The following is a 161850-nucleotide window of genomic DNA, read 5'->3' on the forward strand; positions in this document are numbered from 1 at the left end:
CTTCCCAGCCCGACTGGGCTGGATATCAGGTGTCCACCAAAAAGGGGTCAGGTCCGTCGTTTACCCCAGCATTCATGAAGTGCTGAATCCACGTGACGCGCAGGCGGGCGGGCTTCGGGGCTAGACCTTTCGAGTGGTACATCGATGAGAAATTGGACGCGATGTTGCTTCGGTCTGCCTTGGCGCTGTCGGGAGCTAGGACATATTGCTCGGGGCGGTACTGGTCCTTACCATGGACCAATGGCTCGGCGTAGCGTTGGCGCACCGGCACGTCGCGACCTGTCACATCGAGCAGCATCACACCTGTCTCGTCGACGTAGACCTGTGTCCATGTCAAGTAGGACGCTTCTTTGGCCCTGAGACCCGCACCGAGACACAGCGAGACCATCAGCTGCTTGTTGAGTACGTTCGTTGCGGCGTTCGCGGCGTAGTTCATCCAGACCTCGATTTGCTCAATCTCAGCTGGAGTATAGGGCTGTGGAACGGAGGTCGGCTTTACTGGGGTTCGAGCGGTTGGCTCGCTGAAACTTGGGTTGACGATACGGGCGACGGCTCGCAGTCGTGTGCGCCGTCGTTGCGCTGTTCCCGACGCGTAGGTGGGGACAAGGGACTCAGCATAAGCGTTGATGATGTCCCAGTCGAGTACGTACTCAACGGCGAGTTCGTAACCCTGCTTCTCCACGGCCCACGTCACGAGATCTGTCAGGAACAGACTGTCCTGCGAATCGGGGGACAGGTCGGGGTGGGAGAGCAGCTGGGCTATGAAGTCGGGGATGGGGGTGGCGGGCATTAAGAGCTACTTCTTCTTCCGACCAGTGACTTTGATCGGGTGAGCTTCGAGATACTTGTTGAACAGGAACAACTGCAACTCAGAATCATCGAGGTCATTGGACGTTCCGTATGCCGTGGCAACTGCCGTATCTAGCGCGGTGTGTGCCTCGAAGAGATCGGGATAGTAGCGTGAGTCACCCGGCTTGTACATAGCTTCGAGCGTCTTTCCACGCTGAGCCAACTTGGCTCGCTCATAAAGAACTCGCTGCGCTAGAGATGCGATTTCGTCTCGGGTCGTCTTGTCTGCGTTAGGCAGCGGCATCGTGTTATAGACCGTGTCTGAACCAAACCTGTAATCCTGACGAATACGCCCGCCCGCAATGTCCAACCATAAGGTGCACATCCGCGATATAAGCAGCCCCAAAACATATCGATCGTCAGAGGGGATGAAGCTTACCGCGTCTCCGGGGATCATGCTGGAGTTCTTAATTAGATCGATCGGAATGTATTTCCTTAAATGTGACGTATGACGTGGGATGAGAATGTAGTCAGAGCTATCCACAAATGCACTTGCTTCACGCGGACGGTGCGGTGAGTCCTTGAGTTTAAATGCATCTCCCGACTCACTTTGTTCGCTGCGCCATTCTTCATTCTTTTCAATGCGCTCACGCAGGAAGCGATGCGCTGCGACATCTGGCAGATCATCTTTATGAACCCAGATGATGTACGCGCGGGTGCCATTAATGAATTGCTTGGCCTGCGTAAACCTACGGATGAAAGGTTCGAGGCCGGGGTCACGAGCTAGCTCCGCGTCATAAGTCTCAGCATCAATTAGGAGGTTTCCATTGTCCGTAGGTTGGAAGCCTTTCGACATGCGTGGCATATCCTTGGGCGACTTTCTTGTGGCCTGAATGAATACATCGGGCGCGTCAAGCAGATAAGGATTGATATTCGATACGGTCTTGATTTCGGTCTCTTTGTCGTTTCGGTCGTGAATGTACAAGACTCGCTCGGTGCGTTGCTTGTGCGCGAAACCGATGATAACTACGTGTACCGATGCGACATTTCGTGTTTCATTTGCCCAGGTAAACGCTCGGTGAGCGAAGTTGATTTTGATGCCTGAGTTGTACATTGGTTGCCACAATGCAGGTGCTTGTTGACCTTGGCAGATGGAACTCGTAGACACGAAAGCGACTTCACACTTAGTCCCCTTGGTGTATTGAGCGGCTAGTAGGAACCAACACGCCACGTAATCGAGTTTGCTACCATTTTTCCCGAAAATCCGAGTGCGCTCTTTCTTTTGTGCACCGGTGAGTGAGTCTCCAATAATGAACGGCGGATTGCCGATGATATAGCTGCAATCTTCTGCAGGGATGACAGACTCCCACGGAATCTCAAGAGCACTGCCTAGATGAATGTCAGCGGAGTCTCTAAGCGGGAGATCATCAATGTTTCGCTTGACGATGATCGAGGTCTCTTGATTGGTCTGCAGCTCGGCAATCCACAATGCCGTCTGTGCAACCGACACAGCGAAATCGTTGATCTCGATTCCGTGGAACTGTCGGAGGCTGACCTTAACCGGAGACGCGTCAACGTCCTCGAAGCCCATGACATATTGGTTGTGATAGAGATGCGTCAACACAATGTTTTCAAGGCGGCGAAGGCACAGGTAGGTCTCGGTAAGGAAGTTGCCCGAACCGCAGGCGGGATCGAAAAACGTCAGAGACGCGAGCTTGTCTTGGAAGCGCTCAAATGCATTTTTCTGGGCGCGTGCTCCTTTGCCGGCGTACTGCCCCTGCATGTTCACAATGTCCTCAAGCTCCTGCTCTAAATCATCGAAGAAGAGCGGGTCAATCACGCGATGGATGTTCTCGGGGCTTGTGTAGTGCATGCCACCGGACTTGCGTGTATCCGGGTTCAAAGTTGACTCGAAGACACCGCCGAAGATGGTGGGGCTAATTTTCGACCAGTCTGTTTGGCCGGAGGACTCAACGATGAGAACTTCGAGGATCTCTTCCGTCAGCTGCGGGATAGTGACCTCGTCGCGGAACAAACCGCCGTTGACATACGGGAAACCAGAAAGCTCAGTGTCGTACTCATCGCGTTCTTCAACGGGGGTGTCCAACGTTTTGAATAGACGCATGAGGCCAAAGCGAGCATCAGCGGGTGACTTGTCTTTGAGGAATGAGTAGAAGGAATTCTTGTGGAACACCAGGGCATCTTCTGCAAACAAACAGAACACCAGACGCACTAGCAAGACATTGAGCTCATGCTGGGACTCAGGGGAGTTAGGGTTTGAGTATTGCTTGCGGAGTAGAGAGTGCAGCTTGCCAATCGTCTCGCCTGCCGTCCATGAGACTTGAGTCTCATAACGTGTGAGCTCGGCGGTGTTAGCGTCCAGGAACATGAGGGCCGAGAGATTATCGGCTAGGTCATCAACCCTGAACTCCTGGTAATTCTCAGCCGCGCGTGGTTCGTCCAGATCATAGACACGCATGACTTCAAAGTTGGACGTGATGATGTAACGGGGACGCTTGTGCCCTGGAACCTCAGAGACATATGTGTAAGCCTGCTCAAACGGGGTGACCTCTGAGCCTCGGTGGTTCTGCTTTGCGTCGAGAGACTTCCCTCGGCTCTTCATTTCCACAAACGTTCGCGCAGAGGGGATCACTGCGTCAATCCAGCCGCCGTACTCAGTGCCTTGTTCAAAAAGAGCTGTGGTCTCAGGATTGTCGTGGTGGAACACGCTGCGAAGTAGGTCAGTCCAGAATGACTGCGAATCGGACTTTTCCTGCCCGCGCTCTTCCCACCTTTCGGCGAACTTCTCGGCTTGAGACCGGCGTAGGGTCATGGAATCAGAGGACACAGATACTCCTTGAGATATAGGACTTGAATTAGCTTAACAGCGCCAGAGTAGACATAGATGTAAATCAATCCGGTGAACCGGTTGCCCTGGTGCTTCTACGCACCTACGATCAGTCACAGCTGCCGTTGCCTAACAAAAGAGGTCGTATGCCCGCACAGAAGCGTCTCGTGGACATGTATCCCGACTGGCCTAATACAGATCCTGTAGATATACGCAACGAGGTTCATCGTCGCTTGCTCCTGTTGGCGAAGAACGTACAGATGGAGGCTGGTAAACACGGCTCTGTTCGCTATGTGGCGGAGCGCTCGCAAGTCTCGCACACAATGATTACTCGCTTCGTTCGCGGTGAGTCGATCCCCAGAGTCGATACGATCATGGCGATTGAGCAATTTGTTGAGACGAGCGTGTGGCCGGTACGTGAGACCACAGATAAGCCTGTCGAGTTGACTAAGGGATCCTGGACCCGGTAGACCGGTAAGTCATCCCTACGACCTCGAATCTATCGAGAGAAAGGGCCGGTGAACATGGCCCTCGAAACCTACCGACCGTCCACCATACCTTATGAGCGCTGGGAAACGATTCGCGACTTCACGGTGAGCCTGGGGCAGCAATACCACGACCTCCACCCCGAGATTGCCTACAACCGCTACATGCCTGTCCTAACGCGCCTGATCGATGTGGTGTGCAACAGGGACGGCTATGAGCAAGACATCGAGGTCGTGCTTGACGCTGAGATGATCGAGATGATGATCCGCGATGAACTAGACGATCTCTCCGTTCATTCAAGAGGCGTATACAAGACTACGCTGCGCAGGCTCGGAGAAGCGCTCAACCCGAGTTGGATGGGGCAGACGATCTACAAGAAGCACGCCCGTACGACCTCACAGCCACCGTACACCCCAGCTGAGATCACCGACGTTCTCGACTGGTGTGTGGACACGGACGAGTTCATTAGCTGCGAGCGACGCAAGATCGTGGGGCTGGGGTTAGGCGCAGGGTTGACGAGCCGGCAGATGAGTGGGCTGAAGTGGTCAAGTGTCGAGGTTGACGAGCGGGGAGTGCTCATCCATCTGTCCGACCGCACAATCCCCGTCACAGCTCGCTGGGTCTACCTTCTCGACTTGGACAAGGCGGGGCGAGATGAGTACGTTCTGCGCCCCAATGTGACGAGCCGAGAGCCTGATGATGTGACAGGCAGGACGGCACGCAACAAGGCTGAGTCAGGAATGCGGCCTGATATTCGCCGACTCAAAGCGACATGGATCGTGGACTTGATGAACCGATATGTGCCCGATGCGTTTATCTGTCACGCGGCGGGGATTAAGTCGTTGAAGCGCTACGAGCAGTACCGCCCTGATTTAGGGGATGAGGACCTGATGGCGGTGCGGGGGCTGTTTCATGGAGACGGACGTGGCGAGGGGCTGCGGGTGGTTTAGGGAGCGTGTCTGTGACTTCGCACGACGAATCTATATGCAATCGGGAGAAATAGGGGCAGGCGCGAAAGTGATTCATATAATTTCGCTATCATTTTTGGCTTTAGACGAAAGTTTGGCCGCGTTAGATGTTTTCATCACCAAACGAGTGGGCTGAGCATCCAAAGAACGAAATCTCACAGACTCATAAAAGGGCACAAGCGCATTGTTGAGAGCATCGACAACCAGCAATCGGACTCCTGCTGTAGCGGCTACCTGACTGATTTTGTCCAGAGCTTGAAGACACAATCGTTTCCCGTGTTTCTGACCTTGAAGTCCTGTTGCTAGACCCATTTTGGCCAAGAGAATTGCCGGCGCGTCGAACTCATCCGTTGAGCAATAAGTCTTGCGGAGAGATTTTGACTCTTCATCGAACCTGCAGACCACAGAGGTGTGGGAGAAAAAGCCGACCACTTGACCTGCATTATCGACACAAACGTGGGTGATGACCCTATTGTTTACGTGTTCCTGCGCCGACTTTTGATGAAACCAATTATCGATTATCGGCTCGCCGGAACTAAAGTTACCTATTTGAGTCGTGCTGTTTATCGGCTCTACACGCGTCCAAGGAACTGTCATAGATCTGCGAGAATTGCGTCGATATCTTGGTCTGTAAACTCTATGTCAAAGGTTTTGGTATCAGCTTCCGTGAACAGATAGACGTTCGGGGGATATATCTGTCGATCTTGTGATCCCGGCTGCCTGTACCAGTACTGCATTTCTTGGTCACTGATCTCGTTCTTATATCCGCCCTTGACATAGTTGTCAGCCCAAGGAGCATCTTGATGCGACAAGTTGCGCAGCTGCGCAGCTGATAGATCTCCGAACATATTCCAGATAGCGTCTAAGAACGCTCTTACTGAGTCTGGCAGGCTAGAGGAGTCAAGCTTGGCATTGAACGCAACGGCGTCATCAGCAGCCACGATAATCTGTCGTCCGAATTTCTTGAATTCATCGCGGATTTTGTCGATGATTGGCCCATGTTCGAAAGCGTGAACATCCGAGTCAAAAAGTCGTCTTCCTGTACCTGCCAGGTAGTTTGCCTGAGCGAAATACATCAACTTGTGTAGCTTCATTTGAGTGACGTCAGGATCTTTGCGCTCATCGTCAAGGGCAAGAAAATAGTCGCTAATTAGATGGGGATCTAAGTCGTAGCGGACTTCGGAATCCCAAGCGTAGGGAGTCTCTTCATTCAAAATTTATCCTCCTTCCAGGGCGCTGATTGAAAGTATTCTTCACTTCAGCTTACGCTAAATTACGGTCATGTGCGTACTTGAAATGCAGTGTGTGAATCCTTCGTGGGCTTGGGCCACGACCCTTATTCCGCACTTCTTCGCTGATCCTGCGCCCATCCGGCATACTCGTTCCTGTCCCTACGACGCAGGAGAGCAATGACTGACTCCCTATTCACATCAGATGGCTACTGGATCATTGGAGCCGAGACCAAAGCTGCAATCCCACAATCAGAGTTCCCGCCCAACATCGTGGAGATGATCGACCTTGTCACAGCTCGACGATACTGGCCTTACCTTCCTCACGTGGACCTTGACTTAATGGAGGCTCACCACTCAGGAGCCAAGGTACTTATCACTGACCTGAATCGCGCTTTGCATAACGAGTGGGACATGCGCGGCGGCTGGACGGGACTGTATGAATCTGGGCAAGCCCAGCGAATCGTAGCGCGGGTGACAGCTGAGGTCGAGGATCGAGAGCTGGCTTCTTTTTGCGGCGGCATCATCGAGGATCTGTTCCTGTGGGCCATGAACGATGAGCGTTCAGCGATGGAAGGCCGCAAGGTGCTCAAAGAGCATGGGGTGCAAAACCCCGAGACCTTGTTAACGTTCCCATATGACCCAGCTGGGCTTGCTGTCGGCGAACTGGAGTTGTGGCACTCGGAGCTTCGGCGGAACTATCTACACTGGCTGATTCAGAATGCTGTGGCGGCGGAGCGGGCGGAGGATAGATTGCCGGCGTGGCAAGTGACGGGGTTCGCGGCGGTGAGGGAGTGGTTGATCATGAATAGTTGTGCGTATAGCTCGTTCCAAGCGTGTACCCGTTAATATATTTCCATGTCTGAAGAGTCTTTCCTGCTGAAGTACGATGGCGCACGTCTGCAGTCCGAGCCGATGTCGGTCGCAGAGATCGGTCCTGTCTTCTTGGCGTTGGACGAACTTGTTAAGGCTATCTACCGCAACGTCGATCCACTGTCCGCTGAAGTACCTGAGCTGGAGATCGTTGGGGTCGAGCAAGGCTCGTATTCGGTCTACTTTGATATTGGAAGTCAGGCTCTTGATGGGGTTCTGAACTGGGCCTCGGAGCCGAAAGCCAACACTGCAATCACCCTTGCGGGTGGTGTTGTGACTGTCAAAGAGATCATCGGCTGGGTCATGAAAGCACTGTCAAACAAAGCCGCGTTGCAGGAGCAGACAGAAGTTCCCTATCCAGATCTTCGTGAGAACCTGCAACTTGAAAGGCTAACTGATGCGCTCCTAGCAAAGTCTCGGGGGCGCAAGAATGTTGCAGCGATCGTAAAGCCGACTCTTGAGCCAGGGATTGAAACAGTAGAACTCGCCGGCTCTCGCAGCATTGAAGTGCACATCAACGAAGAAGAGGCACGGAGAATGGTCAACTATGCGGAGACGCTTCCAGAGCCAACAGCTCAAGTTGTGACCGTCTCAGCTCGCTTTGCCACGGCGAATCTCATTGAGCCTCTTAAGCGCAAATGGCGAATTGAGACTGCAGAGTTTGGAACGATATCCATTCGTCTGCTTGACGAAGAGTTTGCAGCTCTCGTTAGCTCGGGCGCAGCGAACCTTGCGAGGACGTACGACATGCGGATCCGCGTAGAGACTCAGGTCGGACCGGATGATGAAGAGAAGACGAGCTATGAGCTGTTAACTGTATATACAGATGACGGTGAACCTAATGGACAGATGGAGTTGGAACTCTAGATTGTGAGCGAAGTGACTCGTGGATTAGTTACGATCCTCGCCGGGGAGGACGCCGAGGTAGTTCTCTTGCCGTGGTGCAAGCCCCGAAATTCTGTGGTGCAGAGGTATTCGCAGGTCAGGGGCTCAGGCTGTTGGGGGAGTTTCGTGAAAGTGCCAAATAGAAAATCTCGAAACACTTTCCAGGTGGTTAGTGTTTCGAGATTTTTGCTTATGGTTTAAAACTCGCGCGTACCGATCGCTGGCGCCTTTGGCTTAACGCCCTAGACGATGAAAACCGTGGCGTTGTTGCCGCCCTTGCAAGTGATCAGCGCGTTTTCGGCCACGGTACAGCTCATCTCGTAAGTCTTGCCGGTTACTGGGCTAGCAACGTTTAAGGAGCCGGGGATATACCCGCGCAGGTCGTCTTCGGGGCTTGGGGTGGCATTGATAAGTGCGCTGGTGGTTTCCTTGGCAAAGTCGCAGCTGGTGTTGGGGCCTGCCATGAGGAAGTTGATGCGATAACCGTCGCCCATCATGCACAGCTCGGATGGAGTGCCGTTAACCGTCACCTTCGCTCCTGGAGAGTCTCCTGCCGGTATGCCGAGGGAGTCGATGAGCTTCTGGCGTGCGTCTTGGTCGGTGACGTGGTTGTTGGTGTTTTCCTGGCCACCACCTTGCGGGGTTGCCTGCTGCGCCACTGTTTGTGGTGCGTTGGGGTCCAGCGTGGGCTGCGGGGCATCGGGGACGGAAGCGCCGTTGGTTTGCTGAAGGGCCTTTAACTCTTCAAAGCTGTTGTTGAAGCTTGGCTCAGCCGGGGTGGGGTGATCGCTCGGGGCGGGGCTGCAAGCCGCAGTAAACCCGCCGGCGAGTGCGATGGTGGCGAGCGTTAGCGGAAGGCGTCGTGAAGCAAACATGCCCTAAGCCTAACGCGGATCGTGTGGCGTATGTTCGAAAAGATTAAAACCGTCACCTCTAAGAAAGAGGTGACGGTTGAGGTAACGGTTATAGTTCGCTACCGATTAGTGGTCATCCCAGTGGCCTTCGTGGGCGGCGTGGCGGTGGCCATCGTGCAGGTAGTCAACATGGTCGCCGTGGGGAACCGCAACGTGGCCGCAGCCCTCACCGTGCTGGTGGTCGTGGTCCGCATGCTCGTGATGTTCAGTGCTCTCGCACTCGTCCCAGTGGCCTTCGTGCTCACGGTGGATGTGGCCATCGTGGAGGTAGTCGGTGTGGTCGCCGTGTGGGAATGCGACGTGGCCGCAGCCCTCGCCGTGGGTGTGTGCGTGGTCTTCGTGGATGGTGTGTGCCATGGTTTCTACTCCTTGTGGGTCGTGCGGTTGCTCCGCGTTTTCAATCTGTTTCCATTAAACAATGTTTTCATTTCGATTTCAATAAGGCGGCCAAAGTTTTTCAAAACTTTTTCTTTAGTGACGCGCGGGGTGTGGGTGAGGTATGAAAAACGCTCTCGGCACGCTATGTTAAGGAAGTGACGCAAGGGAGGAAGGGATCTATGCGACTAATAAAGGGTTTTGCTGCCGTTGCCGGCGCAACGCTTGCCCTGCTGGGCGGCCAGGCCGTGGCCCATGCCAATCCGGGGGTTGGCGTGAAGCAAGGGCAGGTAATTCTTACTGCCGAAGGCACTGCTTGCACAGTGGGATATGTGGAAGGTTCGCGTGCTTGGACCTCCGCGCACTGTGGTCTTTCGGGGCAGCAAGTCTACAACGAGTATGGCCAGCACCTGGGGGCCCTGCGGTGGTTTAAACCTTCCGGTGCAGCAGAACATGACCTGGCCTATGTGCAGTTTGCGGCCGGCACCTACAGCGAAGGTAATCCGCTCAGTGGCGACGGCATCAATCCGGTTCCGCGTGCCGGCGAGCAGGTCTGTGTAACCGGTCGTCTCAGCGGCAATGATTGCGCGCAGGCAATCGACGGCCCGAAGGATTTCGACGGCATGCACTACGCCACGAACCTGCCCAAGGCAAACGGCGACAGCGGCTCCGGGGTGTTCATGCCGGGGCGTCCGGGCGTCGTTGGCATCTATCAGGGCGGTACCGTGGTCAGCCGCAACGGCAAGCAGGCCTCCTTTGCAAACTATGCGCGCATGCCTTATGCCAATGAATTGGCTGGCCTGCCGCATCAGGGCTTCGTGCCGCGCCGCCCCAACATCGCACCGCCGCGCAACATCGTAGAGGTGCCGGGCGTTGAGCTCCGCAAGGTGGGTGACCAAGCTGAAGGGCTGGCAACCACCAGTAGTGAGGGCTTTGGTATCGATGCGATCCGCGGCATTGCAAATAACTACGGAATCATTATCTAGGCAGCCGGGAGTTGTAGGCGGCTGAGGTAGAAAGCCTGCCCTTTAAAAGAAATAAGCCGTCACCTTTTCTGAGGTGGCGGCTTATTCGAAGTTTTATAGATTCATGTCTTATAGGCGGGTAGTGAGTTTCTGCGCGGCGTCGGCAAGCAGCGGGGCGTACTTCTCGGAGGGGGAAGGGCGGAAGCGCTCGGCGGAACCGGACACGGAAATTACCGCGACGAGTGTGCCGGACGGATCGAAGACTGGTGCAGAGATGGAGGCAAGACCTGCTTCGCGCTCTTCGATGGATTCGGAGTAGCCATTGCTGCGGGCCCTTTCGACGTCCTCGACACTGAAGGTCGCGTTTTCAATATCGATATCTTCGAAGGCGGCGAAGATGCGGGCGGCCGAGCCGGAAGTAAGAGGGAGCTGGCGGCCCACGGGAACCACGTTGTGCAGGCCGGACTCGGGCTCGCGGGTGGCAATGCAGGTTCGAGAATTGCCCGAGAGCTGATAGAGCTGCACGGATTCGCCAGTGTCTGCGAGCAGCTTGTCCATGATGGGGCCGGCTGCTTCGATGAGGTGATCCCGGTTGCCGGGGAGCGCGGGCCCGGCGCCCCATTTGCCATCCGGGGTGCGGGTCAAGATGCGGTGAGCCTCTAGTGCGGTGGCGAGGCGGTGCGTGGTTGCCCTAGGCAGGCCGGTGGTTTCACAGAGCTCGTTGAGGTTGGACGGACGGTTGGCGGCTGCCATCATGATGGCGACGGCGCGATCTAAAACCTTGATTCCGGATATTTCGCTATACTCTCCCATATAATGAAATTTACGTTCCAATTCATGAGATTTCAAGCGGAGTGATGAATATGTCGGAAAAACTGACTTTGGCTGAGAAAGTCTGGCGTGATCACGCAGTCCAAAAGGGAGATGGTGGCGCACCAGATCTCATCTATATCGACTTTCAGCTCCTCCACGAAGTTACCAGCCCGCAGGCCTTCGATGGGCTGCGTTTGTCTGGCCGTCCTTTTCGCCACCCAGAGCTGCACCTGGCAACGGAGGACCATAACGTTCCAACCCGCGGGATTGCCACGGGAAATCTGCTGGAGATTAAGGACGAGGTCTCACGTACGCAGGTCAAGACCCTCCGAGAAAATTGCGAAGAGTTTGGGGTGCGGCTGCATTCGATGGGCGAGGAGCAGCAGGGAATCGTCCACACCGTGGGCCCGCAACTTGGAATTACGCAGCCGGGTATGACCATCGTCTGTGGCGACTCGCATACCTCGACGCACGGTGCTTTTGGATCCATCGCCATGGGCATCGGTACCTCCGAGGTTGAGCACGTTATGGCAACGCAGACGCTTTCTTTAAAGCCATTCAAAACCATGGCTGTAGAGGTAAACGGCGACCTGCCGGAAGGCGTGAGCGCGAAGGACCTGATTTTGGCCATCATTGCCAAGATTGGTACCGGCGGCGGCCAAGGCTACATCATTGAGTATCGCGGCGAGGCGATTCGCAACATGTCGATGGAAGCGCGGATGACCATCTGCAATATGTCTATCGAGGCGGGCGCGCGTGCGGGAATGGTCGCTCCGGACGAGACCACTTTTGAGTATGTGCGTGACCGCGAGTTTGCCCCAAAGGGCAAGGACTGGGAAGCCGCCGTGGCCTATTGGAAGACCCTTCCTACCGATGAGGGCGCGCATTTTGATGCGGTCGTGGAAATCGATGCTTCCGAGCTGTCCCCATTTGTCACCTGGGGCACCAACCCGGGCCAAGGCTTGCCATTGAGCGCAAATATGCCAGACCCAGAGGATATTGGTGATGAGAACCTTAAGGCCGCAGCGCAAAAGGCTCTGGCCTATATGGATCTTGAGCCCGGCACGCCGCTGCGAGACATCAAGATCGATACCGTCTTCTTGGGCTCGTGCACGAATGCGCGAATCGAGGATTTGCGCGCGGCCGCCGCGGTGGTTAAAGGAAAACGCATCCATCCCGAGACAAACATGCTCGTGGTGCCTTCCTCTACCTTGGTCAAGGCCCAAGCTGAAAAAGAAGGCCTCGACACGATTTTCAAGGACTTTGGCGCGCAGTGGCGTACGGCGGGCTGCTCCATGTGCCTGGGCATGAATCCGGATCAGCTAAAGCCGGGGGAGCGTTCAGCTTCGACCTCAAATCGCAACTTCGAAGGCCGGCAGGGCCCAGGCGGGCGAACTCACCTGGTTTCTCCCGCCGTGGCCGCGGCGACTGCGGTCTTAGGGCATCTGGCCAGCCCAGCAGACCTTAGCTAGGCCAATCCACCCGTTTCTAGATTCGGTACCAATATCAAACCCTATTTGGCAAAGAAGGCAACCACCATGGAAAAATTTTCTACCCATACCGGCATCGGCGTGCCGCTGCGTGCTTCCAATGTCGATACTGATCAAATTATTCCGGCCCGCTACCTAAAGTCCGTCAAGCGCACGGGCTTTGCCGAGGGACTTTTTTCAAATTGGCGCGCGGATGAAAACTTCGTGCTTAACCGTGAGCCTTTCTGCAACGGCTCGGTGCTTTTCGCAGGCCCCGACTTCGGTACCGGTTCATCGCGTGAGCATGCGGTGTGGGCGCTGCGGGAATTCGGTTTCAAGGCAGTATTTTCCTCGCGCTTTGCGGATATCTTCCGCGGCAACTCCGGCAAGGCGGGGCTGCTCACTGGCATCATGGCGCAGGAAGACATTGAGCTGATATGGAAGCAGCTGGAACAAAACGAGACTTCGGTGACGGTGGACCTGGCGGCGCGACGCTTAAGCGTTGGCGGCAATCAGTATTCCTTCGAGATTGATGACTACACGCGCTGGCGCCTCATGGAGGGACTCGATGACGTAGGGCTGACGCTGCGCAACGAAGACGCGATCACAGACTACGAAGACCGGCGTCCAACTTTTAAACCTTCTGTTGCTTCTTTTTGATAATTGCCAGTCACTTACCCCTGTTGCGTTAACAATCGGTAACAGGACTGATTTTTCTCTAGAAACCTTGCACGCGTCAGAATAGTCTGTGAGTCGTGACTCAAGAATTTGGAAACAATAACGGTTTTAACGCTAACGGTAACTACCCGAACGCTAACCAGAACGACCCGAACAATCCCTTCGGGCAGTCTGGCCAACCTGTTCAGGGCGGACAGCCTAATCCGGGCCTGCCTCCATATGGCGAGTACGGCGAGTACGGCGCACAGGGCGGCGCGGGTTATGCCGGTGCTGGCAACGCCCCTAATGGCAACCAGATGACTGGTCAGTTGCAGGGGCCGCCGCCAAGGTTAGATGCCGGCGACGCCATCGGACAGGGGTTTAAGGGCTTCTTCCGCAATCCTGGACCGTGGATTTTGGCACCGCTTGCGCACTTTGTCATCATGTTTCTGCTCGCGGGGGTAATAGTAGCAATCGTCGCGGGGCTAGCACCGAGCACTTCCGATCCTTCCGAAGCTGGAAATATTTTGGCACCGATTGGGGGCGTTTTCTGCGTAGTCTTCATGTTGTTCTATTGCTTTTGGATGACAGCAAACGTCTACAGAGCCGCCGCGAAAGAGACGGACGGCCAACGCGCGAGCTTTGGAGACTTCTTTAAAAGCGGAAATACCTTTGGCTTAATGGGTCACTACATCGTGGTCCAAATCATCGTGTATGTGGGCCTTATCCTGCTTATCATTCCGGGTTTGCTTGCCAGCTTCTTCCTCTCCTTCGTTCCATATATCAAGGCGGATAACCCAGAGATGAGTCTCGGCGAAACTTTCCGCACCTCCTTCAATCTGACCAAGAATAACGTTGGCCAGTCTCTCCTGTGCCTCATTGTGGGCGGATTGCTCGTTAGCCTCTTGGCCTGCATTCCAATCGTCGGGCTCTCGTTCGCCCTCGGCATCCAGGCATTCATGATGATGATTTTCTACAGGCAAGCCACTGGCCGCCCGGTTCACCGTTGGGTATAAAACGGCGAAAACCTAAAGAACTCGGATTCCTAAAATAGGATCCGAGTTCAATACGTTTTGCTAGCGAACTGGCAGCGCGCTAGCGAGGTAGTCAGCGCCGGTGAGCACGCCGTTGTTGAAGGAGAGCACCCACACCGAGCCCTTCTTGAAGCGAAGGTCTTCGAAGTCGGTCTTGAGGAACTGTGGCTTTAGGCTTTCGAGAATGCCGGGGATGGTTTCACCTTGGCTGACGATGACCGGCACGCCGCCCTTCGCCACCACCCGTTGGAAGGCTTGCTCGGCAGCTGCGGGAGACTTTTGCCAGCCCTCGTCCCCGAAGTCCTTGTTGACAGCAATGTCGAGCCCGAGTTCGTCGGCAAGCGGCGCTGCGGTTTGCTGGCAGCGCTGTGGGCTCGCCGAGTAGATGGCGGTGGGGTGGTAGGGCGAAAGCATCGGAACGAGCATTTCTGCTTGGCGACGCCCCTTTTTATCCAACGGGCGCAGATTATCGTCACCCTCCCAGTTGCGACGCTGATGGGCGCGTGCATGGCGCACATAGAGAACGCGGGTGGTGGGAGCCAAGCGCAGACGCTTCTTGGCCTTAGCTAAAACGTCAGTATCGACGTCGTAGGTAAGCAGCTCGCAGGCCTCATCGATGGGCAGCCAGCGCAGCTCATCGGTCTCGCTATTGTCTTCGAAGCTGCCTTTAAGGTACTGGGCCAACCAGTAGTAGACCACCTTCGTGCGGCCTTGGACTGGATAGGTGACCTTGCCGATGAGCTTGCCAAGCTTGACATCATAGCCGGTCTCTTCAAGGATCTCGCGCGCCGCAGTGGTGGGCAGGGACTCACCTGGATCGACCTTGCCCTTAGGCAAAGACCAATCGTCGTAGTGGGGGCGGTGGATTACCGCTACCTCGGGATCCTGGGGATTGCCACGCCACAACACGGCGCCGGCTGCCAAGGTGGTGCGCTTGAATTCCTTGGCGGGATTGGTAGGAATTTCCTGATGACGGCCCGAGATGAAGACCTCAGACTTTGCGTCTTTGTCTGTCTCATGCATGTTTTTTGCCTTGGGCATTTCGCTCCTTAACAGATGGCTGCGCAGCTTATTTTTAACTATCTTGCGCTCTTTGGGCGCGCTTTGCATCCGCACGCGCCGGTTCTTCGCATTCGGTTAGCTGAATATTATTTCACTTACCCCCAGTTGGCCCGCAAGCTGAAAAGCTTGTCTTTTGTGCGGGTCGGTTGGGCTAATCTAGGTATGTTGCACGAGATACGCAAAGGGGAGAGCTAATGCAAAAGGTTGCAGTAATGGGCGCGGGTTCTTGGGGAACCACCTTGGCGAAAGTCTTCGCTGATGCGGGAAGCGAGGTCCACTTGTGGGCGCGCCGCCCCAAGCTGGCTGAGGATATTAATACGACGCATATCAACCCTGATTACTTGCCGGGCCTCGAGCTGCCCTCGGGCCTTATCGCGACGTCGGATGCCGCAGCGGCGCTCGACGGTTCCGACATCGTGATTTTCGGTGTGCCCTCGCAGACCTTGCGCAGCAACTTGGAAAAGTGGGCGCCCTTGCTGCCTTCTGATTCCACCTTGGTGTCTATCTCGAAGGGCGTGGAGGCAGCAACTCTAAAGCGCATGAGCGAGGTCATCGCTGATGCAACTGGTGTCGACGAATCGCGCATCGCAGTACTTTCCGGCCCGAACCTGGCTAAAGAGGTAGCGGAGGAGCAGCCGGCGGCCACCGTCATCGCGTGCGTCGATGAGGAGCGCGCAAAGGCTGTCCAGCATGCTGCGGCCGCACCGTATCTGCGCCCATATACCAACACCGATGTCATTGGTGCCGAGATTGGTGGTGCCTGCAAGAACGTCATCGCCCTCGCCTGCGGCATGGCCTCTGGTCGTGGCTTGGGCAATAACACTCTGGCCACGATCATCACCCGCGGTCTTGCGGAGATCACTCGCCTCGGCGTGGCTTTGGGTGCTGACCCGTTTACTTTCTCTGGACTTGCTGGCATGGGTGACCTCGTGGCCACCTGTAGCTCGACCCTCTCGCGTAACCGCACCTTTGGCTACCGCTTGGGCCAGGGCGGCACGTTGGAAGAAGCCAAGGCTGCGACGAATGGCCAAGTGGCAGAAGGCGTTATCTCCTCGGATTCGATTTTCCGGCTGGCTCAGCAGGTGGGCGTCGAGATGCCTATTACCCAAGCGGTCTACGGAGTTTGCCACCGCGGCGTCGACGTCGAAGACATGATCGTCGCGTTGATGGGGCGTTCAAAGAAGTCGGAATAGTGCGAGGGTAAAGTTTGCCGTTATGAGCGAAAAGATCCGTGTAGCCGTTGTATATGGCGGTCGTAGTTCCGAGCATTCTGTCTCTTGTATTTCCGCAGGCGCGATCATGAATCACCTTGACCCTGCGAAGTACGAGGTGGTGCCTATCGGAATTACTAAGGAAGGCCAGTGGACGCCGGGAACCACCGAAGGCCTAGAAATCATCGATGGCGTTATGCCAGAGGTGACCTTGGGCGATGAATTGGCGTTGTCCCTAAACCCAGCCACCAAGGGCCGTTTCCACAACGTCACTCAGCACAACCACTATGCGGAAGTCGATGTCATCATCCCGGTTCTGCACGGACCATATGGCGAAGACGGCACCGTACAGGGGCTGTTTGAGCTTTCCGATATTCCTTATGTGGGCACCGGCGTACTGGCTTCTTCGGCCGGCATGGACAAGGAATTTACCAAGAAGCTGCTCAAGGCAGAGGGCCTGCCGGTAGCGCCCGAGGTGGTGCTCAAGGAGCGTACCGAGTTGACCGAGGAAGAAAAACAGGAACTGGGGCTGCCGGTCTTTGTAAAACCTGCACGTGGTGGCTCTTCCATCGGCGTTTCCAAGGTCAGGGATTGGGCGGATTTCCCGCACGCAGCCGAGGTGGCCTTCGAAAGCGATGGCAAGGTGCTCGTCGAGCCCGAGATCGTGGGTGCTGAGGTAGAAATCGGTGTACTGGAGTATGCGGATGGCTCCATCATTGCCTCGGTTCCAGCACAGCTCAATGGCATCGAGGAGGCCGACGAAGGCTTCTATGGCTTCGATGCCAAGTACATCGATGAGGGCGTGAGTGCACAGATTCCGGCCCCGCTTGCAGAAGACCTAACCAAGACTTTGCGAGAGACCGCCATCGCAGCTTTCCGCGCACTGGGCTGCGAGGGCATTAGCCGCGTGGACTTTTTCATCACCGAAGATGCTTTCTACATCAACGAGATCAACACCTTCCCGGGCTTTACCCCGATCTCCATGTATCCACAGGTATTTGCCGCCACCGGCGTCGATTACGCAGCGCTTCTCGACGCTTTGGTAGACAACGCTCTCGCTCGCGCGAAATAATCCTCGCTATTGGCCAGGGGTGTGCTTGGCCAAAGTATCGCTCATGCGCACCAGCGCAGAGTTAGCGACGTCTTGGGGCGCGAACAAGGCTAAGTCGTTCGCGCGGCCTAGGGCGAACCAGGTTCCGCCGGTAGTTCCCTCGGCCAAGGTGGTGTCTTCGAACCAAGGCACATCGTTTACTTGCTGGAGCTGTACACCCGGTTTGTAGTTTTCGGGTTCGCCGACGCCGCAGCGCACCACGATGTCTTCTCGGCCTTCCGCGCTCCAGACATAGGTGTTTTTTGCCTTGACATCACTGCGGCGGGTGTAGCCATCCGCGATGTGCTCCGGCAGTGCCTTTTCCAAAGGGGCACACATCTTGTCCGGGCCGTCGGCAAGCTGCGAAAGCGGTGCAGGGCGCGGCTCGTGGTGCTCCTTGCGCAGCGGCTCGAGCGTCTTATCCAAACCGGTGGGACGCTCATCGTTGAAGGTGGTCACCGCTACCACAGGGCTGCGATCGGTGTTGTACCACGTGGTGAGGTTGGAGCCTGGGGTCATGTCTTTGACCTTGAGCCAGGCATCGCCGTCGATGTCCTCGGTCTGGGAGTAGGCGGTGTACTGATAAGGCAGGTTGGCGCCGCAGCGCAAGCTGACCGACTCGGAGGAAAGTTTTGCCCACGCAGCGGCGCCTGCCGGAACCGGCTCGGCGATTTCGGCTCGGGGCTGGCCCATGAACTCCTCGGGCGCTGCCGCGACGACGGACTTACACTCCGCGGAGTTAGCGTCGTCTGATTGAATGGGGGACAGCGCAACTGGTGCTTTGGCCGTGTTTTCGAAGTAGAACTTCGCGCCAAAAATAACCGCGAATACCATCGCAATGGATAGTCCAAGTGAGATAAATACGGCGGTGCGGTTAAATTGGTTGGTCATAAGCGTTCATCCTAACGCGTAAAGCAATGTCAGCATTAACCTCCCGTTGAGAAAGGCCATCGTGCATTTGTCGCATACCCTCGGGCAAGCAGGCGAGCAACATGTCATCGGTGAAATCGTAGCCGCGGCGCCCAGCGCGCTAAACGGCGATGACGCCGCCGTCATGTTCCCGGATCCGCCGAACTCACGCACGGTGGCTTGCACCGACATGATGGTGGAGGGCAGGCATTTCCGCCGTGACTGGTCCACTCCGATGGAGGTGGGCCAGAAAGCGATTCTGCGCAACTTTGCCGATATCGAGGCGATGGGCGCGCGTCCCACTGCAGCGTTGCTCGCGATTGCGGCGCCTACGGAGACCCACGTGTCCTTCGTGCGCGGTATTGCGGAAGGCATCGCCCAGCGTTGCGCCCTTTATAACGCAGAGCTGGTTGGCGGTGACCTCACGCGCGGTTCACAGCTGGTCATCACCGTCACCGCAATTGGCACGTTGGGCGGAAGCCAACCCCCATTGACCCTGGGTGGGGCACGAGCGGGGCAGAAGCTGGTCAGCCACGGCAAGATTGGTTACTCCGCGGCGGGGCTTGCGTTGCTGCAGGAATATGGGCGCGACCTACCGCCCGAGCTCTCGGAGCTATGGCCGCTTATCGACGCCCACTGCAATCCCTCGCTCAAACCAGGCCGCGGCGTAATCGCCCGCGCCACGGGGGCTACCGCCATGACGGATAACTCGGATGGCCTCGTGCCAGATATCGCGGGTGTGGCAAAGCGCTCCAACGTGCACATCGACTTGCACTCCACCGCCATTGCTCCTGACGCTTTGCTCACTGAAGCCGGTGTGGTCTTGGGCGTTGACCCATGGGAATGGGTGCTCACAGGCGGCGAGGACCATACCTTGGTGGCTACCACCAACAAGGAAGCGCCATCGGGGTTCCGCGTCATCGGCACCGTCAACCGCGGCACTGGGCTGACCGTGGATGGTAAGAAGCCGAGGTATGACGCTGGCTGGCAGAGCTTTTAAAGCAGCGAGGAATTTTCAGGGGAGGAAATGATGACTGCGCCGTACTCGCAACTTTTTGATACCTCGGTAATCGATAGCTCGTGGTTGCCGGTCTTGGCGCCGGTACTAGAAGAGCACCTGCCTGCCATCGAGCAGCAATTGCAGCAGCTGCCGGAAGATGGATTCCTGCCAGCGGCCGAAAATGTCTTTGCTGCCTTTCGCGTGCCTTTGCCCGAAGTGCGCGTGCTCATCGTGGGGCAGGACCCTTATCCCACGCCAGGACATGCGGTAGGTCGGTCTTTTGCCACGGCACCTGGGGTTAAACCGCCGCGTTCCTTGCACAACATCTACAAAGAGTTAAGCGAGGACGTAGGCGTTGCCCCGCGCGAAGACGGTGACTTGCGCGCTTGGGAGTCCCAGGGAGTCATGCTTTTAAATCGCGTGCTCACGGTGGCACCGGGTGAGGCGGGCTCGCATCGTAAGCTCGGCTGGCAGGCCATCACGGAGGCTGCAATCCGGGCGCTCAACCGGCAGCCGATGGTGGCCATCTTATGGGGCAATGACGCCAAGGCCTGCGCGAAGTTCTTGCCGGACGTGCCGACTATCTCTTCGGCGCATCCTTCGCCTCTTTCTGCACGCCGAGGATTCTTTGGCTCACGGCCGTTTTCGCGCGCTAATGAGCTTTTGCGCGACCAGGGCGCGCCGGATGTCGACTGGCACTTGTAAACTATTCGGCATGTCATATCCGAGTTCGTTAGATGCCCGTGGTCTTCATAACTGGGCGATCCGAACTGTTGGTGAACTTTCCCACCGACGCGCTGAAATCAATGCGCTTAACGTATTCCCGGTTCCAGATTCCGATACCGGCTCCAACATGGCCCACACCATGGAGGCTGCACTCGAGCAGGTGGAAAAGGGAGGCGACGTAGCCGAGGCACTTGCCATCGGTTCCGTGCGCGGCGCCCGTGGCAACTCCGGCATGGTGTTATCCCAGGTGCTGCGCGGCATCGCGGATACCACGGTTGATTCCCGCGTGGATGGCCAGACTTTTGCGTCTGCTTTGAGCCTCGCAGTGCAGCTGGTGGAACGCGCCATTGCGCGTCCGGTGGAGGGCACGGTCATTTCGGTCTTGCGTGCGGCGGCAGCTGCGGCTTCCGCGTCTGCTGAGCAGCCTGGCAAGCAATTCCACGACATCGTGGTCGAAACCATCACTGCCGCCCGCACTGCACTGTCCAAGACCCCTTCGCAGCTTGCTGTACTGCGCGAGGCCGGTGTGGTCGATGCTGGCGGTACCGGGTTCGTCATCCTGCTTGAGGCCTTGCTGGCTGAGATCGAGGGCGGCGCGGTGCGCGAGGCCGAACACGAAGACGAGGTTGAGGCCGAGCTCGAGGTGGTCTTCTTCTTCGAAGGGGACCTGGACGCACTTGGTGAAAAGATAGGTGAGCATGGCAATAGCCTCGTCATTGCCCGCGCCACTGAGAACTCCGGCTCGGTACACATTCATACCCGTGAGGCCGGCCCTGTAATCGAGATGGCCTTCGGCTCCGGCGTGGTAAGCAACCTGCGCTTGGAAGTACTGCCGGAGGCAGCAGACGAACCCGTAGCGGAAGTGTCATCCCGGCGCATCTTTGCGGTAGCGCCGGCAGGCCCGGTCGCAGCACTTTTTGAAACCGTAGGCGCCAAGATTGTACGCCCAGGCGAACAAGTCACGGTTTCGCAACCGCAGGATATTTACCTGCCCAACGGCTTTGAGGGCGATGCCGGAGAGGCCCGCGTGGTGCCCACTGAGTCTTTGGTTGCAGGCCTGGCGGCAATCTCCGTCTATGAGCCGGATAATCCTGACACCGATTCCATGGTTTCTGTTATGCGGGATGCCGCGCGTTCCATGCGCGTGGATAAACCTGCGCATGAAGACGCTGAATCTATCTTGGTCAAAAGCCGTGAGATGTTGGCTGCCGGGGGAGAGCAAGTCACCGTCCTCACCAGCCTTAAGCTGGATGATGATTACCTGTCTGAGGCACTCGAGGTGGAGGTCGTTGCCATCCATGTTGAGGGCATTAAGACTGAGATCGGAGTGGAGTAAGCATGCTGGGATGGCGGGACGAGCGGGAGTTGAAAGAGATCTTGCCGGCCAAAGACGCCACCAAAATCAAAAAGGCATTTGGGTACACCACCTGCGGCGAGCTGCTCAGCCACTATCCGCGTGACTACATCCGCCACAACAAAGAGGTAGGCCTGGGCGGTGCCAACGAAGGCGATTATGTCACCGTCACCGGCCAGGTGGTGCGTCTGCAGCAGCGGAACACAGCCAAGAGGTTCTTGCTCACTTTGGCGATGGACAATGGGATTACCGCCACCTTCTTCAACGCGCACTATCTCACCCGCGTGCTGCGCCAAGGTATGCGCTTGATGCTAAGCGGCAAGCTGAAGTTCTACCGCGGGCAGCCGCAGCTTCAACATCCTGACTTCGTGGTTATCGATGCAGGCGGTGTGGGTAGCGCGAGCAACGCGCTTTACGACGCAGCGCCTTCCGGAAGCAGCGGCGGCAAGGTTACGGCTACAGGCTCGCTGCGTAACCTCTCGCAGTTCGGACAACTGGAATCTTTGCTTGAGCGCGAGTGGATTCCCATTTATCCCGCCAGCGGCAAGGTGACCTCGTGGTACATCATGGGCGCTATCCATATGGTGCTGGAGAATACTCCGACGATCCCCGAGCCGCTGGACTACCGGATGATGGTGGAACTTGACCAAGCTATCCGTGAAGTCCACGAGCCCACAGCGGCTGGCCCGGAAAGAGCTATTCAGCGTTTGAAGTACAACGAGGCTTTGTCCATTGGCCTCGTCATGGCCCTGCGCCAACGCGACTTCAAGGCGCGTACCGCCGTGGCGATGCCTTCCATCTTGGACGGCTACCGTGATGGGCTGCTGAGCAACCTGCCCTTCGAACTAACGGCAGGGCAGCGTAAGGTCATTGCGGAAATCGACGAAGACCTCTGCGGCACACTGCCCATGATGCGCCTGCTGCAGGGCGAGGTTGGTTCCGGCAAGACCATGGTGGCTACGTGTGCGATGTTGCAGGCGGTCGATGCAGGCAAGCAGGCGGCGCTGCTCGCACCGACTGAGGTGCTGGCGGCGCAGCACGGGGCGTCGATTAGCGCGAGCGTGCCCGATGGCGTCAAGGTCGCCGTCCTGACCGGTTCCCAGCGCACTGCGGAAAAGCGCCAGGCACTGCTGGACATTGTCTCCGGCGAGGCCGACATCGTCATCGGCACGCACGCCATTATCCAGGACGCCGTAGAGTTTTTCGACCTAGGCCTCGTGGTAGTAGACGAGCAGCATCGCTTTGGCGTGGAGCAGCGCGATAGCCTGCGCTCGAAAACTCGAGAGGGCACGAGCCCACACATGCTGGTTATGACGGCGACGCCTATTCCGCGCACCATCGCCATGACTGTCTTCGGTGACTTGGCGGTATCTATCCTGCGTGAGCTGCCTGGCGGGCGCAAGCCCATCCAATCCAGCGTGGTTCCGGAATGGGCACCAGCCTGGGTGCAGCGTGCTTTAGTGCGCATCCGCGAGGAGGTGCAGGCTGGCCACCAGGCCTACATCGTATGCCCGCGCATCGAGGGAGAAGGCGGTGTGCTCGAGGTGGCGTCCCAACTCCAGGCCGGACCGTTACGTGACCTTAAACTCGACGTTCTGCATGGTCGCATGAACGATAAAGATGAGGTCATGTCGCGCTTTGCGCGGGGTGAAACAGATGTGTTGGTCTCTACGACCGTCATCGAGGTCGGCGTTGACGTGCCCAATGCCACGGTGATGCTCATTCGCGAGTCCGAGAACTTTGGTGTCTCGCAGCTGCATCAGCTGCGGGGCCGCGTCGGCCGCGGAGGCAATGCTTCCATCTGCCTGTTCCACACTACCGCGGCGGAAAACACGGGCTCCTTTAAACGCATCATGCAGATTGCGGATACCACCTCAGGCTTCGAGTTGGCGGAGATTGACCTGCAACAGCGCCACGAGGGAGACATCCTGGGCACGCTGCAATCGGGAACCCAGCGCTCGCTGCGCCTCCTGGACTTGGCCCATGACCGCGACATCATTGAGCGCACGCACGATGATGCGTACCGTTTAGTGCAGCGCAATCCAGAATTGGCGGTGGAATTAACCCGGAACATGACCGAGAGCGAGCAGGAATACCTAGAAAAGAACTAACCTAGAGCCCATGAACATTTGCGCACCTTTTGCCGGCACTGTGCGTTTTCACGTGAGCGTGGGCCAAGAGGTCTCTGCGGGAGATGCCATCGCTACCGTGGAGGCCACCAAACTAGAAGCTCCCGTCGTAGTCCCAGGACGTGGAGTGGTGGATAAGTTGTGTACTGAAGACTTTGCCGCAGTCTATGGCGGTGACGTACTAGCGATTATTGGGGAGGCACGATGACCAGAATTATCGCCGGAGAAGCCCGCGGGCGCAGCATCAAGGTGCCAGAGTCCGGCACGCGCCCTACCGCGGACCGCGCACGCGAGGGTCTGTTTTCCTCGTTGAATGTGCGCTGGGGTTTTGCTGCTAGCCGCGTGCTGGATTTGTTTGCCGGCTCTGGTGCCTTGGGCCTGGAAGCAGCTAGTCGCGGCGCGGAGGAAGTCGTTCTGGTGGAATCCAACCCGGCGGCAGTGAAGGTGATCAAGCACAACGTGGACGTCGTCAAGCACCCGCGCGTGGACGTACGCGAGATGAAGGCCTCCACCTACCTGGCCACCGCACCGCGCGGTTACTTTGACATGGTGTTGGCAGACCCACCGTATGCTTTCGACGATGTGCAGGGCCTGCTGGAGGCCATTGAGCCCGTGCTTGATGATGCAGCGATTGTCGTCATCGAGCGTCACGTAGACAGCCCAGAACCGCAGTGGCCCGAAGGCTTTGAGCCCACCGGCCAGAAGCTCAAGAAGCGCACATTTGGTATAGCGCGCTTTGATATGGCCATCTACCACCGTCCGGATGCAAGCGGGGAGTAAAGGAAAACCTATGCCGACTAAAGCAGTATGCCCGGGTTCTTTCGACCCCATTACCTTGGGCCACGTGGACATCATCAACCGAGCGGCGGCGATGTTCGACGAAGTAACCGTGTTGGTCACCGGCAACCCGGATAAGCCTTCCGGCCTATTTAGCGTGGAAGAGCGCGTGCAGTTTATTCGTGCGACTTTCGACGAGCACATCAAGGTCGATTATTGGTCCGGCCTGCTCGTGGACTACACCACGGAACATGGTGTGGACACACTGGTCAAGGGGCTGCGTTCTTCCTTGGACTACGAATACGAGCTGCCGATGGCGCAGATGAACCGCCGCCTTTCCGGCATCGATACAGTCTTCTTGCTTACCGATGAAAAGTACGGCTACATCAGCTCCTCGCTGTGCAAGCAGGTGGCCAAGTTTGGTGGGGACGTCACGGGCATGTTCCCGGCGCACGTGGGACGCGCGGTGGTGGAGAAGTACGCCCAATGATTGCAATCCCACTCGCGATCCTGCTGACCGTGACGTTGGGTTCTTGCCTGCAACGAGTCTCCGGCATGGGGCTTGGACTCGTCGGCGGACCTATTTTGACGCTGCTTCTGGGCCCAGTCCAGGGCATCATGGTTATCAACGTGCTGGCGGTGGTCAACGCGATGCTGACTACGTATTCGATGCGTGCCAACGTGGACTGGGGCAAGTTCTTGCGTATCGCGCCGGTGATGGTGCTAGGTGCAATCCCGGCGGCCCTGCTGGTGGCTAATATCGACTCGGCCGCCTTGCTGGTCTTGGTGGGCGCGGCCCTGCTCATCGCACTCGGCGTGGTGACCTTTGGCAAGCGCTTCGTGCCGGAAATGCATGGCCTTGGCCCCTCCCTGTCAGCGGGTGTGCTCGGCGGTTTCACAAACACGCTAGCTGGTGTAGCCGGCCCTGTTATTACCGTTTATGCGCAGGCGGCGCGCTGGCCGCAGGCGGTCTACGCCGCTACGTTGCAGCCTTGTTTTATCGTGGGCGGTCTATTCTCAGTGAGCACCAAGTTGGCCGTGGGTGCGGGCGGATTCGGTGATGTGACGTGGCTAATTTGGCCCGCCGGCGTCATTGGCATGTTCCTCGGCATCGCCACGGGCACTCGTATTGCGCGCCACGTGCCGCGCGAGAAGGCACGCATTCTTTCTTTGACCGTGGCTTCCCTGGGCGCAGTCAGCGCTTTGATTCGTGGCCTGATTAGTCTCTAAACGGGGACGGAGGCCCCTCAGCCTCCCTTAGCTTTCTGATTCCTGGACCGCGTGAGCGAACTCGTTGAAGCGGTCCAGGGTGCTAAGAAGCGCGTCTTGGGCGGCGATGACCGCGAGGTTCAACGCGTGGAAAAGCTGCTCGTCGTTCATGCCCGCGGTGGTGACGAAGGTGGCGTCGCCACGCAGTTCCACGGTGTCTTCTTCGCTCCGGCCCACGAGAGCGCGGCCGTCGAAAGCAGAAGCGTTGTGCTCGTTGGCGATGACGTGGAAGACGGGGGAGACATCCTCGTAGGAAAGGGTGGTGGGCAGGAGGCACTCCAGCTTCACCAAATCTTCCGCCGCGCTGATGACCCACTTCAAGTTATTAAGGTGAGCACTCAAGGAATCCGGAAAGTCCGGGTTATCCTCCGGAAACATGTTCATCTCCGGGGTGCTGAGTTGCTCGCGCACGCGCTTTAGCGTTACTGCAGGAAAATCAGGCTTGCTAAACAGGTCAAAAGGAAATGCGTTCGGGGTAGACATTGTTAGCTGCGACCTTTCTTGTTTGCTGCCTTATCGTTCCACTTAGCTGCCTGCGGGAAGGCTTCGGCAACGGCGTCGAAAGCCATGCCGAAGCTATCGAAGGCGCTCAAGACGAAGCTGCCTAGCTGGTTAGAGCTAAGGCCGATGCCTACGCCCATCGCGCGGTTGGCGCAGATGGCAATTTCTTCTTCCTCCTGCTTGGCGCCCGCGCCAGTGCCTTTCGGACGGAAGTCATAACTTAAGGTCGGCGCGGACATGTTCCAATTGAATTCCGCAATGAATGCGCCAACCTTGTCTTCCGCGCTTGCCGGGAGGCGACCTTCCCACACCGCGAAGGCACTTAAGGTGTCATCCTCGATGTCGAAGTGGATGGTGATGTGTGGCAAACCAGTCTGCAGCACCAAGCCTTCGCCGACGCCAGCTTCTGCGCTATCGCCGTCAGCGGCAGCGTCCTCCCGGGCGGGGTCTTCGATTTTGTCGAGTAGGACGTAATCGGCCTCGAGCTGCTCGAAGAGCTCTGCGAGCCGGTGAATGTTGACTTCAGAGATGGACTGGTTGGTCACAACGCACGCTTTCTAGAGGTGTTTCGCGGGGTTAAAGGAGCGCTATTCGCCGGCTGAGCTAGCCTCGCCAGCCTGGGCTGCGGTTTCGGAACCGAGCTTGGCCATCTCCTCGGCGGAGGCAACCATGGCATCCTGAGCGCCGATGACGCCGTCGACGGCAACCTTCAAAGCAGCGGTCAGCTGCTCATCGGACAGGCCAGCGGCGCAGGGGATATCGCGCTCGGTACGTACGACAAGCAGGTTCTCGTGCTCGGAGATAACGGCACGTGCGCCGAAAGCGACGGAGTTGATCTGGTTTGCGGCTAGGAACAGGCCAGCATCGGCCTGGGTGTAGACGGCGTCGGTTGGCACATCGCAGCGCACGATGGCGACGGAATCCAGAACCGCGAACAGGCAAGGCAGGCCGTTCAAGTTAGCGGTAGCGGCATCGTCGCGGCCTTCGACCTTGGTCAACTCGATGTCGAAGGTCTGCATTGCGCTAATGATGCGGTCGAGCGTGACCTGCGGCTGAGCATAAGCTTGATTAGTCATTTTCGTGTTCCTCCCAGGTGACGAGTTGCGGGTACTGCTGCTCAATCCATGCGAAGGACTGCAGGATGGCGTCCAAGGTGGACATAACGAAAGCGCCCAGCTGGTTGCGGGAAGCGCCGTGGGTGGTGTCCAGCTCGCGCACGCCGGAGACCGCCAGGGTGTTTTCTGGGCCTTCGAAGAATCGGAAGGTCGGCGCAAAGTGGTTCTGGTTCCACTGGTTAATGTGCATCAGAAGGTTCGGGCCCTCAGATGCTGGAATGGTGCCGCGCCACACGGAATCGGCGGTGATGGCGTTCTCGCGCAGCTGGAATGCGATGGCTGCGTTCGAGAAACCAGTGCGCAGCATCTTCACGGTCTTTTCTTCAGAAACTGGCTGTTCTTCGATGCGGTACTCCAACTTCTCAGAGTCGAAGATTTCCGCAATGCGCTCGAGCGTCACTGGCTCGATAGGGGTATCGGGCAAGATGGTTGGTTGACCATCGGCTTGATCAGTCACTGAAAATAATCCTCACGTTGTTTACATGGTGAATAAATCGGAATCTTGATCAAGGCTACCGGAGCCGGGATGCGTGCCTGCTAGTTGGCCGCCCGCGTGGCGGGAGTCCACAACTCCTCGCCGCCTAGTTCGTGTGCAAGCGCGGCTGCGACTGTGGAGTAACGGAAAGTGTGTCCGAGCTCGTTCAGGCGGGCCGGGATGACCTTCTGGTTAGCCAGGGCGAGCTCGCTTGCGCCCTCCTTGCCCAAGAGCAGCGCCGGGCCGAAGGTTGGAATAGGCACGATCGCTGGGCGCTTGAGCTCCTCACCTAGTGCATGGACAAAATCCTTGTTAAGGACCGGGGTAGGCGAGGTGGCGTTGACTGGGCCATCAAGTTGCGAATCGATTGCTGCGCGGAAGTAGATATCAGTCAGGTCATCCATGGCGACCCAGCTGTACCAGAATTCGCCCTTGCCAAACGCGCCGCCGAGTCCTGTAGAAAACAGCGCGCGCAAAAGCGGCAGCAAGCCGGAGTTGCCGGAGAGGGCGATTCCGGTGCGAACATTGACCACACGCTTTCCGGCCTCGCGGGCAGGTGTGCAGGCGGCCTCCCAATCGCTGACCACGTCAGCCAGGAAGCCGTCACCGCGGCTGGACTCTTCAGTCAGCTCGGTATCGCCCCGGTCGGCGCCATAGATGCCGATTGCCGATGCACAGACCATTGCCTTGAGCTCAGGCGTTGCGGTGGCAACCTCAGCCAGTAGCTGTGTCGGGTTCACGCGGGACTCCCGTATGTCTGCCTTGTGGGCGGCGTTGAAGCGGCCGAAGATTGGTTCGCCGGCTAGATGGATAAGGACGTCGACGCCCTCCAAGAGATCCGGCGCCGGCAGGTTCGGGCGCCATTGACGCTGGCCCGGTTTGGGGCTGTTGCGCACAAGCTGGATAACTTGATGTCCTGCGGTAGTCAGCTGCGCGGTGAGCTTTCGACCCACGCCACCGCGGGAACCACTGATGGCGAAAACCAACGGGCGAACGGTGCCCGAAGGGTCGACAGCCGGTGCCGTGGCGTGGGTGTCAAGGTCGCGCAGACGGTTCAAAAACTGGAAGTCCTCGATGAGCTGGTGTTGGCGATAGGCGAAGACGGAGTTAACAGCCCATGACGGAATGCGGGTGTCGACGGTGTCGGTGATTTGGGTAGCGCCAGCATCGTTATCGGAACCGGTAGTGGCATCGGCAAAGAGATGGTGATGGCGCCATGTGGCCCAGGAGCGCATGGGAGCGTTGAGGCAAACGTCGCTGAAGCTGACGTTGGTTTGGAAGCGTGAAAGGTCGTGGCGGGCAACCCACTTGAGGCCGCCCGGCAGGCCCAGGATCGAGGTGCCATCAGCCAAGGATTCTGTCTGCTTTAACGGGGTCATGAAAGTAAAAGGAGGAGTAAGGCGCGCTAGTGCGCCGCGACGGGTATGCCATTGCCATACCTGCTCGCGTGGGGCTGGAACTTCGTGTTTGGCCGAAAAGCTCACGTGGTTTTGGTCTTCCTCTCCTTATATCTATGCCGATCGCGCAGGATATTGATACCGACTGTACGGGACAAGAATTCAGCGGATTTAGGTGCCAGTACGGCGGACTCATGGGGAGCCCAAATACTTTTTATTCCCTAAACATTAACAATTGGGCGAGAAGCGCCGCAGTTCAACCGGAACTAGTGTGCAGGCTCACACCTGCGAGCGGGGTTGGGTAGGCTGCGCTGACCGCCGCGATACGTGAAAAGGTCGGCGAAATTGAGATCGTTGCTACTTGTGGGGGTAGTAGCTGAATGAAACGACTTCGAGGAACTATAGGTTGATGCTAAAATCATCGTTGTCCATGTGAGCAACCACGTTGCTCGGACGCTTGAGGCAATTTTCCGCCCACGGTGGGCGCAAAGTTACTTCATTCCCATTTACCGGCATCCTTTAAAGACCGCACTGTGAGGCGGGGAAGGAGGTCACGATGAGTGGAATTGACACCAACGCGGAGTCTAACGAGCTGTTGAGCTCTGATGACGTCGCGCGCACTGTCGCACGCATCGCGCACCAGATCATTGAAAAGACGGCGCTCGACTCTGAGAACGCAACTCGGGTCGTACTCCTTGGCATTCCCTCTGGTGGCGTGCCATTGGCTCAGCGTCTTGCACAAAAAATTGCGGAATTTTCCGGCGTAGAAATCCTATGGGGATCCCTAGACATCACGCTCTATCGCGACGATCTCCACAACAAGCCGCACCGCGCATTGCAGCCCACCAAAATTCCGAACGGTGGTATCAACGGCGCGACCGTCATCCTGGTCGATGACGTCCTATATTCCGGTCGCTCCATTCGCGCTGCACTTGATGCGCTGGCCGACGTTGGCCGTCCGGAAATCATTCAGCTCGCAGTCCTCGTGGACCGCGGCCATCGCCAGCTGCCGATTCGCGCAGACTACGTCGGCAAAAACATTCCAACGGCACGCGACGAAGATGTCATCGTCTACAACGCCGAAATTGATGGCCGGGACGCGGTAGTCCTGACCCGCAAGACCGCGGAGGCTTAAAATGAAGCACCTACTTTCCATCGCTGATCTCAACAAAGACGAAATCGTTGGTCTGCTCGATGAGGCAGACCGTTTCCACGAAGCGCTTGAAGGCCGGGAAGTGAAGAAGCTTCCGACCCTTCGCGGACGTACCGTCTTTACACTGTTCTATGAAAACTCCACTCGTACCCGCTCCTCTTTTGAGACGGCGGGTAAGTGGATGTCCGCAGACGTCATCAACCTGTCGACCTCGACGTCGTCAGTGAAAAAGGGCGAGTCCTTGAGGGACACCGGCCTCACGCTTAGCGCTGTCGGTGCGGATGCCATCATCATTCGCCATGCATCGTCTGGCGCGCCGCAGCAGTTGGCGGGTTGGGTAGCGCCTAACGGCGATGGCCCTTCCGTTATTAACGCCGGCGATGGTGCACATCAGCACCCAACGCAGGCGCTTCTCGACGCCGTGACTATGCGCCAGCGCCTTGGCATCAAGGGCGGCAACTTCTCTGGGCTCAAGGTCAAGATTGTGGGTGACTGCCTGCACTCCCGCGTGGTTCGCTCGAACGTTGACCTTCTTAACGCCCTCGGTGCGGAAGTCACCCTGGTGGCTCCGCCTACTCTTCTCCCATTCGGCGTCGATACCTGGCCGGTTAAGGTCTCCTATGACTTTGATTCCGAGCTGGCCGATGCAGACATCGTCATGATGCTGCGCGTTCAGGCAGAACGCATGAACGGCGGCTTCTTCCCATCGCACCGCGAGTACGCGAACCTTTATGGCCTGTCCAAGGCGCGCGCCGCAGCCATGAAGAAGGATGCAATCGTAATGCACCCGGGCCCAATGCTGCGCGGTATGGAAATCAACTATGCCGTCGCCGACTACGACAAGGCTGCGGTTCTGCAGCAGGTAAACAACGGCGTATACGCCCGCATGGCGGTGCTGTTCACGCTGTTGACCAACGGAGAACACGCCGGAATCTAATTCAGCCGGAATCAAGAAAAGGGAAGAGAGTAAGAGACCATGACTAACTATCCAGAAACCGGCCGTCTTTCTGCCGCTGCGGAAAAGCGATTGCTGATTAAGAACGTGCGCCCCTACGGCGAGGGAGAGCCAGTGCAGGTGCTCATCGCCGACGGTGTCATTGCGGATATGGGCGCTGACCTTGAGTCAAGCGCGCAGTTCGATGAGGCAATCGACGCCGAAGGCAACGTGCTGCTGCCGGGCTTGGTCGATATGCACGTGCACCTGCGCGAGCCAGGCCGCGAGGACACTGAGACCATCGAAACCGGTTCCCGCGCTGCTGCCAAGGGCGGCTTTACCGCCGTATTTACCATGGCCAACACCAACCCGGTGACCGATCAGCCGATTATCGCGGAGTCCGTTTGGGCTAAGGCACAGGCGCTCGGCCTGTGCGACGTTCACCCGGTGGGTTCTATTACCAAGGGTCTGGAGGGTAAGACCCTCACCGAGTTCGGCATGATGGCGCGCTCGGACGCGAAAGTGCGCATGTTCTCCGATGATGGCAAGTGCGTGCAGGACCCGCAGTTGATGCGCCGCGCGCTCGAATACGCCAAGGGCTTGGACGTCTTGCTCGCGCAGCACGCGGAAGACCACCGCATGACCGAGGGCGCATCTGCCCACGAGGGGGAGACGGCAGCCAAGCTGGGCCTGCGCGGCTGGCCGCGCGTGGCGGAAGAGTCCATCGTCGCCCGCGATGCACTGCTGGCGCGTGACTACGGCAATCGCATGCACATCTGCCATGCATCCACCGAGGGCACCGTCGAGCTGCTGAAGTGGGCAAAGGGCCAGGATATTCCACTGACTGCGGAGGTTACCCCGCATCACCTGCTGCTTACTGATGAAAAACTGGTGAGCTATGACGGCGTCTTTCGCGTGAATCCGCCGCTGCGCGAGGAGCGCGACACCTTGGTTCTGCGCCAGGCGCTGCTCGACGGCGTCATCGACGTCGTGGCAACCGACCACGCACCGCATGGTTCCGAAGACAAGTGCGTTGAGTTCGAAAACGCGAAGCCAGGCATGCTGGGCCTTGAGTCCTCGCTGGCGATTATCGCCAAGATTTTCGTGGCCTCCGGTCTCGCAGACTGGCGCTTCGTCGCCCGTGTGATGTCGGAGCGCCCGGCAGAGATCACCAAGCTGCCGGACCACGGCCGTCCGATCGCAGTGGGCGAGCCCGCCAACCTCACCATCGTGAACCCCGAGCACAAGTGGGTCTCCGATTCCACCAAGCTGGCTTCGAAGTCTGAGAATAACCCTTATGAGGGCGAGGAGTTCAGCGCACGCGTCACCCACACTATTCTGCGCGGCACCGTGACCTACGAACTGGCCGCAGACGAAGCTGAAGGCAAGTAACCTTGCACCCTATAGACCCACCAAGCCACAGAAAGGCCACATTGTGACTGAGACTAAACCAGCAAGAATCCCGGCAATTCTCGTGCTGGCTGATGGCCGCACTTTCCGCGGATACGGCTTTGGCGCCACCGGCACCACCCTCGGTGAGGCAGTGTTCAGCACTGCAATGACTGGTTACCAGGAAACTTTGACTGACCCTTCCTACCACCGCCAGATCGTCGTTTCTGCAGCGCCGCACATTGGTAACACCGGCTGGAACGACGAAGACAACGAGTCTCATGGCAACCAGATTTGGGTTGCCGGCCTGGTTATTCGTGACCTCGCACAGCGCGTATCTAACTGGCGCGCGGAGCGTTCCCTTTCGGATGAGATGGAAGCCCAAGGCATCATCGGCATCCGCGGAATCGATACCCGCACCTTGGTTCGTCACCTGCGCAACTATGGCTCCATCGCCGCCGGTTTGTTCTCCGGTGAGGACGCGCAGCGCCCAGTAGAGGAGCTGCTTGAGGAGGTCAAGGGCCAGCCATCGATGGAGGGCCTGGATCTATCTGAGCAGGTCGCTACCGAAAAGCCATATACCGTGGCGGAAGAAGGCGAAAAGAAGTTCACCGTCGTGGCCTACGACATGGGTGTTAAGACCGCTACGCCGGGCAACTTTGCCAAGCGCGGCATTGAGACCATCGTGGTACCGGCTAATACCCCTTATGCTGAGATTAAGCAGTACAACCCGGATGGCGTCTTTGTCTCGAATGGCCCTGGTGACCCAGCTACCGCCGACAAAATGGTGGCCATCGTCCGCGACATCCTGGATGCCCGCATTCCCTTCTTCGGAATCTGTTTTGGCAACCAGATTCTAGGCCGCGCGCTGGGCCTAGACACCTTCAAGATGAAGTTCGGGCACCGTGGCATCAACGTACCGGTACGCAACGTCTTGACCGGCAAGATCGACATCACCGCGCAAAACCATGGCTTTGCCATCGCTAGTCCGTCTGGCCAGGAGAACCCGGCTGGCGAGGAATTCGATACCGACTTCGGCCGCGGCATCGTCACCCATACCTGTCTCAACGACAACACGATTGAGGGCGTAGCGCTCAAGGACGGAATGGCTTTCTCCGTTCAGTATCACCCAGAGTCCGCTGCGGGCCCGCATGACGCAAACCCGCTGTTTGATCAGTTCGTTGAGCTGATGACCGAAAAGACCCCTAACAAGTAGGCACCAGGAAGAGGATTAGAAACTTATGCCAAAGCGTAACGATGTAAACCACGTCCTGGTTATCGGTTCTGGCCCAATTGTTATCGGCCAGGCCTGCGAGTTCGACTACTCCGGCACCCAGGCTTGCCGCGTGCTGAAGGAAGAAGGCCTGCGTGTCACGCTGGTCAACTCCAACCCGGCAACCATCATGACGGACCCAGAATTCGCAGACCACACCTACGTGGAGCCGATTGACCCTGAGTTCATCGAAAAGATCATTGTTAAGGAACAGCAAGAAGGCCACAAGATTGATGCGGTGCTTGCAACCCTGGGCGGACAAACCGCACTGAATGCTGCGGTGCAGTTGGACCGCGCAGGCATCTTGGACAAGTACGGCATCGAGCTCATCGGCGCCGACATTGAGGCGATTGAGCGTGGTGAGGACCGCCAGAAGTTCAAGGACATCGTCGAGTCCATCGGCGGCGAGTCCGCGCGTTCCCGCGTGTGCCACAACATGGACGAGGTGCACGAGACCGTCGCAGAGCTCGGCCTGCCGGTAGTCGTGCGTCCTTCTTTCACCATGGGCGGCTTGGGCTCTGGCCTGGCTTATAACCAGGAAGATCTCGACCGCATCGCAGGCGGCGGCCTAGCTGCTTCACCCGAGGCAAACGTGCTCATCGAGGAATCCATCCTCGGTTGGAAGGAATTCGAGCTGGAGCTCATGCGCGACGGCGACGATAACGTCGTGGTCATTGCCTCCATCGAAAACGTCGATGCCTTGGGCGTGCACACCGGTGATTCCGTCACCGTTGCTCCGGCTCTGACCTTGACCGACCGCGAGTACCAGAAGATGCGTGACCTCGGCATTGCGATTATTCGCGAGGTCGGCGTTGACACCGGCGGCTGCAACATCCAGTTCGCCGTCAACCCGGTTGATGGCCGCATCATCGTCATCGAGATGAACCCGCGCGTGTCTCGTTCCTCCGCGCTGGCTTCCAAGGCCACCGGCTTCCCAATCGCGAAGTTGGCCGCCAAGTTGGCAATCGGCTACACCCTTGACGAAGTACAAAACGACATCACCGGCGTTACCCCTGCGGCATTCGAGCCGACCTTGGACTACGTCATCGTCAAGGCACCACGCTTTGCCTTTGAGAAGTTCCCGGGCGCTGATGACACCCTGACCACCACGATGAAGTCCGTCGGCGAGGCCATGGGCATCGGCCGTAACTACATCGCCGGTCTCAACAAGGTCATGCGCTCCCTGGAGTCCAAGCAGCACGGCTTCTGGACCCGCCCGGATGAGTACTTCGCCGGCGATCGCGCGACGGACCTGGATGCAGTGCTCAAGGACCTAGAGCGTCCGACCGAGGGCCGCATGTACGACGTAGAACTGGCTTTCCGCCTCGGCGCTAGCGTCGAACAGCTCTACGAGCACTCCCAGATCGACCCATGGTTCCTTGCTGAGCTCAAGGCCTTGGTTGACTTCCGCGAGGAGCTGCTGCACGCGCCGGTCCTGGACGCGCAGCTATTGCGTGAGGCGAAGTTCTACGGGCTTTCCGACGCCCAGATTGCCGCCCTGCGTACCGAGTTCGCTGGCGAAGATGGCGTGCGATCCCTGCGCTGGTCGCTGGGCATTCGCCCGGTCTACAAGACGGTCGATACTTGTGCTGGCGAGTTCGAGGCGCAGACCCCGTACCATTACAGCTCCTACGAGCTGGACCCAGACGCAGAGTCCGAGGTCAAGCCGATGCCTGCCGAAAAGTTGGGCAAGGTCATCATTTTGGGCTCTGGCCCGAACCGTATTGGCCAGGGCATCGAGTTCGACTACTCCTGCGTCCACGCAGCGTTGGAGCTGTCCGAGCGCGGCTACGAGACCGTCATGGTCAACTGCAACCCGGAGACGGTCTCAACTGACTATGACACCGCTGACCGCCTGTACTTCGAGCCGTTGACCTTCGAGGACGTTATGGAGGTCTACCACGCGGAGTTGCAGTCCGGCCCTGTTGCCGGCGTCATCGTTCAGCTCGGCGGCCAGACTCCGCTGGGCCTTGCAGAGCGCCTGACCGAGGCTGGTGTTCCAGTCGTCGGTACCTCCGCTGCGGCAATCGACTTGGCTGAGGACCGCGGCGAGTTCGGCAAGGTACTGGCAGAAGCAGAGCTTCCAGCGCCAGAGTTCGGCACCGCAACCTCCTTCGAGGAGGCACGTTCTGTAGCCCGCGACATCGGCTACCCGGTCCTGGTTCGTCCTTCCTACGTGCTCGGCGGCCGCGGCATGGAGATTGTCTACGATGAGGACTCCCTGCGTGACTACATCGACCGCGCAACGGAAATCACCTCCGACCACCCGGTATTGGTGGACCGCTTCCTCGACAACGCAATCGAGATCGATGTCGATGCGCTCTGCGATGGCGAAGAGGTCTACCTGGCTGGCGTGATGGAGCACATTGAGGAGGCCGGCATTCACTCCGGTGACTCTTCCTGCGCGCTGCCACCGATGACTCTGGGGCCTGAAGACATCGATAATGTTCGCCGCTCCACCCGCGCGCTAGCTAAGGGCATCGGTGTACAGGGCCTGATGAACGTGCAGTACGCGCTGAAGGATGACACGCTGTATGTCATCGAGGCGAACCCGCGCGCATCGCGCACCGTGCCGTTTGTCTCCAAGGCCACCGGCGTGCCGCTGGCTAAGGCTGCAGCTCGCGTCATGATGGGCGAGTCCATCGCTAATCTGCGTGCAGAAGGCATGCTGCCTACCGAGGTTGATGGTGGTTCCTTGCCACTGGAGCACCCGATTGCGGTCAAGGAAGCTGTGCTGCCTTTCAACCGCTTCCGCCGCCCAGATGGTACGTTGCTTGATACTTTGCTCTCCCCAGAGATGAAGTCCACGGGCGAGGTCATGGGCCTAGCAAGTAACTTCGGCGCGGCTTTTGCCAAGGGCGAAATCGCTGCCTTCGGCCACTTGCCGACTGAGGGCACGGTCTTCGTCTCCGTGGCTAACCGCGACAAGCGCACCCTCATCTTCCCAATCCAGCGTCTGGCCTTCATGGGCTACAACATCGTGGCTACCGCAGGTACCGCACAGATGCTGCGCCGCAACGGCGTGGAGTGCGAGGTAGCGGTCAAGGTCTCCGAGGCGCAGGATGGCCAGGAGTCCATCGTTGACCAGATTCTTGCCGGCAAGGTCGACCTCATTCTCAATACCCCGGCTGGTTCAGACAACGCACGCCACGACGGCTACGACATCCGCGCGGCGGCTGTTTCCGTGGGCGTTCCGCTTGTTACCACCGTCCAGGGCGTTACCGCTGCGGTCCAGGGCATCGAGGCGCTGCGCATCGGCAACCTTGAGGTACGTGCACTGCAGGAGCTTGAGCATGACGCAAAGCACTAGCACCTTCGGTGAGTGGCTCGTCGCTGCCGGTGCCGAGCGCGGCAGGCTGTGCGTGGGCATCGACCCGCATGCGCATCTGCTGCGTGCTTGGGGCTTAAACGACGACGTCGATGGGCTACGGAGATTCGCGCGTACCTGCGTGGAGGCATTCGCCGAGACCGTCGCAATGGTTAAGCCGCAGGTGGCCTTCTTCGAGCGCTTTGGGTCTGCGGGCTTTGCGGTGTTGGAAGAGACCCTGCGGGACTTGCGTGAAGCAGGTTGCTTGACGCTTGCCGACGCCAAGCGTGGCGACATCGGCTCCACGATGGCCGGCTATGCTGCTGCATGGCTTAGCGATGATTCGCCGTTGTCCGCGGATGCAGTGACCGTCTCTCCATATCTAGGAGTCGGTTCGCTCCAGCCGGTGCTTGACCTAGCGGAAGAAAAGGGCAGGGGAGTCTTCGTTCTGGCTGCAACTTCCAACCCGGAGGCCGTGGCGTTCCAGTCCATCACGGACGAAGAAGGCGTGACGCTGGCGCAGGGCGTGGTCAACCAGTGCGCCGCGCTCAATGCCGCGTACAAGGCCGCAGGACGTCCGGGCAACGTCGGCGTCGTAGTGGGTGCCACGCTTGCGCAGCCGCCTGTCCTAGACGAGCTGAACGGCCCGGTTTTGCTGCCGGGCGTCGGCGCCCAAGGAGCTACTGCGCAGGACGTGAAAGTAATCACTGCGGCGGCCCCGCAGTTGGGTTTCGCCAACGTTTCCCGTTCGGTTCTTTCCGCAGGCCCGCAGGTTGTTGACCTGCGTGAAGCAGTGAAATCTGCCCTGGCAGAGGCTACCGAAGAGACCGCTTTTTAAGGTTATGGCGCGGCCGATTATAAGGCCCGCCATTTACCTGGTATTTTGAGAAACGCACCGCGATGACGTGCAGGAATTCCGCACAATACGGACCCAAATAATGTCATCGCGTAATCACCAGTGCTAGGATTGCCTGAAGTCGGTTCGCGCCGAGCCTGTGACTAGTGATTTTAGTCGTTTTGCTCGGCACTGCGGGATTTTGATTCCCGTTATCGCGACCGGATTCTGGTAAGACTTACTGGACGGAAATTATCAATCTAATGAAATCGGAGGAAACCCGTGGCCCTTCCAAAGTTGACTGATGAGCAGCGCAAGGAAGCTCTCGCAAAGGCCGCTGAGGCCCGCAAGGCTCGCGCCGAGCTCAAGGCTGCGCTGAAGCGCGGCGAAACCAACCTGAAGGACGTTCTGGACAAGGCTGAGACTGACGAGATCATCGGTAAGACCAAGGTCTCCGCTCTCCTCGAGGCTCTGCCGAAGGTTGGCAAGGTCAAGGCTAAGGAAATCATGGAAGATCTCGAGATTGCTCAGACCCGTCGTCTGCGCGGCCTCGGCGATCGTCAGCGCCGTGCCCTGCTCGAGCGCTTCGGCTACGGCGAATAAGATTCGCGATGTCTGACGCAACTGCACGCGGTAACCTGGTCGTTCTGGCTGGGCCTTCCGCTGTGGGTAAGTCCACTGTGGTTTCGCGTCTGCGCGATGACGTCGATCAGCTGTACTTCAGCGTCTCAATGACGACGCGTCAACCCCGACCTGGTGAGCAGGACGGGGTTGACTATTTCTTCGTTACTCCTGAAGCTTTCCAGCAGCGCATTGACGCCGGTGAAATGCTCGAATGGGCAGATATTCACGGCGGGCTCCAGCGCTCCGGCACTCCTGCACAGCCCGTAAAGGAAGCAATGGAGGCAGGCCGCCCCGTCCTCGTAGAGGTGGACCTGGAAGGCGCTCGCAACGTCAAGGCCGCCCTGCCGGAAGCAAAGACCGTGTTCTTGGCGCCGCCGTCATGGGAGGTGCTCGTTGAGCGCCTGACCGGCCGTGGCACCGAGCCGCAGGACGTCATCGACCGTAGGCTTAAGACCGCACACGCTGAACTTGCCGCACAAGACGAGTTCGAGCACGTCGTTGTCAATGAGAATCTTGATGACGCCGTGGCAGCTATTAGTGCTATCCTGCAGGGATAGAACTAGATTTTGACCATTTCCAAGTGAAGTAAAGGTGCATGTGACTAACGTGACCACCCCTGCTAATGCTGAGGCCCCGAAGCCAGAGCCAGTGTTCGATCCGCCAGTGGGCATTACTGCTCCGCCGATCGACGAGCTCCTCGATAAGGTCTCGTCCAAGTACGCTCTGGTGATCTTCGCCGCTAAGCGCGCGCGTCAGATCAACAGCTACTACCAAGAACAGGATGAGGGTGTCTTCGAGTTTGTCGGTCCTCTGGTAACCCCTGAGGCGGGCGAGAAGCCGCTTTCCATCGCTCTGCGTGAGATTGAAGCTGGTCTCCTCGATCACGAGGAAGGAAAGTAAAAGCTTTCAAATAAGCTTTGTCGGGCCCAGGTATCCTGCCGCCATCTTGGCGGGGGGAGCCTGGGCCTTTTGGCGTCTTGCGGCCGAAAAGTTTCCGGGCTGTAGAATTGGCCGGGTGAATCAAGCGAACCTTCATTCTTCTGCATCTTCTTCCGCGCCTTCTACTGCATCAGAAACATCCGCTCGGCCGCGCAATATCGTGGTGGGAGTAGCCGGTGGTATCGCCGCATACAAGGCTTGCCATTTAGTCCGCGACTTCAAAGAGCACGGAGATAGCGTCCGCGTTGTGCCAACTCAAGCGGCACTGCAGTTCGTGGGCGCGGCTACCTTTGAGGCGCTTTCAGGCAGCCCCGTGAGCACCTCGGTTTTCGATGATGTGGATTCAGTCCAGCACGTCAATATTGGTCAGCACGCAGACGCCGTTGTTGTAGCTCCCGCCACGGCCGATGTCATCTCCCGCATCGCCGCTGGCCGTGCCGATGACTTGCTGACGGCCACGGTGCTGGTGGCGACCTGCCCTGTCATCGTTGTCCCTGCAATGCACACCGAGATGTGGCAGAACCCGGCCACGGTGGATAACGTTGCCACCTTGCGGCGCCGCGGAATCACCGTGATGGAGCCAGCACACGGCCGCCTAACCGGCCGCGATTCGGGCCCGGGGCGTTTGCCCGAGCCAGAGCAGATTGCCGAGCTCGTGCGCACCGAGTTGGCGGGCTACCGCATGGGCCAGGGGCTTGCAGGCAAGAATGTCGTTATTTCTGCAGGCGGTACGCAGGAGAACCTTGACCCGGTGCGTTACTTGGGTAACCGTTCCTCCGGCCGGCAAGGCTTCGCACTTGCCGAGATTGCCGCACAACGCGGCGCGAACGTCACCCTCGTCGCCGGTAACACGGAGAAGCTGCCTGTTCCGTCTGGGGCAAAGGTTCGCAACGTTGTTTCGACGGCGGAGCTACAGGCGGCGATGGAGGAGGAAGCGCGCGATGCGGACGTGGTCATCATGGCCGCTGCCGTGGCCGATTACCGCCCGGCACACATTGCAGAGTCAAAGATGAAGAAAGGCCAGGCAGATGCCGAGCTTTCTAGCATTCAGCTAGTGGAGAACCCTGATGTGCTCAAAGGGATCGTCGCCAAGCGTGATGCAGGCGAGCTTAACCCCAATGCCGTCGTCGTGGGCTTTGCCGCGGAGACCGGCGATGCCACCCATTCCGCGCTCGATTTTGCCAAGGAAAAGTTTTTAAAGAAGGGCTGTGACCTCTTGATGGCCAACGAGGTTGGCGAGGGTAAGGTTTTTGGGCAGTCCGATAGCGAGGGCTGGATTTTAAGCCGCGATGCGGCGCCACAAGTGGTTGCTCACGGCTCAAAGCATGTGGTCGCGTCCCAAATCCTCGACGCAGTACAAGAGATAATGAGCAACTAGGCCAAGGCCTAATTGATTTAATAGACCGCTTGGTCTATGCTGGCTAGTTGTTAAAGCTTGGGGCCAGAACCATGCATCGAACGCTAAAAGAGCTTTCGCTAGTTAAGCTTTTCTGTCTGCACTAAGGAATATCTGTGACTTTAAACCCTGCACCGGCTACCCGTTTGTTCACCAGCGAATCCGTGACTGAGGGCCACCCGGACAAGATCTGCGACGCTATCTCCGACACCATTTTGGATGCGCTGTTGGAAAAGGATCCGAAGGCGCGCGTGGCAGTGGAAACCCTCGTGACCACCGGCCAGGTTCACGTTGTCGGTGAGGTTCGCACCACCGGCTACGTAGAAATCCCGCAGTTGGTCCGCAAGACCTTGACGGACATCGGTTTTACTTCCTCCGACGTCGGATTCGACGGCCACACCTGTGGCGTTAACGTCGCCATCGGCGAGCAGTCCCAGGAAATTGGCGCTGGCGTCGATACCTCTACGGAGGCTCGTGACCGTTCCGATGACTACGACGAGGAAAATGATACCGCCGGTGCCGGTGACCAAGGCCTGATGTTCGGCTACGCCACCAACGAGACCGATGAGTTCATGCCGTTGCCTATCGCACTGGCACATCGCCTTTCGCGCCGCTTGACCGAGGTTCGCAAGCAGGGCATCGTCGATCACCTGCGCCCAGACGGCAAGACCCAGGTGACCTTCGCCTACACCGACGATAACCGACCTTCCCACCTGGACACCGTGGTTATCTCCACCCAGCACGATCCCGAGGTTTCCCAGGAGTGGCTCATGGAGCAACTGCGCGAGCACGTCGTGGAATGGGTTATCAAGGACGCCAAGCTCGAGCACTTCTACGGCGAGGACACCACGCTGCTGGTCAACCCTTCCGGCTCCTTCATCTTGGGTGGCCCGATGGGCGATGCTGGCCTTACCGGCCGCAAGATCATCGTCGATACCTACGGCGGCATGGCTCGCCACGGCGGTGGCGCGTTCTCCGGCAAGGACCCGAGCAAGGTGGACCGCTCTGCGGCCTACGCCATGCGCTGGGTAGCTAAGAACATCGTCGCTGCGGATTTGGCTGACAAGGCTGAGGTCCAGGTCGCCTACGCCATCGGCCGTGCGAAGCCGGTGGGCCTGTACGTCGAGACCTTTGGCACTGCGAAACACGGGCTTGACGACGCCACGATTCAGGCCGCCGTCAACAAGGTCTTCGATTTGCGCCCGGCCGCTATCATCCGCGATCTCGACTTGCTGCGTCCCATCTACCGCCAGACCGCAGCCTACGGCCACTTCGGCCGCACCGACATTGAGCTGCCATGGGAGTCCACCGACCGTGCCGTCGCACTGCGTGAGGCTGCCGGCCTGTAGTATCAGAGCCTATGCCAGCTAGAACACCCGCCGCCCATAAACCGGTCGCGCGGGTGTTGCCTTTATTGGGCGTCGCCCACCTAGACCGCGGCTTCGATTATCGCGTCGACGAATCGCAGTCGGCTGCTGCTAAGCCCGGCGTGCGCGTGCGCATCCGCTTCAATGGGCGGCTGACAGACGCCATCGTTTTGGAGCGCCGCAATGACAGCGAGTTCGACGGCCAGCTGCGTTACCTGGACCGCGTGATTTCGCCCTATGCGGTCTACTCAGCTGAGCTTGCCGAACTCATCGAGTCGCTCGCGGCCCGCTATGGGGCGGTGCGCTCAGACATTATTCGCTCCGCGATTCCGCCGCGGCATGCCAAGGCAGAAGAATCCGATCTCGCCACCCCGTGGGAGGAGATGGGCGAGGCACAAGAACCAGATCTTTCGGGGTGGTCGGCATATCAGCATGGTGAGTCCTTTGTGGACTCGGTATTGGCCGGTGGGCTGGCCCGCGCCGCATGGCAGATTGCGCCGGGCGATGACTGGGCGAGTGCCGTCGCGGCATTGGCCGCAAAAGTGGCACTCGACGGCGGCGGAGTCTTGCTCGTGGTGCCGGACCAACGCGGCGTCGACAAGCTGGAAAAGGCTTTGCGAAAAGTGGTCGCAGCCAAGCAGATCACCGTCTTGGGCAATGCCACGGGTCCGCAGGCACGCTACCGCCGATATCTTTCCGCTTTGGTGGGGCAGGCGCGCATTGTGTTGGGTACCCGCTCGGCGGCCTTTGCGCCGGTACAGAACCTACGCCTGGCGTTCATTTTTGATGATGGCAACGACAACCTCGTAGATAACCTAAAACCCTATGTCCACACCCGCGAGGTGCTGACCACGCGCTCAGCTAAGGAAGGCTGCAGTCTGATTCTGGCGGGGCATGCCCGCAGCGCAGAGACACAGCTGCTGGTCGAATCTGGGTGGGCGCATGACCTGCTCGCTAGTGAATCCACGTTGGAAACACGGCGTCCTGCAATGACTGCGGTAGGGGCGTTTGGCCTGCAGGTTGCGCGTGATCTGCAGGGCGGAACCACCTCGGTTACAGGGCCTGCCTTCCAAGCTGCGAAGCGTGCGCTGGACCGTGCGCAGCCGGTGCTCGTGCAGGTCCCGCGGAAGGGCTACGCACCAATTCTGGCTTGCGGCAATTGCCGAGCCCCCGCGCGCTGCCGCCACTGTAACGGCCCCTTGGGCCTTGCCGCCGATAGACGCGGGGGAGATACGCACCATGCCTCCTTGCCCACGTGTCGGTGGTGTGGCCGCATCGAGTCGAAATTCCGCTGTGTCGAATGCGGCTCGCCGCGGCTGCGGGCTATCGTACTGGGCTCTGAGCGCACGGCGGAAGAGTTGGGACGGGCGTTTCCGAGTACCCGCATCGTTGTCTCGGGCGGCAACAAGGTCGTAGACGAGGTCGCAGATGAGGCGGCACTGGTCATCGCAACGCCGGGCGCAGAACCGGCCGTCGCCCACGGCGGGCACTACGGCGCAGCTTTGCTGTTGGATGCAGGCACGCTGCTCAACCGCCAGGATCTGCGCGCCACGGAGGAAGCTCTCTCTAAGTGGGCGTCTGCAGCTACCTTGGTCTGTTCGCACAACAAGGGCGGTGAAGTGGTCATCGCCGCTGACGGTGAACTGCCGGTCATTCAGTCCTTGCTGAATTGGGACATGGTTGGTGCCGCACGCCGTGAGCTGGCGGGGCGTCGGGAAGTGCGTTTCCCGCCAGCAGTGCACATGGCTGCGGTCGATGGTGCCGATGCCAGCCTGGATCACTTCATGTCTATTGCGGAGCTACCGGAAAACGTGGAGGTTTTGGGACCCGTACCGTTGCCACCGGGGCTGAGCCTGCCCGGCGAATATGACGAGCAGCGATTTGGGCCGCCGCAACGCGTACTGATTAGGACCCCGTTGGGCCCGCGTGCCCAATTGGGCAACGCCTTGCGTAAGGCCAATGCCGCCCGCAGCGCGCGCAAGGACGAGCTTCCTTTGCGCATCCAAGTCGATCCCATCCACATCGGCTAGTCCTTCCATACCCCGTTAGGCGGTGCCGGGGGATTGTTCCACTATTGTCGAGGGCAGCAAATAAAAGAAGAATCAACGTGGATGAGGCGAGGAAGGCTCCTATTAAATGGCACTAAGAGCAATCCGCATGTACGGCGACCCAGTTCTCACCTCCCGTGCGGTGGAGATTGAGAAATTCGATGCTTCACTTGCAGCGCTAGCGGCTGACATGCTGGAGACTATGGACGAGGCAGGCGGAGTAGGACTTGCGGCGAATCAGATTGGCTTGACCAAGCGCATCTTTGTCTACGATTGCTCGCACGTGCAAACGGGTTTGCGTGGCGCAATCATCAATCCCGTGTGGGAGCCCATCGGACAGGCGAAGCAGGATGGCCCTGAGGGCTGTCTTTCCATCCCTGGGATTTCTGAAAATACGGAGCGTTACGAAACCGTGGTTTTAAGCGGCCGCGATATCCGTGGTAACGCCATTTCTATGGTCGCCTCCGGGCTCATGGCGCGCTGTATCCAACACGAGACCGATCATCTCGATGGCGTGTTGTTCCTGGACCGGTTGACTAAGGAAAAGCGCAAGCAGGCCATGCAGGTAATCCGCAATTCTGACTGGTTTAATTCTTAAAAAACTACCTAGTATTTTTCAAAGCATACTTATAAAGGAGACGCCACAGCATGAGAATCATCTTCGCTGGAACGCCGGAACCCGCGGTCGTGGCACTGGAAAAGCTGATTGCCTCTGAACACGAAGTCGTCGCCGTACTTACCCGGCCGGATGCTCGCAAGGGGCGTGGGCGCAGTCTGCATCCGAGCCCGGTGAAAGAGCTGGCGCAAAAGCACGGCATAGAGGTGTTAACTCCTACCTCGCTGAAGCCGGATACCGAGGATGGAAAGGCGCTGCGTGAGCGCCTGCATGAGCTCGAACCGGCTGCGATTCCGGTGGTGGCGTATGGCAATCTGATTACACCGGACCTGCTGGATGTACCCGAGCACGGTTGGGTAAACCTGCACTTTTCTTTGCTCCCGGCATGGCGAGGGGCGGCGCCGGTCCAGGCAGCGATTGCGGCAGGCGATGAGCGCACGGGCGCTACCACCTTCCGCATCGATGAAGGCCTCGATACCGGTGAGATTCTCGGAGTCGTGGAGTCAGATATCTCGGAGACCGACACTGCCGATGACTTGCTGACCCGCCTGGCTTTTAAGGGGGCAGATCTGCTGGTTGAGACAATGGACGGTTTGGCAGCCGGCAGCATCACACCGCGCCCGCAGGAGGGCGAGGCCACGTACGCCTCCAAGATTGCGGTGGAGGACGCGCAAGTGGACTGGACGGCACCGGCTACCGTGGTGGATCGCCACATCCGCGCGCATACTCCGGGGCCAGGCGCTTGGACGCTGCTGGATTCTCAGCGCGTGAAGCTTTCTCCGTTAAGCCTTGTCGAGGAAGCTGAGTCTGGCGCGGCGCTTGCCGACGTCGCGCTCGAACCAGGTCAGGCGCACATCACGAAGAAGGCCGTATACGTTGGAACGGGCGAGGGGATTGTCAAGCTTGATCGCCTGCAACCCCCAGGAAAGAAGATGATGAACGCTGCAGACTGGGCACGCGGTCTTGGCGGCGCTAAAGAAGTGAGGTTTTCATGAGCGGCGGATTCCGTTCTCGTTCCAAGTCTGGCGACAAGCCTAAGGAAACGTCCCAGAATAAGGGGCGTGGTCAGTCTGGCAAACCTAATAAAGGTAATAGGCGGCCGGTGCGCAACAATGCGCGCGGCAGGAAAGAGAACCCATCCTTCGTGAAAGCAGCGCGCCGAGCGGGCATTGATGTCGCGCGCGCGGTTGCCTACGAGGTGCTGCGCCGCGTGCACAGTGATGATGCTTTTGCGAATCTCACCCTGCCGAAGGCGCTGCGCGTACACAAGTTGGAGGCCCGGGACGCAGCTTTCTGCACCGAGCTGACCTACGGTGCGTTACGCAGTGAGGGCGTGCTCGATGCCGTCATCGAAAAGTGCTCTTCCCGTGGGCTCGATGCCATCGCACCAGAGGTGCTCGACGCATTGCGTCTGGGTACCTATCAGGTGCTTTTCACCCGCGTTGAGGCTCACGCTGCGGTTGATACCACCGTGCGCTTGGTGGAGGCCGCCGGCTTCGAGAAGGCGAAGGGCTTTGCCAATGGCATTATGCGTACGGTAACGCGCACGCCTTCCGAGAAGTGGCTGGACAAGCTCGCGCCGAGTGGTGAGGTAGCAGCGCTTGCCTTCAAGCATGCGCACCCGACCTGGATTGCGGAATCCTTCGCCCGCGTCGTCGGCTTGGGCGAGCTGGAGGCCGCCTTGGAAGGGGATTCGCAGCGCCCGATCGTGCACTTGGTGGCACGCCCTGGTGAGATCAGCGCGGAGGAGCTGGCCCTTATGACCGGCAACGAGGAGGGCAAGTATTCGCCTTATGCGGTGTACATGTCTGCCGGTGATCCAGGCGATCTGGAGCCGGTCAAACAAGGCCTGGCCGCAGTGCAGGACGAGGGTTCGCAGCTTATCGCCCGCGCCGTTGCGGAGGCGCCGCTGGAAGGGGAGGATTCCGGACGCTGGCTGGATCTGTGCGCCGGCCCTGGCGGTAAGGCGGCGCTGATGGGTGCGCTGGCGCGTATTGAGCAGGCCACCGTTGATGCAGTCGAGGTCTCACCGCACCGTGCGGAGCTCATCAAAAAGACCGTGGCGGATCTCCCGGTGCGCGTGCACGTGGGTGATGGCCGCGAACCTGGCCTGGAGCCGGGCTTCGACCGCGTGCTGGTCGACGCCCCGTGCTCCGGCCTGGGTGCTTTGCGCCGTCGTCCAGAGGCGCGTTGGCGGAAGGCCGAAAGCGACATTGCTGACCTCAATGAGCTGCAATTTGAGCTGCTCGAATCCGCGTTGCGGCTCGTCCGTCCTGGCGGCGTGGTGGTTTATTCCACCTGTTCTCCAGATCTTAGGGAAACGCGCGACATTGTGGACCGCGCCGTCGCCAAGCTGGGCGCAGAGGAACTCGACGCGCACACACTAATTCCAGACATGGGGGATGTGGGCCGCCATAAGTCGGTCCAGATGTGGCCGCACCGTCATGGCACGGATGCGATGTTCTTCGCAGCTTTGCGGCGCACGAACTAGGCGCTGAGCCGGTTTCGCGGCGAGGCGTCGCAGGGTAGGTCTAGACTATGGGGCATGTCTGCTCCGATTATTTCCCCATCCATCCTCGCCGCTGACTTCTCCCGCTTGGGCGAAGAAGTGCGCGCCGTATCCAACGCTGATTGGATCCACGTCGACATCATGGATGGACACTTCGTCCCCAACCTTTCCTTTGGCCCAGACATCACAAAGACCGTTGACGCAGTCACGGACCAGGTGCTTGATGTGCATCTGATGATTGAGGAGCCAGAAAAATGGGTGGAGACCTATGCTGCAGCCGGCGCCGATTGCATCATTTTCCACGCGGAAGCTGTTGCGGATGTGGCGGCCAGCCTCGCCTTGGCGGAAAAGATTCGGGGGCTGGGCGTGCGCGCAGGTATCTCGGTCAAGCCGGATACCGCAATCGAGCCGTGGTTGGACAAGCTCGCTAGCTTTGATTTGGTGCTCGTGATGTCCGTGGAGCCGGGCTTTGGCGGCCAGAAGTTTATGCCGGAGATGCTGGATAAGGTGCGTGCTTTGCGTGCAGTTATTGATGATGAAGGGCTTGCAACTCTCATCGAGATCGACGGTGGCATTTCGGCGGAGACCATCCGTGAATCAGCAATGGCTGGCTGCCATGCTTTCGTTGCCGGCTCTGCAATTTATAAGCAGGAGGATAAAGCTGGCGCAGTCGCGGAATTGCGCGAGCTGGCCACCCTGTAGAAGACCGTGAATAGAGCTTTGAATCGAAGCTCGCAAAAGCCTGAAAGAATTTTCATGAAGCTTGATTTAGAAGCGGCCCTGCTGCGTGCAATGGAGGCTGGCCAGTCTGTCCGCGGTACCACTAGCCCCAATCCGCCTGTGGGTGCCGTCATTTTAGATGCTCAGGGCGAATTGGTTGGTACTGGTGCCACCCAGCCGGCAGGAGGTGCGCACGCGGAAGTAATGGCTCTCAACGAAGCTGGGGAGGCTGCGCGCAATGGCACTGCGGTGGTCACCCTTGAACCGTGTAACCACACCGGGCGCACCGGTCCGTGCGCGCAGGCGCTTATTGATGCTGGGGTTTCGCGGGTCTTTTTCCTGCATGGCGATCCAAACCAGGAAGCAGCCGGGGGAGCGAGCACCCTGCAAGCAGCTGGGATTGAAGTTGCACAGGTTGCGGCACCCGTTGACAAGGATGTTCCCGACGCGCTCTTGCCGTGGTTGCGTGCCATCGAAATGGGCAGGCCACACGTCACCCTCAAATTTGCGCAGACCCTCGACGGGTTCACCGCCGCAGTAGACGGCACCAGCCAGTGGATTACTGGCGAGCATGCCCGCGCCTGGGTGCACGTTGACCGCTCACAACGCGACGCTATCTTGATCGGCACGGGCACGGCTTTGGCCGATAACCCGTCGCTTACCGCCCGCCGCCCAGACGGCAGCCTTTTTGAGCAGCAGCCGCGCCGCGTGGTGATTGGTCGCCGCAACTTGGAGGACGCGGGCGCGGCGGCCAGCAACTTGCGCGAGCTCGGCTACCTGCAGTTTGAGGACATCGACCAAGCCTTGTGCGAGCTCTATGCGGATGGCGCACGCGATATTTTGGTGGAAGGCGGGGCAGGTCTTGCTAGCTCTTTTCTCAACGCAGGCTACGTCGATGCAGTGCAGGCTTATATTGCCCCGGTTCTTTTGGGCGAAGGCCGTGGCGTATTGGCGCATCCGGTGGCCCAGACCTTGAGCGACGCTAAGCGTTTCCGCCGCAGTGCCACCAAGGTCTTGGGTGATGATGTCTTAATTGAGTACGTGCTCAATTCGCCGAGTTAGACGCACAGAGTTAGACACACAGAGTCAACAAATCATAAATAGAAGGAATTTGCTTGTTTACAGGACTCGTAGAGGAACTAGCCACCGTCTGCTCCGTTGAGGAGCAGGGCGATGCGATTCGGCTGGGGATTAGAGCGCCTCACGTGCTTAGCGACGCCGCGCTCGGTGACTCGATTGCGGTCAACGGAGTCTGTCTTACGGTGGCAGCGCTGGATGGCGATGCTTTCGTCGCCGACGTCATGGCCGAGTCGTTGCGACGCTCGGCGCTGGGGCAGTTGCGCGAGGGCTCCGTCGTCAACGTGGAGCGGGCGCTTTTGCCCACCACGCGTTTGGGCGGACACATCATGCAAGGCCACGTGGACGGCACCGCAGAACTTTTATCGCGTACCCCTTCGCAGAATTGGGAAGTGTTGCGCTTTAGCCTTCCCCACGACCTTGCACGATACGTCGTCGAGAAGGGCTCAATCGCAGTTAGCGGCACCTCGTTGACCGTAAGCGCGATCGGAGCGGACTGGTTTGAGGTGTCGCTGATTCCAACCACCCTGCGCGACACAATCTTCGGCACGATGGGGGTCGGCGCTGCCGTAAACCTAGAAGTAGATGTGTTGGCCAAGTACGTTGAGAAGATGTACGGGCCTAACGCGCAGGACGCAAACCACAGGGGCTAAAGTAAATCCTTATGACCGCAGCAGAATCTTCCGTCAAACTCGACACTGTTGAACAGGCCATTGCTGATATTGCGGCCGGCAAAGCGGTGGTTGTGGTTGACAACGAAGACCGAGAAAACGAAGGCGACCTCATTTTCGCCGCGGAGCTGGCAACCCCAGAACTCGTGGCCTTCATGGTCCGCTACACCTCCGGCTATATTTGTGCGCCGCTGTTGCCAGAAGATTGCGCGCGACTGAACCTGCCGCCGATGATGGCGCTTAACGAGGACGTGCGCGCCACCGCTTACACGGTGACAGTAGATGCAGCGACCGGCACCACGGGAATCTCCGCGGGCTCCCGAGCAGAGACCATCCGGCGCTTGGCTGATCCGACCACCACGGTCTCTGACTTCACCCGTCCGGGTCACGTGGTTCCTTTGAGCGCACGCCCAAGCGGCGTTCTGGAGCGTGATGGACACACGGAAGCTGCGGTAGATCTCGCGCGCTTGGCGGGGCTGCGGCCGGCCGGCGTTTTGTGCGAGATCGTCTCCGAGGAAGACCCCACCGATATGGCGCGTTCGCCGGAACTGCGACGCTTTGCCGATACCCATGGGCTGACCATGATCTCCATCGAGCAGCTCATTGATTGGCGCCGCCACAAGGAAACCCAGATTCGCCGCTCGGTGGCATCGCGCCTGCCCACCGATCACGGCCTGTTCAATGTGCTGGGATACACCCATGACATCGACGGCAACGAGCACATCGCGCTGGTTGCAGGCGACGTCGAGGAGCTTCGCGGCGCGGAAGACGTGCTGGTGCGCGTGCACTCTGAGTGCCTCACGGGTGACGTGTTTGGATCCCGTCGCTGTGATTGTGGCCCTCAGCTCAACGCTTCGCTCAAGGCGGTTCAGGAAGCCGGACGTGGCGTGGTGATTTATCTGCGTGGCCAAGAAGGCCGCGGCATTGGCTTGGTGAACAAGCTGAAAGCCTATCGTTTGCAAGACAAAGGCCTTGACACCGTCGATGCCAATCTCGAGCAGGGCCTGCCCGAAGACGCGCGCGAGTATTCCGTGGCGGGTCAGATTCTGCGGGACCTTGGCATTGCTTCCGTTGTCCTCATGACTAATAATCCGCACAAGGGTGAGGGTTTGGCCGGCTTTGGTGTCGATGCTTCTCAGCACACTACGCTTGCTGTGGAAGCAAACGAGGACAACATCACCTACCTGCGCACCAAGCGTGACCGCATGGGCCATGACCTGCCGCAGGTTGAACACTGGGATATGCAGCATCCAGCAGGTGGTGCCCACGACGCGAATGATGAAGACCACCGCAACTAAGCACTAAGAAAGGTTTCCGATGGCTAAAGAAGGCTTGCCTGAAATTGAATTGGTCCCCGCTGAGGGGATCCGCGTGGCTGTCGTAACCGCGACGTGGAACGCCGAAATCTGCGACCAGCTGCACAAGCGCGCTGTAGAGACTGCTCGTGCATGTGGCGCGCAGGTGACCGAGACTCGCGTGGTTGGGGCACTCGAACTTCCCGTCGTGGTGCAGGCGGCGGCCCGGACCCACGATGCCGTGGTTGCGCTGGGCTGCGTGGTAAAGGGCGGCACCCCGCACTTCGATTACGTGTGTGACTCCGTAACGCAGGGCCTAACCCGCATCGCTCTAGACGAGTCCACTCCGGTGGGCAACGGCGTGCTCACCGTGAACGAGTATTCACAGGCAGTCGATCGCGCAGGCTTTGCCACCTCAGATGAAGACAAGGGCGCGGAGTCGATGGTGGCGGCTTTAGACACGGTATTGAAATTGCGTACACTAGATGGGCTGGCAGGCTAGGCCAGCCTGTAAACCACGAAGAAGGAACTAATGACTGACGCACAAGAATCTGGGGCCCGCGAGACGTCGACACGCACGCAGCTTACCGACGCCGAGGTTCTGGCCTACACCAGTGCGGATCCGTTCGCGCAGACGTCGACGAAGCCGTGGATTTATGAGGCTAAGTCGCAATTTTTGCGCAAGGTGGCCATCGGTTGGGTCATCCTCGTCATGGCTATCCATATTTTCATGGGCCTTACCTTGGATATCTCCTTCACCGGTGCTGCCGTCACCACTATCGATAAGTTCGCTTTCCCCGGCGTGGGCCTGCTTATCTCGGTTCTGTCTTGGCTGGCCCTGACGCGCCCGCGCTTGCGTGCGAATGAAGACGGCGTCGAGGTGCGTAACATCGTAGGTACCCGTTTTTATCCTTGGCAGGTCGTCTACGGACTATCCTTCCCAGAGGGCGAGCGGATGGCGCGCATCGAGTTGCCCGACTTCGAGTATGTGCCGGTTTGGGCACTGCAGGCTGGCGATAAGGCCGCCGTTATCTCGAAGGTTCGCGCTTTCCGCGACCTTGAAGCTAAGTACATGCCGCAGGATTAAAAAGTGGCAGATCCCGCTACCTACCGACCAGCGCCAGGCACTATTCCCACAGAGCCTGGCGTTTATAAGTTTCGTGATGAAAACCGCCGGGTAATTTACGTAGGCAAGGCCAAGAACCTGCGCGCACGTTTGTCCAACTATTTCCAGGACATCACGCAGCTGCATCCGCGCACGCGCCAGATGGTGCTTACCGCTGCGTCGGTGGAATGGACCGTGGTTGCCAGCGAGGTGGAAGCGCTGCAGCTGGAATATACCTGGATTAAGCGCTTCGACCCGCGGTTTAATGTCATGTACCGCGACGATAAGACCTATCCGATGCTTGCGGTATCGGTAGGAGAGATCGTCCCACGCGCCTTCTTTTACCGTGGCCCGCGGCGGAAGGGCGTGCGTTATTTTGGTCCGTATTCCCATGCTTGGGCGGTGCGCGAAACCTTGGACCTGCTCACGCGCGTGTTCCCCATGCGCACCTGTTCCAAGGGCGTCTACAACCGGCACGAGCGCTTGGGCCGTCCGTGTCTATTGGGATATATCGGCAAATGTTCGGCACCGTGTACCGGTGCGGTATCGAAGGCAGATCATAGGGAGACCGTAAATTCGCTGGTTTCCTTTATGAACGGCAATACCTCCGCCGTGACCCGTGAACTAACCCAGCGCATGGAGCAAGCCGCGGAAAACCTCGAGTTTGAGCTTGCTGCACGCCTGCGCGATGACTTAGGCGCAATCAACAAGATTATGGAGCAGCAGGCCGTCGTGTTCAATGACGGAACTGATGCGGATCTCATTGCCTTTAGCTCTGATGAGCTGGAGGCCGCTGTGCAGATCTTCCATGTGCGTGACGGCCGCATCCGTGGCCAGCGCGGCTGGGTCGTAGAACGCTCAGGCGACCAAGCCCCGACGGGGCCGTGGGAAGAAGGCGAAAGCGATCCGGCTTTGCCGGCGTTGATGCAAAACTTCCTGATCCAGTTCTATTCGGATGCGGCAGACCGCGAGCAGCAAGAGATGGAGGAAGACGCTGCTCTTAGCAGGCGCGGTGTGGACCAGGAATCGCATACGGAAACCCGCCGCGGCAACGTGATTCCGCGGGAGATCTTGGTGCAGGCCATGCCGGACGAGTCGGCTGAAGTCATCTCCCTGCTCGAGGATCTGCGTGGGGCGCAGGTGAATATGCGAGTACCGCAGCGCGGCGATAAGCACTCCCTGATGGAGACCGTCGAGCGCAACGCTAAGGAGCAGCTGCGCCAGCACAAGCTCAAGCGCGTCGGTGATCTCACCGCGCGTTCGGCGGCCCTGCAGGACATCCAGGAAGCCTTGGGGATGGACCAGGCGCCGCTGCGCATCGAGTGCACCGATATCTCCCATATTCAAGGCACCGATGTGGTTGCTTCCCTCGTGGTCTTTGAGGACGGTCTGCCACGCAAGGCTGATTACAGGCGTTACCGCATCAAGGAGGCGGCTGGTGAGGGTCGCTCTGATGACGTCGGCTCCATCGCCGAGGTAACTCGCCGCCGTTTCAAGCGCCACAACGAGGACAAGCTCGCCAACCCAGACGAGGAAGTCGAGGAGTCCACCTTCGACGACGAGAATGTGCAGGAAGAATCCGCAGAAGCGGGACGTCGTTTTGCCTACCCGCCGCAGCTATTCATCGTGGACGGTGGCGCTCCGCAGGTTGCGGCAGCGCAAGAGGTATTTGATGAGCTCGGTATCGTGGACGTGACCCTCGTTGGCCTTGCAAAGCGCTTGGAGGAAATCTGGGTCCCGGGTGATGATGAACCGGTTATTCTCCCGCGTAACTCGCAGGCGCTGTACTTGCTACAGCAGATCCGCGACGAGGCACACCGCTTTGCTATTACTTATCACCGCCAGCAGCGTTCCAAGCGCATGCGTTCTTCGGTACTGGATTCGGTGCCGGGCTTGGGGCCGCAGCGCCGCACCGATTTGGTCAAGCATTTTGGCTCGGTGAAAAAGCTCAAGGAAGCCTCGGCGGAGGAGATCGCAGCGGTCAAGGGCTTTGGCCCGAAACTTGCCGGTGTGGTCTATGAACATCTGCATGGTTAAAGAAATTCAGTGTTCTATAAGTCTTCGCGGGCTAAGATGGGCTGCATGACGCACTTAGAATCCCCGCCCATCTTCATCACCGGTATGTCGGGTGGTGGCTTGACCTCCGCAGCCAAAGTCTTGGAGGACAAAGGCTACTACGTTGCCCACAACATCCCGCCGAAGGCCATCATTGATCTTCTCAAGCTGTGCGCGATGGAGGAGACCAAGGTTAAGAAGGTCGCAGCGGTAACTGACGTGCGTTCCCGTATGTTTCTAGGTTCGCTGCTGGAGACCATCGATGAAGTTACCGAACTCGGCATGAAGCCAACGGTACTGTTTCTCGATGCACGCGATGACGTTTTGATTCGCCGTTTCGATTCCGTGCGCCGTACCCACCCCCTACAGGGTGGAGACACGCTGAAGGCAGGCATTCAGAGGGAGCGAAAAGCCATCGCGCATGCCCGCGAGCGTGCGGACATCATCATCGATACCACCAATCTCTCCATCCATGATCTGCGGCGTGCGATGGAGGCCGCCTTCGGTGATATGCGCAAAGACGTCCAGCACGTCACCGTCGAGTCCTTTGGCTTTAAAAATGGCTCGCCTCGCGATGCAGACCTTGTGCTTGACGTGCGATTCTTGCCCAATCCTTATTGGGTTCCGGAGCTGCGCGGCTACCGTGGCACCGATGAGCCGGTCTCGGATTATGTCTTGGCCCATCCTGCCGCCGAGAAGTTCATTGAGCACTTTCTGGATATGTTCGGCACCATGCTCAAGGGCTATCGTCACGAGGGCAAGAACTTCATCACAGTTGGCGTCGGCTGTACGGGCGGCCACCACCGTTCCGTTGCCGTTGCCGAGGAATTGACCCGGCGCCTGCGTCAGCGCGGAGACCTCGAGGTAAACGCTCTGCACCGCGATATTCAACGCGGCTAGTTTTTCTATTTCCTTGCACAATTGACCCGGAAAGCTTATAAATCCACCAATGACTCGACAAACCCACATGGCTTGCCTCGGTGGCGGCCATGGTCTTTATCAAACCCTTCTTGCTGCCCAGATGACGGGCGTGGAGCGGATCTCAGCCATAGTTACCGTCGCCGATGACGGTGGCTCTTCAGGGCGTCTGCGCCGTGAGCTGGACATCATTCCACCCGGTGATCTGCGCATGGCGCTGGCCGCGCTTTCCGATGACACGGAAACTGGCCAAATGTGGGCAGAGACGTTGCAACATCGTTTCCGGGGCAACGGTGCGATGGCAGGGCACGCCGTGGGTAATTTGCTTATTGCTGGCCTGACTGAGGTTCTCGGCGATTATCAGGCGGCCCTGGATAAGGTAGCCCAGCTGACCAATTCCCGCGGCCGCGTGCTGCCGGTGGTCAATCAGCCGCTGGACATCGAGGCGGAGGTCGCCGGACTTGACGAGGATCCCCGCATCATGCGGGCCGTACGCGGCCAAGTGGCGGTGGCTTCCACTCCGGGTCAGGTACGTCGCGTACGCATCCTTCCGGCGCATCCACAGGCCAATCCGAACGCTTTGGCCGCGCTTTCCGACGCCGACCTCATCACCATCGGCCCCGGCTCTTGGTTTAGCTCGGTGCTACCGCACGTGCTGGTGCCGGAAATCGTGAACACTGTGAAGAACTCTTCCGCGATGCGCGTGGTTGTGCTGAACCTTTCGGCAGAGCCGGGCGAGACTCAGGGCTTTTCTGCGGAGCGGCATCTCCACGTGTTGGCGCAGCATGCGCCGGAACTGCGCATCGACCGCGTCTTGGTGGATTCCAACGCTATCCCTAGTGAGAGTGAGCGCAGCTATCTGCAGCGCGCAGCCAACGTACTGGGCGCCCAAGCGGTATTCGCTGACGTTAGCCTGCGTGATGAAAACGGCGTGCGTCTAAACAAGCATGATCCACACAAGCTTTCTGCTGCGTTGAAAGGATTGCTCGAGCAAAGCTAGCCTAGTGCGGCCAAGGATTTATCGTGCAGGCTAGACTAGTGTTTCTCTATGTCTGTATAAGGCATTCCGTGCCTGATAGGGCATACCGCGTCTGCGCAGACCTGGTTGGATGATGCTCGGTCTGTACAGCAAGAATCATTGAGAAAGGGGCAAGGACTTTGTCTGCTTCATTGACCGAACAGGTCAAGGATGAACTCACAGCAGTCTCCGTTCCACGCCAGTCCGCTCGTGCCGCGGAAATTTCCGCCATGTTGCGCTTTGCCGGCGAGCTGACCGTAAGCGGGGACCAGATGGCCTACGAAATCGAAGTGGACAATCTGCGCATTGCCGAGCGGCTCATCGAAGCCCTCGATGACCTCTACAGCGTGAAGGCAACCTCGCATGTTGTGGGGCCGGCCGGTTCGCAGAAGAAGTCTCGCGTTCAGCTGCGCGTTGCCTCCGGCGCAAAGGAGCTAACGCGTCGCCTAGGGTTGGTCACTCGTTCGGGCCATCCGGTGGTGGGACTGCCGCCGCAGGTAATCTCGGGCTCTATCGCCGACAACGAGGCCGCATGGAGGGGCGCATTCCTTGCCCAAGGGACGCTGACCGAGCCGGGCCGTTCTTCTACCCTCGAGGTGCTATGCCCTTGCCAAGAGGCCGCGCTGGCTTTGGTGGGCTGTGCACGCCGCCTGGGAATCTCTGCAAAAACCAAGGAAACCCGTGGCGCCGATCGCGTCGTTGTGCGCGATGGCGATGCTATTGGCGCCTTGTTGACCCGCATGGGCGCTCAGGAAACCCGCTTGACGTGGGAGAAGAAGCGCGTCAAGCGCGAGGCGCACGATACCTCGAAGCGCCTGGATAACTTCGATGATGCTAATTTGCGCCGTTCCGCGCGTGCTGCGGTAGCTGCCGCCGCCCGTGTAGAGCGCGCGATGGAAATATTGGGCGACGACGTGCCCGAGCACCTCGCAGATGCGGGCCGCCTGCGCGTCCAGCACCGCGAGGCCTCCTTGGAGGAACTGGGACGCCTGGCTGATCCTCCAATGACTAAGGATGCTGTTGCCGGACGCATCCGGCGCTTGCTTTCCATGGCAGATAAGCGCGCCGAGGAGCTTGATATTCCGGACACCAACGAATCGATCACTGATGATCTTTTTGACGAGTCGTAGACTTTACTAGGTGAAAAAGTTTCTGATTTTCAAGGTTTCGATCAAAGCCTTAGCCGCCAGCCGCCTTGTCCGATCGGACGGGGCGGTTTTGTTCGGGCAAAACAGGCACATTCGGGAGTAGGCGGATACTTTACGCCCAGCATTGCTGCGTCTGGTACCTGCTGGATATGTTTGCTAATCAGGGCTGAGCTGGGGGAGTGATATATCCCACCCCAGGCAACATAAACCAACACATACGGACAAACTCGGGGGTAGTGCAGGGGGTTTTCGGTGCGGATTAGTCATGTGAGCCAAAAATTGTACGCCTGTTTTTGCCTTTCGTCATTACCTGGTTCTAGAAAGCCTCGGGTGGCCCTTTGACCGCTGCATGCTTGGTGTTTGCTCGGTAGTATCGGCCGTGTTGGGAAAACTCACCGAGGTTCTTCGCACCAAAGACGAACTAGAGGAGATGCCTCGGAGCCCACATAACTTTTACTCGATTTATAGAGGAGAAAAACAGTGACCATCCGCGTAGGCATCAATGGCTTTGGCCGCATCGGCCGCAACTTCTTCCGTGCAGTTGCCCAGGGCGACTCCGACCTCGAGGTAGTTGCAGTCAACGACCTCACCGACAACGGCAGCCTGGCAAATCTTCTCAAGTACGATTCCGTTCTCGGCCGCTTCGACGGCGAGATCACTCATGATGACGAGTCCATCACCGTCAACGGCCACCGCATCGCAGTTTCTGCTGAGCGCGATCCAAAGAACTTGAACTGGTCCGAACACAACGTTGACATCGTTATCGAGTCCACCGGCTTCTTTACCGATGGTGAGGCAGCAAAGGCTCACATCGAGGCTGGCGCCAAGAAGGTCATCATTTCTGCACCGGGCAAGAACGTTGACGGCACCTTCGTCTACGGCGTCAACTCCGACGAATACGACGCTGCGAAGCACAACGTTATTTCCGCAGCTTCCTGCACAACCAACTGCCTGGCACCGATGGCAAAGGTCCTCAATGACAAGTTCGGCATCGAGAAGGGCCTGATGACCACCGTTCACTCCTACACCGGTGACCAGCGCATCCAGGATGCACCACACAAGGACCCACGCCGTGCACGCGCTGCAGCGGTCAACATGGTTCCGACCTCCACCGGCGCTGCAAAGGCAGTTGCACTGGTTCTTCCGGAGCTTGAAGGCAAGCTGGACGGCTACGCAATGCGCGTTCCGACCATCACCGGTTCCGCAACCGACCTGACTTTCACCGCTTCCCGCGACGTCACCGTTGAGGAAATCAACGCTGCAATCAAGGAAGCCTCTGTTGGCGAGTTCGGCGAGACCCTCGCATACACCGAAGACCCAATCGTTTCCACCGACATCATCACCGACCCACACGGTTGCATCTTCGACGCCGGCATGACCAAGGTCTCCAACGGCAACCTCGTCAAGGTCCTTGGCTGGTACGACAACGAGTGGGGCTACACCAACCAGCTCGTGCGCACCACCTCCTTGGTCGCTTCCAAGCTTTAAGCTCGGCGCTTGCAAGTCTTAACTAGAGGCTTGGCTTAGATGTTCTACCGGCTCACGCAATTTCCCGCCCAAGGGTCATGCGTGGGCCGGTAGTCTTGTATAGAACGCTTTTTAAAGATTTCAATGAAGGAGAATCCAATGGCTTTCAAGACCCTTGATGACCTCATCGCAGAGGGTGTGGAGTCCCGCCACGTCCTCGTACGATCCGACTTCAATGTGCCGCTCGACGAGGAAGGCAACATTACTGACTCCGGACGTATCACCGCATCCCTGCCAACCATCAAGGCACTCGTTGAAGGTGGCGCCAAGGTCATCCTTTCCGCACACCTGGGCCGTCCAAAGGGCGAGGTAAACGAGAAGTACTCCCTGGCACCGGTAGCAGAGGCTCTTTCTGAGGCACTGGGTCAATACGTAGCGCTTGCTGGCGACGTAACCGGTGAGGACGCACACGAGCGCGCAAACGGTCTTAACGACGGTGACGTCATGCTGATCGAGAACGTGCGTTTCGATGCTCGCGAGACCTCCAAGGATGAGGCTGAGCGCGGCGCTTTCGCTGATGAGCTCGCTGCCTTGGCTGCGGATAACGGCGCCTTCGTCTCCGACGGTTTTGGCGTTGTCCACCGCGCGCAGGCTTCCGTATACGACGTCGCTAAGCGCCTGCCGGCGTTTGCAGGCAAACTCGTGCAGAAGGAAGTCGAGACTCTCGCAGCTGTCGCTGAAAAGCCAGAACACCCATACGTGGTTGTCCTCGGCGGCGCGAAGGTCTCTGACAAGCTCGGCGTCATCGAAGCGCTGGCAGATAAGGCTGACAAGGTCATCATTGGTGGAGGCATGTGCTACACCCTGCTCGCGGCAAAGGGCTACAACGTTCAGAACTCTCTGCTGCAGGAAGACCAGATCGACAACTGCAAGGACCTGCTCGAGCGCTTCGGTGACAAGCTTGTTCTGCCGGTAGACCTCATTGCTGCTACCGAGTTCAACGCTGATGCGGAAAACAAGGTTGTCGCCCTCGACGGCATCCCAGAGGGCTGGATGTCCCTGGACATTGGACCTGAGTCCGTTAAGGCATTCGACGAGGTTATTGCATCCTCTAAGACCGTATTCTGGAATGGTCCGATGGGCGTATTCGAGATGGAGGCATTCTCCAAGGGCACCGAAGGCGTGGCTAAGTCCATCATCTCTGCCACCGAAAACAACGGCTCCTTCACCGTCGTCGGCGGTGGCGACTCCGCCGCTTCGGTTCGCCTGCTTGGCCTGAATGAAGAGGGCTTTTCCCACATCTCCACCGGCGGCGGCGCATCCCTCGAGTTCCTCGAGGGTAAGGAACTGCCGGGCGTATCTGTTCTGCAGGCATAAGCGCCGCAGTTACACAGGCCTACGCACAATAAAACCTGAAAGGAAAATTTTCCATGGCACGTAAACCACTGATTGCCGGTAACTGGAAGATGAACCTGGACCACAAGGAAGCAATCGCCTCCATCCAGAAGTTCGACTTCTCTCTGCCGAAGGACTACTACGACAAGGTCGACGTCGCCTTCATGGTGCCGTTTACTGATCTGCGCACCATGCAGACCCTCTCCGAGGGCGACAAGCTGCTTCTGACCTACGGCGCACAGGACATCTCCAAGCACGATTCTGGCGCCTACACCGGTGAGGTCTCAGGCAAGATGCTTGCATCCTTGGGCTGCAAGTGGGCCGTAGTTGGCCACTCTGAGCGCCGCGAGTACCACGGCGAGACCGACGAGCTCGTATCGGAAAAGGCTGCTGCAGCACTCAAGCACGGCCTGAGCCCGATCGTGTGCGTCGGCGAGCCGCTCGACGTTCGCGAGTCCGGCACCCACGTTGACTACGTGGTCAACCAGACCCGCAATTCCCTCGCAGGCCTGTCCGCTGAGGACTTGTCTAAGACCGTCGTTGCCTATGAGCCTGTCTGGGCCATCGGCACCGGCAAGGTTGCCTCCGCTGACGACGCCCAGGAGGTTTGCGCTGCAATCCGTGCTCTTGTACGCGAACTTGCGGGCGAAGAGGTGGCGGAAGGCATTCGTATTCTCTACGGCGGTTCCGTCAAGGTTGACTCCGTCGCCGAGATCGTGGGCAAGCCCGACGTCGATGGCGGGCTAGTCGGCGGAGCTTCCTTGGTAGGCGACGAATTTGCCAAGCTCGCTGCAAACGCATCCACCGTTGCCTAAGCACCGAGTCAAGGAGTAGGTAAGGAATAGGTACTGGATAACCAGCGCTACGCACGTGGGTCGAAGTATTCTTCGGCCCACGTCGTGGTGTAGAGTAGTCCGGAGTTAATTAATAAATTCTGAGAGGAACGATCCTATGATCTTGGCACTGGAAATCATCCTGGTGATTGCCGCGATCCTCATGTCCATCTTTGTGTTGCTGCACAAGGGCAAGGGCGGCGGACTTTCCAGCCTCTTCGGCGGCGGCGTCCAGTCCAACCTTTCTGGCTCCACCGTCGTGGAGAAGAACTTGGACCGCTACACCATCGTGATGGTTATCATCTGGTTGGCCTGCATCGTAGCGCTCAACCTGATCCAGGCATACGCCGTTTAAAGCCTAAGCAGGCTTAAAGAAAGGCCGCGCTTCCTTTACTTTTAAGGAAGCGCGGCCTTTTAATTTTTTGCTTATTCTTCGATTACCGTCGCGGCATCGTCGCTTAAGAAAAGAATGGTTTCGCTAGTGCCATGCGCACCGGCTGCAGGCCATTCGATGGCGGGGGAGCCAGCCACGATGTGGGAGGCTGCCTCAGCCTTTTCCTCACCGGAGACCAAGAACCACACACGCTCGGAGCGGTTAACCGCAGGCAGCGTCAGCGTGACTCGCTCTGCTGGTGGCTTGGGAGAGTCGGGGACTGCTACAACGAGGTCTTCTTGTTCCATTACTGCCTCAGAATGCGGGAACATGGAGTTGATGTGGCCCTCGCCGCCCATGCCGAGCAGGTGTAGGTCGAAGCCGTTAGGTGCGAATTCAGAAATCTCGCCCGCATAGGCCTTCGCCGCATGCTCCATGGCGATAGCACCCAAGTCGAGACCGTGAATGTGTTCTTCCGGAACGCCCGCTGCGTGCAGGAGTGCTGCACGGGCCTGGCCCTCATTGGAATCAGGATCGGAGACTGGAACATTGCGCTCATCACCAAAGAAGACGTGCACGCGGGTCCAATCGATGGCCAAGGCTGGGTAATCTTCACTCTGCTGCTTCGCAGCGGCATCGAGGCGAGCCAGCTCGCGCAGGGTTCCGATGCCGGCACCACCGCCGGTGAGAACAACGCGCGCCACGCCGTCGTTGTGAAGGCCGCCGCCCGGGGCCTGGACCGACGTGACTACGTCGATGAATTTGCGGGCGGCAGAGGATATGAGTTCGTCTACATCGCTTACGCGGTGAAGAGTGACCATGTGTGTTTGATCCTTAAAAGGGGTGTAAAAATAAAGATGTACGACTAACTGTAGTCCACGCGCGACAGTGCGCGAAGCGAGTGCGCATATGTCTTGTCAGAGTCGAGGTGGCGCAGGTCCTCAGAGAGGATTTCTGCCTGCGAACGCACGCTCAACGAGACCAGGGAATCCGGGGAACCCGGAACCTGTACACGGACGGTGCTAACGTCGACGACGTCGACTGTTACGTGTGAGGATACGCGGTTAAAGCGCAGGGAGTGGATAGGAAACGCCCCCGGCTCCGGAGCAGCCGTTGTTTTCCTGGTTACCGGAACACCCAGGGCGTCGACAAGCCAGCCCGCAGCAAAGTCAGCGGCCGGGCTTTCTGCCGCTCCGCAGATCTCCACGGACTCGACCGGCTCATGTGGGTGGCGGTCAAGCGCCGATGCTACGATGCCGCGCCACAGGGTAATGGCTGCCCAAGACATATCCGAGTCCCCCGGGGTATAGCCGCGGGAGAGCTGCATGAGCTCCTCATGGCTCGCCCCATCCCCGTAGGCCACGTTGGTGATCCGGCGCTGCGCCAGCTTGCCGATTGGGCTCTGCGCTGGATTAGCTGGGCACTTGGTGGGCCACCAAGCAACCAGTGGCGTATCCGGAAGCAGCAGCGGGATAACCACGGACTCGGACTGCTCAGCTAGGTCGCCGTGCAGGTGCATGACGACAATCTCCGAGGCACCAGCCTCACCGCCGACGCGCAGCTCGGCATCGAGGTGGGTTTCCTTGTCGCCGGAGCCGGCGATGACGACGAGCACGCGGGAGGGGTGCTCGTGCGAAGCGTCGCGAACGGAGGCTAGGATTCCCTCGATATCGTCGCCCTCGTTAGCGGCAACAATAAGTGTGAGCACGCGGCCAGTGGTCAGCGTGTAGTGCTCCTGCGCCTCAACGAGCTTCTTGGAGATCTTGCGGGTCGTGGTATCAGGCAATGGGATAATCATCGCTGTAGCCTCCTTAAGGGCGACGCCAGGTATGGCCCCGGCGGCGCAGCATCGTGTTGGCGGATTCAGGGCCCCAAGTGCCCGCTGGGTATTCTTCTGGCTGCCCGGCCTTGGCCCAATAGTCAAGAATTGGGTCGAGGATGGACCAGGAGAGCTCGACTTCCTCGTTGGTCGGGAAAAGCGAGGACTCGTCGAGCAAAGCATCGAGGATGAGGCGCTCATAAGCCTCAGGAGATTCCTCGGTGAAGGCCTCTGCGTAGGCGAAGTCCATGTTGACATCGCGGACTTCCATGGTGGAACCCGGCACCTTTGAACCGAAGCGCATTGTTACGCCCTCGTCTGGTTGGACGCGAATGACCACGGCATTCTGGCCGAGAGACTCTGCCTGACCGTTGTTGAACGGCTGGTGCGGGGCGGTCTTGAATACCAGTGCGATCTCGGTGACGCGGCGGCCGAGGCGTTTGCCGGTGCGCAGGTAGAAAGGCACACCGGCCCAGCGACGGGAGTTGACCTCAAGGGTGCAAGCTGCATAGGTCTCAGTGGTAGAAGCAGGATCGAATCCGTCCTCCTCACGCAGGCCCCGCACGTACTCGGAGCCCTGCCAACCTGCAGAATACTGGCCGCGGGCAGTGGTCTTGTTCAACGGGTGAACCGGCTGGGTCGCGCGCAAGACCTTGATCTTTTCCGCCTGCAGTGCCTCCGGTTCAAAGGAAGAAGGCTCTTCCATAGCTACGAGGGCGAGCAGCTGCAACAGGTGGTTCTGGATGACGTCGCGGGCGGCGCCGATGCCGTCATAGTAACCGGCGCGGCCTCCCAAGCCGATGTCCTCTGCCATAGTGATCTGCACATGGTCGATGTAGTGCGCATTCCACATCGGCTCGAAGATCTGGTTGGCAAAGCGCAGCGCCATAATGTTCTGGACGGTTTCCTTGCCAAGGTAGTGGTCAATGCGGAAGACGGAAGACTCCGGAAAGACCGCGTTGACAATCTCATTGAGTTCACGAGCAGATGCTTGGTCGTGGCCGAAAGGCTTTTCAATGATGACGCGGCGCCAAGAATCGTCAGCGCTGTTGGCCATGCCAACGCGCTCAAGCTGGTGGCAGATGCTGGAGAAGAACTCCGGTGGAACAGAAAGATAATAAGCCCAGTTGCCGCCGGTACCGCGGGAGGAATCTAGCTCCGCCAAGCGTGCGGACAGGGCGTCGAAGCCGGCGTCATCAAAAGCTCCGTGCACGAACTCGATGCCCTGCGCCAGGTGCTGCCAGACGTGCTCGTTGAACTTGGTACGGGCGCCTGCCTTGACTGCGCCCATCACGTAGTCGCAGAACTCTTGTTTGTTCCAGTCACGGCGGCCATAGCCCACCAAGGTGAAACCAGCGGGCAGGAGGCCGCGGTGTGCAAGGTCGTAAATGGCGGGTAGCAGTTTCTTATAAGCGAGGTCACCGGTTACACCGAAAATCACCATGCCCGAGGGACCGGCGATGCGCGGTAGGCGCTTGTCCTTCGCGTTGCGCAGTGGATTTACCCAGGCGCTCGATTCCGTCACAGGGGGTTCCTTTCCCAATTTAATTCTCCAGCGACACATTCTAGCGACAAGCGCCCCGCCGAGGTTAGTCAGCGGGGCGCGCGGCCAAAGAGGCGGCCGCAGCTACAGGCGAGCGGCCATCGATTCCAGAAGTTCTTCCCAAGCGGCGACGAACTTATCGACGCCCTCTTTTTCCAGGACTGCGAAGACATCGTCGAAGTCGATACCGAGTTCTGCCAGCTCGGTGAAGACGGCTTCTGCCTGCTCGGTGGAATCGCTTAGGGTATCACCGTGCAAGTTGCCTTCTGCTAGCACTGCGTCGATAGTTTTTTCCGGCATGGTGTTGACCGTGTGCGGGCCAGCCAACTCGGAAACGTACAAGGTAGCGGGGTAGTCGGGGTTCTTAACGCCCGTCGACGCCCACAGCGGGCGCTGCACATTCGCTCCTGCGGGAAGATCGCCTGCCTCCAGCAGCTCCTTCTTGAACAGGGCGTAGGCGCGCTGGGCATTGGCGACGCCCGCCTTGCCGCGCGCTGCCAAGGCAGCATCGCTTCCGATTGCCTCGAGGCGCTTGTCGACTTCGCTGTCCAAACGGGAGACGAAGAAGGAAGCCACGGAGTGAATCTTGGAAACGTCGTGGCCGGCCTCCTCGGCGCGGCGCAGGCCCTTCTTGAAGGTGTCGATGACTTCACCGTAGCGCTCGACGGAGAAGATCAAGGTGACGTTGACGGAGATGCCATCGGCAAGCGCGTCAGCGATGGCCGGAAGGGAACCCTCGGTGGCTGGAACCTTGATCATCAGGTTCGGACGGTTAACGCGCGCCCACAGCTCGCGTGCCTGCTGGATGGTGGCCTCGGCATCGGCGGAGATGCGGGGATCGACCTCGATGGAAACGCGCCCGTCGCGGCCTAAAGATGCCTCGTAGATTCCTGCGAACATATCGCATGCGCGGGCAACATCCTCGATGGCAAGGGCATAGACGGCGTCGTCAGCCTTTGCTCCCTCTTCCTTAAGCTGCGCAATCGCGGCATCGTAAGCGGTGCCCTTGGACATCGCAGCGGCGAAGATGGCCGGGTTTGTGGTGACACCCACGATGGACTTGGAGGAGATGATCTCCTCGAGGTTGCCGGAGTCTAGGCGCTCGCGGGAAAGATCGTCCAACCAGGTAGAGGTACCGAGTTGAGCGAGTTCATCAATATGCGACATGTTTTCCTTACTTGCTAGCGGTGATGGATTCGTGGGCGGCGTTGACTACGGCTTCGGTGGTGATGCCAAACTTCTCGAAGAGCTCGCCGGCTGGGGCAGAAGCGCCGAAGTGCTCGAGGGAGACATTGCGGCCGAAGGTGCCGGTGTACTTGTACCAAGGCATTGCGAGAGCAGCCTCGACGGAGACGCGGGCGCGGACTGCGGAAGGCAGCACGGACTCGCGGTAGGCATCGTCCTGCTCGTCGAACCATTCCAGGCATGGCGCAGAGACAACGCGGGTGGCGGTGCCTTCTGCTTCGAGCTGCTTTGCGGCCTCGACAGCCAGCTGCACCTCGGAGCCGGTGGCCAGCAGGATGACGTCTGGGGTTTCCTTGGATGCTTCTACCAAGACGTAGGCGCCACGACGTACGCCCTCGGCTGCCTTTTCCTTGGTGCCGGCAAGCACCGGCAGGTTCTGGCGGGAAAGCGCAAGGCCCTTTGGAGCTGCCTTGTACTCGAAGGCGGCGGCCCAAGCCTGCGCAGTCTCGTTGGCGTCGGCTGGGCGGATGACCGAGAGATTCGGGATTGCACGCAGGGCGGCCAAGGTCTCGACCGGCTGGTGGGTTGGGCCATCCTCGCCCAAGCCAATGGAGTCGTGGGTCCAGACGTAGTAGGTATCGGTGGACATCAAGGCACCGAGACGGACGGCCGGATACTGATACTCGGAGAAGATCAGGAAGGTGCCGCCGTAAACGCGGGTGTTGCCGTGCAGCGCGATGCCGTTCATGATTGCGGACATCGCGTGCTCGCGAATACCGAAGTGGAGGTTGCGGCCGTAAGGCTTAGCATCCCAAGCGCCGGTGGTGATGGACTCAGGGCCGAAGGAATGGGCGCCCTTGATGACGGTGTTGTTGGAGCCAGCCAGGTCGGCGGAACCGCCCCACATCTCCGGAACTGCAGCAGCCAGTGCCTGGATGGTGGCCTCAGAGGCCTTTCGGGTAGCGATGGAATCGCCCTCATCCCATTCCGGTAATTCTGCTGCGAAGTTCTCCGGCAGCTTACGTGCCTGCATACGGTCGAAGAGTGCCTTGCCCTCTGGGCTTGCGGCAGCCCAAGCGTCGAACTTTTCCTGCCACTTAGCGTGCGCCTCTGCGCCGCGCTCACGCAGCTTGCGGGTGTGGGTTATTACCTCGTCGGAGACCTCGAAAGTCTTTTCTGGATCGAAGCCCAGAACTTCCTTGGTGGCGGCAACCTCTTCATCACCTAGCGCAGCGCCGTGCACGCCGCCGGTGTTCATTTTGTTTGGTGCCGGGTAACCGATGACGGTCTTGACGCGGATGAAAGATGGGCGCTCGGTTTCCTCGCGGGCGGCCTGTGCAGCGGCCTCGAGTGCTACGACGTCTTCACCGGACTCGACGGTCTGGACGTGCCAGCCGTAGGCCTCGTAGCGCGCGACGACGTCCTCGTTGAAGGCGATGTTCGTATCGTCCTCGATGGAGATGCGGTTGTCATCCCAGAAGACGATGAGGTTGCCCAGCTTCTGGGTGCCCGCCAGCGAGGAAGCCTCGGCGGTAACGCCTTCTTGCAGGTCGCCATCAGAGGAGATGACGTAAACGAAGTGATCGAACGGGGACTCGCCGGCCGGGGCTGCGGCGTCGAAAAGCCCGCGTTCCTTGCGGGCCGCCATGGCCATGCCGACTGCGGAAGCCAAACCCTGGCCGAGCGGGCCGGTGGTAATCTCCACGCCGTCGGTGTGGTTGACCTCCGGGTGGCCTGGCGTCAGCGAACCCCAGGTACGTAGAGATTTGAGGTCGTCCAGCTCCAAGCCGAAGCCGCCCAAGTAAAGCTGGATGTACTGCGTCAGCGAGGAGTGACCAACTGAAAGAACGAAACGGTCGCGGCCGGCCCACTTCACATCGTTCGGGTCATGATTGATGACGCGCTGGTACAGGGTATAAGCCAGCGGTGCCAGGGACATCGCGGTGCCTGGGTGCCCAGACCCGCACTTTTGGACAGCATCTGCTGCGAGAACGCGGACGGTGTCGACCGCGCGAGTATCCACATCAGTCCAGTCAGCCGGATAACGGCGCTCGACCATGGCTTGCAACTCTGGGGTCAGCTTTTCTTGCGACACTGGGGACGCCCCTTACTTTGTGGATCGGTTGATTATTGACCCCTCAAGTCTAGATGTTTTGATTAACGGGTGGTGGATTGTCACGGATTGTGGTGGATTATCTAAAACGGTCCAAGAAACTGTAGGCTGGCATGGTTAAGAAGCCTTGGTTAAAGGCGGGGGAACTTTCTAACCCCCGAAGCCGACAACTAATTTGCGGCCATAACCAGGCGGCCACAAAAAGTTACCCCGCGCCAGATACTGGAGGAATATTCCTTGGAGACGTTAAAGGCCTATTTTGCGCTGACGAAGCCGAGGATCATTGAGCTTTTGCTAGTCGCTGCAATTCCGGCGATGCTCCAAGCGCAGCGTGGTGTTGAATCCGTCACGGATAACTTCTGGCTAATCCTTTCCACCATCTTCGGCGGCTGGATGGGCGCTGCGGCTGCCCACACCTTCAACAATGTGGTGGACTATGAGATTGACCAGAAAATGCAGCGCACCCGCGCCAGGCCGCTCGTGCGTGCGAGTATCTCGCGCCGCAATGCTGCCATCTTTGCGTGGGTGATGTTGGCGCTTTCGGTCTTCTGGCTGGGCGTTCTGGCGCACTCCTGGCTGGCAGCGTTCTTCGTCATCCTGACTAACTTCTTCTATGTCTTCGTCTATACGAAGTTTTTGAAGATGCGCAATTCCCAAAACATCGTCTGGGGCGGCCTCGCTGGCTGTATGCCGGCGATGGTGGGTTGGGCAGTAATCCGTGACAATGCCCCTGCTGGTGAGCCCGATAAGTGGTGGCAGGCCATCGTGCTGTTCCTTATTATCTTCTTTTGGACACCGCCACATACGTGGGCACTGGCAATGAAGTACAAGGAGGACTACCGCAAGGCAGGCGTTCCGATGCTTCCGGTAGTCGCCCCTGAGGTCGAGGTAACCCGCCAGATTGTCTGGTACACAGTCGGTACGCTCATCGTGACCTTCCTGATCATCCCTGCTGCCTCGTGGATCTACTTGGTGGCTGCAGTTGGTTCCGGCGCCGTCTTCTTGTGGATTGCCATTGCACTCCACCGCGGCGTCAAGCAGGGCGAAAAGGTCAAGCCCATGCGCTTGTTCATCTACTCCAACAACTACCTGTCGGTCTTGTTCATCGGCCTATCTATCGACGCCGTGCTGGGCTGGGAATCCATCGGCAGCATGCTTGGCTGGTCGACGGCCTGGTTCTAACACAATCAGCCAACTTGGTGGGCCAGAAGGTGAACTAGAACAAGCGGCAATAAACTAGCCTAGTTATCCTCGCGCACTCTTAAGACGATAGAACCGGTGGTCTTGCGCTCTTGGAGATCGCGATGGGCCTGTGCTGCTTCTGCAAGTGGGTAGGACGCTGAGACGTTGAAGACTACGTCGCCGTCGGTTACCGCCTGAACGACTGCTTGGGCGCGCATTTGGAACTCGCCTTCTTGGGAGGTCCATGCACCCAGAGAAGGCCGAGTCAAAAAGATCGAGCCGTGCTTGTTGAGCAGCTGTGGATCCATCGGAGGAACCGGACCGGAGGCCGCGCCAAAAAGTGCCACGGTGCCGCGTGGGCGCACCACTTCGAGCGACTCCATGAAGGTATCCTTGCCGACGCCGTCGTAGACAACGTCCACACCGAAACCACCGTTGAAGCGGCGAACCTGCTCAGCAAGACCTTCGCCGTAGCGGAACACTTGGTCAGCGCCAGCCTCGTATGACAAGGCTTCCTTTTCATCGGTCGAGACTACCGTGTAAACCGTGGCACCGGCTGCCTTAGCCATTTGGGTGAGGATAAGCCCCACGCCTCCTGCGCCTGCGGTGATAAGGCAGGAGGCGCCCTCGCCGAGCTGGTACACGCCATTCGCCAGGTAATGAGCGGTCATTCCCTGCAGGAGCATGGAACCGGCTACCTCAGGCGGGAAGTCATCGGGGACCGCAACGATGCGGTCGCGCGGCACGCATACTTGCTCCGCATAGGAGCCGAAAGCGTGGTCCCAAGCCACCATGGTGCCCTCGGCGATTTCGCCCTTTGGATCGTGGACCACGCGACCAGTGCCCTCGAGGCCGAGGATGAAAGGAGGCGTGGCGCTGTAGATGCCTTCGCGGTAATAGGTGTCGATGTAGTTGACACCGGCCACGATTACGTCGACAAGCAGCTGATCCTCGGTAGGCGTGGGTGCCGAAGTCTCTACATACTCGAGGACCTCTGGGCCACCTTTGTGGTTGACCTGAATTGCGTACATGCTTCAAGGCTATCGCAGCTACTCGCATACATGCAGGAAAACCGCTCCACCGAACGGCACCAAGGCCAGTTCGAAGAGGTGGAGCGGTTCCGCGGAAGACTGTGAGGGCTCGGGAGTCTATATCCTTTTTGAGCTTTACTTAGCTAGTGCTGCCTGCCGCGCAGCGAATTTTTCTTCGGCTGCTGGGGAGCCAGTTTTTAGGCCCGCTGTGCCGTTGACGCGGCGAACACCATGCGCCCATAGGAGAGCGGTGAATGCGGTGACTACGGAAGACATGCCGATGTGGATTGGCACCGTCCAGCGCGGGATGTGCATGTAGAACTGGGCGACGCCGATACCCCATTGGATGAGAATGCAGGCGATGAGCATCCACGCGGCCTTCTTGACCAAAGCTGGTGCTTGAACGCGGTAAAGCATGAAGACCACAATGACGGTGAGGATCAGGTAGGCGTACATGCAAATCGCATGAGCCACGGCCATCATCTCGGTATCGACGTTGAGGCGCCCTTCCATGCCGACGCCATCGTCGCCAGAGTGGACACCAGAGCCGGTGACCATGGTGCCGGTGGTGAGAACCACGGCGAGGGCAATGGATGCCATCGCGGCCAACACGCGGATGGCCTGCGGGAAGATCTGGGTACGCACGCCGTCGTCAGGCTCAAGGATGCGGGAGTAAAGCATTGCAGCCAACCAGACGAGAACCATCGATGGCAGGAAGTGCAGCGCCACGGCCCACCAGTTGAGCTTCAATAAAACGGAGATGGCGCCGATGATTGCCTGAACCACGATGCCGGCCAAGTTCAACCACGCGTAAACCTTCAACTCAGTGCGGCGGCGCGCCATATGCATCGCCATGATGGCAGCCACTGCGGCGGCCGTGACGACGAAGGTAAGTAGGCGGTTACCGAACTCGATGAGTTGGTGGATCCACGGTGCTGCGCCGGAGAGAGGAACAAGCGAGCCCGGGTGGCACTCGGGCCAGGTGATGCAGCCAAGGCCGGAACCAGTAACGCGCACAATGGCGCCGGATACGGTAATGCCGCCTTGGCAGACAAGCAGAATCATCGCGATGAAACGCTGCGCCTTGATGGCGGGCGTCGCCTCGCGGAAAAACGTAGATACTTTGTTACCGGAATTCACGTTAAAAAGACTACCGCTCGGACAGGCTCGGAACGAAACCCCGAATGCCTGCGGGAGCGAAAAAGATAAAAGTCACATTTGCTGCCAGAAATGGAACTTTTTCGCGGTTGCATTTCGCAGTTTCCAAATGGTGAGGTCGACTTGGTGAGGTGAGGCTACACCAGTCTCAGCGCAATACTCGGGTCACAGCTGTTACGGGGTGACCTCACCATTTGCAGATGTGGGCCCTCACCAAACGGTTCAAGCCCGCGTGGTGCAGTCAGGTGCGCGATTAGCCCTCGAAGCGGAACCAGCGCACCGCTGCGAAGGAGGCGGCGCCGGCCCAGGCGAGGAGCACGAGTAGTTCCTGCCAGGGGAGGGTGTGGTTGAGGGCGTCGGCAAGCGCGCTTGCCATCGCGACCGTGGGCACCACGGTAAGGATGCCGTCATTGCTCAAGCCTTGGGTGTACATGGCCCAGCCCACGACTCCCATCAGAATGAACCAGATGAGGTTCGCAACCGCGAGGACTACCTCGGAACTTAAAGTACCGCCGAGGAGCAGGCCGAGCGCGGTGAAGGCGCACACGCCCAGGATGAGGGTGATAAGCCCCAGCAAGATGCCGCCAAGGCTAGCCCGAAGGCCAAGCAGGAAGGCAACGCCGCCGAGGACGAGGACTTGGACCGCGACCATTGAGAAGACAGCGGCAATCTTGCCCACGATGATGGTCCAGGCCGGGACGCCGGAGGCGCCAGTTCGCTTCAGTGCGCCGTAGCGGCGGTCAAAGGCCAGCGCAATGGCTTGGCCGGTAAAGCCGGAGCTTGTGGCCGCCACCGCCAAGACCATAGGGAATATTTCCTTCAGGCCGTGGCCGGTAATGTGCTCCATCCGTGCCGCGCCAATCAAAATGGCTAGGGGAATGACGATGCTGAGCAGTTGCTGCTCACCGTGGCGCAGCATGAGTTTGGACTCGATTAGGCCCTGAGCTCGTGCCATGGTCCAGACGCTGGCACGCTGCGGGTGAGGCTGAAAGGTTCCCGGTTCGAAACGCGTCATGATTACTCCTTAGCTGCGCAGCTCGCGGCCGGTGATGTCGAGGAAGACGTCCTCAAGGTTGCGGTGGGTGGTGTCCAGGTTGCGTAAGGTAACGCCTTGCTGGGCAAGCTCCTGGGCCAGGCGGGCGATGACGTCTGGGGTAGCCGGGGTTTCCACGCGGTAATGCAGTGGGCGGGTGGCCTCAGTGGGCAGCCCTGCCGCGTTGAGCGCGTTAAGGTCCACCTCGGTGGCTGTCTCGAAAGTGATGAGCGGTGAGCCCGTGGATTCCATGAGCTCTGCCGTTGTACCCTGCGCCACCATGTGCCCGTGGTCCACGATGACAACGTGGTCAGCCAAAGCCTCGGCCTCGTCCATCAGGTGGGTGGTCAGAACGGTGGTTACTCCGTCATTGCGGAGCGCGCGGATGAGATCCCACACGGCCAAGCGGGATTGGGCGTCGAGTCCTGCAGTTGGTTCATCGAGGAAGACCAACTCCGGGCGGCCGATGATTGCCAGCGCTAGGGACAGGCGCTGTTGCTGGCCACCGGAGAGGCGCCGATAAGTGTTTTTCTCCACTCCTTTAAGCCCCAGCTGTTCAATCAGCCAGTCGGGATCGAGCGGGTTTGCACTGTACTTGGCGCTGAGCTGTAGCATCTCGCGTACGCGGATGCCAGAGTAGGAACCGCCGCCCTGGAGCATGATGCCGATGCGCTCGCGCACGGCGTCGGGATCGGTGCTGGGATTAAGGCCCAAGACGCGGATGCTTCCCGACGTCGGCTTCTTAAAGCCCTCACACATCTCGATGGTGGTGGTTTTGCCGGCGCCGTTAGGTCCAAGCAGGCACAGCATCTCGCCGCGTTCTACGCGGAAGCTGAGCCCGTCGACGGCCCGTTTATCGCCGTAGGACTTGACCACGTTGCTGAGCTCTAGCGCTGGTGCTCCATCGAAAGTTGCATTCACGAGTGCCTAGTTTAGGACACTGATTCGCGAACGGCGTAATAGCACCATCCACAGTCCCATGACCACGAGATAAGTCACGATAGCTGCGGTATAAATGACCACGATTGTGCCGGGCGGTAGGCCAAGGCCGCGAGGGAGCACGAAGAAACTCATCGCCGCAGAATATATAACCACCGTGATCCGGAAGATGAGACGGTTGGCCCACGCCGCCAAGGGCAGCACGGCCCACAGGATGTACCACGGGTGGACCACTGGGAAGAAGATGACCAGCACCAAGGTGGCGATGCCGAGGCCGCCTACCGGGTGGATGCTGCCACGATATGTGGCTAGCAACATACGCAGCATGAAACCGGCTGCGATGATAACACCGATGGTACGGGTGAAAGTGAGGATGGCGTCGGTGTGATCGCCCAAACCTAAGAGCATTCCGAGGAAGCCAGCACTGACGCCGACTGCAGTACTAGAGGACAACCACGAGCGGATGGATGCTGCGCCGCCTTGCCCGGTTATCCAGCCAAGCCCGATTCCGGAAGTCAGCGTGACAAGGGCAATTGCGGCCAACAGGATGAAAAACTGCAGGGCGACGGCGCTACCGATGGCGCGTGGGGTGGAGTATCCGCGGCGGATGAATAGCACGCGGGCGAGCGCCATTCCAACGAATCCCAGCCCGATGAAGCCCGTAACCTTGACCATTCCGGCGCATGAAATGAGCAATCCCGAGCATAAAAAGTACAGCCACGCCGGAGCGCCGCCTAGGCAGTCGACGCCGCGCAGGCCGAGCTCGACGCCGACCAAGGCCAATCCCAACATGACCGATTCATTGTGGATGCCGCCTACCAGGTGCAACGTGGTCAGCGGGTTGAGGATGCCCAACCACAGTGCGGACTCGGGCGAGACTCGACAACGGATAGCCAACTGCGAGATGGCCCAGCCGGCGGCGATTATGCCGGCTAGCGAAAGCAGCCGGTGTGCGATAACCCCCAAGATGATTGAATTGCCGGTGAGCAGGCTGACTATCCCGGCCAACCCGAGTGCGACGGGGCCATAAGGTGAGGGCGAGTTAGCCCAGATGAAGGGGACCGAGCGAGCCAAAGGATCGGCTGAACCGAGGAGCTCCACCGGGCCCCCAGAGTATGGGTCGAGGCCCTGGGTGACGATGGAGCCGTTGGCCAGATAGGAATAAATGTCCTGGGTAAAAAGGGGCGCAGTGAAAACAAGTGGGATAACCCAACCAGCCCAGGTACGCCAGAGCTGGCTTTCAGTAACCAACCGGCGCGGCCGCGAATGCTCGCCATTGCTTTCGGTGTTGCGGAGAGGCGTTCCAACAAACGGGGCCATGAGCACCCATGCGGTGACCATCAGGCCTACGCCGCAGAAGACGAGGGCAGAAGCCGATTGCAACATGCGCGACATCAATGAGCCGAAGGGCACGTTGTCATAGGGGTTGCCTACTACGGGCAGTGCGCCGGCCCCAAGGCCGCCGACGGCGATGAGGATGGCACCCAGCGTGCCCATCCATCGCAGCACAAAGAAGGCACGCAGCTGGGCGATGGTGGTACGCGGGCGAGCGGCGTCTTCATCTGGCAGAAGGTCGTAGAGTGCGCCGGGCAGGGAGCCGGGTGCATCTTCGCTATTTCCATCGGCATGCAGCTGCGCGGAACGCGATCCCGCACTGCCAAGACGCGGGAGATCCTGGCGGATACCCGTGAGGAAAGCAGTGAGGCGTTGTTTCATAAATGTTTACTCTAGCGGGCCGCCAATTGGCTTGGGGGTGAGGGCTCGCCACGCCGGGTACCTGCGTTGGTGGAAATTGGGAATGAATTAGGGAACACTAGTGTTGTCTAAAAATAGTCGTTCGCTTTCAAGACGGGAGGTGTAGCAGATGGTCCCAGAAAAGGAGACCAGGACCACTGAAGGCGATACCCGCCGCCAGGTCATGCTTCTCCTCCTTAAGGATGGGCCGGTTACGGCCTCGTATCTTGGCGAGCGCCTAGGTCTTTCGGCCGCCGGTATCCGCCGGCACTTAGACATTCTGGTGGAAGAAGAGCTCACGGAGGTGGTCCAGCGTAAGTCGCTCGCGGCTGGCCGCGGCCGCCCCGCCAAGCATTTCCGCCTCACAGACCGCGGGCGTGCACAATTCGGGCATGCCTACGACGCGCTGGCTTCCGATGCCCTGAACGCCCTAAGGGCGGCAGGTGGAGCCGAGGCCGTGCGCAGTTTTGCAAAGGCCCGCTTTGAAAAGCTCCTTGAGGACGTGCACCCGCTTATCGGGGAAGATGAGTCCGTAGAGGAAGTGGCCCAAAAGTTGGCTGCTGTCTTGGACGAACATGGCTATGCCGCGACCGTCAACAGTGCCGGTTTTGGTGTGCAGATTTGCCAGCACCATTGCCCAGTCGCCCATGTGGCTGCAGAGCATCCGGAACTATGTGAGGCTGAACAGGAAGTCTTTTCTGCCCTGTTAGGTAAACACGTGCAGCCCTTGGCTTCTATTGCAGATGGCCATGGAATCTGCACCACAAACATCCCCTTGACATCGGTTAACCAAGACCGGGAAACAAAGCATTAGACGAAAGGAGCGGGTTATGACTCAGGCACAACCGGCGCCAGGCCTCGAGACCAAGATGAGTGATGACGAGATCATCTCTTCCATCGGTGGTTACGAGTACGGCTGGCACGATTCCGACGAAGCGGGCCAGGCAGCTCACCGAGGACTCAGCGAGGACGTCGTCCGCGATATTTCTGAGAAGAAGAACGAGCCGGAGTGGATGCTGGAATCCCGTCTGAAGGCGCTGCGCATCTTTAACAAGAAGCCGGTTCCAACGTGGGGCCCGGATCTCTCCGCTATTGACTTCGACAACATCAAGTACTTCGTGCGCTCCACTGAGAAGCAGGCGCAGACCTGGGACGATCTTCCTTCTGATATCAAGGAGACCTACGACAAGCTGGGTATCCCGGATGCAGAAAAGAAGCGCCTGGTCTCCGGCGTTGCTGCGCAGTACGAGTCTGAGGTTGTCTACCACAAGATTCGCGAGGACCTGGAGGCCCAAGGCGTTATCTTCGTCGATACCGATACCGCAGTGCGCGAGTACCCGGAAATTCTCCAGGAGTACTTCGGCACCGTCATTCCGGCTGGCGATAATAAATTCTCCGCGCTGAACAATGCCTGCTGGTCCGGCGGCTCCTTTGTCTATGTTCCAAAGGGCGTGCACGTGGATATTCCGCTGCAGGCATACTTCCGCATCAACACCGAGAACATGGGCCAGTTCGAGCGCACCCTCATCGTCGTTGAGGAGGACGCTTATGTTCACTACATCGAGGGTTGTACCGCTCCTATCTACAACTCCGATTCTTTGCACACCGGCGTTATCGAGATCGTCGTGAAGAAAGGCGGCCGTTGCCGCTACACCACGATCCAGAACTGGTCCACCAACGTCTACAACCTGGTTACCCAGCGCGCAAAGGTGGAAGAGGGCGGCACCATGGAATGGGTCGATGGCAACATCGGTTCCAAGGTCACCATGAAGTACCCGTCTTGTTGGCTGACCGGCGAGCATGCCAAGGGCGAAGTTCTCTCTCTGGCTTTCGCTGGCGAGGATCAGGTCCAGGACACCGGTTCCAAGATGCTGCACATGGCTCCGCGTACCTCCTCCAACATCGTGTCTAAATCCGTCGCCCGCAACGGTGGCCGCGCGGCTTACCGCGGCCTGGTGCAGGTCAACGCGAACGCATCCAACTCCACCGCGAACGTCGAGTGCGACGCATTGCTCGTGGACAACAATTCGCGTTCCGATACATACCCGTATAACGACATCCGTAATGACCACGTGACCTTGGGCCACGAGGCAACGGTGTCCCAGGTTTCCGAAGAGCAGCTGTTCTACCTCATGTCCCGCGGCATCGCGGAAGAGGAGGCAATGGCGATGATCGTGCGCGGCTTCGTGGAGCCAATCGCGAAGGAGCTTCCGATGGAGTACGCCCTCGAGCTCAACCGCCTTATTGAACTGCAGATGGAAGGATCGGTGGGCTAAGTGGTCGCATCTAACGAATTCAATCCGGCTGACGTCACCAAGGGCGATCAGTTCACGTCTTTCAATGTGGAGGACTTCCCAGTACCGCACGGTCGCGACGAGGTTTGGCGTTTTATCGCCCTGCGTAACTTGCGTGGCTTGCACAACGGCGAGTTCGCTCCGGCGGTAGCGCAGAAGATTGCTGTCAGCGCACCGGAAGGCGTTAGCTCCGAGACCGTCGTTGCCGACGATTCCCGCCTAGGCAAGGCAGGTGCTCCTGCAGACCGCGTTGCAGCCCAGGCATGGTCTTCCATGCCAGAAGCGCAGTTGGTCACCATCGATGCTGAGGCTCAGCTGGATAAGCCAGTGGAAATCACCATCACTGGCGCGGGTGAGGGCGTGACCTCCTTCGGTGCAACCTCCATCCAGGTGGGCCACCATGCAGAGGCCACCGTCGTGCTCAAGTATGTCGGTTCCGGCACCCACGCTGACAACGTTGAGTTCATCGTCGGCGACGGCGCCAACGTCACCGTTGTTGTCGACGCTGACTGGGAAGACAACGCGGTACACCTGGGCCACCAGGTTGCCTCCATGGGTCGAGATTCTGTTCTGCGCCACAACACCGCCATCTTCGGCGGCGAAATCGTGCGAATCGTTCCACGCGTTGCCTTTACCGCTCCAGGCGGCGACGCAGAGATGCTCGGCGTCTACTTCGCCGATGCAGGCCAGTACTTCGAGAACCGCCTGCTCGTTGACCACTCAGTACCGAACTGCCGCTCCCGCGTGTTCTACAAGGGTGCTCTGCAGGGTGAAACCCATGCTGACGGTTCCGCCGAGTCTGGCCGTGCTGAGGCTCGCACCTGCTGGGTTGGCGACGTACTGATCCGCAAGGATGCCACCAACACCGATACCTACGAGACCAACAACAACCTCATCCTGACTGAGGGTGCTCGCGCCGATGCGATCCCGAACCTGGAGATCCAGACCGGCGAAATCGTGGGTGCTGGCCACGCCGCAACCGTTGGCCGCTTCGACGACCTCGAGCTGTTCTACCTGATGTCCCGCGGTATCCCGGCTGCAGAGGCACGCCGCCTTATCATCCGCGGCTTCTTCTCCGAGGTCATCTCCCGCATTCCAGTTGAGTCCTTGCGCGAGGATCTAGAAACCCGCGTCATTGACGAGCTCGAAAAAATCAACGCCTAGAAACAATCCCCGAAAGCAGGTCTAACTCAATGTCTACCCTGGAAATCAAGAATCTCCACGCGCAGGTACTCCCGAACGAGGAGGACGGCGAGGCCAAGGAAATCCTCAAGGGCGTCAACCTGACCATCAAGTCCGGAGAGACCCACGCAGTCATGGGCCCGAACGGCTCCGGTAAGTCCACCTTGTCCTACGTCATCGCTGGCCACCCGAAGTACGAAGTAACCGAGGGCGAGATCCTGCTCGATGGCGAAAACGTCCTTGAGATGGAAGTTGACGAGCGCGCACGTGCTGGCCTCTTCCTGGCCATGCAGTACCCAACCGAGGTTCCGGGCGTGAAGATGGCGCAGTTCATGCGCTCTGCCGTCACTGCTGTGCGCGGCGAGGCTCCGAAGCTGCGCGAATGGAACAAGGAGCTTAGCGAGGCACGTGAGAAGCTTTCCATCGATAAGTCCTTCGCACACCGTGCCGTCAACGAGGGCTTCTCTGGTGGCGAGAAGAAGCGCCACGAGGTTATGCAGCTCGATCTGCTCAAGCCAAAGTTCGCAATCATGGATGAGACCGACTCCGGCCTGGACGTCGATGCTCTGCGCGTTGTTTCCGAGGGCATCAACCGCTTCCAAGAGGAGACCAACGGCGGCATCTTGATGATTACCCACTACAAGCGCATCCTCAATTACGTGAAGCCGGACTTCGTCCACGTCTTCGCCAACGGCCAGGTCATCAAGACCGGCGGCGCTGAGCTGGCTGACCAGCTTGAAGAGTCCGGTTACGACCAATTCGTTAAGTAAGAAGGACAATGTCTAACTTCGACGTTTCTGCCATCAGGGAGCAATTCCCGATCCTGAGCCGCACCGTGCGCGACGATAAGCCGCTGGTGTACCTCGATTCGGGAGCTACGTCCCAGCGTCCGCTGCCAGTGTGGAAGGCGGAGGAGGAGTTCGTACTGGGCACGAATGCTCCGGTCCACCGCGGTTCCTATCAGCTGGCGGAGGAGGCGGACGACGCTTACGAGTCTGCTCGCCAAGCCATCGTGGCTTTCGTGGGCGCTGATCGTGATGAGATTGCTTTCACCAAGAACGCAACTGAGGCTCTCAACGAGGTTGCCTACGTGCTTTCCGACGAACGCGCAGGCGATCTGTACGTAGGCGAGGGCGACACCGTGGTCATTACCGAGCTGGAGCACCATGCCAATCTCGTGCCATGGCAGGAACTGTGTCAGCGCACCGGTGCGCAGCTGAAGTGGTATTCCATGACCGAAGACGGGCGCATCGATCTCGACTCCCTCGAGCTCGATGATTCCGTCAAGGTAGTGGCTTTCACCCATCAGTCCAACGTCACCGGCGCGGTGGCCGACGTCGACGAGCTGGTGCGCCGCGCCCGTGAGGTCGGCGCGTTGGTCGTCCTCGACGCCTGCCAGTCCGTGCCACACATGGCAGTGGATTTTCACGCGCTCGACGTCGACTTCGCTGCGTTCTCAGGCCACAAGATGTGTGGTCCGACCGGCATCGGTGCCCTGTACGGAAAGGCTGAGCTACTGGAAAAGCTCCCGCCTTTCCTAACGGGTGGCTCGATGATCGAAATCGTGAAGATGGATGAGACCACCTTCGCCGCGCCGCCGACTCGCTTTGAGGCGGGCACTCAGATGACCAGCCAAGTAGTTGGTCTTGGTGCGGCGGTGAAGTTCTTGTCTGAAATCGGCATGGACAATATCCATGCGCATGAGCAAAAACTCACCGCCCGCGCTCTGGACGGCCTGCAGCAGATCCCTGGCCTGCACATCGTGGGTCCGAAGGATACCGAAAGCCGCGGTGGTGCGGTCTCGTTCGTCGTCGATGGTGTGCACCCGCACGATCTGGGCCAGGTCCTAGATTCCCACGGCGTCGCGATCCGCACCGGCCATCACTGCGCGTGGCCGCTGCACCGTGCAGGCAACGTCAATTCGACTGCGCGCGCCAGCTTCTACCTCTACAACACGGAGGAAGAAGTAGATAAGCTCATCGAGGCCGTCAAGGCAGCACGCGAATTCTTTGGAGTGGAGTAATGAATCTAGATTCGATGTATCAGGACGTCATCCTGGACCACTATAAGAACCCGAAATTCGCGGGCTTGCGTGAAGGACAGGCCGAGGTTCACCACGTCAACCCATCCTGCGGTGACGAGATCACCTTGCGCGTGAAGCTTTCGGAGGACGGCAAGACCGTAAAGGATGTTTCCTACGACGCCGAGGGCTGCTCCATCTCGCAGGCCTCCACCTCCGTCATGGCGGAGGAGATCGTGGGCAAGTCCTTGGATGAAGCGCGCGCGAAGCTCGACGAGTTCGAAAAGATGGTCACCTCCCGCGGAGAAATCGAGGGCGACGATGAGATCATTGGAGACGGTGTTGCTTTCGGCGGCGTCGCCAAGTTCCCCGCCCGCGTCAAATGCGCTTTGCTCGGATGGAAGGCCTTTCAGGCCGCATCCATGGAAGCACTCAATGAACTGGAGAAATAAATGTCTGAACCAGTAGATCCATATCAGGATTCCAACGCCAATTTTTCCGGCAGCGGCGAGCGTCCACCGCAGACCGAGGAGCAGATTGCCAAGGCGTTTGATATCACCGAGTACATGCGCGACGTGATTGACCCAGAGCTGGGCATCAACGTCGTGGACTTGGGCTTGGTCTATGATGTCTGGCTCGAGGACGTCGACGGCAAGGAGACCGCCAAGATCAACATGACGCTGACCTCGCCGGCGTGCCCGCTGACCGATGTCATCGGCGAGCAGGTCGAGGCGGCTGTTGTGGGCAATAAGCTTGCCGACGCCGTCCAGATCAACTGGGTCTGGATGCCGCCATGGGGCCCGAACATGATCACCGAGGAAGGCCGCGAAATGTTGCAGGCCCTAGGCTTCGCAGTCTAGGCGAGCAATTTAAACTTCCACATCTTGATAAGTCCCGCTGCCGAATGGCCGCGGGACTTATCTTGTTTTCTGGTTTTGGCTCAGCTATGACCTGTTAGCGCCGGTTGATAGACTGATTCCTCGTGATTGTGACCAATGATTTCGAGGTGCGCGTGGGCGCACGTACGCTTCTCGACGCCCCTGGCCAGCACCTGCGTGTGCAGCCGGGCGACCGCATCGGGCTGGTCGGACGCAACGGTGCGGGCAAGACGACCACCATGCGCATCCTGGCAGGGGAGACCGAGCCCTATGGCGGGTCTGTCACGCGTTCCGGCCCCATTGGTTACCTGCCACAGGACTCCCGCGAAGGCAATATCGAGATCACCGCCCGTGAGCGCGTTCTCTCCGCCCGCGGTTTGGACGAGATCAAGCGCCGTATGGCAAAGCAGCAGGAGCTGATGGAGACTGCCACGGATGAGAAGTTCCGTGACAAAGCCATCCGCAAATACTCCCGCTTGGAGGAGGAGTACCACTCGTTGGGTGGCTACGAAGCAGACTCCGAGTGCGCGCAGATTTGCGATAACTTGGGCCTGCCGCAGCGCATCCTCGACCAGAAGTTGAAGACCCTGTCTGGCGGTCAGCGCAGGCGTGTGGAGCTGGCGCAGATATTGTTCGCGGCTTCGGCAGGCTCTGGTAAGTCCCAAACCACCTTGCTGCTGGATGAGCCAACCAACCACTTGGATGCTGACTCCATTACGTGGCTGCGCGGATTCTTGTCCAAGCACGAGGGCGGCCTCATCATGATCTCCCACGATGTGGACCTCCTTGAGGCCGTGTGCAACAAGATCTGGTTCCTTGATGCAGTGCGCGCCGAGGCCGACATTTACAACATGGGCTTCAAGAAGTACCTGGATGCGCGCGCTACCGATGAGGCACGTCGCCGACGTGAGCGTGCCAATGCGGAGAAAAAGGCTTCGGCCCTGCAGAAGCAGGCTGCCAAGCTCGGTGCGAAGGCTACCAAGGCGGCCGCTGCCAAGCAGATGCTTGCCCGCGCGGACCGCATGATGAACCAACTGGACGAAGTGCGCGTGGCCGACAAGGTCGCACACATTAAGTTCCCTGAGCCCGCGCCGTGCGGCAAGACCCCGATGAACGCTAAGGGCCTTACCAAGATGTACGGTTCCTTGGAAGTCTTTGCTGGCGTCGACCTTGCCATCGACAAGGGTTCCCGCGTGGTTGTTCTTGGTTACAACGGTGCCGGTAAGACCACGTTGCTGAAGCTGCTTGCGGGAGTAGAACGCACCGACGGTGAGGGCGGCATTGTTTCCGGCCATGGTCTGCGTATCGGCTACTTCGCGCAGGAGCACGACAACATCGACGGCAAAAAGACCGTCTGGGAAAACACTATTGAGGCCTGCCCCGATGCGGGCCAACAGGACTTGCGTGGCCTGCTTGGCGCCTTTATGTTCTCCGGCGACAAGCTGGAGCAACCCGCCGGTACCTTATCCGGTGGTGAGAAGACGCGTCTTTCGCTTGCCACTCTGGTTTCCTCGCGCGCAAACGTCTTGCTGCTGGATGAGCCTACTAACAACTTGGACCCGCAGTCGCGCGAACAGGTCTTGGATGCGCTATCCACTTACACAGGTGCGGTCGTCCTGGTCACGCACGACCCCGGTGCGGTCAAGGCACTAAAGCCGGAGCGCGTGATCATCATGCCTGATGGCGACGAAGACATGTGGAGCGACGAGTACATGGAGATCGTCGAGCTAGCTTAGTTCGTTGGCCTATTCCACACCGAGGGTACAAGGACCTATAGAGAGGAAAGCAGATGGCAGCACGCAAGGTCTTTATCGATTGTGATCCAGGCATTGATGATGCCTTGGCCCTGCTCTATCTCGCGGGGCTGCATCACGCCGGCGAGATTGAGCTGGTGGGAGTGACTACCACGGCCGGCAACGTCGATGTTTCGACCACCGCACGCAATGCTGCTTTCATCTTGCAGGTCTGCGGGCTGGGCGGCGTTCCCGTTGCGCCGGGCCATCCCGTCCCGCTCGAGGCGGAGCTGGTGACCACACCTGAAACTCATGGCGCTGCCGGTTTGGGTTATGTCAGCGCGCCGAAGTTTGAGCCGCACCACGATTGGCGCGAGCTTTGGCAGGCCGCAGCCGACGCCCGGGCCGAGCTCGTCGTCACCGGCCCGCTAACAAACGCCGCCTTGGCCGGCACTTCAGGATTTTCCAAGGTCAGCGTTATGGGCGGCGCGATTAACTATCGAGGCAATACCACACCCACGGCCGAGTGGAATTTCTGGGTGGACCCGCATGCGGCACAGCAATTCTTTGATGCTCTCCAGCGCGAAACAGTCAACGCTACCTTGTGCTCTTTGGAGGTCACCGAGCAATTCCTCATCGATCCACCACGCCTGGAGGCGCTGATGAAGGAGTTGGGGGAGCACCCCGTGAAGGCGCACCTTCCGGAGATCCTCCGTTTTTACTTCGAGTTTCACCGCGCGCAGGGCGAGGGATACCAAGCACAAATCCATGACCTTTTAACGTGCATGATTGCGCTCGAGCGCGTGGACTACCTAAAGCAAGAGACCACCGTGGCGGTCGAAGCGGATTCACAGTTGATGCGAGGAACCAGCGTCGCGGACTTGCGTGGGCATTGGGATCTGCCGCATAATGCGCGGCTCGTGCAGGCCGTGGATATCCCCGGCGCGCATGCTGAGTTTCTTCGCGCCGCGCGGATTTTGAGCAAGCACGCCTAGTCTGCCTATTATTGGTGCGTTGCCCGAGGTGACATAGGGCATTAAATCCAAAGCAGATCCGTTTGCTTTTCCTTCTTTCATTTCTTTTATCTGGAGAATTCTTTTTATGTCACAGTTATCTCTAACGCCTGCGCGCAAGGCTATGGTCCTGGCCGGCGGCCTTTTGGTTGCAGCGACGTGGATTTATCTGGTCCTCGTGCGTCCGACCTCTTGGGAATCAGTAGCCGGTTCGACCGAGGCACTCATTACCTTGGGCGGCTATGTGGGCGGTGCCGTGTTTTTGTTGGCAGGCACATTGCCTGTTCTTCCAGCCCGTACTATCGCGATCATTCCAGTAGCTCTGGTCTTAAACATCGTGGTAGGCGAGATCATCGGTTCTATCGGAGTGCCTTTGTATTTGGACGCGGTCGGCACGATCCTCGTAGCCGCTCTTGCCGGGCCAATCGCAGGCCTTGCCACGGGCACGTTGTCTTCGGTGGTGTGGGGACTCATCAATCCCGCAGCACTTCCGTTTGCGGCCGTTTCTGCAGCTACTGGGTACCTTTCCGGGTGGGCTATTTCCCACGGCGCGTTTAAGAAGTGGTGGCGCGTTGTTGCCTCTGGTGCTGTTATCGGCATCATCTCCGGCATGCTTGCGGCACCGGTTGCGGCTTTCGTTTATGGAGGAACAGCCGGCCTGGGTACGGGCGCTGTGGTCTCGCTTTTCCGCGAGCTGGGAAACTCTCTACTCGCATCGGTGACGTTGCAGTCCTTTATCTCCGATCCGCTCGATAAGATCATCGTGTTTTTGATCGTGTGGGCCACCGTCAAGGCATTGCCCAAGCGCACCCTGGAATCGCTGCGCCCTCAGCTATGATTCATCCCGCAACTATCTTCAGTGCGGCCGCATCAACGTGGTTTCTCGTCGTGGCGATAAACCAGCCCTGGCTTAACTTTGTGCTGCTTAGCGTATGGCTTATATGCGGCACCATCTGGTCACGCTCCATCTCCGTGGTAGCGACCACCGCGGTATTGGCGCTTCCCGCTGCCGCCTCGATGGTGCTTATCCATGCGCCCTATGGTGATAATCGCCTCGCGCCCTTTTTAACCAGTGACGGGCTGTGGCTTGCAGCTAAGCTTTCGCTGCGATTCGCCACGCTCATGGGATGCATCCTCGCTGCAGCGGCAGCACTAAAGGTAAGTGACGTAGCCAAATGGCTGCAAACCTCGCGGTTTGGACACAAGGCCGCATATGTTGTGGGGGCGTCGCTCCAATCATTGCCGCAGGGTGCTGCAACGGTGGCCGCAGTACGCGATGCTAACCGCCTCGCCGGGGCGAAGATTCACTTGGGCAATGTTGCACCCCGTGTCATCATTCCGGTCATCGCACGCTTGCTTACCCAAGGCGCAAGCCGCGGGCATGCGTTGGGAGCCATTGGCTTCGATACCCCGGGCAAACGTACAGTGCTGGTCCCCGTACCAGATAGTAAGTTCCAGCAAGTATTGCGCTGGACCTTGCCAGTATTTAGCATCTTGGGAGCGGTGATATGGAGCTAAAACCTGGTGAAATCCACACCTTGAGGGTCGCTTTTGAGGAAAACGCCGATGAAGTGGCACAGGAACTCGCGCGGGAGTTAGGCGTAAATACTGTCATTGGTTCCTTTGCGGCTGCGCACGTTACTTTTCTGCGCGATACCGTGCGTGAGGAACTGGCTTTGGCCTTGGAGAACCAAGGCAGGCAGTGCGAGGAGATGGCCCAGCGTGTTGACGCCACGCTTGGCGATGTCGACCTTGATGGCACCCGCAATCCCGCCACGCTGTCGGGCGGTCAAACGCGTCGGCTCGCATTGGCACAAGTCGCCATAGCGCGACCGGAAATCCTGATTATTGTTGAGCCATGGGCCGGCCTAGACGCGCATTCCCGCGAACGCATCGCGGCCTACTTAGGAAAGTTGGATCAAACAGCCGTGGTGTTGGTCGAGCACGAGATGCAGATGCTCGCGCAGGACGGCCAAGAACTGGAAGCGATTGTTCCGTCTGGTGAGGCAATCGTTCTAGACGGTATTCAAGCCAAGCGCGGTGGCAGGCGCAGGCGGTGGTGGAACCTGAAACCTGTGGACTCCAAGCTTTTCACGGTAGGGCCGGTGGATTTGCGGTTGCAGCACGGCGCCGTGCTGTGGCTGCGCGGCGACAACGGCTCCGGCAAGACCACGCTGTTGCGCGCGATGGCCGGCCTCGACGGAAATGCTCCTGTGCATGCGAGCACATCGCTGGCTTTACAGTCGCCGCTAGATCAGATTATTGAACCCACCATCGCCCAGTGGATCGGGGAAGGGACTCTACCCGAAGAACTCTTGAGCCAGCTTTCCGCCGAGATTGCCTTCGATGATCATCCGCTGGACGTCTCTATGTCCCAGCTACGCGTAGCACAGATTGCCCACGTGGTGGCGCAGGGGCGCGAGGTCGTGATGTTGGATGAGCCAGACACGCTTCTCGACGCCCGGGGCACAACGTGGGTGCACCGGCTCATGCACCACGCTTTAGCAAGGGGAGCAGCCCTCGTGGTGACCTGCCATGAACCTCGTTTCGTAGAAGAAATTGCGGCTTATGCGCAGGTCACCTCTCTAGCTCTACGCTGCTGATTAATTTCGGAAGCCGTGGACCGGTGCCGGGATAAAGCCGCCGCGATTGACAAACGTAGAGTTGCCCACGGTGTTGACCGGGATGACCGGAGCGTATCCGAGCAGACCACCGAAGTTGACTTCGTCGCCAATCTTGGCACCCGGTACTGGAATAACGCGGACCGCGGTGGTCTTATGGTTCATCACACCGATGGCGGCTTCATCAGCAATCATGCCGGCAATAGTTGCCGCAGAGGTATCGCCAGGAAGCGCAATCATGTCGAAGCCGACCGAGCAGATTGCGGTCATGGCTTCCAGCTTGTCCATGGAGATGGCACCGGAACGCACTGCGTCGATCATGCCCTTGTCCTCGGAGACCGGGATGAAGGAACCCGAAAGGCCGCCGACGCGGGAACACGCCATCATGCCGCCCTTCTTCACTGCGTCGTTAAGCAGCGCCAGCGCGGCGGTAGTGCCGTGCGTGCCGACCTGGTCAAGGCCCATGTGCTCGAGGATGTGTGCCACTGAGTCGCCGAGCTCGGCCGTCGGTGCCAGGGAAAGGTCAATGATGCCGAAGGGAACGCCAAGGCGCTCGGAGGCCATGTTGCCCACGAGCTGGCCAGCACGCGTGATCTTAAACGCGGCCTTCTTGACCTCCTCGGCAACCTGATCCAGGGTGGCACCCTCGAGGTTGCCCAACGCACGGTCAACCACGCCGGGGCCGGAAACGCCCACGGAAACCACGCAATCCGGTTCCTCGATGCCGTGGAAGGCACCCGCCATGAACGGGTTGTCGCCCACGGAGTTTGCAAAGACCACCAGCTTGGCGCAGGCGATCGCCGACTGATACTTGGTCAGTTCGGCGGCCTCCTTGATGACCTCGCCCATGCGCTTGGCGGCATTCATGTTGATGCCCGCGCGGGAGGACGCGATATTTACGGAGGAGCACACGAGCTCCGTGGTGGACAGTGCCTCAGGGATCGAATTGATGAGCTTCTTTTCCGCGGTGGTGGCGCCCTTTTCCACGAGAGCAGAGTAGCCGCCGACGAAGTTGACGCCGGTCTCAGCTGCGGCACGGTCCAGGGCCTTGGCTACCTCGACCGGGTTGCCGTCGACACCAGCCACGATCAGGCTGACCGGGGTCACCGAGATTCGCTTGTTCACGATCGGGATGCCGAGCTCTTGCTCGATGCCTTCGCAGACTTCCACCAAGTGCTTGGCTCGCTCGGTGACCAAGTCATAGACAGCCTGTGCTGTAGCGTCCATAGAAGAGCGCGTGCAGCTAAGCAGCGAGATACCCATGGTGACGGTACGGATATCGAGACGGTACTTATCGATCATCTCGATCGTGTCGAGGATACTTACGGTATTAAAGCGATTGAGCATATCTAGATCTCGTTCATCGCTGTAAACAGCGCCTCGGATTGAACACGGATGGACTGGTTGATGTCTTCGCCCACCTTATTCATGCGCTCTTGAATCTGTTGGATCGAAACCTCAGATTCATCAAATTCCACGCGCAGAATCATGGTGAAGAAGCCAGACATCAAGGTCTGGGAGACGTCAACGATGTTGACTCCAAGTTCAGCGAGACTGGTTGTAACAGAAGCGATAATTCCGGTGCTATCCGCACCGGTAACAGTCATAATGGCAATCATGGATTAAATTCTATCGCTCTTCACGTACGGTGGGGGCCATGACTTTGACGAAAAAGAAAGTACTTTACATTGGCGGACACGGAAAGGTCGGTCTGCTTGCCACCCCGAAGATGCTAAAAGTGGGCCACAACGTTCATTCGCTGATCCGCTCCGAGTCCCAAGTGGAGGAGATTGAAAACCTAGGCGCTACCGCAGTGCTGAAGGACATCACAAAGACCAGCGCCCAAGAATGGGCTGAGCTTTTCGCGGACTTCGACACCGTGGTGTGGGGTGCCGGTAACGGCGGCCGTGGAGGCGCAGACCTTACCTGGGCTGTAGATCGCGATGGCGCAATGGCAACTATCGACGCCCTAGAGCTGCTCAAAGCAGAGGGCAAAAAGGTACCTGATTACGTGATGATCTCCTACGTTGGCGCAACGCACAACGAGACCGATCCCAATGATGAGTCTTGGTACGCCTACGTTGAGTCAAAGAAGGCAGTAGACAACCGCCTGAATTCTTCTGAACTGAACTATGTCATCCTCGGCCCATCTGCGCTTACGGAAGAGCCAGCGGGCGGCATCGAGGTAATCGAGGATACGAATCCTCACGGCCAGACTAGCCGTGAGCTGGTTGCCGAGGTGATTACTGAAGTTGTTGGCCGCGAGAGCCTTCCGGCTAGCCCGTTGGCCTTCATCGATGGCGAGAATCCAGTCAGCAGTATTTAAGCCGGCTAGGCACCCGCTTTATCTTTACGGATGGTTTGCTCCACGAGGTCTAGCACAGCTCTAAGACCAGCGTGGTCACCGAGTGCTAGGCGGGAAATGAAGCCATCCATGAAGGTCTCGAGGTAGAGCACCAACGTGTCCACGCTGACGTCGTCGCGCATGCGACCTTCCTCAGCGTTGGACTGTAGGCGGGCACGGACTGCGTCGGAAAGCACCGATTGTTGGTCCACCCACCGCGCGCGGAACGAAGGATCGGTCCGCAGCAGCGATGAGATCTCCAACCGAGTAGCCAGCCAATCGTGGCGCTCTGGGTGGCGGAGCATCTCACTCATTACTTCGACCAAGCCGTTATTCGCAACGACCTCCGCCTGGCGGGCAGCGTCTTCACGCGCCAGCGCCAAGAACAATGACTCTTTGTCGCCAAAGTGGTGGAAGATGGCGCCGCGGGACTTGCCCGTGGCCTCTTCTAGAAGGCGGACCGTAGCTCCCTCGTAGCCATGCTCGGCGAAACACTTGCGTGCACCGACGAGGATGTCATGTCGACGTCGGTTGAGCTCAGCATCACTCACGATGGGCATAGAAAATCCGTTTCTTCTAGATGGCAAGTTAAAAATATTAAGTTCTAACCGGAGCTTGGATTCCCCGGTCAAGTCTAAAAGGGGGACCGCAAGATAACTTGCGGTCCCCGCTCTACCTAGGGTTTTACCTAGGAATTAGATGGTGTGAAGACCTTAAGCCTTAACCATCTGGCGCAGCACGTACTGCAGGATGCCGCCGTGGCGGTAGTAGTCGGCCTCACCCGGGGTATCGATGCGGACCTTAGCGTCGAACTCGACGGTCTCGCCAGATTCCTTGGTAGCGGTTACGTGAACCGACTTCGGGATGCCACCCTCGTTGAGAGCAGAGATGCCTTCGATGTCGAAGGTCTCGGTGCCATCTAGGCCGAGGGACTCGTGGGACTCGCCCTCTGGGAACTGCAGTGGGATAACGCCCATACCGATGAGGTTGGAGCGGTGGATACGCTCGAAGGACTCGGTAATGACAGCCTTGACGCCAAGCAGGTTGGTGCCCTTAGCAGCCCAGTCACGGGAAGAACCGGTGCCGTACTCCTTGCCAGCGATAACAACCAGCGGAATGCCAGCTGCTTTGTAGTTCTCGCAAGCGTCGAAGATGAAGGACTGCGGTGCGCCTTCTTGGGTGAAGTCGCGGGTGTAGCCACCAGCAACGTCGACCAGCTGGTTCTGCAGACGGATGTTGGCGAAGGTACCACGCATCATGACCTCGTGGTTACCACGACGGGAACCGAGGGAGTTGTAGTCCTGACGCTCAACGCCGTTTTCATCCAGGTACTGAGCAGCAGGGGTGCCCGGCTTAATTGAAGAAGCAGGGGAGATGTGGTCGGTGGTGACGGAATCGCCCAGCTTGGCAAGAACGCGAGCGCCCTTGATGTCCTCGACTGGGGTCGGCTCTGCCGGCATGCCGTCGAAGTACGGTGCCTTGCGGATGTAGGTGGAATCGTCGTTCCAGTCGAAGGTCTCGCCCTCTGGCACATCGAGGGAGCGCCATGCATCGTCGCCCTTGAAGACGTCAGCGTAGTCAGCCTCGTAGAGCTCGCGGGAGATTGCCTTCTGGATGGTGTCCTCGATCTCCTCGGAGGAAGGCCAGATGTCCTTCAGGAAGACATCGTTGCCGTCCTGATCCTGACCCAGAGCCTGGGTGTCGAAATCGAAGTCCATGGTGCCGGCAATAGCATAAGCGATAACCATGATTGGGGAAGCCAAGTAGTTCATCTTGACGTCCGGGGAGATACGTCCCTCGAAGTTACGGTTACCGGACAGGACTGCGGTTGCAGCCAAGTCATGCTCGTTGATGGCAGCGGAGATCTCCTCCGGAAGCGGGCCGGAGTTGCCGATGCAGGAGGTGCAACCAAAGCCGGAGAGGTAGAAGCCCAGAGCCTCAAGGTCCTTCCAGAGGTCTGCACGCTGGAAGTAACCGTCAACAACCTGGGAACCCGGTGCACAGATGGTCTTAACCCATGGCTTGGAGGTCAGGCCCTTTTCAGCAGCCTTGCGGGCGATGAGGCCAGCGCCAACCATGACGGATGGGTTAGAGGTGTTGGTGCAAGAGGTGATAGAAGCGATTGCAACCATGCCGTGGTCAAGGGTGTACTCGCCGCCATTAGGGGAGGTGACGGTAACTGGGTTGGACTGACGGCCGGAGCCACCCTTGGCTGCGGACTCGCCGTGACCCTCACGGGAGTTGTTCAGACCGCCGGTAACGTCAACGAGTGCCTCGTCAGCGTCGCCCTCGGAGGTCATGCGCTTTGCCTCAAGGGAGGACTCGTCAACGACGACGTCGCCAGTTGCGTAGGTCGGTAGATCCTTACGGAACTGCTCCTTAGCCTCGGACAGCAGGATGCGATCCTGTGGGCGCTTTGGACCAGCGATGGAAGGAACAACGGTGGACAGGTCCAGCTCGAGGTACTCGGAGTACTCTGCCTCTGGAGCGTCCTGCTCCAGCCACATGCCCTGTGCCTTGGCGTAAGCCTCGACGCGCTCGATCTGCTCCATTGGGCGACCGGTGAGCTCGAGATACTTGATGGTTTCCTCGTCAATCGGGAAGATTGCGGCGGTGGAGCCGAACTCTGGGGACATGTTGCCGATGGTTGCGCGGTTAGCCAGCGGAATGGACTTAACGCCATTGCCGTAGAACTCAACGAACTTCTGGACAACACCGTGCTCGCGGAGCATCTCGGTGATGGTTAGAACGACGTCGGTTGCGGTAACACCGACTGGGATCTCGCCGGTCAGCTTGAAGCCGACAACGCGCGGGATAAGCATGGAGACCGGCTGGCCGAGCATTGCAGCCTCAGCCTCGATGCCGCCAACACCCCAGCCCAGGATGCCCAGGCCGTTTTCCATGGTGGTGTGGGAGTCGGTACCGATACAGGTATCTGGGTATGCGACACCGTCGTTGTCGAAGACGACGCGGGACAGGTACTCGATGTTGACCTGGTGGACAATGCCGGTTCCCGGTGGGACAACGCGGAAGTTGGAGAAGTTCTCAGCACCCCAACGCAGGAACTGGTAGCGCTCCTGGTTGCGCTCGTACTCAATTTCAACGTTCTTCTCGAGCGCTTCTGCGGAACCGAAGGCCTCAACGATAACGGAGTGGTCGATGACCATCTCTGCCGGGTTCAGCGGGTTAACCTGCTCTGGCTTGCCGCCCAGAGCGGAGATTGCCTCACGCATGGTGGCGAGGTCGACTACACACGGAACACCGGTGAAGTCCTGCATCAGAACACGTGCCGGAGTGAACTGGATCTCGGTGTCCGGCTCAGCGGACGGATCCCAGTTAGCAAGTGCGTTGATGTGATCCTTGGTTACATTCTTGCCGTCCTCGTAGCGCAGCTGGTTCTCAGCAAGCACCTTCAGGGAGTAAGGCAGCTTCTCCAGGCCAGCGACTGCGTTGATGTCAAAGTAGTCATAGGACTTGCCGTTGACGTCAAGAGTCTTCTTGGCACCGAAGGAGTTTAGGCTTTCAGTCACAGGGAGCTCCATTCCTTGTTTGTCAGAACAAAAGTTCATGGTTTCCAGCTCTACCGCCTTAAAGGTAAGCCGCCACTTTCCATGTTCACATATATGGTTCACATATATATGAGGAATAAGGCGCTTGCGTTTAAGGCCAAGGCGCTGGAAACGAGAAGAACGCGAAGGTTCGGAAACCAGTCTAATGGTTTCGACCGACGACCGTGTCAACTATAACAGTACGAGCGTTCTGTTTCACCTTTTGGGAAGGTTCCGCGCGTCACATAGGCGGTCCCGATGATGGCAGCGATACTTTATAAATCGAAGCTGCTCGCTCACGGGCGCCCATGGGTTGCTATTTATAGGGTGGGTTACGGCAAGGCAGCATTAGCAACCGAAGTGGAGGAGGGGAGCAATGAGTGTGGAAAGCGCCGAATCTCCGGTGATTGATATCGCTGACCTCGCCGCGCAGCTACGTGCGGATGGCTCCGCCTTTACTAATGCGGACCTGGCCAACGATCAATCCGTTCAGGACTCCATTTCTGCGGCGTTGCATGCCGGCCATGGCGTTGCTGTTGTGGATGACTACACCGCCACTGCGGCAGAAAGCCGCAACCTTGCCGTCGATCTTCAAAATTCCACGGGATTAGATACCGTCATTGTTCAAGTGCCTTCGCATGTCTCTGCCGTGAGTAGCTCGCTGTCGCGTGCGGAACTGGAAGCGGTGCAACGCAAGATTCCTAGGGGTATCGATCAGGTTGAGCTCCTTGAACGCTTTTATGATGGCATAGATAGGTTTGACGTCCATTCGGTGTTTCTCACCGCCATTATGATGGTGCTCGCGCTCGCCGTTGCTTGGATAGCTTTCAGGTCTGCATCAAGGCGTGAAACGCGTTCCGAGAAAATGGGCTAGGCCCAACGGTGGGACGATTGTCCGCCGAACCTCGGTTCAACCGAAGCTCGAAGATTTCTCTCGTTTTCAGCGTTTCGGAAACTATGAGACTTAGATTTGTTCGAAAAACTATCCCCAGAACCTGAGTGAACCGTCGGGGTCACCGGGTGCCGAATGAGGGGAACCGTGCGGTTGCAATCAACCCGAAAGTTGGCCATCAAATTTACCGATCTGGCTACACCTGAGCCATCGATCTCGCGCGGATCTGGACCTCAATCCGTTGGGAATTTGCCTCCCATTTAACGCTGGGCGAGGCGATCGTTTTGCGCCCTTTAGTTAAAGCGGAAACCAATCCATGCCCATCTGGTGGCTATGGGATTGTGGACATCTGGGCGCCGGCGGATGTCGAAATTGGTCTGGCGAGTGTCAAATTCCAAGAGTGGGGTAGGGGATCTAGTCAACCACCCTGACTTGACAAGCGGTGGGGGAGGGGCTGCTAAAGGGGGTTTGCGTGGAGATTTCACTAGTAGTGTGATGAAACACACAATCACGGGAAGGTAACAAAATTATTGCAGGTTGGCTGCCTTTGTAACGTCATGTGGCGCGACTTGACTGGAGTGAATTTTGAGGAAAGTGTGCGCGACGGTGTGTCGGTGACGTATGGTTCAAATATCGACTCACGGGTTGATTCTTGTTCCATACGTTCATGGGCCAAGCCTTGACTCTCAATCGAGATGACACACGGGTATGTGGGGAAGCACGCCACGAGTGGAAATCGCGGGATTGAGGTTCGCCGCCTGGCTCACGATGAGCAGATGGGATGGGGCCTAGTTGTTTGAAGCCCTGACGCATAACGCTTTAAGGCGCGAGCCTTTAACTCTGTTGCGTGTCGGAGACAGCGGCGTCGTAAAGCAGCGCTGGCTTATTTCGAACACACCTGGCACCCCAAGAACGATTCGTCGAAGCCGATTCCAGTGTTCGAATTTTTTAAGAATTGACACACCCACATTCCGATTGGGGACAAGCAAGCCGGTTGGTCTTGTCGTCGCCTCACCGGGTGCCGGTGCAGCTTCAGCCTTCTGGGGCGAGAAGCTTCTGCGGGTTCTCGGTAAGGGGATGGCAATGTGATCGGCATAGCGAGTTACTCGTAGGGCTAGCTTCGTGCGGCCCGTTCAAGGTTCGTGGATTTTGCTTTCCGCCCTCCCGACCGCGCGCAAGCGCAACGGAATTGCGGCGACGGCAGGCCACGGATTTTAGAGCGGTTCATACGGGGTTAAGACGCGAGTTCAACACAGCATTGCTTCTCCCGCGCCTGTGATCGGCGCATAAACGTCACGCATTTTCACCGTAGGCACAACCTGCCTAAAGGTTGTACTGCCAGGGCGGTGTACGCATCGAATGCGTATATCTGCACCTACTCCAAGGCTGCCTGGTGCCGGGTAACGTGCCCCTAACTTTTGCCATTGTGCGATTAGGTAAAAGAGTTCAAAGGGGTGCGCTAGTTAAGACATGCGCTTTTAAGCTGGCTTAAGTTAAGTCCCGGGCATTCCTATATCTAAATCAACAGTGTAAACCCGCTAGCTTTCTGCCAGCCAGCTCGCTGACAGGCGCATCTGTATCTTGTGCCGAGGTGGATGCTCGAAGGCTACCTCGCCGGTCGCAGGCGAGGACTCTCATAGCTTCTATCGGGTTTGGCTGGGCTGATTGTGGCTGATTGTGTAGGGATGAGCTTTTGCATGACGTGAAACAATTCGGCGAAGCGTGGGTGTCTAGGAGATACTTCTCGTGGCCACCATCTTTAAGTACGGCTCTCGGCGTCTGAAGACGCTGCTAGCCACCGTCGCAACCACCGCGACGCTATCTACCGTTTCCACCCTTGCTCCGGTTGCCGCCCAGGCGGAAGAACTGGTCAACATCCAGTCCTTGCTTTCCTCGAAAGATGCATCTGTCGCTGACCTTGCTGGCGCCATTGCCACCATTGAAGAGCAGATTGCGAAGCTCGAGGGCGAAATTGGAATGCGACGTGAGGCAGTAAACCGTGCCTTGGTCGACCTCCAGGACGCGCGTACGGAAGCCGCTCAGGCTCGCCGTGGCACCACTGCGGCGCGTGGTGAACTCGATGACGCACAGTCGGAAGTCGAAAAGGCTCAGAAGAGGCTCAATGAGCTTTCGCGTACTGCTTATCGCCGTGCCAATACTTCTGACGCTGTCTCCACGGCTGCGGGAAATGATGCGCGCGGCGACATGCTGGAGCGCCAAACCTATCTGCATACGCAAGCCAAGGATCAGCAGGCGGTCTTGGATCGGTTGGAGCGAGAGCGCACCGAGAAGGCGAACAAGGAATCGCAGCTTCGCAAGACCCAGGAGTTGGCACAGCTGCGCGAGGAAAAAGCTACCGAGGCTGAGGCCCAAGCGCGTCAAACCCTGGAAGAAAGCCAGTCGAACGTGGCCGAGTTTTCCTCCGAGCGCGAGAGCTTGCTAAAGCAGCGCTCCCAGGTGCAAAATGCGCTAAATCAAGCCAAAGAGCTAGATTCCAACGAGTCTAAGACTGGAGAGTCTGGCTCAAACGTCCAGTCAAATAACTTGACCAAGAGGAAGGCTCAGACCGATAGCGCGGCTACTTCGCAGGCGCCGGCAGCAGGCTCCCAGGAGTCCGCGGCGGCAAGCAATGCTGCGGGCGCAACGCAGTCGACGTCGGAAAGCGCTTCTGCGAATGCTAATGCCAACGGTGGCGAAGCGGCGCTTGCTCCTGACGCTTCCGCGGCGGAGTCATCTACATCAGCTACCGAGTCTGATTCGATGATGCAGGGCGGCGAGCCGGATTCCGTAACCCGGGACTTCCGTGCGGATAGGTCTGGCTCGCAGCTTAGCGCGAGCGACGTCCAGAAGGCAGCGGAGGCGGCCCAGGAGCTGTCTTCGGATCCGAACGTGCAAAAGCTTTCCTCCGAAGGATTCAGCATGCACGGTTCTTCCGTCGACTCCTCGACGCTGGCGCTCGCGGGCACGGCAATCGGTGCGGCTGCCGCGATTGTTGGCGCGGCCCAGCCAAATCATACGGGCTTGACCCAGGAGGAGCTGGACTCGCTGGCGCAGGGTTCTTCGCAGCTAGCAGCTCTCCAGGGCGGCACCACCAGCAACACCGAGGACGATGAATTGACCGGTGAGGTCTCTGACGTCCTGGGCGAGTTGGACACCACGGATGATGTCACGGAAAAAGCAACGAGTGCGCTTGGCGATGCCGACCGCAACGCGAAGATTGAAGCGGTCATCGCCCGCGCAAAGTCCCAGATCGGCATGCCCTATGCCTGGGGCGGTGGCAACGCGAACGGCCCCACCAAGGGTATCCGCGACGGCGGCGTGGCTGACTCCTACGGCGACTACAACAAGGTCGGCTTCGACTGCTCTGGCCTTACGATGTACGCCTTTGCCGGTGTCGGCATCTCCTTGCCGCACTACACCGGCTACCAGTACCAGAAGGGTACTCAGGTCCCAGCTAGCGAGATGCAGCGCGGCGATCTTATCTTCTACGGGCCCGGCGCAAGCCAGCACGTAGCTATCTATCTTGGCGACGGCACCATGATTGAGGCCCCTCAGTCTGGATCTAACGTTCAGATTTCTCCTGTGCGTTGGTCCGGAATGACGCCTAATGTCGTGCGCCTCCTCTAAGCCCCAACCTTTGGTTGGTAAAGTTGCGGTATGACTGACGCACAACAGCTTGCCTGCAACTACGACGCCCTCCTCGTTCTTTCTTTCGGTGGCCCGGAAGGAAACGAGGAGGTCGTTCCGTTTCTAGAGAACGTTACCCGCGGGCGCGGCATTCCACGTGAGCGCCTTGAGGTAGTGGGCGAGCACTATTTTCATTTCGGCGGCGTAAGCCCGCTCAACAAGCTCAACCGCGAAATCATCAATCACGTCGAGCAGGAGCTGAAAAAACGCGGACATAATCTACCTGTCTACTTCGGTAACCGTAATTGGCACCCATTCGGCACCGAAACAGTGGAGCAGATGGCTGCTGACGGCGTCCGTAACGTTGCAGTTCTCGCAACCTCTGCGTGGGGCGGTTATTCTGCCTGCCGCCAGTACGACGAGGATATTCGCCAGCTGCGCGAGCACCTCGCGGAAAAAGGCCTGCCGGAGATTGAGTTCACCAAGATCCGTCAGTTCTACGATCACCCGAAGTACATCGCAGAGATGACACAGGCGGTAAAGGACGCCTACGCCAAGATCCCCGAGGGCAAGCAGGCACGCATGCTCTTTACTGCGCACTCCGTACCTACCGCGCACGATAACGTCGGTGGCGGCGAAGGCGATAAAAATATCTACTCCCGCCAGGTCGCCGAAGCCTCCCGTCTCGTGGCAGAAGCCGCAGGTGTAGCTGACTATGACTTGGTCTGGCAGTCGCGCTCCGGCAACCCAAAGACCCCATGGCTCGAGCCCGACATCGTCGATCATACCACCGAACTCCATGACAAGGATGGCGTTGAGGCGGTCGTCGTTTGTCCGATCGGCTTCATTTCCGACCATATGGAGGTTGTATGGGACCTCGATACGGAGCTTAAGAAAGTGGCCGATGAGATGGGCGTGCTCGTTGAACGTACCCGTACCGCTGGCCCGACCGATTCTTTTGCATCGATGATCGTGGATCTTATTGAGGAGCTTGAGCAGGATAAGCAGTGGGAGAGCCTTGGCAACGTCACCGTTCAGGGTTGTACTACTAACGGCGCTCCCTGTGCTGAGGGCTGCTGCGATATTTGGTCTCTGCGTAAATAATGGCGCTTAGCGGCTGAAATCCGAAAGCGCGTGTGCAACGCCCGCCATACGCGCTTGACGGATATGCCGCCACAGACCTAAAAGGTGATGATCGAAGCTGTGATCGTTCATTCTTTCCGTCACGGTTTCGATAATCGCGCCCACGCGGTCTGCACGGGCGAAAAGCTTCGCGGCCCGCGGTGATACTGATCGTGGAAGTCCCGGAGTGTCATAAAAATCGCTGAGACTGCCCACGGTTAGCCGTGGATTATGCAAAGCATCCGATTTGTAGCCCGCAGCTTCGATGAGTAGTGCGGCTTGGTTGGTTGCCTTGCTGAGCAGCTCGTCAGCCTCGCCGGGGCTCAGCCACGCAGGCGCAGGCAAGGGCAGTTCCTCCTCGAACACGTGCCAAGTGGTGCTGGAGTTTCCATAGTGGGGCACGAGCACTAAGTGGCGGTTGTGATCATTGGTGCGCACAACGATTGCGCCCGCATCGCTTGCGGCCGCCGCCTTCCATGACTTCGAGCCTGCCGGCAATAACGGGGACTCGCCCGGCCCGGAAAGGACAAGACGCAGCACGGGCTCGCGCTCGCCGTTTTGCACAATCTCGGAAGTTTCTGCCCGCAGGTAAGCTAGCAAATCCACAAAGGGTGCTTCATCCTCCATCACCTGCAAGCCGCCGAGCTCCTGCATCGCATCCAAGAGATCGTCCGTGGACTCGTGTCCCCACAGCCAGGCGCCCAGCCAGACTGCGGTGTTTTGTAAAGGAGACCAAACCTCGGCGCGCATATCCATGACGGCAAAGTTTAGTAGATAGACTTTTGGCCCATGAGTATCGATCCATACGGCGGCGACATCTTTGCAGGCCATAAGCGCGCACAGAAGAAGGAGTACCCAAAAGTTCCAGCAGAACCTGGAATGGTTGTTGAGGTACGTGGCGACGACTTTGTCGGCGCAGTGATGGGCGTGGACAAGACCGTGTTTGGTCAAGTAGTCCGCCTCGAGGATCGGTACGGAAACGAGCGTGTTTTCAACTTGGTGGAAGGCGGCTTCCTGTTGGAGGGGCAGCCGGTTACCCTGACGCGCTACGTCGAAAAGCAGGCCCCGCAAAAGTCCAACTCCGGTTCGCGGCGGGTGGCCAATGTTGAGGCAAAGGTTGCGGCACCCTCGCGCATCTGGGTTGAGGGCATTCACGACGCCGCGATTGTGGAGAAGGTCTGGGGCCATGATCTGCGCGTTGAGGGCGTGGTCGTGGAATACCTGGAGGGTCTAGACAACTTGGAAGAACGTCTCGCTGAGTTCCAGCCTGGCCCCGGCAGGCGCGTCGGCGTTCTGGCAGACCATCTAGTCGAAGGTTCTAAGGAAACCCGCCTTACCCAGAGTGTGGGCGAGCACGTGCTGGTAACGGGCCATCCTTTTATCGATATTTGGGCGGCAGTAAAGCCCGAGCGTCTGGGTCTTCGCGAATGGCCGGAGGTGCCATACGGTGAGGATTGGAAGACGGGCATCGCTAAGCGGGTGGGTTGGTCTGACCCGAAGGAAGGCTGGAGCCGAGTTTATACCGCCGTCAATACGTTCCGGGATCTAGATCCGACGCTGATTGGGGCAGTGGAAAGGCTGGTCGATTTCGTGACTACGCCCGAGCTTTCGAAAGCTGATCTCGGATATTAAAGGGTATCGGCGCGTTCAATGATGTTGACCGCCAGCTGCCAACCCGCCATCTCGGCGGCCCAACCAGCGGCCTGTAGACGCTGCGACATTGCCTGCTTGGAGATACCGAGTTCCTCGGCTGCCTCATTCTGATTTAGGCCAGCGCGCACTAGCGAGGTTGCCTCGCGGCCCTCAATCGTGCGCTTGTGGAGCACGAATCCAAGCAAGGCAAAGGTGGCGGCAATATCGTTTGCTTCCGAAGCGCGCCCTCGCTTGCTGATCTTGGCGTATACCTGGCCCGCGCGCGCCGAGCCTTTCAGCGCGGCAGTGGCCACCTGGCGGGCAGCGTCTTCGTCGCCGCTTGCTCCGGGGGATACGCCGATGCCGATGGCCCAGTCGCCGTCGGCAAGCAGCGCCATGACAACGTCACACACGGAGGACGCAGAGTGCGCCACCGCGCAAATGTCCTCGACACCCAGGACGTGGAACTCACCGACTCCGTCGAGCGTGGAAAGGGCGGTGGCGGATCGCTGCACCAGTTCCGCGCGGCGTACCGAGCGGCCGCGATAACGTGCGTGTACAGCGAGCATTGTTCCTCCTAGGGTCGAAGAATATTCAAAGCGAAGTGCTAATCAGCATAGCGCCCATAAAGTCTATAGGTGAAACTTGACTCGCTGCCCTTTGGCTTTCATAGCATTTGAGGGTTTACCTAGGGGCGCATCGGCAACTTGGCGTCGAGAACCAAGCCTGCGACGCCTATGGCGGCGAGAAAGGCAATGGCGACGAAGATCCAAGGCTCCGATTGGCCGGTCAGGGTATCACCGAAGAATACGCCGATTGCGGTGGTAGGAATGGAGCCCACAAGTGTGGCCACGGTGAATTGGCCGACTGGGATAGGGGTGAGCGCGGCGACATAATTGAGGAGGGAAAAAGGCACGCCTGCCACCATTCGCAAGCTTGCGATGGCAAGCCACCCGCGCCTTTCTAACCTCGTGTTGATTTTGAAGACCGCAGGGTGGGCTAGGTGCGGGCGAATCCAGTCGCCGAGGAGAAGGCGAACGATGAAAAGCGAAAGCACTGCAGATACGGTCAATGCCGCAAGAGAGATGCTAAGACCGAGCCAAGGGCCGAATAGGATACCTGCAGCCACGGTCCAAAAGGTACGGGGCAGCGGAAATTGCGTAAATATGACATAACCTAGGAAGAAGGCGATAATGAACCAGGTGCCCATATTCTCGGCCCAGGAGCGCAGGGCGGTGATGTCAGGGACATCGACAAGCGCTGCGACAACGCCTAGGCAAATGGCAGCAGTGAGGACGACCAACCATCGCGTGGCTGACCAACCTTGCACGGCGGCGACTGCAGAGGCACAGACGTCTTTTACGAAGCCGCCCAAGCTACGCAGCCATCCAAGAAGTCGAGTCATGGATAAGACAGTAGTGGGCCAAACTTTGGATGTGGAATCGCGGTGGCTGAATGTATGCTGTGTCGATCGCGACAATTTGCCGTGAAAGGCCATGTCGAGCTGTACTTAGTGGCAAGACAGGGGAGATACTTAAATGCAATCACCTGCGCCTCCTTTTTGGTTGAGGCGCTTTAAGAATGTTTTGGAGTATCGAGTGGACGCAATTTCTAACCTTTTGTCCTACATGGACGCTGCGACCCTATTGGAATCATTTGGGCCATGGGTAATCGCCGGCATTGCCGTCGTTGTATTCATTGAGTCGGGCGTTTTGTTCCCGTTCCTGCCGGGTGACTCGCTGCTGGTTACAGCGGCGATCTTGCGCGACCAGCTGCACGTGAATATCTGGACGCTTCTCGGCGTGGGTATTGTGGCTGCAGTGCTGGGCGATCAAGTTGGTTACTACCTGGGCTATCGCTTCGGCCGCCGCCTATTCAAAGATGATGCACGCATCTTGAAGACTGAGCACCTCGTCGCGGCAGAAGAATTCTTTGCCAAGCATGGCCCGGTTGCGCTTGTGCTCGGCCGCTTCGTACCGATTGTTCGTACCTACATCCCGGTTGCCGCTGGTACAGCGAAGATGCCTTATAAGAACTTCGTGAGGTGGAACGTCTCTGGCGCCATCGCGTGGGTGGTGTCGATGAATCTGGTGGGCGTCTTCCTGGGCAATATTCCGGGAATCGCGGACTCGATTGAGAAGATCATGTTGCTCATCATCTTCCTTTCGGTACTGCCTATCATCATCAAGTACTTCATCGAACGCCGTAAAGCGAAAAAGCTTAAGGGGTCCGAGGCTGAGCCGGAGGCTGTAGTCTAGGCGGCTGCCTTGGCAGCGGCCGCGCTTCCGAGGCAAGCGAGAGTTGTGCGCCTTGTTTTAACATTTGGATAATTGCCCTCATCTTAGCTCGAGGCAGGGAGGGCAATAGATGCTACGGAAAAAGTCTCGCGACATCGATAGCAACGATGTCGCGAGACTTCACATTTGTGCCCGAGGGGGGACTTGAACCCCCACGTCCGTTAATAGGACACTAGCACCTCAAGCTAGCGCGTCTGCCATTCCGCCACCCGGGCTGGGTGTTTTCAGCCTCTCGGCTGGGCACTCGAATACTGTAGCGCGAAACGCGTAGATTAAACAAATCAGCAGGTAGTAGTGGAAAATGGCTTAGTTTTGAGGCCTTTAAAGCGCGTAAAAGTACATCGTTGTAAGTTGGCAGTTGCGCCTGCGGTATGGCGTGGGGGGCTGCCAATTGAGATGCCAGACTCATCGACAGCATAGTGTGGCCTCAGGTACATCTGAAATATGACTTCATATGCACAAGATTCCCGTTTTCCTGGCCACGATCCTTATGCGCCGCTAAAGGATCTGCCGAGCTTCGAGCTGACCTCCGCAGACATTGTAGAGGGCGAGGAGATCGCTGAGCGTTTCCGTGCTCCCTCTGATGTCTCTCCACAGCTGAAGTGGAGCGGCGCGCCTGAAGGCACGAAATCCTATGCGGTTACCTGCTTCGACCCAGACGCGCCTACGGCATCGGGTTTCTGGCACTGGGCGGCCTTTAACATCCCAGCCACCGTTACAGAACTTCCAACCGGCGCAGGTTCGGCTGAGGACCTAGGCATCGAAGGCGTGGTTAGCTTGCGCGGGGATTCCGGCAAGAAGACCTACTACGGCCCGAATCCGCCCGCAGAGCATGCCCCGCACCGTTACCTCTACGTAGTGCATGCGGTAGATGTGGAAAAGCTCGACATCGACCCAGAATCCACGCCGACTGTCCTAGGCTTTAATCTTCATTTCCACGCCCTGGGGCGTGCGATCACTTGGGGTTGGTACGAGACCACCTAAGGCTCGTTAAAGACGTGTTAAAACGCCCGTCCCGCCACCTTGTAGGTTGAGGTGGTGGGACGGGCGTTTCGTGGTTTTGGCTTGGCAGCTTTCTACTTCCAAGGAAGGCCGGAGCCTACAGCCTCAGAGATGTTGCGAAGGCCGTGAGCACGAATTTGCTCGGCGATGCCGCGGTGAATATCGCGAATCCAGTCCGGGCCGCCGTAAATCAGGCCCGTGTAGCCCTGCAGGAGGCTGGCTCCTGCAGCAATGCGCTCCCACGCCTGCTCCGGGGTTTCGATGCCACCAACGGAGATGAGCACGAGCTTGTCACCCACCCGCGCGTGGAGGCGGTGGAGGACCTCCAAGGAGCGCGCCGCAACCGGTGCGCCCGAAATTCCACCGGCGCCCATTGCAGCAACCTCGTCGGCGGGGGTCTTGAGTCGCTCACGTGAAATAGTGGTGTTGGTGGCCACGATGCCCGCAAGGCCCAGCTCGACCGCCATATCGGCAACGGCGTCAACGTCCTCGTCAGAGAGATCTGGAGCGATCTTGACCAGGACTGGAGAGCTGGTGGATTCCTGCACAGCAGCCATGATCGGGCGCAGGGACTCAACGGCTTGGAGGTCACGCAAGCCCGGGGTGTTTGGCGAGGAGACGTTAACTACGAGGTAGTCAGCCAGGTCGCCCAAAACCGAAGCTGACTGGCGGTAGTCCTGGACCGCTTCTTCGGCAGGGGTGACTTTAGTCTTGCCAATGTTGATGCCGATGACGTCGGAAGTCCGACGTGCCCGCAGGTTGCGGGCTGCAGCGGCTGCGCCCTCGTTGTTAAAGCCCATGCGGTTTAAGATTGCGCGATCCGCCTTCAAACGGAAAAGGCGTGGGGCAGGGTTTCCCGGTTGCGCCTTTGCCGTGACGGTGCCCAGTTCTGCATAGCCAAAGCCAACAGCAGACCAAGTATCGGCGGCTGCGGCATTCTTATCAAAACCAGCTGCAAGTCCCAGCGGACGCGGGAACTTTACACCGAATACCTCTTGCTCCAGTACTGAATCATTGACTGGCACCACCTTGTGTAGACCGCGGTGCAGCAGGGGTGCTTTCTGCAAGCCGGATAAAGCACCCATCATAATGAGGTGAATGCGCTCGGGCGCGAGCTTAAACATGCCTTTGAGCGCTAATTGATAGGCGGCTTTGCGCAGTGCGTCGACGCGAGTTTCTTGCATGGTTTTAAAGGGCCCTTACTTCAGATTCGGTTCGGAAATAAACTGGATGCCGCTGCCACTCGCAGAGGCGGTGACCACGGTGGCGTCGTCAAGCACGGCGATATTTTGAGCATCTGCGACCGTGTCAACACTACCTTTATTCTCAGGCACGCCGGAGACGATGGAAAAGGCATGTGCCTTGCCGTTGTCGGTGGTCGTAACCCATGCCAGCTGGCGCTGTGGGTCCCATGCCACGCCCCATGGTGAGCCGTCGACGTTGCCGTATTGGTGCAGGCGGATTACGTCGTCGGCGGTATATACCGCAAGACGCTCGCCAGAGGTATCGGAGGCGAGGACGAGGGCACCGCCACCAACAGAGATCTGGCCTATGCCTTGGCCTGCGCGAAGGCGGCCGCCGGCGCGATCGTTTTGCCAATCGATGTTCTGGATCGTGGAATCAGCGCGCAGGATGCGCACGACGTTGTCGGCACCGGCGTCGTTAGGCACAGCTAGGAGCTGATCGGAGCCTTCCTCGACCTCAATGTCGCGGTCGCGCTTGCCGTCCTCATAGATGCCAACCGTGCGCGAGTCCTTGGAGCCTGCGAAGATCTCGCCGCTAGAAAGTTGCGTGGCGACGGTGACCGGAGCTTCTTCTTCCATGGCTACCTCGGTCGGGGCATCGGGCTTGGTTGGGTCAATGAGATAGACCTTATCGCCGCAGGCAAGTACGAAGCCCTGCTGGGAGGCGTTCAAATCGCCGCACTTTTCGTCGATGTCGATCTTCTTTGCGTCGCCGCCGAGGAACTCGCTCTGCTGGCCGACGTAAAGTGCGTCCTTGGTGCGGACGGCGATGGTGTTGCCGTGGGCCGCGAGGTCCGTTACCTTCTTTTCAAATTTCGCGACCTTGCCTGCAGGCTTTGCCCCATCGTTGGAGGCAGGAGCAGGCGTGGCGTTTACCTTCAGGGCTGAATCTGGATCGCCGCCAACGCCTACCTCCGGCTGGCATGCACTAAGTGCTAGGGCGCTTGCAAAAAGCGTCAGTGGCATCAATTTCTTTGTTCTGGCCAGTGGTTTCACGGTTGTTTATCCTAGCAGCCAGCGTGGGTAGATCCCGAAGCGCGCCAGACTATGTATGCTCACCCGAGTGAATACTGCAGCAGCAACAGACGCAATGTCCTGGCTTCAGGTCATCGTCCTATCCATTGTCCAAGGCCTCACCGAGTTTCTGCCAGTTAGCTCTTCCGGCCACCTGCGGATCGTCTCCGAGCTTTTTTGGGGTCAAGACGCTGGTGCATCCTTTACTGCCGTGATCCAGCTTGGTACGGAAGCAGCCGTATTGGTCTACTTCGCCGGAATGATTTGGCAGATCCTTAAAGGCTGGTTTGCTGGACTTTTCAACAAGGAAAAACGGGGTCAAGACTATCGAATGGGATGGATGGTCATTGTCGGTTCCATTCCGATCGGCATCCTGGGCGTGCTGGGCAAGGATTTCATCCGTGACAATCTGCGCAACCTGTGGATTACGGCTGCGATGCTCATCCTTTTCTCTTTTGTCTTCATCACGGCTGAGCGCACCGGAAAAAAGGAGCGCGGCTTCGAAGAATTGAACATGAAGGACGCCATCGTCATGGGTCTATGCCAGTGCTTGGCGCTGGTGCCTGGCGTTTCCCGTTCCGGCGGTACCATCTCTGGAGGTCTCTTCTTGGGCCTCGACCGCGAGGTGGCAACTCGATTTAGCTTCTTGCTCGCAATCCCAGCCGTGTTGGCTTCCGGGCTGTTTTCTTTGGGGGATGCCTTCGGCCCGACTGTCGGCCAGTCCGCAACCGGCGCGCAGTTGCTAGTGGGCACCCTTATCGCCTTTGCGATTGGCTATGCCTCCATTGCATGGCTACTGAAATTCGTGGGCAACCATTCCTTCGAATGGTTTGCCGCATACCGCATCCCAGTGGGCATTATCATCATGGCGCTCATCGCTTTCGGCTACCTTCAGCCATAGGCCGGTTTTCTCATAACTGGCTATTAGCCCTGCCTGATGCCTAATGCTGTACAAAGTGCATTAGGCATGAAAAGGGCGCTACGATAGGCCGCATGCATTCTTGGCCTGAACCCCATGTTGAATTAGTTCCAGGGAAACCCCACGCACTCCGCCTCTACGACTCCGCGGATCAGCAGATCCAGAAGGTAGAGGTAACGGGGGACACCGCCACCATGTACGTGTGCGGTATTACTCCCTATGATTCGACCCACCTGGGCCACGCGGCAACATATTTGACCTTTGACCTGGCCTATCGCCAGCTCCTGGATAACGGCTACAAGGTTCATTACGTCCAAAACATCACGGATGTGGATGACCCGCTCTTTGAGCGTGCAGAGCGCGACGGCGTCGATTGGCGTGAGCTCGGCACCTCCCAGATTGATCTTTTCCGCTCCGATATGGAGCTGCTTTCTGTTTTGCCACCCCAGGATTACGTGGGCGCGATGGAAGCCATCGATGAGGTCACCGAGATGGTGGGCAAGCTTCTCGACGCCGGCGCCGCCTACATCGTTGACGACCCCGAATACCCCGACGTCTATGCGTCCATCGAAGCCACGGAAGCCTTTGGCTACGAGTCCAACTACTCCGCAGCGGAGATGGAGGAGTTCTTCGCCGAACGCGGTGGGGACCCTGAGCGTCCAGGAAAGCGCAACCCGCTGGATGCCTTGATTTGGCGCGCTCACCGTGAAGGCGAGCCGGCATGGGATTCTCCATTTGGCCCGGGCCGACCTGGTTGGCACATTGAGTGTTCTGCTATCGCCACCAATCGCCTGGGCGCCTCGTTTGATATCCAGGGCGGCGGAAGCGATCTTAAGTTCCCACACCACGAGTTCTCAGCAGCGCATGCGGAGGCAGCCTTGGGTGTGGAGCGTATGGCGCAGGTTTACGTGCACACCGGCATGATCGGCCTCGACGGCGTCAAGATGTCGAAGTCTCTGGGCAACCTCGTTTTCGTCCACAAGCTGGTTGAAGCGGGCGTTGATCCCTCCGCCATTCGCCTGGGCGTCTTCGCAGGCCACTACCGCAGCGAGCGCGATTGGTCCGATGAGGTTCTGCACGCGGCCAACGAACGCCTGGCAAACTGGCGTAAGGCTCTGGAGAATCCGGGCAGCGTAGATGCCGCACAGGCGCTTGTCGACGCAGTGCGTCTCGCGCTTTCCAATGACCTGGATACGCCGGCAGCTTTGCAGGCCGTCGACGAGTGGGCAGCGGGCGAGCGCGGCGCAGATGACGAGCAGGCGGCTGAATTGCTGCGCACCGCTTTTTATTCGCTACTTGGCGTGCACGTTTAAGAAATATCAGGCAGAATTCACTTCATGAGCATTCGCGCAGACTTTCAGCCCACCGTCGATGAGTTCATCAGCAATCTCGAGTCTTTTGCCACTGGCAGCTACCTCAAAGGAGAAGAGAAAGAATTCTGGGAGGCGCCCTTCGACGCCGGCGTTCTTCCAGAGCTGCGTTCCATTGTGGAAAAGCTTCTTGACGATCTTGATGCACTCCCTGATGATCCAGACGGGCAATCTCTTACCGCGAGCGTCAACAAGTCAGTAGAGAAGCTGGCTGCGTTCAACCGCAAGAACGCGGATGCAGTTTTGGAGCCGGAGGAAAAGGAAGAGCTCTCTGAGCTTATCTACAATGCCTCCGCAGCCACCGGCGCCGATGACGAAGCCTTGGCACAACTGCCTGAGCTCGACTTCTAAACGTAACCCCTTATCTTTTGATGAGCTCATCTTTCGAATCTGCAGGTTTCGCATCCAGTCAAGCCATACCCAAACGGCCCGCAGCAATCTTTTGGGACATGGACGGCACACTAACCAACTCTGAGCCTTTGTGGGCCCAAGCCACATTGCATCTGTCTAGCCTTATGGGCCATGCAATGACCCCGAAGGAGCGGCTTGCTACGGTTGGCGGCACTTTTGAAAAAACTCTTTCAGTCTGCGCTGAGTTGGCTGGAGTCGAGCTTATGCCCGGTGACTATCAGCGTTACCAGGAGGTTACTTTTGACTACGTCAAAAATCTCTTCCACGGCAACCTAGAAATCTTCCCAGGTATCCCGGAGCTTCTGCGCGAACTGCATGCGGATGGTATGCCGATGATGGTCACCACGAATACGGAGCGCTATGTCGCTTCTTCGGCCATTCCGGAGATAGGCGAAGAATTCTTCGTCGATACAATCTGCGGTGACGAAGTACCAGCCGGAAAGCCTGCACCCGATATGTACTTGGAGGCAGCGCGTCGCCTCGACCTTCATCCCGCTGATTGCTTGGTCTTTGAGGATTCCGCTGCGGGCATGCGTGCGGCTGTCGACGCCGGCTGCCATGTCATTGGCCTACCGGAGGATGACAGGGTAGTGGTTCCAGCGGAAGTAACTGAAATTTCTACGCTACGGCCTGCGCGTCACTTAGACGGCGTTAATGCGGCCGATGTCTATGCGTGGTTTGGCGAGATCAGCTCTAATTCGTCCAAATCTATTTAGTTATCGATTTTAGCCCTCGGAGCCAAGTTTCTATGCAACAATAGAATCCGTGAAGAATTTCGAGTCCCTTTTTGCAGAACTGTCCGAGAAGGTTCAGGCCCGTGCAGCGGGCTCTGGAACCGTGGCTGCATTCGATAAGGGCGCTCATCATCTTGGCAAGAAGATCATCGAGGAAGCCGGTGAGGTCTGGATTGCTGCCGAGTATCAATCCGACGAAGAGCTCGCCGAGGAAATGTCCCAACTTATTTACTGGCTACAGGTCATGATGCTAAAGCGGGGGCTTAGGCCAGAAGATATCTACAAGTATCTCTAAAGGGAAGGAGCCTTAAGATGATTAAAGTTGCCGTTCCCAACAAGGGATCATTGTCCGAGGCTGCCCTTAGCATCTTGGCAGAAGCCGGCTACAAAGGCCGCGGGCACTCCAAGGCACTCAACATCGTTGACGAGGCTAACGGCGTCGAGTTTTTCTTTTTGCGCCCCAAAGACATCGCCATCTACGTCGCCCAAGGCGTCTTGGACTTAGGCATAACTGGTCGCGATCTCGCGCGTGACTCCCGCGCATCATTCAACGAGGTTTTAGATTTAGGCTTTGGCGCATCCACTTTCCGCTACGCCGCCCGCCAGGGTGAAGACTGGACCATTGAAAAGCTGCAGGGCAAAAAGATCGCTACTTCTTATCCCAATCTCGTGCGCGCGGATCTGCGGCAGCGGGGGATTGAAGCTGAAGTTATCCGCCTCGATGGTGCGGTGGAAATTTCCATCCACTTAGGCGTTGCCGATGCGATCGCAGACGTGGTCTCTACCGGAGCGACGCTGCGTCAGCAGGGGCTTGCCCCGTTTGGGGAAGCCATCACCGAGTCCACGGCGGTCCTCATCAAGCGCGCCGGCGTGGGATTGAGCGATGAAGAGCAAGTAGTCCTCCAACGCATCCAGGGCATCCTAAATGCGCGTAACTATTTGATGCTCGATTACAACGTGCCCAAAGAAGACTTGGAGGCGGCTTCGGCAGTAACACCGGGGCTTACCGGGCCCACGGTTGCCCCTCTCGCAAGGGACAATTGGGTAGCGGTGCGCGCGATGGTCCCACGGCAGGATGCGAATCGAATTATGGACCACCTTTCGGCGTTGGGAGCGGAAGCTATCCTGGCATCAGAGCTACGCATCGCCCGCTTTTAGGGGTAAATTTTAGAGATCTTGCGCAGATTGAACGCCGGAATGCCTGCTCTAGCTACGATGGGCCTTGAGTTTACTCAAACAACTATCGTTCGAAATGCTCGCGGATTTTTCAGCGAGTATTGACCACTTAAGGAGTCCCGCCAAATGGCTAAGACCACTAAGAAGGATGCAGAAATCGACGCTAAGCAGGAGGGCGTAAAACCTTCTGCTAACGAGGCCAAGGACGCTGCCAAGGCTAAGAAGTCTTCTTCTAAGAAGTCTCGCACCGAGACCGACCTTCTCGGCTCCATGGAGATCCCGAATGACGCGTACTACGGTGTCCACACCCTGCGCGCCATCGACAACTTCCAGATCTCCTACGTCACTATCAACACCATTCCAGACTTCATCCGCGGCATGGTGATGGTCAAGAAGGCCACCGCAATGGCCAACCGTCGTCTGCACGTTCTGCCTAAGCAGAAGGCAGAAGCAATCATCTGGGCATGTGACCAGATCTTGGACGAGGGTCGCTGCATGGACCAATTCCCGCTCGACGTCTTCCAGGGCGGCGCGGGCACCTCGCTGAACATGAACACCAACGAGGTTGTTGCCAACCTCGCTCTTGAGTACCTCGGCGAGGAAAAGGGCGCATACGACATCATCAACCCGAACGATGATGTCAACATGTCCCAGTCCACCAACGACGCATACCCAACCGGTTTCCGCTTGGGTCTGTACTACTCCCTGGACACCCTGATCGAGCGCATCGATTCCCTGCAGAACGCTTTCCACGACAAGGGCAACGAGTTCCAGGACATCCTGAAGATGGGCCGCACCCAGCTGCAGGACGCTGTTCCTATGACCCTGGGTGACGAGTTCAAGGCATTCGCTCATAACCTGGCTGAGGAGCAGGCTGTACTGCGCGACGCTCAGAAGCGCCTGCTGGAGATCAACCTCGGTGCCACCGCAATCGGTACCGGCGTTAACACCCCAGCTGGCTACCGCCACCAGGTCACCGCAGCTCTATCCGAGGTCACTGGCCTGGAGATCAAGACCGCTCGCGACCTCATCGAAGCAACCTCCGACTGCGGCGCATACGTTCTGCTGCACTCCGTCATCAAGCGCACCGCTATGAAGTTGGCCAAGATCTGTAACGATCTGCGCCTGCTGGCTTCCGGCCCACGCGCTGGCCTGGGCGAGATCAACCTGCCTGCTCGCCAGGCTGGTTCCTCCATCATGCCGGGTAAGGTCAACCCGGTTATCCCAGAGGTTGTCAACCAGGTCTGCTTCAAGATCTTCGGCAATGACCACGTTGTCACCATGGCTGCTGAAGCTGGCCAGCTCCAGCTCAACGTCATGGAGCCGGTCATCGGTGAGGCACTGTTCCAGTCCATCCGTATCATGGGCAACGCTGTTGACACCCTGCGCGAGAAGTGCGTCACCGGCATCACCGCCAACGCTGATGTCTGCCGCGCATACGTTGAAAACTCCATCGGTATCGTCACCTATCTGAACCCGTTCATCGGTCACCACAACGGTGACGAAATCGCTAAGGAGTCCCTGAAGACCGGCAAGGGCGTCAAGGAACTCGTTCTGGAGAAGGGCCTTATGGACGAGGCAACCCTGTCCAAGGTTCTGTCCGTTGAGAACCTGATGCACCCAGAGTTCCGCGGCCAGCTCTACATCGACGAGGACTAAATCCGACCTAAGCCCTAAATGTATCAGCGCCCCCGCGAGCTATTAGGTACGGGTTTTAGGCCATGTGGTTTTACCACATGGCCTTTCGTCGTTTTGTTGTTGTGCAGGGATTTCTCTGGTTTTCAATCAACCAACCGTAATGCAAAAGGTTAATTTTGTGGGAACAAGCACAAACGGGCGTTTTAATTAACCAAAACCACATGATTTGGGGGACAATGGGGAGGACAGAGCATGGCTGACTCGTTTATTTTCGGCTGAGGAAGCCATTTAATTTTTCGACCTTGTGGAGATTCCCATGGCTGTAGTCCATATCCTCATTGTCCTCGCCGCGATTTACTTAGGTGCCCGCATTGGCTCAATCGGCATCGGTGTCGCTGGCGGTCTCGGCGTCCTCTTGCTGGGCCTAACAGGCGTGCCGGTTACCCGCGAAGATATCCCTTTCGACGTCATCGGCATCATCATGACCGTTATTGCCGCCATCGCCGCCATGCAGCGCGCGGGCGGTATGGACTACCTGGTCCAGGTGGCCGAGCGCTTCCTGCGTAAGAACCCGCGACGCATCACCTACTATGCACCGATCGTCACCTGGCTGATGACCGTTCTAGCAGGTACTGGCCACACCGCATTCTCTACGCTGCCCGTCATCGTCGAGGTAGCAAAGGAAGGCAAGGTCCGCCCATCGCGTCCGCTTTCCATCGCCGTGGTGTCCTCCCAGATGGCAATTTGTGCCTCGCCGATTTCCGCCGCCGTGGTCCTGCTGGCCTCGCTTCTGGAGCCAACCGGCATCGGTTACCTCCAGCTGCTCGGCGTTCTTATTCCAGCAACCTTCCTCAGCATCTTCCCGGCTGCTTGGCTAGCAAACCACATGGGTAAGGAGCTAGAAGACGATCCGGTCTATCAGGAGCGCCTCGCACAGGGCCTCGTCGCAATGCCGAAGGGACACACCGACCAAAGCACGCAAAAGGGCGCAAAGGCCTCCATCTACATCTTCCTGGCTGCCATCGTCATCGTCATGATTTGGGCAACGCTAACCTCGGAGCAGGTTGGCCTCATCGCCGAGCCGACGCTGCCACGCAACGAGGCCATCATGACGGTCATGCTCACCGCAGCAACGCTTATCGTGATGATCACCAAGATTCCAGCCGCTGACATCCTCAACACCCCGGTATTCAAGTCCGGTATGTCTGCTTCCATGTGTGTTCTCGGCGTCGCCTGGCTGGGCACCACGCTCATCAACCACTACATGGACAACATCCAGACCATGGCGGGCGACGTCGTCAAGTCCGCTCCGTGGATGCTGGCCGTCGTTCTCTTCTTCGCCGCCGCACTGCTGTACTCCCAGGCTGCTACCACCAAGGCGCTGCTGCCGGCCGCGCTGGCCCTGGGCGCAAGCCCGCTGACCGCACTGGCCGCATTCCCAGCCGTTTCCGCTCTGTTCATCCTCCCGACCTACCCAACCTTGCTGGCCGCAGTTGAGATGGACGATACCGGCTCCACCCGCATCGGAAAGGCTGTGTTCAACCACCCATTCCTCATCCCAGGAACGGTCTCCATCGTGGTCGCTGTTCTGCTGAGCTACGCACTCGGTGCTGTCATCGCCTAGAGCCCGCGATTTGACAATTTAGCCGCCCACTGTCCTTTTCTCCGAAACAGGCAGATCGGGCGGCTTTTCTCTGTAGCATAAAGCCATGGCTACCCAACTCTCAGATGTCGAAATCGCACAGGCTCACAAACTGGAGCCAATTACCGATATTGCTTCTCGTGCGGGAATCCCGGAGGAAGCGCTCATTCCTTATGGCAACACCAAAGCCAAGGTTGATATCACGAAGCTCGAGCACCTTCCCAATAAAGGCAAGCTGGTGCTCGTCACTGGTGTTTCTCCAACACCGGCTGGTGAAGGCAAGTCCACAACGCTGATTGGCCTAACCGATGCTTTGGCACTACTGGGGCACAAGGCCATCGTCGCTTTGCGTGAGCCTTCCCAAGGTCCAGTCATGGGCATCAAGGGTGGTGCCGCCGGCGGTGGTTATTCCCAAATTGTCCCGATGGAGGATATCAACCTTCATTTCACCGGTGATTTCCATGCCATCGCAGCGGCCACCAACACCTTGGCTGCCATCATCGATAACCACATCCACCAAGGAAATCAGCTCGGCATCGACCCGCGCCGCGTGACCTGGCAGCGCTGCCTCGATGTCAATGACCGTGCGCTGCGCGGCGTCGTCACCGGCCTCGGCGGCGCGGCACACGGAGTGCCTGCGGAAACTGGATTCACCATCACCGCAGCTTCTGAGATCATGGCTATCTTGGGCCTGGCTACTGACCTCGAAGACCTTAAGAAGCGCTTGGGTGATATCACCGTTGGCTATGCCTTCGACCAAGAGCCAGTCACGGCACGCGAGCTTGATGCCGAGGGCGCACTGACTGCTTTGATGCGCGACGCCCTCAACCCGAACCTAGTACAGACTCTGGGCGGCACCCCGGCATTCGTACACGGTGGACCTTTTGCCAACATTGCGCATGGCTGCAACACCTTGCTTGCAACACAGACTGCGATGAAGTTCGGCGACATTGTGCTCACCGAGGCTGGCTTTGGCGCCGACTTGGGCGGCGAGAAGTTCATGGATATCAAGGCTCGCTTTGGCGAGCTCGACGTCGCGGGCGCTGTGGTCGTTGCCACCATCCGCTCCCAGAAGTACAACGGCGGCCAAGCTCGTGAGGACCTGACCACGGAAAATCTTGATGCACTGCGCAAGGGCATCGTCAACCTCGAGCGCCACGTTGAAAATATCCGCAAGTTTGGTCTGCAACCAGTAGTTGCGCTTAACTCCTTCTACAGCGATACCGAGGCCGAGCGCGAATTCATGCGTACCTGGGCCAAGGACTTTGGCGTCGCCCTGGCTGAGGCAGATGTCTGGGCAAAGGGCGGCGAAGGAGCCAAGGAGTTGGCAGAAACTCTCTTAGAAAACCTCTCCGAGGGTCAGGCACATCAGCTCTACGATCCAGCAGAGGGCGTGGAAAAGTCCATCGAAAAGATCGCCACCGAGGTCTACCGTGCAACCTCTATCGAGTACGGCCCGAAGGCCAAGAAGGACCTGCAGTACATCAAGGACAATGGCTGGGATAACTTCCCAGTGGTCATCTCAAAGACGCAGTACTCCTTCTCCGATAGCCCGGCTTCCTTGGGCGCTCCAGAGGGCCATACCCTCCACGTGCGCGAGCTGCTGCCGCGTACTGGCGCGGGCTTCATCGTGGTGCTGACTGGCGACGTCATGACCATGCCGGGTCTGCCGAAGAAGCCGGCGGCCAACAACATCGATGTTGCCGCCGATGGCACCATTTCCGGCCTGTTCTAGTTATCTGCGGCGGAGCCCGGCCAACCCGGATACTCGGGCGGGGTTCCGCCGAATTCAGGACAAAGCTCTTGGAAAGAGCACCAGCCGCAAAGCTTCGAGGTCTTCGGGCGGAAGAGACCTTCCTTACCGTCGCCCTCGATCTTTGCCCATAGCTCGCCTAGATCGCGCTCGAAGTACTCCAGCTCTTCGCGGGTTGGGGTAAGGAACATCGAGTCAATGACCTTGAGGTACATCAGGCGCAGCTGGGCGGGGATGACGCCTAGCATTCGCCAATAGACAAGCGCGTAGAAACGCATCTGGAACTGGGCGTCTTGGCTAAAGCGGGGGATTGGCTTCTTGCCGGTCTTATAGTCCACGACGCGGACCTCACCGGTTGGGGCAACGTCCACGCGGTCGATGAAGCCGCGGACCGGCACGCCGTTTGGCAAGACGGTATTGACGTACATCTCGCATTCTTTAGCATCGAAGCCCTGCGGGTTTTCCATCTGGAAATAGCCCTTGAGCAATTCGCGGGCCGCTACGAAGAAATCGAGGGTTTCTTCCTCGGGCACGAGCTCTTTAAGCTCGGCGTCGGCAGCGACCATCTTGGCCCATTCCGGCTTAATCATTTTCACTGCAGCGGGGTAGTCACGCTTTTCGCGCGGCAGCTTGTGGGTGTTTTCTAAAACTGCGTGGACCAGCGTTCCTTTTACCTGCGCTACGGTCTTCGGCTCGGGGAGCTTGTCGATTGCCCGAAAGCGGTAGAGAAGTGGGCACTGTTTATAGTCTGAGGCCCGAGAAGGCGAAAGCGCCAACGGGCGAGGTTTTCGTGCATCAGCCATGGTCTTTTTAGCCTAGCGCGGCGCAATTCATGGCAAAGTAGGAGGCATGAGTATTTCGGATGAGTTCCTTGATTTCATAGCCGCTTCTCCTTCTTCCTATCACGCGGCCCATGAGGTGGCGCGGCAGCTAGAAGAGGTGGGCTTTGTCCGCCAGGATGAGGCCGCGGAATGGTCAGCAGCCCCAGGCGGCCACTACATGATTCGCGGCGGCGCCATCATGGCTTGGTTCGTGCCGGAGGGCGCGGGCAAACACTCCGCGTTTAGGATCATCGGTTCTCATACAGATTCGCCGGGCCTTGTGCTCAAGCCGACCCCCGATTTTGATGCTGCGGGCTGGCAGCAGGTCGCGGTAGAAATTTACGGCGGCCCGTTGCTGCATACCTGGTTTGACCGTGAGCTGACCGTTGCCGGTCAGGTGGTAACGAAGGATGGCGTGCATCATTTGGTTAACACCGGCCCGATTCTGCGTCTTCCTTCGCTGGCTATCCACCTCTACCGCAAGGACGAGTTCAAGCCGGATCGCCAGCACAACATGCAGCCGGTGCTTTCCGTGGGCACTCCCGATGCCTCGGTATTGCGCGTGGTAGCGGAGTCCATCGGCGTGGCTCAGGATGAGATCTCTGCATTCAATCTCATTACTGCCGATGCCCAGCGGGGCGCCGTATTCGGCACCGGTGAGCGCTTCATCGCGGCCGGCCGCATGGATAATCTTTCTTCCGTGTTTGCCAGCCTCGTCGCAATGCGCAATGCCGCCCAGCAGAAGGACTATGGACACGAAGACATTTTGGTCATGGCTGCCTTCGACCACGAAGAGGTGGGCTCGGCTTCTCGTTTCGGTGCTGCCGGCCCGATTCTCGCCGATGTCCTGGGGCGCACTGGTCGCGCGCTGGGAGCCAACGAGGAGGAGCGGTATCAAATGTATGCGCGTTCTTGCTGCGTGTCGGCCGACGCCGCGCATTCGGTCCACCCTAATTACGCAGGCAAGCACGATCCCACGCATCACCCGATTATCGGTAAGGGCCCCGTCACCAAGATCAACGGCAATCAGCGCTACGCGTCCGACGCCACGACCGTCTCCCTGTGGGAGCGCGCATGCGAGCGAGCCAAGGTTCCTTTCCAGCGCTTCGTGGGCAACAACGACGTGCCCTGTGGCTCCACCATCGGTCCCATCACCGCGACCCGCTTAGGCATCGACACCGTCGACGTCGGCGTGCCGATGCTTTCTATGCACTCCGCACGCGAGATGGTCGGCGAACGTGACCAAGTATGGATGGCCAAGGCCATTGAGGCATACTTGTTAGGTTAATTAAACCTCCTTTAAATCCACGAGAAAGCATAGGAAGCACACACCATGCCTTATTCCGGACCTTTTCACTATGGCGATCGCGTCCAACTGACCGATGCTAAGCGCCGCCACTACACGGTGATACTTGAGGAAGGCGGCGAGTTTCACTCGCACAAGGGCATCATCCGCCACGACGAAATCGTCGGTCTGGATGAGGGCTCCGTGGTGCGCTCCACGCTGGGCAGCGACTTCCTGCTCTTCCGCCACTTGATGGTGGACCACGTGCTTTCCATGCCGCGTGGCGCGGCGGTCATCTACCCGAAGGACTCCGCGCAGATCCTGGTCGAAGGCGATATTTTCATGGGCGCACGCGTCCTGGAGGCTGGCGCCGGCTCCGGTGCGTTGTCCATGACGCTGCTGCGCGCCGTTGGCCCGCAGGGACACGTCTTCTCTTACGAGGTGCGCGATGATCACCTGGAGTACGCCGTGGACAACGTCAAGGAATACTTCGGCGAGCAGCCTGAGTGGTGGACCCCGCGCTTGGGTGATTTGGCGGACGTCACCGTGGAAGAACTCGGCGGTCCGGTCGACCGCGTCATCCTCGACATGCTTGAGCCGTGGGAGCATTTGGAGAAGGTTCGCGACATCCTGATCCCTGGCGGCGTTTTCATGACCTACGTGGCTACCGTGCCGCAGCTGATGAAGGTCATGGAGGGGATCCGCGAGCTGAAGTGCTTTACCGAGCCGAAGGCCTGGGAGTCCCTCGTGCGTGAATGGAAGGTGGAAGGCCTTGCCACCCGTCCAGAGCACCGCATGAACGCGCACACTGCGTTCCTCATCTGGACGCGCCGCCTTGCCGACGGCGTGACTCCACCCCGCCCGCAGCGCCGCGCCCGCAAGTAGGTGCAAAAGAAACGAAGCGGAGCCAAAGAATCCGCGGGGAGATTTTAGGCCAACCTGACTTGTCGGCATGGTTCACGCGCTAGTGTGTAGCTATGACCGACGCAAGTCACACAGCCGCCCTCAAAAGGCAGATTGATCAGCTAGCCGAGCGCAACACCAAGCTCGCTTCGCTGCTGCAGGATTCCCGCAACAAGCTGCAGCAGATGTTGGCCGAGGTCAACGAACTATCAGAGCCTGCCTCAACCTATGGTGTATTCCTCGGATACTCAGGAAAGCCGCATGATTCCCGGCGCGACGCCGAGGTCTATACCAACGGCCGCCCCATGCGGGTTAAGGTCTCGCCCAACCTAGAGCCAGGCAGCCTTGAAGCCGGCCAACTCGTGCGTTTAGGCGAGGGCTTCGTCGTTGTAGAAGCTTGTGGACACCCGCAAACGGGAAGCCTTGCCACCGTGCAAGAGACTTTAGGCACCACCCGCGTCATCGTGGCGAACTCCTCCGGCGAGGAGCAGGTGGTGCTTTTGGCCGCCCGTCTTCGCGAGGGCATTCGCGCTGGCGACACAGTCCTTGTCGATGGCAAGGCAGGTGTCGCGCTCGAAAAGATTGAAAAGTCCGAGGTGGCACAGCTTTCGTTGGAGGAGGTCCCAGAGCTTAGCTACGACGACATCGGCGGTCTGGATGCTCAGATCTCCCAAATCCGCGATTCGGTCGAGCTGCCTTTCCTGCATCCGGATCTTTACCGGCAATATGACTTGGAGCCGCCGAAGGGCGTGCTGCTTTATGGCCCGCCGGGCTGTGGCAAGACCTTGATTGCTAAGGCCGTGGCCAATTCGCTCGCTACGAAGATGGGTAGTGGCGGCCCGAGCTTCTTTTTGAACGTCAAGGGCCCTGAACTCTTAAACAAGTACGTGGGTGAGACCGAGCGCCGCATTCGCCTTATCTTTGAACGCGCTCGCGAACTCGCAGCCCAGGATTCGCGCCGCCCGGTCATCGTTTTCTTTGACGAGATGGAATCCATCTTCCGTACCCGTGGTTCCGGAGTTTCCTCAGACATGGAGACAACGGTGGTTCCGCAGCTGCTGACGGAGCTCGATGGCGTCGAAAAGCTGGGCAACGTCATCGTCATCGGCGCCACCAACCGTGAGGAGCTCATCGATCCCGCCATCATGCGCCCGGGCCGACTCGACATCAAGATTCGCGTCAATCGCCCCAGCAAGCAAGGCGCCCGCGAGATCTTTAGCCGGCATCTGGGTCAGAAGGTGCCGCACCAGGCGGACCTCGAGGGGCTGATTGATTCTGCAGTCGAAGAGCTCTATTCGGAGCGACCCTTCGTACGTCTGCATTACCGCAATGATGAGCCACGGACGTTGTTCTACCGCGACTTTGTCTCCGGCGCGATGATTGCCAACATCGTAGCGCGTGCAAAGAAGCTTGCGATCAAGGACGCGCTTGCTGATAGCGAGATAAGCACGCACGGTATTACTTCGGAACACTTACGCCAGGCCATTGCCGCGGAGCAGGCGGAGTCAGAATACGTACCAACCTCGGCTAGCCCTGAGGAGTGGACCAAGATTGTTGCCGGCACCCAAGCTGGCGCAGAAGTAACCCGAGTCGAGCTAATGGGCTTTAGGAGTACCTCATGGCACGCGTCCTAGGAACAGAAACTGAGTACGGGATTTCCACTCCCACGAGTCCGGAGTTTTCGCCCATTGTCACCTCGACCCATGCCGTGGTGGCTTATGCGGCGCTTCATACTTTGGCGCGTTCGCGCTGGGACTTCCGCGAGGAACATCCGCTGCGTGACTCCCGCGGTTTTGATTTGAAGCGCTATCAAACCGTTCCTGTGGTTGATCCAAATGCAATCGGCGTGGCCAATGTGGTGACCGCAAACGGTGCGCGCTTCTACGTCGATCACGCGCACCCGGAGTATTCCTCCCCGGAATGCACGAATGCTTGGGACGCCATGCTTTACGACGCCGCCGGTGACGTAGTTTTGCGACAAGCCGCCGAAGCGGTAGCGCGCCTATCCGCGCAGGGCACATCTGTGCTGGCGAATCATGATCCGTGCCCGCCACTGAAGTTCTACAAGAACAATGTGGATGGCAAAGGCGCATCCTACGGTTCGCACGAAAATTACCAGTACCGGCGCTCTACCGAGTTTTCCGCGATTGCCGCGGGCCTCATCCCGTTCTTCGTGGCACGCCAGGTAGTGGTTGGCGCTGGCCGCGTTGGCCTTGGACAAGAAGGTGAAGAGCCAGGATTTCAGATCTCCCAGCGCGCCGACTACATCGAGCAGGAGATCTCGCTGGAGACAACGCTCAACCGCGGCATCATCAACACTCGCGACGAGCCGCACGCGGTAGCCGAGGACTTTGGGCGCCTACACGTCATCATTGGCGATGCCAACATGTCGCAGACAGCAAACTTGTTGAAGCTTGGCATGACCTCCTTGGTGCTTGATGCCATTGAAGCGGGCGTCGATTTCAGCGACCTACAGCTCCGCGATGCGGTGGCCGAGGTTTCCTTGGTTAGCCGAGACCTCAAGCTACAGCACAAGCTGAAGCTCAAGGACGGACGCGAGCTCACAGCACTTGATTTGCTAGCTGAATATCGCAAGCGGGTCACTCCGACGAACGACGTGGATGAGAAGGTCCTGGCGGCGTGGGACGAGGTCGCCGGCCTGCTCGCGGCAGAGCCGCTTTCCGCAGCACATCTGGTGGACTGGGTAGCCAAATACCAGTTGCTCAAGGGATACATGGATCGCGGCGTAGCCATCGATGATCCCAAGCTGGCTCTTATCGATCTCCAATACACTGACGTCGATCCCGCCAAATCGCTTTACCATGCGCTGGTGCGAAAGGGGCGCATGCGCGTGCTCGTCAGTGAGGAGGAGATTGACAGGGCAGCCCAAAACCCGCCGCGGGATACGCGTGCGTTCTTCCGCGGTCGAGTCATAGAAAAATACGGTGAGGAAGTCGTTGCCGCCAGCTGGCAGTCTGTCTCCCTGCGCAGTGGTTCCGGTATCGCGACCGTCACTCTCGATGACACGCTAGAGCTAGGCGCAGCTGATGCTGCGGAGCTCATCGAGCGGGCTGACGACGTCGAAACACTACTCGTTGAGCTCGATAAGGCCGGGGTAGCAATTCGGCGCAGTTAGCGCGAAGTATCCATAGGAAGCAATTCACCGAAAAGATAGAAAGATAGTAGGAAAGAAAGAAGGTTTAGAGACAATGAGCGGAAACCAATCCCAGGTAAACGCCGGCAACGGCGGTAGCAACGGTGACGAGGCCGCGGAGTTCTCCGCGGGCCAGGTGAGCATCAATAGCGCGGGCACGGATGATCTGCTTGATGAGATCGACGGCTTGCTTGAAAACAACGCTGAAGAATTCGTACGCGCATATGTGCAAAAGGGCGGCGAATAAACGTGAGCGAGGCGCACACGGATCACGTTTATGCCCGCCGCATCATGGGCATCGAGACCGAATATGGCGTGACCTCACGGGCTGATGGCGATCAGCGCGCGCTGACTCCGGATGAGGTGGCGCGCATCCTGTTCCGGCCCGTCGTGGAGCAATATTCTTCCTCGAATATCTTTAGCCCAAATGCCTCAAGGCTCTACCTTGATGTGGGCTCGCATCCGGAGATCGCCACCGCCGAGTGCGATAGCCTCACCCAGCTCATCAACTATGAGCGCGCGGGTGACCGCATCGTAGACGAGCTAGCCCGCAAAGCTGAAGAGACGATGGCTGCCGAAAATCGCCCAGCTTCCGTCTACTTGTTTAAAAATAACGTCGACTCAGCAGGCAACTCTTATGGCTGCCACGAGAACTACCTCATTAGCCGTCACGCGGTGCTCAAAGACTTAGGCCTGGCCTTGCTGCCTTTCATGATCACCCGCCAACTCATCTGCGGCGCCGGCAAGATTCAACCGGCTAAGGCAGACGAGCCTGCTCGCTTTTTGCTTTCCCAACGCGCGGATCAGGTCTGGGAGGGCGTGTCCTCGGCCACGACTCGTTCGCGGCCTATCATCAACACCCGTGACGAGCCGCATGGTGACTCTAAACGCTTCCGCCGCATGCACGTCATCGTCGGCGATTCCAACATGTCGGAGACCACGCTGGCGTTGAAGATCGGTTCAACGTTGTTGATGCTGGAAATGCTAGAGGCAGGCTTCGACGTACCGCGTTTCGATGTCGTTGATCCGATTTATCGCATCCGTGACATCGCCCGCGATACCACTGGCCGTACCGAATTAGGGTTGAAGGACGGCTCGACCATCACGGCATTGGAAGTGCAGTACGCCCTTTGCGAAGCCGCCCAACGTTGGCTGGAGGAACGCCCGGATGAGGGCACTCCGAATGCCGAGATGCGCAAGGTAGTAGACCTCTGGCAGCGCACGCTGCATGCCATTGACACCCAAGATTTCAGCGGCGTCGACCGCGAGATCGATTGGGTAATCAAGCGCAGCCTTCTGGATCGCTATCGTGAGCGCCTTGGTGGCGATTGGGCCCACCCCAAGCTGGCGCAGATTGACTTGACCTATCACGATACTCGCCCTGGCCGCGGCCTGTTTAACGTGCTGGAAGCGCGCAAGATGGTTGAGCGTTGGACCACCGACGCAGCAATCGCGGCCTGCGTCGATACTCCGCCGCAGACTACGCGTGCGCGCCTGCGCGGAGAATTCCTGCAGACGGCGCGCCGCTTGGGCGCCAACGTCACCGTGGACTGGACGCGTCTGAAGGTAAACCGACCTGAACCGCACACCGAGGAGTTCTCAGACCCGTTTGTCTTCGAGGATGCCAGGCTGCAAGCGTTGTTAGACTACATGGAGCACAACGCATAAATTCACCTATTGCCTTTAAGGAGCACACGGGCCTATGGCGAAGCCTCAACCAGGCAAACGCGACCCCGCCGTTGAAAGGTTGACCAATCTTTCTTTTGCGCTGCAGGGCGCAGCCCACGGCGGCGGCAGTCCCGATCGCAGCGCGGCCTGGATCCGCAAGAACGTGGAAGGCTACCAAGATCGCGGAGACGAGGCCTTTCTAAAACAGCTTGCGCGCGACGTCGTCACGCTCCAGCGCGCAGGCGTGCCAGTGGTCCATACCAGTGGTGAATTTGGCTCGACCTATCGTCTTAACCAGGAGGAGTACCAACTTCCTCCGGTCCACTTCACCCCAGAGGAAGCGATGGTGTTGGGCGTAGCCGGCGGCATCGGCAAGCCGGGCGGACTCAGCGATTTCACGCTGTCTGCTTGGACCAAGATTGCCGCCTCGGGCGCCTCAAGGGATCTCAGCGGCGCGCCGGTCTACGTTGCGGTTAACGACATCACCCGCATTAGCCCTGAGTTAACCACCGCAGTGCTGACGGCCGTGCGTAAGGGGCTGCGTATCAGCTTCGACTACTACGCGCGGCCTTCCGCGCCGGCAGTCCGGCGCACTATGGATCCGTGGGGATTGGTCAACCATGACAGCCGCGTTTACCTCGTGGGCTGGGACGTCGACAGACAAGCCCCTCGCGTATTTCGCGCCACTCGCATCGATAATGTGAAACGTTCCCGGCAGGAGGCACCCCACCTTGTTGCCCCCAAGCCACTGCAAGAGCTGGTGATAGACACGCTTAAGCGCGGTCAGCGCGTCGATGCGCTGGTGGCGATCCCTGAAGGCGGTGCCCGGGAGCTAGAAGCAGCAGGGGTACGACGCGATGATGGAATCGTGGAGATGCGCGGCGTGGATAAGGATTGGCTCGTGCGAATAGCAGCAAGTTATGCGCCCGAGGTGGAGGTCAAGGAACCTGCAGAGGTACGCGAGGCAATAGTTAAGCTGCTGCGTGCGCCACTCGGCGTCACAGATGAAGCCGCACTGGAAGGAGGGGAGTAGCCATGGCTGATGGTTCGCAGAAGTTGCAAGCGCTAGTACGCTCTTTAAACCTGATCCCGTACTTTCGCAATCACCCGGGCCAAACCCCGATGGAAGCCGCCACCGACCTTGGTATGACGCCGGCGGAGCTTAAAGATGCGGTGGATCGCCTCTTTTGCTCAGGCGTAGGCCGTCATACCGAAGACCTGATCGACCTTTCCTTCGATTATCGCGACGGCATCCAAATCTACAATGACCAAGGCTTAACGCAGGCGCTGCGGCTTACTCCGACGGAAGCCGGTGCGCTTTTGCTCACCCTCGAAAGCCTCGAGGCCATGCCTGGGCTCATCGATACCGAGGCCGTTAAGTCAGCAGCCGCAAAGCTGCGGGAGATCATGGATGAAAAGACAGCAGCTATCTATGACTCTCTCGCGGATACCGATCCACATGAGTCTCAAGTCCAGGCCACGCTAGCAAGCGCCGTCGATAAGCGGCACCGCGTGCGCTTCAAATACTGGTCCGCCTCCAGCAACCAGGAAAAAGAACGCACCGTGGATCCTGCGCGCATCTTTATCTATGAATCCGAGCCATACCTCGTTGCGTGGGAGGAATCGCTAAAAGCGCATCGCACCTTTCGCTTGGACCGCATTCAGGAGGTCGAGACGCTTGCTGAAAAGGCCTACCCCCACCTGCGGGAGCTTGACTTCGATCCCGAGCAGCCCTTTGCCATGCGACACGCCAAGAAGGCGACATTAGAGATTCACCCAGAATTCACATGGTTAGCAGAACAGCACGACATCGACTTGGGCGAGACGTTAAAAAATGGCTACGTAGCTGCAACGATGCCGATCGGTTCGGAGGAGTGGTTTATTCGTTTCGCGTTAAGCCAAGCTGATAGAGTGCGGGTCACCAGCCCGGATTCCCTCGTGAAGGCGATTACAGATCGCCGTCTAGCGGCACTGGACGGTTATACTAAATAGCCGTTCGTAAGTTCAGAAGGCGGTTGCTTTTTAAAACTGCCGCCCCACACCAATAATCTGAAGAGAAAGAGGAACCCATGAGCCTGGGACCTTGGGAAATTCTAGCTATTCTGCTTGTCGTTTTACTCCTGTTCGGCGCTACTAAGCTGCCGGAGCTGGCTCGTTCGATGGGCCGCTCCATGCGCATCTTCAAGTCTGAGGTAAACGAGATGCACCAGGAAAACCAGCCAAAGCAGGAACCAAACCAGATCTCTGCCGCTAAGCAGTCCGACGACGAGTTCTGGAACGGCACCTCTTCGCAGCCAGGCCAGACCCAGCCAAACGGCGGCAACGCTAACTAATCACTAGGCCTAGCAACCACGGCGAACTCCAGCCTCAGCTGAGGTTCGGTGTTCGCCTTTTAATGTGAAAGCATCCTTTTAAACAATGCCGAAGAATTCTCCTGCGAATGCCGCGAAGCCCGCGAGCGCGCTTGCGCGTTTGCGCGCGCAACGCAAGGCAAAAAAGAACCCGTTGGGGGAGATGACGCTCGTCCAGCACCTGCAAGAGTTGCGCCGCCGCATCGTCATCTCCTTGCTTGCGCTGGTGGTTGGAACCATCATCGGTTTCATTTGGTATCAACAGGCACCGTTTAACATGCCACCGCTCGGTGAGATTCTGCGCGGACCTTATTGTTCGCTTCCGGAAGAAAAGCGCGTGTCCTTTACCGCGGACGGGGAGTGCCGCCTTTTGGCAACCACCCCGTTCGAGATGCTGATGCTGCGAGTTAAGGTGGGCGCCCTAGCGGGTGCCGTGCTGTCTTCGCCGGTGTGGCTCTACCAAATCTGGGCCTTCATTGTCCCTGGTCTGCATAAGAATGAGCGCCGCTTTACTTTTAGCTTCGTCGCGGTTGCGGTGATTCTTTTCGTTGCCGGTGCAGTGCTTGCTTATTTCATTCTGTCGGTCGGCCTTGAGTTCCTCATGGGCATTGGTGAGGAATTCCAGACCGCAGCGTTGACTGGTGGGGACTATTATCGTTTCTTGCTCGGTTTGCTCATTATCTTCGGTGTCAGCTTCGAAATCCCGTTGCTCATTGTTGCCTTGAACCTGTTGGGCATCCTGCGCTACGAGCACGTTAAGGACAAGCGCCGCATCATCATCGTGTTGATTATGATTTTTGCCGCGTTTATGACGCCTGGCCAGGATCCGTTCTCGATGCTGGTGCTCGCTGGCTCGCTGTGCTTGCTCGTAGAGCTTGCATTCCAGTTCTGCCGCATCAACGATAGGCGCCGCAAGCGCGAACGCCCCGAGTGGTTGGACTTGGACGACGAGACAGCCTCACCGCTTAATACCCAGGCCAGTGGCATTGGCGGCGCCTCCGCAGTTTCGGCACCGACCCCGATTGCCGCACCGCAGCAAACCCGTCCCGCGCAGGCTTCACAGCCAGCAATTCCCAACTCTCAGCCGGCACCGAACAATAACGCGAGCTTCTTCGACGATGTGTTGTAGCAACAGGTAGCCTTGGTGCTTATGACTTCCATGCACCTGGATACCTTTCGCGCAGAACTTAGCCACCCACTCGATGACTTCCAGGTGGAAGGTTGCCGTGCGGTTGAAGATGGCCACGGCGTGCTGGTCTGCGCGCCTACTGGCGCGGGTAAGACCATCGTCGGTGAGTTTGCAGTTTCCCTGGCGCTTTCGCGCGGCACTCGCTGTTTCTACACCACGCCGATTAAAGCGCTAAGCAATCAGAAATACCACGATCTCGTAGCTGCCCACGGCGAGGATGCTGTGGGGCTTCTAACTGGCGATGTCTCCATCAATTCCGGCGCGGAAATCTTGGTGATGACCACCGAAGTTCTGCGCAACATGATCTACGCCGAGTCCGGAGCCTTGGAGCGGCTTAGCCACGTTGTCATGGACGAGATCCACTTCCTGGCCGATGCCTCTCGTGGTGCGGTCTGGGAAGAAGTCATCCTCAACCTTGATGAAAGCGTATCCATCATCGGTCTGTCAGCCACGGTTTCTAACTCGGAGGAGTTCGGTGAGTGGCTGTCTACCGTACGCGGAGATACCACCGTCATCGTCTCTGAGCACCGTCCAGTTCCGCTCGACCAATGGATGATGATTGGCCGCAAGGTCTATCCGCTCTTCGAGCCAGAGACTGGGGGACAGGTAAACGCCGAACTAGCGCGCCGCATCCGACGTCTTGAAGCCGGCGATAGTGACGATGGCAAGACAGCTGGCAACGACCGTGCAGGTTTTCGCAGCCGCGCGCGCCACAAGGGTGGCGGACACGGCGGAGGCCGCGATAAGCGCGGCCGCTCTGGCAATGCCCGATCCCAAGACCGGTATCGTCCGCTCGGCAGGCCGGAAACCCTTCAGGTGCTCCAGGGAATGGACATGCTGCCGGCAATTACCTTCATCTTTTCCCGAGCTGGCTGCGACGGCGCACTCTATCAATGCCTGCGCAGCCGCATGGTGCTGACCACTCAGGAAGAGTCCGAGGAGATCAAGGCGATTATCGATGCCGGCGTAGAAGGCATTCCGGAAGAAGATCTCCAGGTGCTTGACTTCAAGCGTTGGCGCGAAGCGCTGTCGCGAGGATTTGCCGCCCACCACGCGGGCATGCTGCCGGCTTTCCGCCACATCGTTGAAGAGCTCTTCGTTAAAGGTCTCGTGCGCGCGGTATTCGCCACGGAAACCCTGGCGCTGGGCATCAACATGCCGGCCCGTACTGTGGTGCTAGAAAAACTGATCAAATTCAACGGCGAGGCGCACGTCGATCTCACCCCGGGCCAGTACACGCAGCTGACTGGCCGCGCGGGCCGTCGTGGCATCGACACCATAGGCAATGCGGTGGTGCAATGGGCGCCAGCGATGGATCCGCATGCCGTCGCAGGTCTTGCCTCCACGCGTACCTACCCGCTCATCTCTACCTTTACGCCGGGCTACAACATGGCCATCAACCTGCTCGGCATGCTGGGCTTCGAGGAATCGCTGCGCCTGCTGGAAAAGTCCTTTGCACAGTTCCAGGCAGACGGCTCAGTGGTGGAGGAGACCCGCGAGGTAGAAAAGGCAGAGCACCGCGTACGCGAGCTTCGCAATCAGCTTGACGACGCCATCGATGCTCTAGCACCGCCGGCGCGTGACGGGGAGGACCCGGCCGAGGTGCTCATGGACTATATCCGTTTGCGCCGCAAGCTCACCGAAGAAGAAAAAGCCGCGCACGCGAACAACACCGCACAACGCAACCAAGAAGTCACGGTGATGCTCGCCCGCCTGCAAGTCGGTGAAGTCATTGCTATCGCAGGCAAAAAGCGCCCAATCTTGGCCGTGGTGGTCACCCCGGCAAATCAGGCTGCCGATCCGCGCCCTTGGGTGACTACTGAAACCGGCTGGTCCGGCCGCATCGACGCCTCCGGGATCAACAACCCGCCGATTGTGGTCGGGCGCATGAAGCTGCCGCGCCCAGTGCAGAAGAATCCCCGTCGCAACACCAAGTTCGTGCAGGATTCCTTCAAGCGCAACCACTATGACCGCCCGAAGAAGATGCGCTTGGAGCCGCGCAACCGACCAAATAAAAAGGTCGGCCAGTTGCGCGACGCTATTCGCCAACACCCAGCGCATGCGTGGCCGGCCACGGACCGCGAGCAGCTCGCAGGCCTAGCTCAGAAGCTTGCCCGCCGTGAGCGTGACCTCGAGAAGGTCAACGCTCGTATCGAGCGCGCCACCGACACCTTGGGCAAGACCTTCAGCCGCATCGTAGACCTACTTTCAGAGATGGACTATGTGGAGTTCGAAGGCCTTGGCGCGAAACGTACCCCCGTTATCACCGACGAGGGCGAGCGCCTTGCACAAATCCACAGCGAATCCGACCTACTAGTCGCGCAGTGCCTCAAGCGCGGTATTTGGAACGAGTTGGATCCCGCGGAGCTCGCAGGCGTGGCTTCGCTGTGTGTCTTCGAAAACCGCAAGGAGACCCGTGGTGAGCCGGAGGCTGCAACGGAAGCGATGGCCGATGCGATGGAGGCAACCTACCGCATCTACACTGAGCTCATCGCAGACGAAGCGCGCCACAACCTGCCGCGCACTCGCGAGCCTGAGGCCGGCTTTGCGCTCGCCATCCACCAGTGGGCCGCGGGCGCACCGCTGGGCTACTGCATGGCAGCGGCCAACGAGGCCGGTGCGGAGCTTACTCCAGGTGATTTCGTGCGCTGGTGCCGCCAGGTGGTCGATATGCTCCAGCAGATTGCGAAGACGGGTTACGAGGAAGATATACGCCGCAATGCCCGCAGGGCTATGGATGCAATCCAGCGCGGCGTTGTGGCAATCGGAGCTTAATCCAAAAAGGTAGGCTCGAGGGCATGTCTGATTCACAAATCGCTTTTCCCGTTTCGGTCTACGCGCAGCGTCTTAAGCATGCGCAAGAAGTCGCCGCAGAAAAGGGGATTGACCTCCTTATTCTCGGTACCGGCGCAGACTTTGCCTACCTCACCGGCTCGTGGGTTTCTTCCCACGAACGCCTGACCGCACTGGTCTTGCGCCCGGACGCCGCGCCTTTTATCGTTGCCCCTGCAACCGATATTGAGACGCTGAATGCTTCCCCTGTCGCAGAGCTGGGCATCGAACTGCGCGGCTGGCAAGATGGCGAAAATCCTTATGAGCTGGCCTGCGATTCCTTTGCACAGCAGCAGGACGGCGCTGCGGGCACAGTGGACGAAGGGAACAAAGCGCCCACTATTGCGCTGGGCGCCTCCCTGACCGCCGATCATGTGCTGCGCTTGCAGGATGGGCTGCGCGCCAATTCTTCTGCGCAACCGCAGTATGTACTGGCCACCTACGCATTGGCTGAGCTTTTCACCCGCAAGGATGACGCCGAGATCAAGGAGCTGGCGAAGGCGGGCTCAGCTATCGACGCCGTGCATAACGCCGTGCCGGAGCTGCTTAAGCCTGGCCGCACCGAGGCCGACGTCGCCGCGGATCTGCGTGAGCTGATCCTGCGCGAGCATGTCGAGATCGACTTCATCATCGTTGGTTCTGGCCCGAATGGCGCGAACCCGCATTATGACTACGGCGACCGCGTGCTCACCGAAGGCGAGCCGGTGGTCGTCGACATCGGAGGAACCTTGCCTTCCGGGTACCACTCCGACACCACCCGCACCTACGTCGTCGGCGGCGACGTTACCGCGGCACCGCAAGACTTCCAGAAAGCTTATGCAGTACTAGAGCGTGCCCAGGCTGCCGGACGCGCTGCAGCCAAGCCCGGTGCCACCGCGCAGGATGTAGACCGCGCCACCCGCTCCATCATCGAAGAGGCGGGCTATGGCGAGTACTACACCCATCGCACCGGTCACGGCATTGGGCTTTCCACTCACGAGGAGCCTTTCATCATGGAAGGCAACGAGCTCGTGCTGGAGGAAGGCATGGCCTTTTCCATTGAGCCGGGCATCTACATTCCGGGCAAATGGGGCATGCGCTTGGAGGACATCGTTTACACCACTGCGGATGGTTACGAGTCCCTGAACAAGGCTCCGCGGGAGCTGCGCTAGATGGCAGGGGTTTTGATCTTGGGCGGTCGCAGCGACATCGCCGGCGAGATTGCGCTGCGCCTTGCGCCGGGAAATGAACTGGTGCTGGCCGCCCGTGGCCTGCACGGCCTTGACGAGCGCGTCGCCACGCTTCGCGCCGCGGGTGCCACCGAAGTACATACGCTAGATTTCGACGCCACCCAGGTAGAAAAGCATCGCGACCTCGTACACGCGGCGCAGCGCTGCCTCGGCGAGAGCGAAGAACTCAAAACGGCAGTAGTCGCGTTCGGCATCTTGGGCGAGCAAGAACGCGCGGAGCATGACGAAGCACACGCATTCGATATCGCACTGGTGGACTATGCCGCTCAGGTGTCCATGCTTACGGTCTTAGCTGATGAGATGAAGTCCGGACACATCGTCGCTTTTTCTTCGATTGCCGGATGGCGCGCGCGCCGCGCGAACTATGTTTATGGTTCCACCAAGGCTGGTCTAGACGCCTTTTGCCAGGGACTGGCAGATCGCTTGCACGGTGGTCCGCTCGCGCTAATCACTGCTCGCCCGGGCTTCGTGATTGGCTCCATGACCACTGGTATGAAGCCGGCGCCGTTATCAGTGACTCCCGACGTCGTGGCAGATGCCGTCGTGGATTCCATCACGGCAGATGAAGGCCGCATGCCCCGCAGCCGCACGCTTTGGATTCCTCGCGCTTTGCAGGCTCTGGCATGGGTCATGCGGCTTGTACCACGTCCTATCTGGCGGCATATGCCGCGTTAGACGCAGCGTTGAGAATTCGCTGCCGAGTTTAGCTTGTAGCCAAGCCAAACTGCGTGGCCAATAGGAGCGCTTAAAAGCTGTAGAGATCCGGCGAATTGATGTCGAAGATGAACCCGCGTGGCGCAAGAACTCGCAGGACCACTTCGGCATCGCCTTCCGCGATGTCGTGGAAGATAAGTCCCTGCCACGGGGTGACGGTAATCGGGGCATCGAGACGACCAATCAGATCCGCAAACTCTGCCGGGATGATTCCTTTGTGAAGGCCCGCGCCAAGGTCCACGATGCCTTCGCGAGTATGCTCAGCCAGCCAACCGATTGGCAGCGCCGGGCGCTCGCCCTCAAAAGCCCCACGGTCGTGTTGGGCCTCGCCGGAGCCATGTGCCGCGGTAGCTGAAAGGGTATCGCTTTCTTCCAGCGCCTGGACTAGCGCTGGCACTAGCTCCTCGATGCTAAAAACATCTTCATCTAGTGCGCCGGCTTTAATCAGGCGCGCGCTATTTTCGCCCTCCAGCATCGCGCCAAAGTCCAGCCCCTCATGCAAGATGTCGCCATGGCCGCCGTCGACGCCGAGGCGCAGGTTTGCCGCAGCATCCAAGCTTTCTACTACTGCTGCGATATCGCGTGCCACGGCACGAGCAGCGGGAGATAGAGGAGAGGCCAGCACCGGCCTAGTACCTGCCAGCAAACCCGGGGCGCTAACGCGCGCCAACAGCTCTTGCTGATCATGCACGCCGCGTAGCTCCAGTGCGGCGCCTTCTACCAAGTACACATTCCCATCGGCCAAATCTTGAGCCAGGGCTGCAATCTCTACCCAGTCGGCAGCGGTGGTCGAGCCTGCGACCGGAACAAAGCGTGCGATGGTGCCGAAGGTAGCGTCGTCAAGCAGCAGCGGCGCGCCATGAGGGGCGCCCTGCGGTGATTCTTGGGGCGGAGTGTGGGGCAAATCAGTCATGGCTGCGATCTTAACTTTCCTCGCCCCACCGCCAATATTCGCGTCTGCCAAGGAGTGTTGGCCGCACCCGCGAAGTTTGCAGATAGGTAGGGTAGAAGCCATGCCTTTTGTTCTGTTTATCGCCTATGTTTTGCTCGAGTCCGTCGCCTTTTGGGCCGTGACTAAATGGCTAGGCATCTTGGGCGCGGTGCTGGCGCTTTTTATCACCATGTTCTTCGGCATGACCATTGCCGCATGGGAAGTTCGCCGCATCATGCGTCGTCAGGTGGTCCGCGGCGAAGATGGCATTTATTACATGGACGGCAAGCAGGCGGGAAAGACCGCAGGCAACGTGGGACTCACGCTGGCAGGAGGCATGCTCTTATCGATGCCAGGCTTTGTGTCCACCATTGTGGGTGCGTTGCTGATCTTCGCGCCTACCCGTTCCCTGGCGCGCACTATCCTCGCAGCGTCGATGGTGCGCAAGATTGAGCACATGGGTACCCGCATCTTCGAAGCCAGCCCCATGGCACAGCACCACGATTCTTATGGCAGCTTCGGCGGATTCGATGGCTTCAAGACAAACAATGGCTCTAACGCGCGGAATCCTTTCCAGGAGGGCTCGGCAGAGGTCCTTGACGAGGAAGAGATCCGCAAGTGGAGCGAGAATCTCAGTCCGGATGATTTCACAGGCGGTGGATCTGGTTCTGCGGGGGATTCCGCGAAGTAATGAAGCACCTTTTAATCCGCCTGACGCTAGCCTGCCTGTCGGGCGGTCTTACTTTTCTAGCCGTCCAGCCACTCAGCTGGTGGCCGATGGGAATCCTAGGCATTGCGTTGCTCTATGGCGTGCTCACGCCGTGGGGGAGTAATGCCCCTACTTTGCGCGCCGGCGCCGGTTTCGCGTTTGCACATGGATTCGTGCTCTACCTGCTCACGCTGCCATGGATCGGCGAATTGGTGGGCAATTTTCCCTACGTCGCCTTGGCGTTTTGGTTAGCACTATACAGCCTGCTGCTGGGCATGGGCGGCACCGCATTAGCGCGACATAAAACGGGGTTTATCTTCTTTGCGTTCTTCTACGTCGCCGTTGAGATGCTGCGTTCGAGCGTTCCCTTCGGCGGTTTTTCCTGGGTGCGTCTGGCTTGGGGGCAGATCGACGGGCCGCTTGCGAACCTCGCACCGCTAGGCGGGCCTGCGCTTATCACCTTCGCCACGGTGCTAATGGCGTCCGGCCTCGTAGGGATGATTCGATCTCGCGGTAAGTTGCGTGCGGGGGCTGCCGCTGCTGTCATCCTTCCGCTTATCGTTGGGTTCGCTGCAGGCAGTCTTGTTAATCGCCCAAGCAAAACAGTAGGTGAGGTCAACGTTGCAGCGATCCAGGGCAACGTTCCGCGCATGGGGCTGGACTTTGCCGCGCAGCGCCGTGCGGTGTTGGAAAACCACGTGCGGGTAACCAAAGAGGCCGCCGCGGCAGGCAAGCCGGTGGACATGGTTGTTTGGCCGGAGAATTCTTCCGACGTAAACCCATTTGAGGACGCCCAAGCTAGCGCGCTTATCGACGCCGCGGTGCGCGCCATCAAGGCCCCCATTCTCGTGGGCACGCTGACCGAGGACGCAGTGGGTTCACGCAATACCATGCAGGTCTTTAAGGCGGATGGGGAAGTAGGAGAGCACCACTACAAAAAGTATCTGCAGCCTTTCGGCGAGACCATGCCGATGCGTACTTTCTTCCGCAAGATCACCGACTTGGTGGATTTGGCCGGTGATTTCAAGGCCGGCGATGGCCCCGGCGTGGTCCACATGAACAATGTATTGGTTGGGGTGGCTACCTGTTACGAGGTTTCTTTCGACCAAGCCTTCCGCAGCTCGATTCGCAATGGGGCGCAGATTCTTACGACGCCGACGAATAACGCCACCTTCGGATACTCCGACATGACCTATCAGCAGTTGGCCATGAGCCGCCTGCGCGCCATGGAGACCGACCGCGCGGTTGTGGTGGCGGCGACCTCCGGCGTCTCCGCCATCATCGCCCCAGATGGCACGGTGAGCCAACAGAGCGAAATTTTTGAGCCCAAGTATCTGATTGAGACGCTTCCGCTGCGCGAGGGGACGACGATCGCTGTAAGGTTTGGTTCGCTCCTGCAATGGCTGATGGTTATCATTGGTACAGTCAGCGCGTTGTGGGCTCTTCGCTCATTGCGGAAGAAACCTTGTTTAAGCGCGCCACACAGAAACTCTGCCGTCTTAGCGGCAGCAAACAAAGAGGAGCTTTAAAAACGTGAGCAACACCCACGCTTCCACCTTGGTTATCATCCCGACTTATAACGAGATCGAAAACCTTCCGCTAATCACCGGACGCGTCCGCAAGGCAACGCCAGAGGTCAACATCCTCATCGTTGACGATAATTCTCCCGACGGCACCGGTGAAGCAGCAGATAAGCTCGCAGCTGAAGACGAAAAGCTGCACGTCTTACACCGTGAGGGGAAAGGTGGCCTGCTGGGTGCCTATATCGCCGGCTTTAAGTGGGGTCTAGAGCGCGACTACCAGGTTCTCTGTGAGATGGACGCTGACGGCTCTCACGCACCGGAGCAACTGCACCTGCTGCTCTCTGAGATCGACAAGGGCGCTGATCTGGTAATCGGCTCCCGCTACATCCCAGGCGGCGAGACCGTCAACTGGCCGGCTTCCCGCGAGTACCTGTCTCGCCTGGGCAATATCTACATCTCAGTGGCTCTGGGTGCAGGCCTGTCCGATATGACTGCAGGCTACCGCGCATTCAGCCGCGAGCTGCTCGAGTCCATCGACTTCGAAGACTTGTCTAAGGCTGGCTACATCTTCCAGGTAGATCTTGCTTTCCGAGCCGTCAAGGATGGCTGGGATGTACGCGAGGTGCCAATCACCTTCACCGAGCGCGAGTACGGCGAGTCTAAGCTTGACGGCTCCTTCGTTAAGGATTCACTGATGGAGGTAACCAAGTGGGGCGTCGCGCATCGCTCTGAGCAGGTTAAGGATTTCGCCGGTGAGGTAGGAAACATCGCATCCTACACCTACCGCCACAGCAACATCCCGGGCTTGGGTGCCAAGGTCAAGGAAGGCTTTGCCTGGACCGGTGACTTCGCAGACGAGGTCAAGGCTCTGCTCAAGCACCAGTTCGGCAACTCCAAGTAGTACACCAAGTACTTCGTCGGGCTAAGCCCGCAAAATCGGCCTGTGAGTTTCTCCTTTAACACTTAGATTTAATATCTAGGAGAGCTGACAGGCCGCTTTCTTATTTTTACTTAGTTGCGTTCATCCGCTGCAGAAGGCCGCACTAGCCCTGGTTCTGGTTCTCCTGCTGTTCCTTGAGCAGGCGAGCGGCAGAACGACGGCGGGAGCGCAGGTTCTCAATGCGCTCGCTGAGAAGCTCATCCAGCTCCTCAATGGAGCGGCGCTCACGCAGCATATCCCAGTGGGTGCGTGGCGGCTTAGCTGGCTTGGACTCAACGCCTTCGCCCTCAATCAGGGTGCCAAGCTTACCGTTCTTGCACATCCACTCCTCAGGAATTTCCGCATCATCTGCGAAAGGAACTTCGTAGATGTCACCGTCTTCGGTACGGTACTTGACCATCTGGCGTGGTGCGAGATCGTGGTCACGGTCCGTCTCGTAGCTGACGGCGCCCATGCGGCTACCACGGAGTACGCGATCTGCCATGCAACATCATCCTTTTCATAAAGTGTGCTTGGAAGGGTAGACATACATCACCCAAGAAACTAACAGTATAACGAAGTGCTCCGCGGGTTTGTTCCCACCCCGGGATAAATGGACTAAGGTGTATCAGGTGATCCGTCAAGCTACCCGCGACCGCGCCCAAGCCACATGCCAATGGTGCGGCAAGGAGATCCCGCAAGGAGGGCGCGGACGCCCTCGTAAATTCTGCAGCCCATCTTGCAAACAACGAGCATACGAGCAGCGCAACAACGTCTCTGGAACCTCGATTCCGAAAGACGCTGTCATCATGACGCCCGAACGCGCTGACGCGCTTCGCGACGGCCTGTTTGAGCTGCGTTGCTCCGCAGAGGACATCGGGATTGCCGCACAGGAAGGCGCGGACGCTAAAGAGCTTCAACAGCTGTGCACGGAGCTTGTCACTCTGGCACGCCGGCTCGAGGAATTGAGGTAAGGACAAATGCAGAAACTTCTACGTAACCGCAAGCTGGTCATCTCCATTTTCGTGGTGCTGATCCTCATTGCAACCTTGGTGGCGCTTGGCCCGCTGTTTTACTCGATCTACATGGGTCGTGGTGTAGAGACCAAGCCTGTCGACGCCGCACATACCAAGCCAGCAAGCACTGAACTAGACGGCAATTGGCACGTTATTGCTGGTACGCCGCATAATTTCACCTCAGTTGGCTTCAGCATCGACGAAATCCTACCTGCTGAGAAAACCCGCACCTCGGGTTCCACCAAGGAAGTTGAAGGTCAGGCAGTAATCAAGGACCAAAAGGTTGAAGAAGGCACAATCGTTGTCGATATGACCAGCCTGACCACGGATAAGAAGGTCCGCGACCAGAATATGAAGGACAAGCTCTTCATCACGCGCGAGTACCCGGAGGCCAGCTTCAAGCTGACGGAGCCCGCTGACTTGTCGAACGTTCCTGAGGACGGCTCGGTGGCCAAGGTGACGCTGACAGGCGAGCTTACTATTAAGGACAAGACGAAGAAGGTTAGTGAAGACTTTGACGTTGTCCGTGACGACAAGACGATTGTCCTGGGCGGCAACATTCCAGTGAACCGACTGGATTATGGAATTGAGACACCAGAACTAATCGCCGCAAAGATCGCCGAAGAAGGCGAAGTTAATATCCGCGTAACGCTCGAGAAGTAGAAAATCAGATAGTGATGAACTCCAAGCATCTGATTCCGATCATCTGGTTCAGGCTCGTCGTGCTGATTGGCTTTGGCATATTCGTCGGCATCCAACAGATGTGGTTGTTGCTCGGCGTTGCAGTCTTATTGGGATGTCTGACGGGGTTCCAATTGTTTAACGCATACAAACGCCAGTAACGGAAACACCACCGCTTAAAGTCACAGTTACTTTAAACGGTGGTGTAAGTGTATGCCGGCCAACCGCGAAAATGGCGGGCGATCCTGTTTATCCATATCGATAAATGTCCGATAATGTACATTATGTCATTTCAGACAGGGCTGGCCAATCTCCCATCTAACCGGCAGGCACAGAAACCTCGTCTGCCTCCCTCCGTGCACTAGAGTCAGACTCACCGACAGTCTCGGCATCACCTCCGGGTCCGCTTTCTCCCGGCAAAGGCTTGCGGCGAACCAGCGCCGCGAACACGGCGCCAGTAATGTTCGCCCACACCGCAGCAACGACGCCAGGCAACGCAGCCTCCGGCGTAAAGAACTGAAGCGCTAATGCTGACGCCAGACCCCGTGGTCATCCAAGGGCTATAAAGAGGGTTTTGCCTACCAAGCCACCAAGATCGTGCGCGATCTATGGCAGTGGTCCGACGAAGGCGCGCTGCCGATCATTGTCGATGCCGCCAGCTGCACTCATGGCTTGCTCGACAACGTGCCAGAGGCGCTTGCCGACGCCGAGCTAAAACTGTGGGATCAGCTGCGCATCATGGATGTTGTGGAATGGCTGCGCGATGAAGTGGCCCCTCACCTGCCGATCGTGCACTCTATGGGCAAGATCGCAGTCCATCCGACGTGTTCTACCCACCACATGGGTATCAGCGATGACCTCGTTGCTCTGGCCGGACTCTGCGGCGAAGCCAAGGTGCCAGAGGGCGCCATGTGTTGCGGCTCCGCTGGTGACCGCGTCATGCTGCACCCGGAGCTGGTGGAATCTGCCACCCGCGAGGAGCGAACCAGCCTGGAGGCGGAAGACTTCGATGCCTTCGTCTCCGACAACCGCACCTGTGAGATGGGCCTAGAGATGATCTCCGGCAAGGCCTACGACTCAATCGCGGTACTGCTCGAACGGGCTTCGCGCCCAGTGGTCACGCCTTAACGGCGGCCACCACGGTGGCGGTGGGTGGCCGTGAGTTGCACGGCATCCACCTGGCCGAGCTCCAGCAAAGCCTGGCGCAGCGCAAACTGGAAAGTCCACAGGCGGCGGAACACAGGATCGAAACCTGCCGCCGCGGCTTCGCGTAGATGACCATCGAAGTAGCTGCGCTGCTCGCGTAGCGATTCCACGTAGTGACCGCCCACGTGCGTCTGCGCGACGATGCGCAGATTCGAGTTGCGGTCGAAGAGCTTGTGCGTTTCCTCGAGCGTTGGGTAATCCAGACCGGGCCAGACATAGGCGCGCAGCACCTGTAACGCCGAACGGGCAGCCGGGGTCATCGTCTCGGTAGCGAAAGTCGAGGTGAGCGCGACCCTACCCTCTGGGATCAGAGAGCGATCCAGCATCCCCACGAAGCGCTTACGCTCTGCGGGCGTAAGCAGCTCTAGCTTTTCCACGCTGACGATCGCGTCGTAGCGACCACGCCATTGTTTCGGATGCGGCACGGTGTCATCGATCTGCTGAATCTGTACCGAATCTGCCGCGCCCTCGAGCACTAGGGTTTCGTTGAAGTCCTCGACTTGCTCGGCGTCGGCAGTCAGCACGTCCACCGTCGCCCGCCTGTTGACTGCTTCGACAGCCACATTCATTCCGGCTGCGGGATAAACCAGCAGATGAGTGCCGGCGCCGGTGCACGTGGCGTCGAGAAGCCATTGCGCAGCACGCTTTTGGCCATCCTTTAGGTCGGTGCGGTCCACCGCAGTCGGCTCACTAACGTGAGTGACGTCAACGAAGTGCTCCTTAGGTTCCTTGCGGCCAGCCTGTGGACTAAAGCTAGGCACAGCCTCCCGGACCGTCGTCGGAACGCCGCTGGCAAAGATGCCGCCCGAATGGGTATAGCCATCACCGGCATAAAGACGCACCAATTCCACGGGTAGCTCACCCGGGGTGGAATGCTCGACCTCGAGCTCGCGCGCCTTCGGGCGATAATTCGCACGCAGCAGTCCACGCAAAACCTTGACCAGCTTGTCAGAGTCAGCGGTGGTCCACTCGCCCGCCAGATAAGACTCCGCGAATCCAAGCCAGCCGGTGGCTGCGATGCGAATGAAGAGGGCGTCGTGCAACACGGAAAGGTCTGGTCCGCCCTCTGCCTTAGATTCAGGGTCCAGATCCAACTCCGCGAGATCACAGGCCTTGGCGAATTCCGCCTCCGCACGCCGGGCTTTAAAACGTGCAAAGCTCACCGCCGGAAGCGTCGCTACGCTCGGCCACTGATTGGCATCGATGGTGGCTAGATGTGGAAAATCACCCATTGGTCCGGTTATCTCCTTGGCAAACGTCTACGTGCACAAAGGCTTCCAATTAACCCTAGTGTGAAAAGCCCACCTAGATGCGCCGCCATGCCGAAGAAGAAGCTGTTTAACCTACATAAAGTATGCATGTACGGTGACTAGGGTTTAGACTGATTCGGTACAAAATTTTTCGCTTTCTTAGGAAGGTATCTCCCCACTATGGCTGAAACCCCTTACCGCCCTGCAGGCGGACGCCACCATGTAGTCGTCATCGGCGCCGGCTTCGGCGGCCTCAATGCAGTTCAGCAGCTGAAGAACGCTGACGTTGAGATCACCCTGATTGATAAGAAGAACCATCACCTTTTCCAGCCGATGCTGTACCAGGTAGCCACCGGCATGATTTCCGCCGGCGAGATTGCTCCTTCCACCCGTCAGCTTCTGCGCAACCAGGCCAACGCTCACTTCGTCAACGGCGAAGTCACCGACATCAATCTGGAAGGCCAGACCGTTACCGCTGAGCTTGAGGGCTTCCAGCGTACCTTCGCCTACGATTCCCTCGTCGTCGCCGCTGGCGCTGGGCAGTCCTACTTCGGCAACGATCACTTCGCTGAGTTCGCTCCGGGTATGAAGACCCTGGATGACGCACTGGAGCTGCGTTCCCGAATCGTCTCCGCCTTCGAAAAGGCCGAGTTCGTTGACGACCCAGCTGAGCGCGAGCGTCTCCTGACCTTCGTCATCGTCGGCGCCGGCCCAACTGGTGTTGAGTTGACCGGCCAGATCGCCGAGCTGGCTAACCGCACTCTGCGTGACCAGTACTCCAACTACGGCACCACCAGCGCCAAGATCTACCTGCTTGATGGCGCACCGCAGGTTCTTCCGCCATTCGGCAAGCGCTTGGGCCGCAAGGCGCAGCGCACCCTGGAACGTCTCGGCGTCGATGTGCGTCTGAACGCCATGGTCACCGACGTCACCGAGGACGCCGTCACTTACAAGAACATGAAAAACGACGAAGTCGTCACCATTGAGGGCGCAACCAAGATTTGGTCCGCTGGTGTGGCCGCTTCCCCACTGGGCAAGATGGTTGCTGACCAGGCAGGCGTCGAAGCAGACCGCGCTGGCCGTGTCTCCGTCAACGATGATCTGACCGTGGGCCAGCACTCCAACGTCTACATGGTCGGCGACATGATCTCCCTGAACCGCCTGCCTGGCGTGGCGCAGGTTGCGATCCAGGGTGGCGCACACGTGGCCAAGCTCATCAAGGCAAAGGTCGACGAGGAGTCCACCGCCAACGAGCGCGAGGCATTCGAGTACTTCGACAAGGGCTCCATGGCCGTCATCTCCCGCTTCAACGCGGTTGTGAAGATGGGCAAGACCGAGTTCGACGGCTTCCCGGCTTGGGTTTCCTGGATGGGACTGCACATCATGTACGTCCTTGGCTTCCGCAACCGCACCACCGTCGCGGTGAACTGGATCCAGAACATGATCTCCCGCGACCGCGGCAACCTCGAAATCACCGAGCAGCAGCGCATCGCTCGCAACTTCATCAACAAGAACAAGTAAGCCCAAATAAGCCACTGTTCTAGCAGTTGCAGCTATCCCCCGCACAACCACCAAACCACCTGGTGTGCGGGGGATTTTGTGTCCTTGATCTCGTTTCTGCGCAACCACACCCGAAGACGCGTGACGGGTGGTTGTATAAGAAATGTATCTACCCCTTCTCTCCTTACAAGGACGGTTCTCTATGCCTACTTCCTTGCTCAACATGGTCCCGCAGATTCTGGCCGGCCTTCTCACTCTCATCCTGACTCTCGTCGGCATTTTCACCGGCGGTTCAGTGGGCTCCAGCTCCAATGCACCGCAGCCAGGCGATACCTCGGTTACGAGCCCTAGCAACGGAAACTTCGACGTGGCAGCGGATCAAACCCGCGTCTTCAACGAACTCAACAAGTACCGCGCACAGTATGGTTTGACGGCGGTAAAGCGCTCCACCACGATGGATCAGCGCGCTCAGGATTGGGCAAACTATCTTGCTGAGACCGGCCAGTTCTACCACGACCCCAAGTTCAATGAACGCGAAAACATTGCGATCATCATGACCAATGATGTGTCCGAAGCCGTCTGGAACAGCTGGCACAATTCCAGCGGCCACCGCGCCAACATGCGCGCTGACGATGCCAAGTACGCAGGCCATGGCGTAGCTATCATGAAGAGCGGCAAATTCAAGGGCCAGAAAGTCATTGTTCAAAAGATCTCTGACGTTGCAGTACCGAATACTAGGGCATAGTCCGCATTAGGTTGATGCATTGTCCAGCTCCCACAACGCCGTGGGAGCTGGACTCTTCTTTTGTCGATGCATCTGAACTCCGCAACATTGCGTGATAATAGACGGGGCCTCCAACGCACTACCTGCCGATAAACTAGGCAAACCGCCTTCGTGCACTCCCAGTCTTTGTTAATCTCACTTCTACAACAAGGGGTGCCGCAGGCCTGCGGCTGAGATTAGACCCTTAGAACCTGCACTTAGTTAGCACTAGCGAAGGGATAGTTGTGAAGAATTCTCATCCACGGGGTAGTTTGCCGCGCGTATTGACCATTGCGGGCACCGATCCGACAGGCGGCGCCGGCGTCCAAGCGGACTTGAAGGCGTTTATGGCTGCGGGTGCTTATGGCATGTCCGTGGTAACGGCGCTGGTGGCGCAAAATACGCAGGGCGTGCGCTCGGTGCACACGCCGCCGCTGGAGTTCCTACAGGCCCAGTTGGACGCAGTGCTTGACGACGTCACGGTTGACGCCGTCAAGATCGGCATGCTCGGCAATGCAGATATCACCGCCTCCGTGGAAAAGTTTCTAGACCAGCTAGCACCTTCCACGCCGGTTGTTCTCGACCCAGTCATGGTCGCAACGAGTGGCGATCGCCTCTTGGACGAGCAAGCTGAGGCCGCAGTGCGGCAGCTGTGCAGCAAGGCCACCGTGATTACGCCGAACTTGAAGGAGCTCGCGGTGCTCACAGATACTCCGCAGGCCCAGACCTTCGAGGAGGCTACGGTCATCGCCCAGCGCTGGGCTGCTGATACCGGCACTGCCGTCATCGTCAAAGGCGGCCACCTGCCATCCGGCGATGCAGGAAACGCTGCTGTAAGCGCGGACGGCGTCTTAGTGCAGGTATCGAGCCCGCGCGTAGAGACCAAGAACACCCACGGCACCGGCTGCTCACTGTCTTCGGCACTGGCAGCACGATTGGGCGCCGGCGAAGATCTAGCAGAGGCTCTGGAATGGTCCACCACCTGGCTGCACGAGGCGATTGCCAATGCGGATGCCCTAAACGTAGGAAAAGGCCACGGCCCGGTGGACCATGGCCATATGCTGCGACGCCTCGCAGGGCTTTCATAGCAGCTCGTATCAGCTACTCAAGCGCGTTTAGAGAAGGTCAGCGCCCGGGCGCGTGAGAACCGCCACCAGGAAGGTGGAGCTTTCCTTGAAGACCTTCATATCCCACGAGGAGAAAAGGAAATCAACGCGGAAGCCCACCTCCTTAGCTAAGGTCAGGAAGTCATCGAATGCCCAGCCGCGGCCCTCACCAAAACCGACGACAAAACGGCCGTCGGAATGCAGCGAGTTGTAGATATTGCGCAGGGCTGCCTCACGGCCATCTACTGCCAGGAAGGTCATGACGTTACCTGCAGATACCGCTAGGTCGAAATCGCCTTCGGGAATCTCGTCTTCAGACAAGTCGCCGACTACCCACTGGCCATCCGGAAAGTCATGCTCGGCATGCGAAATCAGGATCGGGTCCACGTCGACGCCCACCACCGTGTGGCCGCGGCCCACCAACTCGCCGCCTAGGCGGCCCGTGCCACAGCCGGCGTCGAGGATGCGAGAGCCACGTTCCACCATGGCGTCGGCAAGCCGTGCTTCACCATGGATGTCTTTGCCCTGCGCAGCAAGCATCTTCCATTTGCGTGCGAAATTCTCCGAGTGCGCGGGGTTAGCTGCGGTTACTTCTTTCCAGGTAGGCATGAAAACTAGTATATGCCCTAAGCAGTGTAGGATTTAGCCGCTAAGTAAAACTGCCTGCCGAACCTGTTTTGGCGCGCAAACGTTATAGAAGTGAAGGAGGCTGAAACGATGCCGTCTGTCCCGTCGCCCTTTAGGCCACGCAAGAGAAACGATCCTCCCAGTTCCTCCCGCACCTTCTCCGTTCCAGCTGAGCGCGCGATAGAACACTGCCGTGTCTTCGTCGACGGCGAGGCACTACCGGGCGAGTTCACCCCTCACTCCGCACTCCGGACCGTCGAGGAATATGGCCGCGGATTCGTTTGGGTGGGTCTGCATGAGCCTTATGAATCCCAGATGACGAAGGTCGCTTCCGAGTTCGGTATTCACGAGCTGATTGTGGAAGACGCCGTTCAGGCGCACCAGCGTCCCAAGCTGGAGCGCTATGATGACCAGCTCTTCGTCGTCGCACGCTCGGTTAACTACCGCGACCACGATGAGGTTGCCGATAAGCGCCAGATCATCTCCACTGGTGAGGTCCAGATGATTTTGGGCAACAACTTCATCATTACGGTGCGCCACTCGGCTAAGCTGCCCAATCTCGCCTACACCGTGCAGGACGAGCAGGACTTGGTTGAGCTCGGCCCGGTAGCCATGGCCTGGAAGATTCTGGATATGTTGGTGGACCGCTACTCCGAGATCGTTCGCCTCATCGCAATAGAGATCGATGAGATCGAGGAAGAGGTCTTTACCCCACAGACCAAGTTCAACATCGACAGGATCTACATGTTTAAGCGTGAGATCTTGGAGATGAAGCACGCCATTGACCCGCTTTCGGTAGCGCTAAAGGCCATGACCAATGACCACAAGGATCTCATCTCCAAGCAGATCCGTTCCTACCTGCGCGACGTCAACGACCACGAGCTCGTGGTCAAGGACCAGGTTGCGGGCTTCGACGAGCGCTTAACCTCGCTTATCGACGCCTCCGTTGCCAAGGTGACCATGCAGCAAAACAGCGACATGCGCACCATCTCCGCGGTGGTCGGCATGTGGGCTGCTCCTACCCTGGTCGCCGGCATCTACGGCATGAACTTCGATGTCATGCCGGAACTGCACTGGGCCGGTGGCTACTTCATAGCGCTAGGCCTGATGGTACTCGTGGTCGCGGTCATGTGGTGGTGGTTCCGCCGCAACCACTGGCTCTAAACCTGGTTAGCCGGTAATCATCGTGCGCAGGTTAGTTCGCGCGACAAGTTTTCCGGCGTGGTGCATTTCAATGCACCACACGTGGGTACGCCGGCCGACATGGACCGGCGTGGCCACGGCCTCAATCAGCCCCTCTGAGACTGGGCGGAGAAAATCCGTGCTGTTGTTAATGCCCACGACCGGTGCAGCGGCGTTGATGAATGACGCGATAGAGCCTACGGACTCACCGATAGAGCAATACAGCCCGCCGTTGGCCACGCCCCACGGCTGGTGGTGCTGAGGCTTTACCTCAAGCTGCGCGCGCACCTCGTCCTTGGATACCGCGGTAAATTCGATACCGAGCAGCGCGCCCAAGCCACTGTTATGGCTATTAAAAAGCGCGACTTCTTCTGCAGTTAAAACACGCTCCTGCGCAGTCTGTGCCAGCTTGTTCATCAGTTCGTAGATGTTTAAGCTTTCTTCGCTCATGCCATGACAGAGTAGCTGCAAACTCTGACGTAGGATAGAGCCCATGACTGAAAAGACTGAACTCGCCCACATCGGCGTTGTCGGCTTGGCTGTTATGGGCTCCAACCTGGCCCGCAACTTTGCCCACAACGGCAACACCGTAGCCGTCTACAACCGCAGCCCGGAAAAGACCCACAAGCTCATCGAAGAGCACGGCTCCGAAGGTAACTTTATCCCTTCCGAGACCATCGAGGACTTCGTCGCTTCTCTCGAGCGCCCACGCAAGGCCATCATCATGGTTCAGGCGGGCAAGGCTACCGATGCAGTCATCGACCAGCTCGCAGAAGCGATGGATGAGGGCGACATCATCATCGACGGCGGCAACGCCCTCTACACGGACACAATGCGCCGTGAGAAGGAAGTAGCTGCCAAGGGCAAGCACTTCGTCGGCGCGGGCATCTCCGGCGGCGAAGAGGGCGCTCTCAACGGTCCTTCCATTATGCCGGGCGGTCCGGCTGAATCTTGGGAGACTCTGGGCCCAATTCTCGAGTCCATCGCCGCTGAAGTCGACGGCACCCCGTGCGTTACCCACATCGGCCCGGATGGCGCTGGCCACTTCGTCAAGATGGTCCACAACGGCATCGAGTACGCCGACATGCAGGTCATCGGCGAGGCATACCAGCTGCTGCGCTACGGCGCGGGCCTGGAACCGGCAGAAATCGCAGAGGTCTTCAAGGAATGGAACTCCGGCGACCTCGATTCCTACCTGATTGAGATCACCGCTGAGGTGCTCGCACAGAACGAACCAGAAACGGGCAAACCGCTTGTCGACGTCATCCTAGATGCCGCCGGCCAGAAGGGCACCGGCCGCTGGACCGCCATCAACGGTCTGGAGCTGGGCGTACCAGTCACCGCCATCGCAGAGGCCGTCTTCGCCCGTGGCCTCTCCTCCGCCACCGCACAGCGCGCCGCCGCTCAAGAAGGCGGCCTACCCGCGGGCATCATCGACTTCGGCGGAGTCGACCCAGACGAGTTCATTGAGGACGTACGCCGCGCTCTCTATGCTTCCAAGCTCATCGCGTACTCGCAGGGCTTCGATGAGATCAAGGCTGGCTCCGAGCAGTTCGGCTGGGACGTTGACCCGCGCGATCTTGCCACCATCTGGCGCGGCGGCTGCATCATCCGCGCGAAGTTCCTGGATCGCATCCGCGAGGCTTATGACACCAACCCGCAGCTGCCTGCTCTCATCCTCGACCCATACTTCAAGGGCGAGCTCGCCGAACTCATCGCTCCGTGGCGTCGCGTTGTCGTTGCCGCAACCCAGATGGGCCTGCCGGTGCCGGTATTCGCTTCCTCCCTGTCCTACTACGACAGCCTACGCGCTGAGCGTCTGCCGGCTGCGCTGATTCAGGGTCAGCGTGACTTCTTCGGTGCGCACACCTTCAAGCGCGTGGACAAGGAAGGCACCTTCCACATCGAGTGGTCCGGCGACCGCAGCCTGACTGAGATGTAAAAAGGCTTTTTCAGCCTTCTTCCAAGGCGCTAGGTTCTCTTCTGTGGAGGGTGCCTAGCGCTTTTGCTTTGCCTGGATTGCGGTCTAAGAAGCGTTGGCCACTAAGCTTTAAGGCAATGACTACTTTCGCCGAACTCGGCTTACCTCAAGAATTCGTGCGTGTCCTCAACAAGCAGGGCATCACCGAACCTTTTCCCATCCAGCAGGCGGCTATCCCCGATGCGCTCGCTGGCAAGGACGTGCTTGGCCGCGGCCCGACAGGCTCCGGCAAGACCTTTACCTTTGGCCTGCCGATGCTCGCGCGCCTGGCTAAATCCGGCGCCTCTAAGCCTGGCCGGCCACGCGGCCTAGTGCTCGCGCCCACCCGCGAGCTTGCCACCCAGATCCACGAGCGCCTCAACGACCCAGCTAATGCCTTGGGCCTGCGCGTGCTTTCCGTGGTCGGCGGCGTGAACATCAATCATCACATCCGTTCGCTGGCACGTCCCGTCGACCTTTTGGTTGCCACGCCGGGCCGTGCACAGGACCTCATCAACCAGGGCAAGCTCTCCTTGGAGGATGTCTCTGTCGCAGCGCTCGATGAGGCTGACCACATGGCGGACATGGGCTTCCTGCCGCAGGTACGCAAGCTCTTAAAGCTCACGCCTGCCGACGGCCAGCGCTTGCTGTTTTCTGCCACCCTCGACGGTGATGTGGACAAGCTGGTGCGCCAGTTCATGCACTCCCCAGTAACACACTCCACCGCGCCTGTCGAGGCTGCCGTGGACACGATGGAACACCACCTCGTATTCGTGGGCGACCGCGACGCGCGAAACGACGTCGTCGTGCGAATCGCCGCACGTGAGGGCAAGACGATCATGTTCATGCGCACCAAGCATGGCGTCGACCGCCAAGCCAAGAAGCTGCGCCGTGTGGGCATCAATGCATTGCCACTGCACGGCGATAAGGGCCAAGGCGCACGCACCAAGGCGATTGAGGGCTTCGCCGACGGATCCGTGCCGGTTCTCGTGGCTACCGATATTGCTGCCCGCGGCATCGACATCGCGAACGTTTCCCTAGTCGTCCACGTTGACCCACCAGCTGAGCACAAGGCTTATCTGCACCGTGCTGGTCGTACCGCGCGCGGCGGCGCATCAGGTGCCGTGGTAACACTAGTTATGGACCAACAGCGTGAGGAAGTTGCCAAGCTCATCAAGAAGGCCGGCGTTGCGGCAGCAGAACTCGATCTCAGCGATCGCCCCAACCCCGCCGGTGCCCCAGAGCTAGCCAAGATCACCGGCGCGCGTAAGCCAAGCGGTACTCCCCTTCCTCCACCGAATCAGAATGTATCTTCCCAGCAAGGCGGGAAGAAAAAGCCGGCCGGATCCCGGAATGGCTCGCAGGGTACGCCTAATCAGCCGAAGAAGGGCTCGGGCCGCAACTCCACAAACCGCAGAGCATCCGGCAACGGCAAGGGCTACCGCTCCCGCAACGGAAAGCCAGGTGGCTCTCGCCGCCGAGGTGGTGGTCAGCGCTGATGCTGCTGACTGAGCAGGAGTGGTGTCCACGCCATGACGCCCACGTCGCCCGCGCCGACGCGCTGCTATCCCAGTTCCGCCATCCCGGTGACTATCACCCGGTTTATGACTTCCTCTTCGAGTACTATCCGGTGCGTCCCTCGCATTTGCGCCGTTGGCACCCTGGCTTTAACGTCACGCTCGCCGGCACGCCGGGCACGATCCCGCATGAGGAATGGCGGGACTACCATCGCACAGAGCAAGGTGTAACCCTTGACCTGGAAACCTTCTGGGCACGGCGGGGCGATTCCATCACCTATATCCGCAACCTGATGGCTAAAACAACCACCAATCCGGCTCAGTTCGATTGCTTCGGGCTGCATGAGTGGGCCATGGTCTACAAGACGGACTCACCGCGCCATGACCTGCCGCTACGCCTTGGTGCCCAACGCACCAACGAGGTGGTGGAATCCCATCGCATTCGCTGCACGCATTATGATGCTTTCCGCTTTTTCACGGAGCCTGCGCGCCCGCTCAACCTCACGGTCTTGACCCGTGAGGGCCAGCCAGACAGTGACCAGGCCGGCTGCGTCCACGCCACAATGGACCTCTATAAGTGGGCGTGGAAACTCGGCCCGCTGGTTCCAGGCGAACTGTTCATCGAAACGCTGGAACTTGCCATCGAAGCCAGAACTCTCGACATGGAAGCCTCACCTTATGATTGCCGTGGGTGGGGCTTCGGCGTGGTCCCAATCGAAACCGCGGTAGGCAAGGCGGAATATGTGGAGCGCCAGCGCGGGCTGGCCCAGAAAGCCAAACCATTGCGCCAACGGCTTGTCGCCATCGTTGACGAAGCCATGGCGGCTACAATTAGCAACCATTAATGTGGCCTCCTTAAGGCTCGATATCCGGTTGTGAGAACGGCTATTACCGCCCCAGTGTGGAAGGAACTTTCGTGGCAAGACATTCCAACGGCAAAAACACATTCGCAGTGGCAGGCTGGGTATTGGCCCTCCTGGCAGCGTTGATCCTCACACTCGCCGTCGGCGCCTATTTCCTTTTCCGCGGCAACGATGACGCCTCGACCACCACTGCAGCAGCGTCTTCCGCAGTAGAGCCAGCCGAGGAATCAGAAGCAGCAATTTCTGATGCTGCCGCGCGCGATGAGCAAGCAGAAAGCAGCGCCGCCGAAAGCTCTGCGCCTGAGTCTTCAGAAAGCGCTCCTTCTTCCGAGGAGAAGCAACCAGAGGAAAATAAGCCTGCCGCGTTCGCCGAAAATACCCTGGTTCTCCTCGATACCTCCGAGGGCCTGGCACCGTATTTCAACCAGGTAACGCAGGCCTTGGGCAACACCGCGAACGCACTGGGCGAAAAGTCTGGTTTGGTAGGCCTGTGGAACTACTCTTCCCCACTGTCTGAGACCGCGACGGTGGGCTACCGCCAGAACATCGGCTATGGGGAGGCTGGCCCAGTGGCCTTTGCCCTGCAGCAGTTTGGAACCGGCGGCGTTCCGCAGACCCGCAGCGCCGTGACCGCAGCGGTGGCAAACGCAGCCGACCAAGCCGCAGGCACCGAGCAAAAGGCCAAGGTTCTGCTCGTTACCACCGGTACGGCCCAAGACATGGATGATCCAACTTTCCAGCAAGCTCTCGCCGATGCCAAGAGCGACAACGTCTCGCTTTCCGTCGTGCATATTGGCCCTGGGGAAAAAGACGCAGTGCTTGACGACGCCGCCGATTCCTTCACCGAAGTCACCGATCCTGCCGACCAGGCTGCCCTCGAGGAAGCCCTAAATCAAGCCGCAGGCGTTTAATCGCCACTGCTGGCCTTACGCCGCCTCGGGGCCTCTCTCCCCCCGTAGCGTCTCTGTCTTTCGCTGCAAATGGTGAGGTCCAAATGGTGAGGATCAGATGGTGAGGTCGCGCAACACCAGCATCAGCGCTATACATCAAGCACAGCTTTTACGTCGCGTCCTCACCATTTAGAAATCCGGCTGCGGTGCGCCTAGAGCTAATGCTTTACTAGCCCGTTCTCCAGATAAGTGAAAACGCTAAAACGCTTACAGTCCCCAACTCACGTGAGCTCGAGTTGGGGACTGTAAGCGTTTTAAATCTGCCCCGCGGGTTCCCGCGGTAGCAAGGCCGCTTTACGCGGCCTAGAACCTAGGAGGACTTGCGGTTGCGGCGTGCAGCCAGCTCGTCGATGCCAATGACGGTCTCGTCCTTGAATTCGTCCAGGCGCTCTGCCGGGAAGGAAGAGATAGTGCCGGAAAGCTCCTTCAGGATGCCCGGGACCGCGATGCCGAAAACGCCCTGGCCGCCTGCCAGGAGGTCAATGACTTCATCGTTGGAACGGCACTCGTAAACGGTGGTTCCGTCGGAGACGAGGGTCAGCTCTGCAAGGTCGTTAACGCCGCGGTCACGCAGGGACTCAACTGCCAGGCGAATGTTCTGCAAGGAAATACCGGTATCGAGCAGACGCTTGACAATCTTGAGAACCAGAACGTCCTTGAAGGAGTACAGACGCTGGGAGCCTGAGCCACGAGCGTTGCGAATGGACGGGTTGACCAGATTGGTGCGTGCCCAGTAGTCCAACTGACGATAAGTAATGCCGGCTACCTGGCAGGCGATCGGCACACGGTAGCCGAGCTCTTCGTCCGGTCCGACGTCGAAGAGCGACTCTTGCACGTAGCCCTTGCCTGCGCCGTGGGAGGCGTTGTACTCGTCTAGGTTCTCGTTGATGCTCACGTAATTACTCCAATGGGGTTTGTTGGAAGCCTCTAAGGCTTAATTAAAGGCCACGGCCCTAACCCCGTCAAGGCTAGAGGCCAAGGCTTGGCCAAACTCTCTAGCTTTACTTTAGACTTCTTCGTCCCCATTGTCATCATTAGTCACACGCGTGTCATTAGAATCTTTTTTATCTTCCGTTTCAAAAAAGTCCTCTTCAGAGACACCCAGCGAGCGCATCATCGCCTCGAAATCAGCATCTGCCTGCGGATTACCCGAAGCGGAGCTATCTGAGCTGGACGTTTTCACCACTTCCTCACCAGCATCGTCGGCGGGCGGATCGAAATGGAAATCAAAGTAGGCATCCATATCGTCATCCGAGACAAAGACGGCAACTTTAGACAACAGCTCTTTTTCTACAGTGATTGGCACATTGAAGTGTTCCGAAACCACCAGAGCATCGCTAAGCTTTGCGTCGTGCGCCTCACCCGCCGCATCGACGATGTCGACCATAAAGGTGCCTTCGTAATAGTTAACAATCTCAATGGAGCCCACGCCACCGAGTTGCTCAATGAGCTCGATTAGAAGGTCGTGTGTGGTGGGGCGGGTTTCGCTATAACCGTCGAGGCGCTGCATGACGCGCGCGCCTTCTAGTTGCGAGAGCCAAACGGGAAGGATGCGGTTTCCTTCTACCCAGCGCATAAGAGCGCATAGTTCGCTTTCCGGCTCCATAACGTGGATGCCGTGGAACTCAAGACTAATTTTTCCCATGCTCTCCACTCTCCCACATTTGCCCGCCGCGTGGTGACAGAGAGCTTAATGTGGGCCGCTAGCACTAGGCCTAGCGGCGAAATCGGGAAATCTAGGAGTTGTATTCGTGACGCAGGTCAGTCTTGACCATGGTCGCGTGCAGCGAAACAACCAGAGCGGTCATCTGCTGTGACAATTCCTCGGCCTTCTGCACGGCAGTATCCGAGTTGGAGTTGGCCACCGGGGAGGCAACCTGCGCGATGAGATCTGCCTGGCGGCGGGCGTTGTTGCGCAGCGACTTCAGCTGACGCTCTTCAAAACCGAATGCCTTAAGAGCCACTGCGGCAGATACTACGGAGACGTCATCCGCATCAAAGAATCCCGATGCATCCGGGCTAATCAGGCCAATCTTGACGAGGCCAGCAACCTCCGCCTCAGTGGAGCCTGCTTGCTCAGCAACCTCTACGTCAGTAAGACGCGTAATAACCGGAGCACGGAACTGGTCCGGGCTCAGCAACGTTTCTGCCTTGCCAGCAGAAACGATTGCAGTGACCTGGCCGGAATCCATAGCTTCCAGCTGCTCACGGATGACCTTCAGCGGGGTGTAGTTGTCACGCTGAGTGGTGAGAATGTAGAGAAGTCGGTCAACGTCTTCCTGAGTGAAACGACGATAACCAGAGGCAGTACGCTGCGGCGTGATTAGACCTTCAGATTCAAGGAATCGAATCTTCGACACGGTGACGTCTGGGAACTGCTGATTCAGTTGCTCCAGGACGACGCCGATCGACATGGTCTTGGCTTTTTTGGCCTTAGCGGTCCCTTTCCACAGGGCCGCGGCCTTAGACTGTGCTGCGCTCACTATACTTCTCTTGAATTTCTCTAAAGACTCGAAACGTGTTTATTGATTGGCGATGAAGACCAGACGGAACTTGCCGATCTGGATCTCGTCACCCACGTGAAGAACCTGGGAGTTACGCGGCTCGCGGTTGACGTATGTGCCGTTCAGGGATCCGACATCGACGACCTCAAACTCGCCCTCGTTCACGCGGAACTCAGCGTGGCGACGGGAAACGGTGACATCATCCAAGAAGATGTCTGCCTCTGGATGACGACCCGCGGTGGTGGTTGGGCGGTCCAACAAGAAGCGGGCACCTGCATTCGGACCACGCTTTACAACGAGGAGGGCCTGGCCCTCGGAAAGGTTTTCCGCACCTGCAACGGAGGTGTCATTACCGGCGGCAGCGCCGTTTTCCATCTCCTTGAGAAGGTCTGCACGGAATACAGAAGTGGTTTCTACCTGCGGTTCCGGCGTACCGGTATGCTCGCTCATTTTTACCTCCGAAGTGTCGGATTAATGTGGACTTATTCCATACTAGCGACTCGCCCGCTTCCGCGAGCATCCTCACCAGATTTGTTTCATAAATTACGTTAACGGAAGATATTACCGATTCCTTTAAGTACGGAATTTCCTCCGCCAGACAAGGGGTTATCAGAGACCATATAGGTCCAAGTGGCACTCGGCCGCGCAAGCCCCGAATCTTCCATGTGAGCACCTTTTTCATCAATGTCCACCGACTTAAAGGTAGCCACTGACTCCTCCACGGCGCGTTGCGCCAATTCCTTGAACTCGCGGACCGCAATGCGGTGATATTCGTCGATCGGCGTCTCACGGGCGATCGCGCGCAGGTGAATCGACTCACGGACATCGTCCATCAGCTCTAGGTGGTCGGCCCACGCCAGGTCGAGATGGTAGAGCATGATTTCGCGGGCGGCTTTTTCCTTTACCTCTGCGGGAAGTTCGGCAAGCTCCGCGGCACGTTCGGGAGCGCGCTCAGCTAATTCCTCCCAGGCCTGTGCGGTGTCGAGCAGCTTCGCTCGGCGTTCATCGATGATGACGCGTTGATCCGCCAACAGCTGGTTGTACTTCCATGTCTGTGCGTGAATTTCCAGCAGCTGGCCTTCGGTTACGCGCTGACAATGCGCCACGAAGTCTGCCACGCGTTTAGATTCAATACGGCCAGTTTCGTCCGGCTGCGCCGAGAGGGCTTCGTCCTCCCCGCCTTGCTTGACGACGTCGTCTTCCAAAGACACGAAGAACAACGACAGGCCCGGGTCTCCCTGGCGTCCAGCACGCCCGCGCAGCTGATTGTCCAGGCGGGAGGTGCGATGGCGCGAAGTACCGATGACGGCGAGACCACCCAGCTGCGCAACCTGCTCGCGGTCGGCCTCAGTTGCGCCGCCCAGCTTGATGTCTGTACCGCGGCCGGCCATCTGTGTCGAGACGGTCACGCGTGCGATATCGCCGGCTTCGGCGACGATGCGGGCTTCCTCAGCATCGTTCTTGGCATTGAGCACGCTGACTTCGACGCCGCGTTCGCGAAGTGCCTCGGCTAAATCCTCCGACTCCGCGACATCGTGCGTGCCCACGAGAACCGGCTGGCCAGTAGCGTTAAGGGCCACGATTTCGTCGACAATAGCCTTCGACTTCTCCTCGACCGTGGCATAAATGCGATCGGCCTCGTCGAAACGCTGCAATTGTTTATTGCGCTCGATTACAGAAACGCGCAGATCATAGAACTGACGCAACTGGTCAGTCGCCTCAACCGCGGTGCCGGTCATTCCGCACACCGTCGGGTAACGGCGCATCAGCTCCTGCAGAGTGATCGTGTCGAGGATGCGGCCACCCTCGGAGACTTCAAGGCCTTCTTTAGCTTCCACCGCAGCCTGCAGGCCGTCCGGCCAGCGCTGCAAGTCAGCAACGCGGCCGCGGGAGGCGTCGATTAGCTGCAACTTGCCATCTACAACGATGTAGTGGATATCGCGAATCAGCAAGGCCTTGGCGTGCAAAGCCAGATTCACCTTGACCAGAATCGTCCCGATGTTGTCCTCGGAATACAGTGAGTCAATGCCCAACTCGCGCTCGACGCGTGCCGCGCCATCATCGGTCAAAGCAACGGTACGGCCATCTTCGGCGATGACATAGTCCAAGTCCTCGCGAAGTCGCGAAACCACATTGGTGATGTGACCCGTGGGAGCCTCTCCTGGACGGTTTCCTGCTAGTACCAACGGAACCAGGGCCTCGTCGACCAAAACAGAGTCAGCCTCGTCTACCAAAGCGACGTCGGCTCGCGCCTGCACGGTCTGCTCGCGACTAGTGATCTGGTTATCGCGCAGCACGTCGAAGCCGAGCTCATTGACTGGGGCATAAATAATGTCGCAGGAATACGCTTTGCGACGCTGCGCGGCGTCCTTCTTCTCCGTCACGGAGTCTACGGTGAGGCCAAAAAATTCGACTAGCGGGCGCATCCATTCAGCATCACGATCAGCCAAGTAATTGTTTACCGTCACAAGGTGGACGCGCTTACCGGTCAGCGCAAAGCCGGTTGCGGCCATGGCTCCGACGAGGGTCTTGCCCTCACCAGTAGCCATCTGAATGACGTCTCCGGAAAGCAGGCGCAACACCGCTTGGGACTGGACATGGAAAGGTTGCATGCCAAGCGTACGCTCGCTGGCCACGGCAAGCGCTGCCAAAAATCGCGCTTTATCTGCGATTTCACCCTCACGCACAGAGTCGCGGGCGGCTTGTGCCACGGCGGCGTCGTCAAGCGCGGAAAGCTCCTGAGTCGCAGCACCGGATTTATCCACGATGGCTTTCGACTTTTTATCGTTCCGCTCGCTCTGCGCCCCCATGGCCTTCCAGAACCAGCCAAATGCACCCATGTTCGTCTCCGTTACTGTTGAATGCTTCTTAGTAAATGTTTAACTTTACCGACTCTAGCTAACCCTCTGTGGCCTCTGTAGCGACGGCTCTATATCCTAGTCTTTATGCAATCTGTGAACGTGAAGCTCCCGTCCTCCACTGGAACCATGATGGCGGGTACCATTGACTTTCCTGACTCCGCGCCACAAGCCTTTGCGATCTTCGCGCACTGCTTTGCTGGATCGCGCCACACTCCCGGTGCGGCTCGCGTATCTAAGCAGCTCACCAATTTCGGCGTAGCTACCCTGCGCTTCGATTTCCCGGGCCTCGGCCAGTCCGAGGGCAATTTCGGTGAGACCAACTTCAGCCAAAATGTTGCTGATATTCAGGCTGCAGCAAACTGGCTGGCTGAAAACTACTCCGCTCCGCAGCTTCTGATGGGCCACTCCTTGGGCGGCGCCGCCTCCCTGGCAGCGGCAAGCGGTATTCGCTCCCTCAAGGCAGTGGCAACCATCGGCGCACCATTTGATCCTGCCCACTCTGTTTTGCACTACGCCGACAAGATTGGTGAGGTTGACGCAAATGGCGAGGTCGAGGTCATCCTCGGCGGTCGCGCGCTGACCATCTCCCGTCACTTCCTCGAAGACTTGGCGGATACCAACCCAGAGGATTACCTGCGCCTGCTGCGCAAGCCGCTGATGATCTTGCACTCCCCGATCGACCAAACCGTTGGCATCGACAATGCCCAGAACATCTTCTTAAAGACGCGCTACCCCAAGTCCTTGGTGGCCTTGGACAAGGCAGACCACCTCGTCACCAAGCAGGGTGCCGCTGCCCGCGCCGCAGACCTCATTGGCGCTTGGTTCGAGCAGTTCATCGTGCCGGAGAATGTACCAGCCCACATCGATGAAACTGCAGCTGAAGCGCAGCCTGCAGTCGGTACTAAGTTCGGCGTGGTGGTTCGCCACAATGAGCGCAGCGTCACGGCTGACCGCCCCAAGAAACAGGGCGGAAAGGGCCAAGGATTCACCGCGGAGGGCCTGCTGATGTCCGCGCTAGCTGCCTCGACCACGCAAACAATCAAGGAAGCCTCCAAAGGCATGCCGCTCGACGACGTCCAGGTCAACGTCACGTATGTGGGGGACACGACGTTTGAGCGCCGCATAAAGCTTGTGGGCGATCTTTCAGCGCAGCAGAAGTCGACCTTGCTCGAGGCCGCGAAGTCCTCTCCTGTTGAGCTGTTGCTGGGCGCCGCCCAAATCGTGGACGTCGAAGCATGATCGTGCTCAACCCCTTGTGCCCCGAAGCCCGCTGCCCTTGTGGGCTCGGGCTTAGCTTCGGCGAATGCTGCGGCAAGTACCACGGCGGCAAGCCCGCCCCGACCGCTGAGGCCCTCATGCGCTCACGCTTTTCGGCCTTCGTGACCGGCGATGAGGATTACCTGCTGCGCACCTGGGACCCGGAAACCCGGCCAGAGCGCCTACACCTGGAAGACAACGGTATCCACTTTTATCGCCTGGACATCATCGATACCGTCGACGGCGGCCCGCTCGATGATACGGGAATCGTGGAGTTCGAAGCTTTCTACAAAGGCGCGGCCGCAGGCTCCCAGCGTGAGCGCTCACAGTTCCGGCGCACACAGTGTCAGTGGGTATATAGCACCGGCGATTTTTAAGCAATACCCAGCTCACACAGGCGATTGGAATCAGTGAATACTACTGATGTAATCTATTCAGGTCGCATCCTCGAGATGTGACGGCGGACTATGGCGCAGTTTGGTAGCGCACTACACTGGGGGTGTAGGGGTCGCAGGTTCAAATCCTGTTAGTCCGACCAAACCGGTAAAGAAGCCGGCTTTGGGCAGTAGTCATCTACCGCCTAAAGCCGGTTTCTTCTTTTCGACCACTAAAATCCTTGAATCTGACCCTTGATTCCCAAGTGCTCCGCGATGCCCACGAGCTCGATGTCGAAAATGCGTGAGGCTAGGTCAAAGAGGAATTCACGGGGTTGGTCGCGCAGCGCGCCAAAGGTTGTCAGGTGCGCGAAACCGTGGATGGTGGACCACATCGACATGACCATCGTGTACAGCGCCCATGGAGTACGAGGGCCACCGGCCTCGTCGAGGGCATCGCGCGCAATCGTCATGAAATAGCCGAAGGTCTCGCCCATCTCGAAACGCGAATTGATTAAGTCCTTGCGTTCAAAAGACGCTGGCACGATGGAACCTGAGGAAATCATCGTCAGGCCTAAAAAGCCGACTGGGTCATGATGCGCGAAGCCTAAATATCCGAAAGCACACGCCTTCATCGTGCTAAAACCGAGACTTTTACCGCCTTCGTAACGCATCTGTTCGCGGAGATGCTCGTGTGCGATGGCATCGATATGCTTTTCCAATAAGGAAAGGAGCTTTTGATCTCCTTCTATCAAATGCGTCGCCCGGTCGAAATCGATACCAGCACGTTCGGCGGCAGTGCCGAGATGCATATTGCTAAGGCCGGAGTCGACGATGTCCTCCACCGCGCCGCGCAGTAGAGCCCTAACTACTTCCCCGTCGTTGCCTCGCGGCAAATGTTTGGCGCGAATTCTTTTATCAGCTGGGAGGCTACCTCCCATCGCAACTGGATCCTGCGGCGGGATAGCACCGTGCGCGAAACCTATTGCCAACCCGGCACTTAGGTAGTCCAAACAGGCATTGAAAGTCTGCTTCTTCGCGGTTGGCGAGAGATGTCGCAGCACGCCCGTGGTACACAGATGGGAGATACCATGGACACCAACCAAAAGGCTCACGGCTTGGATACGGACCAAGTCTGCATCGCGCGGTCCGCCAGCTTCCTCAATGCAATCGCGTGCGATGTTGAGCAGAATATCCAGCGTGGGGCGTTTGCCAGAGCGCTGGAGATAATCATCGAAGCTCAGCTCATAAGAGTGCAGGCTCGGAGCTGCTTGCGTAAACGTGAAGGCGTCGAAATAGACCGGATGCTTCTGAGCGAACTCGAAAAAGCCAGCAGCCATGGCTCGCATACGATCGAGCGCCGTGGCATCAGGGCTTAGGTACTTTTCTTGCTCATCTAGATAGTGGATGACCAGTTTGTCGAGGTAAGCTTTAGCCTCATCAGCCAATTGCTCATCAGATGCAAAAAGCTTCTTCGCCTCTTTGACCTCAACATCGGTCTGTTCGGCGACGGTACACACTGCAACGGCATCGCGTCCGGCGCGCGCAATGACGCGAACTGCCAGATCTAGCATGCACTGTCGTGGCGAGCCCGAGGCCAAGCAAGCATCTACAGATGTCTTCACGCAATCCACCCTACTGTGGTCTAGGTATCCGTTCCGGGAAAATTGATGCGCTCAGCATCAATTAAGCAAACACATATGACCACATATGACATAGCCAACATGTCCGAGCTTTGCCCTCCGATGGAGGTACCGGTTCAAGTCCAGGGCGCGCACGTTCCTCAAAACGAGGAAACCCCCGCATCATCGAGCGCCAACTCTAGCGGGGGTCCAACTCCAAATCGACACCACCGTGTCGGTTAAGACTTTACCACTTCCCCACAGGAAGTGCGCAAAGCACAACACGGTCGGTGTCGATAATCCGAAAGGAGACCAAGGCACCATGCAGACCCGAGATGAGCGCCGCGCCAAGCTCGAAGCAGTCAAAGAACTAGCCCGCAGGCAAGAACACGACGCCGCACAAGAACTACTCCAATCCCAAGACGTCGGCTACACCTCCAAACTCTTCGTCCAAGCACTCTTCCCCTACCGCAAAACCGAGGGAAACAACCGCACCGTCGAAACCCCACAGGGAACAATCACCATCCTCTCCCAACGAGGAGTCCCCTACGGCAAGTACCCGCGCCTCATCATGGCCTATATCATCACCCGCGCCGTAGCTAATGCCGGACGCCTCAAAGAAGGAAAAATCACCCACGAAGAAGCCCGCCACATTCCGCTAGGTCACTCCATGAGCCACTTCCTCCAAGCAATCGGCATCACCGGACGCGGCACCGGAGGAGCAACCGGAAACCTGAAAAATATCCGCGAGCAGCTCCTACGCATCGCAGGTTCTTTCATCACTGTCCAAAGCGACGACGGCGTTCACGCACGCGGACGCAACACCCAAATCCTCGAAGACTGGAACCTCTGGTTCGACCCCCGCGACCCCAACCAGGGGAGCTTCATGGAATCAGAACTCGTCCTAACCCCCCAGTTCTTCAAGCACATTGCCGAAGCCCCCATCCCCATCGACCTCAATGTACTGCGCGAGCTCAACAAACCACGTTCGATGGACATTTACATCTGGCTCACCGTAAAGCAGTACTGGCTGGCCAAAAACAACCGCGAAGCCTACACCTTCACCTGGGATATGATTGCCGCAAACTTCTCCACCAAAGAGCTAGAAACTTCACAAGACGTAGCTAGTTTCCGACGCAATTTCAAGAGTGCCATATCGGACATCCTAAAGGCTTGGCCAGAAGCAGGAATCGGAGCCGGCACTGACGGGGTAACCGTCACCAGAACCGCCCCATCAGTTCAACAGAAGCCGCCTCGCCCCGAACTCGACTAACCCATACACGGGAAAGCAGCGCCCTCCGGGGCGCTTTCTTTTTACCTAAAACAGCTTGCGCATATTTACGCATACGGCTGCGCATATTTACGCATACGGCTGCGCATATTTACGCATACGGACGTATTACCAGCTCAGCTTGCGCATATTTACGCATACGGAAAGAGTGCTTGCGCATATTTACGCATACGGCTGCGCATATTTACGCATACGGCTGCGCATATTTACGCATACAGGGCCAGTTATCCACAGGGTTTCACCTGCGAGTTTACCCATTTTCCCAGGTCGCTTATAACTATATCCCTGTAGATCTATATCCCCAGCCGATCAACCAACAAAACTGAAGTGTCCCAGGTTTTGTTCCGTTTGAGTAGATGGGAAAATCTGGAACATGCCAAGAAAATTTGACCAGGATGCAAAGGACCGTGTGGTCCGTCTCGTGGAGGACCGCATCTTGGCGGAAAGCATGTCGATGCATCCCGCGTGCTAGGCAGTAGCTTCAAAGTTGGGGGTTTCATGGCACACGGCTCGTCTATGGACTTAAGCCTGCTCGTCGTGCGGGAAACATCCCAGAACCTGTTCCTGAAGATTTGGCTACCGAAAATGCCAGGCTACGCCGCGAAAATCAAGAGCTTCGAGATACCAACGAGTTGCTGAAGGCTGCGTCAGCTTTTTCGCCTCACGACCAGGCCCCAAACGTTAAGAAATGATCCGGTTCATCGATAAATACCGGAATCATTTCTCTGTCGAGTTCATCTGCACCGGAGTTGAAGATTAACCGGGCTGGTGGGTTTATCACCTCGCGTGGTTATCGCCAGTCCAAAGCCCGTGGGCTTAAGTGCTCGTCGCCTTCGTGACGCTGTGCTGATTGAACGCATTGGTGCCATTCATCGGGATAATTACGGTGTCTACGGCGTGCGGACAATGTGGCATGCGCTTGACCGTGACGGAATCGACATCGGTCGTGAGCAAACCGCCCGGCTGATGCGCCTAGCTGGTGTTTCTGGCACAGGCACAGGCGGATCACCAATCACAACCCGTACACCTCAACAGGCCGGATCTGCGCCCGGATTTGGTCGAGCGTGAGTTCAAAGCCCAAGGCCTTAAACAAGCTGTGGGTGGCCGACATTACCTACGTGCGTACGAAGAAGGGTTTTGTGTACACCGCGTTTGTCACTGACGTTTACTCCCGGCGGATCGTCGGATGGGCATTATCGGACTCGATGCGCACCGAGGTATTACCGCTGCAAGCACTCAACCAAGCGATTGTGAGCGCGAAGGAAACAACAGGCCTTATTCACCATTCGGATCACGGCTTATAGTACGTCAGCGTTGTCTACAACCAGCGTCTCGCCCAGCACGGGATTGCCGCTTCCACTGGGACCGTCGGTGACTGAAATGACAATGCTCTAGCTGAAAACGTTAACGGCTCTTACAAGAATGAGCTCATCCATACTCGCAGGTGGAATGATGTTGTCGAGG

The 161850-nt window shown here is 58.4% G+C and carries 152 protein-coding genes, 2 tRNA genes, 2 pseudogenes and 1 riboswitch; of the genes and pseudogenes, 109 read left to right on the forward strand and 47 right to left on the reverse strand.

Annotated elements, in window-relative coordinates; genetic code table 11:
• Positions 1–25: 25 nt before the first annotated feature.
• Positions 26–790 carry a site-specific integrase gene (locus HMPREF3169_RS02325; protein ID WP_070455596.1) on the reverse strand — a complete coding sequence of 255 codons (765 nt, stop codon included), beginning with the start codon at positions 788–790 and terminating at the stop codon, positions 26–28.
• A gap of 6 nt (positions 791–796) precedes the next feature.
• Positions 797–3637, reverse strand: a complete 2841-nt coding sequence (locus HMPREF3169_RS02330) for a DNA methyltransferase (protein WP_246815584.1) — start codon at positions 3635–3637, stop codon at positions 797–799.
• Positions 3638–3783: 146 nt separating this feature from the next.
• Here HMPREF3169_RS02330 and HMPREF3169_RS02335 point away from each other — a divergent pair, with 146 nt between their 5' ends.
• Together HMPREF3169_RS02335 and HMPREF3169_RS02340 are read left to right on the forward strand one after the other, a co-directional pair.
• Positions 3784–4107 (forward strand): helix-turn-helix domain-containing protein, encoded by a 324-nt coding sequence (locus HMPREF3169_RS02335; RefSeq protein ID WP_070455598.1) that lies wholly within the window; start codon positions 3784–3786, stop codon positions 4105–4107.
• A gap of 180 nt (positions 4108–4287) precedes the next feature.
• Positions 4288–5073: a hypothetical protein gene (locus HMPREF3169_RS02340; RefSeq protein WP_070732167.1), complete on the forward strand. Its 786-nt coding sequence runs from the start codon at positions 4288–4290 to the stop codon at positions 5071–5073.
• Between the two features lie 72 nt (positions 5074–5145).
• Here the strand turns inward: HMPREF3169_RS02340 and HMPREF3169_RS02345 are convergent, their stop codons facing one another.
• The gene (locus tag HMPREF3169_RS02345) at positions 5146–5688 is read right to left on the reverse strand and encodes a hypothetical protein (RefSeq protein ID WP_070455600.1); all 543 of its coding nucleotides are present in this window, start codon (positions 5686–5688) and stop codon (positions 5146–5148) included.
• Positions 5685–6305 carry a Panacea domain-containing protein gene (locus tag HMPREF3169_RS02350; RefSeq protein ID WP_083286043.1) on the reverse strand — a complete coding sequence of 207 codons (621 nt, stop codon included), beginning with the start codon at positions 6303–6305 and terminating at the stop codon, positions 5685–5687. Before HMPREF3169_RS02350 ends, HMPREF3169_RS02345 begins: the two co-directional genes overlap by 4 nt.
• A gap of 195 nt (positions 6306–6500) precedes the next feature.
• Here HMPREF3169_RS02350 and HMPREF3169_RS02355 point away from each other — a divergent pair, with 195 nt between their 5' ends.
• The gene (locus HMPREF3169_RS02355) at positions 6501–7169 is read left to right on the forward strand and encodes a hypothetical protein (protein ID WP_070455602.1); all 669 of its coding nucleotides are present in this window, start codon (positions 6501–6503) and stop codon (positions 7167–7169) included.
• Positions 7170–7178: 9 nt separating this feature from the next.
• Positions 7179–8060 (forward strand): LAPAL motif-containing putative phage structural protein, encoded by an 882-nt coding sequence (locus HMPREF3169_RS02360; protein ID WP_070455603.1) that lies wholly within the window; start codon positions 7179–7181, stop codon positions 8058–8060.
• A 260-nt stretch (positions 8061–8320) separates the two neighbouring features.
• Here HMPREF3169_RS02360 and HMPREF3169_RS02365 read toward each other — a convergent pair whose 3' ends face one another.
• Positions 8321–8953, reverse strand: a complete 633-nt coding sequence (locus HMPREF3169_RS02365) for a hypothetical protein (RefSeq protein ID WP_070455604.1) — start codon at positions 8951–8953, stop codon at positions 8321–8323.
• A 105-nt stretch (positions 8954–9058) separates the two neighbouring features.
• A complete protein-coding gene (locus HMPREF3169_RS12610; RefSeq protein WP_082787599.1) occupies positions 9059–9349 on the reverse strand; it encodes a hypothetical protein in 291 nt (96 codons plus the stop codon).
• A 200-nt stretch (positions 9350–9549) separates the two neighbouring features.
• Here HMPREF3169_RS12610 and HMPREF3169_RS02375 point away from each other — a divergent pair, with 200 nt between their 5' ends.
• Positions 9550–10353, forward strand: a complete 804-nt coding sequence (locus HMPREF3169_RS02375) for a hypothetical protein (RefSeq protein WP_070455606.1) — start codon at positions 9550–9552, stop codon at positions 10351–10353.
• Positions 10354–10461: 108 nt separating this feature from the next.
• Here HMPREF3169_RS02375 and HMPREF3169_RS02380 read toward each other — a convergent pair whose 3' ends face one another.
• Positions 10462–11145, reverse strand: coding sequence for an IclR family transcriptional regulator (locus HMPREF3169_RS02380; protein ID WP_070432894.1), 684 nt, complete (start codon positions 11143–11145; stop codon positions 10462–10464).
• A 50-nt stretch (positions 11146–11195) separates the two neighbouring features.
• On the opposite strand from HMPREF3169_RS02380, the gene leuC reads away from it, so the two are divergent.
• The 3 genes from leuC to HMPREF3169_RS02395 all read left to right on the forward strand — a co-directional run bounded on the left by leuC (position 11196) and on the right by HMPREF3169_RS02395 (position 14287).
• The gene (gene leuC, locus HMPREF3169_RS02385; protein WP_070455650.1) at positions 11196–12617 is read left to right on the forward strand and encodes a 3-isopropylmalate dehydratase large subunit; all 1422 of its coding nucleotides are present in this window, start codon (positions 11196–11198) and stop codon (positions 12615–12617) included.
• A gap of 66 nt (positions 12618–12683) precedes the next feature.
• Entirely contained in the window at positions 12684–13274 is a 591-nt protein-coding gene (leuD, locus tag HMPREF3169_RS02390; protein ID WP_062035172.1) for a 3-isopropylmalate dehydratase small subunit, read from the forward strand.
• A 95-nt stretch (positions 13275–13369) separates the two neighbouring features.
• The gene (locus HMPREF3169_RS02395) at positions 13370–14287 is read left to right on the forward strand and encodes a hypothetical protein (RefSeq protein WP_061922206.1); all 918 of its coding nucleotides are present in this window, start codon (positions 13370–13372) and stop codon (positions 14285–14287) included.
• 60 nt (positions 14288–14347) lie between these two features.
• On the opposite strand, the gene HMPREF3169_RS02400 is transcribed toward HMPREF3169_RS02395, so the two are convergent.
• The gene (locus tag HMPREF3169_RS02400; RefSeq protein ID WP_062035170.1) at positions 14348–15346 is read right to left on the reverse strand and encodes a bifunctional NUDIX hydrolase/histidine phosphatase family protein; all 999 of its coding nucleotides are present in this window, start codon (positions 15344–15346) and stop codon (positions 14348–14350) included.
• A 215-nt stretch (positions 15347–15561) separates the two neighbouring features.
• Here HMPREF3169_RS02400 and HMPREF3169_RS02405 point away from each other — a divergent pair, with 215 nt between their 5' ends.
• Both HMPREF3169_RS02405 and HMPREF3169_RS02410 read left to right on the forward strand, forming a co-directional pair.
• On the forward strand, positions 15562–16560 hold the full coding sequence (locus HMPREF3169_RS02405) for an NAD(P)H-dependent glycerol-3-phosphate dehydrogenase (RefSeq protein ID WP_061922212.1): 999 nt from the start codon (positions 15562–15564) through the stop codon (positions 16558–16560).
• A gap of 22 nt (positions 16561–16582) precedes the next feature.
• Positions 16583–17650, forward strand: coding sequence for a D-alanine--D-alanine ligase family protein (locus tag HMPREF3169_RS02410; RefSeq protein WP_061922214.1), 1068 nt, complete (start codon positions 16583–16585; stop codon positions 17648–17650).
• A gap of 6 nt (positions 17651–17656) precedes the next feature.
• On the opposite strand, the gene HMPREF3169_RS02415 is transcribed toward HMPREF3169_RS02410, so the two are convergent.
• Positions 17657–18559, reverse strand: a complete 903-nt coding sequence (locus HMPREF3169_RS02415; RefSeq protein ID WP_061922216.1) for a DUF3515 domain-containing protein — start codon at positions 18557–18559, stop codon at positions 17657–17659.
• A 61-nt stretch (positions 18560–18620) separates the two neighbouring features.
• On the opposite strand from HMPREF3169_RS02415, the gene HMPREF3169_RS02420 reads away from it, so the two are divergent.
• The 8 genes from HMPREF3169_RS02420 to HMPREF3169_RS02455 are packed head-to-tail and all read left to right on the forward strand — an operon-like array spanning position 18621 to position 25793.
• Complete coding sequence (locus HMPREF3169_RS02420; RefSeq protein ID WP_235591036.1) at positions 18621–19577, forward strand: thiamine-phosphate kinase; 957 nt, start codon at positions 18621–18623, stop codon at positions 19575–19577.
• A 30-nt stretch (positions 19578–19607) separates the two neighbouring features.
• The gene (locus HMPREF3169_RS02425; RefSeq protein ID WP_061922586.1) at positions 19608–20282 is read left to right on the forward strand and encodes a uracil-DNA glycosylase; all 675 of its coding nucleotides are present in this window, start codon (positions 19608–19610) and stop codon (positions 20280–20282) included.
• Between the two features lie 10 nt (positions 20283–20292).
• Positions 20293–21639 carry a DAK2 domain-containing protein gene (locus HMPREF3169_RS02430; protein WP_061922223.1) on the forward strand — a complete coding sequence of 449 codons (1347 nt, stop codon included), beginning with the start codon at positions 20293–20295 and terminating at the stop codon, positions 21637–21639.
• A gap of 2 nt (positions 21640–21641) precedes the next feature.
• The gene (locus tag HMPREF3169_RS02435; protein ID WP_070455607.1) at positions 21642–23768 is read left to right on the forward strand and encodes an ATP-dependent DNA helicase RecG; all 2127 of its coding nucleotides are present in this window, start codon (positions 21642–21644) and stop codon (positions 23766–23768) included.
• Between the two features lie 10 nt (positions 23769–23778).
• The gene (locus HMPREF3169_RS02440) at positions 23779–23994 is read left to right on the forward strand and encodes a biotin/lipoyl-containing protein (RefSeq protein ID WP_061922230.1); all 216 of its coding nucleotides are present in this window, start codon (positions 23779–23781) and stop codon (positions 23992–23994) included.
• Complete coding sequence (gene rsmD, locus HMPREF3169_RS02445; protein WP_070455608.1) at positions 23991–24566, forward strand: 16S rRNA (guanine(966)-N(2))-methyltransferase RsmD; 576 nt, start codon at positions 23991–23993, stop codon at positions 24564–24566. Before HMPREF3169_RS02440 ends, rsmD begins: the two co-directional genes overlap by 4 nt.
• 10 nt (positions 24567–24576) lie before the next feature.
• A complete protein-coding gene (gene coaD / locus HMPREF3169_RS02450; RefSeq protein ID WP_061922236.1) occupies positions 24577–25053 on the forward strand; it encodes a pantetheine-phosphate adenylyltransferase in 477 nt (158 codons plus the stop codon).
• Positions 25050–25793 carry a sulfite exporter TauE/SafE family protein gene (locus tag HMPREF3169_RS02455; protein WP_062035154.1) on the forward strand — a complete coding sequence of 248 codons (744 nt, stop codon included), beginning with the start codon at positions 25050–25052 and terminating at the stop codon, positions 25791–25793. The genes coaD and HMPREF3169_RS02455 overlap by 4 nt, the downstream gene beginning before the upstream one ends.
• Positions 25794–25820: 27 nt before the next feature.
• Here HMPREF3169_RS02455 and HMPREF3169_RS02460 read toward each other — a convergent pair whose 3' ends face one another.
• The 5 genes from HMPREF3169_RS02460 to HMPREF3169_RS02480 form a co-directional block, all read right to left on the reverse strand.
• Positions 25821–26315 (reverse strand): hypothetical protein, encoded by a 495-nt coding sequence (locus tag HMPREF3169_RS02460; protein WP_062040965.1) that lies wholly within the window; start codon positions 26313–26315, stop codon positions 25821–25823.
• A gap of 2 nt (positions 26316–26317) precedes the next feature.
• Complete coding sequence (locus HMPREF3169_RS02465) at positions 26318–26878, reverse strand: hypothetical protein (RefSeq protein ID WP_070455609.1); 561 nt, start codon at positions 26876–26878, stop codon at positions 26318–26320.
• A gap of 42 nt (positions 26879–26920) precedes the next feature.
• Positions 26921–27409 carry a YbjN domain-containing protein gene (locus tag HMPREF3169_RS02470; protein ID WP_062040960.1) on the reverse strand — a complete coding sequence of 163 codons (489 nt, stop codon included), beginning with the start codon at positions 27407–27409 and terminating at the stop codon, positions 26921–26923.
• Complete coding sequence (locus HMPREF3169_RS02475; RefSeq protein ID WP_061922251.1) at positions 27402–27905, reverse strand: YbjN domain-containing protein; 504 nt, start codon at positions 27903–27905, stop codon at positions 27402–27404. Before HMPREF3169_RS02475 ends, HMPREF3169_RS02470 begins: the two co-directional genes overlap by 8 nt.
• 80 nt (positions 27906–27985) lie before the next feature.
• A complete protein-coding gene (locus HMPREF3169_RS02480) occupies positions 27986–29407 on the reverse strand; it encodes a TIGR01777 family oxidoreductase (protein WP_070432902.1) in 1422 nt (473 codons plus the stop codon).
• A 469-nt stretch (positions 29408–29876) separates the two neighbouring features.
• On the opposite strand from HMPREF3169_RS02480, the gene pyrR reads away from it, so the two are divergent.
• The 29 genes from pyrR (at position 29877) to secG (ending at position 61767) form a co-directional block, all read left to right on the forward strand.
• Complete coding sequence (gene pyrR / locus HMPREF3169_RS02485) at positions 29877–30455, forward strand: bifunctional pyr operon transcriptional regulator/uracil phosphoribosyltransferase PyrR (protein ID WP_061922257.1); 579 nt, start codon at positions 29877–29879, stop codon at positions 30453–30455.
• 1 nt (position 30456) lies between these two features.
• Positions 30457–31410: an aspartate carbamoyltransferase catalytic subunit gene (locus tag HMPREF3169_RS02490; protein ID WP_070455610.1), complete on the forward strand. Its 954-nt coding sequence runs from the start codon at positions 30457–30459 to the stop codon at positions 31408–31410.
• 39 nt (positions 31411–31449) lie between these two features.
• Positions 31450–32799 carry a dihydroorotase gene (locus tag HMPREF3169_RS02495; protein WP_070455611.1) on the forward strand — a complete coding sequence of 450 codons (1350 nt, stop codon included), beginning with the start codon at positions 31450–31452 and terminating at the stop codon, positions 32797–32799.
• A 40-nt stretch (positions 32800–32839) separates the two neighbouring features.
• A complete protein-coding gene (gene carA, locus HMPREF3169_RS02500) occupies positions 32840–34012 on the forward strand; it encodes a glutamine-hydrolyzing carbamoyl-phosphate synthase small subunit (RefSeq protein ID WP_062035139.1) in 1173 nt (390 codons plus the stop codon).
• Positions 34013–34037: 25 nt separating this feature from the next.
• The gene (carB, locus tag HMPREF3169_RS02505; RefSeq protein WP_070455612.1) at positions 34038–37379 is read left to right on the forward strand and encodes a carbamoyl-phosphate synthase large subunit; all 3342 of its coding nucleotides are present in this window, start codon (positions 34038–34040) and stop codon (positions 37377–37379) included.
• Positions 37363–38214 carry an orotidine-5'-phosphate decarboxylase gene (gene pyrF / locus HMPREF3169_RS02510; RefSeq protein ID WP_070455613.1) on the forward strand — a complete coding sequence of 284 codons (852 nt, stop codon included), beginning with the start codon at positions 37363–37365 and terminating at the stop codon, positions 38212–38214. Before carB ends, pyrF begins: the two co-directional genes overlap by 17 nt.
• A 279-nt stretch (positions 38215–38493) precedes the next feature.
• Complete coding sequence (gene mihF, locus HMPREF3169_RS02515; protein ID WP_005531652.1) at positions 38494–38814, forward strand: integration host factor, actinobacterial type; 321 nt, start codon at positions 38494–38496, stop codon at positions 38812–38814.
• An 8-nt stretch (positions 38815–38822) separates the two neighbouring features.
• Positions 38823–39392, forward strand: a complete 570-nt coding sequence (gmk, locus tag HMPREF3169_RS02520) for a guanylate kinase (protein ID WP_061922273.1) — start codon at positions 38823–38825, stop codon at positions 39390–39392.
• A 40-nt stretch (positions 39393–39432) separates the two neighbouring features.
• Positions 39433–39735 carry a DNA-directed RNA polymerase subunit omega gene (gene rpoZ / locus HMPREF3169_RS02525; RefSeq protein WP_061922276.1) on the forward strand — a complete coding sequence of 101 codons (303 nt, stop codon included), beginning with the start codon at positions 39433–39435 and terminating at the stop codon, positions 39733–39735.
• A gap of 199 nt (positions 39736–39934) precedes the next feature.
• Positions 39935–41152, forward strand: a complete 1218-nt coding sequence (coaBC, locus tag HMPREF3169_RS02530) for a bifunctional phosphopantothenoylcysteine decarboxylase/phosphopantothenate--cysteine ligase CoaBC (protein WP_070455651.1) — start codon at positions 39935–39937, stop codon at positions 41150–41152.
• Between the two features lie 134 nt (positions 41153–41286).
• On the forward strand, positions 41287–42519 hold the full coding sequence (metK, locus tag HMPREF3169_RS02535) for a methionine adenosyltransferase (protein WP_062035134.1): 1233 nt from the start codon (positions 41287–41289) through the stop codon (positions 42517–42519).
• Positions 42520–42530: 11 nt separating this feature from the next.
• Positions 42531–44567, forward strand: a complete 2037-nt coding sequence (locus HMPREF3169_RS02540; protein WP_061922281.1) for a primosomal protein N' — start codon at positions 42531–42533, stop codon at positions 44565–44567.
• A 106-nt stretch (positions 44568–44673) separates the two neighbouring features.
• Complete coding sequence (gene def, locus HMPREF3169_RS02545; protein WP_061922284.1) at positions 44674–45183, forward strand: peptide deformylase; 510 nt, start codon at positions 44674–44676, stop codon at positions 45181–45183.
• A gap of 50 nt (positions 45184–45233) precedes the next feature.
• Positions 45234–46196 carry a methionyl-tRNA formyltransferase gene (gene fmt, locus HMPREF3169_RS02550; protein ID WP_061922287.1) on the forward strand — a complete coding sequence of 321 codons (963 nt, stop codon included), beginning with the start codon at positions 45234–45236 and terminating at the stop codon, positions 46194–46196.
• Positions 46193–47692: an RsmB/NOP family class I SAM-dependent RNA methyltransferase gene (locus HMPREF3169_RS02555; RefSeq protein ID WP_070455614.1), complete on the forward strand. Its 1500-nt coding sequence runs from the start codon at positions 46193–46195 to the stop codon at positions 47690–47692. Before fmt ends, HMPREF3169_RS02555 begins: the two co-directional genes overlap by 4 nt.
• 54 nt (positions 47693–47746) lie before the next feature.
• On the forward strand, positions 47747–48412 hold the full coding sequence (gene rpe / locus HMPREF3169_RS02560; RefSeq protein WP_070455615.1) for a ribulose-phosphate 3-epimerase: 666 nt from the start codon (positions 47747–47749) through the stop codon (positions 48410–48412).
• A gap of 54 nt (positions 48413–48466) precedes the next feature.
• Positions 48467–49492, forward strand: a complete 1026-nt coding sequence (ribD, locus tag HMPREF3169_RS02565) for a bifunctional diaminohydroxyphosphoribosylaminopyrimidine deaminase/5-amino-6-(5-phosphoribosylamino)uracil reductase RibD (protein WP_061922295.1) — start codon at positions 48467–48469, stop codon at positions 49490–49492.
• Positions 49493–49545: 53 nt separating this feature from the next.
• Positions 49546–50160: a riboflavin synthase gene (locus HMPREF3169_RS02570; protein WP_061922298.1), complete on the forward strand. Its 615-nt coding sequence runs from the start codon at positions 49546–49548 to the stop codon at positions 50158–50160.
• Positions 50161–50171: 11 nt separating this feature from the next.
• Positions 50172–51476, forward strand: a complete 1305-nt coding sequence (locus HMPREF3169_RS02575; RefSeq protein ID WP_061922301.1) for a bifunctional 3,4-dihydroxy-2-butanone-4-phosphate synthase/GTP cyclohydrolase II — start codon at positions 50172–50174, stop codon at positions 51474–51476.
• A 19-nt stretch (positions 51477–51495) separates the two neighbouring features.
• Positions 51496–51975 (forward strand): 6,7-dimethyl-8-ribityllumazine synthase, encoded by a 480-nt coding sequence (ribH, locus tag HMPREF3169_RS02580; RefSeq protein ID WP_061922304.1) that lies wholly within the window; start codon positions 51496–51498, stop codon positions 51973–51975.
• A 30-nt stretch (positions 51976–52005) separates the two neighbouring features.
• Positions 52006–52560 carry a PH domain-containing protein gene (locus HMPREF3169_RS02585; protein ID WP_061922307.1) on the forward strand — a complete coding sequence of 185 codons (555 nt, stop codon included), beginning with the start codon at positions 52006–52008 and terminating at the stop codon, positions 52558–52560.
• A 3-nt stretch (positions 52561–52563) separates the two neighbouring features.
• The gene (gene uvrC / locus HMPREF3169_RS02590) at positions 52564–54615 is read left to right on the forward strand and encodes an excinuclease ABC subunit UvrC (RefSeq protein WP_061922310.1); all 2052 of its coding nucleotides are present in this window, start codon (positions 52564–52566) and stop codon (positions 54613–54615) included.
• Between the two features lie 45 nt (positions 54616–54660).
• A complete protein-coding gene (gene rapZ / locus HMPREF3169_RS02595; protein WP_141744794.1) occupies positions 54661–55533 on the forward strand; it encodes an RNase adapter RapZ in 873 nt (290 codons plus the stop codon).
• Between the two features lie 49 nt (positions 55534–55582).
• The gene (gene yvcK / locus HMPREF3169_RS02600; RefSeq protein ID WP_061922313.1) at positions 55583–56551 is read left to right on the forward strand and encodes a gluconeogenesis factor YvcK family protein; all 969 of its coding nucleotides are present in this window, start codon (positions 55583–55585) and stop codon (positions 56549–56551) included.
• Between the two features lie 158 nt (positions 56552–56709).
• Positions 56710–57699, forward strand: coding sequence for a DNA-binding protein WhiA (gene whiA, locus HMPREF3169_RS02605; RefSeq protein WP_061922316.1), 990 nt, complete (start codon positions 56710–56712; stop codon positions 57697–57699).
• A gap of 498 nt (positions 57700–58197) precedes the next feature.
• Positions 58198–59205, forward strand: a complete 1008-nt coding sequence (gap, locus tag HMPREF3169_RS02610; RefSeq protein ID WP_061922319.1) for a type I glyceraldehyde-3-phosphate dehydrogenase — start codon at positions 58198–58200, stop codon at positions 59203–59205.
• Positions 59206–59343: 138 nt separating this feature from the next.
• Positions 59344–60561, forward strand: coding sequence for a phosphoglycerate kinase (pgk, locus tag HMPREF3169_RS02615; protein ID WP_061922322.1), 1218 nt, complete (start codon positions 59344–59346; stop codon positions 60559–60561).
• 53 nt (positions 60562–60614) lie between these two features.
• Positions 60615–61394, forward strand: a complete 780-nt coding sequence (tpiA, locus tag HMPREF3169_RS02620) for a triose-phosphate isomerase (RefSeq protein WP_061922325.1) — start codon at positions 60615–60617, stop codon at positions 61392–61394.
• Between the two features lie 136 nt (positions 61395–61530).
• Positions 61531–61767, forward strand: a complete 237-nt coding sequence (secG, locus tag HMPREF3169_RS02625) for a preprotein translocase subunit SecG (RefSeq protein ID WP_061922327.1) — start codon at positions 61531–61533, stop codon at positions 61765–61767.
• Positions 61768–61838: 71 nt separating this feature from the next.
• On the opposite strand, the gene pgl is transcribed toward secG, so the two are convergent.
• From pgl to tkt, 5 genes are all read right to left on the reverse strand, one after another.
• Positions 61839–62606, reverse strand: a complete 768-nt coding sequence (gene pgl, locus HMPREF3169_RS02630; protein WP_061922330.1) for a 6-phosphogluconolactonase — start codon at positions 62604–62606, stop codon at positions 61839–61841.
• Between the two features lie 44 nt (positions 62607–62650).
• Positions 62651–63583, reverse strand: coding sequence for a glucose-6-phosphate dehydrogenase assembly protein OpcA (locus tag HMPREF3169_RS02635; protein ID WP_061922333.1), 933 nt, complete (start codon positions 63581–63583; stop codon positions 62651–62653).
• A 13-nt stretch (positions 63584–63596) separates the two neighbouring features.
• The gene (zwf, locus tag HMPREF3169_RS02640) at positions 63597–65129 is read right to left on the reverse strand and encodes a glucose-6-phosphate dehydrogenase (protein ID WP_148132093.1); all 1533 of its coding nucleotides are present in this window, start codon (positions 65127–65129) and stop codon (positions 63597–63599) included.
• A gap of 102 nt (positions 65130–65231) precedes the next feature.
• On the reverse strand, positions 65232–66314 hold the full coding sequence (gene tal / locus HMPREF3169_RS02645; protein ID WP_061922337.1) for a transaldolase: 1083 nt from the start codon (positions 66312–66314) through the stop codon (positions 65232–65234).
• Positions 66315–66321: 7 nt separating this feature from the next.
• Positions 66322–68391 (reverse strand): transketolase, encoded by a 2070-nt coding sequence (gene tkt / locus HMPREF3169_RS02650; RefSeq protein WP_201040697.1) that lies wholly within the window; start codon positions 68389–68391, stop codon positions 66322–66324.
• A 276-nt stretch (positions 68392–68667) separates the two neighbouring features.
• Between tkt and HMPREF3169_RS02655 the strand changes: the two genes are divergently transcribed.
• Positions 68668–69627 (forward strand): heme o synthase, encoded by a 960-nt coding sequence (locus tag HMPREF3169_RS02655; RefSeq protein ID WP_275437049.1) that lies wholly within the window; start codon positions 68668–68670, stop codon positions 69625–69627.
• Positions 69628–69686: 59 nt separating this feature from the next.
• Here the strand turns inward: HMPREF3169_RS02655 and HMPREF3169_RS02660 are convergent, their stop codons facing one another.
• The 5 genes from HMPREF3169_RS02660 to mptB all read right to left on the reverse strand — a co-directional run bounded on the left by HMPREF3169_RS02660 (position 69687) and on the right by mptB (position 75504).
• On the reverse strand, positions 69687–70658 hold the full coding sequence (locus tag HMPREF3169_RS02660; RefSeq protein WP_061922346.1) for a quinone oxidoreductase family protein: 972 nt from the start codon (positions 70656–70658) through the stop codon (positions 69687–69689).
• Between the two features lie 135 nt (positions 70659–70793).
• Positions 70794–71798 carry a COX15/CtaA family protein gene (locus HMPREF3169_RS02665; RefSeq protein ID WP_061922350.1) on the reverse strand — a complete coding sequence of 335 codons (1005 nt, stop codon included), beginning with the start codon at positions 71796–71798 and terminating at the stop codon, positions 70794–70796.
• 271 nt (positions 71799–72069) lie between these two features.
• On the reverse strand, positions 72070–72831 hold the full coding sequence (locus HMPREF3169_RS02670) for an ABC transporter permease (protein WP_061922353.1): 762 nt from the start codon (positions 72829–72831) through the stop codon (positions 72070–72072).
• Between the two features lie 9 nt (positions 72832–72840).
• Positions 72841–73770: an ABC transporter ATP-binding protein gene (locus HMPREF3169_RS02675; protein ID WP_061922357.1), complete on the reverse strand. Its 930-nt coding sequence runs from the start codon at positions 73768–73770 to the stop codon at positions 72841–72843.
• 6 nt (positions 73771–73776) lie between these two features.
• The gene (gene mptB / locus HMPREF3169_RS02680) at positions 73777–75504 is read right to left on the reverse strand and encodes a polyprenol phosphomannose-dependent alpha 1,6 mannosyltransferase MptB (protein ID WP_070432911.1); all 1728 of its coding nucleotides are present in this window, start codon (positions 75502–75504) and stop codon (positions 73777–73779) included.
• Between the two features lie 148 nt (positions 75505–75652).
• Between mptB and HMPREF3169_RS02685 the strand changes: the two genes are divergently transcribed.
• The 12 genes from HMPREF3169_RS02685 to HMPREF3169_RS02740 all read left to right on the forward strand — a co-directional run bounded on the left by HMPREF3169_RS02685 (position 75653) and on the right by HMPREF3169_RS02740 (position 87245).
• Complete coding sequence (locus HMPREF3169_RS02685; RefSeq protein ID WP_070455616.1) at positions 75653–76336, forward strand: helix-turn-helix transcriptional regulator; 684 nt, start codon at positions 75653–75655, stop codon at positions 76334–76336.
• 16 nt (positions 76337–76352) lie between these two features.
• Complete coding sequence (gene sufB, locus HMPREF3169_RS02690; protein WP_061922366.1) at positions 76353–77798, forward strand: Fe-S cluster assembly protein SufB; 1446 nt, start codon at positions 76353–76355, stop codon at positions 77796–77798.
• On the forward strand, positions 77799–78980 hold the full coding sequence (gene sufD / locus HMPREF3169_RS02695) for a Fe-S cluster assembly protein SufD (RefSeq protein ID WP_070432912.1): 1182 nt from the start codon (positions 77799–77801) through the stop codon (positions 78978–78980).
• Between the two features lie 29 nt (positions 78981–79009).
• Entirely contained in the window at positions 79010–79768 is a 759-nt protein-coding gene (sufC, locus tag HMPREF3169_RS02700; RefSeq protein ID WP_061922373.1) for a Fe-S cluster assembly ATPase SufC, read from the forward strand.
• A gap of 8 nt (positions 79769–79776) precedes the next feature.
• Positions 79777–81021, forward strand: coding sequence for a cysteine desulfurase (locus tag HMPREF3169_RS02705; protein ID WP_070455617.1), 1245 nt, complete (start codon positions 79777–79779; stop codon positions 81019–81021).
• Positions 81021–81470 carry a Fe-S cluster assembly sulfur transfer protein SufU gene (gene sufU, locus HMPREF3169_RS02710; protein ID WP_061922380.1) on the forward strand — a complete coding sequence of 150 codons (450 nt, stop codon included), beginning with the start codon at positions 81021–81023 and terminating at the stop codon, positions 81468–81470. The genes HMPREF3169_RS02705 and sufU overlap by 1 nt, the downstream gene beginning before the upstream one ends.
• Positions 81471–81878 carry a metal-sulfur cluster assembly factor gene (locus HMPREF3169_RS02715; RefSeq protein WP_061922383.1) on the forward strand — a complete coding sequence of 136 codons (408 nt, stop codon included), beginning with the start codon at positions 81471–81473 and terminating at the stop codon, positions 81876–81878. It abuts the gene before it with no gap.
• A gap of 122 nt (positions 81879–82000) precedes the next feature.
• Positions 82001–83632, forward strand: a complete 1632-nt coding sequence (locus HMPREF3169_RS02720) for an ABC-F family ATP-binding cassette domain-containing protein (RefSeq protein WP_070455618.1) — start codon at positions 82001–82003, stop codon at positions 83630–83632.
• Between the two features lie 53 nt (positions 83633–83685).
• Positions 83686–84624 (forward strand): nucleoside hydrolase, encoded by a 939-nt coding sequence (locus HMPREF3169_RS02725; RefSeq protein WP_061922389.1) that lies wholly within the window; start codon positions 83686–83688, stop codon positions 84622–84624.
• 106 nt (positions 84625–84730) lie between these two features.
• A complete protein-coding gene (locus tag HMPREF3169_RS02730) occupies positions 84731–85480 on the forward strand; it encodes a hypothetical protein (RefSeq protein WP_061922391.1) in 750 nt (249 codons plus the stop codon).
• On the forward strand, positions 85477–86160 hold the full coding sequence (locus tag HMPREF3169_RS02735) for an energy-coupling factor transporter transmembrane component T family protein (protein WP_070455619.1): 684 nt from the start codon (positions 85477–85479) through the stop codon (positions 86158–86160). Before HMPREF3169_RS02730 ends, HMPREF3169_RS02735 begins: the two co-directional genes overlap by 4 nt.
• The gene (locus tag HMPREF3169_RS02740) at positions 86151–87245 is read left to right on the forward strand and encodes an ATP-binding cassette domain-containing protein (RefSeq protein ID WP_061922397.1); all 1095 of its coding nucleotides are present in this window, start codon (positions 86151–86153) and stop codon (positions 87243–87245) included. The genes HMPREF3169_RS02735 and HMPREF3169_RS02740 overlap by 10 nt, the downstream gene beginning before the upstream one ends.
• Here HMPREF3169_RS02740 and HMPREF3169_RS02745 read toward each other — a convergent pair whose 3' ends face one another.
• Complete coding sequence (locus HMPREF3169_RS02745) at positions 87246–88610, reverse strand: PFL family protein (RefSeq protein WP_061922400.1); 1365 nt, start codon at positions 88608–88610, stop codon at positions 87246–87248.
• A 2-nt stretch (positions 88611–88612) separates the two neighbouring features.
• The gene (locus tag HMPREF3169_RS02750) at positions 88613–88882 is read right to left on the reverse strand and encodes an ACT domain-containing protein (protein WP_049062390.1); all 270 of its coding nucleotides are present in this window, start codon (positions 88880–88882) and stop codon (positions 88613–88615) included.
• A 38-nt stretch (positions 88883–88920) separates the two neighbouring features.
• Here HMPREF3169_RS02750 and HMPREF3169_RS02755 point away from each other — a divergent pair, with 38 nt between their 5' ends.
• Entirely contained in the window at positions 88921–89589 is a 669-nt protein-coding gene (locus tag HMPREF3169_RS02755) for an SDR family oxidoreductase (RefSeq protein WP_061922403.1), read from the forward strand.
• 5 nt (positions 89590–89594) lie between these two features.
• On the opposite strand, the gene HMPREF3169_RS02760 is transcribed toward HMPREF3169_RS02755, so the two are convergent.
• Positions 89595–90167 carry a TetR/AcrR family transcriptional regulator gene (locus tag HMPREF3169_RS02760; protein WP_061922406.1) on the reverse strand — a complete coding sequence of 191 codons (573 nt, stop codon included), beginning with the start codon at positions 90165–90167 and terminating at the stop codon, positions 89595–89597.
• Positions 90168–90320: 153 nt separating this feature from the next.
• Positions 90321–93137, reverse strand: coding sequence for an aconitate hydratase (can, locus tag HMPREF3169_RS02765; protein ID WP_210387442.1), 2817 nt, complete (start codon positions 93135–93137; stop codon positions 90321–90323).
• A 394-nt stretch (positions 93138–93531) separates the two neighbouring features.
• On the opposite strand from can, the gene HMPREF3169_RS02770 reads away from it, so the two are divergent.
• From HMPREF3169_RS02770 to HMPREF3169_RS02780, 3 genes are all read left to right on the forward strand, one after another.
• Entirely contained in the window at positions 93532–94029 is a 498-nt protein-coding gene (locus HMPREF3169_RS02770; protein ID WP_070455621.1) for an Rv1476 family membrane protein, read from the forward strand.
• A 1764-nt stretch (positions 94030–95793) separates the two neighbouring features.
• Entirely contained in the window at positions 95794–97674 is a 1881-nt protein-coding gene (locus HMPREF3169_RS02775; protein WP_070455622.1) for a DIP1281 family NlpC/P60 protein, read from the forward strand.
• 30 nt (positions 97675–97704) lie between these two features.
• A complete protein-coding gene (locus HMPREF3169_RS02780) occupies positions 97705–98778 on the forward strand; it encodes a ferrochelatase (protein WP_070455623.1) in 1074 nt (357 codons plus the stop codon).
• A 6-nt stretch (positions 98779–98784) separates the two neighbouring features.
• Here HMPREF3169_RS02780 and HMPREF3169_RS02785 read toward each other — a convergent pair whose 3' ends face one another.
• Complete coding sequence (locus tag HMPREF3169_RS02785) at positions 98785–99552, reverse strand: hypothetical protein (protein WP_062040837.1); 768 nt, start codon at positions 99550–99552, stop codon at positions 98785–98787.
• A gap of 33 nt (positions 99553–99585) precedes the next feature.
• Between HMPREF3169_RS02785 and HMPREF3169_RS02790 the strand changes: the two genes are divergently transcribed.
• Positions 99586–100428 (forward strand): DUF3097 domain-containing protein, encoded by an 843-nt coding sequence (locus HMPREF3169_RS02790; protein ID WP_062040833.1) that lies wholly within the window; start codon positions 99586–99588, stop codon positions 100426–100428.
• Here the strand turns inward: HMPREF3169_RS02790 and HMPREF3169_RS02795 are convergent.
• Complete coding sequence (locus HMPREF3169_RS02795; RefSeq protein ID WP_062035052.1) at positions 100425–100997, reverse strand: hypothetical protein; 573 nt, start codon at positions 100995–100997, stop codon at positions 100425–100427. The two genes, HMPREF3169_RS02790 and HMPREF3169_RS02795, sit on opposite strands and share 4 nt — an antisense overlap.
• A 119-nt stretch (positions 100998–101116) precedes the next feature.
• Positions 101117–101833: a TVP38/TMEM64 family protein gene (locus HMPREF3169_RS02800; protein WP_070455624.1), complete on the reverse strand. Its 717-nt coding sequence runs from the start codon at positions 101831–101833 to the stop codon at positions 101117–101119.
• 223 nt (positions 101834–102056) lie between these two features.
• On the opposite strand from HMPREF3169_RS02800, the gene HMPREF3169_RS02805 reads away from it, so the two are divergent.
• A complete protein-coding gene (locus tag HMPREF3169_RS02805) occupies positions 102057–102686 on the forward strand; it encodes a DedA family protein (protein WP_070455652.1) in 630 nt (209 codons plus the stop codon).
• Positions 102687–102854: 168 nt separating this feature from the next.
• Here HMPREF3169_RS02805 and HMPREF3169_RS02810 read toward each other — a convergent pair.
• Positions 102855–102940, reverse strand: a tRNA-Leu gene (locus HMPREF3169_RS02810).
• A gap of 229 nt (positions 102941–103169) precedes the next feature.
• Here HMPREF3169_RS02810 and HMPREF3169_RS02815 point away from each other — a divergent pair.
• Entirely contained in the window at positions 103170–103709 is a 540-nt protein-coding gene (locus HMPREF3169_RS02815) for a YbhB/YbcL family Raf kinase inhibitor-like protein (RefSeq protein ID WP_061922432.1), read from the forward strand.
• 92 nt (positions 103710–103801) lie between these two features.
• On the opposite strand, the gene HMPREF3169_RS02820 is transcribed toward HMPREF3169_RS02815, so the two are convergent.
• Together HMPREF3169_RS02820 and HMPREF3169_RS02825 are read right to left on the reverse strand one after the other, a co-directional pair.
• On the reverse strand, positions 103802–104911 hold the full coding sequence (locus HMPREF3169_RS02820) for a quinone-dependent dihydroorotate dehydrogenase (RefSeq protein ID WP_062035046.1): 1110 nt from the start codon (positions 104909–104911) through the stop codon (positions 103802–103804).
• 15 nt (positions 104912–104926) lie between these two features.
• Positions 104927–105937, reverse strand: coding sequence for a hypothetical protein (locus HMPREF3169_RS02825; RefSeq protein WP_148132094.1), 1011 nt, complete (start codon positions 105935–105937; stop codon positions 104927–104929).
• Positions 105938–106061: 124 nt separating this feature from the next.
• Here HMPREF3169_RS02825 and HMPREF3169_RS02830 point away from each other — a divergent pair, with 124 nt between their 5' ends.
• The 9 genes from HMPREF3169_RS02830 (at position 106062) to HMPREF3169_RS02870 (ending at position 115610) form a co-directional block, all read left to right on the forward strand.
• A complete protein-coding gene (locus tag HMPREF3169_RS02830; RefSeq protein ID WP_201040701.1) occupies positions 106062–106886 on the forward strand; it encodes an undecaprenyl-diphosphate phosphatase in 825 nt (274 codons plus the stop codon).
• Between the two features lie 92 nt (positions 106887–106978).
• A complete protein-coding gene (mshC, locus tag HMPREF3169_RS02835; RefSeq protein WP_070455626.1) occupies positions 106979–108217 on the forward strand; it encodes a cysteine--1-D-myo-inosityl 2-amino-2-deoxy-alpha-D-glucopyranoside ligase in 1239 nt (412 codons plus the stop codon).
• A 24-nt stretch (positions 108218–108241) separates the two neighbouring features.
• Positions 108242–108625: a hypothetical protein gene (locus HMPREF3169_RS02840; protein ID WP_070455627.1), complete on the forward strand. Its 384-nt coding sequence runs from the start codon at positions 108242–108244 to the stop codon at positions 108623–108625.
• A gap of 20 nt (positions 108626–108645) precedes the next feature.
• Positions 108646–109401 carry an HAD family hydrolase gene (locus tag HMPREF3169_RS02845; RefSeq protein WP_062035038.1) on the forward strand — a complete coding sequence of 252 codons (756 nt, stop codon included), beginning with the start codon at positions 108646–108648 and terminating at the stop codon, positions 109399–109401.
• Positions 109402–109450: 49 nt separating this feature from the next.
• The gene (locus HMPREF3169_RS02850) at positions 109451–109714 is read left to right on the forward strand and encodes a phosphoribosyl-ATP diphosphatase (RefSeq protein WP_061922452.1); all 264 of its coding nucleotides are present in this window, start codon (positions 109451–109453) and stop codon (positions 109712–109714) included.
• 17 nt (positions 109715–109731) lie between these two features.
• Positions 109732–110577, forward strand: a complete 846-nt coding sequence (gene hisG / locus HMPREF3169_RS02855) for an ATP phosphoribosyltransferase (RefSeq protein ID WP_061922455.1) — start codon at positions 109732–109734, stop codon at positions 110575–110577.
• 144 nt (positions 110578–110721) lie between these two features.
• Positions 110722–112254, forward strand: coding sequence for an aspartate ammonia-lyase (gene aspA, locus HMPREF3169_RS02860; protein ID WP_061922458.1), 1533 nt, complete (start codon positions 110722–110724; stop codon positions 112252–112254).
• 295 nt (positions 112255–112549) lie between these two features.
• A complete protein-coding gene (locus tag HMPREF3169_RS02865; RefSeq protein WP_070455628.1) occupies positions 112550–113857 on the forward strand; it encodes an anaerobic C4-dicarboxylate transporter in 1308 nt (435 codons plus the stop codon).
• An 85-nt stretch (positions 113858–113942) separates the two neighbouring features.
• Positions 113943–115610 carry a formate--tetrahydrofolate ligase gene (locus HMPREF3169_RS02870; RefSeq protein WP_070455629.1) on the forward strand — a complete coding sequence of 556 codons (1668 nt, stop codon included), beginning with the start codon at positions 113943–113945 and terminating at the stop codon, positions 115608–115610.
• Here HMPREF3169_RS02870 and HMPREF3169_RS02875 read toward each other — a convergent pair.
• On the reverse strand, positions 115607–116431 hold the full coding sequence (locus HMPREF3169_RS02875) for a RecB family exonuclease (protein WP_070455630.1): 825 nt from the start codon (positions 116429–116431) through the stop codon (positions 115607–115609). The two genes, HMPREF3169_RS02870 and HMPREF3169_RS02875, sit on opposite strands and share 4 nt — an antisense overlap.
• 46 nt (positions 116432–116477) lie before the next feature.
• Here HMPREF3169_RS02875 and HMPREF3169_RS02880 point away from each other — a divergent pair, with 46 nt between their 5' ends.
• The 13 genes from HMPREF3169_RS02880 to HMPREF3169_RS02940 all read left to right on the forward strand — a co-directional run bounded on the left by HMPREF3169_RS02880 (position 116478) and on the right by HMPREF3169_RS02940 (position 131735).
• Positions 116478–117737 (forward strand): M18 family aminopeptidase, encoded by a 1260-nt coding sequence (locus HMPREF3169_RS02880; protein ID WP_061922470.1) that lies wholly within the window; start codon positions 116478–116480, stop codon positions 117735–117737.
• Positions 117738–117782: 45 nt separating this feature from the next.
• Entirely contained in the window at positions 117783–118619 is an 837-nt protein-coding gene (locus HMPREF3169_RS02885; protein WP_061922473.1) for a tRNA (adenine-N1)-methyltransferase, read from the forward strand.
• Between the two features lie 92 nt (positions 118620–118711).
• Positions 118712–120271, forward strand: a complete 1560-nt coding sequence (arc, locus tag HMPREF3169_RS02890) for a proteasome ATPase (RefSeq protein ID WP_061922476.1) — start codon at positions 118712–118714, stop codon at positions 120269–120271.
• On the forward strand, positions 120256–121773 hold the full coding sequence (dop, locus tag HMPREF3169_RS02895; protein WP_070455631.1) for a depupylase/deamidase Dop: 1518 nt from the start codon (positions 120256–120258) through the stop codon (positions 121771–121773). Before arc ends, dop begins: the two co-directional genes overlap by 16 nt.
• Before the next feature lie 73 nt (positions 121774–121846).
• Positions 121847–122038, forward strand: coding sequence for a ubiquitin-like protein Pup (locus HMPREF3169_RS02900; protein WP_061922482.1), 192 nt, complete (start codon positions 121847–121849; stop codon positions 122036–122038).
• Between the two features lie 44 nt (positions 122039–122082).
• Complete coding sequence (gene pafA / locus HMPREF3169_RS02905) at positions 122083–123459, forward strand: Pup--protein ligase (RefSeq protein WP_210387448.1); 1377 nt, start codon at positions 122083–122085, stop codon at positions 123457–123459.
• Between the two features lie 34 nt (positions 123460–123493).
• Positions 123494–124492, forward strand: a complete 999-nt coding sequence (locus HMPREF3169_RS02910) for a helix-turn-helix transcriptional regulator (protein ID WP_070455633.1) — start codon at positions 123494–123496, stop codon at positions 124490–124492.
• A 2-nt stretch (positions 124493–124494) separates the two neighbouring features.
• Positions 124495–125451: a helix-turn-helix transcriptional regulator gene (locus HMPREF3169_RS02915; RefSeq protein ID WP_061922492.1), complete on the forward strand. Its 957-nt coding sequence runs from the start codon at positions 124495–124497 to the stop codon at positions 125449–125451.
• A 77-nt stretch (positions 125452–125528) separates the two neighbouring features.
• On the forward strand, positions 125529–125792 hold the full coding sequence (tatA, locus tag HMPREF3169_RS02920) for a Sec-independent protein translocase subunit TatA (protein ID WP_061922495.1): 264 nt from the start codon (positions 125529–125531) through the stop codon (positions 125790–125792).
• Positions 125793–125877: 85 nt separating this feature from the next.
• Positions 125878–126939, forward strand: a complete 1062-nt coding sequence (gene tatC, locus HMPREF3169_RS02925) for a twin-arginine translocase subunit TatC (protein WP_371326257.1) — start codon at positions 125878–125880, stop codon at positions 126937–126939.
• Positions 126940–126960: 21 nt separating this feature from the next.
• Entirely contained in the window at positions 126961–129774 is a 2814-nt protein-coding gene (locus HMPREF3169_RS02930; RefSeq protein WP_070455634.1) for a DEAD/DEAH box helicase, read from the forward strand.
• Positions 129775–129797: 23 nt separating this feature from the next.
• Positions 129798–130982, forward strand: coding sequence for a M24 family metallopeptidase (locus HMPREF3169_RS02935; protein WP_070455635.1), 1185 nt, complete (start codon positions 129798–129800; stop codon positions 130980–130982).
• Entirely contained in the window at positions 130983–131735 is a 753-nt protein-coding gene (locus tag HMPREF3169_RS02940; RefSeq protein WP_070455636.1) for an SDR family oxidoreductase, read from the forward strand.
• Between the two features lie 70 nt (positions 131736–131805).
• Here HMPREF3169_RS02940 and HMPREF3169_RS02945 read toward each other — a convergent pair whose 3' ends face one another.
• Entirely contained in the window at positions 131806–132687 is an 882-nt protein-coding gene (locus HMPREF3169_RS02945; RefSeq protein WP_246815586.1) for a hypothetical protein, read from the reverse strand.
• A gap of 100 nt (positions 132688–132787) precedes the next feature.
• On the opposite strand from HMPREF3169_RS02945, the gene HMPREF3169_RS02950 reads away from it, so the two are divergent.
• The 3 genes from HMPREF3169_RS02950 to HMPREF3169_RS02960 are packed head-to-tail and all read left to right on the forward strand — an operon-like array spanning position 132788 to position 135838.
• On the forward strand, positions 132788–133396 hold the full coding sequence (locus HMPREF3169_RS02950; RefSeq protein WP_062040772.1) for an FxsA family protein: 609 nt from the start codon (positions 132788–132790) through the stop codon (positions 133394–133396).
• The gene (gene lnt, locus HMPREF3169_RS02955) at positions 133396–134943 is read left to right on the forward strand and encodes an apolipoprotein N-acyltransferase (protein ID WP_070432932.1); all 1548 of its coding nucleotides are present in this window, start codon (positions 133396–133398) and stop codon (positions 134941–134943) included. Before HMPREF3169_RS02950 ends, lnt begins: the two co-directional genes overlap by 1 nt.
• 4 nt (positions 134944–134947) lie before the next feature.
• Complete coding sequence (locus HMPREF3169_RS02960) at positions 134948–135838, forward strand: polyprenol monophosphomannose synthase (RefSeq protein ID WP_070432933.1); 891 nt, start codon at positions 134948–134950, stop codon at positions 135836–135838.
• Positions 135839–135980: 142 nt separating this feature from the next.
• On the opposite strand, the gene HMPREF3169_RS02965 is transcribed toward HMPREF3169_RS02960, so the two are convergent.
• Positions 135981–136361 (reverse strand): RNA polymerase-binding protein RbpA, encoded by a 381-nt coding sequence (locus HMPREF3169_RS02965; protein WP_070432934.1) that lies wholly within the window; start codon positions 136359–136361, stop codon positions 135981–135983.
• 127 nt (positions 136362–136488) lie between these two features.
• On the opposite strand from HMPREF3169_RS02965, the gene HMPREF3169_RS12615 reads away from it, so the two are divergent.
• From HMPREF3169_RS12615 to HMPREF3169_RS13070, 3 genes are read left to right on the forward strand one after another with little or no spacing between them, the layout of a single operon-like run.
• The gene (locus HMPREF3169_RS12615) at positions 136489–136830 is read left to right on the forward strand and encodes a hypothetical protein (RefSeq protein WP_235591278.1); all 342 of its coding nucleotides are present in this window, start codon (positions 136489–136491) and stop codon (positions 136828–136830) included.
• A 6-nt stretch (positions 136831–136836) separates the two neighbouring features.
• Positions 136837–137535: a YceI family protein gene (locus tag HMPREF3169_RS02970; protein WP_070432935.1), complete on the forward strand. Its 699-nt coding sequence runs from the start codon at positions 136837–136839 to the stop codon at positions 137533–137535.
• Between the two features lie 11 nt (positions 137536–137546).
• A complete protein-coding gene (locus HMPREF3169_RS13070) occupies positions 137547–137714 on the forward strand; it encodes a hypothetical protein (RefSeq protein ID WP_168162310.1) in 168 nt (55 codons plus the stop codon).
• A gap of 157 nt (positions 137715–137871) precedes the next feature.
• Here the strand turns inward: HMPREF3169_RS13070 and HMPREF3169_RS13345 are convergent.
• Positions 137872–138096: pseudogene (locus HMPREF3169_RS13345) on the reverse strand (hypothetical protein); the annotation flags it as partial.
• Between the two features lie 54 nt (positions 138097–138150).
• On the opposite strand from HMPREF3169_RS13345, the gene HMPREF3169_RS13230 reads away from it, so the two are divergent.
• Positions 138151–138681: a heterodisulfide reductase-related iron-sulfur binding cluster gene (locus tag HMPREF3169_RS13230; protein WP_061922528.1), complete on the forward strand. Its 531-nt coding sequence runs from the start codon at positions 138151–138153 to the stop codon at positions 138679–138681.
• Here the strand turns inward: HMPREF3169_RS13230 and HMPREF3169_RS02980 are convergent.
• Positions 138678–139991, reverse strand: coding sequence for a class I SAM-dependent methyltransferase (locus tag HMPREF3169_RS02980; protein ID WP_061922531.1), 1314 nt, complete (start codon positions 139989–139991; stop codon positions 138678–138680). The genes HMPREF3169_RS13230 and HMPREF3169_RS02980 overlap by 4 nt on opposite strands.
• Positions 139992–140189: 198 nt before the next feature.
• Between HMPREF3169_RS02980 and HMPREF3169_RS02985 the strand changes: the two genes are divergently transcribed.
• The 3 genes from HMPREF3169_RS02985 to thiD all read left to right on the forward strand — a co-directional run bounded on the left by HMPREF3169_RS02985 (position 140190) and on the right by thiD (position 143360).
• A complete protein-coding gene (locus HMPREF3169_RS02985; protein WP_061922534.1) occupies positions 140190–141530 on the forward strand; it encodes an NAD(P)/FAD-dependent oxidoreductase in 1341 nt (446 codons plus the stop codon).
• A 181-nt stretch (positions 141531–141711) separates the two neighbouring features.
• On the forward strand, positions 141712–142254 hold the full coding sequence (locus tag HMPREF3169_RS02990) for a CAP domain-containing protein (protein ID WP_061922537.1): 543 nt from the start codon (positions 141712–141714) through the stop codon (positions 142252–142254).
• Positions 142255–142432: 178 nt separating this feature from the next.
• A riboswitch (TPP riboswitch) is annotated at positions 142433–142530 on the forward strand.
• Positions 142518–143360 (forward strand): bifunctional hydroxymethylpyrimidine kinase/phosphomethylpyrimidine kinase, encoded by an 843-nt coding sequence (thiD, locus tag HMPREF3169_RS02995; protein ID WP_061922540.1) that lies wholly within the window; start codon positions 142518–142520, stop codon positions 143358–143360. It overlaps the preceding riboswitch by 13 nt.
• Positions 143361–143387: 27 nt before the next feature.
• On the opposite strand, the gene HMPREF3169_RS03000 is transcribed toward thiD, so the two are convergent.
• Positions 143388–143987 carry a class I SAM-dependent DNA methyltransferase gene (locus HMPREF3169_RS03000; RefSeq protein WP_061922544.1) on the reverse strand — a complete coding sequence of 200 codons (600 nt, stop codon included), beginning with the start codon at positions 143985–143987 and terminating at the stop codon, positions 143388–143390.
• 108 nt (positions 143988–144095) lie between these two features.
• Here HMPREF3169_RS03000 and corA point away from each other — a divergent pair, with 108 nt between their 5' ends.
• Positions 144096–145169, forward strand: coding sequence for a magnesium/cobalt transporter CorA (gene corA, locus HMPREF3169_RS03005; protein WP_062040751.1), 1074 nt, complete (start codon positions 144096–144098; stop codon positions 145167–145169).
• A 6-nt stretch (positions 145170–145175) separates the two neighbouring features.
• Here corA and HMPREF3169_RS03010 read toward each other — a convergent pair whose 3' ends face one another.
• Complete coding sequence (locus HMPREF3169_RS03010) at positions 145176–145637, reverse strand: PaaI family thioesterase (RefSeq protein ID WP_070455637.1); 462 nt, start codon at positions 145635–145637, stop codon at positions 145176–145178.
• 43 nt (positions 145638–145680) lie between these two features.
• Here HMPREF3169_RS03010 and gndA point away from each other — a divergent pair, with 43 nt between their 5' ends.
• The 4 genes from gndA (at position 145681) to HMPREF3169_RS03030 (ending at position 150438) form a co-directional block, all read left to right on the forward strand.
• Positions 145681–147129: an NADP-dependent phosphogluconate dehydrogenase gene (gndA, locus tag HMPREF3169_RS03015; protein WP_070455638.1), complete on the forward strand. Its 1449-nt coding sequence runs from the start codon at positions 145681–145683 to the stop codon at positions 147127–147129.
• Positions 147130–147245: 116 nt separating this feature from the next.
• Positions 147246–148646, forward strand: a complete 1401-nt coding sequence (locus tag HMPREF3169_RS03020) for a DEAD/DEAH box helicase (RefSeq protein WP_070455639.1) — start codon at positions 147246–147248, stop codon at positions 148644–148646.
• A complete protein-coding gene (locus tag HMPREF3169_RS03025) occupies positions 148646–149509 on the forward strand; it encodes a 3-methyladenine DNA glycosylase (protein WP_070455640.1) in 864 nt (287 codons plus the stop codon). Before HMPREF3169_RS03020 ends, HMPREF3169_RS03025 begins: the two co-directional genes overlap by 1 nt.
• Positions 149510–149580: 71 nt before the next feature.
• The gene (locus HMPREF3169_RS03030; protein ID WP_070455641.1) at positions 149581–150438 is read left to right on the forward strand and encodes a VWA domain-containing protein; all 858 of its coding nucleotides are present in this window, start codon (positions 149581–149583) and stop codon (positions 150436–150438) included.
• A 349-nt stretch (positions 150439–150787) separates the two neighbouring features.
• On the opposite strand, the gene HMPREF3169_RS03035 is transcribed toward HMPREF3169_RS03030, so the two are convergent.
• The 5 genes from HMPREF3169_RS03035 to secA2 form a co-directional block, all read right to left on the reverse strand.
• A complete protein-coding gene (locus tag HMPREF3169_RS03035) occupies positions 150788–151366 on the reverse strand; it encodes a MerR family transcriptional regulator (protein WP_141748361.1) in 579 nt (192 codons plus the stop codon).
• 117 nt (positions 151367–151483) lie between these two features.
• The gene (locus tag HMPREF3169_RS03040) at positions 151484–152122 is read right to left on the reverse strand and encodes a bifunctional nuclease family protein (protein WP_070455643.1); all 639 of its coding nucleotides are present in this window, start codon (positions 152120–152122) and stop codon (positions 151484–151486) included.
• A gap of 91 nt (positions 152123–152213) precedes the next feature.
• Positions 152214–152960 (reverse strand): transcriptional regulator FtsR, encoded by a 747-nt coding sequence (locus HMPREF3169_RS03045; RefSeq protein ID WP_070455644.1) that lies wholly within the window; start codon positions 152958–152960, stop codon positions 152214–152216.
• 39 nt (positions 152961–152999) lie between these two features.
• The gene (gene odhI, locus HMPREF3169_RS03050) at positions 153000–153431 is read right to left on the reverse strand and encodes an oxoglutarate dehydrogenase inhibitor Odhl (RefSeq protein WP_062034986.1); all 432 of its coding nucleotides are present in this window, start codon (positions 153429–153431) and stop codon (positions 153000–153002) included.
• Between the two features lie 98 nt (positions 153432–153529).
• Entirely contained in the window at positions 153530–155821 is a 2292-nt protein-coding gene (gene secA2 / locus HMPREF3169_RS03055; RefSeq protein ID WP_070455645.1) for an accessory Sec system translocase SecA2, read from the reverse strand.
• A gap of 105 nt (positions 155822–155926) precedes the next feature.
• On the opposite strand from secA2, the gene HMPREF3169_RS03060 reads away from it, so the two are divergent.
• The 3 genes from HMPREF3169_RS03060 (at position 155927) to HMPREF3169_RS03070 (ending at position 157637) form a co-directional block, all read left to right on the forward strand.
• Positions 155927–157081: a bifunctional alpha/beta hydrolase/OsmC family protein gene (locus HMPREF3169_RS03060; protein ID WP_061922580.1), complete on the forward strand. Its 1155-nt coding sequence runs from the start codon at positions 155927–155929 to the stop codon at positions 157079–157081.
• On the forward strand, positions 157078–157476 hold the full coding sequence (locus HMPREF3169_RS03065) for a YchJ family protein (RefSeq protein WP_061922583.1): 399 nt from the start codon (positions 157078–157080) through the stop codon (positions 157474–157476). The genes HMPREF3169_RS03060 and HMPREF3169_RS03065 overlap by 4 nt, the downstream gene beginning before the upstream one ends.
• Before the next feature lie 84 nt (positions 157477–157560).
• Positions 157561–157637: transfer RNA gene (locus HMPREF3169_RS03070), tRNA-Pro, on the forward strand.
• A gap of 69 nt (positions 157638–157706) precedes the next feature.
• Here HMPREF3169_RS03070 and HMPREF3169_RS03075 read toward each other — a convergent pair.
• A complete protein-coding gene (locus HMPREF3169_RS03075) occupies positions 157707–159098 on the reverse strand; it encodes a TetR-like C-terminal domain-containing protein (protein WP_148132095.1) in 1392 nt (463 codons plus the stop codon).
• Positions 159099–159417: 319 nt separating this feature from the next.
• Here HMPREF3169_RS03075 and HMPREF3169_RS03080 point away from each other — a divergent pair, with 319 nt between their 5' ends.
• Positions 159418–160368, forward strand: a complete 951-nt coding sequence (locus tag HMPREF3169_RS03080) for a replication protein RepA (protein ID WP_070455646.1) — start codon at positions 159418–159420, stop codon at positions 160366–160368.
• Between the two features lie 391 nt (positions 160369–160759).
• Positions 160760–161850: pseudogene (locus HMPREF3169_RS12905) on the forward strand (IS3 family transposase); the annotation flags it as partial.

It is taken from the genome of Corynebacterium sp. HMSC08C04 (assembly GCF_001807495.1).
Taxonomy (GTDB): Bacteria; Actinomycetota; Actinomycetes; order Mycobacteriales; family Mycobacteriaceae; genus Corynebacterium; species Corynebacterium simulans.

Coding starts and splice junctions, on each gene's coding strand:
- HMPREF3169_RS02745 (WP_061922400.1), bottom strand. CDS start 88,610: ATGCTCAATCGCTTTAATACCGTAAGTATCCTCGACACGATCGAGATG.
- HMPREF3169_RS02685 (WP_070455616.1), top strand. CDS start 75,653: ATGGTCCCAGAAAAGGAGACCAGGACCACTGAAGGCGATACCCGCCGC.
- HMPREF3169_RS02830 (WP_201040701.1), top strand. CDS start 106,062: ATGTCCTGGCTTCAGGTCATCGTCCTATCCATTGTCCAAGGCCTCACC.
- HMPREF3169_RS03000 (WP_061922544.1), bottom strand. CDS start 143,987: ATGCCTACCTGGAAAGAAGTAACCGCAGCTAACCCCGCGCACTCGGAG.
- dop (WP_070455631.1), top strand. CDS start 120,256: ATGGCACGCGTCCTAGGAACAGAAACTGAGTACGGGATTTCCACTCCC.
- HMPREF3169_RS02985 (WP_061922534.1), top strand. CDS start 140,190: ATGGCTGAAACCCCTTACCGCCCTGCAGGCGGACGCCACCATGTAGTC.
- HMPREF3169_RS02845 (WP_062035038.1), top strand. CDS start 108,646: ATGAGCTCATCTTTCGAATCTGCAGGTTTCGCATCCAGTCAAGCCATA.
- HMPREF3169_RS02805 (WP_070455652.1), top strand. CDS start 102,057: ATGGACGCTGCGACCCTATTGGAATCATTTGGGCCATGGGTAATCGCC.
- corA (WP_062040751.1), top strand. CDS start 144,096: ATGCCGTCTGTCCCGTCGCCCTTTAGGCCACGCAAGAGAAACGATCCT.
- rsmD (WP_070455608.1), top strand. CDS start 23,991: ATGACCAGAATTATCGCCGGAGAAGCCCGCGGGCGCAGCATCAAGGTG.
- HMPREF3169_RS02970 (WP_070432935.1), top strand. CDS start 136,837: ATGCAGAAACTTCTACGTAACCGCAAGCTGGTCATCTCCATTTTCGTG.
- HMPREF3169_RS02425 (WP_061922586.1), top strand. CDS start 19,608: ATGACTGCGCCGTACTCGCAACTTTTTGATACCTCGGTAATCGATAGC.
- HMPREF3169_RS02455 (WP_062035154.1), top strand. CDS start 25,050: ATGATTGCAATCCCACTCGCGATCCTGCTGACCGTGACGTTGGGTTCT.
- HMPREF3169_RS02355 (WP_070455602.1), top strand. CDS start 6,501: ATGACTGACTCCCTATTCACATCAGATGGCTACTGGATCATTGGAGCC.
- pgk (WP_061922322.1), top strand. CDS start 59,344: ATGGCTTTCAAGACCCTTGATGACCTCATCGCAGAGGGTGTGGAGTCC.
- HMPREF3169_RS02380 (WP_070432894.1), bottom strand. CDS start 11,145: ATGGGAGAGTATAGCGAAATATCCGGAATCAAGGTTTTAGATCGCGCC.
- HMPREF3169_RS02470 (WP_062040960.1), bottom strand. CDS start 27,409: ATGACTAATCAAGCTTATGCTCAGCCGCAGGTCACGCTCGACCGCATC.
- secA2 (WP_070455645.1), bottom strand. CDS start 155,821: ATGGGTGCATTTGGCTGGTTCTGGAAGGCCATGGGGGCGCAGAGCGAG.
- HMPREF3169_RS02930 (WP_070455634.1), top strand. CDS start 126,961: ATGACTTCCATGCACCTGGATACCTTTCGCGCAGAACTTAGCCACCCA.
- HMPREF3169_RS02780 (WP_070455623.1), top strand. CDS start 97,705: ATGACTGACGCACAACAGCTTGCCTGCAACTACGACGCCCTCCTCGTT.
- HMPREF3169_RS02755 (WP_061922403.1), top strand. CDS start 88,921: ATGACTTTGACGAAAAAGAAAGTACTTTACATTGGCGGACACGGAAAG.
- gndA (WP_070455638.1), top strand. CDS start 145,681: ATGACTGAAAAGACTGAACTCGCCCACATCGGCGTTGTCGGCTTGGCT.
- gmk (WP_061922273.1), top strand. CDS start 38,823: ATGTCTGACGCAACTGCACGCGGTAACCTGGTCGTTCTGGCTGGGCCT.
- HMPREF3169_RS02405 (WP_061922212.1), top strand. CDS start 15,562: ATGCAAAAGGTTGCAGTAATGGGCGCGGGTTCTTGGGGAACCACCTTG.
- HMPREF3169_RS02705 (WP_070455617.1), top strand. CDS start 79,777: ATGTCTAACTTCGACGTTTCTGCCATCAGGGAGCAATTCCCGATCCTG.
- HMPREF3169_RS02815 (WP_061922432.1), top strand. CDS start 103,170: ATGACTTCATATGCACAAGATTCCCGTTTTCCTGGCCACGATCCTTAT.
- yvcK (WP_061922313.1), top strand. CDS start 55,583: ATGACTCGACAAACCCACATGGCTTGCCTCGGTGGCGGCCATGGTCTT.
- HMPREF3169_RS02910 (WP_070455633.1), top strand. CDS start 123,494: ATGGCGAAGCCTCAACCAGGCAAACGCGACCCCGCCGTTGAAAGGTTG.
- HMPREF3169_RS03060 (WP_061922580.1), top strand. CDS start 155,927: ATGCAATCTGTGAACGTGAAGCTCCCGTCCTCCACTGGAACCATGATG.
- HMPREF3169_RS02885 (WP_061922473.1), top strand. CDS start 117,783: ATGCCTTATTCCGGACCTTTTCACTATGGCGATCGCGTCCAACTGACC.
- pyrF (WP_070455613.1), top strand. CDS start 37,363: ATGACGCAAAGCACTAGCACCTTCGGTGAGTGGCTCGTCGCTGCCGGT.
- HMPREF3169_RS12610 (WP_082787599.1), bottom strand. CDS start 9,349: ATGGCACACACCATCCACGAAGACCACGCACACACCCACGGCGAGGGC.
- HMPREF3169_RS02900 (WP_061922482.1), top strand. CDS start 121,847: ATGAGCGGAAACCAATCCCAGGTAAACGCCGGCAACGGCGGTAGCAAC.
- HMPREF3169_RS02440 (WP_061922230.1), top strand. CDS start 23,779: ATGAACATTTGCGCACCTTTTGCCGGCACTGTGCGTTTTCACGTGAGC.
- HMPREF3169_RS02880 (WP_061922470.1), top strand. CDS start 116,478: ATGAGTATTTCGGATGAGTTCCTTGATTTCATAGCCGCTTCTCCTTCT.
- HMPREF3169_RS02345 (WP_070455600.1), bottom strand. CDS start 5,688: ATGACAGTTCCTTGGACGCGTGTAGAGCCGATAAACAGCACGACTCAA.
- aspA (WP_061922458.1), top strand. CDS start 110,722: ATGGCTAAGACCACTAAGAAGGATGCAGAAATCGACGCTAAGCAGGAG.
- HMPREF3169_RS03010 (WP_070455637.1), bottom strand. CDS start 145,637: ATGAGCGAAGAAAGCTTAAACATCTACGAACTGATGAACAAGCTGGCA.
- secG (WP_061922327.1), top strand. CDS start 61,531: ATGATCTTGGCACTGGAAATCATCCTGGTGATTGCCGCGATCCTCATG.
- HMPREF3169_RS02325 (WP_070455596.1), bottom strand. CDS start 790: ATGCCCGCCACCCCCATCCCCGACTTCATAGCCCAGCTGCTCTCCCAC.
- HMPREF3169_RS02770 (WP_070455621.1), top strand. CDS start 93,532: ATGAGTGTGGAAAGCGCCGAATCTCCGGTGATTGATATCGCTGACCTC.
- HMPREF3169_RS02795 (WP_062035052.1), bottom strand. CDS start 100,997: ATGCTCGCTGTACACGCACGTTATCGCGGCCGCTCGGTACGCCGCGCG.
- HMPREF3169_RS02340 (WP_070732167.1), top strand. CDS start 4,288: ATGCCTGTCCTAACGCGCCTGATCGATGTGGTGTGCAACAGGGACGGC.
- HMPREF3169_RS02715 (WP_061922383.1), top strand. CDS start 81,471: ATGTCTGAACCAGTAGATCCATATCAGGATTCCAACGCCAATTTTTCC.
- HMPREF3169_RS02840 (WP_070455627.1), top strand. CDS start 108,242: ATGAGCATTCGCGCAGACTTTCAGCCCACCGTCGATGAGTTCATCAGC.
- HMPREF3169_RS02790 (WP_062040833.1), top strand. CDS start 99,586: ATGAGTATCGATCCATACGGCGGCGACATCTTTGCAGGCCATAAGCGC.
- HMPREF3169_RS02435 (WP_070455607.1), top strand. CDS start 21,642: ATGCTGGGATGGCGGGACGAGCGGGAGTTGAAAGAGATCTTGCCGGCC.
- HMPREF3169_RS03080 (WP_070455646.1), top strand. CDS start 159,418: ATGCAGACCCGAGATGAGCGCCGCGCCAAGCTCGAAGCAGTCAAAGAA.
- sufB (WP_061922366.1), top strand. CDS start 76,353: ATGACTCAGGCACAACCGGCGCCAGGCCTCGAGACCAAGATGAGTGAT.
- lnt (WP_070432932.1), top strand. CDS start 133,396: ATGAAGCACCTTTTAATCCGCCTGACGCTAGCCTGCCTGTCGGGCGGT.
- HMPREF3169_RS02980 (WP_061922531.1), bottom strand. CDS start 139,991: ATGGGTGATTTTCCACATCTAGCCACCATCGATGCCAATCAGTGGCCG.
- HMPREF3169_RS02495 (WP_070455611.1), top strand. CDS start 31,450: ATGACTAACTATCCAGAAACCGGCCGTCTTTCTGCCGCTGCGGAAAAG.
- rpe (WP_070455615.1), top strand. CDS start 47,747: ATGTCTGCTCCGATTATTTCCCCATCCATCCTCGCCGCTGACTTCTCC.
- HMPREF3169_RS02820 (WP_062035046.1), bottom strand. CDS start 104,911: ATGCAAGAAACTCGCGTCGACGCACTGCGCAAAGCCGCCTATCAATTA.
- hisG (WP_061922455.1), top strand. CDS start 109,732: ATGATTAAAGTTGCCGTTCCCAACAAGGGATCATTGTCCGAGGCTGCC.
- HMPREF3169_RS02415 (WP_061922216.1), bottom strand. CDS start 18,559: ATGACCAACCAATTTAACCGCACCGCCGTATTTATCTCACTTGGACTA.
- HMPREF3169_RS02750 (WP_049062390.1), bottom strand. CDS start 88,882: ATGATTGCCATTATGACTGTTACCGGTGCGGATAGCACCGGAATTATC.
- odhI (WP_062034986.1), bottom strand. CDS start 153,431: ATGAGCGAGCATACCGGTACGCCGGAACCGCAGGTAGAAACCACTTCT.
- HMPREF3169_RS03040 (WP_070455643.1), bottom strand. CDS start 152,122: ATGGGAAAAATTAGTCTTGAGTTCCACGGCATCCACGTTATGGAGCCG.
- HMPREF3169_RS02950 (WP_062040772.1), top strand. CDS start 132,788: ATGCCTTTTGTTCTGTTTATCGCCTATGTTTTGCTCGAGTCCGTCGCC.
- sufU (WP_061922380.1), top strand. CDS start 81,021: ATGAATCTAGATTCGATGTATCAGGACGTCATCCTGGACCACTATAAG.
- tatA (WP_061922495.1), top strand. CDS start 125,529: ATGAGCCTGGGACCTTGGGAAATTCTAGCTATTCTGCTTGTCGTTTTA.
- coaD (WP_061922236.1), top strand. CDS start 24,577: ATGCCGACTAAAGCAGTATGCCCGGGTTCTTTCGACCCCATTACCTTG.
- HMPREF3169_RS02940 (WP_070455636.1), top strand. CDS start 130,983: ATGGCAGGGGTTTTGATCTTGGGCGGTCGCAGCGACATCGCCGGCGAG.
- HMPREF3169_RS02785 (WP_062040837.1), bottom strand. CDS start 99,552: ATGGATATGCGCGCCGAGGTTTGGTCTCCTTTACAAAACACCGCAGTC.
- HMPREF3169_RS02915 (WP_061922492.1), top strand. CDS start 124,495: ATGGCTGATGGTTCGCAGAAGTTGCAAGCGCTAGTACGCTCTTTAAAC.
- carB (WP_070455612.1), top strand. CDS start 34,038: ATGCCAAAGCGTAACGATGTAAACCACGTCCTGGTTATCGGTTCTGGC.
- HMPREF3169_RS02460 (WP_062040965.1), bottom strand. CDS start 26,315: ATGTCTACCCCGAACGCATTTCCTTTTGACCTGTTTAGCAAGCCTGAT.
- HMPREF3169_RS02865 (WP_070455628.1), top strand. CDS start 112,550: ATGGCTGTAGTCCATATCCTCATTGTCCTCGCCGCGATTTACTTAGGT.
- ribD (WP_061922295.1), top strand. CDS start 48,467: ATGAAGCTTGATTTAGAAGCGGCCCTGCTGCGTGCAATGGAGGCTGGC.
- HMPREF3169_RS02990 (WP_061922537.1), top strand. CDS start 141,712: ATGCCTACTTCCTTGCTCAACATGGTCCCGCAGATTCTGGCCGGCCTT.
- HMPREF3169_RS02965 (WP_070432934.1), bottom strand. CDS start 136,361: ATGGCAGATCGCGTACTCCGTGGTAGCCGCATGGGCGCCGTCAGCTAC.
- pafA (WP_210387448.1), top strand. CDS start 122,083: ATGGGCATCGAGACCGAATATGGCGTGACCTCACGGGCTGATGGCGAT.
- HMPREF3169_RS03020 (WP_070455639.1), top strand. CDS start 147,246: ATGACTACTTTCGCCGAACTCGGCTTACCTCAAGAATTCGTGCGTGTC.
- HMPREF3169_RS02875 (WP_070455630.1), bottom strand. CDS start 116,431: ATGGCTGATGCACGAAAACCTCGCCCGTTGGCGCTTTCGCCTTCTCGG.
- HMPREF3169_RS02540 (WP_061922281.1), top strand. CDS start 42,531: ATGCCAGCTAGAACACCCGCCGCCCATAAACCGGTCGCGCGGGTGTTG.
- mptB (WP_070432911.1), bottom strand. CDS start 75,504: ATGAAACAACGCCTCACTGCTTTCCTCACGGGTATCCGCCAGGATCTC.
- HMPREF3169_RS02870 (WP_070455629.1), top strand. CDS start 113,943: ATGGCTACCCAACTCTCAGATGTCGAAATCGCACAGGCTCACAAACTG.
- HMPREF3169_RS02635 (WP_061922333.1), bottom strand. CDS start 63,583: ATGATTATCCCATTGCCTGATACCACGACCCGCAAGATCTCCAAGAAG.
- fmt (WP_061922287.1), top strand. CDS start 45,234: ATGAGAATCATCTTCGCTGGAACGCCGGAACCCGCGGTCGTGGCACTG.
- mshC (WP_070455626.1), top strand. CDS start 106,979: ATGCATTCTTGGCCTGAACCCCATGTTGAATTAGTTCCAGGGAAACCC.
- ribH (WP_061922304.1), top strand. CDS start 51,496: ATGGCTAAAGAAGGCTTGCCTGAAATTGAATTGGTCCCCGCTGAGGGG.
- tkt (WP_201040697.1), bottom strand. CDS start 68,391: ATGGTCGAGCGCCGTTATCCGGCTGACTGGACTGATGTGGATACTCGC.
- HMPREF3169_RS02555 (WP_070455614.1), top strand. CDS start 46,193: ATGAGCGGCGGATTCCGTTCTCGTTCCAAGTCTGGCGACAAGCCTAAG.
- HMPREF3169_RS02335 (WP_070455598.1), top strand. CDS start 3,784: ATGCCCGCACAGAAGCGTCTCGTGGACATGTATCCCGACTGGCCTAAT.
- HMPREF3169_RS02430 (WP_061922223.1), top strand. CDS start 20,293: ATGTCATATCCGAGTTCGTTAGATGCCCGTGGTCTTCATAACTGGGCG.
- HMPREF3169_RS02410 (WP_061922214.1), top strand. CDS start 16,583: ATGAGCGAAAAGATCCGTGTAGCCGTTGTATATGGCGGTCGTAGTTCC.
- HMPREF3169_RS02760 (WP_061922406.1), bottom strand. CDS start 90,167: ATGCCCATCGTGAGTGATGCTGAGCTCAACCGACGTCGACATGACATC.
- HMPREF3169_RS02945 (WP_246815586.1), bottom strand. CDS start 132,687: ATGACTGATTTGCCCCACACTCCGCCCCAAGAATCACCGCAGGGCGCC.
- rapZ (WP_141744794.1), top strand. CDS start 54,661: ATGACGCACTTAGAATCCCCGCCCATCTTCATCACCGGTATGTCGGGT.
- leuC (WP_070455650.1), top strand. CDS start 11,196: ATGTCGGAAAAACTGACTTTGGCTGAGAAAGTCTGGCGTGATCACGCA.
- HMPREF3169_RS02375 (WP_070455606.1), top strand. CDS start 9,550: ATGCGACTAATAAAGGGTTTTGCTGCCGTTGCCGGCGCAACGCTTGCC.
- HMPREF3169_RS02825 (WP_148132094.1), bottom strand. CDS start 105,937: ATGCCACTGACGCTTTTTGCAAGCGCCCTAGCACTTAGTGCATGCCAG.
- tal (WP_061922337.1), bottom strand. CDS start 66,314: ATGTCGCATATTGATGAACTCGCTCAACTCGGTACCTCTACCTGGTTG.
- tatC (WP_371326257.1), top strand. CDS start 125,878: ATGCCGAAGAATTCTCCTGCGAATGCCGCGAAGCCCGCGAGCGCGCTT.
- pyrR (WP_061922257.1), top strand. CDS start 29,877: ATGAGTGGAATTGACACCAACGCGGAGTCTAACGAGCTGTTGAGCTCT.
- HMPREF3169_RS02660 (WP_061922346.1), bottom strand. CDS start 70,658: ATGTACGCAATTCAGGTCAACCACAAAGGTGGCCCAGAGGTCCTCGAG.
- HMPREF3169_RS02670 (WP_061922353.1), bottom strand. CDS start 72,831: ATGACGCGTTTCGAACCGGGAACCTTTCAGCCTCACCCGCAGCGTGCC.
- HMPREF3169_RS02800 (WP_070455624.1), bottom strand. CDS start 101,833: ATGACTCGACTTCTTGGATGGCTGCGTAGCTTGGGCGGCTTCGTAAAA.
- HMPREF3169_RS02730 (WP_061922391.1), top strand. CDS start 84,731: ATGTCACAGTTATCTCTAACGCCTGCGCGCAAGGCTATGGTCCTGGCC.
- arc (WP_061922476.1), top strand. CDS start 118,712: ATGACCGACGCAAGTCACACAGCCGCCCTCAAAAGGCAGATTGATCAG.
- HMPREF3169_RS02585 (WP_061922307.1), top strand. CDS start 52,006: ATGACTGACGCACAAGAATCTGGGGCCCGCGAGACGTCGACACGCACG.
- HMPREF3169_RS02365 (WP_070455604.1), bottom strand. CDS start 8,953: ATGTTTGCTTCACGACGCCTTCCGCTAACGCTCGCCACCATCGCACTC.
- sufC (WP_061922373.1), top strand. CDS start 79,010: ATGTCTACCCTGGAAATCAAGAATCTCCACGCGCAGGTACTCCCGAAC.
- HMPREF3169_RS02935 (WP_070455635.1), top strand. CDS start 129,798: ATGTCTGATTCACAAATCGCTTTTCCCGTTTCGGTCTACGCGCAGCGT.
- HMPREF3169_RS02735 (WP_070455619.1), top strand. CDS start 85,477: ATGATTCATCCCGCAACTATCTTCAGTGCGGCCGCATCAACGTGGTTT.
- HMPREF3169_RS02740 (WP_061922397.1), top strand. CDS start 86,151: ATGGAGCTAAAACCTGGTGAAATCCACACCTTGAGGGTCGCTTTTGAG.
- HMPREF3169_RS02490 (WP_070455610.1), top strand. CDS start 30,457: ATGAAGCACCTACTTTCCATCGCTGATCTCAACAAAGACGAAATCGTT.
- HMPREF3169_RS02575 (WP_061922301.1), top strand. CDS start 50,172: ATGACCGCAGCAGAATCTTCCGTCAAACTCGACACTGTTGAACAGGCC.
- tpiA (WP_061922325.1), top strand. CDS start 60,615: ATGGCACGTAAACCACTGATTGCCGGTAACTGGAAGATGAACCTGGAC.
- leuD (WP_062035172.1), top strand. CDS start 12,684: ATGGAAAAATTTTCTACCCATACCGGCATCGGCGTGCCGCTGCGTGCT.
- def (WP_061922284.1), top strand. CDS start 44,674: ATGGCACTAAGAGCAATCCGCATGTACGGCGACCCAGTTCTCACCTCC.
- HMPREF3169_RS02725 (WP_061922389.1), top strand. CDS start 83,686: ATGGCAGCACGCAAGGTCTTTATCGATTGTGATCCAGGCATTGATGAT.
- HMPREF3169_RS02360 (WP_070455603.1), top strand. CDS start 7,179: ATGTCTGAAGAGTCTTTCCTGCTGAAGTACGATGGCGCACGTCTGCAG.
- pgl (WP_061922330.1), bottom strand. CDS start 62,606: ATGGTCACTCTTCACCGCGTAAGCGATGTAGACGAACTCATATCCTCT.
- HMPREF3169_RS03025 (WP_070455640.1), top strand. CDS start 148,646: ATGCTGCTGACTGAGCAGGAGTGGTGTCCACGCCATGACGCCCACGTC.
- HMPREF3169_RS02400 (WP_062035170.1), bottom strand. CDS start 15,346: ATGCCCAAGGCAAAAAACATGCATGAGACAGACAAAGACGCAAAGTCT.
- HMPREF3169_RS03065 (WP_061922583.1), top strand. CDS start 157,078: ATGATCGTGCTCAACCCCTTGTGCCCCGAAGCCCGCTGCCCTTGTGGG.